The sequence below is a fragment of the Methanomassiliicoccus sp. genome (assembly GCA_033485155.1).
In the GTDB taxonomy this organism is placed as follows: domain Archaea; phylum Thermoplasmatota; class Thermoplasmata; order Methanomassiliicoccales; family Methanomassiliicoccaceae; genus UBA6.
In genome coordinates this window covers 1-230,686 of record JAWQJJ010000003.1, presented here as the reverse complement: position 1 = coordinate 230,686, position 230,686 = coordinate 1, and the positions used below count along the sequence as shown (strand labels likewise).

Genomic DNA, 230,686 nt, shown 5'->3' with positions numbered 1-230,686 from the left:
TTCGGAGCGGGATACCCAGATAACCAATAATCCCAAGAAGGTCGATGAGTTCGTGGGGACCTGGAGCATCGAGGGCCTGAGGGAGGAGGGCACTGCTCCGGCGGAGATCGGCTGGGGCACGCATGAGAAGGCCCTGCCTCCTCTCGCATACTGCCCCGATTTCGGACCGAAGAACCAAATCATGCTCGCACAGATGGGTATGAACACATGGGTAAGGTCCTGGGTCCCCGATTGTGAGATCGTAGGAATGGCCATAAGGCACGGGGAATCTTTCGGCCTGTCCGACAAGCTTACCGTTTGGAAGGATGGAAAGGCGATTTACAGGCCCACGGTGTGCTATTCTTACATGCCGTGCGACGATACCATGGTGTCACTGCACGAGCTGAGGTGCAGGAACTACAAGATCCAACCAAAGCTCCGAATCCTAGAGAAGGAGATAGTCTCAGGGGCGGATATCCTCGGAGCCCTCCTAATGGGCCACGAGTACGGCTCCTGGTGGTGCGGGAGCATTCTTACCATAGAGCAGGCCAGGAAGCTCATACCCGGACAGAACGCGACCACCGTCCAGGTCGCCTTGGGTGTGGTGTCTGCGGTCATGTGGATGATTGAGAATCCCCGGAAGGGATTATGCTCGGCGGAAGACCTGCCCCACGATTACGTGCTGAAGATCGCCATGCCCTACCTAGGTAAATTCATCTCCACGCCTTCGGACTGGACACCGTTGAAAAACCGGAAGGTGTACTTCAAGGAGAACCCGGCGAACGACCATCACGAGGACATGTGGCAGTTCGGCAACTTCCTCTTCGTACCGTGATCGAGACTAGGCACCTAGCCTTTAATCGCTCGAGGCCGACCTGCCGTTGCTGGGCGACCGCGCCGGCTCCCGTCCCTTGAGGTCGGGGACCACTCGCTTCGATCTCAAACCGTTCGTGTGGGTGAAGGATCGTTCGAACCAGGGAACATGCTTTCCTTCGTCGTTCAAGACCTTGAGGCTCAACGTTCGGCTCTCCTTCATCTCTCGCCCTTGACCGGCTCGAATGGACCCCCCAGTCCCCTCTCATGGATGTGTTCCCTGTCCTGAGAGGAGAGTCTAAGGAAGAGCTTATCCCCGAAAACGCCGGCGAACATGTTCCCATGGACGAAGTAACATGGCGACCGAACATCACACTCTCTCCGCCACGAACCTGGATACGTGGGTGTCCAGCAGCTTGACGAGATTTTCCGACGGCCTGGGCCAAGCCCCTGCCGTAGTTGAAGGCATGGACTGTCATGGCATTGGCGCCCCTTAACTGTCGAGGGTCTCGCCGCTCCGCTAATAGATAAATGGGATGAGCTTCTTGCTGTACCGAGTATATTCCTCATACTCGGCTCCGAACTGTCCGATCATCATGCGCTCCTCCAACTTGATGCGGTGCAGAAGGCAGGGGATCAGCAACGACATAACCAGGAAGCCGAGCAGGCTGGAGAACATCACAGGTATGCCTAAGAACAGGAGGATGGCCCCCAGATAGGCAGGATGACGGACCCAGTGATATATGCCGTTCGTGGTCAGTGTATGCCCTTCCCTTATGCGCAGCCGGCCAGAGAAGTTACGCTTCAGTGTGACGATGGCCACGAATCGGATGATGAAGCCCATCAGAACCAATGCCGAACCTATAATGAACAACGCAAACTGCACGCCGGAGAGCGTTCCGATATCTGTCACCCGTCCCTGGGCGGCCGCGATGCCGGTGGGATCGAGGGCAGACGCAATCAGGCCCGAGAAGAGGATGACGAACAGTAGGAGTGTGAAGAGGGGACTTTCGTGATGCTGACGTTCCACGGCGACCGTAGCGTCGAACGGGCACATATAGGTTCAGGGGCTCCGCGCGAACCCGCCTCGCCTTTAGCGATCGCGGGTCAGCGCTCAGGGCCATCCAACGGTCATGAGTCCCTGATGCTTCGCTTTCCGACAAAGTCTCATTATGCTCTGACGGCCCAGCGTGTCCACGAACCCGCTGCCCAGCACATACTTACCTGTCCACCATGCCGACAGATCCAACGGCATGGATAGTGGAACGATAATGGGCGCGGATCGCCCTACTTATTTGAGGACGATCCGCCGGTGTTGGAGGAGGTTTCCTGGACTGGTGGACCGACGGTGGTCCACGCGTCGGCCTTATTATGCAGCGGTTCTGCCACGCCATTCAGGTCCACCCCCTGAGTCATGAACTCGTACGTCCCGTTGCTGGGGGCGATGAACATGATGGGGGTCGAAGAGAATTTACCGTCCCGGTTGGACGATGTCGTGTACTTGGTCCAGGCGCTCTCACCGCTCGTCCGGTAGTACAGACTCACATGGCTCAGGTCCGATGGCCGGTCGGCGACGACATCGATCGGAAACCCGGTGCTGTTCAGGAAGGACGGCAACTCTTCCACGCTCGTGGTCAGGGGCAGATTGGGAGAGGGGTCCGATCCATTGACGTATATGCCATCGAGGTAGGCCCCCTCAAGCATCCCGCCTTTCTGCATCCTCACTCCGCTGGAAGCGAACGCGTTGGTCGCATCGCCCCCCTGCGGTGCCTTCGTCCCGGACACGAACTCGAAGCCCACCATGGTGGCGTTGTTGGGAACGGACACCTTTACCTGGAGCCACCTCTGGGCCGTTGCTTCCTGATAGTTGTCGGTCCACAGGACGTGCTTCGTCACGCTATTGCCGCTCCCGGTGTAGTAAACGGCGTTGAGGAAGTCGTAGCCGACCGAGGCGTTGGTGCCCGGTTGCTTAGCGTCGGAGGAGCCGGTGTGAGACCAGAACCAGAAAGTCAGGGAGAGGTTGGCGTAATATTGCGCGTTGGGGACAGCTCTGCGCATGAGGGCATCCTGGTCGGTATCATATCTCATCACCCACTGCGTTTGAGGGGTAGTGGCAGGAAGGCCGGTGACATTGACATTCCAGGGCTGAACATATCCCGTGCTCCCATCTGCCATCCGAATGGGAATCATGTAGTGGCTGTTGGCACCGATCCTAGCACAATAGATCGAATGATTGCCGTCATGGTAGTCATGCATGGTTCGGCACCAGTGATCATCGCCAGAGGCCGGGTTGGCGTCGCTGCGGATCCAACGGGCGTCCCATATGCTGTAGTTCGACTCCTCGGCATCCTCATGCAGGAGTACATTGGTCGTAGGGACGTTCATGGCCGATGCCCCCGTCAGCATGCCCCTAGGCACGAGGGCCAGGACCAAAAGGAGGCCGGCCACGACCAGAACGATCGCGACCACGCCTTTCTTCGATACCATGGTCTGAGGTCATTTATGAACCCCCCCCCATATAGTTTGCCGTCCGCTGGAAATGAACCGGCGCATGTATGGTGGCAGTCACGCCAGACAAACGGTATAATATGCGGGGGTTCAAAGGCTGTCCGCCGTTCCAGCGGTCCGGACTATGTCGGGGGCGAGGTCTACGGGACGAATAGCCTGGAGCGTGAAGCCAACAGCCCCCATCGTTTCAGGAAGTGGAGTAACATGATGCAGGATACTCGGCCCGTTCCCCTCACCATCGGCCAGCCAGCACCCAATTTCGAAGGGCTACTCAGCGTCGACGGACGTACCGCATCCCTCTCCTCGTTCGCTGGAAAGCAGGCTATCATCATCGTCTTCATGGCCAACCGTTGCACCGCGGCTCAGGCCTATGTAGGCAGAATGATAGCTCTCCAGGACGCGTATGGGGGCCGCGGGATGCAACTGGTCGCCATTAACTCCGATAGCCCTAGCCAGAACCCTTCCGAGAGCTACTTAGAGATGATCGAGATGTCGGAGAGGAGGGGCTTTAACTTCCCTTATCTCAAGGACGTGGAAGGTGCCGTGGCCCGGGCTTACGGTGCCCAGCTCACCCTCCACGCCTTTCTCCTTGATCAAGGTAGGATACTGCGGTATCGTGGGCGGATCGACGATTCGCCCAACGCCGCTTTCGTCACGACCAATGACCTGCGCAACGCTCTGGACGACGTTCTAGCAGGCAGGGAGGTGGCGGTACCGGAGACCGCTCCGTTCCCCTGCGGCATCGACAAATTCGTGTCCTGTCCCTCCTGTGGCAGCCGGTTGGAGTCATAGGCTGTGCAGGCGATACGAAGCTTTGGTCACGACTTCTTCATGATCTTCATCAGGATCTCCTTATCCTCCTGATTGATGGCTTGAAGGAGGAAGATCAGCCCGAAATATACGGCCACTCCGATAGCGATGGCCACAAACAAGTTCATGCTCGAAACGAGCAGCAGAGCCACGCCCATGCCGCCGACTGCCAGGAGGGGTTTGAACAAGATCTCGGTGACGTTGATCCTGAACACCCGCGTCCTCAGGAAGTAGAAGGTCAGGGAGACTAGGACCAGGTATGCCAGGGTGAAGGCTAGGGCCGCCCCGTCTTGATAGAAAAACGGGATGAAGGCGAAGCAGAAGGCCAGGTTGAACAGCGCCCCCACACCATTGGCCACGGTGATCAGATGGACCCGTTTGGCCGACGCCAGCACGCTTCCCATCCCGGAGTCGAAAAAGCTGATGGCCACCGCTGGTATCAGGATACGGAAGACCGTGGCGGACTGGGCGTACGCTGGCCCATAGAACAGGAGAACGATCTGGTCCGCCAGGATAACCCCCCCTACGGCTATCGGCAGCCCCAGGGTGAACATGAACTTCATGACCTTCTGTTGCATGAGCTGGGTCGCGTCAACCGAGTTCTTGTACATGCGGGAGACCACCGGGAGCAGGGAGGTGATCAACACGTTGGGTATGGCGATGAGCGCCGTGACCATGTTGAAAGAGACGTTGAACATGCCGGTGGCGGTGTATGCGGCGGAGTGGGTCCCTCCCATCCATAGAATGATGAGCTGTACCAGCACAGCGTTCACCGAGTACAGGGACACGATGAACACGTTCATCACCGAGTATGGGACCGCCTCCCTGAGCTGCCTGACCGCCTGACCGATGATGGGTCGTCGGGCTGGCCTGACCACCAAGCGGGAGCAGACCACATAACCAAGGACGAATTGGAGCAAAGAGCCGGCCAGGACGACCATGGCCACCGTGTCCAGGCCGAACCCGACGACCACCATTACGATGGCCACGGTGACCGTGAAGATTCTCTCGATGGACGAGGTGAGCAGTGTCAGATGCATGCGCTCGAAAGAGGTATACATCGCGTTGAACGACTGGTTCAACCAATTGAAAGCGGTGGCCAGGGCGATGATCATAATGGCGTAGGAAACGGCCGTGGGTTGTTCCTCGACCATCACTATGGCCAAGGTGACGACCAAGGCTACGATCCCCAGTACAGCCCTTAGGAACAGAGTATTGGCGAGGTACTGCGGCGCCTGGCCCTTATTGGGCGCCACGTTGACCACCATCTGGAAGTTCAGGTTGAAGTCGGCGATGAGGAACACCAGGGAGGTGAGGGAGAAAGCCAGGGTGTAAGCACCGTAGTTCTCGGTGCCCAGATAGCGGGCAAGATAGATGGATAGGATGAATGTACTGATCTGGGCCAGTAGCTGGACCGTGCCGATGGATAGAGCGTTCTTGGTGACGTTACGTACCAGGCCCATAGTCCTATCCTTGGGTCCCGCTTAGCACATGGCCTCCAACCATCGTGCTATCGGTCTCCGCTCTGGCCCTGCCGTTACTAATAACATTTCCCTCCCTTGTCCCGCCCCTGAACTGCTCCATTATCAGCAACTATTGGGGCCAGGGACCTCATTTACTTTGCTTTCCGTCGAAGGGGTGTACTATCTCGGATCGGGGTGAGGATCTTCAGCAGCGCTCACCGCCCTTTATCTCGGTCCATCGCCTCCTTGGAGATCTATCATGCGTGCTCCTTTGGACATGAGGTCGAACGAGAAGGCTTGGCCGGAAAGCCTGATGCGAGGGCATATACGCCTTCGGCAGACCGCAGGATTAACGCCGATGAGGCTAGCCAGCAGAACGATTCTCGCCTACGGTGGCGGTCGAATGATAAATAGGCATTACTGAGTTATACCGCACGAAATCCATGGAGTTCAAGAGAGATGCGGCCACGAGCACCGACAAGGCGACCGAATGGATCGATGCCAATCTCCCATCCTGCCCGTTATGCGGCACAAGTCGCACGCCGTGGGAGCATGCCATCCAGTTCGATCCCTCCGGCGCTACTCGGTACCATTACCGCTGCCCTCATTGCCACGGTGTGTTCTCCATACCGATGAACAATGTCACCCATACCTTCTCCACCTGGCCGGCGAGGCAGGATGACATGCTGCGGTTGGAAGCCAGGGGCGACACCACGACCGTTCTGGTGGTCGGCAGGGAATATATCTTGACCTCTTTGAAGGAGGTTGCGCACTCGGTTCAGGATGCAAGTGACCGACGGAGCCGTTCCGTCGAGCATGGATCAAGCACTAGGGCACGGTAGTGTCTTGGACTGCACCGTGTGACCGTTGGGTCTCTCCAAGGGCTGACAAAGGGGAGGTAGCTTCGCTATGGTACTTTGTCACCGAATACCCGCCGCTCGGACGCACTCCATCCGAGCAGTGTTCGTAACGTCTTACGTTCGGCCGGTAGGTCCCTGGCGATAACCTTTCGGCCAGGCGATGCACACAATGGTGAACACAAGGACGAACGGGAATGCCGCTGCCACCGTCCTGCCGACCATGATCAGTGAGGCTGAGATCACCGCACCCGTGAAATACGCCCCCCAGACCAGGCCGAGGAACAGCTTGGTACGGTCAGAAAGGCATGATGCATCGGTCATGTCTTCCTCCCGAGCGGCGCGGTTTTTCTCCCTTTCGAATTGCTCAGGGAGCGCCAACCGGCATGCCAGGTTAACGATGGTGCTTGTCACAAAGGTAGTGGTTACTCCCTTGACATTGAGCCGGAACATGGTCATGTACTGGATGCCCATGGCGAAGGCGGACAGAACGACGAGGACGGCAAGTGAGACAATCGTAGCGGTATCATCAATCAACAAGAGTCCCAGAGCCAGGGCAAGGAGGGCCGCCGACTCCACCGCCAGGGATGCGGTGACCCGGGAGGTCCATTGAGATCCCTTGGAGGTCGACCGGAGGAACATGGCACCCAGGATTGCTCCGGGAACGAACCCCAGGAATACTACTGAACATAGGACTGCTTCTTCTAGATGGCCTTGGACGATGGCGATCCCGAGCAAGATGGTGTTACCGGACAGGGCCGATGTGAGCACACCGCCGAGCCCCAAGAGGCTCAACGCATCCATCCCTCCGGCGGCACATGCCAGCATTAAAAGGAATCGATCCCTCTGCCGTTCGGTCACGCTCACGAATGGTCCCTTCTTCTCCCCTAACCTTCGATGGGCAGCGACCAAGAGGGCTGCCGCAGCGGCCATCAGATGGATGGCGGCTATTTCTACATTTAGGTAGGTGGGAATCACTCAGGCCGGGATCAGCACCTAAGAGCGATTGTGGAGTGAGGGACCAGAATGGTCAGTGGGCATACCGATTCCTTCCTCCAGCTCGCATCCTCGTCGCACTGGGATTTTGGATATGGCTCCACCATTCTCCGGTGAGATATTATTTATATCGGAAGCCGAAATAAGTTGTGCAGATGGTCACCAAGAAGATGAGCTTGCTGAACTGGTCGAACATCGCGGCCTGGGCTCTCATGGTCATCATCAACGGCCTAGCCGGCAGCACGACCCTAATCGGGGGGAAGGTCACCGCAGAAGTGTCCGACGCCAACCCCACGCTCATCACCCCGGCTGGATATGTGTTCGCCATCTGGGGGGTCATCTATATCCTTCTCGCCGTTTTCATTTTGTTTCAGGCCTTGCCAGGGGAGCGCACCAGGCCGTTCCAGGAAAAGGTCGGCTGGTTGTTCGTTGCTAGCAGCGTCCTCAACATCGCCTGGATCTTCGCCTGGCAGTACGAGCAGCTCCTGGTGACCGTTTTCCTGACCGCCCTACTTCTGCTCACCCTCATTGCTATCTATCTACGCCTGGACATCGGAAGGTCAAAGGTGGGGAGAAGCGAACTGTTGGCCGTCCATGTGCCGTTCAGCGTCTATCTCGGATGGGTCACCATCGCCACCATCGCCAACATATCCATCTGGTTGGTCTCGATCGGCTGGGATGGTTGGGGCATCGCCGCGGAAACCTGGGCGTTGCTGATCATCGTTGTGGCGACGTTGATCGCCTCCCTGGTAGCCATCACCCGGAGGGACATTGCCTACGAGGCGGTCATCGCGTGGGCCTTCATCGGTATCTCGGTCAATCAGGTCGACCATCCGTCCGTCAGCGCTCTGCTGCTGATCTGCGTTGTGGTCGTCCTCGTGGTCCTGGTCGTGAGCATCTACTACTCCCGGTCCAGGTTGGGTAGACTGCACATCAGGAAAAAACATTCATGAGCACAGAGGGGCGCCCCCGTCTCGGAATGTGGACCAGATCAGGCCGAGATGGCGCCGTTCGTGGGGCGAAACCCATGCCAATTTGATCCGTTGAGCGGGGTCCAATAGGACATTTCTGTGCCCGCCAAAAGGCCATGGGTCACCAGCATGAACATCTGTCCGATGAGTCATACGCCGCCGAGATATCCAATGTTCGATGCCTTAAACCTGCCCCGGCCGGTCGCAAATCCGGTGCGACGGCCGACCTTGACAACCTTATGCAGCTCCTCTCACCTCGGGAAATGCGGAGGTCAGGAAAAGACCGAACCCAAATCGATTAAAAGGGGTCTGCCAGCATACCGCTGGCCTTGAAAAAAGGACCTATCACCGGCCGCCGAGATCTCCGGAACTCATCCGCTTGGCGGTTCCCTCTTTCTTCTCCCCCACGTCCCCCTCCTTTGGCTGATCGGCGGGGGCCATTCCCTGCCCCTCTCCCTCCGGAGCATATATTCCCGATTCGGTCTTGGGGCGATCGGTATCCGAGGGCGTGTCTTTGAGGGTCTGCTCGCGGAGCTTGAGCTCCTCCTCATCCAACTTTGGCTTCTCCTCGACCTTCCGTTCCATCCTCTCTCTCATTTCCATTTTGTGCCCTCCTTGCTGACGCAGTCAGCGGGAGGGGCTGGTATTTCCAGCTATTAATCGGTAGGCCGACCAAATGGCGTTGGTGACCACCCAACAACGCCAGGCTATATGGTGACCGAACACGCCTCCTGCGGGCGACAGGCGTCGAGTACATGATCGTACCCGGCGGATAATTGGGCCAGCGGCGGTAAGTGCGCTAGCAAACATTATAGGCATCCTCTTGGCCAATGAAACCTCAGGATTGTGCTGACGATGGACAAGATTGGAGGACCAGCCGAGAGAGCGAAGAGCTGGGACCGGGGGTGCGAACCCGGTCCCGTCGATGCCGGCGTACGATCATGTTCACCGGTCACCAGTGATGACAGTTGGCCATCGAGGAGGGTCCGGATGAGGCCAAGGTCGGAGGTCGCGTCATGATCTTCACCCCTCAGCATGGGCTGGGCGGAAGCCCATTCTCTTATTGGATGGAGTCCACGCCCCCCACTGCCTATCCCATCATGCCCGACGGCCTCCAGGTCGATGTGGCCGTCATCGGAGGGGGGATCGCAGGCATCACCACCGCGGCGCTCCTCAAGCAGCAAGGGCTCAAGGTCGCGGTGATCGAGGCCCGGCACATCGCGAGCCTGGCCTCGGGACACACCACTGCTCACATCTCCTCCGCAGCCACCCCATCATACTATCGCAGCGTCATGAGGAAGTTCGGAGAGGATAGCGCCAGGGCTTGTGCGCGTTCGGCCCAGAGCGCCATCGATAAGATCGCAGAGCTCGCTGGCCGGTATAGGATCGAATGCGACTTCTCACCGGCCTCGGAGTTCTTGTACGCGACCGATGTGCCATCCAGAGATGATCTGCGTGAGGAAATGGAGTTCGAGGCTCGGCTCGGCCTGCCGGTGACCTTCGAGGATAACGTTCCGCTGCCCTTCGAGACCTTCGGGGCGTTGAGGTATCGGGACCAGGCCGAATTCCACCCCCGCAAATACCTCCTCGGCCTGGGGGCGACCATACCTGGGAGTGGCAGCCATGTGTTCGAGGAGACGCAGGTCCGCTCGATCGTCGAGAAGGATGGATGCAAGGTCCGCACCAACCGGGGGACCCTTATGGCTCGGGATGTGGTCATCGCCACCGGGTCACCCATCTCTAACCTGGGGCTCCTGTCGGCCCGCATGACCGTGCGGCGCTCGTACGTCCTCGGCGTGCGGGTGGATGAGGGTGTGCCCGAGCATACCATGTTCTACAGTTCGGAGGAGCCTTGCCACTACATCCGATGGGCCTTCCCCGGGCTGCTGCTGGTGGGCGGGGAGGACCACCCTACCGGTGAGGCGGCGGACACCCGGCGATACTACGCCAGCCTGGAGGTGTTCTGCGCTCGCAGGTTCCGTCTCCGATCCGTGGACTATAGTTGGTCGACCCAAGATCAGTACCCTTTCGACCTGCTCCCGTTCATCGGTCAGCTCCCCGGCAGCCATCATCAGTACGTGGCCACCGGCTTCAAGGGCACTGGCATGACCTATGGGACCCTGTCTGGCATGATCATTGCCGACCTCCTCGTCAAGGGGAGCAGCCCCTACGAATCGCTGTATGGCCCCAGCCGACTGGACCTGCGAGCCTCTGGCAGGAGTCTGCTCAGGCGCAACGCGCATGTGGCGACGATGTTCACCGAGGCCCGACTGAGGGGCCCGGATAAGGCGGAGGGCTTGGGCATCGACGAGGCTCGGTTGATGAGGGCCGGTGGAAGGAAGTGCGCGACCTACCGCGATGAATCCGGCAAGGACCACGCCGTCTCACCAGTCTGCAGGCACATGGGATGCTACGTCCGGTGGAACAACGCGGAGCGGACCTGGGACTGCCCCTGCCACGGATCGAGGTATGACATCGAGGGTAACGTCATCAACGCCCCGACCACCGGGAACCTGATCAGAAGGACGGATAGGTCCAAGGGCGATCGTTGAGGTAAAAACGGTCCTGACGAGCATGGATGGCAGGGGAGCATTTACTGCCCTGTACCCTCATAATCCAGAACTGGCGACCACAGCACAAGGATTATATCGCCCCCCATGGTTGCCTCAACCTGTCGTAGATACCCTTGGACGCCGAGACCACGTTGCTGCTGTACATCACCCTGATGTTCATCGTAGCTGGGGTTTGTTCGATAGTCCTCAAGAAGCTCAGGTTACCGGCTATCGTGGGGTATCTTTTAGCGGGTTTCTTCCTCGGACCCAACATCTTTCCTCAGGTCTCGGTCCCTGAGTCCCTTGTGGAGATCTTCTCCGAGCTGGGCATAGTGCTCCTGATGTTCTACATCGGTCTAGAGCTCAACCTGCGGGGCCTGAAGAAGGTAGCCTCCTATGCCGCGATCATCGTGGCCATAGAGATGTCGGCCATGGTCATGATAGGCTACACAATCGGCATCCTGCTCGACCTGTCGGCGCCCCAGTCGTTATTCCTCGGAGTGACCATCTCCTGCGCTAGCACGGCGGTCGTCCTCAGTGTGATGAAGGACAACCCTCACATGGATGGGAACCTGTCTCAGGCTGTAACGGGGATCCTGATACTCGAGGACATCGGGCTGATCATCATCTTGGCCATCGCCGAACCTATTATGGGCATCAGATCGGGATCGGAGTCGGTCCTCGGCACATTGGCCCTCATCGCCCTCTTCATCGGAATCACCGTGGTGGTCGGGCTGACGGTGGTGCCGCGGATGATGGATTGGGTCGATCGTAACTTCTCGGGGGAAACCCTCCTCCTGGTCGCCATGGGCTTCGGGTTCTGCCTAGCCCTCGTCGCCAGCTATCTGGGGCTCTCGGTGGCCATCGGGGCGTTCCTGGGAGGCATAATAATCTCACAATCGGTCTGTTCAAAAGGCCTGTGCCACCAGATCGAGCCGATGAAGGAGCTGTTCATGGCCGTTTTCTTCATCTCCATCGGCATGCAGCTTGACCCGGCCGTCATGTGGGGCGGACTGCCCCTTGCCCTGATCATTGCCGCCATATTCATCATCGGCAAGATGTTTAGCGTCAGCATCGGATGCCTGGCGGCCAACTTCAAGACCCGCTCGGCGTTCCTCGTGGGCACGAGCTTGGTGGCCATGGGGGAGTTCACCTTCGTGGTGGCCAAGGTCGCTCTGGACGGCAAGGTCATCGACGCGTCGCTCTACTCCTCGGTCATCGGGGCGGCGGTGGTGACCATGGTGACGCTGCCTATGGTGTCCAAGTACGCCCCGAAAATCTTCGACACCATGGTGGGTTTGCTGCCCATTAGGGTGTTCAAGGCTCTCGACCGGATCGAGAACACCCGCCTGGAGGTCAGGGATAAAATGGCCGGGTCCCGCGAGGTCCGGAGCGTGGTGAAGAAGCAGTTGTTCTACATGTTCATCGACTTCGTTCTCATCGTGGTCATGTTGCTAGCGGTCAATTTGTTGTCCTTCGTGAACGATGCGGTGGCCAACTACTCCGACGACCTGAACGTGGTACCCTCCCTGCTCCTCCTAATCCTAAGCCTTGTGGTGATACTTCCGGCGATAGCTCATATGGTCAAGCGCCTTCGGATCATCGCCGAGACTTTGGCCAGCACGATCGGAATAGACGAGTTGCAGGGAACGGAGAGACGGGCCCGTGCCTATAAGTTCTTCCGGAACATCGGTTCAGCCATCACTTTCGGGATGATCGTGGTCATGGTGTTCCCCATGCTGCCTCAGGTCCCCGGCCTGCCCATCCCGGTCTTCGAGATCGTCCTGGCTGGAGTAGTTGTCATGTGGTTGGCATGGGATACCATCAACTCGGCCTACGACAGGGTCTCGGTGGCATTAACCAGATCGCTCACCGATACCGAGGATAAATAGGAGAGCAAGGTGTCATCGCACCTGCCCTTCCTGGGCCGTTTACTCCACCTTCTCTTCTCGACGGCCCTCTTCCGACTCCCCTCAGGCAAATGATCTTGAAACGGCCTCATTCATATCCATCAGATAACGATTATATCAATCCAGCCTGATGACCGCCCGATGAGAAGCCGGTTCATGAATCGCTCACCGGTGACCTCGATCGCTGTCGACCTCAGAGACGGGCGTGCGAGACCATCGGCCGGAAACGGAGGCAGTGGGATTTGAAAGGCCGACCGATCGTATCAACGCTCACGTCCTGCTACCGAGGGGAGAAATACCTTCCCCTGTTCCTGGAACAGATGCCGAAGCAGGAAGCATTCGATCGGCTGGAGGTGGTGATCGACCTAAATACTCCCACCGTCGAGGAGCTCCACGTGGTTAGGAAGTTCCAGGAGCGATATCCCGACCACCTGAGGTACACGGTCCAGGACCAAGTGGTCACCTACTCGACATCATGGAATAACTGCATCCGCAACTCCACGGGAGACTATCTGGCAGTATGGAACATCGACGACCTGAGGACTCCAGATTCCATCGCCAAACAGGCGAGGTTGCTGGACGAGCGGCCAGATATCGGGATCGTGCACGGCAAGTACATGGTCGTCCCCCAGTTCGGCGCGACCGAGGGGTTCTTCAAGAACGACAAAGCTTTGGATCCCCGGGAAGCCACAAACCGTTTCATCTTCGGCCCGTTCTACATGTTCCGCAGATCTCTGCTGGACAGGGCAGGCCTGGTCGACGAGCAGTTCCGGTCGTCGGCGGATTTCGAGCACTCATTCCGATTGGCCATGCACGCGAGATCCGACCGGGTGGAAGGCAACCTGGGTTACTACTTGATGGCCAACACCGGTCTGTCCAATAACCCGAACTCGAGGATCGATATCGAGAACTTTGTCATCCGCATGCGCTACGGCATATACGACAGGATGTGGTATCATTACCTGGCGGCGGCGTCCGAATATGACTATCATAAGGTCCTCAACGGCACCACATGGACGCCCGTCTCCCAGTACGTGCCAGATTACAGGGCATTGCTGGAGAGGAGGTACCGGTCGAGGTTCGACCGGGGGTACCTAAGACATCTGGCGTTCAAGCTGAAGAAGGAAAACTTCTCCGGCATCAGAGGCTTGCTCGGCGGCCTGTGGAACGATGATTGAACGCACCCCTCACCGACCGGCCATCTCCATGTACACCTTCTTGGTCTCCTCGGCGGTCCGGTCCCAGGAGAACAACCGCGCCCTCTCCCTTCCTTTCTGTATCATTTTGATGCGAATCTCGTCGTCCGCTGTTACCCTGCTGATGGCTCCCTTCATGGAATCGAAGCTCTTGGGCGCGAAGTACGCCGCGGCCTCCCCTCCCAGCTCGGGCAGGGAGGAGGTATCGGCGAGGACGGCGGGGCAGCCGCAGGCGAACGCCTCCAGGACCGGGAGGCCGAAGCCCTCGTAGAGGGAAGGGAAGATGAAAGCCTTCGCCCGGGCGTACAGCTGGCACAGTGAGCTGTCGTTGATACCGTACTGCCTCGTTCGTCCCTCGATACCCAAACGGCTCAGGAACCGCATCTCGTCGGATGTGAGAGCACCTCCGCCGGCGCACACCAGCCACAGATCCCTGTCCTCTTTCATAACGGCAGCCACGGCCTCGGCGAAGAGGTAAAAGTTCTTGTATGATGCTCGGGTGCCCACGAACAGCACGTAACGAGAGGGCAGGTCGGGCGGGGTGTCCTCCGATCTGCTCCTCTCGGGATGCAGAGATATCCCCTGTCTGATCGTGCGCACCCGCTCAGGCTCCACCCCGTAGAATCGTATGAGGTCCTGCCTAGTGTTCTCGGACACCGTCACGATGCGCGAGGCCTTCTCCACCAGCGCCCGCTTCCAGTCCGGGATCTTGGACGCCAGGGGGAAGAACTCCGGGTAGACCTCGTGGGTCATGTCGTGGACCTCGAGGTAAAAGGGCTTCTCTCCGATCGCGTCCAGGAAGTATGGATCGTAGTAGGTGGGATGGAATATGTCGAAGTCCCCCTTAATCACCTCGTTTAGGGAGAACCTCTTGTTCGACCAGTACATGAGATCGACACCCACCCGCCTTTTGGAGAGACCATAGATATTGCGGAGAAGGGTGCTTGGACGAGGCCTGTGTCCCCGGTAGGTAGCGGTATCTCGGAGATCGAAAGTGAGGACCTCCTTGGCCCCGAGATGCACCTCCACATCTGCCTGGTTTTCGTACCTCTCCACAAGCTCCACATAGTACCTTGAGATCCCCCCTAAGCTCTGCATAGAGAAGATCTGATGATCATAGAGGACCCTCAACCGCTTGTCGGGCATCGAACTTGAATCTCAACCCCAGTATAAATGATATGACCCAGCATTCAGATGGATCCAGTTATATAATATTATATAAAATGCGAACGTTCCTCTGGGAGCTGGTGAATAAATATGCCAGCAACGCTCGAACTCCCTGAACACGCGGACCTTCTCGTCCCGGTCGGCCTGGTCCTGAATGGGTGCAAGAGGTCTCCGATAGCCAGGGCGAGGTCGACGAACGCGTTGGGCTAGGCGGTCACGATGTTACCGTCTCGGACAAGGTCGTCATCAGAATAGGCCCCTGTCGGAAAATGGTTTGGTCGTTCAAGATGGATGAGGAAACATCCTTCCCTCCAGCACCCGGCCCGGGAGAGGTGTATGGGCCCGCGCAAATGGTCGCCAGGATATTCCTCGGGCGTTTAAAAACCTGCGGCTTTTCAGCCAGGGGCGGGCCGTCCAGGATTCCTTCGGGCTGCCCGCCGGGAACGATAAATGCCTCAAGGGCATCGGGATCCAGCTCCGATAATGAAACGTCTGGCCGCAGCTGGGACCCCTCGGCTGAGCGCACCTCCCCCGTATCCAGGCCGAAGGCTACGACCTCACCCCTCTGCTGGACAAAATATGCCGTTATGATGACCTCGAACCGCACACAACCATCGTAGATCAAGGTGCCTGTCCTCACACCGTTACCGTTCAGATTGATAGGCAGGCGACATGTAGACGTTTTTCGGCCGCTCGGAATATTCCGGTGCAGCGACTGCTGTAGGCATACCTGGCCATGATCTCATATGAGATTTCGCTCATATGTTATTCTGTTCGCACCGTCTGCTGAACAGGAAAAAATTGATCGGCCGCCCTGCCTAAGGGTCGAGACACCGATGACGCACAATAACTATCATGAGGTTGATCAGAAAATGCGGAATACTCCACGCCGAGGTCAGCCGCCTTGTTTGTCGTCTCGATCATAAAAATCGAGGACGGTGCTGAACCTGGCGACCTGTCCGCCCCATTCAATGTCCTTTCCGCGGGTCTTGACCTCGATCTCCGTCCCGTCCTTCCTCACGATCTGTACATCGTAGGGTTCAGCGACCGGGTGTTTGAACTTCTCCAACATAACCTCCCAAGAACGCTGCGAGTAAAGCTCGGAGATGCTCCTGCCCAGTAGCTCCTCGCGAGTGTAACCAGTTATCCGGCAGAAGGCGCTGTTAGCCTCCACCATCACATGGCCGATGTGGACTGCGATCCCCTCGAAGGAGTTGTTGACCAGACTTCGGAAGCGCTCCTCACCCTCCCGTTTGGCCCTCTCGGAACGGTATCTCTGGACCCCCTGCCGGATATAGTTCTCAAGCTCGGCGAACTGGACCCGCGGGGCTCCCCCTTTCTGCATGTAAAAGTCGGCACCGGAGTTGAGGGCATCGATGACAACCTCCTCTCTTCCCCGGCCGGTGTAGAGGATGAACGGTATCTCGTAGTTACGAGAACGCAGGCGCTTCAGGAACTCGATGCCACTGATCCCTGGCATCTGGTAGTCCGAGATGATCACATCGTACCCTTGTGTTTGGAGGCTCCTTTCGGCAGCATCAACGGAGGGCGCGCAATCGACATTGATCTCCCCTGATTGTTCCAGGAACAGCTTCACCACGTCGTGAAGAGAAGCTTCGTCGTCCACGTACAGAGCGTTGATGTGCACCAGGATCGACCCACCGTAATGATTATTCCCTTAATTAAATATTGCAATGGATATTCGTTATGCGCACTCGACTATAGTGAGAAGAAGGATCGGGAGAATAAAAGGTAGAAAAATGAAGATATTGAAAGGGAGGGGACGATCCCCTCGTTCTTTCTCTTCACTCAGGTTTGGTCTTATCTCCCTTCTTCTCCCCTCGACCCTCCCGCTGGAGGCGGCCAGGAGCCCACCAGGCCCACTTGCCCATGAGGACGATAGCCGCGGGGACGATGTATGTCCTCACCACCATGGCGTCCAAGAGGACCGCCAGGAACAGGGCGAACCCGAACTCCTGGAGCATGGTGTTCGAGGACAGCATCATGCTGCCGAAGGCACCGGCCATGATAATGGCCAGGGCGGTGATGATGCCACCGGTCCAGTCGACCGCATCCACGACCGCGGTCCTGATCTCTTTCCCCTTATGGACCTCCTCCCTGATGCGAGTGAGGATGAACACATTGTAGTCCATTCCAATGCCCATGAGCATGACGAACAGGATGAGAGGTATCATCCACAGGATCGGTTTGCCCATGCCCACGCCGAAGAGGAGCGTGGTGGCGGCGAAGGCCCAGGAGATGCTCATGGCAATGGACACGATGGCAAATGCCGGCAGCAGCAGAGAGCCTAGGACGATCATCAGCACCACGAAGATGCCGATGACCACCAGCATCTCGATGTTGGCGAACTGTTGCGAGGTGCTAAGGCTCATGTCATACATGGTAGCGGTCTCCCCGCCCACCAGGACCTTGGCATCGACCAGAGCCGGCAGGCCTGCCTGAGCATTGGACAGCTCGGTCCTCAGCTCGGACATGTAACCTACAGCATCGGCGCTCTGCGGTTCGTCCTTGAGGATGACGTTCATGAGCACGGTCTTGTTGTCCTTCCCCAGGTCCTCGAGCATTTTTGCCTGCACGGTGGCCCGATCCTCCGCCGACAAGGCACTGAGGTTGCGATAGTCAACAATCTCGCCGTATGGGCGGGTGATGGAGGTGACCTTCTGAACATGGGAGTCGGCCGCCACGGTTGCTGTCAGATTATCTATGGCGTCAAGGTAGCCATAGTCGAAGGTGCCATTATTGTACACCTCGGCGGGTGCGACGACCACGATCTTGGTGGGGGTGATCATCCCTGCGCCGAAGTCATCAGTCATGGCTTTCATGCCATCGATGCTCTCCGAGTCGCCCATGCTCCCGATGAAGTCGAAGCTCGTCTCCTGGGTCAGGAAGATGTAGGTCGTGGGCACGGTGACCAAGATGGCGGCGATGATCACGACCCCGGCGTGCTTGACCGAGAACGAGGCCGCCCGGTGGAAGTAACCGTGGTTTCCCTCCCTCTTCCTCTGCATAAGCTTCTTAGCGAAGGATTCGAACCGCTTTCCGGAGGTCGGCCAGAATATGCGGTTACCGAGCAGCATGAGGACTGCGGGCACGAGGGTAAGGGCGATGAGCAGGGCGATTACGATCGAGAGGCCCAGCAGCAGGCCCATGGTCTGGACGAAGGAGAACGAGGCGGTGGCCATGGCGAAGAAGGCGATGATGACCGTGGCGCCCGAGGTGACGATAGACTCCCCGGCCCAGGTGACCGAAGTGTGAACCGCCTGCTCTCTGTTAGCACCTCTGATCCTTTCCTCGCGATATCGGGTGATGATGAAGATCGAGTAATCGGTTCCCACGCCCATAAGGACGGCGAAGAGCATGGTGATGACGGTGCTGTTGATCTGGGCGATGGTCGAGCCTATTACGAACACCAGAGCCTGGCTCAGGCCGACGGCTACTCCCACCGCAGCGAGCGGAAGGAACTGTCCGACCACCGACCGGAACATCACGCCCATCAGGATAATGATGATGGCGATGGTGATGGGTTCGATCAACTTCATGTCATTGGTCGAGCTGGCCTGCATATCCGCGGAAATGGCGGCCTCGCCGGTGGCATAGGTCGTGATGTCCGACCCGGTCTCCTCCTTGAGATCGGAGATGATCGACCTCAGCACATTGACATCATCCAGCAGAGGCTTATCCCCATTATCCTCAACGTAATCGGAGGCAACGCTGAAGGACAGCATCATGAGCATGGTCCGGTTATCGGAGGACATGAAGCCGGTACGGAGCTCCTGGGGAATGGCGATCGGGTAGGTGTCCAGGGTTCCATTGTCTATGATCGAACTTGCATAAGCCTTCACCGCGCCGCTGTCGTAAGTCGGCCCGAGGTCATAGACCTCCTGCAGGAAGGTATTGTTCGTGATGCCCGCGGCCGCCCCGATCATGTTGAGGGTAAAGGCATGAACGTGGGTCTGATCGTTGAAGTTGGTTAAATTGAAGCCCTGTAAGACGCCCTGCATCATGGCCTTGGCCGTAGCCTGGTCCGCGGGCAGGGAGCTGATAAGGGCTTGAGCGGCGCTGTCGACGCTGGTGGTCGCCCTGGTCATGGGATCAGGGATCGCACTGGTCTCGTTCCAGGCTTTGGTGAACGCCCCATAATATCCGAAGGCCATCTGAGTGGTGTTGGCGTCGGCGTGGGCCTGGGTAAGGTTTTCTTGCAGGGAAGCGGCGGTCGCGGCGTAGGCAGCAGAATCGGACCCGCTCTGCGCATAATTAGCAAGGTACATCGCCGGCACGCCCCAGATAATAAATGCAGTGGAGGTGACGTTCTCCTCCGCCGGCCGCATATTGGCACCGAGCTGGGGGATGCCCTTCTCTAGTACGTATCCAGAGTAATAGGAATAGATGGAAGACACTCCGCTCAGGTACTTCAGATCCTGAGACTCATTGATCCGCTTTTCCAGGTCGAGCACAAAGGCCCTAGATGAAGCGTCAGAGATATTATCGGCCTGCAGTAATATTATGAGCGACCCGTTGGCCTCCGTGCCTTGAAATTGCTCGGCAATAATGTTCGAGGCCTGTATGGACTCATATCCGTCCACGCTTCCAAAGTCGGAATTGTACTGGACGGCGTTATCGACGTTCATGATCGCCGGTACCGATACCAGCAACGCGACGATCCACACTACAATGATAAGCTTGTAGTGTTTTGTGATGAAGCTGGCTATCTTATTGAACACCATTCTTGGCCCATCCTCCTGAATTATGAGATGGCAAGTGGCCAAGGTTAATAAGTTTGTTGTCATTAGTGCAGTGACATGACACAATTGGTCGACCATCTCATGAGGCTGGGGTTGAGCGAGTACGAGGCACGGGCGTACATCGCCACCGTGGCGCTGGGGGAGGGGACTGTCAAGGAGATAAGCGTGGAGAGCGGGGTTCCCCGCTCCCGGACCTATGATGTCATGGAACACCTGGCGGAGAGAGGCTTCGTGCAGGTCGGCAACTCCAATCCCATCTGCTACCGAGCCAACTCCCCCTTGGTATCCTCCAATCACATCATGGAGGAGATGAGGCGGGCGAGCGATGAGATTGTCCACGAGCTTGGCGAGATCGGCAGGCGAGCAGAGAAGGCAGAGAATCCCATATGGACGCTCAGGGGTGGCTGGGCCATCGATCATAAGATCACCGAGTTGCTGTCCTCGGCCAAGGTGGGCATAGTATTGATCTGCATCAACAACAGCCATATGATCCGCTACGCCAAGCTCCTCACCGAAAGATCTCAGGAATTACCGATCACCGCGGTCCTGACCCACGATCCAGAGAGCTTTGCCGGGTGGCTCGGCGATACAAAAGTACGAAGGATCAACAAATCGCCGCCGCACATCACCAAGCTGAACGGAGAGCTTCATGAGAATGGTTTCGTTACCAAGGACGGACGTTACTGTCTCGAGCTGATCCTCCTCATCGATGAGGAGACCACCCTGGCCCTGTCCAAGGAGAATGGGACTAGTCGGGCCATCGTCATCAACGGAACGATCATGAGCCTCTTCGCCATGGAGACGATAAACACAGTCCTGGAAAATTCTGATGAAGTTGTATGCAATGGCAGGCCCAGCGGTCGTCCGCCAACCTCGGCTCCGAAGAACATCAAGCTCGTAAGGTCATGATCAACGCCCCTTCGATCGAAACCCTTGCACCGCGACCGATCCGGGTCACGGTCCCCTGGCTGGATTCCAGCTTAGGTCCTGCGTGATCACTTGTGTTTATCGAACGGCTTGCCGCAATAAGGGCAATTCCTGAGGCTACGGTTGGTCGTGCGATCGCAGTTGGGACAGACTATCTCCAGGAACGCGGAGCAGTACGGGCAGCGAGGGATGGTACTATGCAGCTCCTTTCCGCAGGCTGGACATTGGATGAACGCTCCCTTCTCCTCCTTAGCCGGCTTCTCGTCCTTCTTGCCTCGCCCGAACAGGCCCAGGACCAAGAGGGATACGGCCATGCCTCTCATGAAGGTGAATCTGTCAACGAAGATAAAATCCTTCGGACGAGTTTCCACGGTCCGTGCGCGTGCCCCGTCACCGAAGCCGGGAACGGCATATTGCTTTGCCCCTGCCGTTCTCGCAGATCATGGCGCCCCCTTCTGGTAGATGCGCTCCCTTATGAAGGCGGGCTTGAACAGATCGGACGCCTCGCCGACCAGGGTCTCGGTGTTGCCCATGACGAAGTATCCCCCGTCCCGCAGAGCGTTGTAGAACCACATATACAGGCGTTCCTGCATCTCCCGGGTGAAGTAGATCACGACATTGCGGCACAGGATCATGTCGAAGTGCGATCCAGCGGTGCTCGTGAACAAGTCGATATTGCGGAACTTGACCATGTCCTTGATCTCCTGGACCACACGATAGTTGCCGCCCTCGCGTTCGAAGTACTTCTCGAGGTAGGGCTTGGGGACATTGACCACCTGGCGAGGCAGGTAGATGCCTTCCTGGGCGCTCCGCAATACCTCCTCATCTATATCTGAGCCCACCACGGTCAGGGAAAAGTTTTGGAATTCCTCGCCCAGGAGTTCACGGAGTAGGATGCTCATCGAATATGGTTCCTCTCCGCTGGAGCAACCTGCGCTCCATATGCGTATCGACGGATCCTTATTCATCACCTTCTGGTAAATGAGCCTCGGCAGGATGTCCTCTTCCAACGCCTTAAACACCGCCAGGTCCCTGAAGAACTGAGTGACGTTGATGGTCAGATCGCTCATGAGGTCCTCGAACTCGTGAGGGTCGCTCTTCAGCAAACGGACGTAATCCTCGTAGCTGTTCGTCCCCCGCTCGCGCATCCGGACGGCGAAGCGCCTCTGCAGATAACCATCCTTATAGTGGTCGCAATCCAGGGACAGCTGCTTCGTGATGAGATGCTTCAGATCCAGGAAGCCCTTGTCGGTACAAACCTTATCCATGGTCGCCGAGCCCATAAATGGAAGGAAATAAAAAGATTGGCAGCTCGGTCCGCTCATCGGTAACCATCATTGGCCTTTCAAGCGGCCGGGAATTCGGATGCTCTGACCTCATGCGGGCCACGGACGGATCGGCTCCGAGGCCGGTACATCTTTCCGGCGGTCGTCGGATGCTCCCCCGTTCCGCCCCCGGCATACCCTGCACGTTCAACAAGGTCTTTCGAGTTTCTATCCATAGTGATATTATATAAAGTATCCAAACCTTCGAATTATATAGATTCTAATAACCAATAACGATATTAGGTCGCCTATTCTATAAATATTCTCATATTTTTTTAGTCATAATTAATTATTCCAAATTATGGTTGGAATCTGGCACACAGAGGAATGATGTCATGAAACAAGGTTCCGAGAAGATGATCGATTCGGATGTGATCGCAAGCCTGCCAGTCGCCGCGTATACCACGGATGCTGGATGGAAGGTAGTGGCGTTCAATGATGCCGCTGCCGAACTGACCGGGCTGAATGCCAAGGATGCCGTAGGAATGAGGATCCGAGACATCTTCAACGGGGCAATCGGCAAGAAGGGCTGCAAGGTCATGGACGCCATATCCTTGGGGAGAGCCATCGAGGTCAAGGACATCGAGTTTGTAAACAACGATGAAGTCACGCACATAGTGACCGTTTCCGCACGGCCAATAACCGACGGTGCCGGGAATATCATCGGTAGTGTCGGGTTCATGATCCCCCAGGCAAGCGCCGGTACCGGCAGCAACGGTAACGCGTTCCTGAACGGTATCCCCACGCCAGTGATGGCCGTGGACTCCGACCTCAAGATCACCTTCATGAACCAGGCTGCCCTCAAGATGGTAGGAAAGAGCCTGGACCAGGTGTTGGGGACATCCTGCCACCTGCTGATGAACACCGACCACTGCAAGGGTGGCAACTGTGCGGTGCGCAAGTCCATGAGCGAAGACCGCCCCCTCATCGGCGATACCCACGCTCACCTTCAGTCGGGAGAAATGCCCATTCGATGCTCCGTTGCTCCGGTAAAAGACGAATCGGGCAAGGTCGTCGGGGCCATCGAACTCATCACCGATATCACCAAGGAGACGGAGATTACCAAAGAGGTCAAGCGCCTGACCGAAGAAGTGCACGCCGGCAACCTGAAGGCCAGGGTGGACGCTTCCAAGTTCGAGGGCAACTATAAGAGCATCGTCGATGGGATGAACGAGACCATCGATACGTTCATGAAGCCCCTGAAGGCGGTTGTAACCCAGCTGGGCTACATGTCCAAGGGCGATCTGTCCAAAGGCTTCGAAATGGAAGTCAAAGGGGATCTGGCGATCATGAGGGATCGATTGGACCTATGTCAGAACGCCATCAAGGCGCTGGTAGATGACACCAAGGCCCTCAGCGATGCCGCGGCTAAGGGCGACTTCAGCAAGCGGGCCGACGCGTCCAAGCACCAGGGCGAGTACGCCAATGTGATATCAGGCTTCAACCAGACCCTGGACCTGGTGGTGGATAAGACCTACTGGTATGAGCAGATCATCGACGCCCTGCCCTTCCCGCTCTCGGTCACCGATGCCAACATGAGGATGACCTATCTGAACAGGGCATCCCTGGACATACTCAAGAAGCCTAAGAGCGAGCTACTGGGCCAGAACTGCCAGGCCTGGAACGGCCAGGTTTGCGGCACTAAGGACTGCGGCATCATGCGCCTGAGGCACGGTCAGAGCAGGACCATGGCCGAGCGCAACGGCAAGACCAACCAGATCGATGTCTCGTACCTTAAGAACGCCAAGGGGGAGGTCGTCGGTCATGTCGAGATACTGCAGGACGTCACCAAGACCATGCGCAAGATAAAGTACGAACAGGTCGAGGTCGAGCGCGTGGCCAAGGGTCTGGAGATGCTCGCCGTCGGCGACCTGACCTTCGATACCAAGGTCGGGGATGCGGACGAGTACACCCAGGATAGCAAGGTGGCATACGAGCAGATCATGAACAACCTGGTCAAGGCCCGTGACGCCATCCGGGCGCTGGTGAAGGATACCAACGCCCTGTCTCGCGCGGCCATCCAGGGTCGCCTAGATGAGCGGGCCAACCTCTCTCAGCACGGCGGTAACTACAAGATGATCCTCGACGGCGTCAACCACACCCTGGACTCTGTGGTCGGCGATTTCGAGTCCATTCCCACCCCCATACAGTTCATGGACAAAGATCTCCGGATCATGTACATCAACGAGGCCGGGGCCAAGCTTCTGGGAAAGAGCAAGAAGGATCTAATGGGCATGAAGTGCGCGGATCTCTGGAACACCTCCAAGTGTAAGACCGCGGCCTGCCCGTGCAGCGAAGCCATGCGCATCAAGGGTGTGCACACCTGCGAGAATGATTGCACCGTGGGCGGGAATCATATGGACATTTTCTGCGCCGGTGCGCCCTTGAAGAACGACGCAGGCGAAGTCATCGGAGCTTTCGAGTTCGTGACCGACCAGACGGCCATGAAGCAGATGATCAAGAAGTCCCAGAAGGTCTCTTCCTACCAGGTGGATTCGGCCAACGCGATCAAGGGCGTGCTCGAGGAGATGGCCGATGGGGACCTCACCGCCTCCATAGAACTGCACGAGGCCGATATGGACACCAAGGAGGCCTACGAGCTATTCCATGAGGTCCACATGGCCATCCGCAAGCTCAGACTGTCGCTGATCAACCTGCTCACCGAGGTCAACAACTCGGTGGACATGGTATCTTCCACCTCGCAGGAGCTGGCCTCCTCGGCAGAGGAGATGAACGCCTCCACCGAGCAGGTCAGTGCCGCGATCCAGCAGATCTCCCGGGGGGCGCAGAACCAGGCCGCCCAGGTGGACGAGACGGCCAAGGTCATGGCCGAGATGGCCTCCTCGGTGGAGACCGTGTCTTCCAAGTCGGAATCCGCCCGCACTGCCGCCACTTCCGCCAGCGAGGGCGCCCTGAGAGGCAAGGACACGGTGGATGCTACGATCAAGAAGATGCAGGAGATCGCCAAGGTGGTCGAGGAATCGGCCGCAGTCATCACCGTCCTGGGCAAGCGCTCGGAAGAGATCGGCGAGATCGTCGACGTCATCACCAACATATCGGACCAGACGAACCTGCTGGCGCTGAACGCCGCGATCGAGGCGGCGAGAGCAGGCGAGCAGGGCCGCGGATTCGCCGTCGTCGCGGAAGAGGTCAAGAACCTCGCCGAGGACTCCCGAGAAGCGGCTGAGCGCATCGCCAAGATGATCAAGGAGGTCCAGCAGGAGACCGGAAAGGCGGTCGAGGCCATGCATCGCGGCACCAAGGAGGCGGCTGACGGCATACAGATGGTCGACAACACCGGAAAGGCGTTCTCGGAGATTTCCGACGCCATCGCCCGCACTGCCGACGAGGCCAGCGACATCGCCCAGTTCATGGTTAAGCAGAAGGACGGAGCCCAGCGCGCGGCCAAGTCGGTGGACGGCATAGCGTCCATCGCCGAGGAGACCGCCTCCTCGGCCGAGGAGTCGGCGTCGTCCACGCAGGAGCTCACGGCGAGCATGGAGGACCTCACGGCGAGGGCCCAGACCCTCAGCGAGATGGCCGTGAACCTTCAGAGGGTCTCCGAGCAGTTCAAGATAGGAAGCGAGCAGGAGAGAGTGGAGGAGCCCTTGAAGCCCGTGGCCAAGGCCGCCCCCCGCCCCGCACCCGCCGAGCCCGCTCCTAAGAGCAAGGCGAACGTGCCGGTGAAGGTCAAGGAAGCGCTGGCCAAGAGGGGCATCGAGGCCCAGTGAGGTCATGACATGGCTCGCAAGAGGGGTAAGGTTGAGCTCACCGGGGACGTCGAGCAGATAGTGTCCTTCCGGTTGGGAAAGGAGACCTTCGCCATAGTGGTCTCCCAGGTTAGGGAGATCCGCAAGGTCGAGGACATCACCAAGGTTCCCAAGCTCCCCTCGTACATCGAGGGGGTCATGAACCTGCGCGGCCAGATCACCACGGTGATCGACCTCAAGAAGAGGCTTAACATAGCCTCCGAGGGCCCGGCCCGCTCCACGCAATCACGGATCATCGTGGCCGAGGTTGGCGACAACCAGCTCGGCATAATCGTGGATGCGGTGGAGGATGTCATGAGGGTGCCCAAGGAGAGCATCTCCCTTCCCCCCAAAACTCTGGCGGGGACGGAATCATCAGCCCTGACCGGCATCAGTAAGCTGCCGGACAAGCTGATCATGATGCTCGATCTGGAGAAAGTGATGAACGGTGTGGAACTGATCCGCTCGAGCCAAGGCGATGCGTCGCTCAAGGCTCCGGCAGATAAGATGAAGACTGCAGAGGTATAGAGATGAGCAACGAGAAGAAGGTCCTGGTCGTCGACGATTCCATGGTCATGAGAGCGATGATCAGCGACATATTGACCAAGGATGGCGGATTCAAGGTCGTCGGCCAGGCTAAGAACGGAAAGGAGGCGGTGGAGCAGTACGTGAAACTCTGCCCAGACCTCGTGACGATGGACATAATCATGCCTGGAGAGCATGGTACCGACGTGGTGAAGAAGATCGTGGAGGTGGACAAGGATGCCCGCATCATCATCGTCAGTGGTCTGAACCAGAAGAGTCTGGTCATGCAGGCGCTGGACAATGGGGCGAAGGATTTCCTGGTCAAGCCTTTCGAGAACGCTGAGCTGCTACAGGCAGCCCATAAGACGGCGAGATGAGCTAGTGTTCAAAATCAAAGTGCTGGTGGTGGATGATTCCATCGTGATGCGCCGGATAATCTCCGACCTTCTCTCCAAGGACGAGGAGATAGAGGTGGTGGGCACCGCACGCAACGGGGCGGAGGCGCTCGATAAGGTGCGTCAGCTCGACCCCGACGTCGTCACCATGGACATCGAGATGCCCGTCATGGACGGAATCACCGCCCTGCAGCACATAATGGCCGAAGCCCCGCGGGCGGTGGTGATGCTCAGCTCCATGGACAAGCGCCAGGCCGACATAACCCTGAAGAGCCTGGATCTGGGAGCGGTAGACTTCATACCCAAGACCGCCGGCTCCCTTTCCCTAGATCTGGAGAAGGATAGCGAAGCCATACTGTCCAAGATCAAGGCGGCGGCCAAGGCTAAGATCGCTCCCCGTCAGATGCGTACCGGACCCGTGCAGCCGACCCAGATGCCCACTCTCAGCGGGGACTGGATCGTGCTCATCGGCTCGTCTACCGGAGGCCCCAAGGCCCTCCCCGAGGTCCTATCGCGCTTGCCGGCAAACCTCCCGGCTGCAGTGTTGGTGGTCCAGCACATGCCTGAGGGGTTCACGCGTTCCTTCGCCGAGCGGCTCAACTGGATCTCCCCTCTGGAGGTCAAGGAGGCCGAGGAAGGGGACGAGATACGGAAGGGCAAGATCTACCTTGCCCAGGGGAACAAGCATCTTGTCCTTAGGGGCAACAAGCTGCACCTGGACGACGGCCCCAAGGTGAACTACGTGCGTCCGGCGGTGGATGTTCTCATGAACAGCGTGGCCCCCCATTTCGGGCCGCGTACTATCGGCGTGGTACTTACCGGCATGGGTTCAGACGGTGCGGCGGGGATGCAGCTCATCAAGAAGAACGGGGGCAAGACGATCGTGCAGAACGAGGAGACCTGCGTCGTGTACGGGATGCCCAAGGCGGTCGCGGACCTGAACGCTGCCGACCGCATAGTCCCTCTCGAGGACATCGCCCAGGCCATCACCATCATGATCAGCACGGGGATGTGAAAAATGGACAACTCACAGTATCTTGACGTCTTCATCGAGGAATCAAGGGAAAACCTCCAGTCCCTGAACAGCATGTTGCTAACGCTGGAGGAGAAAGGTTTCGACGAAGAGAGCATGAATGAGGCGTTCCGGGCCATGCATACCCTGAAGGGTACCGCCGGGGTCATCGGGATACCATCCATCCAGGAGCTAGCTCATGTCATGGAGGATCTCTTTGACGTGCTGCGCAAGCGGAAGGCGATTCCAGATCGGGCGGTCATGGAGCTTCTGTTCACCGGGGTCGACACCATCGAGCGCATGCTCGAGGAGCTCGAGTCGTCGGGCAGCGTGCACATCTCCTTCAAGGATTTGGCCGGACGCATCGAGGCGGCCATCGACGTCGCCCCCGCCCCCGCCGCTGCCCCCGAGACTACGAGCGGTAGTGACGACGAGCTCACCCTCGAGCCGGAAGAGCTGGAGCGCATCCGTCAGGTATTGCCCGAAGGCACTCGCCCGATCATCATGAGCATCACCTGGAGCGAAGGCCTGAAGTTCAAGGAGGGCCGTGCCTATCAGGTGTCCAAGGCCATCGCCCCCATGAGCTCGCTTCTGGCGTCCTCTCCAGACATGGCTGAGGTCTCCGATTCCGACGAGGGCCTCATCATGGTCCTGGGCACCGCATCGGACGATGATTCGTTGCTGACTCCGGTCCGTAATGTCACCGGTGTGGCTGACGCGACAATCCACGCCATCACCATGGGCGGGGAGAAGACCGCCCCGACCCCGGTAAAGGTCGAAGCCACCACGGCTCCATCCGTCGAGGCCGCACAGGAGAAGCCGTCGGAACCGTCGCCCGAGGCCCCTAAGGAATGCGTGGACGGGAGCGAGGAGAAGCACGGGGCCTTGAACAACAGCTCGTCCATCAGAGTCAAGAGCAAGCTGCTGGACAAGCTCCTCGACCTTGTCGGGGAGATCATGATCAATAATATCAGGATCAACCAGATCGCCAACGACCTCAAGAACCGTGAGCTCAAGCAGACCCTGCAGAACAACTCCCGGCTGATGGGGGAGATGCAGGATATTGTCCTCCGTACCCGAATGGTGCCGGTCGACTTCATCTTCAAGCGGTTTCCCCGCATTGTCAGGGACATTTCCCTGGCCAACGGCAAGGAGGTCGAGTTCATCATGCGGGGCAACGACATCGAGATTGACCGCAGCCTTCTGGACGACATCGGCGATTCCCTCGTCCACCTCCTGAGGAACGCGGTTGATCATGGCATCGAGTCCAAGGAGGATCGCATCGCCAAGGGCAAGAGCCCCCGCGGTACAATCATCCTCTCCGCTTTCCAAGAACAGAGCAACATCATCATCACAGTGGAGGACGACGGCCGGGGGATGGACATCGAGCGGATCACCGCCAAGGCCATCAGCAAGGGTCTGATCACTCCGGAGGAGGCAACCCGTATGGATGATCGGGCCAAGATGCAGTTCATTTTCCTGCCCAACTTCAGCACCTCGGAGAAAGTATCCGACATCTCCGGCCGGGGGGTTGGCATGGATGTGGTCAAGACGAAGATCGAAGGTCTCGGCGGCTTCATTCGCCTGGACTCGACCTTCGGCAAGGGAAGCAGGATCACCCTCAAGCTACCGCCGAGCATGAGCATCATTCGGGCGATGCTCGTCGAGGTCAACGAGGAGAAGTACGCCATCCCTCTGGAGAACGTGCGGGAGACCGTGCGGGTCCCCCTGAACGCTATCCACGCGGTCGTCGACCGCGGGATGTTCCAGCTGCGGGACGAGGTGATCCCGGTGCTCAACATCAGATCGGAGTTCGGATCGCCCGAACATGCGGCCGACGAGATGCCGGCGGTCATTGTGGAGAAGAACGATAGCCGTGCCTGCTTGCTTGTGTCCCGTCTCATCGGGCAGCAGGAGATAGTGGTCAAGAGCTTGGGAAAGGACCTTCGCCAGACTGGGTATTTCTCGGGAGCGACCATCCTGGGGGACGGAAAAGTGGCAATGATATTGGACGTGGGGGCTTTCACATGAGCTCAGAACAGATAAGCCAATTGGACGAACTGCAGATGGACGCTCTCAGGGAGATCGGGAACGTAGGGGCGTCCCACGCCTCCACCGCCTTAACCAAGCTGGTGAAGACGGACATACTCATCGACGTGACGGAATGCCGAATCATGCCTATGCCCGCCCTGCCCAATCGCTTCGGCGATCTAGGGAGCCTCTTCGCTACCCTGAAGATCGACATCGATACGGGGGGCAGCTGCATCTACATGGTGTTCCCCGGCGAGGTCGCCACCTATCTGTCCGACCTGTTGCTCAACAAGCCTCATCAGCCGGGCCGGCCGATGACCGAGCAGGATCGGGATGTGCTCGTGGAGATGGGGGACATATGCATTCGGCAGTACCTTGTCCCCATCGCCAAGTTCCTCTCCATCGAGATCATCCCGAACTCACCGACGGTGTCCATCGACCGCATCACCGATCGTATAAAGTTCCCGGCGCTCATCGCGCCGCTTCGCGATACCAGCGTGGTGCGGGTGGAGACCAACTTCGTTGATACGAACAAGAGGTTCCAGGGCGCCATCATCTTCGCTCCCGGCAAGGGGATCCAGACCCTCACATTCAAGAGGTTCGGGGTGGACTCCGAGTCGCAGGCGGCCATGATGTCGAAGTTCGGGCTCTGAGGTGTCAAGATGTCAGCTCAATCGATTGAATGGGACCCCGTCCTGGTGGACGGGTTGAGGGAAATGGGGAACATCGGTGCCGCTCATGCCACCACCGCGCTGTCCGCGCTGATCAACAAGGACATTGTGGTGGAGGTATCCGAGCACTACGTGTGCGAGACCCACCAGCTTCCGGAGGTCATCGAGGACCCCGAGCAGCTCATGGTCGGAGTGTTCCTGGAGACGCACGGGACGGGCAAGGGGGGCATCATGTTGCTGTTCTCTCAGGACATGACCACTACCCTTGTGGACCTAATGCTGTCCCGGCCTCATGAGGTGCGCGAGCTCGATGAGATGGACCGCGATGCCATCTGCGAGGTCGGCAACATCTGCGCCTCCGCCTACCTCAACGCGGTCGCCAAGTTCTGCGGCGTGACCCTCCTGCCCTCTCCCCCGGGGGTGGCGGTGGATATGCTCCATGCCATCCTTGAGTACCCTGCCGCCCTGGCCGAGTCGGAGGCGGATGACCTGATGGTCATCAGGACGCAGTTCGTGTTCGACCGATCGGTGTGCTCCGGTTTCATGCTCTACCTGCCGGACCGCGATACAATCAAGGTGCTGAGCGACAAGTTCAGGTCTGTGTGAGCTGCCATGGCATCCAGGATTGAATCGGACGACCCAGCCTCCCGGCCGGGTGTGATCCGGGACACCGCTTCCATCGGCCACGCTCATCTCATTGATGCGGACAGCGTGGTGGGGGTGGGGGAATATAAGATCGCCCGCAGCCCGGCCAAACTCATGTGCATCGGGCTGGGATCATGCGTAGGCATCGCCATCTACGATCTCCAAGCCCAGGTGGGAGGAGTCGCTCATGCCATGCTTCCCCGGTACGAGGAGGGGAGAGATAAGGTCAACGCCTCCAAGTATGCTGACTCGGCCATAATGATAATGGTCGATGAGCTGCTGGAGATGGGCGCGTCGAGGGGTCACCTCAGAGCCAAGATGGCCGGCGGGGCGCAGATGTTCTCCTTCATCACCTCGGACACATTGAACATCGGATTGAGGAACTCGGAGACCGCCAGGGCTACTCTGAAGGGGGAGAACATACCTCTGCTGGCGGAGGACGTCGGAGGGGTGCGGGGCCGCACCATTACCTTCAACACGACCAACGGCGTCTACCGTATCCAGAAGGGAAACGATCATTCCACAATCTGATCTTTTTTTATTTTTCAACCACTGGTCAGTAGTCCGCTTATCAGGGTCTCAGATATCATTGAGGCGGCAGACGCTATCCAGATCAGCGCTATGAAATGAACCACCGAGCCGACGATATGTCCCCCTTTAATCATTGGCAGCATGAGCGAGGAAAGGACGGCATGGACTATGATCACAGCGAAGACCATCAGCTGGATCTCGGCGATGTTGATATTGCCGCTCAGGATGCTGTTCAGGAAGGCCGAGTCCGAGCCGGAGTTATCGATTACGACCGAGGACATGACGTCGCTCATGTAACCTACGATCCCGATGGTGATGTACAGCGTGACCGCCAGCGAGATCATGACGCCGTAAAGGATGCCCACGAAGGAGGACGCGGTCTGCGACCTCTTCTTCCGTATGCTCAGCACCCGGAACATGTTATTGCTGATGAACACGCTCGTCGGCTCGGCCTTGGACCCGTTCTGCATGCATGTCACGTACATCTCGCCGAACTTGTCGATGAGGTCGCTGGACGTCTCCGCCGAGAACCGCTTCCAGGAATCGGACACGCTTATGTGCAGCGAAAGCCGCTTGGACAGGTTCTTGACCATGTCGGTGAGGGGGCCGAACGAGTGCATAGCCAGCTTCTTCACGCCGTCGGCCATGGTGGTGCCGCTGACCTCTGACGATCGCCCGAGGGACCGGATGAACGCACCGAACAGGTTGTCCCGCTTCTCGATGGCCTTCTCCTCGCGGAGTATGAGCACTCCGGGGAAGAGCGCGGGCAGGAAGATGGTCGAGGCGATGAAGGTCATCGGCAGGCCGGACGGTATCATGATGAACGACAGCAGGATGATACCGAGGACGGCTATCAGTACCGATGTGAAGATCAGACGGTCCTTGTCGGTGACCATGCCCCTCTTGATCTTGGCCCGCCACCCCAGCCAGATGCGGTCCTTGGGCACCTTTGTCTTCAGCAGGTAGATGAAGAATGATTCCAGGGCGGCGAAGCTGAACACGACACCGATCATCAGCACCTCTACTCCACCCGAGCCGAACATCGGCATGATGCACACGAACACCGCGGTAAAGATGAGGGAGGTGGTCAGCCCGGTGTAGATCTCCTTGACGAAGTCAAGGTCCTTCAGGGTCGCTTCCGCCCTCAATACGTACTCGTCCATCATGACGTCGTGTTCATTGGCCATGAATCGGTCGAGTTTCTCACCGACATCGAGGGAGTGGGACAGCCGGTTGAAGAAGTTCGCCTCCATCTGGCAGCTGGTGCGGACGGCGATGAAGCGGCAGGCTTCGGCCGCGCCCACGCTGTAATGCTTGATTAGCCGGCAGATCTGCTTGGCGTCCCTGGCCAGCTGCCCATACTCCTTCTTCGTCGATAGGATGTAGAACACGCTCTCGAAGGGCATGTCCGAGGTGGACAGGGCGGCCATGGTGGTCACGAACATGGGCATGTTCTGCTCCACCTCCACTTTGCGCCTGGAGGTGTACACCGCCGGCAGCATGAAGATGACGAAGATGCCGAAGATCGGCACGACATACACGACCACCAGCAGCATCCCGCTCAAGTAGGGGGCCAGGACAAGGGTGAGTATGGCCGGGACCACGATACCCAGCACTACTACCGACACGAGAATGAGTTTGTAGTAGGTCTGCTCCTTCATCCGAAGGTCGCGCAGCCAGGCGTCCTTCTTCATACCCCATCACACCGTGAAAGGTAGGGAGCTCGGTCCGTTCTCGTAGTAGTCGCTCAGGATCTTGTTGACCTCGTGATATCCGGTGATATCCAGTTCGATCATCTTGCGGATGATCTTCTCCCTCTGGCGGAGGTCCTTGTACACATCCTTGGGCTCGGCGTAACCGTGCTCTAGGGCAATCCTCTTCTCGAGGATGTAGGAGTTGTTGTTACCGCGGAAGTAGAGGTTATCAGTGGCGGAATCCCACTTGAAGACGTTCCTACTGAGCACGCCTCCCGCCTCTTTGTTGTAGCCTATAAACTCTTCCACACCAGTAACTCTCCTTAAGAACCGGCGGTTGACGTTCACGGCCGATTGGAAGATGATGACGTTGACATTGTCGATGAACGACATGGGAATACTGATCGGTTGCCCGGTCATACGCTGAATGAACTTGGTGGCGTTGGAGGCGTGGAAGGTGGCGATGACCGGGATACCGGTCTGCATGCATTGGAAGGCGACCCTACCCTCCTCACCTCTGATCTCACCGATGACGATGTAATCCGGACGGGAACGCAGCGCCGCCCTCAGGAGGTCGAACATGGTGACCCTTGCCTCCTCCGGTCCGGACTCACGGGTGACGCACCTCTGCCAACCCTTCTGAGGAGGCTTGACCTCGGGGGTATCCTCGACCGAATAGATTTTGCCGCGGTGGTCGATGAAGCACAGCAGGGCGTTGAGCGCGGTCGTCTTCCCGGACGCGGTCTCACCGGCCAGGATGATGTTCATCTTGTTCTCCAGGCACAACCAGACGTAGGCCACGAACTCCGGGGAGAAGGTACCCCACTTGATCAGCTGGATCGGCGAGATGGGCTCGGCGGCGAACTTACGGATGGTGAACGACGAGCCGCGGGCGCTGATATCGTTCGAGTAGATCATGTTGATACGCGAGCCGTCTGGAAGGGTGCCGTCGACGATGGGCTTGGACGCGCTGACCGGCCGCCCCATGCGCTCGGACATGGAGACGAAGAAGTCGTTGAGGGTGACTTCATCATCGAACCGCACGTTGGTCTCCAGCCCATACTGGAAGGCCTTATGAGACACCCTCACTCTGGACGTTCCGATGAGGTGAATATCTTCGATGTACGGATCCATGATCAGCGGCTCGATCGGACCGTACCCCACGATGTCCCGGTTGATATAGTACTTTAGGAGGTCGTGCTCCCGCTGATTGAGGACCACCTTGCCGCTCTTCTTCTTCCTCTTGAGCCCGCTGTCGCTGACCTCTACCGATAGGTCGAAGAGCTTCTCCAGTATACGAACCAGATCCTCTTTTGTTTCCACCGACTCCTCGGCGCTGGCCTTCTCCAGGATTAGCTCCTTGATCTTGCGCAGCTTCTCCTTCTGCTCGAGGTCCAGCTTGGCTTCGACCGATATGTACTTCGAGTGCAGGGCATCGATGTGGATGTACCCTCCGCTGATCTTGTAGATCAGGTTGGCGCTGGTGGGGTCCAACACGGCGTTCTTTCTAATGTCCGCGAGGTCCTTGACCGAGAGGTTGTTGAAGTACTTCGGCAGTATCGTGGTGGTCTTGAGGAGTTCCTCTATGTACTCCCGGATGTTGGGATCATGGGCCATCTCCTTCTCGAGGTCCGGAGGGATGTTGACCATTAACCGGACACCTCGGTGATCTCGATGACCAGCCCGATGCCCGGCTCTATCCTGATCTTCATCGTGTCATCGACCTTGCGCTTTGCGCGTTGATAGCGCAGGGTCTGCACCGTCCGGGTTACCTCCGATCCGGACGCCTTCATCTTGATGCTGAGGTAGATGTCCACTGCCTGGCGGAGGGGGTCTGCGGCCTTGCAGGCCTCGTCCGCGGTCATAATGATGGTCTTCTCCAGTTTCATCTGCTTCTTGAGGAAGCCCATCAGGCGAATGCAGTTGGCCTCGTTCAGACTATCCTTCGTTAGCGTGGTCAGAGAGTCGATGAACAGAACATCCTTGCTGTACAGCTGGGGCGAGGCCATCAGCTTCTCCAGGAAGTCACCCCGGGACCGCTGTTGGCCCAGCAGGGGATAGACCGGGAAATAGCTGAGGCTGCCGTTGAGGAGGTTCTTGTCGACCTTGTAGTCGAGGGAATACATCTGGTCGATGAAATCCCTCAGCGTCAGCTCGGTGGACACGAAGGTCGCGGTATGGCCGTTCTGCAACAGGCCGTAGAGAATGCGCTGGCAGAGGGCGCTCCGGCCGGACCCTTCCGCGCCCTCGATGAGCATGGTGGAACCGCGGGGGAGACCGCCGCCCATCCGAGCTGCGAGCTCGTCCTGCTTTAAATTAATACCGAACAGGTCATGGCGCGTTCCCCCGCTATTCCCGGAGCCGTCACTCATCAATGCTCACCTCCTACCTCTATTCCATAGGCTTGTCCGATCAAAGCCTAAAGTCCAAGGTGTCTGAGACTCCGCTGCCCACAATGGCTTTTGCCGTGTGATCTCCCGCTTCCAGCACTATCGCGACAGTGACCTCGACCATCCCACCGGTGACCCAGTTCTCACTGTCCGATCCTACGATCTTGACTTCGTACTCGACGTACTGCCCATCAACGAATATGATCAGATCCCTGTAGCTCTGGACTATGTCTCCAGTGTTCTTGATGTACAGCGTTAGGTTGCCCTCTTCATAGGGGACATGCCGAGGGTCGTTCACGAAGGCGATCGATGAGCCCATTTCCGTCACCGCACCATTGGCCTTCGTGCGTACCTCGTCGCTCATCAACCCAGTTACCCCTATTATCGTCCCGGCTATGGAAACGGCAACGATGATCGACGCTATGAAGAAGACCATCTGGGTAATTGAGTCGTCCGATGCCATGTTCTCCCCTAATCATAGACTGAGGTCCCGTTTGCGGTGACGATCTTGATAGCTGCACCGCTCAGCTCTCCGTTAAGGTCGATGACCAGGACCTCTCCCGATAGCCAGAGCTTGGTATCGTTGTGTCCCTGCACGGTCATCGATGTTATGCGCTCGTTGCTCAGCGTCCCGTTGATGAATATGTCTAGCTCATCCAATGAGAGCGTGACCTCGCCACTGTTGACGACCTCGATGGTACCGTTCGGCCTGTCGATCTCGGTCAGGGAGATGCTCGTATGGAGCGCCTCCACATCCCGCGAGGCACTGGCCTTCTGTGCTTCTATCAGGGAGCTCTGGGCCTGGTCCAGGGCGCCTGCTAACGACGCGAACGATATCAACGAGGCGATGAAGATGATGGCAGTGGCGATGGACACGCTCATCCCCATTAGATGCCCCCTAATCGCTTGAACTCTCCTAGCCAGAGGTCCAAGGCCCTGATGTCCGCCTCCTTTATCTCATTGCCCACGGACCGTTCCGTGCATATCTTGCCCATCAGGCAGTCGACCAGCCTGCGGATCTGTTCGAGCGCGTACACGTCCTCATGAGACAATGGCTTCGTCACGGGCACCGGGGTACTGATCGACGCGGGCTTGGGTTCGTTGAAGGTAGTGTCGATGGTCGGTTCCAAGCTTTTCACCATAGCCGGTTCCTCCTCCTTTTCTATCGCTAGCTTCTCATTGACCTGCATGTCGGTCAGGGAATGGCATATGGCTGGTTCCTCCGCCTTATTAATCGCGAGCACTTCTTCCTCGTCCGGCTTGACGATACGGTCCAGAGGGCCATCGGCATCGAACGGAATGTCCGATAGGCTCTCCACAAGGCTCTCGGCCTTCACCGGTGTGGGCTCGGTCTTCGGGCTGCCGGCAATGGTCATCGTGGCCTCGATCTTCGGTTCGCTGGTAACCTTCGCTGCCGGCGCCGCCGGAACGTCATCAACGAACGGATTGTATTGCTTGGATACGGCCTCATAAACGTTGAGGAGCGTTCTGATGGAGTCGTTGATCTGTCCCAGGTCGCTCTTTATGGACTCCATCTCGCCTTTCATCGCCTTGGTGGTGAGATCGGTCGACTCCATGTGGCTCTTCAGGTCGTTGACGTTCGCTTCCACTTCCTGGAGTTTCTTGTTGTCGCCTCCCAACTTCGGCATGGCGTCGCCCATCGGATCGCCCAGCGATCCACCTGGCTGGCCAATGTCGCTCAGCTTGCTCAGAGTTCCCAGTCCTCCGCCGAGATCGCCCAGCGACATGGTGTCCCCATGGTTGAGGCTCATGTTGCCCAGCGATGACGACGCGCTCCCAAGATTTTCGTCCTTGCCCTTCTTCTTGAACGATAGGACTGCCATCGAGGAAAAAAAAGAGGCAAGGAGGGTCGTGCGATACTTGCTCATTCGTCGTTTCCCTCCTTCTAGTTTACACTAACGCGTTTACCTCAGGTTCACAACGCCGTTGCTCAGAACGGGCGGGACGGTGAACGACACAGTGGTCGAAGACCCCTTGGCCGGCATGATCTTGATGGTCACGGAGGTGCCGGGGGTGATGCCCAGGTCTGCAGTTCCGATAGCGTTAATGGTGATCTTCACCAGGTCGCCCTGCTGGACGGTGCTATAGGACGCAAAGGGGGTGCCAGCGGCAGCCGGAGGCACCAGGATCGCACCATAGGTGGCCGGAGTGCCGGCGTCAGCGGACTTGTCAGCACCATCGGTCTTGTCGAAGGTCAGCTCGCCGCTAGAGGTTCCAGCAGTCACCGAGAGGGTGACAGTATCCATCCGGATGGCCGGGCTGCCAGCGGACAGCTGGACATAGACATCCATCGAGGTGATGGCGTTGCTGGCTACAGTTCCCTTCACGTACTTGATGTCGAAGCCAGAAGCAACGTTGTTAATGGCGTCGTTTCCAGTCTGAGTCGCTTGCTCGCGCACCGTGTTGGCGGTGCTAATCAGGACGGACGCGGCGACAGCGGCCACGAGGACCATGGCGATGAAGATGATCATCGTACCAACGCCCATCTCGGCGCGCTTGTCCCTAGACATCCTTGCAAATTTCTTGCTCATTACCATTCTATTCCTCCATTGATTGCCTCAGACCGAGGACCTCGGCCCAAGCTCTCACTTAGATGATGAGAGGATCAGTCTCCCCTTCAGCCATCTTAAGTGATTAAAAACTGGACCTAAAATATATAAATCAACTAATACCATAATCATTCTTGATATAGAGAATAAAAAATAGAAATCAAGGCTGCTCGAAACGGAGAATGATATCCACCGGTCGGCCACTGCCATGAGGGTCAGTCTTTATTGAATTTAATATAATGTATAGAAAATATCAAAAAGCGTTCTCATCCATTATCTTTACATTTGCCAGCAGACGATGCACATATTTGTACTAGAGAGATCTGCCGTGTTTAGTATCTTCCCTCTTTCGAGCTCATTTAACCTTAAAAATGTCATTTCGAGTAAGAGATCGATCCTGCTGGAGTCATCCATTTTAGATCAGCAGGTTCTCCACTAGGTAGTATAGGCTAACGAAGATTGCAAAGATCAGGAAGGCGTCGACGATCAACAGAATCTGACGCATGCTCATTGGGTATAGATTGAGCACAACAGATTATTATAATTTTCTATTGATTGATACTGCTCGTCACCCATCAACGCACTAGAACGACGGTGCAGGGTGCATTCTTGATGAGGCTCTCGGTCGTGCTCGAACTCAACAGTTTGGACATGCCAGCCTTCTCTCCAGATGAACCGATGATAAGGGCGCTGGCCTTTAGTTTATCTGCCGCCAAGAGCAACGTCTCATGAGCTTCGCCCGCCTCGAGGAGGGTAGCCAAAGGCACTCCTAGGTCTGAGGCGATAATCTTTGCACGCCCTAGCACCCGCATGCCGTTCTTGATGGCCTTCTCCTTCTCCTCTTGATTCTTCGGGTTCACGATGTATAGCATGTACAGGTTGGCCTGGAACGCTTTGGCATAGCGGAAGGCAAATTCGGCCGCTTTCTCCGAATGCGACCTGCCATCGTTCCCTACAACAATGTTCATGATACGATGTAAATTATTGGTAAAAAGATATTTAATAATCAATATGAAATAATCAGTTCTGATATCCTGTTATTCTTGCTCGGTTGAACTGGCATGGATTCTAGGGAGAGAATAATTGCTCCTGATGCCCCGGTATGTCCTCCGCCCTCCTTTGGTCTTCCTGGCTCACACCCATATAAGCTTTGAAGGTCTGATCTGGACTCTCGTACTCCATCAACTTGGCGATGATCGCCAGATCCATCCCCCGTTTCCAATGTCGGTTTCCGAAAGTCGCCCGGAGATCGTGCGATCGAAGGTCGATCCTCGCTCGATCCCGATCTCCTTGACCCTCCGACTTATCGTGACATTGGTCACGTTTGTCAGCTTTCCATGTCAATGAGTCAAAATAGGTATCCGGGGTCCTAGACCGCTTTATTCATCATCTCTTCTCGCTGAGCTAGGTACTCTCTCAAGGGAACTCTCGTGATGTTGTGTATGATGAGCAAACGACCTTGCCCCCCTTCTTCCCTTTGTAAGTTACATCGCATGGTCATTTCCAGGCTCTGGCTTCCTCGCGATGCGTTTTAGCTTGGTTGCCTTCCTTTAGCGAGTTGTCGACTCTAGGGAGTATGTCAGCTCGTATTCCAGGTCCATCGATCGCGCTAAGGTTCGAAGACCGGCAACTCCCACTCCGACAGGACCTAACATTGAGGCCTCAGAAGCGTTCATGCCGCCATCCTCCATCCCATAGTTGCTTTGATTCTCGCCTCCACAAGAAAACATCTAACGACCTTAGGTGGTTGGCATGCGTGTTCTATGATATCGGTCAGAGGGCTTCCAGTTTAGACTCAGCCCCTAGTTAGATTGCTATCGGCCCGTTGGTCGTCGGGACCAACACCCAACCAAGCAATACGGAGACACGTTCATTGGTCGTCCAATCTGAGGATATATTTTTGGCCCCTGAACCCTTTCCTCAGAGCCTTATTCAGGCCCCATATTGGCGCTCTTCATTGCTCACAGCCTTAACAACTCAGTCGTTGATCTCACTTCATTTTGAGGGCTGACATAGCACCCCCGATCCATCGAATGAAGCATCCATTGCGGCAATCAGCAAGCGTCCTGATTGGATGTTTATAATCTAGACCGAACCAGGGTCAAAGTATCTGGCCAATATTGCGGTTCAGTCAAAGCATAGCTCACTTCTCCATTCGATATTTTCTATTTTAACTCATAGTTCATTCCTCATGTGTACAAATGCAGGACGCAAGACACACTATCAACCGTTGCCGGGGTAGGAGCGAAAACCATTCAGGTAAAGCTGAATCAAGCAAGTTCATGGTAAAGTGGCTGCCTCAACGAAATCAACGAGATATGAATGATTAAAATATAAAATTGTGAAAATGTTTAACCGACAGTGTTGCAGTAAAAATTGAAGCGCTCAACTCACTTAGCGTCTCTTCCGCAGATATAGGACGAACACAACAACACCACAAATGATCGCGATGATAATGGGCAGCGTAAGATCCATACCACCCCCCGAGCTTAAGGAAGTCTCTGAGGTCTGATTGGCAGACTGCAGGACCAGATCGCCCAAATTTGTGATCCCATTTGCAACCACTGGCACCTCCACTGTCTTGGAATAGCCATTCTCTGAGACAGATAGTGTGTAATTTCCTATCGGAACATCGTTAAAGACAAAATTCCCTGTGGCGTTCGTTCTAGCAACAAGGTCATTGCTCATCAGGACCGTAGCATTAGCTAGCGGAGTACCATCCACTGTCTTGATAGTACCAATGACCTTTCCAACAGCTTGAAAGGACGATGTTGGCAACCCATTCCAAGTGGGTGCGGTGTACCCGCTGGTTCCTTCTAGATAATACACCGTAAGATTATCACCGCAACCAGTAGCCCAGTTCATTCCAACTGACGGTGCGTTACCCTGGAACGATATCTTAGTCAGATTTAAACATCCAAAGAATGCGCAGGATCCAATGTTGCTGATGCTTTTAGGGAACGCTACCGATGTAAGATGGAAACAGTTGCTGAAAGTATAGTCTCCGATGTAGACGAGGCTGTCCGGGAAGGGAATTGTAGTCAGAGCATAACAGTTTTCGAACGCTTTGTCTCCTAAATAAGTGGCATTGTTGGGCAGGTTCACCGAGACCAGAGCGTAGCAATTTTTAAACGAATAATTGCCGATGGTGGAAATGCCATTGGGAATGTCAACTGAGCGAAGACCACTTCCATAAAAGACCCCTGTCCCCAATGATACGGCATCTCCAGGTATCTTTATCGATGTCAGAGAATAGCAATTGTAGAACGTGTTGTTACCTAAGTCGATGGCGTTGCTGGAAAAAGTAACCGAGGCCAGAGAGTAGCAATTGCCGAATGTATTATTCCCGAGATTGATGACGCTATATGGTAAGGTAATTGCTTTCAAAGAATAGCAATTGTAAAACGATGAGTTACCGAGATCGACGATGCCGTTGGGGAGCTTCGCAGAGGTGAGAGCAGAGCAGCCCTCAAATGTTCTGTTTCCAAGGCGAGTGATGCCGTCTGGGATCGTGATGGAAGTTAGCCCACAATAACTGAACGCCCTATCTCCTAAACCAATCATACTATTGGGCAAGGTCATTGAGGTGATCTTGTAACAGTTCCTGAAAGCATCGTTACCAATGCTTGTGACGGTGACCGGCAATGTTACAGATGTTAAATCTGAACGATTCAGGAAGGCAGAGTCACCAATACTGACGACGGGAAGATTGTTAAGTGTGATGGGTATCGCCACGGCTTTGCTTGATCCGACATATCCCGTGATTTCTACCGCTGTCCCGCTGTCGACTAATAGGTATTGAAAATTGCTATCGGTATCGGTGGCATGAACGTCCAACGGAACGGCGACCACGGTGGTGAGCAGTGCCAGAGTCAATATCAATACAGCAATAAGTTTGTGCATTATACTTCCCGCGTGGTTAAAAGAGTGGAAAAGGTCTTTATTATTTCCAACCACGAATCAAATATGATAACTGTATAAAGGAGGCAATTAAAAAGAGCGACAATCCGTCATAATTATATAGATACATTAATTTTGATAGTACTAGCAGATCAGATCAAAATACAAGTATATCGCACAGCAGTTTGATTCATCCGGCATAAGGGCGGCACAGCCATCACTCCGTTGGATTCTGGCCAGATGGACAGCTTTCTGTCGGCCTATTTGTCAAGGATCTTTTCGAAGGGCCGAATATCAATATGGCCATCTCTGCCGACCTCGAACAACAATTAAGGAACAAAGGATATGGATCCATTACTTGGGCCACATCAGGGTTGGCCTTCTCGATAACGTGAATCATTTGATACCGGGAAACGCCACTTATTACTTCATGTCTAGTAATGATCTCAGCAGGCCGTATGGGTGGCTGGCATAATGCTCGACATATCCATCTTATCCTCTGGGGCATTTTAGCAGGTGATGGGTAAGATCGGCTAGAACATTCCAGAGGGAGGACTGCTATGAGTAACGGAAACGTACTCAATTGTCTTGGACCGCTCGCTGACCTGAGTACGGAGGAATGGCAACATCCAGCTTGGTGGCAGGCGGCACTTTCGAGCATAATCAGGATGGAAGGCGGGTTCTCTTCGAACCCTGCAAGAGGATCAATGCTTGAACGTCGACCGATCAATCAATTTAATTTTGTTTCTTATAATATTAACACTAACTTTAATAATTGTGATTTTGTCACGTTTAGCGAGTAATGGGATAGGCTAGAATGAGAAATGTCGATGTTTTCGTGAAAGGTTCCGCCCCGTCTCAAAAAGCATAGTGCTCGAAGGCCACCTGATCCAGGTTTGGCCGACTGATCTTGACGAGAGCGCCCGAACATCCGACCTGAGCTCAGAGATCATTCCTGACGCGATCAAGCTCTGTCCTTTCCCAAATATGCATAGTAATAGAGGGACCAGAACATGGTAAAGATAAAACAAAAAATGACAGCCACCTTGTTTGTGCTAGTGCTGCTGCTGTCAAGTACCTTACTTACAGTAACTTTTCCAATCGCCTCTGCTTCATCGAGCTATGGCATGGTCTCGGTCCAAGGTTCCAATATTTTGGTCGATGGTCAGGCCCCGTCCAACGACTTTTTTGGCGTGGTAGACACCACAGCTCTGCAGTACGCCATCCTCGCCTACATCGAAGGCCAGACCCAGTACGCGGGCAAGAGCTCGGTGTTCAACGGACCGGACACCGGCAGCTACAGCGCGGTCTCGCCCTCCGATACCGCGGCCCACTTCTTCGATCGGTACTTCGCTCTTCTCGCCTACTACCACTGCAACACAGTGCGCATCGGGGCCGGTGATACCTGGGGTACAAGCATACAATACGATGCATGGGCCAACCATCACGACGCTTTCATATCGTTGCTCAAGACCATGGAGGCCGCGGCCGAGGCCCACAATATATGGATAGTCCTCGTCCTCGCCGGAACTCAGGACTATCCAGCCTACCAATTCGGCGGTTCTGGGTCGGTGTTCTCAGCCTCCAGTTCCGCTTACCAGGCCTATGTCCGTTACTGTAACAATGTAATGGCGGCACTAGATGGTCTAAAGGGGATCGCGATATTTGACCTATTTAACGAACCGGACCACGACTACTGCTGGGCGAAATATTGGAGTGGCAATGGCGGCAAGACCGCTTTCCACACCTGGGCCTGTTCGGTCGCCGAAGACACCGCCGATGCATCCTCGCACCCGCGAACCATGGGTGTGGCCGGGTTGGGATTGATGTTCGGATGGGGGAAGAGCGATTTCGACCTCTGCACCGGAACGGTGCCGTTCGAGATCGCCTCCAGGCATTACTATGCTTCGAACACCGATGTGAGCAATTTCGCAACACCTGAGCAATGGGCTCAGGCCGATGGCAAACCTCTGTACTGGGGCGAGCTGGGGAATAACAAAGCGTATCCCCTGGTCCGCTACAGCTATGGCGAACAGGCCATCTTTTCCAACGGGGGGCAGATAATCACCTCGATGGTACTGACCGGCACCGCCGGCTATCCCTACACCGGGAGCGCTGGCCCTAGCGCATCGTTCACTGTAACGCCGACCCTGGGCAACGGCAGCACCGCCTTCTCAGTCGATGCGTCGGCTTGCTCGGACTCGCAGGACGTCTCATCCAAATTACAAGTTCGATGGGACTGGAACAATGACGGAACATATGATACGGCATGGACGACCGCCAAGGTCGCCAGTCATAGCTACTCTCAGAGCGGTTCCTATGTTATCGGCATGCAGGTCATGAACAGCGCCGGGTCGACAGCCTCCATGTCTAAAGCTGTCACCGTGGATGCGGATGGTCCTCAGGTAGCTATTGTATCTCCCACCAGCGGTTCATCGATTAAGTCCACTTCGGTAGACGTGAGGTGGTCCGGAGCCGATAGCGGTTCAGGCATTGCGGCCTACCTGGTCAGGACAGAGGGTGGCCAGTGGACCATGGTGTCCTCTAGCTCAACGAACCTCACGATCGGCAGCCTATCTCAGGGCGGGCATGTGGTGACGGTCAGGGCGGTGGACAACGCCGGCAACTACAAGGACGCAACTGCAACGTTCACGACGTCTATCATCGCTACCGATTACACTCCTCCTTCCCTAACCATCACGTCGCCGGTAACCGGATCGACGATAACCGTGGATCATCCCACGATCTCGTGGACGGCGAGCGATGCTTCCGGCATCGCCTACTTCCAGATCGTGAGGGACGGAGGCTCGTGGGTTCAGCTGTCATCAGGGCAGACCAGTTACACCACGGTGAACTCGCTGGCCAGCGGCTCGCACACCGTCACCGTTAGAGCTATGGACAACGCCGGCAACTACAAGGACGCCACCGTAGTCTTCTCGGTCTCGACCGCTTCCGCGGACACCACTGCACCGTCGTTGACGATCGTCTCGCCATCCAACGGCGCGACCACGACCGCCACGCACCCCACGATCTCGTGGACGGCGAGCGATGCCTCCGGCATCGCCTACTTCCAGATCGTGAGGGACGGAGGCTCGTGGGTTCAGTTGTCCTCTTCGCAGACCAGCTACACCACGGTGAACGCGTTAGGGGTAGGCAGCCATACCGTTACGGTTAAGGCGGTGGACAATGCCGGCAATGCCATGACCAAGACGGTGACGTTCACCGTGAAGTAAGTAAACCCCTTCCCATCGCCTATCCCGGCCCTGAGGTCAGTACTTAGACTGGTGGACGCCCCCGTCCATCAGATCTCCACTTTTTTCAATCGCCCGACCAGTCTGAGAGGGCCACCTAGAGTCAAAGATATTACTGGGGTCCACCAATAAAATCACCAGTGCTAACATGGCCTCCAGAGCCTTTGTCAGGATCAGAGAGTTCTATAAGCGAAATCTTCCGATCGGCGACTATCTGGGAGAGATGTTCTACGCAGTATGGATGGTCGTTGTTTCCCTGGGAATCCTGGGTGGCACGGGGTTCGAGGGAGGAGCTATCGCCTATGTCGTCTTCATCGCCTTCGCCGTAAACACGGCCTGGGGCTTGATCGACGGTCTGACGGTGATGCACACGAACATCATCGAGAGGTCGAAGAGCGACAAGGCGATCTTCGACCTGCAAACGAAGGGCGATGCCGGTTCCAGAGATGCGGGGATGGACGCGCTTTCGGAGGGGATCACTTCGACCCTGAGCACCGATGAACGAGGGAAGGTGCTAGACCTGATCTCAGGGTCCGCGCCCCTCAAAGATAATCCTTACACCAAGCGGTATCGGCCTTGTAAGGAGGATTGGACCTACGCTCTGGGGATACTGAGCATAGACTTTCTGCTGGTCATTCCTCTGGTCTTTCCGTTCCTGATATTCTCCCAGACCTCGGTCGCGCTCTACGTGTCACGAATGATCTCGACATTGCTCTTTGCCATCATCGGGGCAGCCTATGCGAAAAACATGAACCGTCGTCGATGGGTTGCTGCCCTGTTCCTGGGGACGCTGTGCACCAGCCTCTTCTCCCTAGCCTTCCTGGCAGGTTGGTGATATAGTGGCTCCCTGAACGGCCACCCGACGAGTGTTTTATCAACTTTCCGAGAGATGCTAATTACTCCGCCCGGTCAGCGTGGATGGAACACATATTCTGCAAGAATCGAAACATAAATGAGCGCGTGGACGCTGTCCTCTGTCCATCAGGTGGAAATGAGATGATGGCCGGAAGTGTCCCTCTGTATCAAAGGCCGACGGACCAATCGCAGCTTAGGGCGTGCCCGAAGTGTGGCTCCCTTAACACTCTGACGGCCAGCTATTGTCTGGGTTGTGGGGAGTACCTTCCGCCCCCTGTCGGCCATCCGTCCTATCAGCCTGCTGTCCCTCAGCCGCAGGCTAAAACTGGCCTGTCCGTGCCGGCTATCCTGCTGATAGCATCGGCCGTGCTCTTGATCGCCGTGGTCGCTATCGTCCTAATTGCTACCTCAGTCTGATCTCAGGTGGTCTGTCTGAGCGTGGAGCACGTGGCTGGATGACCCCTGATGCAGTATCGTTCGGAGAGGCGGACCTATGGACCAACCCGCCATCCTCAGTCTTTTCTCTTCCTCAGATGCCAGGTCACGCCCACGAGCGCTACCGCCGCAGCTACCCCCAAGCCGATTAAGATCATTGACTGGTCAAGGGACCCGACCGTTCCACCCCGGTTGGCCGTGGTCTCCCCCACGGTGAATTCCAACTTCCCCTGGAGGGTGCTGCCGTTCATATCCACTGCCCTTACCGATAGACTATGCTCCCCGTCGCTCAGCCCAGTGAAGGAGAACGAGGTGGAGCTCGTCGAGGCCTCGGTGAACGAACCTCCGTCTAGCGCGTATTCGAGCTTGGTAATGGAGGTGAGCGACACGACGGTGAAGTGGACGGTCACGTTGCCGTCTGGGAATGCGTCGTCCTTACTATCGAACACAATGCCCGAGGAACCGTCGACGATCAAGATGCTCTCGCTCCTTGTTCCCTCGATATTGCCCGCCTTATCAGTCGCGTAGTAATCGACCACGTGGTTCCCGCTGGTGGCCAGACCGACGCTTGTAGAGTATGGCTCCCACCCTCCTCCATCGACCCGATAGGTCACTGCATCGACCCCCGAGGTCCGGTCCTGGGATGAGATGGTAAAAGAGGCCGCGCCCGTATGATGGCCGTCGACGACCATGCCGTTCACGGTGATGTTCGAGACCGGGGCCGTCGTGTCGACGATTGTGGACTCGTCCGCCCCAGTGCGCATCGCCTCGACCGTGCCGTTCTGGTCCACTCCCACCGAGAGGAACTCATACTTGCCATCCTCAGGGGCGACGAAAACGGTGGAGCCGGAGGAGAACTCTCCGGCGGGGTTATCGGACGTGGTGTACTTGGTCCAATCGACCTCTCCAGCTGGACGATAGTAAAGGTTAGCGTATCTCATCCCCACCTTGGGACCGTTATCCACGATGCTTACCGGGAACGAAAGGCCGGTTTCGTAGGCCGGGAGGTTATCGACCGAGGTCACCAGGGGGAAGTCCGGCGCTGGATCGGTCCCCACCACGCTGATGTCGTCAAGGAAGACCCCCTCCCTCATTCCCGCCGAGCCCGAGGGAACGGTCCGAATATCAGAGGTTGAGAAAGTGTCGCTGGCATCCCCGCCGGCCGGGGGCACCGTGCCGGACACGAACTCGAAGCCGACCATGGTGGCGTTGTTGGGGATGGCGATGGAGACCTGGGTCCAAGTCCTGGACGTCGCCTGGGACTCGGAGTCGGTCCACGCCACCCGCTTCACCTTCTCCTCGCCCATTCCCGTGTAGTAAATGACATTAAGGAAGTCGTAGCCGACCGAGGCATTGGTCCCCGGTTGCTTGGCGTCGGAGGCCCCCGTGTCGGAGTAGAACCAGAAGGTGACCGTAATCGTCCTGTAGTACTGGGCCCCGGTTATGGGCCTGCGCATGATGGCATCCTGGTTGGTATCGTACCTGAGCACATAACTGGACTGGGAGGCCGACTCTGGCAGACTGGTGAGGTTGACGTTCCACGGCTGGTGCCCCGTGGAGTCCAGATAATGCGAATTGATGCCGTTCCTGGCGCAGAATACGGCCCGTTGGCCGGAATGGACCTCGTGCATCTGGCGACACCACCAGTCCTGGCCGGAGACGTTATCGTCGTTAGCGTCCCAGCGTTCCCAGTGAGCATCCCATTCATCATAGGTCGCCTCCTCGGCGTCCTCGGTGATGAAGGTCTGAGACGCCGGGGTCACATCGTCCGACCTGGCTGTCGGCAGCACGGTCATGATCATCAGCAGGCACAATGCCAAGGCCAAGAAAATCCCCACCTGTTCGCGCATCAACCGATTATATTAACAATCGTATATCTAATAACTTTCGGATGGCAATCCTACAAGCGGGAGGAGGAAAGCTGCGTTTGACGATGGGTGGTTGCCATCCTCAAGCGAGAGAGCGCTCGTATCCCCTGTTATTTAGATTCTTCTCATGGTAATTCCACCAATGTTAATATTCACTCTAAATATTTATTAACGAGAATAAGCAATAATCGGACAGGTGGATAAATGGTCGAGAAAAAGGGAAAGTTTGAGTTCGACGACAAGTTGAAGGATGGAGCGAAGAAGGTCGGAGCCGAGCTGAAGGAGACCGGCAGCGAAGTAAAGAAGGACCTCGGAGAGTTCGGTTCCAAGGTAAAAGGTAAGTTGAAGAAGTAATAGCGTTGTTTCTTCGACCCAACCACTCTTCTCCTTTTTTTGTTCATATCGCCTCCTGCGCCCCCGTTATCGTTCTGCCAGGTCCATGGTCCTCAACCCAGGGAGACAAGGGCGAACACGATGAGCACGACCAGAAAGACTGCAGGTATGGTCACGATCAGTCCCGCCCTTGCCAGTTCTCGACGGGTGAAAAAGCCGGTGGAATAGGCAAGAGTAACGGGAGGGGTGCCCACAGGAGTGATGAACGATATGGAGGCGCATAACGCCGCTACGAGTACGAGGTACCTGGGATCCGCCCCGATGGCCGTGGACAGGCTGATGACGATGGGCACCATGATGGATACGGTAGCACTGTTGCTGAGCATGGTGCCCATAAGGATGGTGATGAAACCGACCAACAGCATCATGACGATGAGGCTTTGCCCGCCCGTCAGCTCGAACAGCAGTTGGGCGAACCACGCCGCGGTGCCGGTGGCATCCAGGGCATGGCCGATGGCCAGGCCGGCCCCGATGATGAGGAAAACTTCCCAGGAAATGCGGCGGGCATCGCTCCAGGCGATGGCTCGGGACGCGAAGAGGAGGAAGGCGGCCATCAAGGACACCATCGCCGCGCTGAGGAAGCCAGGGGTGAGCCCCAGGAGCTGGGTCGTCCACCCTCCGCCGATCCACAGGCCCACCGTTGGCATGAATATGGCCAGGGTGATGGCCTCCCTCTTGCTGACCGGCCCCATCCCCTTTAGCTCTTTGGCTATCGGCCCGAGGTCGATGTTGTCAGCGGACGGAGGGATGATTCTGGGGAGCAAGAGGTAGGTCAGCAGGAGGAGAGCGAGGCTTACCGCTCCCCCAACTGCAATCCAGTCGAGAAAGGTCCAGAGGGCGACCTGATTGAGCATCCCAAAGGCGATCGCGTTCACCGGGGACCCCACGATGGTGCTCATGCTGCCGAACGCGGTAGACATGCATATCCCGAGGAGGAACAGGGTGGCCACCTTGCGGTCGTTCCCCCTAGCTCGGTTGGCGATGTTTAAAACCACGGGCAGGAGGAGGGCCACCGTGGCGGTATTCGAGATCCACATGGATAGGGCGGCGGAGATCGCCATGAGAGCCACGAAGGTCCGCCGGAGGTCCCCACCGACCATGGTCACCAGGGTGTACGCTAACCGTTTATCCAAGCCGTTGACCCGGAAGGCCTCGGCGATGATCAGACCTCCTATCAGCAGGAAGACCACGGGGTCAGCGAACGAGGCCAGCGCTCCAGTGGGCGTGAAGATACCAAAGAAGACCAGCAGGACCGGGACTAGAAGGGCGGTCACTGCCAGGGGCAGGGCCCCGAAGGTCCACAGCAAGCTGACGCAGACGAAAACGGCGAGGGTGTACTTGATCCCCGACTCCAGGCCGATGGGGGCGAGTGCTATCGCGGCCATGGCCACGAACGGGAGGACGATGGTGATGAACGATACGGCTGGTCTGGGTAACCGGTCCAGGCAGAGATAGGACTCGGTGCAGGTTCTGATTTTCTCCTCGGCGCTCGTACCCTCTGCCGCCATCCTTTCCGATGGGGAATGGCCGTCGTCGACTTATCTGTTGTTATGGATGACTGGACCAAAAGGATAAAATGGCGAGAACGGTTCCTACGCCCTCATGGTCTCCAAGCGCGTTCTAGCGATAAAGCCATCGGGCATACGAGAGATTTTCGAGATGGCCACCAACGGGGCCATCAACCTGGGGCTGGGAGAACTGGATTTCGAGCCTCCCCAGGAGGCCAGGGACGCGTATAAGGAAGCCCTGGACCAGGACGGCAACCACTACGGCCCGACCAAAGGCATCGACCCTCTGCGAAAGCTGGTCGCAGGCAAGGTCCAGAAGTATAGAAAGGATATCACCATGGACAATGTGGTCATCACCGCTTCGGGTACCCAGGGCACCATGGCCACCTTCCAAACACTGTTCGATAAGGGAGATGAGGTCCTCATCCCTGAGCCTGGTTTCGTGCTATATGAGCCGGACAGCACTTTGGCCGAGGCTGTGCCGGTGCCCTATCCGCTCCGACACGAGGAACATTTCCAGCCGGACATCGAGGCCATCAAGGAGCGCATCACTCCACGGACCAAGGGCATTGTCGTCAACTCACCTTCCAACCCCACCGGCTCGGTGCTGAATCTGGAGAGCTTCAAAGCCATCAAAGACCTCGCCAGTGATCACGACCTCTGGATCATCTCCGACGAGGTCTATGAGGACTATATCTACCACGGCATGCACCATTCATTCAGCGAGGTCATCGAGCGCGCCGTGGTGCTTAACTCGTTCTCCAAGTCCTTTGCTGTACCTGGCTGGAGGATCGGGTTCCTGACCGCTCCGCTGGAGGTGGTGAACCACATCGCCAACATGCAGTATCACCTGGTAGCCTGCCCACCGACTCCGCCTCAGATCGCCCTGGCCAAGGCCTTCGGGGCACAAGAGGCGTTCGTCAAGACTGTGGTCCCCATCTTCAAGCGCCGCCGGAAGACGATGATCGACGGCCTCAACGAAATCGAGGGCTTCCATTGCCATCTACCCCAGGGAGCGTTCTATGCTTTCCCTGGATACAAGCAAAAGATCCCCTCCCGGGACCTCGCCCACAAGCTCGTGGCCAAAGGGGTCATATGTGCACCGGGGACCGCCTTCGGGGAGATGGGAGAGAACCATCTGAGGTTCTCCTACGCCGCCTCCGAGGAAAACATCACCAACGGGCTAGCGATCGTCAAGAAGGTTGTCGAGGGCCTGTAAGGCCGGTCTGGGCGTAAAGAGGAAATATATACGGGCATGTCCTTTATTCGAAATGCCGGCCACAGGGGACATGGGATGCGCCCATGCACCTCTGAATGCTCGCTTGGCATAGGGAGGATCCCATTTGAAATCCGAGTCCAAGAAGGCTAAACCCAATAGGAAGATGCCTGCCAGGGGCGAGAAGCCCGTCAAGGCAAAGCCGATCAAGAAAGAGGAAGAGGATCTACCCTCGTCCGAGGAGTTAGTGGAAGACCTGGACACCCTGGCCGAAGGCGTTATCTTCGGCAAGAACCAGAACCGCACCTATGCGCTGCGGGATGTCTGGTTCCCCAGCCTGATGGAGGTCATCAACGATAAGTCGGTCCCCCGCGAGTCGAGGGAGGAGATGCTCTTCCTGACCCTGACCAACGCGCTCTTGGACATGACCATGGACGTCGTCCCGGAGGACATGGCCTTGGCCTACGCCCGTAACCTGGACGATTACATCACCGTCACCATCGTTAACAGCAAATATGGGGTTGACCTGCTGAAGACCTTCCGCGAGGACTTCAAGGAGAAGGAGGGTGAGAACTTCGCCTCCGAGGAGAAGCTGGTCGCCGCCCTCAGCAAGTTCGAGGAGGAATGGTGGTCCACGCCCCGCGATGATCTCGACGGCAAGACTCCCAACGATGCCCTCGAAGAGATGGCCGAGAAATACGGCCTCTGATCTCCTTAGGTGAGGTGGGCCCCTGCGCCCCGAGTTCAGGTCGACACTGGTACTGTCAGTGGTCGCCTTCTTCGTGATGATGGGAGTATCCATCATCGCTCCGGTGCTGCCGTCCTACGGCCTCAGCTTCGGGGTGTCCCTGGCTCTGGTTGGCCTGCTGATCTCCGCCTTTGCGGTGGCCAGGGTCCTCCTGGACATCCCAGCAGGGTTGCTCAGCGCCCGCTACGGCATGAAGCGCCTCATGCTCCTAGGGCTGGCCACAATCGCAGTATCCTCATTGCTGGCAGGGGTGGCCGTCAACTACCCGATGCTCCTATGCGCCCGTATATTCGAGGGAGTCGGCTCCGCACTGTATACCACCACCTCGATCACCGCGGTAAGTCGGCTGGCGCCCCCTGCGTCACGGGGGGCGCACCTCTCATTCTATCTTTCGATGTTCCTTCTTGGCACTTCGTTCGGCCCGGCAGTGGGAGGTTTCGTATCCATCCGCTACGGCCTCAGCGCCCCGTTCATCGTGTACGGCATTTGCGCTGCAGCGTCATTCTTCCTCGTCCTCGGCATGATCCGGGAAGTGCGGCCGGAGCTCGCGAGGGTGGAAAAAATCTCCCTTCGCCAGCTGGGCCGACTGATGACCCGGTTCGATCTTCTTGCCATCAACCTGGCCACCTTTGCCATCTTCATCAACCGCCAGGGGATCCTCAACACCATAGTCCCGCTCTATGCTCAATATAACTTGGGCATGGACGAGGGATTTCTGGGCCTGGTCCTGACCCTCAGCGCGATCTGTAACCTGGTCATGATGGTCGTCGCCGGTCGGATGACCGACCGGTATGGTCGGAAACCCTTCCTTATGGGTGCCCTCCTCCTCTTGGCCGTGTTGATCCTCGCCCTTCCATTCACCCACGACCCTGTCGGTTTCACCGCTGTACTGATGGCCATGGGTCTCTCGGTTGGCCTCTCCGGCCCCATCGCGGCTTGGGTTGCGGACGTGACCGAACCTCGAGATCTGGGGGCGGCGATGGGTCTGTTCAGGACGGTGGGGGACCTGGGTTTCGTTATAGCTCCGGTCGCCCTGGCTTCCCTGGCCGGGAGCGCGGGGGAGAGCGTAGGTTTCGCCCCCTTCCTCCTGGCAGGGGGTGCGATACTGTTGCTATCCCTGCCCCTGCTAAGGGCCAGGGACCCCGCAGCCGCTCGCCGTAAAGATTGACTACATCATCAGTTCTATATCGACGTGAACCGGATGAAGCTGGAGATCCACACCTTCGATCCTGAACTGATCAACGCCCTCATGGGCAAACAGCCTGTGCTGGAAGGGGAGGTGCTGGAGCTGGGTAGCGATGCCTGCCTCATCTACGTTCGGACTTTCTCCGGCCGGGTGAAGCACTTCCCGTACATCCTCCATTTCGAAGTCGTGCTACTCAGCGAGGTGGGCGCCAGCTCCGTTTCCGCATGGCTCTTTCAGCACGTCGGGAGCCGCAACGTCGAAAGGGTCCTAGTGGACTACCAGGACACTAAGCTGGACATGGGCCGCATGATCGGCCTTTTGTGTCAGAGGTGATCAGGCGCCCCTGACCGTCGGCTCTTCGTCGTCAGTGAAAATGCTATCGACGATATTGGTCCTCAACTTCTTCCATAGATTCAGGTTGGAGCTGTGCCTGACCCTGGTCGACCTATGACTGCGGCGAGACATGATCTCCAGGTACTTAGAGTACCAATCGGTACTCTTCTCCGTGCTCAACTGCTCAGCTTTCTGACGCGATAGTGCATACTGCTTCACATCGCACAGCATGATCTCCCACACTCCCTCATCGTCGGTGTGGTTCACCATCTTCTGGACTTTGTCGACTCCCTGGTTATAATGCTGCAGGGCCTGGGCTTGGGTCTCGAATACTCTCCACTCCACCATCTCGCCGTTGAGGGTGGTCATAACTGCACATCTTTCTGACATCCCATATCTCTCCTTCTCTTGTTCCCCTTCCTATCTGTGGATGTGCATATATGAAGGTTCTCCGCTGATTCTCCAGATTACGGACCGAAGGGCCATTGTTATTGAGAAAAAAGCGGTGATCGGGCCATGAGAAACGGTTTAATGGGTGAAATGGGATGAGAGCGAGCATGTCCGTCGCCTCAGCCCCAGGAAAAGTGATCTTGCTGGGCGAACATGCCGTTGTGTTCGGCCGCCCGGCCATTGCCCTGGCCATCAATCTCAGGCTACGGTGCTCCATTCGCCCGTCCCAGGAATCTACCTTGAACGGTCAGCCCATGGATGAGCGGGCGGGGCCATATATCGCTGCTGTCCTCCGGCAGCACTGGACTGAAGGCCATGCGGCCATCGATATCGCTTCGGATCTGCCGTCCGGCTCGGGTCTCGGTTCGTCCGCCGCGGTCACCGTGGCCACCCTGGGAGCGATCAACGCTCGGAGGAACGGCATCGTCCCAGAGGACATCGCCCGGCACGCTTTCGACATCGAGTCCATTGTGCAGGGAAGGGCCAGTCCCATCGATACCTCCATCTCATCGCACGGGGGCGGCATATTTATAAGCGCAAGTAAGGACGAGAGCCTGCTGTGGGAGATAGCCCGCGATACCCGCCGATGGTTCATTCACGACTGTGAAGTGCCAAAGATGACCCTTGTGGTCGGGTTCACCGGGAACAAAGCGCCGACCGGTCCGCTGGTGGCGAAGGTCCGACGTTACGCTGAGAGGAGCGGTTTCGCCCGGGAAATCATCGACGAGATCGGCATGCTAACCATGGAGGGTCTGGGTCGCATGAGGGTCGGCGATGTCGAGGCCCTCGGCAGACTAATGACCAAGGACCACAACCTCCTGACCATCCTGGGTGTTTCTACACCAGCTTTGCAGAAGCTGGTGGACGCATCCCTGCCCTTTTCGTATGGCGCCAAGCTCACCGGGGCGGGGGGTGGGGGAAGCATGATCGCATTGACTGACGAGCCGGAGAAGGTCGCCGAGGCGATAAGATCTCGCGGGGGCACTCCGTTCATCGTACGCACTGGCGTGGACGGCGTGCGGGCCGAGGAATAGATCTGACAGATGGCTAGACTATCGATGCGTTCCTCTTGCAACAATAAATGGATCAAGTTGATCGGTTATTCCTTTACTTTTTTAAGATAGCAGAAATTTCTTTGTAAAAAAGAAAGAGAGGAGTTGAGGAGCTCAGATGAACTCCTCGAACTCCTTGACCAGCTCGGGGTGGTGCTCCTTGATGACCGCCAGCAATCCTTGGACGGACAGCTTGTCCACGCCATACTTGGAGAAGGTATGGACGACCTTGTCCAGCGTTTCGTCCGAGAGAGTGGTGAGCTTCTCCTTGGCCATCCAGTTGCGCCACTGCTTGTTCTCCAGCCGGTTCCTCCATGCCGTCTCGTACTCCTGAAGGGTGTTCATGGAGAGATCGTTCGCCTCCACACCCTTGGCCAGGACCTTTCCGGCGCACATGCCGGCGATGCAGCTGATGGAGATGCCACCGCCGGTGATGGGGTCAATCATCCTGGCGGCATCGCCGACGAGGATGAGGTTATCGACCGACACGGAGTCCAAGGGGGCGCAGATAGATACTGCACCAGCCACCGCCTCCAATGGCTGCCCCTTCTTCAGTCCAGGGTTCTTGGCGATGAACTTGTCGAGGTACATCTTGGGATCGGCGGGGTGCTTGACCTTGGATAGCTGCACCCCGATCCCGACGTTGGCGGTGTCCTCATTCTTGGGGAACACCCAGACATATCCACCGGGAGCCGCGGACCCGAGGGTAAACTCGCAATAATCCGGATCGTAGTCGATCCCGGTGAGGCGGTACTGGTAGCAGGTATCGATATCATCGGTCTTCAGGCTGGTGTCTATGCCCGCCCAGCGGCCGACCTGCGACTCGTAGCCGTCTGCGCCGACCACGCACTTCGCCCTGATCTCCAGCGGTTCACCGTAGGATTGAGCCATGATGCCGACGATCTTACCGTCCTCCTTTATCAGAGAGGTGGCAGAGGTCTTCAGCAGTATCTCGGTACCGGCACGGGCGGCATCGGCCGCGAGCGCTTTGTCGAAGAAGACCCGGTCCACGACCCAGCCGACCTCATTGCCGGCGTTCTTCTCGTCCACCAGGAAGGTATGCCCCGAGGGGGACACGATCTTCGCTCCGCGGACCTCGCGGGCGATCCACTTGGGGTCCACGGTGATGCCAACCTCGTCGATCCAGTGCTTGGATATTCCTTCGGCGCAGCGGACCGGGGAACCGATCTCCTGGCGCTTCTCGATCATCAGCACGTCCGCCCCGCCCTGGGCGGCCCACTTGGCAGTCATGCTTCCTGCCGGTCCAGCCCCGACAACAACAATGTCGGTCTCTATCTTTCTCATCTCTTCGCCTCCATGGTGATCGCGCCGACAGGACAGACCTTGACGCAGCGGCCGCAGCGGTTGCACTCCTCTCCGAACACCAACACCAGGTCGTTAAGGAAGATCGCGTTCTTGGGGCAGGAGCCAACGCAGGCTCCGCAATGATGACACTTCTCGATAGATACTAGCATCTGAATTCCTCAGGTGTACTCGTTTCCCTTGGTCTTTCTCCACTCCGCTAGAGGCACGGAGAACTTCTTCTCCACCTCGGTACGATAGGTCGGCCCACCGTTGTAAGCACAGAACGGTATGATCCTTCCGTCTGGCACCACATAGTGGATCACGCACCTTTTCACCCGCTCGATATCGTAATTGTAGTCGTCCTGGAAGTGCATCGAGGAGATGAGCATCATGCCCCAGGAGAACTTGGCCAGGCCTTCCTTTGTATTGTTGTTGAAGACGTTGGTCAGGACGTCCAGGAACTGAGAGGTGGTCAGTCCTTCCGGCATCTTGCTCTCGTCCAGATGATCCTTGAGGATCTTCCTTGCCTTCAGCAGGGAGAGCTTGGGGAACGTGGCATCTTCGGTCTTCACGGAGAGATCATATAGCTCGCGGAAGAGGCCCTCAACATCCACGAACTGGGTGAGAGGCATGACGGTCTTCTCATCCTTGACGAACCAGTAGGTAGCCATCCCGCAATGGGGGTGCGGAGTGAAGGTGACCTTTTGCTCCCCTAGCAGTGCAGACGCATAGGTGGAGATGGGTACCACGGTGGGCACTGGGTACCAGTCTTCCTCTTTGGCATACCCGGTCTGCTCCTTGATGTCTTTGATCAGATCTGGGATTGTGTAGCGGCCTTCCTCGCGTTCCTTCTGATCGATGCGGCCAGTGAAAGCCACGGGTTGGAAGTTCACGCCCCTGACGACATCGCTGTTCTTGATGGCGAAATGGATTATGTCCCCGATCTGGTGGTCGTTGAACCCCTTGACCAAGGTGGGAACTAGCACAATGGACGGACGATGGTCCTTCAGCTTTCGGACGTTCTCGATTGCTTTCACCTTCACATCCATCATTGGCTTCGCCCGGGTCCTCATGTAAATATCATCGGTGACTCCGTCGAACTGCAGGTAGATGGTGTTGAGCCCGGCCTCGGCGCACTTCTTGGCGAACTCTGGGTCCTCGGCCAGTTTGATACCATTGGTGGCGACCTGGATCTGGGCGAAATCAAGCTCTTTGGCCTTCCTGATGACATCGAAGAAGCGGGGATAGATGGTCGGCTCCCCGCCGGAGAACTGGACCGCTGTACAGGGGACCGGCCTCTCTGCCCTCAAGGTCTCCAGCATCTTGACGACCTCTTCATACGAAGGCTCGTAGACATAGCCGGCCTGATTGGCGTTGGCGAAGCAGATCGGACATCTGAGATTGCACCGGTTGGTCAGGTCAAGGTTGGCCAGAGCGGTGTGGCTGGTGTGCAAGTTGCACAGGCCGCAGTTATCCGGGCAGGTCTTGGCGTTTTGTATAAGGGCGTTGCTGACCCCGATCCCGTCGTAGGCGAACCTCTCCGCCTTCAGGTAGAGGTCGACGTTGGACCAATACACATCGGTGACCTTTCCGTGCTCGGGGCAGTTCTTCTCCATGAGGACCTTGCCCTCGGACTCGAAGACCCTCGCCGGCACGACCTTCTTGCACTCAGGGCACAGCGACAGTGTGTCCTTGGGCAATCCCTTCTTCAAAGCACTCTCCTTGGCAATCATACGAGTGTCATCCCGCTTTGCTCCACGATTCAACATGGGATAATTTAATACTATTGTAGCGCATAAAGCGACAACCGGGGACGTATTTATGATTTCACCTAGGCGGCCGGACAGCACTCAAATGGCCTTGGAACGAGAAGACATTCTGTCACTGCTGAGACGGACTGGCCTCTCAGACTACGAGGCCAAGGTGTATCTTGCTTTGGTCCTGCGCTCCCGTGGTACCGCCGAGGACGTCGCCGACACTGCGGACATCCCGAGAACGTCGGCGTATAAGGTGCTCGAGGCGCTGAAGACCAAGGGCTATGTGAACTCCCGGGGGGGCCGCCCGGTGGTGTTTCAACCTGTGCCTCCTCTGGAGATACGCGACCGCCTGGCTGCCGAGCTGGAGCGTGGCTTCACGTTACTCGATTCCCTGAGAGGGTCTCAGACCGAGAAGGGCAGCCCGCAACTGGTCTACACCATCTTGGGCAAGGAGAGTGTGATGGCTAAGATCGGCGAGATGATCGATATGGCCAAGGAACGCTTCTTCTTGTCCTCCCCAGACCTCACCGAGTTCAACAACTACTTTGCCGCCCGGTTCGCCCATGCCGTTAAGCGAGGGATCCACGTTACAGTGGTCGCGGAGCCCTCGGTCAAGGTACCTGAGGCTACCGAAGTAATCAGGAAAGCGGACCTGCTGGCCACCGACGTTATCATGGATTACGATGTCGCACTGATGGCCACCCCTGACCTGAGCATTTGCGGTTTCACCGATAACCCCTTCCTGGCGGCCCACCTCGATAATTTCTTCCAGATATCTCTGGACCGGCCGGAAGGGCGGAAATAATCGGTCCGGTGTAGCATGCAATTAACTCTCCCCCTTTTTAGCCCCGCCGTCGTGGCTCCCAGCGATGACGCCAAACAAGACGGGCACGAGCAGGTTCGCGAAGACGAGGGGCGACCGTAGGGGCCAGATGCCCTTCTCCGTAATTGCTGTCCTCCTCTTGGTAGTATCTTCGGCCAGCATCGCTCTCCTCTATGGGTTGGATGCCCAGAAGGGCTCGACGAGGATCCCCCAGGAGCGGCTGGAGGAGCTCAAGGCGGCCATGGATGATGCGGTCGAGAATGTCGTTCGCCTCGCCTACGCCAGTGCAGTGGATGCCGTCCGCGGCGCCGAGCAGTTCAACCGCACTGCTCTGCAGGAGCGTTTCCTCAATTCTCTGGACGAATCCCTGGCCCGTGCCTACCCGTCGGTCTCCGGCGATATACGGTCGTCGGTCACCCACCGCCTAGCCTTAACCTTCCTCATGGCCAGCTTACAGGAGGCCGTGGCCCAGGAGAAGGATCTAACCTGGCAGGGGTCGAGCGTGCCCGCTTACTTCGTCATCACCGGGAATTACTCCCTGGTAGTCGCCTGCCCAGAAGGGAACCTAACTCGAACGGTAGAGCTGGATCAGGACGTTTTCGTGCCCCTTCCTTTGCTCGCCTATAGGCTTGCTCGGATGACCGCCGCGGCAGCCCCTCTGGGGGAGATCGAGAGCGTCGTGCAATATGAGCTCGCCACCCTGGCCCAGGACCGGGTGCTGAGAGGCTACGGTTCCGAGGCCAAAACTGGGGCCAGGAGCACGGAGGTGATAATCACCCATGAGGATGTGGCCCGAGCAGTCAACCTGGCCGTGCTGCTCGAGGAGCTGAGGTACTTCCAGGACATGGGAGCGGTCGACAAGGATCTCGCTATCCTAGAGCCCCTGCTCTCCTCAGCGGAGGGTGCGATCGATCCTGCCGACCTGTTCCTCCGGTCATATCAGGAGGGCGGCATCGACCTGGCAGCTATCGTCGGCCAGGCTCTCTACGCCCGCGCCGATGTCATCGTCCTCAGATGGATGGATTACCTCGGTCTAATCGACCTTGTCAATATCGGCGAGGGCGCCCTGGAGATGGGGGAGGACAACCTATTCGGAGTTCTGGACGCCCTCACCGGCGGGGACCATGACCAGGCAGCTATGGTCGAGTACATCTCCGCAGCCATGGCCGAAGCGGGCATACAGGAGTACGACTATCGGTGGTACTGTTACGGAGGAGGGGATATCGTGGTCAGGCTACCCAGCTTCACTATCGAGTTCCACGATGACCTGGGGAACAGGGTTAGGCATACCTTCCAGGGGCAGTATGCCATCGACCTGCCGGGGGTTGACGTTCTGGCCTCACCAGTGTGGGGAGAGCTGCGGGAGGATTACCGCTCGGAAACATACTCAATGGCCCAGGCGATGAGGTCCTACATCGAGACCGTCGCCTACGGCGTCGCTTCCCACTGTCATCTTCCGTCGCTCACACTCAATCTAGACCCCGCCGACGGAAGGACGTATCTGGAGGAAATCGACGCCCAGCTGTCGGTCGCTTTCAAGGACGGTTCGGGTTGGATACGGCCAGCCATAGACAAGGCTAACGAGGTCAGGGACGTGCGGGAGGGCCTGGCCCAGGCGGCTATGGATTTCATCGAGCATCGGTGGATGGACCTCCTGGAGGTCAACCGGTCGCTGACCATGGGGGCGTGGGACCTCAGCGGGGTCTTGGTGGAGGAGCTTCGGGAGCTGCCCAACTTTTCCGAGGAGCGGCTCAGGACGGCTCGCAACATGACCTTCATGTCCCTCACCGGGGAGGCCTGGGGTGCACTGGACGCCTTCCGAGCCGCCCTGATGGAGAGCAGGATCGACCCCCTTCTGGCCAAGTTCGACCGGGGCCTCTCGCAGAAGACTGTTGACCCCGGCTGGCTGGTCCCCCTGGTAACTGAGGCCATGACCTCTACGACCGGGCTCGGTCTGATGACCGCTCTCCTGGTCAAGGACACCATGGGCCGTTTCGGGCACAGTATCGCTGCCCAGGGCGGGGCAATGGAGATCCCCGTCGCCGAAGGCGGGACGATCCTGGATCTGGCCGACGGACAGAGGAGGGTGGAACGCCTGTCCGTGTGCTCTCCGTCATTGGAACTGTCCGATAATGGCCGGGTCGGATCCCTTCAGGTGGCGGTCAAGATGCCATGGCAGTACGATCGCTCCAACACCTCCTACCCCAACCACCACGTTACTGACCTGGGCACCGACACTGCCACCCCCTACCTCACTCAATGGGAGGTCCGTTACCTGGGCGAGGTAGAAGTGGAGGCGCGCTCGGCCCTGACCGCCGTCGACCTGCCATGCTCGGCGGTCATTCCCCTGGAAGGAAGCTTTACCGTGGTAGCGTTCAGCGGATGGTCTCTGGAGGGAGTGGAGTACACCTCCACGGCCACCCTAAGGTCCGATGTACAGCACCTCCTGGCCGGGCTGTATGATATGCTGGCGTCGACCGCAGAGGCGATCGGTCACCTGTCGGAGGACATGTTCCTCTTTCTCTACCGGCTGATGAGCGATCTGCTCTCCTGCTCCACCGGCGCCATTGGAACCTTGAATGACATCCTGTCTTCGGGAACGGCCTCCCTGGAGGACATCATCACCGGGCACATCGGCAGGGCTATCGGACTACTTGCCGATGGGGCTTCGACGATCGTGGGTGGAACGTCGATCGCTCTTCACGTCCTCGGTCTAAGTCTGACTGTCGTATTCGCCCCTCAGGACTCGGCCCTCGCCGGGACCGAGGACCGGATGCGGATCGATCTTTCCCACTCCTTTGCCGGGGCGAGCGTGAGCTCCTCCCTGCGCGTCCTCCGCCTGCCCAGCGGTGAGCATACCATAGCCGTTTCCATGGACCTGGAGGCGAAAGACTGGTCGGTGGACCTGACCATCGACCCCCTGACCAAGGTGTACGAGCATCAGGTTGAGCTCAGGGGATACATGGGGACCTACACCCTAGAGCTGTACGCCCCAGTGGTGGAGAGGGTCCAGAAAGTCTCACTCTCCCTCAGCGACATCCCCGGTCTGGGTGAGGCGCTCAGGAGCATCCCCTCCCCTGTACCAGGCACCAAGTGGCACGTCGACGCCGGGATGGAGATGAGCTTCAACATACTGGGCCGGGACACCCTGATCATCAACGAGGTGGAACTGAACCCCCGGGGAGTGGACCGGTCGAGGGAGTGGGTGGAGCTGTACAACCCCTCCGGGCAGGCCATCGACCTCTCTGGATACGCCCTGGTGACCTCCCGCGGCGAGCCGCACCGCGAGGTCCTCAGCGGAATCGTCGCCGCCTACGGTCACTTCGTCCATCAGTTCACCGGGCAGGCCCTGGATAACGGGGACGTCAAAGGTTTCCCTCTGCAGGAGTCAGTGACCTTGCTGGACCGGAATGGCAAGAGGGTCGATGCAGCCCCATGGCTGAAGGACCTCGACGATGACGGAAGAACCTGGCAGCGAGTCTGCGATGGGGCCTCGCAATGGGAGCTGAGGGAAGGTTCCAGGGGTAGCTCCAATGGCTTCGCCCTGTTGGGCGAGCAGAACCTCGACGGCCTCCTGACGATGGCAGTTAAATGCTTCCAGGAAAGCTTCGAGGAGCATATGTCCACATCGTTGGACATGAATGTTCTGCGGGATATCATCGCCGGGGCGCTCCTGCGCTTGGAGGGCCTCTTGATGGACTCAGTGGAGAAGACGATATCCACCCTACGCTTCTACATAGATCTCGGTCTCGACGATCTGACGGGGACTGCGGGCGGGGGACTGACTATGGGACTGGAATACGACGGCAGGGCGGTCCGGGACTGCTTGGAATGGTTCATTTGCGCCATCGGTGAGGTCATGGACGATCCGCTCAACCCATTGGCGGCAGGAGCCCGGGCCCCGGTGCCGGTTAGCACCCTCGCCGACCACGCCTTTGTGCAGATGGGAGCATACATGAAAATCGGCACCCCCGACCTAATCAAGGGAATCATGGACGCCAAGGTCACTGTGTTGGGCACGATCAAGGTCAGCTTAGGAACCGTGGGTCTGGTGGAAGGAGGAAGCATCGCCATCAACTTCGGCCTGGTGGCTTCAGGTATGGCCGGGGAGAAGGTCAGCCTGGGAGTAGATCAGTCGGCGGGAGTGTGCTATGATGTGTGGTTGCTGAAAGGCTCTCTGCGGGCGGAGTAGGGCGCGGAGAGCCAGCACGCAATCACCATGACGGGACGGCCTGGATGGACGTATGCTCTGAGCAGAATGTATCTCTCGGCCAGGAAATAAAATGAGGCCGTATAAATGATGAAAGGATGAAAAAGGAACACGGTCGATAACGGGGATGCCTCTCCGTTCAGCAATGGAAGGTTTACGCTCTGGGATAGAAGTACTAATGCATTCGGGCTGCACAGAGAGGCCAGGTTAATTCAGATCCATTGCATTTAACGTTTTTCTATATGGCCAGATCGGCGGATATGCGTTCATGTTTGTAACGCTTTACTTCGAGGCTGATGAAGATGGGTTCAGCCCGAGAAGTATCATAGAAGGGTGCCGGCCACAGGGAGCTCGATGATAATTCTGTCACCAGGGATGGGATGCTCTTTGGTGCTCAGCCATGTTGCACCGAGGACCGGCGACCATTATATTTAGAGTAGCTTGTATATATATTATTCTATTTATTTATGGGTCATCTTTTCAACGATAGGTGTTAGATCATGTTTTCGATCTTGGTGGCATCGGGCGTCACGGGATTCGCTCGAATGATGACAAGGAACGATTTGAGCTTCTGGTGAAAAAAGAGAAAGGACGACCAATGGGGCCCTAAACCCTCCCAACATGCTCGCATCTGGACGGCATACAATAACTTGGAGAGCGGGCCGATCCTCCACGATCCAAGCACCAATGCCCGCGTCCAGAATAATTGACGACTGAACGAAAGTTCATTAATATTACCTGTGGATATGCGGGCTCATGGTCCTTGCGCCAGCCTTCCTGCCGTTCGAGGTAGGGGAAGTAGGGGATGTGCAGTGGATGAACAGCTACGGGTGGCCCATCCTGGCTCTGATCGGAGTGATCACCCTGTCGCTGTACCTGTGGTCGTACCTAAGCAAGCATTTCGAGATTTGGAAGGCTCACGAGGGCCGATACTTTGACTCTGAAGTCCTGGACTCCTCCCGGCGGATGGCCCTTATCTTTATCATATCTTTGCTGGCCATCTCCACATATGCCGTCGTCTCCCTGGTGCTTAAATGGACGGAGAACCCCGACTGGCCCGGCATCACCACCAATGTCTTCAAGGCCTTCGCTATTGTCATCATCTTCCTCGTAGCCCAGCTCTTGGTGTTGGTGCTCAGCCGGATTGCTCGCCGCAGCCGGGCCAACGCCGGGAGCCACAAGGCCATGCCCTCGGCCATGGAGTTCACTACCCTTCTTCTCAGCTACATCATATACATTGGCTCGATCGTCCTGGTCCTTCTGATCGCCATATCCATGTTCATGAGTCTGGACAAGCTGTTCAGCGACCTTGCTCAGTTCCTCAGCGCTAACGAGTCCAACATCATCGTCACCGTAGCCATAATCGTCGGCATCTATCTGGCCATCAAGGTCGAGGAGACGATCCTCGAGGACGTCAAGTTCCGCTCCAAGAAGTTCAATCCCCACGTCGTCGATCTCATGAGCTCGGCGATTCGGTACTCACTCATCATCATCGGCTTCCTCATCGTTCTCTTCAACATCTTTCTGATCCTCGGGATGGAGACCGTGGGGGTCCTCCTGGTAGTGGTCACCCTCATATTCATCTGCCTGGGGATCGCCCTTTCCTACTCTACGATACAGAATGTCGTGTCCGGCATCGCCTTGATGGATACCAGTCCGTTCGAGGTCGGCGACCGCATCCGCATCGTCGAGGGGATGATGTGTGACGTCATCGAGAAAGGTCTCGTCTTCACCAAGGTCAAGACGATGGACGGGGAGATAGTGGACGTGCCCAACAACGAGATCCTGCAGGGAAGGATCTACAACTACTCGAGGGCGCCGAACCATGCTATTAACGTGCCCATCAGGGTGTCCTTCGAGGTTCCCCATGAGAAGGTGGAGAGCTTCATCAAGGAGGCGATCTCCGACATCGAAGGCATAGTCAAGGAGCCCAAGCCCACCATCCGGGCTGAGGAGATCCAGGGTCCCAACATCCTTTATGACATCATCGTCTACACCAAGGACGTGGAGAAGGACCCCACCGTGCGCTCCCAGATAATCACCAGGGTCCAAGAGGTGTTCCAGACCGAGGGACACAAGGTCATCCTGAGCTAGGTAAATGGCACTTGGGCCAGGGCGAGGCGCTCTCCTCCTTCATTGGTGCTGGGCCCCGACCCGCTCTACCTCGGCGGGCTCACCGTTCGGGCACTCCCCGTACTTCCTGCGGAACGCCCAGGTGAGGAGGAAGGGTGCGACGATGGTTGTGGCCATGGACATGAACACCACGACGGAGAACAGGTTCTGGCTTACGACACCCATGCCCAGTCCGATGGTCGCCACGATTATGCCCACCTCTCCCCGGGGGACCATGCCCACGCCGATGATGTTGGCTGATCCCCGGCCCAGCTTTAACGAGCCGAGACTACAGCCGATGTACTTGGTGACGATCGCCAGCAGGGTGATGGCCACCGCGATCAGAAGAACATCGCTGAAGGAGGATAGGCTCACCGACATGCCGACGAAGAGGAAGAAGAATGGGACCAGGAAGGCATTGATGGGCTTGAAGTCCTCGTCGCACGGCCACTTGTCCTTGAACTCGGCGAAGGCCATGCCCGCCAGGAACGCGCCGATGATGGCAGCCAGGCCGACAAGGGAAGCGGCATAGGACAATACGAGACAAATAATGATGGCCAGGGGCAGGGCGGTAATGGTAAACTTCCGCTTCTTGACGCACACCGTGCTGTCGTCTGTCACCGGGACACTCTTGCCGTTGACACGCTTCCTGGCATTGGGCAGCACTATGGAGCCGAAGAAGATCACCAGCAGGACGAAGGCGATTCCCGTGGCCGACACCAATACGATGTCCAATATGCCGTTGGAACCCCCGTTGGCGATGCCTACGACGATGGCCAGGACGATCATGCCCAGAACATCGTCTATGACTGCCGCTCCAATGATCACGCGGGACTCGATGGAGCGGGTGAGGTCCATATCCTTGATCACCCGGGCGGTGATGCCGACGCTCGTGGCGACCATGGCCGCGCCGATGAACATGGCCTCGGTTTGCAGATGACCGAGGCCGAGGATCAGGGCGAAACCGGCGAAGAATGGTATTATCACGCCCAGAACGGCGACCAAGGTGGCTGTCCGCCCGACCTTCCGAAGCTCCGAGAACGGCGTTTCCAGGCCCACCGCGAACAGCAGGAAGATGACTCCCAGTTCGCTGAGGATCTCGAACAGGGACATATCTAGGTCCAAACTCAACCATTGGAACAGGACGGTATTTGCCACGATGATCCCCGCCGCTATCTCGCCGATGACCGAGGAGATCCCGAACCTCTCACATATTAGCCCGCCGACCTTGGCCAGAGCGAACAGCACAAGGATCTGCAGCAGGACCGTCCCCATCGACATGCCGTCCATAATGCGTCCCCTTGCGGAACGATAGGAGCTTATTTAATGAGTATGGCCGGGATAGTCGGCTAAGGGAAAATGAAAAAGCAGGCGGGTGATGGCCCGCCAATACAAAGGCATCTACTCGATCAGTTCCTGCCCCTGCATATATGGGCGCAGGACCTTGGGGATAGTAATGGTGCCGTCCTTGTTCTGATAATTCTCCATGACCGCCACCATAGTCCTCGGGAGTGCCACCCCCGAACCGTTCAGGGTGTGCACAAACTCGCTCTTCAAATGCGGTTCCGGCCGATACTTAATGCGGGCCCGCCGAGCCTGGAAGTCGGTGAAGCAGGAGCACGAGGACACCTCCAGCCACTGCCCCTGACCGGGTGCGTACGCCTCCAGGTCGTATGTCTTGGCGCTGGCGAAGCCCATGTCTCCAGTGCACAGCAGCAGGACGCGGTACGGTAGCTCCAGGCCCTGCAGCACCGCCTCAGCGTCGTTCCTCAGGACTTCAAGGTCCTGGAACGAGGTCTCCGGGAACACGAACTTGACCAGCTCGACCTTGTTGAACTGGTGAACACGGATGATGCCCCGGGTATCGGCGTTCCTGCCCGCCTCTCGGCGGAACGAAGGCAGGTAGGCAGTGTATGCGATGGGCAACTGGTTCTTCTCGAAGATCTCGTCCTGGTGCAGATTGGTGACCGGCACCTCGGCGGTGGGGTTCAGCCACAGGTCGTCACGTTCACACCAATACATGTCCTCCTTCATCTTGGGGTATTGGCCTGTACCGATGACCGCACCCTTGTTGACGATGGCGGGCGGGAAGATCTCGGTATAGCCCTGCCCGTGGTGGAGGTCCAGCATGAACTGGGTGAGCGCACGGTCCAACCTAGCGCCGTCCCCCTTGAGAACGAAGAACCCGCTGCCGGTAATCTTAGCGCCTCGGACGAAATCGATAATGTCCAGCTCCTCCCCGAGCTCGAAGTGCTTCTTGGGGGTGAAGTCGAAGTTGCGGTCCCTTCCCCAGGTCCTCATGATCACATTGTCGGCGGAGTCCTTACCCACCGGCACGGTGACGTCAGGGACGTTGGGAATGTTCAGAACGACCTCCGCCCGTGCGGCTTCCAGTTCCAGCACGGAAGCGTCGATCTGTTTGATCCTCTCCGATACCTGGCGCATCTCGGCGATGATCTTCTGCTTCTCCTCCCCCTTTAACTTGGGCACCGCCTCGGAGGCCCGGTTCCGCTCGTACTTCAGGCGGTTGCCTTCGTCAATGAGCTTTCGCCATTCCCCGTCGATGCGCAGGAATTCGTCCAAAAGCTGCTCTGAATAGTTACGGTTCCGCAGGGACGCGCGCACCCTTTCCGGGTCATTGCGAATGAGATCGATATCTAGCATGGCCAGTCATCTTTATGGCGTCAATGCGCTTTGTCATCAAAAAGACTTGCCTCACTGAGCAGGACGGTGAAACCCCTGGTCTCCACGACCTTGGCCCCTGTTCTCGCCGCTAGCTCCTCGGCCACCTCGTCCTTGTTCTGGTCTGCCGCGGGAAGGACCCTGACCTTGATCAGTTTGGCCCTTTTCAGCTGGACCTTGACCTCCTCCACTATTCCCTCGGTGAGGCCCTCCTTTCCCACGTGTACCGTCGGATCGATCTCCGACCCCATCTTTACCAGTTCTTTCTTCGTCTTCTTCGTTGGCACGCTCGACACCTCTCTTCTCGCTCAGGTACGGCACCCGTCGGACATAGCCACAGGCCAGGCAATGCACGCTGATCCGGCACGATCGCAAGCGGACCCGGCAGTTGTGTCCGGGCACCAGGGCGATCATGCACTCATGGCAGTACAGTCGTTCCTTGAGCATGCGGGTGTTGGTCCGCATGCCTATGGAGCAGGCCAGGGAAACATACCTCCGGCTGCGCTCCTGATGACCTTCCTTGGCCTCAAGGGCAGCAAGGTCCATGAGCCGGGCCATCCGGCGCCGGGCTATGCCCCTGGCCTCCCTGTTAGATATCCTCTTCTTGACCATTGACCGACCTTGCCGACAGAGCAGGAGAGGGGGATGGCCATGAAATAGGTTTCGCCCCCTTGAGGAAGCTGGTAGTCTTCGCCCATCATCGGGCCATAGAGGTTGCCTTAGACCGATGCCTGAGCATCGACATCGAGGTCGGCCCTCAGCCGAGCTGCATCGGAGCGACTCCCAGGCCCTCGTAGGTTAAGATCATCACTGGAAGCTCGCCCATGGTGTAAACTCGCTCGGTGATCTCGTCGTAATCATCTTCAGGCACCACTACGCCGACGTAGTAACCGTCGTCAGAGGCCTCGAAATACTGAATCACAGCATCCGGCCTCCTCCAGCTCTCCTCGGTCTCCAGGAACTCGAAGCCCACCAGATGTCCTCGTTCCCTAAGCGTCAGCAGTCCCCAAACCCCGTCTATGAGGTCGTCCTCTATCGACAGATCGGGATTGGCGTTGGTGAGCATCGCCACCCTCGACCTGATCATCCGTTGGATGTCCACCGGTCCCATCGATGCAGGTTTTCGAGCAGGGGGTAGAAAAAACCTCGCTTGCCCGTGCCGGCTTTTAGCTCTGTTCGTCGAGCTTCCTGAACGCCACCGACTGCGCCTTGGTCATGGACATGAAGGAGGCGATCATGATGACCTCGATGAGCTCCTCCCTAGTGGCGCCTGTCTTCAGGGCTCGGGGAAGGTGGACGTTCAGGCAGAACTCGCTTCCTAGGGCCACGCTTGCCGCCACCGCGGCGATCTCCATCTCCTTGGAGCTCAGGTACTGTGGTTCCAGCAGGAGCCTTTTAGATAGGTCGGTGAACGGCAGGAACAGGTCCGGGCTTGCCGCGAGAACCTCCGACACCAGCGGCACCTCTCCATATACCTCAGCCATCCTCTTCAACCGCCTTTTTATCTCCGCTTCGACCTCTGGACTGCATCCCTCCGGCCCTGACATGAGGGCGATATGGTTGTTCGAAATAAAGAGCGAACATCCCATTTTTCATTGTTCAAGAATTACAAGAATCGCGATAGATAACAATGCAATGAATTATATCGTTAGATAGCGATTCGGCGCACCAGGGATGGAAATGGATGCACTCACAGCTTCAGGTGTGATGAACGACGAGTATGCGGCGCGAATTCTGGTCTGGTCGATCGATAAGCCGAGGACGGCGTCGGATATGAGCGAGAACCTGGGGATTCCGATCTCCGCTTGCTATAATAGGATCCGGATGCTCGAGAACCTTGGCCTGCTCCGGTGCGCGGACATGAAGCTGTCCGCGTCCGGTAAGCGCATCGCCGTTTATCAGTCCATGCTGCGCAAGGCGTCGATATTTATGGAAAGAGGCGAGGTCAGGGTCAAGCTCGAGCTGATCGACGGAAAGGTCGAGGATTTGTCCCTCGTCAGCGAGAAGCCAATGATCACCAAGAGTTAGCCAGAAGGTTTCCTTTTTCTTCCTGGTGGCCTGGGGTGGGCCACCAGTTATAAATACAAAAACAATAATGAACCCAACCTTCAAATCGTATCTCACAGGTGAACCTTTATGTCGCGCAAGCCCGGAAGAATGTACCGTCAGATAAGGGGCCAGGCCTACACTCGCAGGGAGTATATGGGCGGAGTACCAGCCCCACGCATCAACACCTTCGATCTTGGCACCACCAACGGGGACTTCCCCATCGTCATGAATCTCAAGTTCAAGGAGCCCTGCCAGGTAAGGCATACTTCTCTTGAGGCGGCCCGTATCGCGGCCAACCGTGCCCTGTCTAAGGGCACCACCACGGCGTCCTTCCACCTCAAGATCAGGCTCTATCCGCACATCGTGCTCCGGGAGCACAAGATGGCGACCGGCGCCGGTGCGGACCGTGTGTCCGGTGGGATGAGGGCGGCCTTCGGTAAGGCTGTCGGCACCGCCGCCCGGGTCCAGGGCGGCACCACCGTCATGACCATCCGAGTCACCCAGCAGGCGTTCAACGTGGCCAAGGAGGCCATGTGGAAGGCGTCCATGAAGCTCCCCTCCCCCTGCTACCTCGACATCGAGAAGGGTGCCGAGTTGGTGTCCTAAACGATTTAACCTAACCTTTTCCTGTTTTTACCCCAACGGAGGAAAGCGTCTGTACGACTTCAGGCTGGAAGAGGTCGCCGCCTGGATCAGGGCGGTCGGCGCGCGCACGATCGCCCTGCAGATGCCAGAGGGATTGAAGGTCCACGCTCAATCCATCGCTCGCGAGCTAGAGGCCACGACCGGAGCATCCATCCTCATCGTGGGCGATCCTTGCTACGGCGCTTGCGATTACACCGTCCGGTTCCGCGACTACGCCGACGCCCTTGTCCAGTTCGGGCATTCCGAGATACCGTCGATGCCTAAGGACGACCGCGTGCTTTTCGTCGAGATCTTTGTGAATATCGACATCACTGGCCTGCTTGAACAGGCCCTTCCGAAGCTCAAGGGTCGCATCGGCCTCCTGACCACGGTCCAACATGTGGGCATGCTATCTGGAGTCAGGGAATGGCTGGAGGCGCATGGCAAGGAGGTGCGCATCGGCCGGGGGGACGCTCGCATCAAGTTCGAAGGCCAGGTCCTCGGCTGCAACATAACCTCCGTGTCCTCGATCATGGACGGGGTGGACCAGTTCATGTACCTCGGCAGCGGCAATTTCCATCCTCTCAGCGTGGCCATCGAGTCCGACCGTCCGGTATTGATCATCGACCCCCTTATGAACGAGGTGCGGGAGATCGGCGACCTCAAGGATCGCATCATGCGGCAACGGTTCGCCGCCATTACCCGGGCGACCGAGGCCAACCGGTTCCTCATTCTTGTGTCTACCAAGGTCGGGCAGATCAGGATGGAGCGGGCCCAGGAACTGAAGCGCAAGGCCGAGGCCCATGGGAAGGCAGCGGAGATCGTGCTGCTCGAGGAGTTCCATCCCGATCGTCTTCTCCCATATCACGCCGATGCATACGTATCCACGGCCTGCCCCCGCATAGCCATCGATGATTACCTCCGCTACAGCAGGCCCATCCTTACGCCCGTGGAGTTCGAGATCGCCCTGGGCGAGAGACAGTGGTCGGACTACCGCACAGACATGATCCTGGGCTGATCACAGAGTGGGTGATGCCCACCCTGACATCCCAATGCGGCGTGGTTATTCCATAACACTTATCTCATCCCCGGTCCCGCCCCCGCTCTCCGACGATATCAGCCGAGCAGTTGAGGGGGAGAAATATTAATCTGCTCCGGGTGATGACCGGCGGATGATCACCTCAGACCTCGTGCTGTCCCGGGCCAGAGACCTCAGGATGCACATCGGCATCGGGGCTGGCAAGGACGAGGCCAAGGTAATTAAGAGCCGGGAGGAGGCGCTCAGGTTGGGCCTGGGCGAGGTGACGCTCTATCGCGATCCCATGGAGATGGCGAGAGACCTATCTGCCGGCCGTATTGACGCGGCGGTGCGAGGGGACATGGGTTCGAATGAGGCCATGGCTGCGGTCCGCTCGGTCTTCGACGTTCCCAAGGTCCTGCGGGCCGCCTTCCTCGAGCCGGTCGGAGGTAGGATGTTCCTCCTCGCCCCGGTGGGCATCGACGAGGGATGGACGGTAGAGGAGAAGGTCGAGATGGCCAGGCTCTCGGTTAGAACGATAATGCCCATTGTCCCCCGCCCGGTGGTCGGCATCATGTCCGGCGGCCGGAGCTCCGATCGAGGGCGCATGGCCGCAGTGGACCGCACCATCGATGCCGCCGCCGGGGCGATCGATGCGCTGGTCCGCGAGGGTATAGACGCCCGTGACGTTCAGATCCTCATCGAGGACGCCGCCCGGGTGTGCGATGTGATTGTCGCTCCGGATGGCATCTCCGGCAACCTGATCTTCCGCACGCTGCACTTCCTGGGCGGAGGGAAGGCCCTGGGCGCACCTGTGCTCAACATCGACCAGCCGTACATCGATACCTCCAGAGCTAAGGCGAGCTATGCGGACTCCATCGCCCTGGCATCGGTCCTGGCCTCGAGGAACATGCACCGAACCTAGGCCGGACGGTGATGCACGGGTTTTTAGGTTCACCTGCGCTAAGCTCCGTAACTTCGGCGATCATCGTGCGCAACCGGTTCATCATGGGCCCGCCTATTTTCTGCCAACCCGGTCATCGATAACTCCCCTGTATCCGAACGTCGCCGGCTATTGATGGACGGACGAACCAGTCCGCTGCTATTAAGGGACGCTCATGTCCGCCGTGACCGTCGTCCTCTGGACGCTCCTCCCGTATGCATCGGAATGCGCGTTCATCACCGACCTGACGGCTGCGGGATGCTGTCAAAGGGCGCAGAGATCCACAACGGCGCGGGTCTCGTCCGCTGCTCTCATCCAACGAACGGGCGGCCGCTCGACCGCCACGCCCATAGTATGAGAAGCGTTACCGTCTATAACCGAAGAGCTCAGGGAGGCCGCCACTAATGTCCAAGGTAGGCAAGTGCCCGGCATGCAATCTCGTCCCTTGAGCCCTTTATCGTCCGGAGCGATCTGTGACTTACTGGCCCCCGATCGGCGAACGTACGTTCTCGATGAAAACGATCCCTCGCTTCGGGACGACGGCCAGAGATAAGGGGAAGGTGTAAATGCTAAAAAGCGAGATACCTGTCCGATACATATGAGAATCGAGATCGACGGCGAGTACTCGGGCATCAAGTTCTCTGCTTCCCATTTTATACCTGGCCACGACAAGTGCGGAAGGCTCCACGGGCACAGCTATACTCTGCACCTCGTACTCTACGGCGAGAAGGCCGATGACGGCATGGTCATGGACTTCGTGGACCTGAAGAAGGCGCTGAAGAAGATCGTGGACGAGCTTGACCACCGTGTTCTGCTGCCGTCACGCTCCAAGAGCGTATCGATCAAGCGGGGCCGTGAGGTCGAGGTGATGGTGGGGCCCAAGCGATATGTGTTCCCCAATGAGGACGTGGCTATCCTGGACCTCTCCCAGACCAGCGCCGAGGAGCTGGCCGAGCTCATCGTGAATCGCCTCATCAAGCTGCTGGACCTGCCCCCGAATGTCTCGATCGTAGAGATCGGCCTGGACGAGGAGAGGGGGCAGACTGCGTGGGTCAAGCGAGAGGTGGGAGATTGAGCAAAGCCGTCGTTCTGCTGTCCGGAGGTCTTGACTCCACCACCACCATGGCCTACGCCATCTCCAAGGGCTACGAGGTCGTTCCTCTGACCATCAGCTACGGTCAGCGGCACTCCCGGGAGCTGAACTCGGCCCGGGCGGTGTCCGAACATTATAGGGTCAAGAGGCATGTCATGACCCAGTTGGACCTCAGCTTCCTGACCACCAGCGCGCTGACCTCGAAGACCGTCGACGTTCCTCGACGAGCCTCCCTGGAAGGCGTCCCTGATGACATCCCGGTGACCTATGTGCCGGCGAGAAATATTATCATGCTCAGCTTGGCCGCTGGCCTGGCCGAGACGGAGGGCGCGGAAGCTATCTTCATCGGCGCGAACGCTGTCGACTACTCTGGCTATCCAGACTGCCGCCCGGAGTTCATGCAAGCCTTCCAGCACGTGCTGGGGGTCGGGACCAAGGCCGGCGTGGAAGGCCGCCCGATCCGCATCGAGGCTCCCATCCTCAGTATGAGCAAGGGGCAGATAGTCGCCCTGGCCAAGAAGCTGGATGCTCCCCTGCACCTGACCTGGTCGTGCTACCAAGGGGGAGAGAAGGCTTGCGGGCACTGTGACTCCTGCCTCCTACGCTTAAAGGGGTTCGAGGAAGCGGGGGTCAAGGATCCTATATCGTACGAGGCCTCGGAATGAGGATCTGCGAGATCTTCTATTCCCTGCAAGGGGAGGGGGTGCTCATGGGTACGCCCACCACCTTCGTGCGTACAGTCGGCTGCAACCTTGATTGCTCGTGGTGCGATACGAAGTATGCCCGGCAGGGCGGGGAGGAGATGACGGTTGACGAGGTCTTCGAAAGGGTAGAGCGCAAGGGCGTGCCCTTCGTCAGCCTTACCGGGGGGGAGCCCCTCCTGCAGGAGGACATCTATCGCCTCATCAACCTCCTCATCGACAATGAGTACCACGTGACCCTCGAGACCAACGGCTCGCTCCCGCTGGAGAGCCTGCCTAACTCCGAGGACATAATGATCTCTATGGACGTCAAGTGCCCCAGCTCAGGGATGGCCGATCGCACCCTGATGGACAACCTAGAGTTCCTCTCTCCCCATGACCAGGCCAAATTCGTCATCGCCGACCGGGTGGACTATCTGTTCGCCCGCAAGGTGCTGAGAGAGCATGAGGTCAACGCTCCGGCGATCTTCACCCCGGTGGGGGGCACGACCCTCAAGCCGCTGGCAGAGTGGGTGCTGGCCGACCGGCTGATGGTTCGGGTCATGCCCCAGCTACACAAGATCATCTGGGGAGAGAAGCGGGGTGTGTGAACCGACCTGTGGGATCGGTGCACCAGTAAGGTCGGTGACATCGATATCCCATCCATGACGATGGGTTCGGCGGAGGTCCGGGTGCTCGGCGGTCGTCGCGATCGCCGCAGCAATTGTAGTAATCGCATCGGTGCTCACCTCCCCCGGCCGCGTCAGGTGAGGGGACTCCCAGCAGCGGACACTGCGAAGGGGATCGCTAGTTCGGGTCGACGATCGCACCCGCCACCTCGTGTCGTCCATATCCATGTACTTTGGTGTCGACAGCTCGAACAACCTATTCCATCGTCTCTCTTGCGTCCAGTCCCAGGGTCCTGACACTGGGTGATGGCAGTTCGAGCGTGGATTGGCGGGGGAGCGAACAGCTCGTGGAGAGGGGTGAGCGCATCGATATCGCCGTCTCGTTCGACGGAAAGCGCTTCGTCGCCATCCCAGCGTCTGGCCTTTGGAGCGTGACCTATTGCCAGGCCGCCTTCCAGGCTCGATGAGTTTGCTATCGACGTGAAGGAAGGATTTATAAGCGCCCTTCATTCTATGCCCTTTTGCCGTGAACGAGTCCCGGATAAGCTGCGTCATTGCCAACGAAGTGGCATTGATTTTGCGTGAGTATTAGGCGCATTGCTTTATCCCGGGCTACTTGAGGCGATTCCTATGGTCGACCTAAGAGCTACAGAGCAATCCCGGTCCCCGCGTCCCGCTCTGGACCGAAAGAGAGTGTACACTAGCCAATTCAACACCATGGCCCGCATCGATTCCCTTCCCTCCCGGGTGATGGTCCTCGACACCACCCTCCGCGACGGAGAGCAGACCCCCGGCATCGCACTATCCGCCGAGGACAAGGTGCGCATAGCCCAGGCCCTGGACGAACTGGGGGTGGACGTTATCGAGGCGGGCTTCCCGGCGGCATCGGTGGGGGAGCAGAAGGCGGTGCGCATGGTACGGTCCAGCGTATCCCGGGCCCGCATCTGTGGACTCGCTCGATGCAACCGCAGAGACATCGATGTCCTGCTGAGCTGTGGGATCGATTATGTGCACACCTTCATCGCTACCTCGGACATACATCTGAAGTACAAGCTCAAGATGGACCGGGAGCAGGTCAAGGCTAGGGCGGTCGACTCGATCGAGTACGCCAAGGCCCACGGCCTAACCGTGGAGTTCTCCTGCGAGGACGCCACCCGCACCGATCTTGACTTCCTCAAGGAAATGCACATCGCGGTGCAGGGGGCAGGGGTGGACAAGATCAACGTACCGGACACTGTAGGCACGATCTCGCCCCCGGCGATGGAGTACCTCATAAAGGAGCTCATGGCCGTGACCAGGGTCCCTATATCCATTCACTGCCACGACGACTTCGGCCTGGCGGTAGCCAATTCCATGGCCGCGGTGAGGCAAGGGGCCCAGCAGGTGCATGTTACCGTCAACGGGCTAGGGGAGAGAGCCGGCAACGCCGCCCTGGAGGAGACGGTACTCTCGCTCATGGCCTTCTACGGCACCGAGACTTCGATCGATACCCGCAAGATCGGACCGATCTCCAAGCTGGTCAGTCGATTAACTGGTTACCCCATCCCCGCGAACAAGGCTATCACAGGCAACAATGCCTTCGCCCACGAGTCGGGCATCCATGTGCACGGAGTACTGGGAGATCCCAGCACCTACGAGGCCTTCGGCCCGGAGCTGGTCGGGGTGCAGAGGAGCATCGTGATCGGAAAGCACACCGGAGCCCATTCGGTGAAAGAGAAGCTGGGGGAGTACGGCGTGGACCTAACTGACGAACAGGTCTCCCAGGTTGTCGACAAAGTCAAGAAGCTCGCCGACAGCGGCAAGGATGTGGACGACGCGGAGCTCGTCGCGCTCGCCTCCCACATCCTTGGACAGAGGGAGGCGCAGAACGTCCGCCTCAAGGAGTTCGCGGTGTTCACAGGCATCAACACCACGCCCACGGCGGTGGTATCCATCGAGGTAAACGGCGAGAAGAAGACGGGCACTTCTATAGGCATCGGGCCGGTGGATGCGGCCATCAACGCCATCAAGTCGGTGATGGGTAATGACATATCCCTGGAGGAATATCGCCTCAGCGCCATCACCGGCGGCAGCGACTCGCTGTGCGAGGTCACCGTCCGCGTGGCCAGGAACGGCGGCAAGAAGAAGATGTCCATTGGTAAGGCGGTGGGAAGCGATATCGTGAACACGAGCGTGGACGCCACCATGGAGGCGCTGGACCGCCTCTACTGCCGCAAGAAGGAGCTATGACGATGAAAGGCGAGAAGACCATCTCAGAGAAGATCATGTCCGCCCACTCCGGGACGGACGCCCACGCCGGGCAGATCGTGGAAGCGGAGATAGACTATGTCATGGCCAACGACGTCACTGCGCCGCTGGCCTTCCAAGAGTTCGAGGCGCTGGAGTGCCCTCCCGTCAAGGACAAGATCGTCCTCATCCCCGATCACTTTGTACCCAACAAGGACGTCGCCTCGGCCGAGCAGGCCGCGGAGATGCGCCGTTTCGTTCAAAAATACTCCCTGCCCCATTACTTCGAGGTCGGGCGTGGAGGGGTTTGCCATCAGGTGATGGTCGACGAGGGCTTCGCCGCCCCCGGTCGGCTGATCGTCGGTGCCGACTCGCACACCTGCACCTATGGAGGCATCAATGCGTTCTCCACCGGTATCGGCAGCACCGAGGCTGCGGCATGCTTCGCCGAGGGCCGTCTGTGGTTCAAGGTCCCCGAGGCCATCAATGTCAAGCTGACGGGCAGCTTCCGCAAGATGGTGTCCGGCAAGGATCTGATCATAAAGATAATCACCGACATCGGGGTGGACGGTGCCAACTACAAGGCTTTCGAGTTCTCCGGTCCCGGGATCGCCGCGGTCCCGGTTTCCGATCGCCTCACGGTCAGCAACATGGCCATCGAGGCCGGGGGGAAGGCGGGCATCTTCCCCTGCGACCAACGCACCGAGGAGCATCTTCGGGGCCGGGTGCGGGGCACCTATACGCCGGTGGCCGCCGATCCTGAAGCTCGCTACTGGAAGGAGCTGATGTATGACCTGGGAGACCTAGATTACATGGTCGCCCTGCCCCACCTGCCCAGCAACGGCAAAGTGGCTAGCGAGGTGGACGTGACAATCGACCAAGCCTTCCTCGGTTCGTGCACCAATGGTCGTATCGAAGACCTGCGCGTCGCGGCCAAGGTGCTGCACGGCAAGAGAGTGCACAGGGACGTGCGGATGGTCGTGGTGCCGGCCTCCACCGAGGTGTACCAGCAGGCGATGGAGGAAGGTCTCCTCGCCGAGTTCGTGAGGGCTGGAGCGTTCGTCTCCGGGCCGACCTGCGCGGCCTGCCTGGGAGGTCACATGGGCGTGCTGGCTAAGGGCGAGAAGTGCGTCTCCAGCACCAACCGTAACTTCATCGGCCGCATGGGGCACAAGGACTCGTACGTGTACCTCGCCGGGCCGGCGGTGGTGGCGGCGAGCGCGATTGCCGGGCGCATCGTGGCGCCGGAGTGAGGTGATATCATGGAACAGTTCAAGGGAAAGGCATGGCGCTTCGGGGACCATGTGGATACCGACCAGATCATACCGGCGGACCGTCTTATCAGCGAGAACAACAGCCACCTCGGAGATTTCCTGTTCGAGCGGGTCCGCCCGGACATGACCAAGGGGGTCAAGAGGGGCGACATCATTGTGGCGGGAAAGAACTTCGGATGTGGTTCCTCGAGGGAGCATGCCCCTCGCTCCATCAGGCAGGCTGGGGTGGACTGCGTGATCGCCGAGAGCTTCGCTCGTATCTTCTACCGCAACTCGATCAACATAGGCCTCGTCCTCGTGGAGTGCAAGATCGAGGCCAGCGAGGGCGATACGATTTCCGTCGATGTCGATAGGGGAAAAGTGCGCAATGAGACCACTGGGAAGGAATGGTCGTTCCCTGAGTACCCCCAGTATGTCAAGGACCTCATCAGTTCCGGTGGCCTGATGGCCCGCATCAAGGAGGCCAAGCGATGTTCAAGATAGCCGTGGCCCCTGGTGACGGCATCGGCAAGGAAGTCATCGCCGAGGGCGTGAAGGTCCTGCAGGCGGCGGCCGATACCGAGGGCGTCAAGCTCCAGCTTGACCACATGGACCTCGGCTCCGACCGCTACCTGAGGACCGGGGAACTCCTGACCGACGAGGACATCGCCTTCATGCGGCAGCATCAGGCAGTGTACTTCGGTGCCATCGGCGATCCCCGCGTGGCGCCCGGCGTGCTCGAGAAGGGCATTCTCATCAAGATGCGGACCACCTTCGACCAGTACATCAACATGCGGCCGTCCAAGGCCTGGCATCCCTACACCCCGCTCAAGGGGGAGAAGGATTTCGACATCATGTTCCTCCGGGAGAACACCGAGGACCTGTACATGGGCGCCGGAGGAGTGCTCAAGGGGCGTCAGGCCGAGGCGCGGATGAGCCTCAAGCGAGAGCTGTACTCCGTGGACCTCGATCTCCGCTCGAAGGTCTCCTCGGACGAGGAGTTCGCCTTTGAGATTGGCATGATGTCCCGCCGGGGCATCGAGCGCTTCGCCGATTATTGCTTCGAGACGGCCAAGCGCCTCAACCGGCCTAAGGTCACGGCAGTGGACAAGGCCAATGTCTGTACCGAGCTGTACGGCCTGTGGCGCAACGTGTTCGACGCCAAGTCCAAGCAGCACGGCATTCCCGTGGAGTACATGTTCGTCGACGCCATGGCCATGGCGCTGGTCCGTGCACCGGAGCGTTTTGGCGTTGTCGCCTGCCCCAACATGTTCGGAGATATCCTGACCGACCTCGGGGCGGAGATCATGGGCGGGCTAGGCGTAGCCGCCTCGGGCAACATTTGCCCCGGTGGCGTATCAATGTTCGAGCCGGTGCACGGCTCCGCGCCGGATATTGCCGGAAAGGGAAAGGCCAACCCCATCGCCGCCATCCTGGCCGGGAAGATTATGATCGACACCCTAGGCCGCCCGGACCTCGGCAAAATGATCGAATGGGCGGTCAAGATGGCCATGAAGCAGAAGAAGGTCACCGCGGACATGGGCGGAACGTTGAACACCACCCAGGCCGGGGATGCCATCGCCGAACTGGTCCGCCAGTCCGGATAAACCTCTTAATTCGCCCTGGGGCTGAGCATGTGCCCCAGAGCGGCGCTCTTTATTCTTGATACTCCGTCGATCTTTTTCTTATTCCCAATTCCACGCTCCTCCGCCTGAAGCTAATTAGCACCACGATAACATCTAACGGGTGGTTCTAACGTCGCATGGATAGAAAGGTTGCTTATGGACGCCCCATGTTCCTTGAAGATCACTGGTTATCATCTAATAATATAAACTTATATAATATTAAATATCAGTATTGGAAGTGACACGGCTAGTAGAAACGTCACCAACGAGGTTGGGGAAACCTCCGGCGCCCGTACTACAGTAGAAGGGATGATCATCGGACGAAAGATTTTGTCTGCTATCACAGTAGCTGCCTTGTTAATGACCGAACTGATGGTTCTGGCGTCACCGATGGCGAGCGCCTCGCTCACCCCGTCAGACCCGATCGTCATATACGGAAATTCAGATCTCGTCAGTCAAGCCTCAACAAAGGGGTGGACTGGCGACGGCTCGGCCGAGAACCCGTACACGATCGCTAACCTGAGCTTCGACGCAGGAAGTGGCACGGCGATATCGATATCCGAAACCAGCCTGTTCGTGACCATAAGGAGCTGTACCATCACTACCTCTTACCACGGCATCAACATCTATAGATCGAGCAACGTGACAATCGTAGGCAACGCAATCAATGGCTTGTCCAGTGGCGTCGATATCCTCCTAGGCTCATCGAACAACAACACCATATCGAACAACAACTGCAGTGGTTATCGTGGGATGTATCTATCCTCATCGAACAACAACATCATATCGAACAACAACTGCAGCGGCATCATCGAGATCGGCATCTATCTGTATTCCTCGAACAACAATGATGTCCTGGACAACAACTGCAGCGACAATAGTTTCGGCATCCGGTCGATCTGGTCAACCAATAACGATTTCTTGAACAACACCTGCAATGGCAATGATCAGGACGGCATATGGCTGGATGAATCTAGCAGGTCCGTTCTGTCGCACAACACCTGCAATGGCAACATGTTCCAAGGGATCTTTCTGGAATTTTCGAGCAACAGCACCCTAACCAACAACTGCTGTAACAGCACTTTCGCCGGAATCCGGTTATCATACTCTGACAACAGCACCTTCTCGAACAACACTGGTAGTAACGATTACTACGGCATTTTCATAGAATTCTCGGGTAATAGCATCATCATCAACAACACTTACCGTGACATCTCCGGGGGAGCTATCCTTCTGGGCATTTCAAACGACAGTCTGGTGTCGAACAACACCTGCATCGGCGGCGATAGTGGCATCATGGTGGGCTCATCGAGCCGTTGCACCGTGTCGAACAACACCTGCACAGACGTGAGCGGTGTAGGGATCTACCTGAATAATTGCACCGGGTACATGGATGGCAACACCCTCGTCAACTGCTCGTTCGATCTCTGGGCAGACCCCCTGGATGTTCAAGAGTATGTCGATGTGATGAAGATAACCTCAACCAACACAGTCAACGGCCTACCGGTCTACTTCCTGAAGAACGCAGACCTGGATGGCGCATCCGTTCCCTCTTCTGGTATCGGCGAGATCATTCTGCTCAACGTGACCGATGCTGACATCAGCGGGCTTTCCATGAACTATGGCGGTGTGGTCATCGGCATATCTTCGTACCTAGTCATCGAGGATAATAAGATCGATAACGCCACCAACCCGGTCTGCATGTTCCTGTCGAACCACTGCATAATCGATGACAATGTGTTCATCAACGCACCGTGGGAAGGGATCTTCGTGGGGAGCTCGAGCAACATAATCGTTTCGAACAACACCTGCAACGGCAATGGGAATGGTATCTATCTAGACAGTTCGAACAACATCACCGCCATTGACAATTCGATGGTCGGCTCGACCAGCCATGGCATCTTATTGACCGCCTCGAGCAACAACACCCTCGTCGGCAACACGATCGTCGATTCCGCTGACTACGGCATCTACGTCATGAGCAGTAGCTCTAATTTGATCTACGATAATGCGCTCATCGACAACAGGGGAGCTACGTCTGAGTACAGTTCGAGCCATGTCCAGGCTTACGACGACGGCACCAACACCTGGAATTCTACCATACGCGGCAACTTCTGGGTCGACTGGCAGTCGAACGAGCGCTACCTCATCGACGGCGGAAGCATGGCCGATGAGCTGCCGTTCTACATCGTAGACTCCGATGCTCCTGAAGTGACCATAACCAGCCCGGCGGTCGGCGCGTGGTACAACATCACGGTAATGAACGTCACCTGGACCGCGTCGGACGCGAGCGGCATCGCCAACATGTCCGTTTCCCTGGACGGTGGAGCGTTCATCGACGTGACGAACTACTACTACGAGTTCACGGCGCTCGCCGACGGGCAGCACACCGTTTCCGTCCGCGCCTACGACCATGCCGGCAATTTCCAGGTGGCGAGCAAGGTCTTCAACATCGAGATCGAGCTGCCATCGATCGTCATCACCGAGCCGATGAACGACTCGAACGTTGGCTCTACCGACGTCCATGTTTCTTGGAGCGGTTCCTCGGCCTCGGGAATCGGCCGGTACTGGATCAGTGTGGATGGAGGTTCGTTCGTGGATGTTGGGCATAACACCTCGCACCTCCTCTCGTTAGCTAACGGGCAACACATCGTGATCGTCAAAGCACGCGACTACGCCGGCAACTGGAACTCGACCGAAGTAGAGTTCGAGATCGTCGACGATGTGGCGCCGACCGCGACCATATCTCCCAGCGGCAGTAACGTAGCGATCAGCTCGGTTATCATGGTCGAGTTCTCCGAAGCGATGAACATCTCGTCGGTGAACATCGTGGTGAACGGTGTTGCCGGAACGATCACTTGGAACGGCAACGTAGCAACGTTGACTCCGTCCACCTCGCTCGCTTACGGCACCGAGTACTCAATCACCATATCAGGCAAGGACCTGGCCGGGAACGAGATGACTTCGGAGAGCACCTTTACCACGCTCTCGGACAAGGGAGTGATATGCGGATCGATCAAGGGCGCCGACGGCAACGTGGTCGCCAACGCCACGGTCACGCTGAGCAACGGAATGACCACGATAACCGACGTGAACGGTTACTTCGAGTTCACTGGGGTGCCGTCCGGTTCGTATACGCTCACGATAACCAAGGATGGCTTCCAGACGATCACTCAGACGGTGAGCACATCGGCCGGCGAGACCACCGACCTGGCGACGCTGAGCATCGCGAAGACTGCGCCCGTGAACGGTGATAACGGCAGCATCCTGTGGACCGCTGGCATCTTCGCCGTCCTGGTCGCTGCGCTCTTGGTCATCGGCTTCCTTCTCTACCGGAGGAAGAACGAGAAGAAGTGAGCAACGAGGCCTCGCGGCCTCCCTTTCTCTTTTTCTCCATATTCAACTAGGCACTGGATTGTCCAACTCAAGATTCGGATAGGTGGCGTCGGCAGCAGCCCTCATGGCGCGAGCGCTCCCTTCACCTCTTTTCCGGCCGCTCTCCCGATATCATCTGTTCAAATGGCCAGTTTAATGGATTCTAGGAACCTGGACTAATAATTATGATGGTGTAATTATATTAAGAAGTGACGATGCGACATGGCTATGATCGTCCCGGGGAGCATGGCCATCAGGAACATGAAGAGGAGCGAGGTGGACCTCGCGCTCGAATGGGCCGCAAAGGAGGGGTGGAATCCTGGCATCCGCGACGCGGAGCCGTTCTTCCGGGCCGATCCTCGCGGCTTCTTCATCGGTGAGGTGAACGGCGAGGCCGCGGCAATGGGGTCGCTGGTCAGCTACCCAGGGGACATGAGCTTCGCCGGCTTCCTGATCGTCCGCCCCGACCTTCGCGGCCACGGGCTGGGGAGGCAGATGCTCCGTTTCTTGATGGATCATGGCGCTGACCGCAACGTTATGGGAGACGGCGTCCCTGCGATGGTCCCGACATATCTGGACAAGGGGTTTTCCTTCTCGCACTGGAACCACCGCTTTGAGGGCCTGGGCGAACAGAATATTTTCGCAGACCTTGTGCCTGTCAGCGAGGTACCGTTCGATGATCTGATCCGCTATGATGCTCATGTCTTCCAGGCATCACGTCGTGAGTTCCTCCGGTCGTTCCTGACGCAGGAGGGTACGACAGCTCTTGCCTGCATCCACAACGGTGAACTGCAAGGTTACGGGGCGATCAGGCCCTGTCGAACAGGTCACAGGGTCGGCCCGCTGTTCGCCGAGGACCGCACGACTGCAGAGAGCATACTTCACGGGCTCATATCCACGATCCCCGGGCAGAGGTACTTCCTTGACGTTCCTGAGCTCAACGCCGTCGGGATGGCGCTGGCGAGGGATATCGGTCTGACGGAGTCGTTCAGGACCGCCAGGATCTACACCAAGTACATCCCTGCGACGTTCTTCAACAAGATGTTCGGGATCACCAGTTACGAACTGGGGTAATCGCATGAGCACCTTCCCATGTCCTCCTCGAGGCTTCGGTCGCGGCCTCCCCATTAATATATTTTTATTGATGACCGCGGAGGGCTAGCATGGACGCCGTGACCGCTGACCTGCTGATCTCGCTGACCGAGATCATGTGCGTCATCATAGTGGCCGCCTATGTCATAACTCGCACCAAGATTTTCTCGGAGTCCCTCGGAGGTAAGATCCCATGGAAGAGCCAGATAATTCTCATGCTGGCCTTCGGTCTCCTGTCCATCTTCGGCACCTACGCGGGCATAGATATCATGGGAGTCAAGGTCAACGTGCGTGACCTCGGCCCCATGATCGCCGGCCTTGTGGGAGGGCCGTTGATGGGCATCGGTGCTGGCCTGATCGGTGGGATACACCGCCTGCTGTTCGTGGGCGGGGAAACCACGCTCTCCTGCTCGCTCGCGACCATCTTCGCCGGGGTATTCGGCAGCATTATATGGTACATCGCCGGGAAGAGGTTCCCCGGAGTATTGGTGGCGGTGGCCTTCGCCATCATGCAGGAGGTGTTCCACATGGCTCTGGTCATCCTGCTCGTCACGCCATACGATTACGCCGTGAATGTGGTCGAGCGGGTAGGTCCGCCGATGATAGTGGTCAATGCTCTGGGCATGCTCTTGTTCGCCTACATAATCAACAATCTGATGAAGGAGCGGAGAACGCAGGAAGAGCGCGACCGGCTGCACGATGCCATCGAGAAGGAGAAGTTCGAAATGGAGGTTGCCAGGGACATACAGCAGAGCTTCCTGCCCAAGAGCGGGCCGTCGGTCGAGAGATACGATGTACACGCGCTCAACCTCTCGGCCAAGGAGGTGGGCGGTGACTTCTACGACTTCATCGACCTCGGTGGCGAGCGGTCCGGTCTGGTCATAGCCGATGTCTCCGGCAAGGGCGTGCCTGGGGCTATATACATGGCTCTGTCGAGAACAGTCCTGCGGGCAACCTCCTTGAAGGCACCGGGGCCGTCGGCCGCCCTGGCCGAGGCGAACCGTCTGATCGCCGAGACCTCCGAGTCATCAGGCATGTTCGTGACGCTGTTCTATGCCGTCCTGGACCGTTCGGCCAGGAAGCTGACCTATTCCAACGCCGGGCACAATCCGCCGTTGCTTCTAAGGTCAGACGCTTTCACCGAGCTTGCAGGCGAAGGAATCGCGCTGGGTGCGATGGAGGGCGCCGTGCCGGAGGAGAGGGAGCTGCAGCTGCAGGAAGGAGACCTGGTGCTGTTCTACACCGACGGTGTCACCGAGGCCAACGCACCATCCGGGGAGCTATATGGCGAGGACAGGCTGAAGCTTGCCATCAGGAGGCTCGGGTCCGCATCGGCTACAGACGTCGTCGAGGGGATCAAGAATGATGTTCTGGAGTTCTCCAAGGGTGTTGTCCAATATGATGACATCACCCTCATGGCGCTGAAGGTCGGGGTGGATGGATGAGCTTGATCGGAAGCAAGGTCTTCGAGGCCAGCCTGGAGCGACTGGAGGAGGTCCTTGCTTTCATTGGCCCTTTAATTTCCGAGGCTCTGCGGAGCGAGGAGAGAATGACGGACCTTCTGGTAGCCGCCGAGGAGGCGTTCACCAACGTGGCCGAGCATGCCTACGACGGTCCGGGGAGCGTCGAGGTCAGCGTCGAGGTCGAGGGGATGGCGATCTACCTTACGTTCAGGGACCATGGGAAGCCTTTCGACCCTCTTAACGTCCCGCCGCCGAACCTCAACGAGGCGCCGGAAGGCCGTGTCGTCGGCGGGCTGGGCATACATCTGATGAGGAGTCTAGTCGACGATGTCCGATACTGTAGGGAAGCGGGTACGAACGTGCTTGTCATGGTGATGGGCACCGCGAACAATAACATTTCATGAGCAAAGAAGCAGCGAGTTGACCGAAATGGAGATAAAGGAAAGTGACAGCAACGGGATACGGATCATAGACACCATAGGCCGGATAGACGCGTACTCGGCCAAGACCCTCGAGGACTGCCTCAAGAAGGCGATGGGCGAGGGCCACCAGAACATACTGGTGGACCTGAAGGATACCGATTACATCAGCAGCGGCGGGCTTAGGGTCTTCCTCGCCACTTTGAAGGAGCTGCGTAAGAATGGAGGCTCGCTCAAGCTGTGCTGCCTCACTCCCGCTGTCCTCAAGATATTCAAGCTGGCGGGCTTCACGAGCATCTTCAGCATATTCGCGAGCGAACAGGAAGCGCTGGGAAGCTGATGACTGCCTTGGAGAGCGTAAAATGGCAGCCTGTACCTGGCTTCGAGTGTGTCGAGCTATACCCGTTCATAAGGAAGCCGGACATCGTGTCCTGCAACTCCTATGTCCTGCGAACCCCCTGCGAGCTTATCGTCATCGACCCGGGTGCCGATGCCGAGCAGATGGCTCGCATACTGGAGATAGTGCAGCAGGGGGTCGCCGCCGGCCTCGACGCGACTTTCTACCTTACTCATTGCCACGTTGATCACTGCTTCCAGATCGTGTCGGCGTACCACAGCGAGGGAAAAGGGTCGATGAAGCTGGCAGTCCAGGAGGCGGGGGCTGAGGCGTTGAGATCCCTCGATCCTGACCTGACGCAGGCCAAGGTGATGGGCTGGGCTTTCCCGCCGTCTTCCCTCCAGATAAGCTGCTCCTCCCTGCTGGATGGAGGAGAATTGACCGGAGAGGTCTCCCTGGGAACGAAGATGGACGCCATGCCGACATGCGAAGGTCTAACGCTGAGGCGGCAGATCGTGCCGCTCGACGGAGGCGCCATGGAAGTGTTCCATACCCCGGGCCACAGCCCGGACAGCGTGTGTTATCTGGTCGGTAGGATGCTCTTCACTGGGGACCTCCTGTTCGCCGCTGACCCCGGCATTGCCGGGCAGGTCGGATGGAACCGGGACGACCTGGTGACCTCGGTGAGGAACGTCCTCTGGCTGCTGAAGAACAGGGAGATCGACCTATGCTGCCCCGGCCACGGTAGGCCAGTGGACACCGAGACGGCCAGGGCCATCCTGGAGGGCATGCTGCAGAGGGCTGGCGAGCTCGGGTCGATACAAACGAACGATCTGGACCGCATCAGGTTCACGTCCGACTACGCACTGGATATCCTCATGGAGGCGAACGAGGCGTTCTCCGTCCTCGCCGGCCGCTTGTATTACCTCTCCTACTATCTCGAGGAGCTGGAGGAGTCGGAGGAGGCCCGTCGGTGCAGGGAATGCCTCGAGTCCGACAAGATCGACGAGCTCCTGGCGAAGTTCCATCACTTCGTAGAGGAGTTCCTGCAGGGCCAGAAGGTCCAACTACAGGTCATCCTCAAGGCGATACAGACGATACAATCCATCGAACACCTATTTCGAGGCACTAAGCTGGAGGAACTCATGGATGCGTCGGTCCTTAGGCGCACCTCGAGGCTGCTGGGCGATTTCACCAACGCGGTGAAGGGGCTGGAGTTCGATATCGAGATGACGACAGCCCAGCTGGACGTCCTGGTTGATCTCACCATCGGCACCCTCGCCTCGCCCCCGCCTCCCGAGGAGGAAATCCTCGATGCCGTGGGTGACGACGACGCCTACCTGGCAGCGCTGGCGAAGAGAATCGCCCACCTTCCCATCTACGATGGGATGACTTTCAGCGTGAGCAAGGAGGGGGACGCGGATCTTGCGGTCCGCATCGACGAGAGACGGTTCGTCGACGCGCTGTGCGGGCTCCTGGAGGAGTACGTAGGGCTGGAGGTCAGAGAGATCGTCCTAGGGCTGACCGGCGGTGACTGGCCGACCGTGACCATAACCGCTGATGTCAAGGGGCAGGTCCTAGATCAGGAGAAGGAGAGGTCCCACCGCCGGCGGTTCGAGCTGGCCGGCGCTAGGCTCAAAAGTGAGGAAGACCCTGCGTGCCTCCTCATCGAGATGGAGGCCCCCGGGAGAAATGGATAAAGGAAGGCGTTTAGTGTCCTTCGGTCCCAAACCGAAGAACGCTCATGCCTGGTGGTGGGGGTCCGACTCATCTCTCAGCTGCTTCACAAAGTCGTCGAACTTCACCCCGTACTTCGGGGCCTTGGTCCCGTGGCGCCTTATGGCCAGGGTGCCGCTCTGCTCCTCCTTGTCCCCTATGACAATGATGTAGGGGATCTTCTGCAGCTCGGCGTCGCGGATCTTGCCCTCCACAGTGCCATAGCTCTGGTCCAGCTCCACGCGGTAGCCGAGATCGAAGAACTTCTTGCTGATGGCCTCGGCCGCCTGCTTGTTGTTGTCCTTGAACGAGATGATGCGAAGCTGCACCGGAGCCAGCCACACCGGGAGGTTGCCATTGAGGTGCTCCAGCAGGATGCCCATGAACCTCTCCAGCGAGCCGTACACGGTACGGTGTAGCATGATCGGACGGTGGCCCTTGCCGTCGTCCCCGGCATACTCTAGCTGGAACCGCTCTGGCATCTGGAAGTCGAGCTGGATGGTGGCGGTCTGCCACTCCCGACCCAGGGAGTCCTTGATCTTGAAGTCGATCTTAGGGCCGTAGAAGGCACCGTCGCCCTCGTTGACCTCGTACTTCACCCCCCTGTCCTCGAGCGCCTTACGCAGCGCCGCTTCTGCTCGCTCCCACAGAACGGGGTCGCCCATGGCGTTCTCCGGCTTGGTCGAGAGCTCCATGCGGTACTGGAAGCCAAAGAGCTTGTAGAATCGGTCCACCAGAGCCATCACTCCTACGATCTCTGGTTCCAGGGACTCTTCGGTGCAATAGATGTGCGCATCGTCCTGGGTGAACTGAATGACCCGGAACAGGCCAGACAGCACGCCGGAGAGCTCGACGCGGTGGACGTCGCCGAACTCCAGCATCCTCAGTGGTAGTTCGCGGTAGCTCCTCTCCCTGCTCTTGAACACCAGAATGCCGCCGGGGCAGTTCATTGGCTTTACCGCGAACTGCCGGTCGTCGTAGTTGGTCAGGAAGATGTTGTCCTTGTAGTGCCCCCAATGGCCGGACACCTTCCATAGGATATCGCTCATGACTTGCGGCGTTCGTATCTCCTGGTAACCGGCCTTACGGTGCTCCTCCCGGGAGAGGTCGATAAGCGCGTTCCTGATCGCTTGGCCCTTAGGGTGCCAGAATACCATGCCCGGCGCGACGTCGTAGAACGAGAAGAGGTCCAGCCTCTGCCCGATGATGCGGTGGTCGTTCTCCTTGAGATCTCCCTTGCTCAGCTTGGACTTGGAGACCTGCTTCAGGAGTACGGCGGGGTCGAAGTCCTCGACCTCGACCTGCTTCTTCGCCGTGACCCGGATCTCCCGCGAGAGCTCGGAGAGCGGGTGTCCCTTGCAGCTCATCTTGAACGCCTTGTACCATCCGAAGGGCGCGCGATGGACCTCCACCCCCTCATTCTGCAGCAAGGATTCCATGGTCCGGAGCATCTTCTTGCCCGCATCAGGCGATGACAGCGATGATGAGAGGTGGGCGTAGGGATACAGCACGATTCTTTCCGCCCCCACCTTCTTGGCCACCTCCAGGACGTCGGCGGCAGCCCTCTGAGCGATGCCCTCGAGGTCCTCCTCGTCCTGCTTCTCCACGCTGATGAAATCGATCAGGACCTCTTCCCAGCGGCCCTGCTTCTCCTGATCGGTGATCTGATCTGCCACGGGGGTCCGCTTCTTCACGGCATACTCCAGGTAGTCAGAGTGAATGTAGAGGGTCTTCATCGGTCTGTCGTAATACCTGTCCATTATTTTACTGTTCTCTGGTCGCCATCATCCACCAGTTCATCGAGCCAGAAGTGTGTAATTAGCCCACAACGCTTAAATGACCTCTCCAGGTTCATGGAGCGGTTCCAATGGCCTCAAAATCCTCTAAACCCGGTTGGCTTCGATACAAAAGCTCGCTGGTGGTCGTCGTCCTAGTCCTGCTCGTGGTGGGCGGTTCGGTCGGGGCGTACGAACTGATGGGCAGCGACAGGACGGTCCAGTCCGGCGACCTCGTGAAGGTCAACTACATCGGCAAGCTGCCGAACGGACAGGTCTTTGACACCTCCCTTTACTCGGTGGCCACCGACAACGCTACTTACCCCAAGGCGCTGTGCTTCAGCTTCCGGGGCAACTCGAGCACTTACACCACCCTCAGCTTCACCGTGGGCAAGGACTCCATGATCGAAGGGTTCGAAAATGGCGTGATGGGGATGAAGGCCGGGGAGACCAAGACCTTTGTCATCACCCCCGATGAGGCTTATGGCGATGCCAACACATCTAAGATCACGACCATGAACCTCACCGAGACCATACCTGTCCAGAAGACCATGAGCGTGACGGAGTTCAAGGCATACTTCGGGGAGAGCCCGACCAAGTTCACGCTCTACACCGACCCGAATTACGGATGGACGGTGTGGACGACGATGGTTGACAGCTCGAACGTGGTGCTTCAAAACCAGCCGGTGAATGGTACGACCTACAAGGCCTTCGACTCGTCGACCGATCCCAGCTATGGGTGGAACATCACGGCGGAATACGATTCGACGGGCACCAATATCATCATCCACCACCATCTCGACGCCTCCAGCGCGATGACGGTGAAGGGCATCGATAGCTCCACCACGCTGTATGTAACGGGTGTGGACGAGTCCGCCGGGACCGCGGTCATCGATAAGAACAACCAGATCCTCGGCAAGGACCTGACCTTCACCGTGACCGTGGTCTCCATCGGATGAAACCCCTTTTCTTTCTCCTTCTCCGAACGGTAACGACAACGGCCTGGCGGGGCGAGGCCGCCTACCGCAGTGGAAATCGCTGACAGGGTGGCCGAGGGCACATCGGAGCGATCACTCCTCGGCTACCTTGCGATAGGTCTCCTCGAGTTCCTCGAAGATGTTGGGCCAGGAATATCGGGTGATGTGTTTCTTGGCCGCCGCGGCACAGGAGCGGCGCTTGGTCTCGTCATGAAGCATGCCATTGAGAGCGGAAGCGAGTGCCGGGCCGTCCTTGGGCGGGACGAGGATGCCGCCGCCCCCTACCACCTCGGGCAGGCCGCCGACCCTGGACGCCACCACTGGCTTCCCCCAGGTCATCGCCTCAGCCACTGCCATACCGTAGGACTCGAACAGCGAGGGCATGACGAACAGCCGGCAGTTCGAGAGCAGCTCGAGCTTGCGCTCGGTGCTGACCCATCCCGTGAACTCGACCCTGTCGGTGACGCCGAGGGAACGGGCCAGTCGCTCCAGTTTCTCTTTCTCCGGCCCGTCGCCCACGATGATCAGTCTCCCCTCGACCCCGCTCATCGCCCTTATCAGGTATGGGAGTCCCTTGGTGCCCACCAGTCGGCCGACGAAGAGGATGTAGTCCCCTTCCCTGCCCTCCCCGCCCTGAAGGTCGATCCCCGGTGGGATAACCTCCAGCATCTCCGGCCGGAAGCCGCGCTTGAGGAGGTCCCCTTTGATGAACTCAGTGATGCAGATGACTCGATGGTCGCGGATGTGGCGACAGAACAGCGCATCGTTGACCAGACTTACCGCCCGGCCGAGTCCCTGTCCCTCGCCGTAGGTGTTGTGGAAGGTGAAGATCCATTTTCCCCGGTAGCGGCGGATGGCCTTGGTGTACGAGGGAGCCCACCGATAATGGAAGTCGACCACGTCCGGATCCAGTCGGTCCAGCGCTTCCAGCACTCCGGGCGTGGCAACGTACGGTGGATTGTAATGGCCGTAGAATTTCGAGGGCAGGCGGACGATACGGTATCCATCTCGCTCCTCCTCCGGTGCGGTGCCGGCGAGCTGGGAGGTGAGGATGATCATCTCATGTTTCCTCGAAAGTCCCTTGGCCACCTCATGCAGACGGTACTCGATCCCCCCCATGTACGGGTAGTGGTACGGGTTAAGCTGTACGATTCGCATTTTCACATTTCCTCTTGCGGATGAAGGAGGCCACGAAGCTGGCGGCCAGGATAGTGACGATCATTACTATGCTGGCGGTCTGGGCCGTGCCTTGGGAGAAATAGGCTAGGAAGAACCCCCCGAGCATCAGGATGGTCCCATACTTCAGCACCCCGCCGATCACCACGTACATCATCGATCTCCGGAGGTTCCAACTGGACAGGGCGATGAAGCCGCCCAGGAATGGCAGGATGGGGGCGATGCGGTTCAGGAGGATCATCCGCTCATCCTGGACCAGAAGGAAGCAGCGGTACCTCTCCACCGCCTTGCAGACCTTCTCACGGTAGTTGCCGAGCTTGGCCTTCTTGAGAATGAGATAGAGTGTCATCACACCGGCGATCTCGGCCAGGACGATGGTCAGCAACATCATGCTGCCGTAAACCAGCAGCCAGTTGCCCGATGCACCATCTTGGGATAGAAAGACCAGCACGACGAAAAGCTCTGGAAGGGTCGGAAAGATGATGGCGTCGATGTAGAAAAGCAGGAATATGAAAACCAGGCCCCCCCATAGGCCGAGTGGTTCGAATAATCCCCACAAGGCTGATCCCACATCGGTCATTCGGCCAAATATTGCATCCTGGTTAGAATACCTTTCCGTCCAAAACCATTTTCTTCCGTTCTATGGAGTACTTATAAAGCTCCACCAGCTTCTCCACGCTAAGCTCCACGGAATAGCCCATGGCGTACCGCCGGGCGCTCCACCGCATCTCCTCAGCATGGTCCAGCGCGCTCCCCATGGCCTCAGAGCAGGAGTCGGGATTGTCCTCGAACAGGAAGCCATTCTCCCCTTTGTGGATCATCTCCTTCACCGCCCGGTAGTTGATCCCGGCCACCGGCTTGCCGCTGGCCATGGCTTCGAGGCCCACCAATCCCTGGGTCTCGAACTTCGAGGCGATGACCGAGGCATCACAGGCCGCATAAACGCTGGGCAGCTCCTCGTCGGGGATGAATCCGGTGAAGATGATCCTGCCCTCCAACCCCATCTCCCTCACGCACTCCTGGTAGTGCTTCTTGGCCGGCCCCTCGCCCACGATGAGCAGCCGGACCTGGGGGTCTTTTTTCACTAGGCGGGAGTAGCCCTCGATCACCAGGTCCAGGTTCTTCTCGAAGGCTATCCTTCCGACATGGAGCAGAACCCGTTCGCCGTCCAACCCATACCGATGGCGAATGACCGATCCGTCGTTGTCCGGTCTGAAGCGCTCGCAATCGACCCCCGTGGGGATGATGTCCACGCGGTGCATGGCCGGAGCGTAGGACAGGAGCTCGGACTTGATCGCGGCGGTCGGAGCGACCACCGAGTCGGCCCGTTCCAGGAGCTGCTTGAGATATATCCAGAACAACCGATTGGTCATCCACTCGGGGATCGGCATGGGGGCGTAGTACTTGGCCGCATCGGTGATCATGGTGTGGAAGGAGACGACCACCGGCAACTTCATCGTTCGCGCGGCAAACATCGACCTGACACCCATGAATAGGAGGCCGTGGGTATGGATCACATCGACGTCCAGGTCATTGAGGATCTCGCACTTGTTCGTCGGGAAGGGGGACAAGCTGTAACCGGGGCAGCGCTTGTAACTAAGCAAGCGAAAGTAGAACACCCCTTCCTCGCGATGGCCGTTGCAGGGCTCGGGGGCGAAGATGTAGACGTCGTGGCCCAGTCGTTCCAGCTGGGCCTTGGTCGTGAGGATCGAGTTGACCACCCCGTCCCGAGCGGGGAGGAAACTGTCAGTGAACATCGCGACGCGCATACCAGTCCTCATCTCGTCATCGTTCTCAGTTTGCCCAGCAGCTCTTCGGGAGAGGAAGCGAACAGGCGTATCGCCGGCCCTCGTCCCGGTCCGCCCCGGTCGACGACCACGTCAGGGACACAATCAAGCAGCATTAATCCATCTTCCGGCCCCATTCCAGATTCCAGGGATGACCGATGCCCATCCCTGATCGTCCGCGAGGACAGCTTTGTCTTCCTCACCGCCTTGGCAAGTTCCTCAGAGAACGGGAGCTCTGCCCCAGCTCTCATTCGGCCGTCGACCTTCATGGCGGCCAGGATCGCCAGGCCAAGCCCCCTAGCCGTGCCGAAGGAGGGGCACGGGCAGGCGATCCCTTGCCCTGACGGGACCGCTACCGCGCAGACGTCCTCGGCGCCCTCCGCCCCGGAGAGGGCGAAGGCCATGCTGAGATTTTCTCCAAGTAACCACCCCGAGGGCCCGGCCATTGCCGCCTCCCCCGCCGCGGAGCGCAGTCGCGACAATGCTTGGAACCGCTGAGCGTCACGGAGCTGTCTTCCTAACGGCTCCACTATCGGCACACCTCTGCCGATGACGTGGCGAGCGATAATGGCATCGCCGATGGCCGCCCTGGATGCCAGGGCGCTCTCCCAGACACTTGATCCTTTGGCCAGGTTGGCCGCGAGGTACGATGAGAGGATGCACCCGCCGCCGTGCCCTCGAACGTCCACCCGGGGACCGGATAGGAGCAGGAACTTCCCGTCGTGGAACAAGGTATCGGTGCACTCCGCGGTCTTCATGTGCCCGCCCTTCAGCAACACCGCTTCCGCCCCCATCCCGGCGAGATCTCGGCAGGCCCTACGGACCGTGGCGTCGTCCTCGATCTTATAGCCAACCAGTGCCTCAGCTTCGGGCACATTGGGTGTGACGATAGTCGCCAGTGGTATAACGTGTTCCCTCAGCGCCTCGATGAGATCATCGCGGTTCAGAGCATCACCGACACCCGCCACCAGGACGGGGTCGATCACCAATGGAATATTCTCTCCGGACAGCCGGTCGGCGATAGCGGTGGCTATCCCGGCGGAGTACAGCATCCCGGTCTTGGCTGCGGAGACGTGGACGTCCTCGAGCACAGCGTCGATCTGGGCCACCACCTCTGTTGCCGGGAGAGGAAAAATGCCTGCCACCCGGGTGGTGTTCTGGGCAGTGATGGCGGTCACAGCCACGGCGGCGTGTATCCCCTGAGCGGCCATGGACTTGACGTCGGCCTCGATACCCGCCCCTCCCACCGAATCGGAGCCAGCGATGGTCAGCGCGACGAGCATGCCCTGGAAACCCTCTTGCCCGATATATACTAGTGCTTCAGGGTCACACCGACGCTCGATCATCAGACCGGCCCTAGAGCGGTAAAATATATATACCCACCCCCCTTTCAAAATGTTCGATGAAGGCGACCAGCGGGCATTTCATCTTCAACGATGACTTCCAATACAGTGAGCTTGCGGAACCTTTTCCCGAGATACTCACCACCTTTCTGGAGGAGACCGACCAGATGCCTGACGATGACGACGTCCTGCAGATGTTCATCTTCCTAAACCAGCAGGCGTTGCGAAAGAACGAGAAACCGGAGGGCTACAACCGCAAGGGACGGATGCGTTTGGTCTTCCCTCTGGGAAGCCATCAGTTCTACATCAAGTCCAATGTGGCGGGTAGCGAGGTCGTCAGGCTGAGCGAGAAGGTCAGCAAGATGCTCACCAAGGCCGGGGTCAAGCATACTCTGCAGTGGAACGCCCTCGGGCCCAAGGATCAGTACTGAGACGGGCTCCGAGCGGGGTGCTCCATTGTTTCCTCGGAGCGAGGCTCGGCGCTCGGCATAGGTCTGCAAGGCGGGGGCGCCCCGGAAGTCCGGATCCTCAACTCATCAGGGTGGCGAAGGCCCGCTCAACTCTCGTCCTCTCCCGGTCCACGAACTCACTCTGACGGTGCAGGACGGACATCGCCTGGCTTAGCTGCATGGGGGTGACCTCCGGCGATGTGCCCCCGATCGAGGTCCTACGGGCTACGCACCTATCCACCGGCAGAACGGAGAACACGTCGCGGTCTATGATGCCGCAGAAGCCCTTGAGTTCGTACACGTTGAGGTCCTCCAGGCGTTTCCTGTTGTCGATGGCGTAGCGCACGATGGCCCCCACAACCTCGTGGGCCCGGCGGAAAGGAAGACCCTTCATGACCAGGTAGTCAGCAAGATCGGTGGCGTTGATGTAACCGTCCTTGCACGCGTTGAGCATTCTCTCTTCGTTCAAGCGCATGGTCGCTACCATCGCCGCGGCCATTCTCAGGCAGGGGATCAGGCGATCATAGGCGGCGAAGACCGCCGGTTTGTCCTCTTGGAGGTCTCGGTTGTAAGCGGTCGGCAACCCCTTCATCGTCGTCAGGATGTTGACCAGATCCCCGACCGAGGCCCCAGTCCGCCCCCGGATCAGCTCTGCAACGTCGGGGTTCTTCTTCTGGGGCATGATGCTGCTGCCGGTCGAATACGAATCGGCCATCTCCAGGAATCCAAACTCGGAGGACGACCAGTACACCAGCTCCTCGCACAGCGAGGAGAGGTGTACGGCGGTGAGGGTAGCAGCGAAGAGGTACTCGGCCACAAAGTCGCGGTCCGACACCCCGTCGATGGAGTTGGGGCAGGGAGCGTCGAAGCCCAGAAGGCTGGCGGTGCTCAGGCGGTCGATCTTGTAGGTGGTGCCGGCCAGGGCGGCAGAGCCGAGGGGACAGACGTTCAGCCGTTTATAGGAGTCCACGAGCCGTTCGGCGTCCCGCTGCAGGCGGAAGAAGTGGGCCATCAGCCAGTGCCCGACCGTCACCGGCTGGGCATGCTGGATGTGAGTGAAACCGGGGAGGATGATCTCCAGGCTATCGCTGGCCCGCTCCATGAGGGCCTTCTGCAGCGCGCTGATGGCCTCCAACGTATCGAGGGTGGCGTCACGCATGAACATACGAAGGTCTGTGACCACCTGGTCGTTTCGGCTCCGGGCGGTATGCAGCCGGGCCCCGGCGTCCCCGACCATATCCGTGAGCAGGAACTCGATATTGGAGTGAATATCCTCCAAGCTCTCCTGCACCGGCAGGGTCCCCTCTTCGACCTGCGCCATGATTGAATGCAGCCCGCCCTGGATGGCCTCGCCGTCCTGGGCGGATATAATGCCCTGGCGGGTCAACATCCGGGCGTGGGCCAAGGAACCCAATATATCGTACCTTGCCAACCGCTGGTCGACGGCAAGGGAGGTGGTGAATAGCAGCGTGCTCTCCGCCGCCCCCTCGCTGAACCGCCCGGACCACAGCGTCTTCCTTTCCCCGCTCATAATAGCTCCTCCTCGTAAGTCATCATCGTCGAACCTGGAACCGTCCCCCGTTAGAAAAAGGAATGGGTGGAAAGGGTTTGGGCTCAGGTGGCCTTCTTGCGCTGGACCTTCTTGGCCGCCTTGATGGGAGGCGCCTGCTCGACTACCTTCATCTTGGCCTTATGCGCCGAGGCCACCGTCTTCAGGGGCAGGCCCCAAACGTAGATGAATCCCTTAGCCGAGGTGTGATCGAACTCGTCGCCCTTGGCATAGGTTGCCAGGCCCTCGTTGTACAGCGAGAAGGGGGACTCCCGCCCGACGACATCCACGTTTCCCTTGTAGAGCTTTACCGTGACCATGCCGGTGACATACTTCTGGGTGCTCTCCACGAAGGCGTCCAGTGCCTCCCTCAGCGGAGAGAACCACAGGCCATCGTAGGCCAGCTCGGAGAAGCGCTGCTCCACTCCCTTCTTGTAAGCGAGGACGTCCCTGGTAAGCACCATGCCCTCCAGGGCCTGGTGGGCCTTGATGAGGGTGATGGCCGCCGGGCACTCATAGGTCTCCCTGGACTTGATGCCAACCAGACGGTCCTCGACATGATCGATGCGGCCGACGCCGTTCTCCCCGGCCATCTGGTTGAGCTTCATGATGAGCTCGACCGGCGGGAGCTTGCGGCCGTCGACGGAGACCGGTATGCCCTTCTCAAAGGCGATGTCCACATATACTGGCTTGTCCGGGGCCTTGAGCGGGGATACCGTCCACTCGTGGGAATCCTCAGGCGGCTCCTTCGACGCGTCCTCGATGATCCCGCACTCACAGCTGCGGCCCCACAGGTTCTCGTCGGTGGAGTACGGGCAGGCCTTCTTCACCGGTATGGGGATGTCATTCTTCTTGGCATAGTCGATCTCCTCCTCGCGGGTCATGACCCACTCCCGCATGGGGGCGATGATGCCGATCTTCGGTGCCAGCGCTCCGATGCTGACATCGAAGCGCACCTGGTCGTTCCCCTTGGCGGTGCAGCCGTGGGCGATGTAGTCCGCCCCTTCCTTTTGGGCGACGTCGACCAGGATCTTGGCAATGAGCGGCCTGGCGATGGCGGTGGAGAGCGGATAGATGCCCTGATACAGGGCGTTGGCCTTGAGGGAAGGCCAGACATAGCCCTCGGCGAACTCTTCACGGGCGTCGACGGCGTAGGCGGCGACCGCACCGATGGTCTTAGCCCTGCCGATGTTCTTCTCCATATCCCCCGGCTGTCCCACGTCGATGGAGACGGCCACCACATCAAGGTCATAGTTATCTTGGAGCCAGCGGATGGCCACCGATGTGTCCAGGCCGCCGGAGTATGCGAGCACGACCTTCTTCCTGCCAGGTTTGGGGACGACGTCCTTCTTCTTGCTGGATACCATTACTATCGGGCTGTCCACCAGGCCCTGATTATATAGGATTGATGAACGAACTCCGACAAACAGCCCCCCTGTAGTCTCTCTCGGGACATGCAGGAAAAGCTAGTGGCCAGATAGTCCCTTCTGTTACAGGTGAGGACTCGATTGTCGCATTTGGGTCATCATCCTTAATATGCGCACCTTTTTATCAACGGCCCTAAAACGTGGAACGAGGAACCCTGGGATGATCAAAGCAGCTATCGTTGGAGGGTCCGGCTATACCGGAAGCGAACTGGCACGCATTCTGTGCCGCCATCCTGAGATGAATTTGGTGGCTATGACTTCCAGGCAGAACGCGGGAACCCCAGTGGCCAAGATATTGCCCTCCTTGAATGGGTTCACCGATTTGACTTTCGAGGCTCAACTGGATGCCGACGCCGACGTGGACTTGGCGTTCCTGGCCACCCCTCACGGCGCGTCCATGGGCATCGCTCCTAGCTTGCTTTCCAGGGGTATCAAGGTCATCGACCTCAGTGGGGACTACCGCCTGGGAGACCCCGCTGTTTACGAGAAGTGGTACGGGCATCCCCACAAGGACCTCGACGGCTTGGCCAAGGCAGTGTATGGCATGACGGAGCTGTACCGCGAAGACATTGCCCGTGCCGACCTCGTGGCCAACCCGGGGTGCTACCCCACCTGTGCGGTCCTCTCCCTCGCGCCCCTGTTGGCCGCGGGGCTGGTCGAGGACCGGGTGATCATCGATGCCAAGAGCGGGACCTCGGGAGCGGGCGCAGAGCCGAGCAAGGCGACCCACCATCCTGCCTGCGGCTCGTCGATCACCCCCTATAAGATCGTCGGGCATCGTCACACTCCCGAGATAAAGATGGCTCTTGATGCTGTATCGGGCACTGGTAACGGCGTAGTCTTCACCCCCCACCTGCTGCCCATAGTGCGCGGCATGCTCACCACGAGCTACGTTGTTTTGAAAAAGGATAAGAGCAAGAACGAATTGCAGGCGATCTACGATTCGTACTACGCCGGTCGGCGGTTCGTCCGCCGGGTGGCGGTGCCGTCGATACCCTCCACGGTGGGTTCGAACTTCGCCGAGGTCGGGGTGGAGACGGCGGACGCCGATACGGTCGTGGTCATGGGAGCACTGGATAACCTGGTGAAGGGAGCGGCCGGCCAGGCTGTGCAGAACGCCAACATCATGTTCAAAATGGACGAGACCGTCGGTCTCGATTTCCCCGGACTAGGAGTGTAAGAGATGAACACCATCGATGGCGGGGTCACCACCCCCAAGGGCTTCAAGGCGACAGGCATACACTGCGGTATCAAGAAGGAAAGGCTGGACCTGGCGATGATATACTCTGACAGGCCGGCCATCGCCACCTGTGCCTATACGCAGAACAAGATGCGCGCCGCTCCGGTAGAGCTCATGATCCAGCGCCACAGCGACAGGCTGCAGGCGTTCGTGGTGAACAGCGGCAACGCCAATGCCATCACCGGACCCCAGGGGATGAGGGATGCCATCAGCATGTCCGAGGCCGCGGCCAAGGCGCTGGGCCTCGACCCACTGCACGTAGGGGTGGCGTCCACTGGTGTCATCGGGCGCTTCCTGCCCATGGACCGCATGATCCCGGGGATTGAGAGCATCGCCAAGCAGCTCGGCTCCGGCCGGGAGTTTGACCACCGCGCCAACATGGCCATCCTGACCACGGACAAGACGATCAAGGAGGCTGCCTGCCAGATCACCCTCAAGGATGGCACCGTGGTCACCATCGCTGGGATGGCCAAAGGCTCGGGCATGATCTCTCCGTCCATGAAGACCAAGCACGCCACCACCCTCAGCTTCATCACCTCCGATGCGGTGCTGATCAAGGCCCCGGAGTGGAAGTGGCAGGAATGCATTAACAAGAGCTTTAACATGATCAACGTCGACGGTGACCAGAGCACTAACGATATCTCGGTGTTCATGGCCAACGGTGCCGCGGGAGGCAAGCCGGTCGATGACAACCCCGAGTTCTGGAGCGGAGTGCTGTACGTGCTGCAGTCCCTCGCCAAGCAGGTCGTGCTGGATGGTGAGGGTGCCACCAAGCTAATTGAGCTTAAGGTCACCGGAGCCAAGAACGACCGCGAGGCCCGTACCACCGGCCGGTGGATCATCTCCTCCTCGCTGGTGAAGACCGCGATCTTCGGAGCGGACCCCAACTTCGGCCGTGTGCTCGCCGCGCTGGGCAATTCGGGCAGCGAGTTCGATATCGACAAGCTGCGGCTGACCATCGGAAGCAAGGGCGACGAGGTCGTCCTGTTCGAGGGTGGAGTACCTCAGGTGAAGCCTTGTTCCGAGGTCGAGGTCAAGGCCCGGAAGCTGCTCTCCGACCATAACATCACCATGCACCTGGAGCTCGGGGTCGGCAACGGCCAGGCCGAAGCGTGGGGTTGCGACCTCACTTATGAGTACGTGAAGATCAACGCCGAGTACACTACCTAGGGATGGCGATGAGCGATCATCAAGGCTCCAGGCGGCGCGTACTGGTCAAGTTCGGAGGCAATGCGCTCAGCGGTGAGGGGGACCTCTATCGGTTCGGAGAGGACATCGCTTCCCTCATCGGCTCCCGCTTCGCCCCGATTATCGTCCACGGAGGCGGACCCGAGATATCGCAGGAGATGGAGAAGCGGGGGCTCAAGGTTCAGAAGATCGGTGGCCTTCGGGTGACCGATGCTGCCGCCCTGAAGGTGGCCGCCGACGTGTTGGCGCGCATCAATCAGGAGATCGTCCGGACGCTCTCCCGGGCGGGGGTCAAGGCTGCCGGTATGTCCGGCTGCGAAGCCTCGGTCATCGCCTCCAAGATGCCTCCGACCAAGGTTCCCGATGGATTGGGCGGCTCGATCATGGTAGACCTGGACCGCGTTGGAGACGTTTCCAGCGTAGACCCTGCCCGGCTCGAGGAGCTCATAGCGGCAGATACTGTCCCGGTGATCTACCCCATCTGCGCCGACCTCGAAGGTAACGAGTTCAACGTCAACGCCGACACAGTGGCCGCTCACGTGGCCCGGGCCGCAGGGGCTCGGGAAATGGTGCTGGTCACCGATGTGCCAGGCATACTGAAGGAGGAGTCGGTCATCCGTTCGATCACCCTCCGGGAGATAGATATGCTGATCGCCGAAGGCACCATCACCGGGGGCATGATCCCCAAGGTGGACGCCTGCCGGACCGCCCTCGAGAACGGGGTGAAGATCGTATACATGCTCAACGGCAAGGATCCCCACGCCCTGGTCAGGAAGCTGATCAGGGAAGAGGAGACCGGCACCAAGATCACGGTGGGATGAACAATGAACAAAGAAAAGGTGAAGGAGCTGGACCACCAGTTCCTGTTTCAAAACTACGGACGCCAAGATCTATGCTTCGACCATGGGGAGAGGGAATACCTCTACGACCTATCGGGGCGGAGGTACATTGACCTGGTGGCCGGGATCGCGGTCAACTCTCTCGGATACTCTCACCCTGACGTCGTCAGGACGATATGCGAGCAAGCCACCCGCCTTATTCACGTCTCCAACCTATACCTGGTTAAGGAGCAGGCCTTGGCCGCTGAGGCGCTGGCGAGCATCCTGCCGTCCCCTCTGGGGGCGACCATGTTCTGCAACAGCGGGGCCGAGGCCAACGAGGCCGCCCTCAAGCTGGCGGTGAAGGCCACCGGCCGGAGCCGGGTGTTGTCCACCAGGAACTCATTCCACGGCCGGACCTCGGTGACCCTATCGGCCACGGGCCAGCCCAAATACCATTCGGGGTTCGAGCCCCTGCTGTCCAAGGCCTTCGATTTCATCGATTATGGGAGCGTCGAGCAGCTTAAGGTTGCGATTACCAGGGACACCGCAGCGGTGATTTTCGAGCCCATCCAGGGGGAGGGAGGGATCATCCCGGCGGGCGAGGAGTTCGTGCGCACCGCCAGGGATCTGTGCGACGAGCGGGGTGCGCTGCTTATCATGGATGAGGTCCAGACGGGCATGGGACGCACCGGCAAGTGGTTCGGATTCCAGCATTATGGCGTAGTGCCGGACATCATGACCCTGGCCAAGGCTCTCGGCAGCGGCGTCCCCATCGGGGCCTGCGTGAGCACCAGGGAAATCGCCGCCACCTTCAAGCCGGGCACCCACGGCACCACCTTCGGCGGAAACCCTCTCTCCTGCGCCACCGCCAGGACGGTCATCGAGGTCATGAAGCGCGACCGGCTGGTCGAGCGCTCCGCTGAGCTGGGCGCGAAATGGGCCCAGGAACTGAGGACCATCGCTGTCCACGGAAGCAAGGTTGCCGAGGTTCGCGGTCAGGGACTGATGATCGGGCTGGACATGGGCGAGGAAGCCAGGAAGTTCCAGGAATATGCCCTGAACGCCGGCATTCTGGTCAACGTGTGCGGTGGGCGGGTTGTCCGGATGGTGCCCCCGTTGATCGTCAGCGACGGCTCGGTGCAGGAGCTGAACAACACCCTCAGGGGATACCTGGGAGCCTGAGCGGAGGGGGCGATCGATATGGTATCAACCACTGCGGTGCTCCTGGGGATTTATCTCATGATGAACCTGGCCTCGTTCGTCGTGTACTACCTGGACAAGAGGGCGGCGATCAGGAGGCTGAGGAGGATACCGGAGAGCACCCTGCTTCTCATCGCCCTGATAGCCCCCTTCGGGGCGGTGGGGGCGATGAAGCTCTTCCATCACAAGACCAGGAAGCTGAAGTTCTATCTAGTCTACGCGTTCGCGGTGCTCCACATCGCCATCATCGCCTACCTCCTTCTCCGCCTATAGTCACTAGAGCCATCACCACGCTGGGGCGACCGTCTGCTCTTCCTTGGCGTTGTGGTCCTCCTGGGGGGGCGGAGCCAGGACCTGGCTCACCAGGGCCAAAGCCTCCCGGTAGTTGCTGGGGCGAGGGACCTTCATGTCGATGGGCATCCGACCAGGGACAGGAGGTAAGTCGTCGGTGAACGACGAGGTAAGCATGACGAAGGGGACTGATTGGTACAAGGGGCTGGTCCTCACATTACTCATCAGCTCGCCACAGCTCATTCGAGGCATATGATCCTCGCACAGGATCAGGTCGGGACGATAGCCGCTGTTGATCACCGACAGAGCAGCATAACCGTTGTTGACATGAAAGACGTCGATCTTCGGGTCAACGTCCCGGAACGACCCGATGAGAAAGCGGGCGAAGGCGATGTCGTCCTCGACCAGCAGTACGCTGTGCACGCTCACGAGCCGTCATTGGGCACTGCCATAATATATCTAAGTGAGCAGATATTCAAACCTGATAACGAACGCTGGCCGTTGGCACCCTTCCTCCTTCACCTGGCCGAGCGAGGAGGAAACAGCGGGCACATGGAAGACCAAGCTTGGACCGGCAGATTCGCGACCGGCCATCTGGTCATGAGGCCGAGAGTCGGACCATGCTGCCCCAATGGTCGTTGAGTGATACTTCGCTCAAAATTATTATACTGTATTCCGCTATCAGCTCGATTTCATGAAAAAGGAAATGCCCAAGGAGAGCATCGCCGAGCGCACCCGAATCTATATTGATGCTCATCCCAGCATTAAGGACTGCATTTCCAAGGATCTTATCAACTATTCTTCCCTGGCGAGGCTGATCATGAAGGATCTCTCCATCGCCAACGAGGAGGCGGTAATGATCGCCTGTCGCCGTTACGCGGTGAAGCTCGGAAGGCAGGACCATGAGAAAGAGATCCTCAGGGTACTGCGCAACTCCCGCTTGGAACTTAAGACGAAGATCGCCATCATCACTGCCAAGAACGATTGGACGGTCCTTCACCGTCTTGAGGCGGTCCTCAAGAAGCTGTTCAACGACAAGTCCATCATGCAGGTCATCCAGGGAACCCATGCCATAACCATCATCGCCGACGAGAAGCTCAAGAACGAGGTCGTCAACGCGGTGGGGCAGGAGAACGTGGTCAAGATCCGCATGGGGCTGGTGGAGATATCGGTCCGCTCCCCGGAGCGCATCGCCGAGACCAGCGGCGTGTTCGCTTTCCTGGCCAATAACCTCGCGGACGGGGGCATCAATGTTCTCGAGTCGGTCAGCGTGTTCACCGACACCATTTTCATCGTCAGCGAGGACGACATGATGCAGGCCTATGCCATCCTCTCGAAGTGCATCGAGTCGGCAGAAAAGATGGAAGCCGAGGACTGAGGGGCCGCGGCCTTAACATTACTTCAAGGCAGGATGCGACCACCAAGCCGCGCCTGGTCCCTGCACCGCGTCGACGCCCTCGACCGATGGCCCCAACTTGGATAAACCGCTGACGACAATCATCATCGGGGTTCAAGGATGAGGGTCGAGATCTATCATGGATCGAAGTACGGCAATGGGGCAAGGGTGGCCGAGGAGATAAGGCGGTTGCTTGTGGCTAGGAACGACGATGTGAGCGTGCATCACATGAGCGAGGCGAGCCCAAAGGATCCGCTACCCGCCGAGCTATACATCCTCGGTTCGCCCACTCACTTCGGGAAGGCGCCCGGTAATGTCATTCGATTCCTCAAGCGGTTGACCCTGCCTCCCGGGACGCGGTATGCGGTCTTCGCCACCTTGAGCGCGCCCAGGCCGGACAAGGTGACAGGGAGGATGCCAACGGAGGAAGAGCTGCAGAAGCTCTGCCGCACGCTGCCAATGATCGACGAGCAACTCCGGGCCAAGGGCATGGTGAAGGTGGCGGAGATGGCCGCGTTCGTCGACCCGGAGAGCATGAAAGGGCCCCTGGTGGAAGGGTGGGAGAAGCGGGTGGGGGCGTTCGTGAATCGTATCACGAGCGAACCGTGACGATCAGCGCGTCACCGGCCTCCCACGCTCCCTATTCGAAGTTCAAGGTGTCTTTCTCACCGCGGCCTTGGACGAGCGGAGGGCATCCTCCCCTATTTCCTGCCTGATCTCCTCCTCGACATCGGCCTCCGCATCAGGCGCTTCCTCTGCTTCCACCTCGGCGTAGGTAAGGCCCTCCACCTGCACCCGCTTGGCCCTGTTTTCCTCCTTCTCTATGAGCCTCTGTTCCCTGTTGAGCGCTTGCACCTCGGTCGAGGTGACGGGATGGTAATCGTTAGCTACCCACTCCCGACGATATAGCAGATACTCGACCAGGACCATGAGGACGAAGATGCTCCAGCCGATCAGGAAGGCGTAGACGATGAAGGTGAAGTCTACAGCCATACCGGCCTTGACCCTGCCCAGGTCTCCTCCCCGGACAATATGCCCGCCTTGAAGGGCTAGATAGGTATATGAAGCGCCAACGAGGCACATGATCAATCCGAAGGTCAGCTTGGAGGTCGATCCCGCTTGATAGAAGCCGTAGATCGCCCTGGCCGCTGCCAGAGGGATGGCCAAGAGGACGATGAAGATGTACGTCTGCCGCAGGTTCGTATCCAGGCCGGAAAGGTCGATGCCGCCGATCGAGTAGCCTGTGCTCTCGATCACCGTGAGTATCACGATGATAATGATCGTGGTGTAGTAGAGATATCGGACAATCCCCTTGCGGGCCCATCTCGTCCCTTCATAAGTGCTGCCGAAACGGAACCGGAACTCCTGGATGCGAGTCATCTTCTTTATTGGCTTCAGCGGCTTGACCCTCCTCCCTACTGAGGTCAGCCAAGCCCTTCGGGCATCGATGAACTCGGTCACTTGCAGGAACCCCACGAACAGTATGGAAACGATGACCAGCGTTACCACAAGGTTGAACGGGATTATCAGCCCGGCCTGGCGGCAAGCATCCTCTACGGCGGGCGTCAGGAACGTCGAGAACACATAGAGGAAAAGGCCTGGCACGAGGAGAAGACCCACCAGCAACCGACCCAGACTGCCGGCTGGATAGAACCCCCGTCCAAAGGAGATGACCGTGAGCAGGGAGCCGAACAGGAGCACCAGGTACACCATGTTCCTCATCGCGTCGAAGAGCGGACCGGTCTGAACGCCAGCAGCCCGTCCGGCGGCCAAGGAGAGGATGACAAATATCACGACCAACGTCACGAACCTGAAGAACGTCTTCTGGGCCATGGCCAGACCGCGGCTGGTGTTCCCAATGGCCGGGCTGATCTCATAGATTCGGGAATCCGGATGGGCCGACCAGGAGCGCTTCTTTCTGCTCACCTCGAAACCGTTCCGGATCTTCCATGGCCGGCGTTCGTCCCAAAACTCACCGATAGCCCGGAAGACATCGATGGCTGCCCAAAGAGCCAGGGCGATCACGATGGGCCAGATCGGAAAATCGACGTCTGACGTCCGGGCAGCCTGGGGAAGGCCACTCAGGGCGAAGATGACGAAGATGAGGAGCACGAAGGTCAGCGAGGTGCTCACATCGAAGACGGTCCTCGAGATGGTCCCCTTGGGATAGAATCCTTTGAACCAGGCCAGGACGACCATGGGGATTCCCAACAGCAGAATGAGCCCCACCATATTGGTGATGATGTCGATGAACGCCGCGCCATTGCCCGTCGAATCGAAGCCCAGGAGGGAGAACAGCCAAGCAAAGGCCAGGAGAACGAAGGACCAGCGCACGACCACCTGTCCGATGAACCGGTTCGTGGAGGAGGCTGCGGCGGCGTAGCTCCCCAACCGGAGATCGAACTCCCCCGCGCCGAGCTTGGGCCTGTAATCGGGGGCTGAACTTGTTGACCTGGCTAACGCCGTTCTGAAGAACTGGTAGTCCCTGACGAACCTAGTGGCACTGCCCAGCGCGAGATAGCACGAGAGGCCGAAGAGCTGGATAGCAGGCAGGACCCAACCGAACCCCGTCATCGCCCGGCTGAAGCCGCCGGTCAGGAATATGCCATAGCTGTAGATGACCAGGAACGCCGCTCCGATGAGGCCGAAGAGCATGCGGGCCTTGGTGATCCTCAGGTGATAGGCCCACGCGAACGAGATGATCACCACGGGCACTCCGAATAATATCGCGTTGGTCCTCACCTCCTCTAACCCGGAAATGGTCTGGTCACCTTCGGCCCCCAATAACAGCAAGGTTGTGAGGACGAACGGTACAACGATGAAGATGACAGCCTTAACCCCCGCGACCGTCACCGCATCAGATACGGTCCCTTGAGCTAGGCCCAGGCGGGTAAGCCTTCTACGGATGGGGGCGGTGGTCTGATCAGGGCTGCCATCGATCATTTCCATCACCCGCCTGGCGGAGGCCGCCAATCTCGCTCCTGCTGATGATTCCAGGAGAAGTCACCTGCGGTCACCGTGACGTTGATTGTCAGGCGGTCGGAGGAGCTGTTCAGATGCTCGTATGTCCCTGGGGCCAGGTCTATCGTAAGATCGCCGCTCCCATTGCCCCCCAAGGGGATAGTCTGGTTGAACGTGCCAAAGTCCTGGGTCTCGTTTCTGATGGTGCCCGAGATCGAGAGGTTTCGACCGTAGAGTACGCCTGAGCTGTTCATGTAATATGGCATGACAAGGGAGCTGTTGCCGTCCAGCTGGGAAAGGGAGGCCCGGCTGAGGTCAAAATGCGACTTGATAAGCGGACCGAGGGTTATGCTGCTGTTGAGCCCGACCTGGGCGCGGAGGTCGAACAGGTACCTTACATTGAAGTACACCAGGCCCCCCACGGTCACCTGGTCGAACAGCATATCTCGCACTCTGAAGTTCTCGAAGGCCGTTCGATTGACATGGAACATGACTGGGATCGTGGTCCATGCGTTCGGTCCGATGTCGGTCTTGGTCGAATTGAAAGCGGCCAGTACGGCGTTGTCGGTGCCGTAGAGCTCGAGAACGAAGTATATATCATTGAAGGGGAACAAGCCACCATTGCGGATGCTGAGGTTGTTGGTCATGATGACCTGGTTATCTTCAATGGAGGTGACCCAGCTGTCGGGAGGAGGCAGCTGTACCTGAACTGCCCCCGGGACGACCGGCACCATCATCAGGCCGATCAGGACGAAGGTGAGGAGCGTCCAAACAAGGGAGATGGTGCTCAGAGCTCTGACGGCTGCCTTCATCTGCAGTATTTTTTGCCACTAGTGATATATCTTACCTTCCATGGTCGGCATGGGCAGAGTTCGCCATGATCATGATGATGGTTACGGGTCAGATAAAAAACGGTCCGGCCATATAAAATGGAAGGAAATGGCTTAATCGCCGTATCTGGTGGCCACGGTAGCGGCGATGTTTTCCACGATGGAAGTATTAACCGCCGGGGTCACCGGCGTGGTGTTGTTTTGGCTCGGCTCGGTGGTGTTGGTGTCATTGGTGTCTATCGGTTCGGGCGTCGGGATGACCGCTGTGCTCCCTACCGTCAGGGTGTCCGAGGTGACCTGGGACAGCTGGCTTCCACTGCTGCTCTCCGCCCAGGAGGTCAGTTCGTACGAGCCGGAAGTGGTGAAGTTGATCTGCAGGACCGTGGTGGCGGTACCGGTCTCAGGGTCCGACCTTCCGGTCAGGGGCGTCACAGTCGCGATCGACGCGACCAGCCGGTCCCCCTCATCGGTGCGCCCGGGGGAGGTGTAACTGCTACCAGTGTTCACTCTGAGGGAGAGGTCCGACAACTTGATCGATTTCTTTTCTATGGCGATGTGAATCGTTATGGGTTCGGACCATCTCCCCGTACCCGTTGCCGTGGTGGTCACAATGAAGCTCGTCCACTGTCCCCGGGCAATGTCGGAGGACGGGACGCTCATCTCTTGGTCCACGCTGACCGAGGAATTCGTCGGCTTCACCACGTTAAGGGTAATCATCACCATCGGGCTCACCGAGGTATAGTTGCTCGGCCTGATATCCGAGGTGTTGGTGTGGGTGGAAGCGATCCAGATCTTCAGCGTATAGGTTCCCGCTGCGGTCATGGAAATGGAGAGGGCTGAGGAGACCCCCATAGACACAGCGCCGGGTCCCTGGACGAATCGAGGACCGACACCCACGATGGCGCCACTGCTGGCATTGGACCACTCCACCGAGCTGGCTCCACCGTCATAGCCGACGTTGGCGACGCCCAAGTTACCGCCGGCACCATCAATCTGAAATATCCAGGCGAAGACGCCGCCGCTGCCCGTGGTGTCCTCCACCGGTGAAGCATAGGCGCTGAAATCGGCCACTTCATTGATCTGCAGGCCAGATCCGGACAGAGTGGTGTTAGGAGCGGAGAAGACGGCCTGTCCGCTGGGCATGTCGGTGTTCCATCCGTTGTTGGAATTGGTTTGCCCATGGCCGGTGAGCTGGGGGGCGATAACGGTTGCAAGCACGAAGGCCCCAATAAGGCCGATCGCGATGATCCAAAGATTGCCATAACCCTTGCTCTTTTTCTTGTTCGCCATCTCTTACCGGCCCCCCTTTGGTCATACGAGTATAAGTAGTTGATTCCTTAGAACGGAAAAGCTTAGGTCTTTCCTCGTAAACCGAGAAATATGGTGAGCTGTGTAGTCATCGGATGAGGAGATATCATGGGGAGGATTGCGAGCATTCGGGTGGAACCGCCTGGACCTAAGGCCAGGGATGTTATCAGAGAGGACGTTCGGTACATCGCCACGAGCACCAAGACCTCCCCGGTGGTGGTCTCCCATGCCAAGGGCGGCATGGTCACCGATGTCGACGACAACACCTATCTGGACTTCTCCAGTGGGGTGTCGGTGATGAATGTAGGGCATAGCGACCCCCGGATCGTGCGGGCGGTGCAGGACCAGGCCGAGCGTCTGTTCCACTTCGCCGGCACGGACTTCTACTACGAGGCCCAGGCCAAGCTAGCCCGTAAGCTCGACGAGGTCACGCCGGGCCACTGGGAAAAGAAGGTCTTCTTCTCCAACAGCGGGACGGAGTCGATCGAGGCGGCCCTGAAGCTGACGAGGTGGTACACCAAGAGGAAGATGTTCATCGGGTTTATCGGATGCTTCCACGGCCGCACCATGGGCTCCCTCTCACTGACCTCGAGCAAGGTCGGGCAGCGGAGGAGGTTCTTTCCCACCGTTCCCGGAGTGCAACATGTCCCTTATGCATACTGCTATCGCTGCCCATACTGTCTGGAGAGCGGCTCCTGTGGTACACAGTGCGCCAAGGTGATCGAGGAAATCTACTTCCAGACCGTAGTGCCCCCTGAGGAGGTGGCGGCGATATTTCTTGAACCTGTCCTCGGCGAGGGCGGCTATGTCGTCCCTCCCACCCCCTTCGTGAAGGAGCTGGCCAGGATCTGCAGGTCCTACGGCATCCTGCTGGTGGACGATGAGGTCCAGGCTGGGATGGGACGGACCGGCCGGCTATGGGCCATCGAGCACTTCGACGTCGCTCCGGACTTTCTTTGCACGTCCAAGGCGTTGGCCTCGGGGGTGCCAATGGGCGCCACGATCTTCCCCCGGCATATGGACCCCGAGCCCGGGGTGCATTCTAACACCTTCGGCGGAAACCTGTTGGCGTGCGCGTCATCGTTGGCGACCTTCGATGTGATGGAATCAGATAACCTGGTGGAGAACGCGGCCCGCGTGGGTAACTACCTCCACCAGAGGCTGGAGGAGCTCCAGGACCGCTACGAGATAATCGGGGACGTGCGCGGGATGGGGCTGATGCAGGCTACCGAGCTGGTCAAGGACCGCAGGACCAAGGAGCACGCGGTCCAGGAACGGGACCGTATGATCGAGCTATGCTGGAAGAGAGGGCTTATCCTCCTGCCGGCTGGTCGATCGACAATACGGTACATCCCGCCCCTCATCGCCGACAATGATTTCATCGATGAGGGCGTTGACATCCTGGACTCGGCGTTTCGGGACCTGGCGAAGTGAGGTCATGCGTAAGTTTAGCGCGGCGGAGGGGGCGTGGGAGCAGGGGCGGGGATATTGCAAGAGGCGAATGGTCCTGGAGGGGGTCCTCCCCCAAGAGGTGGACCTGCTACAGGAGGTGCGCTTCAGGAAAGGGGACACCGTGCCCCCGCACTATCACCGTATCCAGACCGAGGTTTTCTTTGTGCTAGCGAGGGGATCGATCACCATCGACGATACCCGAGTAGACGCCGAGGCCGGAGATATCATCGTCTGTGAGCCAGGGGAGGTCCATGGCATGCCCTTGGTAGAGGCGGACTTTGGCTTCATGGTAATGAAGATCGATTACCGGGAGGACGATACTGTCTGGCTCTAGCCCGGCCGTTCGGCGAGGAGGAAAAAGGTCAGAGAGATGTCACCGTTGCCGTCAGGTAACTCCCAATGCCCATCCTCCTGCTTCCTCCTGAGCGGGTACCCTTTGAAGTATCTTAGCCGGGTCTCGTGCAGCCATCTAAACTTCAACCCGGCGGCGGTTGGCGAGTAAACGATCTCGGATATGTTCATCGAAATCGGTGTAGTTGTTGGGAGAATCGTACCGCAGAAGCCCCTGGCCGAAGTACTGGCTGGTCAGCTCGGCGTGGTCGGTGATACGCTCATCGATGACAACATCGTGTCCAGACCAATATGGCACCTGATACGAAGCGGGATCCTGACCCCGACCTCGCCAGGTTTCCGGACTCCCAAAGGAAGAAGGGAGGACGTCATCCGCGGATGCTGTCAAGATCATCCGATCTTGACTGAAGGTGGACGGGGGTGGAGCCACCAGCGTGATTCGAACACGCGACCTGCTGATTACAAGTCAGCCGCTCTACCGGGCTAGGCTATGGTGGCCTGTGACCTCGAATAATGCTTCTCCATTTAATAGGTTGGGAAACGACAAACGCCCTCGGTTCCAGACATGGATGCGTGGTGCTAGCGATCAGGGTATGGCAGACGATTCTGGGACAGCGGAAAACCACAAAGTATAAAAATGACGAATTAATCACACCACTCCATATTCAGCCATTGACTTCAGGTGATTTCATGTCTAGCGAAAACGCAAACCAGGCCGACAAGGTCGTAAAGGGAGATATTGTACGCATGGACTTTGACGGCTGGGTCGAGGACTCGAACGAGCTGTTCGACACCACCAACGCTCAGACCGCCAAGGACGCCGGCGTCTACAACGAGAAAATCGAGTACCACTCCATCCCCGTTCTGGTCGGCGGAGGCAGGATCTTCCAGGGTTTGGAAGAAGCCCTCGAGGGCGCCGAAATCGGCAAGGAGTACGACATCGTCATCTCCGCAGAAAAGGCCGCGGGCCCCCGTGACCCGAAGCTGGTCGACCTCATCGCGCTCAGGGAGTTCCTGAAGCAGGACATCGAGCCCCACATCGGAATGGAGGTCAACATCAAGAACCGTCCGGGCATCGTGACCGCTATCACCGCCGGCCGCGTCCGCGTGGACTTCAACCGCCGTTTGGCCGGAAAGAGCCTGAAGTACCACTTCAAGGTGCTGTCCAAGGCCCAGGACGATGAGGAGAAGGTCAAGGCCATCCTCGAGATGGACTACGGGACCTCGGAGAACTTCGGCATTACCGTCGACGGCAGCGCCGTGAGCATAGTGCTCCCCGATGTCTGCAAGTACGACCAGAAGTGGCTCCTCGCCAAGTACAGGGTCGTCGCCGACCTCCGCGAGGGAATGAATGCGGACAAGGTCAGCTTCATCGAGGAATACGTGAAGCCGGCTGAGGCCCCCAAGGAAGAGCCGGCTCCCGAGGAGATCGCTCCCGAAGAGATCCCCCAGGACGAATAAGCTCGCTCTCGAACCCAAACCTTTTCTATTCAATCCCCTTTTCGCTCGTCTAAGCACACGTGGCCTAGCTTGGATATGGCGGCAGCCTCCTAAGCTGCAAGTCGAGGGTTCGAATCCCTCCGTGTGCGCTCCCTTTCACATCCAGATGCATCATTTTTAAAATCAATAAGGGGGAGTCTGCGTGCAATTAAGTCCAACGGTTTCTTGGAACTGATGTATTTGACGATCGAATTACCGGCGTCTCTCTCCATGCCGGCCGGAGCTGCTTGCCTACATTAGCACGCTCGATGTCAGCATAGAACTTGCGGATCGTGTCCGGGCTAGATGCGACGAAAATGGCATATGGCGTATCAGCGGAATATGACTTGAAGGAAGAATAATCCTCTGATGATTGATTCCTGCCACCAATGCCAGGCGATCATCGAGCAACTGCAGCTCGAGGACCGAGGGCAAGAGGCAAGATGCCCCATCTGTTGCCGTCGATACGCGAGGAAGCATTGGGTCCTCGATGAGGCGGGCTTCCTAGTCAACGAGCGATGGCAGGAGAGCGACCGGCCGACATGTTGCACACAATGCAACGGGGCCGGTCCCATGAGATCGACCGCGAACCGGACGGACGATTGCTTCCCCCACCGGTACCTGAAGTGCGGTGCTGCTGTCGCGAACCGCAAGGGCGAGGAGTAAAAGCGATAAGTAGCCCCCATGGAGGCGGTGTGACCTCCATGGTATTGTATACTTTACAAGGGTTCCTGCTACGAATTTTCAGGGTGAGTTCATAACCATTGCTTACATATTATCAGAACGAGATGTTAGGTCGGGTCGTGATCCATTGATTCTAGCCTGAAGCGGTCCGCTCACCTTCTTATGATCACTGATGTCCCAGCATCTGATCAAGCAAGCAGGCCCATCCTCGAGCTCGATATGGGTGTCGTTGATCATGGCCTTGAACCGTGAACCATCGGCACGTTGCATTGGCATCACATGGATGAAGTTAGAGGTGCGTCTAAGTTCCAGGTTCAATAGTCGATCCAGGACCTCCTCATGAAGTTCGGGCAGGGCCCAGGCCAGGGACGGCTCGTTCATCATCTCGTTCACTATTTCGAACCCGAACAATCGAGCGCAATCCGCGTTGGCGTGTACCATCGTGCCAGACCGATATAGACAAGTTGGTCCAGAGAAATCATATATGGCTGACTGGGGATTATCTCCCCGCCTGGCGAACTTCCGCGTCATCTCCCCCACCTGAGATAGTTGGACCATGGTGCTTCTCAGGTTTCTGAACGCGGCCATGCCCTCTCCCCTCTGGATAAACGAGTTCGCGCCGTTGTTCACCGCGTCCTTGATGACCTCTTCTCTCCCGCTGCTAGTGAGGAAGATGAAAGGGGTGCGATCGCCCTTTCTCCGCAACGTCTTCAGGAAATCGATGCCATTCATTTCAGGCATGTTGTAGTCGGAAATGATGGCATCGTACTCACCCTTTCGTAACAGATCGAGAGCTGAGTTCGCTGAGGATACCGGTGTAACGTTGATCGTGCCACCTTCGCCCAAGAACACTTTCGTCAGATACAGAAGTTCCTCATCATCGTCGACGCATAGTACATTCATTTAATGCATCCTTAAGAATATATTATCTCCATAAAATAAATAGATATATATCCTAAAATCATACAAAGATTCTCTATCATCCTTACCATCTGCTCTGATTAAAAAGAATAATGGCATGGCCAGCTAGTTTTAACAATAAATGGTAGGCGCCCCCATGACTGTGGTGGGTTCATCGAGGTGAAATGAGGCCCAGGCATGGTTTCAGGCTATGGAGGACCTGGCCCCTACCGTTATCATAATGGAGTACAGATACTTATAAAGATAATGTTTCTAATATAATAATTGTGAGCAAGACCGATGGAATGACTGAATTGAAGTTCAGGAAACTTCTAGGGAAGTCCCAGAGGAAAGGTGATCTCTGTCCTGGACGCATGATAGGAGGCATGCGTATCTATTTAGGATTCTGTGTTGGGACTTCCCTATTGGACCGGACCACTTGTACTTCGGTTTAAAATTTTTGTGTTCCGAGTTTTATCGATATCAACTCAGATAACAATAATGCTCTTGGTTGATCGTCATTCCGATCTGACGCCTGGACTCATGGCGGCATCGCCGCGAACCGCAAGGGTGAGGAGTAATCGGACGAAGCATGAACGTTCAGGCCAGTAGTCTATGAATGGTGAAAACCAAATTGTCAGAAGTGTAACGCATCGACGAGTAAGTATTAGCGTATCCATGACGATGCTCAACTGAGAATTCATATAGCAGGTAATAGGCCGACGACTGCCCAACAGAATGATACCCGCGCTTGAATATAAGGGGAAAAAGAGATGAAAATGGAATCCGAGCGGATTCGTATCAGAAGCATGGAAAAGAAAGACGCAGAAGGATTATTCAAGCTGCTTTCCCATCCGAGAGTGAATTGCTATGTCAGTGAGAAAATCGACTCATTGGCTGAAGCATATAAGCATATAGACAGATCAAATCCGGAATTTGATCTCACCGTGTGCCTGAAAGAAACGGACGTCTTTATCGGTATGCTTTTCGGTATGCAGGATGGCGATGATATGTACAGTCCCTGCTGGAATTTCCTTCCCGAATACTGCGGGCAAGGATACGCTACCGAAGCTGTGAAGGCGTATTTCGATTATCTTTTCCTGGAAAAGAACATGCGGCGGCTATATGCCTACACCGAAGAATACAATACCGCATCGCAGAATGTTTGCCGCAAACTCGGTATGCGACATGAAGGAACGTTTAAAGAGTTTATTTCCTTCGTGAACAATCCGGATGGCACACCCAAATATGAGACCACGCTTCAGTTTGCTATTCTGAAAAGAGAGTGGCGATCGATGGAACAACATTCAATTTGTAAGTAAGTATTATGACAAAAAAATTCAGCTCGACCTGATTCTGCCCGGGCAGCGTGACGATTTGATGATCTCAAGGGATACTCGGTCGTTTATGCAGACTACATTCGAGTGGCCCGCTCGAAGTACCCTCCTTGTGCAGGTACCAGTGCCGTGGCCCCCACGCCCTGCTCCTGAGCCTCAGTTCGAAGCCGAGGTCCTCGACGTTCACCAGGTCTTCGCATAGATCGCATTGAACGATCGGCCCGAGCTCGTACCGTACCGGTCCCTCTTGCCCGAGGACCTCGAGGCCATGATATCTCAGGACGCCCTGCAGCCTCATCACGTTGTGCAGCCGGTCCTGAGCCCCACGGAGGAGCTCAACCTCGCTCCGGAGCTCCTCAACGCGGCGGGAGAGGACCGATCGCTGCGCCCTCGTTGACATCAAGCATCACCGTCCTGATCGTACTGATCGAGCGTTACGAGCTCCGGCACATCGTCCTCGAATGCCGTCCGGATAGAGCCCCCCGAACCAGGCATCTTCCGCTTCCACTTGACCAGAACACTGCATGAGGTGCAGGGGGCCTCGACCATCATCGTACTCCAATCGTACCTAATACGGTTGACGGCCCCGCAGGCTGGGCAGATCTTCGCTCACATAATGATCATTCAATTGGGATCGCCCGTTGACATCTCTGTCTGCAAGGGGATCCTGTAAGTGCTCCTGGTCCAGAGGTTAAAACACATCGAAAAGAAGGGACGCCATGTCTATCATCAAGCTGAGACGGAGCTCTCGCTTCCCAGATCAAGCACCAATCGTATAGTATCATCACTACCAGGTCTTTCTTCGACACCTTTATCCCTGGTTTTTCCAGGGGCTGTTGATTGACCACAATCTCCTTATGGGTATAGAGTTGGACCATTTGGCTGATCGTTAGCAATTCTTACGCACCACTCGTAGGACTCTGTAAGGGTTGCCATCGAGGGGCCATCTGGTCCAACTTCCCCCGTAACAGTAGATTCGCTAGGCTGGACGCCATTCTCTCCATTCCAAAGACCGATCGAAAGGATGCTCGAGTCTTTGATCGGGGAGTTATACGATAATGGACCATAAGCCGCCTGGCGAACCTGCTGCATGAAATCGGTCACATTATCCCACATGGTGATGATCACACTTCCATTCAGTAACGCCTTTGAACAGGCAGAAACGAGATCCTGGTCATTAGCAACATCAAGAGAGTACCCGTCAATCATAATCGGCACATCATTTGGAGCATTAACGATGTGCGACGTGTTCGTCGTCAGGTCATAATCGAACGTACAATAGGAGACATGTTCCCTTATTTCGTCAGTATATGTTGAATTGGAGTAAATAATAACTGGCAGATTGTAAAAAGTTGGCCTCGTCACATATGTATTCGGCCCATTATCTGACTGTTGGGCGAGAACACCATACATCAAAGTTCCGATCACAGCGACACTAGCTAGTACCGCACAGACTTGTAGGATCCTGACCCTCCCTATCCTCACAAACCCACCGAATAAGCATCTCAATTTATAGTATAAATAGCATTTTAATCTTCTTTTATCATCGCTTATCATGAGGAAACGCCGCAAACCCGCCCTCACGTTCAGGAGGATAGGGAAGCACCAATTGGCGTTCATGCCTGACCATTGTAAATAGGAAGGGGAGATAGGATGGTTCAGAGTGGGATTGCCAGCCGCTTCCTACTAAATCCTATCATTTGACCATAAAGTGTTCATTTATTTAGTCATTTGTCCTCATTATAAGGGATAGGACAACATAGGTGAGGATGACTTTAGATCAATTATTAATGAGAATGAAAGGGCCATAGGGCAAGATACTTGGCCAAGGCAGTGATGGGTCCTGATCAGGCACCATCGGTGAGGAAGTTGAAGACATACTCCACCAGGTGCCTAGTTGGTTTGATTTGAAAGAATGTTGGAGGGGGCTCGCTCCATTAAGAAGCGCTGACGAAGGGAGTTCGCCTTCCCCGTCTAGGGCTCTCACTGCCCCCTAGCTTGTCCGATGAACCAGTGGTATGTCCCAACGAACTTGTCGAGGTTTTCCTTGTCCCTAAGCGCCCTTACCGGCACTGGCGGACGGTCGATGACCTTGCTCTCCGGTATCTTCACACCCCGTATCCCATTCAGCCTGCCCAGCATCTCGACCCTCCTTGCGCGTGAATCAAAGGGGGGCAGGTCGACCCAGTCCTTGAAGTGAATGTCGATCCCGCCGTTCGTGCCGACCCTGAACAGGCTGATCTCCTTGTCCCCAAGGCGCACTGCCGGTTGGAACCCAACTCGCCCCCCGTCGGTGATGGTGTCGCCGAATGACACCGAGCTTGCAAGGCCCTCGGACCAATCCATCAGGCTCTTGATGACCTCGCGGTCCTCTTCCGGGACCTTGTTGTCATTCAATGCCTGGATGAAGTCCTCCCGAGTATGTTCGGTCCTGACCCTGGGTGGCTGAATCCTCGTGGGCTCTCTAATCGACGGCATCACCGGAGGTGCACGCTTGGCGATGGGGGCCTTGGCGCGGGTCTCGATCTCCGGCGCTTCAGGCTTCATGATGAGACTGCCGCAGTCAGGGCAGAAGAGAACGTTCGACGGATACTGCTTGTCACATTTCCTACAAACCTTAACGGTTATCATGGTAGATCATTCCGTGTCGCTCACGCGGACATGAGCTGTGTGCCGGCTCGACGGCTCGGCCTCTCGGCGAGGTTCCCATTCTATTTAATCCCGTCTCATCTACAAGGAAAGATGGAGAAACGTTGCGGGTGGAGGACGGAGCAGAACAGGGTCAATTCGACCCTGCGTAAGCAAATGCCGCCCCCCATTAATAAGAACTAATAGTCAACTCACTCCTCCGGAGGCCTTTTCGTCGATTCCGCAATCCACCTCATGTAATCTGCGGAGCCTTCAGCCAGTTCGAAGCGAACGATGCAGGGGATCTCATATGGATGCATCTTTCTGATTGCCTCCTCCACCGCATGAAAATCCTCCGACCGGATCTTCAGGAGCGAGGCGAACTCCGAAGCTTCCTCCACCTCGCTCCTCCACCGGTAAATGGAGCAGACTGCGAAGATGTTGGAGCAGGCCGCGAGGCGCCTCTCTATCAAGAACCTGCTGATGGTGCGGGCGGTCCGCTCATCAGGATACGTCACGAAGATCGAGGACATCTCCACGTTCATCACCTCCCCAAGGTCGTTCTCACGATATGAGGCCTAGCCCATCTCTGGAGGTCCATTGTACCATGCTTTGTATCCCTCTCTGAGCCGGCACCATTATTGAATTTTTCACGCGATCGATGCCGGCGGGGTTTGATCATCCCACGTTCCTTCAGCGAACAATCAGGTTTTAATATGGACTCGGGCCTGCCTCTCTTTCGCCCCCTAGGGCGGCTGCCTGGCGAACTCCAGGCAATGTGTTGGCAGTCATCGGAGGAAGAGGGAAAATGAAGAATAAGGTGAGGCTACCGGGGGAGGTTGCTCTGGCGATGGGGTTGCTGCTCATCTCGTTCGCCGTCACCTTAATGGTAAGGGCGGACTTCGGGATTTCTACCTTATCCTCGCTCCCTTACGTCCTGAGCCGTATTTTCACCGGTCTCTCTTTCGGAGCCTGGAACCTGGTCTTCCAGGTTACTCTGTTAATCATCCTGTTGGCCGTAACCAAGAGGTTCAAGGCTGGCTATGTGATCTCATTTATCCTCACCATGGCGTTCGGCACAATCCTCGACATCTTCTCCGGCCTCCTGTCTGCCCTACCGTCAGACCTATGGCTCAGAGCGTTCTATGCGGTGGCAGCATATTTCATCATGTGCGTAGCCATTTCTCTGATGATCGGGTCGAAGGTCCCCCTCATGATCGTCGATTCGTTTATTTATGATCTGACCAAGCACCATGAAGTTTCCTTCAGGCGAATGAAGACTTTTATCGACATTATCCTGGTCTGTCTATCGGCAGCTCTTTCCTTTGTGTTCCTCGGAACCCTCACGGGGGTGGGCATAGGAACGATTATCATGGCCCTGATCACCGGCACCGGAGTTCATGCGGCCACCCATCTGCTCCGCGAAATCGTTGTAATCGACCCCCTTAGCAAGACCCTCGGCAGGATGGCCGCCTGATAGGTCAGGCTTTGTATCGCTTCCCGCTTTGTTCAACGATTGCTGACATTAGAGCAGATATGGAGTAAAGTTCGCCGATCATCCTGTCCCCTGATGCGTCCAACATGCCTATGGAGCAATCTCCAAGCCATTTAAATAAAAGAAGCTCAGAATTTTCATGCGCTCGACGCGGGAGAGACATGGCCGAGATGAGTAAGAGGCAGCCAGTGCCTATGGGGACACGGATCAAGGCTCCCCTCCTTGGATTATTGGCACAGAGCAAATACCTCGCAATATGGGTAACCTTCGTTCTGCTCATGGTCCTGACGCCATTCACCAAGGGCCCCATCGGTGCAATCATCTTGTCCATCATCTTTTCGCTCATCCTGATCTCAGGGATACTGACAGTCAGTGACGACCGGCGGTTGCTGGTGATCGGGCTGATCCCTCTGACTATAGCCCTGATCACGCGGTGGACCAGCTTCCTGATCGGAGAAACGGAACTGCAGGCGGTCTCTGCTCTATTCGCCACCATCACCCTGGCATACATCACCGTTCTGGTGTTCTCTTCCCTCTTCAAGGCCCATGAGGTCACCACGGTCGTCATCTGGCAAGCTATTTCCGTTTACCTGCTCATCGGTCTTACCTGGGCATCGCTGTTCCTGCTCGTGGAGCTCCTGTCACCAGGATCTCTTCTCGACAGCCTCGATCCAAGCGCCCCCATGGCCTATCCTGCCATCGTCTACTACAGCTTCGTGACCTTGGCCACTCTTGGCTACGGAGATATCACACCCATGACCACCACTACTCGGGGATTGGCCGTGCTTGAGGTGCTGACAGGCGTCCTTTTCATGGCCATCCTGATCTCGCGGCTCGTAGGCGTATGGAAGCCAGGTAAGAAGGGAGAGTGAGAGGCGATTCTGTGACGGTCTCTTCGTGGGTCGTCCCTCGGTCATTGTTGGAACGAACATGACATGCCTTGGCCCTTGAGGCTGTAGGGCCAGATGTTCTTTCCATGCAAAGCCGTTTATAGCGTTGAAAGGTAGGACAATCGCCGGTTGGGGACGTCATCCCCATCCCCTACCAACGAGCGCGCGGAACAATGCTCCGTTCCTGCGAATAGCGTCCCCGGGCCGGCCCATTTTTCTATCTCGCCCTTCACCCGATGAAAACGTTGTTGGTCATTTTGAAAGGATCAAGTCCGTTCGATGGGATCAGCGTATGTCGACCTGGCCCACAACGATAAAAAAAGAGGAGATTAAGGGGTTTCAGGAGGAACGCAGGGCCTTGTCGTCCTCCTCTCCAGTCCGGATGCGGATGCACCGTGCGACGTCACTCACGAACACTTTGCCATCGCCCATCTCCCCGGTGCGGGCGCTGTCCAGTATCGTGGCGATGATCTTATCCACTTCCTTGTCTGGGACCACGAGGGTGATGAGCGTCTTCGGGAGGAGGTCCACGCGGTACTTCCCCGCGCGGTTGATGAACTCCAACCCCTTCTGCTCGCCCCGGCCGAGGACCTCGTGCACGGTCATTCCCTTGAGGTCGATGGCTTCAAGGGCGGCCTTCACTTGGTTCAGCTTCTCCGGCCTGATGATCGCTTCGATCTTCTTCATCCTTGTTTCCCTCCTCAGGCGTAAGCGTTCTCGCCGTGCTGAACGATGTCAACACCGATCCTCTCCTCTTCCTTGGTCATGCGCCAGTTGGGCCAGACCATGGTGAGGACCTTCATCAGGACGAACACGACCACGAACACGAACGCCCAGACCCCACAGACGGCGATGACTTGCTTGACCAGGAGGTCGAAGCCGCCGCCGTATAGCAGGCCGTTGTTAACGACCGCGGGGTTGACCGCGGAGGTGGCAAGGAAGCCAGTGGCGATGGCGCCGACGGTACCGCCGACACCGTGGCAGGCCCAGACGTCCAGCGCGTCATCGAAGCCCGCCTTCTTGCGGAACTGGATGGCGGCGTAGCTGATTATGGGGGCCACGATACCGATGGCCAGCGCACCAGAGACATCCACGAAGCCGGACGCCGGAGTGATGGCGACCAGGCCGACGACCCCGCCGGTGATCATGCCCAGGACGCTCGTCCTGCCAAGGTGGAGGTACGAGACGAGACCCCAAACCACACCTGCGGTGGCAGCAGCGATCTGGGTGACCACGAAGGCGCTGACCGCGAGCTCGTTCGACCCGAGGGCGGAACCAGCGTTGAAACCGAACCAGCCCATCCACAGCAGGGCGCCGCCCAGCACGACAAATGGGATGTTGTGAGCCTGCTCCTCGACGTTGTGCTGCTTGGACAGCCTCTTGCCGATGACCAGGGTTGCCGCCAGGACGGTCGCCCCGGCCGTGATGTGAACGACGGTACCACCGGCGAAGTCAAGCGCCCCCATCTGGGAGATCCAGCCCCCGCCCCACACCCAGTGAGCCACTGGAGAGTAGATGACAATCGCCCAGATTGCCAGGAAGACGGTGACCGCGGCGAGCTTCATGCGCTCGGCGATACCCCCGATGATCAGGGCCACAGTGATGATTGCGAACATACACTGGTATATCATGAACAGGAGCGGTGGAATTGATGTTGGGAACCATGCCAGAGCAGGTGGGTCCGACCACACGCCTATCCCGTTCATCATGGCGAAGTCCAGGCCACCGATTAAGTTGCTCCCTGGCGAAAACGCCAGAGAGAACCCGGCCACCACCCAAATTATCGTGACAATGCCAAGGCAGATCAGGCTCTGCCCGAGCATGGAGAGCATGCTGTTCTTCTTCAGCATGCCGCCGTAGAAGAACCCGACGGCAGGGGTCATGACCATGACCAGTGCTGCGGATGTCAGCATCCACGCGATCGATCCAGTATCATATGCCATCTTGGTCTCACCTCATTCCCCCCGTGTTCTCCGAACCGGAGGCTGCAGAGCGTCTCCGACGAACCCATTAACATGGATATATTCGCCGTTTGTACGCTTCTGCATGGTGCCGATAGACAAATTGATAATTAAAGCTTATGCAAACAGACAATAGTATATTGTGTATGATTGTATTAAATAATCGTACAATCGGAATCAAAATGAGCGATCGAATGGTCAACGCAACCCTCGCCCAGCCCGCTTGATGGCTCCGCTGTCGGAGATGTCGTCACATCCCTTATTTCGTGAATCGGGCAAAGCCAATAATAGTCACACAGTCCATTGTTGACCGGGGTTCAAGTGGAAGAGTACGATATCATCATCGTCGGGTCTGGAGCGGGAATGAACATCGTCGATCCAGCGGTCAATGCTGGGCAGAAGGTCGCTCTGGTGGAGAACGGTCCCCTAGGGGGCACCTGCCTTAACCGGGGGTGCATTCCATCGAAGATGTGGATCTACCCCGCCGACGTCATCAGGGAGATGGAGAACGCTTCCCGTCTCGGTATCGCCGCCCGGGTGGAGAGCATCGATTTCGACCTGATACGAAGGCGGATGTGGGATGTCGTTCTGCATGACCGGGGACACATCGAAGAAGCGATCAAGATGGATCCCCGTATGCGACTTTACCATGTTGAGGGCAGGTTCATCGGGGACCACACCATGGCTGTAGGTGACGAGGTTATTCACGCCCCCAAGATCGTCATCGCCGCCGGAGCCCGCTCATACATACCACCTATCCCCGGCCTGGAAAAGGTATCGTATCGGACATCGGAGAACCTCTTCGATATCATCGCTCTACCTCGCAGCATGATTATGATCGGTGGGGGGTACAAGTCCTGTGAGTTCGCCCACTTCTTTTCGGCCATGGGGTGCAAGGTCTCGATCATCCAAAGGAACGTGCGGCTCCTTCCGGACGAGGAACCGGAGATGAGCTTCGTAGTGAGGAAGGAGCTGGGGAAGCATGTCGCCATCTCGACCGATCAGGCGGTGACGGAGGTCAAGGCCGTCCCCGATGGCGTCGAGGTCGAAAGGCGGGACCGAGGGACGGGAGCGGTGGTCAGCGAGCAGGCGGAGATGTTGTTCGTGGGTACGGGGATGCAGAGCAACGCCGACCTGCTGAACGTCAAGGCGACAGGGGTGGAGGTCGACGAGCTAGGCTATGTCAAGGTCGATAGCTATCTGAGGACCACCGCTCCGGGAATCTGGGCCCTGGGGGACATCACCGGGAAGCACATGTATCGGCACACCGCCAACTACGAGAGCCAGGTCGTGTGGTACAACATGAACAATGCCGAGCCGGCGGAGACCGATGAGCATGCCATCCCCCATGCCATCTATACCTATCCCACAGTGGGGAGCGTGGGACTGACCGAGGAGCAGGCGAAGATAGGCGGTCTGAAGTACCTCACCGGCTACAGCCGGTATGCCATGGTGGCCAAGGGGAGCGCCATGGCCGACGACACCGGGCTGGTCAAGGTGGTGGTGGAGAAGGGCACCCGGCGCATCCTCGGGGCGCACATCGTCGGCAAGGACGCGGACCTGCTGGTCCAGCAGATGGTGTATCTTATGAACGCCGGGGACCAATCATACATGCCCATGGCCCGTAGCCAGGTCATACATCCGGCCCTTAGCGAGGTGCTGATCTCCGCTCTCGGTCGGCTGTCCGATCCCGAGCACCTGGAGCATGAGCACGTACACTGATCAATCGAAAAGGCCCAGGTGGCCCAGGCCGCTGCCGTTGCCCGATCGTTGCTCGTCCCCCTTGTGGTGCAGCACCTTTTTGCTGGCAATACCTACAAGGTAGGGGACGGGTGGCAGGAAGTAGACGAACGAGCCGACCAGCGCCCCGAGCTTCTGCCCCAGCTTCATCTTGTGCACCAGGTCGTGGATGGGGTCATCGGTGAGCTCTCGGTCCAGGCCGAACATCGAACGCACGATCAGTCGGTCCGATTCCAGGACGACGCTCACGCTCCAGGCGATGGCTTTGTCCAAGGGCATGACCCTTCCGCCGGCTGAGGTCCTCTTGTTCAGGATCGCCTTTCTCAGCTCTTCGGCGGTGGTACCATCGAAATTGGTATAGGTGATGCCGATGGTCTTCAGGTAGTGGGAATCGGAGCCCCCCATGCGGGCGAACTTGCCGCCTTGGGCGGCCTTCTCCGCGCGAGGGTTAGCGTAGTTATCGATGTGCCCCCCGTTGAGCACCTCGATCCCGTCCACGTCCAGCTCGTTAATCCTCTCGCCGAGGCAGGGGCAGTGGAGGCTGAATGGATGGGGAGCGATGACCAGCCCATCCTGGGAACGAATGCGATCGATAGTGTCCTGTATGGGCAGGCCGGCGGGGATCTCCTCCTCCAGGAACAACCCGATGACCTCTCCGTCGGCAGTGCTGACCTCCTCGCCCATGACCACTTCGATGCCGTCGATGGACGCCCCGAGCTCCCGCGCCTTCTTGGCCCCGGCAATGGAATTATGGTCGGTAATGCACACCACGTTCATGCCCGCCGAACGTGCGTGCTCGATCACATCCTTCGGATCAGAGACCGATTCGGGGAACCGTAACACTCCCATTCTGTGCAGCCCGGAGTACTTGGTATGGACGTGGGTGTCCGCTTTTCCCATATGATGTTGGTAGACGAATACTGGCATTTAACATTATTGAGGCAGTTACTATGGGCCAGAGAAAGGTCCGGACTAACGCTTGATGAGGTCGGACTTGGTCAAGATGCCCGCAGCCCTGTCCTGGTCGACCACCACCACCGCGGGAAACTCCAACAGCAGCTCCTTCACCGTGTCGGAACTGGTGTTTTTGGAGACTGTGGGCGGGGGGTCACTCATCACCTCGCTGGCCGGAGTGATCTGAGGGTCCCCTTTGAACCGCAGAAGGTCCTCCTCGGTGAGGAGGCCGACTATGGCCTCCCCACGGAACACTATGAGCTGCGACACTCCTCTGGCGCTCATGATCCCGGCCGCCGTGGAGACGGTGTCATCGGCCTGCACCCCGAAGATGGTCTCGGTCATGTATTTGGAGCAGTGGTCCTTCTCCTCCTCTTTCAAGCACCGCATGATGCGCTCCACGGTGGAGAATCGAGGGTCGACCTTCCCGCTCTCGATCTTGGCGATATGAGCCTGGGACACACCCGCTTTCCTGGCGAGCTCAGTCTGGGAGATGCCCGCCTTCTGCCTCAGCTTCCTGATCTCAGAGAGCTCCATTATAACCATCAGTTATATTTCTATACATAGGATTTAGCGTTAAAGTATATATACACTCCTGTGTTTTAGCCACACTACGTGGTCATTATGGTAACCCACCTGTTCACATCGGAATCGGTGACCGAGGGTCACCCTGACAAGTTATGCGATCGCATTTCCGATTCCATTCTAGACGCCTACCTGGCCCAGGACCCAAACGCCCATATCGCCATCGAGACCATGGCGACCACTGGCATGGTAGTGGTTGCGGGAGAGGTGAAGACCGATCCGTGCCTAAACGTGCACGTGGATGCTGACAAGGTAATCCGCAAGGCGGTCCGGGATATCGGCTACGATCATCCCGACTATGGATTCGACGCTGACCATATCTGCGTCCTCTCATCCCTACATGACCAGTCTGCGGACATTGACATGGGTGTATGCCGCAAGAAGAAAGGCAAGAAATTGGCCACCGGGGCGGGGGACCAGGGCCTCATGTTCGGCTTCGCCACCGATGAGACGGCGGAGCTTATGCCCCTACCCATCCTTATGGCCCAGAAGTTGGCCCAGCAGCTTGCCAAGCTCAGGAAGGACGGGACCCTGCCCTGGCTGCGCCCGGACGGGAAGACCCAGGTCACCGTGGAGTATGTCGATGGTAAGCCCAAGCGGATCGATACCGTGGTGGTCTCGACCCAGCACGCTCCGGTCATCGAGGGAGAGAGCGACGATGAGGCGATCCACGCCATAATCGAGAAGGCCATGAAGGACAAGGTGATCAAGCCAGTATGCGGAAAGTGGCTGGATTCCAAGACCAAATACTTCATCAACCCCACCGGCAGGTTCGTCATCGGCGGCCCCTGCGGGGACTCCGGCGTCACTGGTCGCAAGATCATCGTGGATACCTACGGGGGCATGGGTCGCCACGGGGGCGGGGCGTTCTCGGGGAAGGATCCCACCAAAGTGGACCGCTCGGCCGCCTATATGTGCCGGTACATCGCCAAGAACATCGTTGCTGCCGGACTGGCCAAGACCGCCGAGGTTCAGGTAGCCTACGCCATAGGCGTCGTTAATCCCGTTTCGGTGATGGTCGACACCAAGGGCACCTCGATCGTTTCCGAGGATGAGATCGCCAAGGCCGTGGTCAAGGTCTTCGACCTCTCCCCCGATGGTATAATGGAAACCCTCAATCTCCGCCGCCCGATCTATGCCAAGACCTCCGCCTACGGGCACTTCGGACGCAACGAACCGGAGTTCACATGGGAAAAGGTCGATAAGGTCGACGCGCTCCTGAAGGCGGCCGGGGTGAAGGCTGCGGCCAAGGGCAAGGCTCGGGCCAAGGCCAGCAACGGGGCCCTGTCCCCGGCGTAAGGCTCTTTGCACGCAAGCACACGGGTGTGGCCCCCGACGGCCGCCCCTGTGCCTTTTTCATAATATTAGGCGGGGATCAAGCCTCATTGGCCGTTCGGTCCTTCCCCGCGGACATATCCATAATCTTCATAGCTATTTGCCTTCCGTACTCCCGGCACTTTCTCCTTTCCTCGTCGTGCGGTATGTACCGGACCTGCAGGTCCTCAAAAGGCATCTCCAGCCCTCCGCCTTTCATCAGATCATGCACCTGCTTGGTCGCCCCTCCGGCCCAGCCGTAGGAGCCGAACACCGCGCCGAGACGCCCGGTCGGCCTCAGACCCTTCATATAATAGACCATGTCCGCCACCGAAGGATACATGGTGTTATTCAGAGTGGGCGTACCGACGACCACTGCCCGCGCTTCCAGGACCTTCATCATGACCTCGCTCCGATCGGTGGATGTAAGCTTCAGCACCTCGACCGATACCCCCTCGGAGGCTATGCCCTCGGCGATTTCATCGGCCATGATTCGGGTGCTGTTCCACATGGTGTCGTAGACCACCACCGCTTTCTCCCCCGTATGAGCGGAGGACCACTCCGTGTACAGAGATAGGATTTTGTCCAAGCCGGTCCTCCATATCACCCCATGAGCGGTTGCCAGGATCTTGATGTCGATGTCCTGGGCCTTCTTGATGGTCTGGCGGACCTGCGCGTTGAATGGAAGGATGATGTTGGCATAGTACTTGGCTGCCTCCTGGAACAGGGCACCCTGGTCGACCTCGTCATTGAATCGTTTGGAGGTGGCGAAGTGCTGGCCGAAGGCATCCATGCTGAATAGAACCTTGTCCTCCTCAACATAGGTAAACATCGAATCTGGCCAATGGAGCATGGGAGTATCGATGAACTTCAGCGTCTTGCCGCCGGCTTTGATCTCCTGCCCGTCCCCCACCATCTCCGTCCTCAGGTCAGGGTAGTGTAGGCGGAGGCCTTCGACCCCGAAACGAGATGCCAGGACCGTCGCGCCGCATACCTCTTGTATTAAAGGTAGACTGCTGGAGTGATCCATTTCGGTATGGTTGGAAACGATGATATCGATCTTCGATGGATCGATCACGCTCCTGATCCGGCTGAGCATCTCCTCGAAGAACGGCCGCTTGACTGTATCGATCAGGATGTTCTTGTCCCCGGTGATAAGGTAAGCGTTATAGGTCGATCCCCTGGGGGTGGTGTAACCGTGAAAGCTGCGGATGTTCCAGTCTATCGCTCCTACCCAGTATATGCCATCCGTAACCCTGATCGCGTCCATGTCCGAACCCTTCATCGTCGGTAACACTTCTCGGCATATCTATCGTTTATGTTCCTGCATCCGCCAAGCTTTATATCGGCGAATGGTCTGAGCACTACGATGGACTATCTAGCAGGGTTGATCGCATGGGCCGTCCAGGTGATCATGGATCTCATCCAGGCCACAGGATATCCCGGCATCGTCATGCTGATGGCTTTGGAGAGCATGTGCCTCCCCGTTCCCAGCGAAGTAGTCCTGCCCTTCGCCGGGGCCCTCGTGTCCCTCGGCCGTTTGAGCATTACTGGCGATACCCTGATTGATTCTTTGCTGGTCGCCGTCGCGGGGACCATTGGATGCACTATCGGCTCTACCCTCGCCTACCTTGTCGGCCTCAAAGGAGGCCGCCCGTTCATCATCAAGTACGGTCGGTACGTCAGGATGAACGAAAAGCACCTGGATCTGGCGGAGTGTTGGTTCCATAAGTACGGTGACTGGGCGGTCTTCGGATCGCGCCTTTTGCCAGTGGTCAGGACGTTCATCTCGCTTCCCGCGGGGATCGCCCGCATGCCGTTCAAGCGCTTTGTCCTCCTATCCGCGGTCGGATCCCTGCCGTGGTGCCTTCTGCTAACATATATCGGCGTGGTCTTGGGCGATAACTGGGAGAGCGTGGAGGCCCTCTATCGCCCGTTCGAGATCATCGTGGTCATCGGCATCGCCGCCCTGATCGTTTATTATGTGTGGAGATGGAGGACCTCGAAGAAGGTCTGTTCTCCCTAGGCCTGTGAGTAGTAGTACTCGCCCCTCTCCTTCTGCTCCCGGTCCAGCCTGGAGCCGGGCTTGTTGATCCGCGGGCGGTTGGTGTCGTTGTCCCGCCTAAAGGTCACGTCGACGCCCTTGAGGAACATGTTCATGCCCGCCCGCATGTCGAACGGGCCGTTGGCATGCCCCTCCCTTCCGGGGTGACCTGAGAACACCATTATGGAGTCGGAGACCATGTCCAAGAAGTAGATGTCGTGATCGACGATGAGGGCGCTCCGACCCCGCTTCTCCATGACCCGCCGCACCGTCTTGGCCGCCTCCATCCTCTGGTTGGAATCGAGATAGGCCGATGGCTCATCTAGCAGGTACATGTCCGCCTCCTTGGCCAGGCAGATGGCGATGGCTACTCTCTGGAGCTCTCCTCCCGACAGGGTGTTGACGTTCTTCTCGTAGAGTCTCTTGAGCATTAGAGGATGGGCTATCTCGCTCTCGAAGAAGCCGGACTGGAAGAACTCGTGGTTCGTCACCATGAACAGATCCATGACTGAACCGTCGAAGTCCGGGGTGATGTACTGCGGTTTATATGATACTTTGACGTTCTTGTCCACCTTGCCCAGAGTCGGCTCCTGGATTCCGGCCAGCATCTTCACGAAGGTCGTTTTTCCGATGGCATTGGGCCCGACCACGCCGATCGATTCGCCGATCTTGATGGACCCCGGCTCCGCCGTCAGCTTGAACTCTTTGAAGTCGCACTCCAGATGAGGGTAGTCTAACAGGTGAGCGGTTACCTGGCTGTCGCGTGGGGGATGAGACTCGAACCGGATCTGGGTATCGCGGAAGCGGATGTTTTCCTCTCGCATGTAGCCATCAAGGTAGGTGTTGATGGCGATGCGCACCTGGCGCGGTTGAGCGAACACACCGTAGGCGCCCTCCGAGCCGTACACCAGATAGGCGTTATCCGCCAGGAAGTCCAGGATGGCCAGGTCGTGCTCGATGACTACCACCTGCTTCTCCTCCGCCAGCTGCTGGATGAGTCGGGCGACCTTGATGCGCTGGTAGATATCCAGGTATGAGGAAGGCTCGTCGAAGAAGTATGTATCGGCGTCCTTCATCAGCGAAGCGGCGATGGCTACCCGCTGCAACTCGCCCCCGGAGAGCTTGTCCAGGGGGCGGTCGATGACCTCCTTCAGGTCCAATAGGTCGGCGGCCTGGTCCACGGTCATCCTCTCGGCCACCTTGGACAGCAGGTCCCGGACCACGCCCTTGACCACCTTGGGTAACTTGTCCACGTACTGCGGCTTCAGCGCCGTCCGTACGTTACCAGCGTAGACCTTGGTCAGGTAATCGCCGAGCTCTGTTCCCGAGAGCCGCGCCAGAACCTCTTCCCGGCTGGGCGGGTTCTCGAACTCGCCGAAGTTGGGAGTCTCCTCCCCCGACAACAGCTTGATGGATGTCGTCTTCCCGATACCGTTCGGTCCGAGGATACCGGTCACCAGCCCCCTCTTGGGCACCGGAAGGCGATAGATACGGAAACCGTTCAGGCCATACTGGTGCATTAGGTCGGACTTCAGCTCCTCGGGCAGGCCAATGATCTTGATGGCCTCGAATGGGCACTTGTGCACGCAGATGCCGCAGCCCGCGCAAAGCTCCTCCGATATGATCGGCCGTCCGCCGTCCCCTATGACCACCGCCTCCACTCCGGTGCGCACCTTTGGACAGTAGTTCCTGCACTCAGCGTTGCACTTCTTGGGTTGGCAGTGGTCCTTCAGCAGTACGGCTATGCGCATGTTCCACGCAATAGACCCCGTTGATAAAAAGGTGATGGGAGGGCCCGGTCCCCGCCGGCCCGAGGTCCTACGCCAGTCGTGGTACACCATCCACCCCCATCCCGGAACATGGACCTGAGCACCTAAGGGATGATGCGATCCTCACCCTTCCGTCCTTTCGGCGGGGGGCGCATCATCGTTAAATCCTTCCTCCACAATCCACAGGCGATATAATGGTAAAGGTCCTAGTATGCGTCGCCTGGCCATATGCGAACGCCCCCATCCACCTGGGGCACGTGGCCGGTTCCCTCCTGCCCCCCGACATATTCTCCAAGTATCACCGACTGATCGGCAACGAGGTGCTCATGGTGTCCGGTTCCGACCAGCATGGAACGCCCATTACCGTTAAGGCCGAGAAGGAGGGGGTGACCCCCGAGGTCATCGCCGAGCGGTACCATGAGATCAACAAGCGGGCGATCGAAGGCTTAGATATCGAGTTCTCGCTCTTCACCAAGACCCACACGGAAAACCACTTCGAGGTCGTGGACGACGTGTTCCTGACCTTGAGGGATAAGGGATACCTTTACAAGAAGGGCACCCAGCAGTACTATTGCCCGCGATGCGCGAAGTTCCTACCCGACCGCTACGTGGAGGGAAGGTGCCCCTCCTGCGGCAACGAGAAGGCAAGGGGCGATCAGTGCGAAAAATGCGGGAAGACCTTCGAGGGCGGGGAGCTGGAGGATGCGACCTGCTTGCACTGCAACACCGAGCCGGAGATGAGGGAGACCGAGCACTATTTCCTCAAACTCTCGGAGTTCCAGCAACCTCTCCTCGACTGGGTGGAGGGCAAAGAGAACTGGAAGTCCTCGGTCAGGCTGTTCACCAGGAACTGGTTGGAGGCTGGGCTGCAGGACCGCCCCATAACCCGGGATATGGCCTGGGGGATCCCGGTGCCCATCCCTGGCTGGGAGGGTAAGGTCGTCTATGTGTGGTTCGACGCGGTCATAGGTTATCTATCGGCGTCCAAGGAGTGGGCCAAGATGGTCGGACGGCCTGATGCGTGGAAAGCGTATTGGGAGGACCCCTCGGTGCGCAGCTACTACTTCCTGGGAAAGGATAACATCCCATTCCATACAATCATCTGGCCGGCGATGCTCATGGGTTACGGAAATCTAAACCTCCCCTATGACGTCCCGGCCAACGAGTTCCTGACCTTCAAGGGCGATAAGCTTTCCAAGAGCCGCGGGAACAGCATCGACATCCCCTCCATGTTGCAGAAGTTCGAGGTCGACGCCATCCGCTACTACGTGGCGGTCAACATGCCCGAGAACAAGGACTCCGACTTCTCGTGGGCGGACTTCGAGACCAAGGTCAACAATGAGCTGGTGGCCACGCTCGGCAACTTCTACCATCGGGTCATGAGCTTCACCTACAAGCACTATGGCATGGTGCCGGAATACGTGGGCTCGGACGTCGACCGTAGGGAGGTCTGGGATGCCATCGAGACCGCCCGCAAACAGGTCGCTTCTGACCTAGAGGCATGCGAGTTCAAGCGCGCGCTGAAGGGGATAATGGACCTGGCCCAGTTCGGCAACCGATACTTCGACGGGGTCGGGCCGTGGGCACTGATAAAGAAGGACCGGGTGGCCTGCGGTTCCGCGTTGAACCTGAACCTCGAGTTGGTGAAGGCCCTGGCGATCATGAGCTATCCGTTCATGCCCCGCTCGGCCCGGGGGGCTTGGAAGCTCCTGGGGCAGGAAGGCGAGCTGGAAGCGGCGGGCTGGAAGGCCATTGATGTCCCTCTCCATGGTGGACAGAAGATGCTGGAGCCCAAGCCCCTGTTCTCGAAGATCATCGTTGAAAAGGATGATGCCAGCTCGGCGTTCAACGGATTTACAACCCTTAATCTCAAGGTCGGCCAGATCATCGAGGCGGGAAATCATCCCAACGCCGACTCCCTGCTGCTCATGCAGGTCGACATCGGCAGGAAGGTGCAGATCGTGGCCGGGCTCAAGGCATACTACTCTCCTGAGGAACTGAAAGGCCGCAAGGTCGTAGTGGTCTCCAATCTCAAGCCCGCCAAGCTGAGGGGATATGAGTCGCAGGGCATGCTCCTGGCCGCCGAGGCTGGGGAACTAGTGACGCTGCTCTCCCCGCCGACGGACGCCAAACCCGGCGACGCGGTCAACAGCGGCATGGTCCCGGGGGAGAAGCAGATCGAGTTCAAAGACTTCCAAAAGCTTGTCCTCAAGATCGGCACGGTGACCGGCAAGGGTAAGGTAGACATCGGCCGCGAGATCAGGTGCCAATGTCCGGATGTCGCCGAGGGGGCCAAGGTTGCGGTGTTCCTGCCCTCCCCCGATGCAGAGGAGGGCCTGGCGTTCTTCACCATGGACGGCGCACCGGTGGTGGCTGATCCCAGGTTACCCAGCGGGGCCACTGTACGATGAGGGCCGACCTTCATGTCCACTCCACCCACTCCGACGATGGCCGGCAGTCGGTGGAGGAGATCATCGTCCGGTGCAAGGAGCTGGAGCTAGGAGCGGTGGCCATCTCCGATCATAACGTCTTCGAAGCCCACAAGGAGGCGACCGTCGGCGCCGGGATCATCATCGTACCGGCGATGGAGGTCTCCTCGACTGGAGGGCACATTCTGGCCCTGGGCATCACGGAGGTGATACCGCGGGGGCGCCCGGTGGGCGAGACCATAGACCTCATCCACGCTGCGGGGGGGATTGCCATCGCACCTCATCCCTATAGGGCCTGGTCCGGCCTCGGTGAGAGGAACGTGCGGGGCCATCAGTTCGACGCGGTGGAGGTCGCCAACGGACGGTCCAAGCGCAAAGGAAACATCGCCGCCAAGCGTTTGGCAAAGGCGATGGGGCTTCCCATGGTGGGAGGCAGCGATGCCCATTACAATCAGGCCATCGGTCGGGCGTACACCGAACTCCCGGATGATTGCCGGGACCATCATGATGTGCTAAAGGCGATACGAGATCATCGGAGCAGGGCTTTCGGCTCGGGCCAGGGTCTCTCGCGTTCGGCTCAATCAGGCATGGTTAGCGTCTTGCGGTGGCTTCGGCGCGGATTCCGACGCATGTGAGTCTCCAAGCATAGCTGACGCTGCCATGACGACAAAAAATTAGGGCAGGTTGGCGACTAGAGGATCGACTCCGCGTTCGCCAGTAGCTCACGCGTCAGGGCGACCACCTTGTCTTTGTCCCCGTTCTGGTCCATGAGGACGGTGACAAGGTACTTCGTCCCGATGCCTACAATGACCAAGCTCTGCTCGGTTAGGTCGATGGAGATCTTGGTGAGCTTGTCCTTGAGCTCGGTAGAAGTCGTTTCCGCTGCACCTAGGATGATGGCCGACATGGCGGCGAAGGTCTCACGGTGGATACCCTTCAAGGGTCCGCCCATGATGTACATGCCTCCGCGGGACACCAGAGAAGCGTCCAGGACGTGATCCTGACCCTTGATCTGGTCCAAAGCGCTCCTTACAGGCGAAAGCTCGCTCATGGTATTCCTCGTTCCCGGTTTTTTGGTCTAATGAGCCGCGGCCATATATAGGTTTTGATAAAAATATTTCAGAACCTTCCATCCAGCATGTGCCAGTACTATTTGATGTTGGTCGATAATAATGTCACGAAATCGACCGTCTGGCATCGCGACCACGGCGTTACCAGATTATAATAGCTGGATGCCAATCTATTTGTAGCTCTCAAATTTTACTGGCGACCAGGGTAAGGCCGATGTCGTTCATTGGTATTTTCGGCAAGAAGTACGAAGAGGAACGGCTTGAGGCTAACATGCTTGACTCCCTCGCCTCTGACCTTCGATCGGACGCGGAAAAGGTCAAGCGTAGGCTGGTGAAGCGTGCCACCAACAAGCCCCAGGACACTATCCTTCTCCTGCTCAGGAACTATGGTCATGAGGATGAGCGAGTAAGAAAGGCCGTCGCGGAGATACTAACCGAACTCGCCGGGGACCGGGTCATGCTCTCGATCATCCTAGCGGATATGGTCCACCCCAGCCGGGCCGTGCGCAAGGCAGTGCAAGGATTCCTCGGGGAATATGTGGGCCCCCATGCCACAATCTACGCGTCCCTTTACGAGCAGACCATGCTCCAGGCAGCGATGTCCAAGAGAAAGGAGATCCCGGTGGACGATATCGTCGCCCTCGCCGAGCTATCCAGGGAGACGTTCATGGACGGGGAGGTCATGGAGTCGGTACGAGATATCGGGTTCTGCCTGGACCAGGCCAAGCACCGTTTCCGGAGCGCCGAGCAGCTCAGGGATTATCTCTCTGACTTCCTCAAAATGGCCCCTGACCTTACGAGGATGGGCGTATACAGCGGGGCTATCGAGGAACCTCTCCGCAAGGCCATGAAAGCCTCCCGCAACCGCAGCTTCGATGAAACAAGGGAAACGATCGAGGAGCGGACCAAGGAAGCCGCCCTGCGTCATGACCTACGCGCTTTCGTGCTCGAGATAGGTGTCAACATCACCTTCCGACCCACAGTGGACGATGAAGCGATCTCCGATGAAGGCCGCAAGGAGCTCACCGCCCTGCGCGGATTTACTAAATCGATCGAGGAGTTGAGCAACGGCGGTCGGCGCATGGAAGCCATCGATGCGCTCCACGATTTCATTGGCGATTTCCTTCGAAGGTACCAAACTGGCCTTGGGCCAAGAATCCGGGCGGGAGACCGCGAAGCGGCGGCCACAATGTATGCGGTGGCGCTCACCTGCGTCAAGCTGACGTCGTACCTTCTCCCGGTAACGGCCGAGGGAGCATATCTTGAGGGATTCAGGAGTCTGGAGGGGGCGGTAAGCATTCATATCCTCAAGCTTCCATGGTAGAGGATTAAAAAAATATCGTCCGACTATCGTCCGACACAATTCCTTGAGACACCTTCCTCCCGCTCTTTGATATGTGGGTCGGAGACATCTGCCCAGTATATTTTTATGAGCCATATGGAACTAGCAAAATTTATATGCCAGAGAGGCGGTTCCGTCAGACGAGGGATGCACTTATGCCAAATTCGTTGGTAAAGAACGCACTAGGTAGTGACTACAAGGAGAAGCTGGTAGCGAGACCTGTTGAGCCCGCGCCGGCGCCTGCCCCGGTTCAGCAGCAGGAATTGTCCGACACCGACAGAGAGATTCTCGAAATGGCCGCCAAGCTTGATGTCTGCATTAAGATCATCGGCTGCGGCGGAGGCGGTTCCAACACCATCAACCGCTGCGTTGATGCCGGCATCAGCGGCGCTCAGTTGTGTGCCATCAACACCGATGCCAAGCACCTGTTGACCATCCGTGCGCCGAAGAAGATCCTCATCGGCAAGAGCACCACCCGCGGTATGGGAGCCGGAGCCCTGCCCGAGAACGGAGAGGCGGCAGCCCGAGAGAACGACAATGACATCCGCCAGTTCCTTACCGGTTCCAACATCGTATTCGTCACCGCTGGCATGGGTGGCGGCACCGGCACCGGTTCCGCGCACTACGTTGCCTCGATCGCCAAGGAGCAGATCCGGGCGCTCACCATCGGTGTGGTCACTTTCCCGTTCAAGGCCGAAGGGACCGTCCGCGCTGAGAACGCCATGATCGGCCTCAACAAGCTGAGGTCGGTGTGCGACACCACCATCGTGGTTCCGAACGACAAGCTTCTGGAGCTCGTTCCGAAGCTACCGGTGGACGCGGCTTTCAAGGTCGCCGATGAAGTCCTCATGCAGACCATCAAGGGGCTCACCGAGATCATAACCAAGCCCGGCCTGGTCAACCTTGACTACGCCGATATCCAGACGGTCATGAAGGAGGGCGGGGTGGCTTTCGTCGGCATCGGCGAGGCGACCACCGAGGACGACGACCGGGTCAAGGCCGCTGTCCACGAAGCGCTCACTTCCCCATTGCTGGGCGAGATCAACCTGAAGGACGCCAAGGGTGCGCTGATCCGCGTTGTCGGGGGCCCGGACATGTCAGTGGGTGAGGCCCAGAGGGCGGCCGAGATCGTCACCAACAGCGTTAACGAGCGTGCCAGGATCATCTGGGGTTGCTCCGTGGACCCCGAGCTGGAGGGTACCATCAAGATCCTCCTTATTGTCACCGGCGCGTCCTCCAAGTACATGTACGGCAAGGGCGGACAGCCGACCAGCAGGCTCGGTGCCCTGGAGAACGACATCCCCAAGTCCAAGCTTGGTGCCCAGCCCCAGCCGGCCAGGCCGCAGCCACAGAGGCAGGCCCCTGCCGACGATGACGGGATAGACTTCGTGCGGTGAACGCGGGGGCTATCGAGGACGTCGGAAACCCCTTCCCTCATCTATTTGTTCGGAAGGTCAGAAATCGAAGGCGTTGTCACCGAAGGTGATGGCCGGACAAGGCTCCACGCAGCGCCCGCAATGGACGCATCTATCAACCTCTACGTGGACCCGGCCCAGCTTTAGCATAAGTGCACCCTCGCTACATCTTCCGGTGCAAACGCCGCATCCGACGCACTCCTCGGCCTTGACCACCGTCCGCCGCACTCTCTCAACCTTTTCCTTCAATTTTTCTGCGTCGGCATCCTTGCCCATCAGGGCGCCCTCGTCGAAGACCGTTATACCATCCACTGCCACCCATCCCTCGTCCTCGTTGACGACCACCTCGCCGTTCATATTGAGGACATTGGCCAAGCGGTCTAGATGCAGGGAGCGGTCGAAAGCTCCCTCGATGGAATAGCCCATGGTGCAGGGTGAGATGCCCTTCTGTATGTACAGCCTGAGGTTGCCCTCTCCCGGCCCCTGTTCCCGGGGCTGGGCCGTGATGGTGATGCCTGCCCTCTCCAGCTCTTGCCTAATGGACGGCGGTACCGCCCGCCACCGCCACATGCCATAATCCACCCACTCGCCCGGAAGGCCCCTGTCCTGAGCCCGTTTGCGCAGGACGGCATCCCATCGGCGGTAGCCTTCCGAGCTCGCTTCCACCAGCTTCAGCTCGGCGAGGTCGGAGGCGGGGCACATAAAGCAGCCGATCCGGTCGAGGCCCCGATCATACCACGGGTTGTAGGGTTCCCCGTCCCCCACGATGAGCAGCCAGACGTGGAGTGCGGTCCAGTTCTGGATCGGAGAGGCGCCCACCTGGCCAGGGGTCCAGGGGTTCTCCCATACCCGGGGTTTGGAGGCACGGGACTCCGACTCGTACCGGCGCTGTCCGATGAACGACAGGACGCCGGTCGGATAGTGCTTCGAGATTGCCCTCACCGTGGGGCCGAGCTTGTTGGTCTTGCAACACCACCTGTAGTCACGACCGGGAGGGCCGAAGACCTTCAGGCCCTCCTCGAACGCCTCATGCGGGGCCTCCTCGAAGATAAGCTCGGCGTCATGACGCTGGGCGACCTCCCGGACGTGCTGTATCGTCTCCGGGAACTCCAGTCCGGTGTCAATGTAGAAGAGGGGAAGCTTCGTTCCCGTCCTCTTGCCCAGGAGGAAGGTGGCCAGGGAATCCTTCCCGCCGGAGAAGGAGACGATCGCCGGAACACGGTTCTCACGCATCACCCTGCGCATGAAGTTCACCGCCTCGGCGATCTTGCGGTCCATCTCTGGTCGGTTGGCCTCCAGAACCTCTGGCCATCCTGCTTTACACCCTTCCGGCGTCTCGTCATCGGGGGCCTCGCACCAGCGCACCTTCACCGCCATGCCCTTGTTTCCCGCCGACATATCCCCAGAAGACATCCTGGCTATGCCTGCGGCGAACGCCCGGCCCTCCTGGTCGACCACGATCAGCTCGTCGCCAACCTTGATGCCATCGCTGCACGACAACACTCCGGGGGCGAGAAGGTTGGATCCTCCCAGGATCGGCTTCAATGCCCCGTCATCCGCCACCACCCTCCCGCGGGACACCAGGCCCTGCATGGCCTTGGCCGCGGACATGCGGGCCAGAAAGACCCACCCTCGACCGAGGTCGTAGCGCATCGTACCGGCCACCTTGCCGTCGATGATGATCTCGTCCATCCGATCGAGGGCCGGGGCCTTGTTCATCAGTGCGAAGTGGCCGTCCTGGAGCACCGCCGCCCCGCATCCCAGGCCGAACTGCCGATCGATGACCTCACGTGCCAAGCCCAGGTCGTGGACGGTGGCCGGGCGGGCGTCGCCGGGTGGTGTGATCTCCATCTGACGGGTGGCCCCGCCGCAGCGCCCGCATTCCTTGCTCTCGAGCACTGGCAGGTTGCAGGAGTCGCACCATCGCAGGGGGATCTTTCCAAGTCGGACCAGGGACACGCCGATGGGTAGGCGAAGCAGTAATTAACCTTTTTCGAGACATCGTAAGGCAAATCCCTCCCTACCGGGGTCGAAGGAAGTTTATATTGGGACTCAATTCATGGCCAGAAAAAAGAAGATGGTCATGATGAAAGCGACCAAGCGCTCGTTGGATGTATCCTACGCCATTCGCGACATCCTTCTCCCGGCGAGGGAGCTGGAGAAGAACGGCGCTGAGATCATCAAGCTCCACATCGGAGATCCCAATAAGTTCGATTTCGAGACCCCCAAGCACGTGCGTGATGCCTTGTGCCGTGCAGTCGAGATCAACGACAACGGGTATGCCGAGTCGGAAGGCTATGACGAGCTTCGTCAGGCCATCCTCGAGAAGGAGAGGCAGAAGAACAATATCGACGTGGGGATTGAGAATTGTGTCATCACCAACGGCGTCACCGAGGCCATACAGATGATCAGCGCCGCGACGGTGGAGCCGGGGGATGAGGTCCTGATTCCCGGGCCCGGATATCCTGCCTACATAGAGTTCACCAAGTTCTTCGGTGGTAAGCCGGTTTCCTACCGGGCGGACGAATCCAACGGCTGGCAGCCGGACGTGGACGACATGAGGAAGAAGATCACTTCCAAGACCAAGTACATCACCGTGATCAACCCCAACAACCCCACCGGAGCTCTGTATTCGGACAAGGTGCTCAAAGAGATCACCGACCTGGCCGGCGAGCACGACCTGTTCATCATCTCCGACGAGATCTACGACCTCATGACCTTTGATGGCGTTCATCATTCTCCAGCGGCGCTGTCCAAGGACGTGCCGATAATAATGTTCAATGGGTTCTCCAAGGTCGACCTACTACCCGGTTGGAGGCTGGGATACACTGTCTTCCGCGACCCCCAGGGGAAGCTGGACGAGATCAAGGAGGGCATGATGCGCCAGCTCCGTCTGCGCATCAGCGCCAATAATCCCTGCCAGATGGCGGTCATTGAGGCGCTCAAGGGCCCCAAGGACCACCTCGAGGAGATGAACAACAAGCTGAGGGCCCGCAGGGACTACCTCGTGAAGAAGATCAACTCCATTCCCGGCCTGTCGACGGCGAGCCCCAAGGGCGCGTTCTACATCTTCCCCAAGATCGAGTCCAAGCACTGGACCAACGACCAGGACTTCGTACTGGATGTACTGAACAACTGCCACGTCCTACTTGTCCCGGGGCACGGCTTCGACGAGACCTATGGCAAGATGCACTTCCGCGCGGTGTTCCTGCCTCCTGTGGAGACGCTAGCCAAGGCCTTCGACTCCATCGAGGACTACATGAACAAGGTCGCCTGAGGCCTCTCACGCCGTCCGAAGGGTGGTGGCCATTGCTTCCTCTCCCTTCCAAAAGCCCCCCTTCAGCCACTGGTCGAACGACAACAAGGTGGGGTGCAAACGCCTGATGGCCTCGATATCGGCGTCGTAGCCGTGCTCGTTGAGCCACTTCAGCATTAGGTAGCGCTCCTTGTCGATCTTCTTGAGGTCCTGAAGCGGCTGCTCGCGGAAGAACACCTTCCTTCCGGTCACCTCGGAGAACCGCTCCGCAACCTCGGGCATGGTGAGGGAGTCCCCGGCGATGTCCACCGTCCGTCCAGCCCAGTCCTCGGGATTATCCAGGATGATGGCCGCCAGGAATCCGATGTCCTCCACCGAAACCATCTGCAGCGGCTTTTGGGGGCTCAGCGACATCACCAGGTTGCCCTCGGAGATCAGCCGGCGAGCGGTGGGCGAGTTGAAGTTCTCCATGAAGTATACCGGCCTCAGAACGGTCAAGGGCAGATCGATGGACCGCATATATCGCTCGTTGGTCGCCTTGCTCTCGAAGTGAGGTATTCCAGTGTTGCGGTCCGCCCCGCACACCGAGCTATACAGGAAGTGCTCCACGCCTTCGGCCTTGGCCGCGTCAGCGAGGATCCTACCCTGCTTGACCTCTCCCGCAGGGCCCTCCTCCACCCAGGTGAGGACGGCGAACACGCCATAGGAGCCAGCCAGCGCCCTCCGGACGCTCGTCGGATCATCCAGATCGCCCTGGACCAGCTCTGCCCCGAGTTCCTTCAGCATCTGACCGCTGGAGGAATCCGGATCCCTGGTAAGCCCACGGACCCGATAGCCCGCCTCCAGAAGGTGCCTGGCCGCAGCGCTCCCCTGATGCCCGGTGGCACCAGTGACGAAGATGGTCCTATCCTTGATTTCAACCACCGGAGCTACCTGGAAGTGCGCGTTATAAAAAGATGATTACGTAAGGGGTTTTACGCCAGGTTCTTGAGAAGCTTCACCACTGCTTCCACAGCGTCGCGCCCCTTCTCGATGCGGTCCTCAGCCTGGAGGCGGGTCATTCCCGGCCCGGTGATCCCCAGGGACACTGGCTTGTCGTACTGTAGGCTGAGGTCGATGATCTTCCTGGCCGCGTGCTGGATTACTATCTCGTCATGCTCGGTCTCGCCCTCTATGACGCAGCCCAGGGTGGCCACGCCGTCGATGCTGGGATCTTCGCACAGCTTCTTGATGGCCAGAGGCATATCGTACACCCCGGGCACCGAGATCACCTTGGCCACGTTCACATCCAGGAAGGCGGCGTGCGCCTTCGCCCGCTCCAACATCATCGAGGTGATGTCGAAGTTGAATTCGGAAACCACTATCCCTATGTTGTATCGCTTCATGTGCTCACTCCCTTATCGGTCCAGCGTCCTCGTAGCCCTGCCGCAGCCCCTTCCCCGCGTTCCGGGAAAGCACCTCGGGACGGAAGAGGAGGTCATAGGCGTTGCGGGCATGCTCCCTGGCCCGCTGCTTGGCGAGCCAATCGAGAGTCCTGGCGTCGGAGGCCTCGTCCTCGTGGACGAAGACCTCGATGATGTGGTGATCAGTCATCAGCTGCGCGGCGATTAGGCCAGTGGAGGCCTCGTGGGCGCAGTTCTTATCCTTGTCCTTGGGGCCGGGCATGCCCAGTGCCATGACAATATCGCACTTTTGTTCGACGATGAGCTTCTTGCACGCTACCGGAAGGTCCTTGATTCCGGGCACAGTGTACCGAACGATCTTGAACCCCGTGCCTCTGGCTTTCAGCTCGTCCACCGCCGCTCCGCCCATGTCCACCCGGGCAAAGGTGGTGTCGGCGATGCCGATAAGCTTCACTGCTTCCCCTCCTGGCAGGCCGTGGCGGTGTGCCACTCGATGATCTTGCGGATGATCTTGCGTGTGCCGTTTAGGTCGTCGGCGTAATGCCCTAGACGGACCACCTTGATATTCATACCTCGCTTGGCCAGCTCAGCCTCCAAAGCCTTCTCGTCGAAGGTTTGGTCGTAGCCGATGGCGATGACGTCCGGTCTGATCTCGGCCACCACGCCGAACATGTCTCCCTCATGGCCCAGGATGGCTCGGTCTACCGGCTTGAGGCTCTGTACTAGCTCCAGGCGCATCTTCTCGGGGGTGATCGGTTCATGCTTGTTCTTGCGGACGGTATTGTCGGTGGCCACCACGACCACAAGCTCATCCCCCAGGCGTCGGGCCTCGGTCAGGTAGTGCACATGTCCGGTGTGCAAAATGTCGAAGACCCCGCTGGCCATGACTCTGGTCATCTCGAATGCACGCTCTTCTTCCACGCCTCGATGATCTCGGCACCCTCGAGGTAGGGTACACCATATCGCCTGGCGTACTCTTGAGCCTTCTCCTTGCGCATCGCCTTCCCGTCCTCACCCATCATCTCGCAGATGGTGGCCGAGGGGAACATATCACCCATCTTCATCAGCGCGGTGACCAGCTCAGTATGGCCTCGGCGGTCATTGAGAACCCCGGGCTGAGAGTTGAGCAGGAAAACATGGCCGGGGGCGCGGAACGCCGCTCCAAACTCCTTGCGGGCGGCTTCGCCGTCCAGCTCCAGCACCTGCTTACCCAGCTTGGCGAACTCGGAGATGGTCAGTGCGCGGTCTCGGTCCGGGATGCCGGTAAAGGTATGGCGATGATTGATAGTGAGCGAGAACGCGGACTTCGTATCATAGGGCAGGTCGTTGGGGGCCAGACCCTTGAGGACCGGGTGCTTGGCGTACGACTCGACGAAGAGCTCGGCCAGGAAGGGAAGGTCGAGCTTCTTAGACACCTCGGCCGGGACGGTCGTGCAGATCAATCCACCGGCCTCCTTGCGCAGCGTACGGATGCTCTCAAAGGTCACATGCTCAGAGGCGATCATCATGTCCGTCTCCGCCTCCCTGCTGTCCGAATCGAAAACCAGCACGAACTTGCCGGATTTCAGGGCGGCCTGTGCTTCGCCGATCTTGTCCATCATGCTCTCCCCCGACCATATGGGCCACCGTATATTATCTCTCCGGTAGCTACCAAATTATTAGTCAATATGTTATACCGATTTTCCTGCCAGCTAGGCCTTGGGGCCTCTGGCAATCAATCAAATAATATATGCCAACGTGCTATCAGCCGTACATGGCCGTGATGCTGGATGATGTCGATGCCCTGGCCAAGATCGATGCTTCGGGCATGCTGCGACAGATGACCGCCCTTGCCGATCAGCTTGACCGTTCGCTCTGCAGCGAGGTTAAGCTCGACCACGGGTCGGAGAGGCTGTGCCTCTGCGGGCTGGGCGGTTCGGCCATGGGGGCCGATGTTCTTTGCGACCACCTGGAAAGGACCACCAAGGTGATGGCCTCGGTGATCAGGGATGTCGCTCTCCCCGGCTGGGTCGACCGGGACACCCTCGTTGTTCTCATCTCCTATTCCGGTAACACCCGAGAGACCCTGTCCATGTATGGGGAGGCTCGCCGACGGGGGGCCCGGGTCGCAGTCATCACATCAGGGGGCCGCTTGCAGCAGCTGAGCGAGAAGAACGGGGACCCCTTGGTCGCGGTGCCCCCCGGCCTGCAACCCCGGGCGGCCCTCGGGCATCTACTCGGTGCGGCCGCGGCGGTGGTGGGGGCGGCGGGCATATCTACCATGGATCGCGACCTCCGCGCCCTGCTGCCCAACATCAGGGAAGAATTGGAAGCTTGCTCGCCCTCCACTCCTCAAGCGAGCAACCAGGCCAAGCAGATCGCCGTCCGACTGCATGGGAGGATACCGTTCGTCTACTCCTCCCGCAACGTCCGCCCTGCGGGCCGGCGATGGCAGACCCAGATCAACGAAAACTCCAAGACTCTGTGCCTGTACGGAGAGCTTCCGGAGGCGGACCATAATCAGGTGGTGGGCTGGGTCGATGGCACCCGGGAATCGGCGTGCCAACCAGTGTTCCTGAGGGCCCCCTCGGACCAGGGCATGATGGCCGACATCGTGAATGCGACCATTTCCATATTCGAGGACTTCCGCCTGGACCCGATCGTGGTGGACCTCCATGGTTCATCGGCGCTGGAGAACATCATGCGCGGTATGATCCTGGGTGATCATGTCAGCTACTATCTGGCCATGTTGAAAGGAGTCGATCCGACGCCGGTGTCGTCCATAAGCGAGCTGAAGAAGAGGTTGGGATAAAGGAAAAAAGCCCCCGAGGGGGTGAAAGAAGGGGCGAACTCAGATGCCCATGAGCTGCCGCTTCTTGTAGTCGAACTCCGACGCGCTGATCAAGCCGTCGTCCCGGAGCTTTGCCAGCCCTCTGAGCTCATTGATGTAGGCGCTGGAGGCCGGACTGTCCTGTGCATCCTTGACGTCGATGAACGAGGCGTTCATGTTCAAGGACGAGACGATGGTGTTGATCTCGAAGTTGAAGAATTCCCGATCCCCTGGAGTATAGTTCCACATGTCGCTCATGATATAGGTGAACGAGACAAGGGGGTTGCTCTCGCCCGAATGGAATGCCACCACCAGGCTGTGAGGATACTTAGATACCTTCCTGGTCGGCCTCAAGATGCCTCTGTCCCCGATGAGCAGGTTCGGCTTCTCCGAGGTGACGAGGTTGAACCCCTGGGCCTTCATGGCGGCCCACATGCGATCATATATCGCGTCGACATCTCCTATTGCCTTGACGGTCCTAGAGTAGACTTGAGACATACTTCGAAGGAAGATCGTACGTATTTATATTATATTTTATATTAATTTAGATATTTGATAAGCACTCTTCTACATCTCTAGAGATGTTATTTCCAACGATACCAAACGATGTAAGAAGATGCCGGGAGGGCGCTCGGACCCCGCTCGTCCGAGAGGGTCATGCAACACTTTTTTTTAGATGTTGCCTCATGTCAGCCCGGTAACATTCATGAAGGAAGATGCTTACTGGATTAAGGACCAGGTCAAGGCCCACACCAAGTGGTTCGAGGAGTCCCTCCCCATGATCGCCTCCGAGAACCTCATTAGCCCCCTGGCTAAGGAAATGATGATCTCCGACTTCCACGACCGGTATGCCGAGGGCCTGCCCGGCAAGCGGTATTATCAGGGTAACATCTACGTCGACAAGGTGGAGCTCAAGTGCCTGGAGCTGGCCAGGAAGATCTTCAAGGCCCACTTCGTCGATGTCCGCCCCATCTCCGGCACAGTAGCTAACATTGCTGTCCTGTTCGCCATCTCCAAGCCCGGGGACAAGATCGCCACCCCTGAGCTCGCGTCGGGCGCCCACATCTCCACCGCCCCCTTCGGGGCGGTCGGCCTCCGGGGCCTGAATCCCGTGCACTATCCATGGGACTACAAGAACTGGAACCTGGACATCGACGCCACCCGGAAGTTCCTGATCAAGGAGAAGCCCAAGGTGGCCCAGTTCGGTCTTTCTGTGTTCCTGTTCCCTACGCCCATTAAGGAGATCCAGGACGCACTACAGGAGGCCGGGAGCACGGTGTGGTACGATGCCGCTCATGTCCTCGGGCTCATCGCCGGCGGCAAGTTCCAGGACCCCTTGCGGGAGGGCGTGCACATCATCTCCGCCAGTACCCACAAGACCTTCCCTGGCCCGAACCACGGCATCATCATCGGGGACAAGCTCACCGATGATATGGAGGCTAAGCTGCAGAAGGCTGCCTTCCCCGGTGTAACCTCCTCGCACCACCTACATGCCATGGCCGCCCTGGCGGTGACCATGGCCGAGTACGAGATATACGGCAAGCAGTATGCTAGCCAGGTCATAAAGAACGCCAAAGCTCTGGGCGGGGCCCTCAACGAGATGGGCATCGATGTCATGTGTCCCCATCTCGGGTTCACCGAGTCGCACACTCTGGCCGTCAGTGTAGCCAAATATGGCGGCGGCGCGCAGGCGGCGCTCGACCTAGAGAAGGCCAACATAATCTGTAACAAGAACATGCTCCCCGGCGACACTAGCGCGGTCAAGCCGTCGGGCATCAGATTGGGCACCCAGGAGCTCACGAGGCTGGGCATGGAGAAGGGGGAGATGGAAGAGGTCGCCCGCCTCATCTACCGTGTGGTGGTGAAGAAGGAGAACCCAGAGACCGTTAAGAAGGATGTCTGGGAGCTCAAGAAGGACTTCACCAAGGTGCAGTACTGCCTCAACGCGGGTACCGAGGCCTACCGGTACCACGATCTGGTCTGAAGCAAAAAGAGGCCTCCGGCCTCCCTTTATATCCTTCCCTTTCCTGCCCGGGCTGTTCGTCCTAATGCCGTATGTCCGCCGGCGGCCCGGGCGACATGATTAAGGCTAGGTCGGCATTTACCGCCCACCAGGGGGTCTCGGCGAGACCTGAACGATCATTATGCAAGGCCGGAACAAGCTACTCATCGCCGTGGCCGTGGTCATCACGGCTGCCGTCGTGGTCGCAGGGGCGACGACCATGTTCTCAACCAAGACCAACGGGACCACGACCCTACGCATCGGAGTGCTCCCCGTCATCGACACCCTGCCCCTCTATGTAGGTGTGGAGCAGGGCCTGTTCTCCGACCAAGGGGTAAATGTGGAGCTTGTGGAGTTCAACAGCGCCATCGAGCGTGACGCTGCCTTCACCGCCGGCAGCATAGACGGTTACTTCGGGGATTTGGTCAACACTCTGGTCATCGCCAAGAGCACCGGGGTCAAAGTCATCACAGTGGATTATCACACCCTGTCGGACCATCGCATGTTCGCCATACTGGCGTCCCCTCATTCCGGCATCAACGATCTCTCGCAGCTCAACGGCACGGCCATCGCCACCTCCCGTGCTTCAATATCCGAATACTTCCTCGGGGAGATGCTGAAGGCCAATAACGTCACCAGCGAACCGAGGATCAATGAGGTGCCGGCAATATCCATCAGATACCAGTCACTTATGTCCGGCCAGCTCAGCGTAGCCGTCCTCCCGGAACCTTTTGCCACCAGGGCCATCGAGAACGGGGCCATCCTCCTGGCCGACGATCGGGGGATCGACACCACCGCCACGGTCATCGCCCTGCGCGACAGCACAGTCTCCCAACATGGGGCCGCCGTCAGGAGCTTCCTCGCCGGATACAATGCCAGTGTGACGCTGGTCAACCAGGACCCGATGGCTTTCAACACCACCCTCGAGTCCAGGATCCACTTCCCCCCTGAGCTGGAGACTAGCTTCGACTTCCCGCCCATGTCGGCGATCGCCCTTCCCACTGCCGCCGACCTGCAGAGGGTCCAGGATTGGATGGTCTCGAAGGGGATGCTCACCGCCGTTGCTGATTACGGCAAGGTAATGGCTACCGAGCTGTACGGGTGATCCTATGTTGGAGGTCGAGGGCCTGCGGAAGGAGTACGGGACGGGGGTCAAGGTCATCGATGACCTATCATTCAGCGTGGGCAAGGGGCGCTCGATGGCCATCATCGGCCCCTCTGGCTGTGGAAAAAGCACCCTTCTGTATATCCTCGCCGGACTGACCCCACCGACAGCTGGCCGGGTGCTCATCGAAGGAAATGAGGTCACCGCCCCATCGAGGCAGGTTGGCTTCATCCTGCAGGATTTTGGCCTCCTGCCCTGGAAGACGGTGAGGGATAACCTCTGCCTGGGGATGAGGATCAGGAAGGTGCCCAGGGAAGAGCAGGACCGACGCTCGGAGGAAGTCCTCCGGTATCTCGGCCTAGAGGCTTACGCCGACCGTTACCCGGGCACGCTCAGCGGGGGGGAGAGACAAAGGCTAGCCATCGGAAGAGCGTTGGCCCTGGAGCCGACCCTTCTACTCATGGACGAGCCTTTCTCATCCCTTGACACCCTCACCCGGGAGAGGTTACAGAACGCCCTGCTGGAGATGGGGGCCCAGCGGAACCTGACCATGGTGACGGTTACTCACAGCATCGAGGAGGCGGTCTTCCTTGGTGATTCGATCATGGTCCTGGGCGGGCGTCCCTGCCAGATCAAGGTCATCATCGCGAATCCGGGGGCGGGGGAGCGGGACTACCGCAACAACGACGAGTTCTTCAGGGTATGCCGCCGGGTGAGGCAGGCGGTGGAGGCGTTATGAACCGGCACCGGCTCCTAGGCTACGCGATGTCCCTGGCCGCCTGCCTGCTGATATGGAAGATCGCCTCGCTCGTACTGAACTCAGTCATACTCCCGGGCCCCGAGCAGACCATGAGGGCCTTCTGGGCGGCCCTGGGCACGAGCCTGTTCTGGTCCCACTTCATCATCAGCACCTTCCGGGTGCTGGCGAGCATCGCGCTGGCCTGGGTCCTGGCGTTCCCCCTGGGGATCATGATCGGTTACAACCGGAAAACAGACCGCCTGGTAAGCCCGCTCATCTTTCTCACCTATCCCATACCCAAGATGGTGTTCCTGCCCGTCATCATCCTGTTGTTCGGGCTCGGCGATCTGTCGAAGATCTTGCTCATCACCCTGGTGGTCTTCTTCCAGATCCTGGTGGCGACCAAGGAAGGAGTAAGCGGGCTGGACCGCAAATACATCGATTCCATGCGCTCCATGGGGGCGTCGGAGAGGGACATCATCAAGGACGTGGTCATTCCCGCAGCCTTACCCAGCTGCTTCACCGCCCTGCGCATCGTTACCGGAACCTCGATCTCGGTGCTATTCTTCGCCGAGTCCTTCGCTGGCTCCTCCGGTCTGGGCTACATGATCATGAGCGCCTGGAACTGGGGGCAGTACGACCAGATCTACGTGGGGATCGTGGCCATGAGCCTTCTGGGCATCTCCATCTATGAGGTCTTCACCTACCTAGAGCGCAGATGCTGCCGTTGGACGGTGGCCGAAGAGGAAACGCCGAAGGGGCGGCTGTGGGAGAAGATTGTAACCTACGCTCACATGATCAAGATCAGTCATACAGTGTTCGCTCTGCCCTTTGGTCTGGCCGCCTTGGTCGTCCTGAGCGAGGACCACGCCATCGGAGCGGAGACGATCCTATGGGTCATCGTGGCGATCGTCGGCGCCCGTTCCGCGGCGATGGGCTTCAACCGCGTCATCGACGCCAGCTATGATCGCAAGAATCCCAGGACAGCGGACCGGCACATCCCGTCCGGAGCCCTTTCGGTCCGGGAGGCCACAATTTTCGGCATCCTATCTGCAGCGGTGTTCGTGGGAGCGGCGGCCATGCTGTCGCCCCTGTGCTTCCTGCTCTCCTTTCCCGTGTTAGTCATCCTCATCGGGTATTCCTACACCAAGCGATTCACTTCTGCCAGCCACCTGGTGCTGGGCATCTCCATCGGGCTGATGCCGCTGGGGGCCAGCGTTGCGGTGAGCGGGACAATCACTCCGGCTATCGCCGTGCTTAGCCTGGCCTTGACCACTTACATCGCCGGCTTTGACATCCTGTACGCCTGCCAGGACATCGACTTCGACCGCCAGGCAGGACTGAGGTCCATACCGTCGCGCATGGGGGTCACCCCCGCGCTTCTGATATCGGCCGGTCTGCATGTCGTGAGCCTCATCAGCCTGGCATCGCTATACTGGTTGCTGTCGCTCAGTCTCGCCTACCTGTTCGGCGTGGCCGTCATCGCAGGCCTCTTCGTGGTCGAGCACCTGTTGGTCAGGCCTTCTGACCTCTCCAAAATAAATGTGGCGTTCTTCGACGTGAACAGTGTGATATCGATCATGGTGTTCGTCGCCGTGGCCCTGGGGGCCTTCCTGATATGAGCTCGCATCGCGCCGGCTGGCGCAAGGTCAATGGAGCAAAGGTCATGAGCGAACATGCCAATATCAAAACGGGCCTCGATAAGAGGCCAGCCCGCATCGGAGGGATGTTCGATGACATCACCCCGACCTACGATCGCCTTAACCTCATAATGTCCGCATCCATCGACCGCCGGTGGAGGAAGCGGACCCTCGAGGAGTTGGACATCCAGAGTGGGAACAGGGTGCTGGACATCGCCACAGGGACAGGGGACATGGCTCTGCAGGCGGTGTCGATGCGGCGGTGCGAAATAGTAGGCCTGGATCTCTCCAAGAACATGCTCAAGACTGCCCTCGTCAAGTGGAGGGAGAAGTTCGATGACGATCCCTACCCGGTGCTCCAGGGTGATGCTCTGCACATGCCCTTTCGCGACGGGACGTTCGATCGGGCCATGGTCGCCTTCGGGATACGCAACATGGTGGACATCGGCCAGTTCCTTCGCGAGGTGCACCGCGTGCTCCGACCGGGCGGGCGCTTAGCGGTGGTGGAGATGTCGGTCCCCCGATTGCCCGTGGTGAGGGAGGTCTTCCTCTTCTACCTGACCAAGGTGATGCCCCTGGTGGTCAGGATGCAGAAGGGCGACGCCTCCTCGTACCGGTACCTTTGCGATTCGATAATCACCTTCCCGGCGCCCAAGGTACTGGAGAGCATGATGGAGGCTCAAGGCCTGCATGTACTCAGGTCCATAGAGCTGACGCTGGGCGCCTGTCACATCTATGTGCTGGAGAAGGGATCGGCATGACCTACCGGGATTTGCATGAGTTCGTCGACCTCCTGGAAGCGAAGGGGGAGCTGCACAGGGTCAAGAGCGAGGTCTCCGCTGAGCTGGAGATCACGGAGATCACCGACATGATGTCCAAGAGCCCCGGAGGAGGGAAGGCGCTGCTGTTCGAGCGGGTCCGCGGCAGCCGGTTCCCCGTCCTCACCAACGCCTTCGGCAGCGAAAGGAGGATGGCGTTAGCTTTGGAGACAGACTCGCTTGACGCCCTGGCCTCGAGGATCGCGGGCCTGCTGGAGATGCCGATGCCCTCCACCTTCATGGGGAAGATAGGCGCCGTGCCGGAGATAATGGGGCTGGCCAAGTGCCTGCCTAAGGTCAAGAGATCCTCCCATCCTCCCTGCCAGGAGGTCGTGCTGACAGGCGACGAGGTGGACCTCGGCTCGATCCCGGTGCTCAAGTGCTGGCCTCAGGACGGGGGGCGCTTCGTGACCCTACCGGTGGTCTTCACCAAGAGCGTGGATGGGCGTAGGAATGCGGGCATGTACCGGCTACAGGTCTACGACCGCAACACCACCGGCATGCACTGGCACATCCATAAGGACGGGAGCCATAACTTCAGCGGGTACCGCCGGGAGGGCCGAAGGATGGAGGTGGCGGTGGCCATCGGGACCGCCCCGGCCATCACCTACGCCGCCACCGCTCCCATGCCCCAGGGTCTTGACGAGATGCTCTTGGCCGGGTTCATACGGGGTGCCCCGGTGGATCTGGTGAAGTGCAGGACCGTCGACCTGGAGGTTCCGGCGACCTCCGAGTTCGTTCTCGAAGGCTATGTCGATCCCGAAGATAGGAGGATCGAGGGGCCGTTCGGCGATCACACCGGCTATTACTCGCTAAAGGCCGAGTATCCCGTGTTCCACGTGACCGCCATCACCCACCGCCGGGACGCCATCTACCCGGCCACGGTGGTCGGCCGGCCACCCATGGAGGACTGTTACCTGGCGAAGGCGACGGAGCGTATCTTCCTGCCCCCCCTGCGGGTCGTGGTGCCCGAGGTGGTCGACCAGTGGATGCCCTGGGAAGGCGTGTTTCACAACATCGTCGTGGTGTCCGTCCGCAAGGAGTACCCGCTGCACGCCCGCAAGGTGATGAGCGCTCTCTGGGGCTCCGGACAGATGAGCTTCGCCAAGATGATTGCCGTGGTTGACGAGGAGATATCCTTGAAGGATGTGAGGAAGGTCTTCGCCCACCTGCTGGACACCATCGACCCGTGGACCGATCTCCAGGTGACGGATGGCGTTCTGGACGTCCTCGACCATTCCGCCCCCCGGCCTCTGTTCGGCGGGAAGCTGGGCGTCGACGCCACTTCCCGGGTGGAGGAGGAGATCCCTCGGGGACGCGGGCGGTACTCTCCGAAGCTCGGGGAGAGCGAGCTGTTGGAAACCCTCAGAGAACTGGACCCAGGCTTCGTCTCCTGCCGGCGGGTGGGAATGGGGCGTAGGAACCCCCTCGTGCTCATTGGCCTGCGCAAGGGCGGCCGAGGGACCCGGCACTTCCTTGAACGACTGGAGGCGTGCCATGAGCTGGCCGGGGAAGGGCTCATGGTGCTGTTCGATGACATCGACCTGCAGGACGACTCCCTGTGCCTGTGGAAGTTCTTCAACAACGTGGACCCTCAACGGGACATCCGGATCACGGAGAGAACGGTGTACATCGATGCCTCGAGAAAAGGGTTGGCCGATGGACACGCGAGGGAATGGCCGGACGAGATCGAGATGTCGCCGGAGGTACGAAAGGCGGTAAGGGAGCGTTCAGCCGAGCTGGGCATATCCGACCTCTACAAGCGCTAACGTGGCGATGTCGGTTCTCGGGCGATCAAGGTCGTTCGGCGTCCCCGTCGTCCGAGCCACGAGCCCCGGATCGGCGGGTTTCGAGTTCCTCCCTCATGGTGCAGGCCATGCACCGCCCCCGGGGGGAAGGCTCCCCGCACTGGCACAGCCGGAGAGCGGCCTGCGGATATCTCTCCTGGAGAAGGGGGCGCAGCGCCTCATAGCTGGCGAGGATGGAGTGCTTGGTGCCCGGCGATCTTGCTTCCATCCCGTCGATGATGTCCCGATACTCGTTGCGCATCGCCGCCTCCCAGTATGGGCAGGTGGAGTCGGCGAAGTCCATTCCTGTTAGAAGGGCGTACAGATACACCTCCTTCTCCGGTATGGAACGCAGGGGCAGGATGCGGGGAACCAGTCCAGGCTGCACTTTGACATGGGGCCCCATGCGGGCCAGCCGCTCGACGTCCCCCCGGGTGAAGTTCATGAGGACCGCCTGGGCCACGTCGTCTAGATTGTGGCCGGTGGCCAATGCGTGTGCATCTATCTCCCGGGCCTTGAGGTTCATGCACTGGCGGCGGAACACCCCGCAGTAGGCGCAGGGGGTGCGGTGGCCCAGCCGCTGGGCGATGGTATCCATGGTCTCCCCGACCTGCTCCCGGAAGGAGATGACATGATGCTCGACCCCCAGTTCGGCGGTCAGCTTTCTCACCTTATCCAGGGCCTCCGGGCGGTATCCGGCGATGCCCTCGTCCACGGTGATCGCCGAAATGGTAACGTCCCTGCGCTGGGATAAGATATCATGTACCAGATGCAACGCGACGCAGCTGTCCTTTCCCCCCGAGACCGCCACCGCGATGTGCTTGCAACGATCTAGGTCGATCTGGTCCCGGAGCTCCTTCTTCACCCTCCTTTCTACATATTCCTGGAAATGGGCGGCGCACAGATGGCTGCCGTTGTACCGGATGAAGGTCACCGCGGCCCGCCCGCACTTGGAGCACTGGACCATGGCGCGCCCACCGTCACCGACGGTATTAAGGGTTGTGCTACTCAAGCGATCTGGACAGACATTTAAGGTGGGGGGTCAACTCCCATGATCCCTTCTTATCATCGGGGCCAGGCGATCATCGAGCAACTGCAGCTCGAAGACCAGGGGCAAGAGGCAAGATATCCCATCCGTTGCTGTCGATACGATAGAGGAAGGCATTGGGTCCTCGATGAGGCGGGCTTCCCGGTTAACGAGCGGTGGCAAGTAAGCGCTCGGCCGACCTACTTGCGGCTGCGGATGAAGCGGCGCCATGAAGGACGTCGCATTCCTCGAGGGCGATTGCTTCCTCCCACTGTTCATCCTGCATGGCTACTGTCGCGAACCGGAAGGGCGAGGAGTAAACGCTCATTTTAAATAAATTGAAATATTCAATCATAGCCAGCTAGTATTTTTTATTCAGATACTAAATATTCAGATGATATTCTTTATATCGATGAATATTGGCTTGCAACCCAATCGGGATGGGTAATCCTCCCATGGAGGTAATCATTTGGTACTTCGTGGAAAGAAAGTAGCTGGAATGAGCCTTTTAATGTTGATCGGAGCGGTATTTGTCATCGCTGCTGTGGTTTCGGCAGCGATCCTGTGGTCATCTTATAATACCCAATCAAGGAGCCCTCAGCAGGTGCAGCTGTCGGTAGTCAGCGATGCCTGGTCCGAAGCGGACTACTACCAGACTGGCGTCGGATATGCTGTAGAGCTTACCGCCACCTACCAAGGCAACGCGGAGAGTGGATTCAATTACTACATCATGATCCATGAGACCTCGACCGGGGAAATGAGCTCCGATGACTTCACCATCACCGGAACGACTGGCGATGCTCCGGGCGTTAATCTCAACCTTGAGCAGACCGTTCCGGGAACCTGGATATCCACTCCCGTGATGGTCAGCGCCGGAGCAGCAAGCAACAGCGTGCACGTAATAATCACTCCTGGTGCCAGCGCCTCAGGTCTCTCGGACGTCTCATTCGAAATCGATGCCGTCAGCGAGCTGCCGCTGAAGTGATGTCTTTTTCAAAACCTTTTTTTCTTATTGAAGGATACAGGCTTCCGGCTCGTTCTCAGGCGCAGTCCGGTTTGCGCCACCGGCCCGGATACCTTACGCTTCTGTTTAGTTATGGCTTCATTCGGTGAGAATGAACCTCGATTAATATGTCCACGATTCGCATCGGATGCGGCCAATAGTCCCGCAAACCGGGGGGCCATTAACCTTGGTGATGCTGACTTGATCACTTCTCTTATTGCGCCTAAGGCCTATACATTGGTGCTCGTTGGGAAAGGGGGTAAGGAGTGTACTGATGATCATATCTCGTGCACTACCGAAAGCCTAGCATATCTTTATCCTGTCATCGATGGAATAGTTCCGTTGGCAGGATATGGTGTTCAGATGGGTGCCGGTAAGACATGAACTGATTTACTGGCTGATCAGCCCGGTGTTGGTGGTCGGGGCCTTCTTTCTCTATGCGCTCTCTAAGGTTATCTGGGGTCGAGAGATGTAATGACTATTTTGTGTCAACCCCCTGGTCGTCTTTCTCTTGGCCAGGCATAATCGTTTATAGCGTCCGGGTATGGTAACTACCGCTAATCCAGGACGTCACCTCTTGGTCTCTACCAACGAGCCAGCACCAGCCTACTCTCCGTAGTATGTGCATCCTGCCCTGGACCGGCACCTCACGATTCGTAAGACGGTGCTCGGTATGCTAATACTGGTATTTTCATGAGTGTCAACGTCGTCTGTCGGCTTCGGGACCATTTTGTTCCTTCATCATGTCGCAACCATCACGTGTCAAGTAATATTCTGAGCTGACGTACTATTCTTGATTGGATGGTGCCGTGTGTCCGATAAATATTCCTTGGATCCAGGGATGGACCACCAGGCTCGGAATGATCATATTGATCAGATCTTGTAAAGCGTTTCGATTTCAAAATCCATCGAAACGTAACCTCGCCCGATTAACGTAAGATCGACTGCTCTTACGGGCAAATCATTTCCCTGGTTCTCGATAGTGAAGCGTTATCAATATCACTGTTAAGTCAGTGATCCTGACCATATGGATTAACATTAATTAACGCGGTCCTGATTCATACATTGGCCGTGTATGCGCTTAGTTGCATCTCGCTGAGCCCATGATTTTGATCTTGAACATAAACGCTTCAGCTTCGATCGGGCGAAGGGTTGCTCCGCTTTTTCGGTGGGCACGATTGATATTCGGGCGGTGGAGATCGATTACTACCAGCCTTGCGCCCCATGTGAGCTTAATCGAATCCCCTCTCAGGATTGTATCCACTTCTCACGTTAACGGAGGCGTCCCAGTAAGGCTGGCCAACTCTCATCCTTTAATAGTCGGCGCATCAATGGTAAATGTAAGCGGACCTCTGGGTTTTCTTCCTCCAGCGAGTCGTCGAGCAGGGCGTTTCGACATTTTTCCCGGAGGTCCGCAAGCTATTCCTCATCTATGCTCTAGCCCTCGCTCTCTGCTGAGATTCCAAGCAACTATGCATGTCTCACCGTGGTACCTGTAGGTCCTGCTCCGCCAATGTGGGCATAGGTGTTTGCCATCAGGCGATCCAGAATTCGTCGCTGTCCTTCATCGGAACCACCGCTGAGCATCCATAATATTCCTTATTCTTTTTCGCACATTTAATAATGTAATATTCGGATTAACGATAGTTATATGTACCTGACTGGACGGTGAGCAAATAGCCTCCTGGTTAACCTCGTAACCGACGCTTGAAGATTCCATCCTTAAACAACACGCCAGGAGGCATAATCCTTATCCTCGAGATCGTCTGCTCGGGATTACTTCCATATAAAGTCTAGTTCGGTCCCTATGCCCATATGACATAGATCGGAGCGGTAAATCTCAGAGTCCAGGCACATCCGAACTAATGAGGTATGCAACTCTATCGCGAAGTACGCTCGATCCTCGGCCTACTCCTGGTGGACCACGCGTGACGCTCCAGCCGGCGTATTGTCTGCAGAGGCAGTTTGGCCGGTAACATATCAGGTCGCCATTCACAGCAGGCCGGGTACTAGTCCGATCAGCGCAGCAGGATTATGAGCAATCCACTCGACCGCCCCCTTGAAGATGTACTCGACGGCCATGGCAGCGATGAGCAGGCCGACCACCTTTGAGAAAATGTCGATGACCTGCGTGCCCACCAGCTTCGTAACGCGGTGGGCGTTGCGCATGAGGAACCAGGTGATGATCAGCGAGAAGCTGCCCGCCAGCAGGACGGTGATGGGGTCGAACTGGGTAGTGAGTATGATGGCTGTGGTGATGACACCCGGCCCAGTAAGAATGGGAGTGGCGATGATGACCCACGCCACGTTCTGGTCCCCAGAACGAATGAGGCTCAGCCCGAAGATGATTTCCATGGACATCAGGAGGAGGACGAGGCCTCCAGCGACCCGGAACCCGTCAGTGGTGATGCCGAACAGACCAAGGAGCTGCGCCCCGATGAGCACGAAGATCACGAAAAGGATCGCTGCCACCCCGACCGCGCGGTTGGCGCAGGACACGAGCTCCTCTTCGTTGTATCCCTTGGTCATCGCTATGAACACCGGCACGCTAGCGAAAGGGTCGAAGATGAAGAACAGCAGCGTGGCGGCGTAGAACAGCTCGTTGGGATCGAGGAAGGGCATACTGACTGAGGATAATGGACTATGATAATAATTATTTGGAGGCCAGTCCGACCTGTTGAACCGTGTCGGATGGCCTCCGTCCCCGGTAAGAGGGCTTTTTCACAAGAGTTCTAGCCTACCACGGGGCTTGACCGGTACGGCGGATTGCCTCGTTGTACTTCTTGGTCTGCTGGTAGACGTCGATCAGGTTCACGATCCAGATGATAATGGCGATCAAGCCGATGATCGAGACCACGATAAGGAGGTCGTTGCTCAGGCCCACCATGAAGTTGGGGTCACCGGAAGCGGCCATGTCGCCCACAGCATTCCAGATGATCCCAATTGACAGGGCGTTCAGTCCGAAGTAGCTCACCAAGAATACGATCCCCCGCATGATCCTTCCCAGATAAATGTGACCGAGCCCTGGTATGAAGAAGGCCAGGAGTATCGACACGATCTCGTTCTTCTGTGGGGGCACATTGGTGCCGTACGGCTGACCATAGGGTTGGCCAGGGTACGGCGGGGCTGGGTAGACCGGAGCACTACCGGCCGCCCCGAGCTTCGTTCCGCAATTGGCACAGAACGATGAGTTTTCGGGCAGCTCGGTCCCGCAATTAGGGCAATACATCTTGTTTCCTCCAACGGCAGCTATGGCCGCCTATACATCCATTCCGTTGTGGATATTAAAAACTCTCTGGCCAGAACTCTCTTGCAGAAGAAGATAAAAAATGGAAAATGAAGGGGTTTACCAGGGAGCCCGGCCGGTCTGTTGGACGGCGGAGTTGTACTGGTTAGCGAGCTTGTAAGCATCGTATATCTGCCAGATCCAGAACACCAAGGGAATGATGAGGCCGATGATTGTTAGGATGCCGATGATCCAGAACACGACCATGAGGACCATGTACAGAATACCCTTCCCGATGAGGCCCAGGTAGATGTGCCCCAGCCCTGCCCACAGGAATGCCAGCACGGCGGCCAGACCTGCGTTCTTCAAGGGAACGGGCGCGTACATCGGCTGCCCATACTGAGGTTGGCCGTACGGCGGGGCCTGCTGGGGCGGTGTCTGTGCGTACTGCGGGTTTGCTGCCTGCGCTGCTTGGTCGATCGGCAATACCGTTCCGCAGCTCTCGCAGAACTTGGCGCCGACCGCCGAATCCTTTCCACAATTTGGACAGAACATTGCTCTTCCTCCACTTGGTAGGGGTATTAATCGGTTCGATTAATAATACTACTCATAAAAATCAAGATACTCAGCAAGGCCAGACTCGATTGTATCGACCATTTATAACCACATATGCAGATGAAATTGGCCCATTCAGGCATGCTCCTGGCTCCGCACCGTGGCAATTGGCCGCTGCTGGATGACGGCTATGGGGTGTCAAAACCTTTAATTGACCCCACCACCTTTGCTCGCAACGAGCTCAGATGAATGAGATATGGATCGAGAAGTACCGGCCGAAGACGTTGAAGGAGATCGTCGGGCAGAAGGACATAGTGGACCGCCTGGAGTCCTATGTTCATGCTCAGAACCTGCCCCACCTGATGTTCGCCGGTCCGGCCGGCACCGGGAAGACCACCTCCGCCATCGCCCTGGCCAGGGAGCTTTTCGGGGAGAACTGGAAGGGTAACTTCAATGAGCTGAACGCCTCGGACGAGCGAGGCATCGACGTGGTACGAGGCAAGATTAAGGATTTCGCGCGTACCTCGCCCATCGGTGGGGCTGGCTTCAAGATCATCTTCCTGGACGAGGCGGATGCCCTGACCGGGGACGCTCAGGCGGCGCTGAGGCGGACGATGGAGCGGTACAGCAAGACCTGCCGCTTCATCCTCTCCTGCAACTATTCTTCAAAAATCATCGAGCCCATCCAATCGAGGTGCGCGGTGTTTCGGTTCCGTCCCCTGAGGGCGGAAGACGTCCGCAACTATCTTGTGCACATCTCTGCACTGGAGACGATCAGCATCACCGACGACGCTTTGGATGCGCTGGTGCACGTGTCCCAGGGTGACATGCGCAAGGCCGTCAATTCTCTCCAGGTGGCCGGATCGCTGGGAGAGAACATCACGGTAGACCTGGTATACCACACCACGGGGACGGCGAGGCCGGAGGAGGTCCGCGAGCTGCTGCAGACCTCCATCTCGGGTGACTTCATCGCTGCCCGGAACCAGCTTGACGAGATCATGATATCCTACGGACTGTCGGGCGAGGACATCATCAAGCAGATCCACCGCACCATATTCGATCTCGATATTCCGGACTACGAGAAGGTGAGGCTGATCGATCGCACCGGGGAAACGGAGTTCCGCATCGTGGAAGGCTCCAATGAGCGCATCCAGCTGGAATCGCTTCTGGCCTACATGGTGCTGGTCGGGGAGCACCGCGGGGACAGTGCTGACTGACCGCTGCGGTGGCCAATTTATTTATAGGACCTTCATATTCATCACAAAAGAGGATTTAGATGGCACGTTTCAAGGAAGCTGATGAGAGGCTTCTTAACAAGAAGGTCTGCATGAAGTGCGACGCGCGCAATGCGCCGAGGGCCACGCGCTGCCGCAAGTGCGGGTACGAAGGCCTTCGCCAGAAGGCTAAGGAAAGCAGGAAGGCGTAATCCTTCCCCTGGCTATTTTTCGCGGAGGTCCAAGCCTCCCGATCACACCCCTTCTTTAACTGACGTATTTATAACTGAAAGGGATAGATTTTTAACCAAGGTTATCGCTTTGACGTCGTTAGCGGTCCAGGAGGCATAGGCATCAAGAAGGTTCTGATCGTAGATGACAATCCGGCTATCCTGGACATAGTGTCGGAGCTGGTCTCGGGCGCCGGGTTCGACCCCCGCACCGCCTCCGGTGGAAAGGAGGCGCTGGAGAGGGTCGTCACCGAACGCCCTGATCTCATACTCCTGGACATCAACATGCCGGACATGGACGGGTGGACGGTCCTTCGCAAGCTCAAGGAGGAAGGCGTCACCAATACAACCAAGGTCATGATGCTCACCGCCACCACAGACGTAGGTACCGACATCTTCGGCCTTCAGGACGTGGTTTCCGGCTACATCCGCAAGCCGTTCAACAACAAGGACCTATCCGATCGACTGAAGTCGGTGCTGGAAGATAAGCCAGCGCCCCCGGCCGCTCCCCAGCCTAAAGAAGAGCCCCGCCTGTTCGCGTTCCTCGGGAAGAGGAAGGGCGAGGCCTCCGAGGGCAAGGAAAAAGCGACCAAGTCGGCCAAGAAGTATGAGCTCCGCCCCGGTTTGAGCTATGTGGTGAGGGAGCAGAAGGCGGTCAAGTCCTTCGAGATATTCACCGATCAGGTGACCCACAATATACAGGGGTTGTGCATCACCCGGCAGTATCCGGCAGTGGTGCGCCAGGAATGGCAGCTGGAGGAGACCCCGATTATCTGGCTGAGCAACCAACTGGGCAAGGTCTATGTAAATCCGGCCAACATCGGCATCCTGGGGGACACCATCATCCGCTTCATCGAGAAGTCCGACGACAGCGTGGTTATGATCGATGGCATCGAGTTCCTCATCGTCAACAATGGCTTTGACAAGGTCCTCAAGATGATCCACCGCATTACTGAGGTGGTCATGGAGTACCGGTCCCGCCTCATAATCTCGGTGGACCCACGGGCTCTGGACGTCAGGGAGCTGGCCCTGATGGAGCGCAACATGGAGATCATCGAGGGCGAGGTCCGGCCCCAGGTCAAGGTCATCCGGTAGCTCACTGGGATTAAGTAAGGCTTGTACCATGCTCCCTTGCATCAGCGGATGTAGGGAATGACATGTCGTCCAAGATCACTCGCGTATGGGCCCGGGAGGTCCTTGATTCCAGAGGCAATCCGACGGTAGAGGCAGAGGTCGAGGCCGGTAATGTATTGGTGACCGCCATCGCTCCCTCCGGAGCGTCGACCGGTTCTCATGAGGCTCTCGAGCTAAGGGATGGAGGCAAGAGATACGGGGGCAAGGGCGTCGCCAACGTGGTTCGTGGAGTGCGGGAAACCATCGCCCCTGGCCTCATAGGCATGGACGCCACCGACCTTAGGGCAGTGGACCACCGCCTCATGGAACTGGACGGCACGCCAAATAAGTCTAAGCTCGGCGCCAATGCCACAGTGGCGGTTTCTCTGGCGGTCGCTCGGGCTGGTGCCGAGGTCCTCGGGCAGCCGTTGCATGAGCACCTCAGGGCTGGCAGCCACGTCCTCCCGGTGCCAATGATGAACATCCTCAACGGCGGAAAGCACGCTGGCACCAACCTGCGGATCCAGGAGTTCATGGTCGCGCCCGTCGGCGCCCCGACCTTTGCCGAGGCCCTGCGCATCGGGGTCGAGGTGTACCACTCCCTGAAGAAAAAGCTCAAGGACGCCTATGGGGTCGGCGCGGTTAACATAGGTGATGAGGGAGGTTTCGCTCCCCCCGTGGACACCACCGACCAGGCGCTCGACATCATCGTCAAGGCGATCGAGGGGGCTGGCTTCATTCCGGGCAAGGATGTCTACCTGGCCATAGACGCGGCGGCCTCGGAGTTCTACGAGAATGGCGCGTACACGGTGGACGGGAAGCGGCTGAGCCCCGAAGAACTCGTGGACTTCTACGCCGATCTCAAGGCCCGTTACCCGCTCATCAGCTTGGAGGATCCTGTCATGGAGGACGACTTCCCGACGATGGCCAAGATCACTGCGAGGATGGGCAGCACGCTCCAGCTGGTGGGGGACGACCTCTTCGTCACCAATCCCGAGAGGCTGCGCCGGGGCATCGAGGCCAAGGCCGGCAACGCTCTTCTGCTCAAGGTCAATCAGATCGGAACAGTGTCCGAGGCCATGGACGCCGCCGAGCTGGCTCAGCGTTCCGGGTACGCGGTCATGGTCAGCCATCGCTCTGGTGAGTCGGAGGACACCTCCATAGCCGATATCGCCGTGGCCCTGGGGTGCGGACAGATCAAGACCGGCGCCCCGGCCCGCGGGGAGCGCACGGCCAAGTACAATCGCCTGCTGAGGATTGAGGAGCGCCTGGGGGCCCGCGCCAAGTACGCTGGACGGGCTGCCTTTGGCGCCCGTGACTAGAGCTTGAGCCGAGGCAAGCCTTAAACGGGTGGGAGCCGTTGGTGGAATCCCGAGGATGAAGGACATGGAGCAGAAGAAGGGCAAGCGGTTCTTCACCGCTTCCGACGAGGATATCCTGAACGGACGCACGACGGACATCTATTTCGTCAGGACCATGCAGATCCTCGAGGCCAAGGGCATCGCGGACCAGACCGCCCTGGCCGAGCTGACGGTGGCCAAGCTCCCTCGGGAATGGCCATGGGCCGTCCTCACGGGAATCGAGGAAGCTCTTCGCCTCATGGAGGGGAAGGGCGTGGATATCTGGGGCCTGCCCGAAGGGACGCTGTTCCCCTCTCGCACCCAGAGCGGGATCAAGCTCCCGGTGCTGAACATCGAGGGACCGTATTCGGAGTACTGCATCTTCGAGACCCCCATGCTCGGCTTCCTATGCCACTCCACAGGCGTGGCGACCATGGCTGCGCGCTGCCGCAAGGCCGCTGTGAACCACCCCATGATCGCCTTCGGGATACGAAGGACGCATCCCGCCATCTCGCCCATGCTCGACCGTTCATCTTACATCGGCGGATGTGACGCGGTGTCCTCGCTCCTGGGGGCGGAGACCATCGGCAAACCTCCTGAAGGCACTATGCCTCACGCCCTAGTGGTCATGATGGGTGACTCGGTCAGAGCGTTCAAGGCCTTCGACGAGGTCATCGAGCCATCGGTGCCCCGGATCGTGCTCGTTGATACCTACTCCGATGAGAAGACCGAGGCCATCGCCGCCTGTGAGGCGGTCAAGGACCTAGCGGGCGTGCGCCTGGACACTCCTGGATCGCGTCGGGGTTCGTTCACCGAGCTGATCCGAGAGGTTCGCTGGGAGCTCGACCTTCGAGGGTATCAAAAGGTCCAGATCTTCGTGTCCGGTGGCCTTGACGAAAAAACCCTGGCCAGTCTGGCCCAGGCCGGGGCGGACGGCTTCGGGGTCGGCACGAGCATATCCAACGCTCCCACCGTCGATTTTGCCCTGGACATAGTCAGCATCGGGGACCGTCCAGTCGCCAAGCGCGGCAAGTTCGGAGGGCGCAAGCACCTGTTCCGGTGCCCCGACTGCTTCAGCTTCGAGGTGTCCACCAACGAGGATGAGATCCCACGCTGCGCCCGCTGCGGCAAGGAGATGGTCCCCGCCTACACCAAGCTAATGGAGAACGGCCGGCGCCTGGTACCGGAGCGGTCGCCGGGGGACATACGCGGAGATGTTCTCGATCAGCTGCAAAAGATGGAGATGCTCTAAGTGGACGAGACCGAGTTCCTGACCAAGATCAGCCGGGTGGAGCGCTACAAGTTCAGAGTCTCCTTCAATAACGACAAGATAGAAGACATCATGATGGACGAGCCCACCCCCCTGGGTGGGGGGGAGTTCCCCAACGCCGGCAAGCTTCTCGCCGCTGCGGTCGGTAACTGCCTATGTGCATCGTTGGTGTTCTGCATGGAGAGGTCGAGGTCCGAGGTGCCCAATATCTGCGCCGAGGTATCGACCAGCTTGGAGAGGAACGAGAAGGGCCGGCTGCGCATCACTCAAATGGCGGTCAAGATCTTCCCCCAGGTCGAGGACGAGGCTAAGTTCGAGCGCTGCCGCGATCTGTTCGAGGACTTCTGTATAGTCACGCAGAGCGTACGGAACGGTATCCCGGTCGACGTCAAGGTATTTCCCTACCGCCTCCGCGAGGACCGCTTAAAGGGAAGCGTCGGGGGTTCCGACCCGTAGAGCCGTTTTAATATAAAAGCGCTTATCACGCGTTATCAGCCGAACGTGGCCAGTATGTCAGGTCTTAGTCTTTAACTCTGGTCTGATATGGAAATCTTTAAGCATGTCCTAAGGTTCATGGCCTGTGGGCTTTGCGTTTCATTATCGGAATGGGGGAACCTCCGATCGTGGTGCAGCCTCAACATATTCATCGAACAAAAATAAAATAACGATAGCGAATGCTATGACTCTAACGTGGGATCATCGAGGTAGAGAATCGTCCGAAGGGGCAGAATGGGATGGCCTGAGTTCGATCCAGAGAAATCAAGCATTGCTGGTGGTAGAGCCTGTGTTTGGTACGAACTCAATGAACAAGGCCCTTTGCGGCTGTGGCGCCATCGCCGACCTGGACACCGATGTTGTCCGGAGAAAGCAGGATCTTGGCAAACGCGTAGAGTGCTCCAGGTGCCGCAACCGTCGCATCGCCGAGGAGAGGGAGGCGTTGGAGCGCTATTACCACGGGTTGGACGAAGCGGAGCAGGATGAATCAAGTGTTCGGCCTGCCCTTCCGAAGAGGTTCCATCACCGCCCGGGGTCAAGGCAGTAAATCATCGTTCCGGACATATCGTTATATACCGTTTTTCGAATCGCAACATAGTCAGGTGCTGCGCATGGAGATGCTTGTAATCGCGGGGTTTCTAGGCTCGGGGAAGACCACTCTGGTCCTCTCAGTCATTGATCGTATCATTGAACGGACCGGGAAGAAAGTGGTCGTGATCGTCAATGATTTCGGAACGGTGGGGATCGACGGCAAGGTCATGAGCAAATATGGGCTCAATGTCAAAGAACTGGCCAGCGGCTGCATCTGCTGCACCCTGGGAGCGGACCTGCTGCAGACGGTACAGGACATCGAGGCCACGATCGCTCCCGATCTCATCGTGATCGAACCGACCGGGGTCGCGGACCCCTCAGCCATAGTCAGCGCGATGACCATGTATGAAGGGAACGGCCTGAGTCGCATCACGTCCGCGGTCATCGTCGACGCTTCCCGCTTCGATGTCATACTCAAAGCCTTGGGACGACCGCTCACCAATCAGGTGAAGGCCGCCGACCTGATACTCATTAACAAGATGGATGCCGTCAATGCTCCGGAGATCGAGCGGATGATCGCCCAGCTGAGAGAAATAAACAACATGAAGCCGATCATCCCCATCTCCGCGACCGAGGGGACCAACGTGGACAAGGTCATAGATGCGATGGTGATGGCATGATCACTCCTGATTTCTCGGCCTACGCCGTGGGCGCCGACCTTCATCTTCACGATGGAGTGTCCTCCGTCGAACTGACCCGCCGGATCGAGGGCCTCCTGGCTAAGATCGCGTCGGAATGCATGCGTTCAGGGGCGGACCTCATCGGCCACATCAAGTGCATCGTGGAGACCGAGGGCAAGGGGTTCCTGGCGGTGAGTGTCGTCGATGCCTCCAGCAAGCCTCAGGCCCGGGGCCATCTGGACGAGGGCGTCGAAGAGCTTGAGATCATCATCAACGTCCTGCTGTACGGGCTGAAGAGGAGCAGGATACAGGAGATCGTCGACCCCCTGGTGAGGCAGGAGCTGTCCCTGCCTGGTGGCCATCTGACATTGGAGGACCTGGGGAAGGAACATGATCACTCCCATGGGGACGATCATCATCACCATGAGCACCACCATGAGCATAGCCACGACCATGGCCACGAACACAACTGACCCTTACCCCATGCCATACTCCGTTCCCTCGCCCGATGGGTCGGTGGAGCAATGACGAAGGTGTACCCGACCAGCATCCCTGAATTCGTGATCCGTGAAGCAGGAGAGAGCGATACCGCCCTGATCCTAACATTCATCAGGCGATTGGCCGAGTACGAAGGCCTTTCGAGCGAGGTCATCGCCGATGAAGGGACTCTCCTCGACTCCCTTTTCGCTAAGCATCAGGCAGACGTCATCATCGGCGAATTTGAGGGAATGCCAGTGGCCTTCGCCCTGTTCTTCCATAACTTCTCGACCTTCCTGGGAAAGGCCAACCTGTATCTCGAGGACCTGTTCGTTGATGAGCGGTACCGCGGCAGGGGTCTGGGAAGGGCGATGCTGGCATGCTTGGCGAGGATCGCCCTAGAGCGGGGCTGCGGTCGACTCGACTGGTGGTGCCTCGATCGGAACGAACCCTCGATCAGGTTCTATAAGCGTCTGGGCGCCCGGCCGATGGACGATTGGACCGTGTACCGGGTGGACGGGGACGCGCTAGGCCATCTGGCAAGATCTCTGTAGCGCCCCTTGCCCTGTTTAAAAAAAAGGATGAGCCTATTCGGTCGATGGCGAGGTAGTTTCACTAGCCTTCTTCGACGTTTTCTTGGTCGCTGGCTTTTTGGCGGTGGTCTTCTTGGCCGTCGCCTTCTTCTTGGGGGCGGCTTTTGTTTTCGCGCTCTCCTTCTTGTCCTTGCCCTTGGAGGGGCACTCCATGTCCGCGCAGGACTTCCATGACTGTCCCCTCATCCAGATCTGGAGGATGGGCGCCCCGCACTGCTCGCACTTCTCGCCGGTGGCGGAGAACTTGCCGAACTGGGGCAGGGGATAGGTCTGCTTGCACTCGGGATAGCCAGAGCATCCTAGGAACCGCTTGCCGGCCCTCGAGTAGAGGACGCGGAGGTCCTTACCGCACTTGGGGCAGGAGCCTGCGGTAGTCCGCTCGCGGTTGCTCTCGCAGGCCGGGTCGAGGCAGTGGACCTGGGGCGGCTGCCCGCGGCGAACCACTCGGACCATCGGGGAGCGGCACACCGTGCACACTTCACCGGTCGGCTGCACCAATGCGGACGGCGGATACTGATAGATGCGCTTGCACTCGGGATAGTTGGAGCAGCCGACAAAGGGCTTGCCGAACTTGGCCCTGATGACCTTGAGGTCGGCACCACAGTCCGGGCACTTGCCCATGTAGTGTTGTTCCTCGATCGCCTTGCGAATCTCCTCGCCGATCTGCTGGCGGTGATTCTCCATTGTCTCCAGGATATCCGACAGCATGTCCTGCGATTCCTCGACCACCTCATCCAAAGTAGTCTTGCCGTTGGCGATGTCGTCCATGTCCTGCTCCAGATGGGCGGTCATCTTGGGATCGGTGACGATCTGGGCGTGCTTGATGAGGGCCTCGGCCACTGCCACGCCGCTGGCGGTCGGAATGAGATCGTTGCCCTCCACGTACTTCCGGTCGTAAAGCTTCTGGATAATGTCGTGTCTCGTCGACTTGGTGCCCAGCGCGAGCCTTTCCATCTCTTGGATCAGAGAGCCTTGGGAGTAGCGAGCGGGAGGCTGGGTCATCTTCTTGTCCGAGGACACATCCTTGAGCAGGATCTCCTCGCCGACGACCAGCTCAGGGAGATCGATCTCGTTGACCTTGAAGTATGGGTAGTACTTCTTCCACCCGGGGAAGAGGAGCTTGTAGCCCTTAGAGTCGAAGACCTCCCCGTTCACGTCCAACGAGGCGTTCGATAACTGGGCCTTGGCCGGAGGGGCCACGGTGGCCATGAACCTCCGGGCGACCAGCTCATAGATGGCCCACTTCTCTCCCTTGAGCTGCTTGCTGGTGGCGGCCTCGGTGGGATATATCGGAGGGTGGTCGGTGGTCTGTACCTTGCCCCTAGATGGCCGAATGTGCTCCTGCTGCAGGAGCTCCTCGGCGTCCTTCTTCAGGTCCTCCGACTCCTTCAGCTTTTCCAGGATGCGCCTGAGCCCTAACGAGGTCGGATAGACGGTGTTGTCCGTCCTGGGATAGGAGATGTAGCCGGCGGTGTAGAGGTCCTCGGCGATCTTCATAGCCCGGGCAGCGGTGAAGCCCAGCTTGTTCGCCTCCATCAGAAGCATGGTGGTGTTGAACGGCGGCAGCGGGTACTCGTCCTTCTCGTTCCGCTCATACTTTGTGACCTTGCCCTTCTCCTGCCCCTTGCAGGCGGTGAGCGCCTCCAAGGCCTTGGCCTCATCGTGGAAGGGGTTGTTCACATGATGGCCGTTGAACTCGGCCCCCTTCTCGAACCGGGCGCTGACGTTCCAATAGGGCTTGGGCACGAACTCTTCGATGGCCTTGTGTCGGGCGACCACAAGGGCGAGGGTCGGGCTTTGCACCCGGCCGACGGAAAGGAAGTTGCTGCCTCCCTGGCTGGAGGCCAGGGAGATGAACCGGGTGAGAACCGCGCCCCATGCCAGGTCGATCTTCTGCCGGCATTCAGCGGAGTCGGCGAGCTGCTCGTCCGGTAGGGTCAGCGAACCGAAGGCGGTGTCGATCTCCTGCCGGGTGAAAGCGCTGAACCGCGCCCTTCCGACCTTCTTGCCGTCGAGGTCCAACAATCTGGCCGTTTCCAGACCGATGAGCTCCCCTTCGCGGTCAAAGTCGGTGGCGATGACGACCTCGTTGACGTCCTTGGAGATGTCGCGGAGTGTGGACACGATGTTGTGGGCGGTGATGCGCTTCTCCGGTTCGGCCTTGATAAGCTCGCCGAGAGCCACCCCTCGCCAGTCGTTCAATGCTGCGGGATAGTCGAGCTCGATGATGTGCCCCCGCAGCCCTATGACGTGAACAGGCCCGCTCTCATCTTCGAACTGGAAGACCGGCACCTTGTTCACGCTGGTCCTCTTCGAGCCGCCCCTGGACAGGATCGTCGCGATCCTCGCCGCGGCATCGCTCTTCTCGGAAATGATGAGCCTGCTCATGGCCATCGACCAAAGGGCACAGAGTATAAAAAATATGCCCATTGGCTACCGGGGGCAAAATGGTCGGCTACGCTGGCCTAGTGGTGGTGAGGATGGCAGACCTCATGGTGCTCACGGTCGATGGACCCTGAGGTCATGGTCAGCTTGCCGAAGTTGACCCCCTTGACCGCGATCACCTCGTCCGCGAGGTGCTGCACCTCCTTGACCTTTCCCCACACAATGAGCACCTCCAGGCATTGCTCGGTGCTCAGATGGATGTGGATGGTGCTGGCGATGTTGGCATGGTGGCCGTGCTGGATCTCCATGAGGCGGTCCTGGACCGTACCCTTGCCATGATCGTAGACGATGGTAATGGTCCCCACGACGTCGGCCTCGCTATCCTTCCACCGCTCGTCGGTGAGGGCGAAACGGATGATGTCCCTGATCGCCTCCGAACGGTTGGTGTACCCCTTCCCTGTTACCAGGTCATCGAATTCCTTGAGCAGCTCCGGTTCGAGAGATATCCCGATGCGGGTCACCTTGTCCATAGTCTCCAGGCGATGGTCTAGGCCGTTAATAAATCCCTTGGAGATGATTCCATATCTCCCTTCGTGTTAGGGGGAGCGGTGTTCAGCATGTCGGACGAGCTCGCAATGGCTCTGGACGGGGCAGTGGAAGGCATTATGACTAAAGGGCCGGTGGCCATCATGTTCTCGGGGGGCCTGGACAGCGGCTTCCTCGCCGCGCTGGCGAAGAGGCATGGAACTCCCCATCTGTACACCGTAGGAATGAAAGGCTCCCATGATATGGTTATGAGCGAGGAGTCTGCGAGATACCTTGATCTGTTGTGGACGCCGTTCGTCACGACGACGGAGGAAGTCATTGCCGCGTGCCGCGAACTGCTGATCACGACCGGGGTGAAGAACCCCATCACCCTCTCCTTCGAACTTCCTTTGCAGATGATCGCTTCCCGGGCGGAGGAAGAAATCCTCATCAGCGGCCAGGGGGCGGATGAACTGTTCGGCGGGTACTCCCGCTACCAGGAAATGAGCATGGAAGCGGCCCATCGGACCATGGCCGACGACCTGACCAAGATGCTCTCCGATGTCATCCCGCTGGAGGAATCGCTCGCCCGGCGGTACGGTAAAAAGGTGGAGCGGCCGTTCCTCGACCCCGCTGTGAGGAAGATCGCCGCCTCTATGTCGGTGGAGGAAAAGTTCGCAGGCGGTGAGAGGAAGGCGCCCTTGAGGCGGGCTGCCCGCTCGATCGACGCGGAACTGATCGCTTCGAGGGAGAAGAAAGCGGCCCAGTACGGCTCCGGTTTCATGAAGGTGCTTAAAGCCCAGGCCAGGAAAGAGAGGCTGACAGTGGAGGAGTACCTTGCCACCCTCGCCCCGGGGCAACCTAATTAAGCCGCATAGACCATGGGCGGCCGTGGACTATGGAGAAGCGCTCTCCTGGCTCTACGGCCGGGAGACCATGGGCATCAAGTTCGGTCTGGACAATATCTCCAGGCTGCTCAGCAAGCTGGGCGACCCTCATCACCGATTCCGTTCGGTGCATGTCGCCGGGAGCAACGGCAAAGGTTCGGTGAGCGCTATGACCGCAGCTGTCCTACAAGAGTCCGGCTATATCACCGGGCTATACACCTCTCCCCATCTGGTCGATTTCCGCGAGCGCATGAGCGTGGATGGAAGATGCATCCCCGAGGCCCAGCTCCTCCGCCTCATCGAGGAGGTCAGGGGCATCGCCGAGAGTACTTCCTCCCCGGAGCAGCGGTTGACCTTCTTCGAGCTCGCCACCGGCATAGCCTTCGCTTACTTCGCCGACCTCGGGGTGGAGGAGGCGGTGGTGGAGGTGGGCATGGGCGGGCGCCTCGATGCCACCAACGTCATCGTCCCCGATTGCTGTGCCATAACCCGCATCGGCCTGGAGCATACAAAGTATCTGGGGACGACGGTGGAGGCGATCGCCGGGGAAAAGGCGGGCATCATAAAACCCGGGGTTCCGGTGGTGACCATCGACCAGGAGGAGGGAGTGCTGGATGTCTTCCGCCGGACAGCCGTTGAAAGAAAATCATCTCTCAAGGTCATCGGCCGGGACGTAGGCTTCGAGACCCTGTCCTCGACCCTGGAAGGCACCGAGGTGTGGGTCGAGGAGATAGATGCGGCGGTTAGAGTGCCCCTCATCGGCAGGTACCAGGCAGGTAACTGTGCGGTGGCCTGTGGCGTGGTGACGGAGCTCATGAAGCGCGGAGTATACGTTCCCGATGAGGCTTTCGTCAATGGTCTGGCCAAGGTCAAATGGCCGGGGCGCATGGAGATGGTCTCCGCCTCCCCGCCGATGATGTTCGATGTGACCCACACTCCAGACGGCGCCCGGGAGGTGGCCTCCGAAGTCCGGCGTTTGGTAGGGGAAGGCATCGTGCTAGTGATGGGCGTCCTGGACGACAAGGATCTTCAAGGCATCGCAGCAAACTTCGGCCCGCTGGCCAGGGTCGCGGTGGCCACATCTCCGGACACTCCTCGAGCCCTCCCATCGGCCGCGGTAGCTGGGGCCCTACGCCGTTACTGTCCGTCGGTGGAGGAGGTCACCGCCGTCCCCGCAGCCCTGGACCGGGCCGTGGCGCTGGCAGCCCCAGGGGAGACCGTCCTGGTCACCGGTTCGTTATATACTATCGGAGAAGCGTATGGGTGGCTGAATGGCAGGCAAACCGATCAATGAGATCTTGGATCGCTTGGAACGCCGCTCCCGGGACCGGGCCTCGCCCGGCTCCGCCCTGGGTCGGGAGCCGTCGTGGCAACGGACCCCCTTCACCGTGCTCATCGCCACGGTGCTGTCCCAGCGTAACCGCGACGAGTGTACCTACCTGGCATCGGAGAAGTTGTTCTCCCACCATGACACGCCGGCAAAGCTAATGGCCGCGAGCGAGGATGAGGTAGACGGCCTCATCCGAACGGTCAATTTCCATCGAGGCAAGGCCAAGGCCATACGGGAGATCTCCCGTATCATCCATGTGGACCATGGGGACCGGGTGCCCGACGACATCGACGGTCTGATGGCCCTTCCCATGGTGGGCAGAAAGACGGCTAATTGCGTTCTCGCCTACGCTTTTTACAAGGACGCCATCTGCGTGGACATCCACGTCCACCGCATATCAAACCGCATCGGCCTGGTGAAGAGCTCGACCCCCGAGGGGACCGAGGAGCAACTCAAGCTCATTGTGCCCCAGGAACGGTGGAGGACGGTCAACGAGCTCATGGTACGATTCGGACAGGAGGTCTGCACCCCCCTTCATCCGAGGCATGCGCTGTGCCCCATCCGAGAGTTATGTGATCACTATCTCCAGAATGCCGCGGACTAAAGGCCCAGGCCCTCATCGATCTTTTTGGACAGTTCGTTCTCCAGCTTGACCTCGGCATCCCACTTGTCGAGATTGTCCATGAGGTCCCTGAGCTGCCGGATGCAATCCATGCAGAACCACCGGTTCCCCACGCATTTCATCGGCCGCTTCTTGTACCCGATCCCGCCGCAGATGGTGCAGAAGTGCATGTCTCGGGTGCGATGCTCCACGTAGGCCTCCATCTTCTTGCCCTCCACGATCGACTCCAGGGTCAGCTCTTTGCGGGACCGCTCCTCGTTGGCCATAGGGAACGGCTTCGTATCCGCAGAGAGTTATATCAAGCCTCCGCGACCCCCCGCTCCGGGAGCCCGGACGCATCTGGCGTACACTTTATCTAGTTGGCCTCCGTTGGGCAAAACGATGCACGAGGTCGGGGTCATGACCAGCATCCTGGAGGCCATCCTGGATGAGCTCAAGGGTCACAACATCGAGAAGGTGGAGGAGGTCCTGCTGACGATCGGGGACCTCACCTATCTGGGTGAAGACCAACTCAGCTTCGCCTTCGAGATCCTGACCCGAGGCACCATCCTAGAGGGCGCCAAGCTGGTGGTCGAGCACGAGAAAGTGGAGGTACACTGCCCCTCGTGCGGCTACCGGGGTGAGGCGGAGTATTACCAGGACGATATGTACAGCTCCAACGTGCCGACCCTGAACTGCCCGACATGCGGTTCCCGGGTCGAGGTCATCAAGGGCAAGAGCTGCATGGTCCGGTCTATCAAGGTGGTGGAAGAAGATGTTCCGGCTTAGGGACGAGGGAGCGGCGCATAGAATCCTGGACGCAATTCGCAGGGAGGACGTGAACCTACGGTTCATGCACGTCTGTGGCACCCACCAGGATACCCTGGTCAGGTTCGGTTTGGACCCGATGCTCAGGGAGGTGGGGGTAGAGATCCGTCAGGGACCGGGTTGCCCGGTATGCGTCACCACCACCGCGGAGGTTGCCGATGCCATCGCCCTGGCCGACGCTGGATGCACCATCGCGGTGTTCGGGGACATGCTAAAGGTGCCCACGCCCATCGGTTCCCTCGGTGATGCCAAGGCCCGAGGGCGGGACGTACGGGTGGTGTACTCGGTGGAGGACGCCGTGCGCATGGCCCCCGAGGTCAAAGACATGGTGTTCATGGGCATCGGATTCGAGACCACCAGTCCCACCACCGCTGCGGTCATGGTGGAGAAGCTCCCGGAGAACTTCTCAGTATACTCGTGCCATCGTTTGCTCCCCCCGGCGCTGCATGCCATCATCAACATGGGGGAGTTCAAGATCGATGGCCTCATCGAGCCGGGGCACGTGAGCGCGATCATCGGGGTCGAGCCGTACCGAGTGTTCTCCACCAAATATAAGGTGCCCCAGGTCGTGGCCGGGTTCGAGCCCCTGGATTTACTGATGTCGGTGCACATGCTGGTCAAGCAGATCAAGGAGGGCCGGGCGGATGTAGAGAACGAGTACGGGCGGCTGGTAAAGAAAGAGGGCAACCCCCGGGCCATTAAGCTGCTGGAGCAGGTGTTTAAACCGGTCGACCGGGCTTGGAGAGGTTTTCCCTCGATTCCTCTGAGCGCCTTCGACCTGAGAGAAGAGTATGACGCCCACAACGCGCGCAAGGTGCATGAGGACGTCCTCGAAGCCCGTCCCCCGGTGAGGGAGGAGAACAAGGGCTGTCGTTGCGGGGAGATGCTGAGAGGGTTGATCGAGTCATACGAATGTCCTGCCTTCGGCAAGGCCTGCACTCCCAAGTATCCCATGGGTCCGTGCATGGTGTCCCGGGAAGGGGGATGCAACATCGCCTTCCGGTACCGCGGCAAGATGTGATCATGGCGCTCGGTGATGCCACAGCATCCTGATGCTGATAAGCACCGTCCATAGCAGAACGCACCCGACCGCCAGGGCCTCCGCGGCCGGCAGGGGCAGGGTCATCACTCCGGCGATCGCTGTCAGCAACACGATGGCAGTCAGCGCTCCCCCGCCGCGATTGAGCACGTGGCTTCTCCACACCGGGACTATGAGCAGGGCCATGGCCGCTCCGCCCAGGACGAAGAACCCCAGGCTGGCCGTGGTATGAGGACTCCCGGTATCGATGGGGAAGAGGCCGATGCCGATAAGGAAGACCGAAGCCAGCCCCAGCGTCCCCGCCCCCAGCTTTCCCAGCTTGCTCGTCGATAACAAACGGTACAGCCCTACGGCGAAGAGCAGGGACATGACTCCGGCGATGATTACTCCGCCGTTGAACAACATGGCCCCGGAGCGGGAACGGTCCCCCAGCTCACTTAGCGTCATCCCTCCCAAAACCCAATCGCCGTCCTGGTATGCAGCCGCCATCCACAGGGCGGCAAAGGCCACCGATCCGATGATCCCGCTTATGGCACCGACCCGGGGGGAGAGGAACCTGGTGTTCACAGGGCAGCTACCGGTACCACGCGATTATTGTACTTTATTACCATATCTTCCGAAACGCCGATGGTTCCGTCCTCATCGATGAACTCAGAGTGAAGCGGCATATCTCGGTTATGATTCTCAATAATCGTCCGGCGGTAGATATTTTTATTTTCTACAATATATCTTTTTTATCTTATGGCAGCGGAATGCTATAGGTGCCAAGAGATTCTCGCATGGCTGGAGAAGCGAGAGCGAGGCCGGCACATCAGGTGCCCCATCTGCGGCCTGTCCTATGTCAAGGGACGGCACTGGGTCCTGGATGAGGAGGGCAACCTCATGAACGAGGACTGGCAGATGAGCGACCAGGTGGCTCACTGCCCGTCGTGCGGTTGGGAGGGCATGATGAAGCAGGCGATATTCGTGGAGGGCAACTGCTTCCCCTTCCGCTGCCCTTCCTGCGGTAGCATCGTCGCCCACCGGAAGGCTGAGGAGCAATTATCCCTCCAATCGTTGTAAGATGTCAAGGGCGCGGAAGCGAGGTCCGGGTCATCGGTTCCGCTCATGAATGGTCTGCAGGCCCTCGCGCCGTGGTGAAAAAATATAATGGTTAAGGACTGCCGCTACGGGGGACAAGCACAAGCCTCCACCTTCACCACAAGGCGTTGGGCAAAATATATGCCCGTTCGGTTGAAGATATATCACCGATGGGAGATGATGGGAATGACCTGCCCTAGGTGCGGAGCAAATAAAAGACCGGAACTGAAGTTTTGCTCGTTCTGTGGACTGGACCTCGATGCTCCGGTCCGGCCGTTGTTGCCGTCGCGGCCGGTGCCGATCATGCCATCCGAGGAGGAGCCAGCATATAGGAAGAGGCTCAGGATAATGGTGACCTTTGCCGCCATGGCCGTGGCGGTCGTCCTGATCATCGCTTCCCTTGCCATGGTCTGAGAGGATGGGCGCAAGGCTGGTCCAGGCAACGAGAGAACGGTGGCGATGCGTCCTCTGGAATGACTATGGCGGTCGACATCCGGACGAATATCATGGCCATGGCCTGCACCGACCATCATGCCCTCAAGGTCGTCATCAGGACCTAAGGGCTCCCTGACAGGTTACCCGAGGGACTTATCGTGTCTCCTGACCGTCGCGACCGGACGAACGGCATTCATCCTTACGGCCCTGTTACTGGCGTAGAGAACCAGAACAGTCATTTTTATCGTTGGAATAACTCACGTTTAATAGGTGGGTAGTATGGCAAGGAAAGCATTCTTTAGCTTCCATTTTGAGCGCGACATATGGAGAGTATGTCAAATTCGAAATTCATGGGTCACCAAACCGACGATTGATGAAGCCGGATATATGGATGCAGCATCTTGGGAGGCGGTGAAAAAATCAGGTGACGATGCAATTAGACGTTGGATTAATAATCAGCTTGATGGTACATCCGTCACCGTTGTGTTATTCGGTAAGGAAACATATTCTCGGGACTGGGTCAGGTATGAAATCGAGCGGAGCATTCAGAAAGGAAATGGATTCCTTGCGATAGATCTTAATGGTTTGAAAGACCAATATGGAAATATAGATCCGCCTGGAACGAATCCATTTTATTATTTTCGCGACCCAAGGAGCGTAAAAAATCACTGGTATCTGTTTATCCAACGCATTATCGGTAACTTGAGGATGGTTACAATAATATTTGAAACTGGATTGAAAAGGCAGCATGGCTTGCGGGACGATAAGAGCCTTTAAACATCAATCCCCATGGGGGCAGGGGGGCGAGAGGCGACTGGTGTCATTTGATATCTCTTCAAGTCTTGAATTATTGAAGGCTAGATATGTCAGAAATGGATGCCGCCCCCATTACTTCTTCCTGCCATCAGTGCCAAACGATCATCGCGCAGCTGCAGCTCGAGGACCGAGGTCAGTAGGCAAGGTGCCCCTTCTGCGGCCGTCACTATGTTCGAGGAAGGCATTGGGTTGGCTTCCCGGTCAACGAGCGATGGCAGGAGAGCGCCCGGCCGGCTTATTGCACACAGTGCAATTGGGCCGGCCCCATGAGATCGACCGTGAACCGGACGGATGATTGCTTCCCCCACCGGTGCCCGAAGTGTGGTGCTGCTGTCGCGAACAGGAAGGGCGAGGAGTGACGGTAGTAATTTGGCTCCCGATATGCACAGCATTTACCTACACAGTATATTTTATAATGAGCGATAATAAATAAAAAAAGGTTGACCAAATGTCAACCCATGTGGTGTTTAGTTATACAGGCCAACATAGTTCAGATCTGCATAGTAGGAGCCGCTCATCTCAATTTCAGCAATCACATTTACGGCACTTGTTCCCTCGCAGTACACACTAATCCAGGATTTGATCTCGTATTCATGGTTGGCTGTAATGGGCACAGGGTTCTGCCAAGTGTAGGTGCCATCGACCAACCAGTTACTGCCGCTTGTGTGTTCAGACACGGTGTATGCTGTAGGGTTTGACGAATAATACCAAGTGCCGGCAGTTATGTCGTGTATGTTGCAAAATATCTTCTGAGATATGTGCTTGTAGGTGGCAACACCGTTAAAGTGTTCATTGTCGTAAATGCGCCAGACGGCCTTTAATGTCATCGTGCCCGTGCTCGATGCGAAGTAATGTTCGTTCGATGGAGTAACGAAACCAGCAGTCCCGCAGATTGCTCCACTGGCACCCAATTTTGCATTTGCCTCATGATTCATATGAACGACACCAGTACTTGCATCCGGCGTTGGAGTTATGGTGTATCGATATTGGCCGCTTTGAACATCCCAGTTTGAGAAGGACGAGAAATCATATCTCGAGTCATCCGGGTTCCAAGCATAGTCTACATTCGCAGAGACAGGGGTGATTACGAAGTTCAACACGAACATCGTTACAACCAGCGCGCTCACAGTGCCGAGGAGGACTTTAGTAGTCCTAGCTTTCGCTCCTTCTTCCATTTCTTTTCTTAGCATTTGCTAACCTCCTATGGGCGGTCAAATGAGGCAAGACGTCTAGCTTTCGCTAGTTCGATCTAAGCTGTCCATCATGCAAGAGAAATCTCCCTTCCCCGAGAGATTCCACTCAATAGGACCTTCCCCAGCTGTGTATCATATTTGGTGCATTAAAATCTTTTTACCAGTAATTGTCGCGAACCGAAAGGGCGAAGCGTAAAAAGCGATAGGTAGCCCCCATGGAGGTGGTGTGACCCTCATGGTATTGTTTACCGTACAAGGGCTCCTATAAGCAGAGGATTTCCCCGCCGATTCATAACCGTTAGCTACACATTATCAAGGAACAATGGCAACTCGGCGTGCGTAGGGCGCCGTATATCGAGCCCCGTTATTTCCATAGCTTTATTTTTGATAATGACAATAATCTCTGGAACTAAATTATGGGGGGAACAAGATTTGACATGCCCTAAATGTGGTGCGCCCACTAAGCCTGGCGCAGGATTCTGTCCGAGCTGCGGAGCGAGCTTGAGCGCTCCGTCTCAGCCGCCGATGCAGCGGCCGGCCTCGGTGCCGTATAAACCAACGGTCAAGAAGAGCAACAAGAAGCTCGTGATCATCGGCGTCGTCGTGATCGTCGCCGTCCTGATCATCGCCGCCGCAGCCATGTCCATGGGTGGAAACACCAAGGCGACCGATAACAACGGCAGCAACAATGGATCGAACGACAATTCCAACAATAATAACACGAACACTCAGACCAGGGACCAGATCGCCAATAAGACCTACAGCGGCGTCACCGACACGGTAACACAGAAGTTTTCGCTGCAGGCCGGCGTTACGATCTTTCATATGAAAAGTTCCGCCACCAGCAACTTCATCGTTTGGCTGTACAACGATACTGGAGTGCAGAAGGAGCTGCTGGCCAACGAGATCGGAGCGTACAATGGCGCGCAGCTCGTAGGGGTCAAGGACGGCAACATCATCGGAGTGACTCCTGGACAATACTACATGCAGGTGACATCGAACGCCGCCTGGTCGATCGTCGTCGAACAGCCTCGCGTATCCTCGGCTGCTGCTCTCCCGAAGACTCTAACCGGGACCGGCCCGAACGTCACCATCCCCATCCAGCTTAACAGCGGTGTGGCGGTCTTCGACATGACGTACACGGGAACGAGCAACTTCATCGTGACCCTGACGGCCGACAATGGCGATTATGTTGAATACCTCGCCAATGAGATCGGTAGCTACACCGGCCAGAAGAGCGTGACCGTGAACGGCGGGTTGCTAAATGCATCACCGGGCATTCACTGGATCAACGTTGATTCGAGCGGGGACTGGACCATCACCGTTAAGATGATGGCCTAGGCCTGAAACCCCTTTTCTATTTTTATGATGAGAAAATCTCCTCGGGACATGCCATCGTAGCGGCTGCGGATCCGTGGCACCATGAAGGATGCCGCATCCCTTGAGGCAATTGCTTCCTATTTAGGTGCCCTGCTTGTGGTGCCGTTGTCGCGAACCGCAAGGGCGAGGAGGAAAACCCCTTATTAAAAAAGTCAGAACGTCAAAATACAATTATACAAACTCTTTAATTGAGAGAAAGATAATGACGATTCCGTTCAACCAGGAATCGTCGTTTTTCAACTATTTCATTGAAGCACTATGGATTGGCATGTTCCTCCAACATTGACAGTTAAGTACCCATTTCCGCCCACTGAGCTACAATATGCATACAGCTCAAGCGTATCCTGGACGATATAATGGTGGTTCTGTGTTAAACCGGTCCATGTATAGCCGGTGGCTACGGTCCAAGGTCCGCCAAAGGTGTGTTTAATCGTTACATCAGAATATGACATTTGCAAAACGTATGTTCCCACTTCCGTCCTCGAAGTGGATGAGTCTACATCAAACAAACTCATGAAGATGATTATGTAGACCTGTACAGTCCCACCGGAAGTGTCTGTATGGTACTGGCCACTTGCCGTAGTGTACCAAGTACTCTTGACATATTGTGAAGTTGAGCCAGCTATAAACTCACAGCCACTAAGGCCAATCTTTTCCACAATTGTTGCATAAGAGTTTATTCCAGTCTCGATGTGGGCTCCCATTGTGCCGTAGCCGTTTGATGCACTCATGCTCGGGGCAGTCGGTGTCGCGATTACCGAGCCATACTGAGTGGTAACACCGTAATTCGTCCAAGCGTTACAGCTAGTATAAGGTGCGGTAAAAGTACCACTATTCGCAGATACAACTGGAGTCATGGCGACTAGGACAAATGCGATCATAACCACTATTGTCCCGATCGCCATTGTTTTTCTTGCTTCCCCAAATTTCTTCATATTTTTCCCTTCTCACTTTGTTGGAAAAACCATAGCTTACGCTATGACGATGATCTCAAAACTCACTACGGCCAGTAGCGATGCTCCAAGACCTTCTCCAACCCATCAGAATATAATATTCATTAAACAAAAACCCTTTCGAATTATTCCAGCATTGAAAAATGAAACTTAATCACTGGGACATCTATTCTTTGATATTATCACATAAACTATTGGAACCATAATAAATAAAACCATTTCGATTATTATTCGACTGGTGGGAGATGTTGGACGGTATCAAGCGCAAAATCAAGATCGTTTCGATCCTTATCATCGCATTCGCCATAATGGTAGCAGCTCTGATATACTATCCCTATGGGAAGTGCGGCGTGACTCATGATACCAACAATCCTATCGTGTTAAACATTCATGGCTTGGTCACCGATGAGGATGGAACGCCGTTGGAGAACGCTTCTGTCTCTGCATTAGGTCCAGGCGTCATTACCACGACAACGGACGCCAGCGGCTTATATTCCTTGACATTCAATGCCCTATTGGAGCTCAATTTATCTGCAATGGCAACAGGTCACTGGGCTGAATTCACCACAATCTATCCTAGCGATGAGAAGACCGATATTGTCGCCAACTTCACCCTGTGGCACTGTCCAGTCGTTAGCATTCCATTGGGTATAGCGACATTCGTTGATTCCTCCGATAACATATCTAATTATACATGGAGTTTGAACTTGACCAACAGCTGCTACCTTCTCAAGCAAATCGACTCAGATAGAACAATAAGCATGTCTCTCTCCGCAGGCAATCTCATATGCAACACGTCGGTCGAAAGTGGTCTAACAATGCTGTTTATGAAAGTCAGCATAATCGGATCATATTGGATGGGGAACAAAACGATCATTGGGTTTGGTTGCGAGGCACTGGGCCCCGCTTACGGAGTCCAGTTGAATATGAGCAGTCCTGATTTGAATGCTTCATCATGGAACTATACAACTTACAATCTCGCTTATGGTGAGCAAGCAAATATAACGCTGGCAACGAAGAATGCTTCTTACTCATTCATATCGAATTTTGTTCCCTCTTTAACCTTAGATGCTCTTGGTAAGAACATCACGTTCCAGGAGCTGGGTATGCAGACATTTGATTACATTATCGAAGGGGAACAAAGTATCAATTTCACTGGTATGATGGCCTCCATTAATATTACTCCATCGACAACCGGTGATCACCAGTATGAAGTGTTCACCGAGGATCGTTGCATAATCTGCATCAGAGAAGTTATGTCGGCTTAACGTTATCCACGAGCTCGGGCGTGTCGTCCTCGAATGCCGTCTTGATGGAACCGCCGGCGCCGAGCATCTTCCGCTTCCATTTGACCAGAGCACCGCAGCTCGAGCACGGGGCTTCTACCATCATCGTCCTCCAATCGTACCTAATGCGGTTCGTGGCCCCGCAGGCTGGGCAGATCTTCGCTTTGGTGATGTTGACGTAATCGTTCATCATGATGATCCGGACGAACTCTCCTCTTGACGGTAGTTGCGGGAAGGGGACGTCGAAAGTGATTATCGCCCACGTCTTTAGCGGGGCCGAAAGTAAACCTTTATTGCCTCCGGGCAATGATGATTTGTTCCCATCTCGCCGGCAGGCGTAGTCCGCAAGGGCATACCAATTCGATGAGTCATCCACATGCCGGCGAGGTGGCCATCCGGTTGGTGGGAAGCGATCGAAAACTCACGTCGTAAACGATTTTAGTCCTGATCCCCATGGTGAGACGGTGCCCCCGTGTCGCAGGCACATAGACCCAACGAACTAGACACCCTAAGCGAACTAGGCACATGGGCACGGGGCATCTCTGCGGATCAATACATGAAGCTATATTACCCTGGGATTGTAAATGAGTAAGTGCCTCCGTGGCCGGCTCGTTGTCGAGATCTTCTCAGACTATGGTCAGGTTCATGCCGGCGACGGAGGTCACGTTGCGTTGGAGAGCGTAAGTGAAGTTTTATTGCTCATGAGATGAAAGTAAATCGACGCCTTCCTCGATCGATATTCGGCGTAGATCTCCGCAAGCCTTGGGAAATTCATAATATCAACGATCGGGGAAGGCACCTTCCGTTTCCGATTCGTGGTCAGGAAGGGCGAGGAGTGAAGAATCGTGTGATGATAATGGACAGATCTCTATGATTTTTCTTCCTTCAAGTTTTCCTGGACCATCTTTTGGGCGTTGATGTCGCTAAAGGTGACCACCACTCCATCGATAACATTCTCGATGGTCCGATAGGGGAGGATCTTGATCTTGTACCAGTGACCATCCTTGGTCTGAACCTCTTTCTCCTGGGTGTTCAGGGAATCGAGCACCTTTTTAACATCCACGACCAGGCTCTCATCCTTCAGGTTCGTGGTGATATCCTGGATCGGGCGGCCCACATCTCCAGGAAGCAGGTTCATAATCGTTTGCATCAAGTTCGTGAATCTTCTAATCCTCAATCCCATGTCTAGAAAGATGATGGCTTCGTCAATGCTGTTGAGGATATTCCTCATATCGCTGCTGGTCATTATGAGCTCCTGGTTCTTCTTCTCCAGCTCTGCGTTGACCGTCATCAGTTCCTCGTTCAACGAGCTAAGCTCTTCCTTTCCAGTCTCCGATTCCTCGGCCACGCTTTGCAGCTCCTCATTATTCGACTGAAGCTCTTCGTTGGTGGAGGTCAGTTCTTCGTTGGATGTCTCTAGCTGCTCTATGGTGTTGCTCAGAGTTGCCCTAGTATACCCTAGTTCTTTCTCCAGCTCATGTATTCTTGTTTCCACATCTGGTGTGATGATCATATCCTTCTTCATCTGTAGAATGTTATGAGGGACGGACCTCTCGTCGAAGATGACCAGGATGTTTGTAATCGATGCTGGGACATCCAGGGGTCTGACAATAAGATTTAGGAATGACGTATCATGGTCCGAATGAACCTGGACCCCCTCTTTTAGCACAGATCTCCCAGTAGCTCGAGACTCGTCGGTAGCAGACATAACCGCATATCTGATATCCTCACGGAGCATATCCTGCACATTGAAGCTGGCCCTGCCTGAACGTGGCTCGAGGTATTTTTTTATCTGACCGTGAAAATAGACTATCTCATTCTTATCATTGATGATGAGGCTCGGCGGTGTGTGTTCGGAGAGGAGTATCTTTTCCGCCTTTTCGTTCAAGCTCATTTCTCCGGTTGGCTTGGTCTTCGTCAGAAGGTCCCCTCTCTTCTGTCGGGGTTGTACGCCGCTTTGCCAGATGGGGGGAGTTTGCGTGTGTGACTTCCTCTGGTAAACCTTCCACTTCGGATCAATGGCCACGAATCGATCATCATAGCCGTTGATTGTTTCCGACTCTCCTAGGAACAGGATGCCGCTGGAGTTCAGGGCATGACTGAATGTCTCCAATGCTCTTCTCTGGAGAGCTGGCTGGAAATAGATCAGAAGGTTCCGGCAGGTCAATAGGTCAAGGTGGAGGAACGGAGGATCACGATTGATGTCATGAGGCGCGAAAACCACCATATCCCTGACCTCCTTCCGAACCCTATATCCGTTCTCGTGTTTGATGAAATACTTTTCTAGGCGCGTCGCATCGATATCATCGGCAATAGCTGGAGGATAATCACCGGTCCGAGCCGTATTGATCGCTCTCTCATTGATATCAGAACCGAATATCTGGACCCTCAGATTCTTGCCAGTTTCTTCCATCAACTCTCTCATGATGATGCCGATCGAATAGGCCTCCTCACCAGTGGAGCATGCCGTTACCCATGCCCTAAGAACATCCCCCGAATGGGAGAGGACGATTTTTCTGAGGCTATCCTTCAGGGATGCGAAGGCTTCAGGATTCCTGAAGAAGCTTGTGACCTCTATGATCAGCTCGCTAAAGAGCAAATGGGTCTCCTCTGGGTTGGCCAACAGATACTTGATGTATTGCTCCTTGGTTTCGAATTGGTGGACGGCTATACGGCGCTCGATCCTCCTATTGATCGTGCTTTTCTTGTAGAGGAAGAAATCATGACCGGTTTCGTTCTTGACGATGGATAAGATCTTGTGCTCGAAATCGGTTCCACCGACTTGTTCAGCCTTGGGCAGTTGTATCCTGGTTTCCAGTGTGTGAACATACTTTAGCATCATCGCGGACATCTCGTTAGGGGGAAGAACGAAGTCCACCAGTCCCGTCTCGATGGCACTCCGGGGCATGCTATCATATTTTGCCGTTTCCGGGCTCTGGACCATGACCATGCCAAGGTTGGCATGGATCGCTCTTATCCCGACCGATCCGTCCGAACCATTGCCAGAGAGCACGATCGCGATCGCGTTCTCTTTTCGGTCTTCGGCCAGGGAGCGAAAGAAGTAATCGATAGGCAGGAACGGCTCGGCGTCGCCGTCGCGATCAAGGAGGCGGAGCGTTCCGTCGGTGACTATCATATATTTAGCAGGGGGAATTACATAGATCTTGTTCTTCTGGATGGTCATGCCATCCTCAGCCTGGAATGCTTCCATACTGGTGGACTTGGAGATGATCTCAGCCATGAGGCTGGGATGATGCGGTTCCAGATGTGTGATGACGACGTAGGCCACTTCCGGATCAGAAGGCGAATTTTTAAAAAAGGCCTCCTGGGCTTCCAGACCGCCGGCCGATGAACCCAGAGCGACGATAGGAAAGGTCTCCTCCATGCTCAGGTTCGGTAGGACATTATCCACATTCTTCGTCCTTTCACCGTTTACCAATCGTTTACCCCCATTTACATCCCTGCAGAATTAAAACAATCACGATATTCCTCCAAGACTACTTACAAACTTTGATTCACGAACAAAGTCCAGTCGAACATCCATCGATGGATATTCACTTCAATGACTCTCCGGTAGAAAAGTAGGCTCCCCAATTACGCATTCATAATGTTTATCGCCCTCGAGGAACGAATGTCACAATAGTATATATTCATGGAAAGCGAACTCATAATGTTCTACAATGGTGGGTGATTTCTGCAATAGGGAGCTAAGGGAGAAAGCTAAAAGGAGACTGGAGGAGAGACAGCCAGTCCAAGAGAGATCAGCAGAGGACAATGTAAAATTAGTTGAGGAGCTCAGCCTCCATCAAGAGGAGCTTAACATACAGAACGAGGAGCTGAAGAGGATCCAGCTTGAGCTGGAAGAGACCAAGGCCAAATATTTCGAACTATATGACCTCGCTCCGGTCGGATACATCACCCTCACTCCCAACCTGATCATCAAGGAGGCCAACCTCGCGGCCTCTTTCTTATTGGGAATGGAGAGGAAACAGCTTATCAACAAGCCCCTCTCCCGCTTCGTCTCGCCTCGATCTCAGGAATCGTTTTACCTCCATTACCGACGGCTGGAGCAGGGGAAGCAAGTGGACACGTTACCTATTGTACGGAACGACGGGGAGAAGATCCAAGTACGGATCGAGAGTAATATCGTAAATGGACGAATCGATAGAGGATTTCGGTCTATTGTGACCGATGTCACGGAAGTCAACCGGGTGCAGCAACAGGTGGAAGAGTATTCAAAGAAACTGGAGCGTAGTAACACCGAACTTCAACAGTTCGCTTACATTGCCTCCCACGATCTTCAGGAGCCGCTGCGCATGATCACTAGCTATCTTGGCCTGCTTAACAGGAAGTTCGGGGATGGACTTGATCCTATGGCCAAGGAGTACATGTCCTTCATCAACTCTGGGGCTGTCCGCATGCGCGAGCTCGTGCAAGACATTCTGGAGTACTCGCGGGTAGATACACAGGGAAATGAGTTCGCCCGAGTAGACATGGATCGAGTTATGATTGCCGTTCTCAATGCCTTGCACATCTACATCGACGAGACCAAGACTGTGATATCATCTGAGTCGCTCCCCACAGTGCTGGGGGACGAGAAGCAGATGGGTCAGCTGCTTACGAACCTGATATCGAACGCCATCAAGTTCAGGCGGCATGATGCTGTTCCTAGGATCATCGTCTCCGCTGTGGCCGCCGGCAATGAGTTCATCTTTTCTGTGAAGGACAACGGCATCGGCATCGATGCCCAGTACGCGGACAAACTGTTCAAGATGTTCTCCCGACTGCACACTAGGGACGAGTACCCTGGCACCGGAATCGGTTTAGCGATCACTAAGAAGATCGTCGAGCGTCACGGCGGCAGAATATGGTTCGAGAGCGAACCAGGCAAGGGGACGACGTTCTTTTTCACTATCCCGACATGAGATTCGACGGTTTTAACCCCCTCAACCCAGCATATTAATAAGAGAAGAATCAAACACCGAAGGGCGGCCCAGTGACGATCGCTCACCCCTATTCATAGCCATTCTGAGCGATTGTATCTCGGTTCCCTGGGCCGCCTCATCCATACCTTGAAAAAGCAACCCCTCCCCTAGTCATTACATGAGTCCACGGAATGAGATTCGACAACCGAGGGATCGACCATGGTGAAGATCAAAGCCTGCTTGGCATCAGAACTACCGCCTGGAAAGATGAGTAACATAACTCTGCTCGGCCGGATCGTTCTCCTGGCCAACGTCGAGGGCCAGTTGTTCGCCATGGATGGCCTGTGTTCGAGCGACGGAGGCAATCTGGCGGAGGGCGCTCTCAACGGCTACACGGTGAGGTGCCCGATCCACGGCTCGGAGTTCGACCTGCGGTCCGGAAATGTTGTCGAGCAATCATGGGACGATGGAAAAAGGTCGGACGATCTTCGCACCTACCCCATCTCGCAGGATGGCGACTGCATCATGGTAGACATCTAACATTTTTACGGGCGATCAATTAGACCTACCACTGGGAATCGCCTTGGTGCTCTCCAGCATCTCCGCCTTCACCTGATCGAACTTATGAGTCATCGCATCGATCTCGTTCTGATCGAAGTAGTCTAGAGCGGCATCGAACAACTCTTTTTCCTCGCTTCGGAAGTGTTGCTCGAGACCCAATCTTAGCACATGCAATCGGGCAGCCCAGTGTTCGTCGCTAAGGCCCTCATCCCGGAGCCCGGACAACAAGAATCGAGCTACCCGGTGCTCCTCAGCATGCCGCAGAGACATCGGTCGGAGAACGCCATCAACATTCTCGAACGCCTTGTACACCGATCGCTCCTCGGCATCCAAATGAGCAATGATCTGGAAGGAGAGGGTGTTCATCATTCTCCTCCTAGTCTCAGGGTCTCGGCCGATGAGGTCCTCCATTGTGATTAGGATTATTTTGTGCTCATCCCGTATCTCATCAAAGACATCCATATTGGCTCACTTGATTCTCTGTGGTCCGAGAGCAGGGTATAAGAAAGTTGCCCGAGTGAAGCATCAGTAAAACAAGGAAGGGGTTTTATTAGCTCGCATCAATTAATATGGCATCTTTTATGCTTCTCCTTCCTCACAACACTTCTCATGCATCCCGTGCTTCTTCTCCATCCACATCCCCTTCATTTTGTGCATGCCCATCTTCTTCCCCATCATCATGCTCCTGGAGACCATGGTGGAGACGATCGCTGCCACCCAGACGACCCATAACATCATGACGAGCATCTTGATCATCTTAAACATCTGCACGCCTCAGTGATGTCCTGGAATCGAGGGTTGATATTCTTTTTCCGCTCCAAGGACGAAGTTTAGGTCTCGATGTGGATGATTATTTCTCGATCAATGAATGTTCACAGCACTTGCAGCTGTGTCTTTTTAAGACTATCCTTGAGTTGAAACTGATTAAGAACGATGTCTGGATGGCACTCTTTTACATGCATCACGGCATGCTTCAGGGCGTCCTCCTCACCGAAGGGCGTGAGAATGGTCCAACCACAGGGGCACATGAATCTGACCACTTCAACCATTGCCATAATGGTGTTATATTCTCGACCCATGCGCTTATCTAGATTCCTATTTAGAAGGGCATCTCATGGCGTGTCGTTGGACCGTCCAGAGGTGCCTGCTTCACCACCATTGCAACCCAAGCCGGCCGATCAGTATCCCGAGATGTTCTCCCTTGGCCAGGCAAATCCGTTTATAGCGCTAGTCGAGTGTATAGAATGCCGGTCTGGGGCTGTCATACTGCATCCTCAACGAGAGAATGATGGTGCCTATTGTGCTCTCGTATCCATGACCGGACTTTTTCTCCCCCCGATCAACGATAGTATGAGATATGTTGGACAACTCAATGGCTGACCATTCCCGCCTATTTCGACCGGCCGACGTGGTCACAGTATTCTCATCGAAAAATAACAGAGTGACACCTCGAAAGCCGCTCGCTGGCCGTTCAGGCAGCCCCCCAGCGGGGACGCGGGGCTTTCGGATGCGATGCTATCAATTCTTCACTCATGTGTATATAACCTTCGCACGGGTGTTGCAGGTTAGCAGTAATAGTTACCTACGATAATCCGAAACCCGTATTCCCGCATCGCTCTTCTCTTGGTCAGGCAAATTCGTTTATAGAAATTCCATTCAACATCAGTTGCCGGTCTGGGGCAGGATCACGTCTCCTTGACGACGATCGTTCACCAAGTGCATTATCTCCGGGCCGGTCAGCGGTCGAGCGACAGTATATTATCTCGCTGCTAGCAACATTAACTTATGAACAAGCCGTCATCGGCGATCACGATACTGATCGTCGAGGACAATCTCGTTGACAAACAGATATTCGAAGCCATGTTCTCCGAGTACCGCTTGTTCAACGAGATCATTTGGGCCAAGGACGGCGATGATGCCATGCGACTGATCCGCGCTCAGCATCCAAAGCTCGTCCTACTGGATACTTTGCTTCCGGGAAAGGACGGCTTCGAAGTTCTCGAAGAGATCAAGAACGACGTGTCTCTCGATGACATCCAGGTAGTCATGGTCTCCGGTTCCACTGATCTCTCTACCGTCAAGAGCATGGCCCCGAAGGCCGATGCATTCATCTCCAAGCCGATCACCCTGGAGTGCCTCGCCTCGATCGTATCGCAGATCGATCGCTTCGCGCTCGGCATCATTCAATCGACTCTACGTTGATTCTCAGTGACAGCCGGGCATCAGCACGTCTTTATGCTCTCCCGTTCTTGAGCATCGCATATGGCGTTCGAATGCCGCCGCTGCCAGGAGATCATTTCATGGCTCCAAGGCCGAGAGTATGGGCGTATAGCTCGATGCCCAAGCTGCGGACGGTATTATGTCAGAGCGTCTGATTGCGTTCTTGACGAGGCGGGCGATATCGTCGGCGAGGCAGCCGGAGAAGAATCGAATCGATTCACTGTAAAATATGCGGGAGGGGCAGCACCATGAATGTCGACATATCGCTAAACGAGCTTCCAGGAATCATAATATACTCTGACGGAACGTCGCCACGTGCCTCACCCCGGGAATACCGTTCCGAACGTCGTGGGGAAGGTTCATAGGGAATGATTCCCGGGCGAGGTTCTATGGGGTGGCACCAAGCATTTATTGCCGATGAGCTGGAAATGCTTATCGTCTCCGTCGTCGGCAGCACTTGGTCCACTGAACTCCTGGATCCAAGTGCTCATCCATGCGCCGGCGACGGGGGCCATGAAAATGTTTATCCACTTCACAATCGCAACATAGTATGGCTCCCGACCGGACGACCATCCTTCTTAGAGGCCGAGGTGCATCAACTCCAGGCCGGCCGGCGGGGCCACAATATTCTAAGAAAAAGGAGATCGAAGTGACACCTCGAGATGATCACTTGAAATTGTTTAGGGGGAGACCCCAGGAACGACACCGGCCAGGTGGGCGAACCATAATGACATGCCGATGAGGGTGACGGCGACCACGCCCCAAACGATGAGCTCTATGCGCTCGATGCGCTTGCGATGATCGACCAGCTGCTCATCGTGAGCAGCCATCTTGTCTCGCGGTCCTTGCGCTGAGTGCCGCACTGATATCCCATTTGTCGGAGACCCTCTCGAGCTTGTTGCCGAACTCAAGGCGCATGGTCTCGATGCTCAGGTACAGGTCGCGGTTCGTTATCTCTCTGCTGTCCTTGTCGTCGTCACCCCCCACCGCGTCACCTCAGATGACGAACTTCCGTGCCTCGTTGACGGCGATCAGCATATGCGCTCCCATGTCCACAAGCTCAGCCGAAGTGATCTCGTCATCGGCGAAGGCCCTCATCACCGATTCGACTTCGTTCGCTGCAGCGTTGAACATGGGTAGCCCCTCCTTGGGCACGTTCCCTTCGTTCGTCTTGAGGTACCCATAGGCCTTGACGCTGTTCACTCGCACCCATGCCCTCGTCCTCGGTATCTTGCCCAAGCCCCAGGTGATGATCGGCGCGGCAACGATGGCTGCGAAGACCCCCAGGAGGCTGATTGTTGCTATGTCTGTTATGTACTCTCACCTCATTTCCTCTTGAAAATCCTCAGCAACGCCCCGATGATCTGGACGATGGCGTGATGATCTACCGCAGGAGATCCTTCTTCTCTGCAGCTGAGCTCGATCCCGAGCTCGCCGTCCCCTCCGGAGCGGGCGGCGTCTCGGTTGTCGGTGCCGTCTCGCTCTCCGAGGCTTCGGCCGGGTCCGGCGAGCTCGTATCCGTCGACGGGGCGGCGGTGCTCTCATTTCGGTTAGGTTGTCCCTGTGTCGCCCCGTTCGATGCCGGCGGCTCGTCGGTTGTGCCCTGCGCCGGGGTTGAGGAGGTATCGTTCGCGCTAGGCTCAGCCTCGGGAGAGGTTTCCGGCGCAGGACTTGGAATGTCCGAGCTCACAGAAGTGGAGCTGGAACGAGCGGGAATGCTGGGCACGACGTAAACCTTTGGGTCCCAGGACCTGATCATCCAGCACGCGGTGAGGTCCGGATATTGATCGAACACGGCCTGCAGCTCGGCCGACCAGGTGCCGCCGGCCCACAGCTCGCCGCATTTCCCGAGGACGAGCTCTTTGCCTGCAGACCGAGTAACCTTGACGAAGGACGGCAGCTTGTCGTCGGCGAGGACTGCAGCGCCTTGGCGGTCTTCTCATGGCGGTAGAGGTGCGGCGTCCACCTTGCGTATGACCGGCCTCCCGATCGGCAGGGCGACGCAAACGGTCCTCATTCCTCTTCCGTCCCGGTCTGTTCGGTCGCCCCGGCCGAGCTCGAGCTCCGCCCCGGGGAAGGCATCCTTGCCTACGGCATGGACCGTGATGAGGGAAGCGGAGAGTCTTCTCCGCGGTGAAGCGAGTGGAATGGAACCGGGAGCATGATCAGCAGCTTCCCCTTGTTTTCATTAGAAAGGCCTCGAGTTTTGTCTCATGTAGCGACCGTTCGGCTCGGGCCGTGAGATCATCGAGAGCGGTCGTTTATCGGACTGAAATAGTTGCTAAATTCTCGTCCCTCGCGCTTGTTCCAGTTCCAAGGAACCAGACAGTCAGCTTTACATCCGGGTTACAGGTTACCCCCCTAGGGCTTAAGAGGGTTTTACAAGTGGACCAGGCGATCAACGGGGGGAGCAACGGGACCAGGGTCCCCATGCCAGACATAAGGCCGATCGATGGCAATTGTGATCTCAGGAAAAAGGTCGTCGGGGTGACCATGCCTCCCGGTTCCCGGCCCACCAAGCTCCAGGGTGATGTTCCTCAGGATTTCCTCGGTTACGCTCAATCGTCCACCCTGACCTGGCTTAATTTCACGGTCAAGGATGTGGAAAAGGAGGGAACAGCCATCGCCACGACCTTCGGATTCTCCGAGTCTCTGGTGCCCGCCCTGCTGAGGGGCTACTTCGCCAATTTTGAGGACCGGGACGTCGAGCTCGGGATCCTGTTGCCGGCGATCCGCGTGAGGAAGGTGGAATTCGCTTGGTTCCCCCTCCTCGTGCTGGTCAAGAAGAACCTGATCCTCACCATCCACCCCGAGGACGTCACTCGTCTGGTCAATTTCTCTCGGTATGCCGAGACCTACGTGCGCAAGCTTCCAGAGACTATGCTGCCGGAGGACAAGGTTACCCTCCTGCTCTGCCGCATCATCGACGAGAACAATAATCGCAATTTCGAACAGCTGAGGGAAATCGAAGATGTCGCCGACAGGTTGTCGGAGAACCTCGTCGATCCAAAGGCGGAGAGAGTGCTACTGGGCAAGAGCATCTATGAGATGAAGCACGCCCTCATTATGTATCTCAACAGCTTGTGGCGCACCCTCGACGTCCTCAACAATCTGAGATACGGGGACGCCGACGTCATAACCGACAGTCCAAAGGTGTTGGCCAAGGTGAACCTACTGGTGGTGGACGTCACCCAGCAGATATCGCTGGCCGAGCACATGTCTGAGGTGCTGGCTTCCGGCCTGGAGGTACTGCAATCCATATACAACAACCAGCTTCAGGCGATCAATAACCGGATGGCTTTGGCCATGACCTGGTTGACCATCCTGGGCACTGCCGTGCTGGTCCCGAACACCCTCGCCACCATCGGTGGGATGGTCCCCATGGATGAGACGCTCCTCAATTGGTTCCTAGGCCTGATCGTCCTCTCCACGCTGGGCTCTACTGTCCTCGCCTGGTGGTGGACCAAGCACAAGATCTACCTGCCCACCAAGGCGGACGAATATGTTCCTCCCATGGCCTCCAAGCCCCGGCAGAAGCGCGGCTTCTGACATCGGTCGTTGGCTTCGGCCGGGTAACAAAGTATAATAGCTCTCCAGTTTCCAATTAAAAATCCGTTCTACGGAACAGGAATCTGGAGAGATATCATGCTATCAGAAAAATTATTGGGAATGTTGAACGAGGCAGTATCGATGGAGCTCCAGGCGTCCATCCAGTATATGTGGCAGCACGTCCAGTGGGGAGGGGTCAAGCACTTTGCCGTCTCCGATCAGCTGGAAGACATCGCCATCCAGGAGATGAAGCATGCAGAGAAGATCGCCGAGCGTCTATGGTACTTCGGGGTGAAGCCCACTACCAAGCCCTCGCCGATAACCGTGGGGGAAGACCTCTGGCAGATGGTCGATCTGGACACGCAGGCTGAGCTGTCAGCGATAAGGCTGTACAAGGACATAATACGGCAGGCTGCAGAGGAAGGCGATGTGACCACCAAGTTCATCTTCGAGGGGATTCTGGAAGAGGAAGAAGAGCACCACGATTTCTTCATCTCTGTCGCCGAGGACAAAGAGAAGCAGTGAGGGAGCACCAGTCTGGCCATCATCGATCCCCGGCCTGCCATGGGAGGAAGGCGAGGTGATATTAGCACCGACCGCGCTGTAGCCCTCGTGGAGCGCAAGATGAGGATCGGCGTGGTGGCTTGCGAGATCTTCAAGCAGGAGATCGAGGTCCTGACCGAGGGTGACGAGGAAATCGTCCATAAGGAATACCTTGAGTTCGCCCTCCACGTCAACGCAGAGGAGATGAGGCAGGCCGTCATGGACAAGGTGAACGCTCTGGCCGGAAAGGTCGATGCGGTGTTCATCGGCTACGCGACCTGCCAGAAGCTTGGTGGGCTACCTAAGGACGTCGACCTACCGGCGGAGATGCTGGAGGGTGACGACTGCATCTCGGTACTCATCGGCCCGGTGGAGTACGCCCGGGAGAAGGAGATCTGCGCGGGAACTTGGTTCTCCTCCCCTGGATGGGCCGAACAGGGAATGGCCGCAGTGATTAAGGAACTGCATCTCGACAGTATGGTGGACCAGGGCTACGACCCCATGTACTTCGTGGACATGATCTTCGATTCCTACCGCCGATGCCTGTATATCGACACCGGGGTGGGGGACAGGGAGGGCTTAGAGGCCCGCTCTCGTGATTTCGCCGCACAGATCAAGGTGCCGCACCACTCCCGAGAGGGCAACCTGGAGCGTCTGGCTGAAGGGCTCCGGAAGACCAAGGCCAAGGCTGCCGCGGCCAGGACCGGCTGACTTCCACGCCCCCCTCCAGGCTAGAGCCTAGGGGGGGCTGGTTCACCGCAAATGATTAAGTGCGAAAGGGATTATGGGGGAAGCGAAAACAGAGAGACATGCCAATAGAACACTGTGAACGTGAAGTGATATGACCTCCAATTTTGAAGATCTCCAAGTTACCGAGCCTGTTCTCAAAGCGATCCGCAAGATGGGTTGGGCCGAGCCGACCCCGGTACAGGAGGGAACGATCCCCCTATTGCTGGACGGTAACGACGTTATTGCCCAGGCTCAGACAGGCACCGGTAAGACCGCCGCTTTCGGCATTCCGATCATCCAGAGCATCGAACCGGGTCGCTACCCTGCCGCCCTCATTCTGTGCCCGACCAGGGAGCTGGCGGTGCAGGTGTCAGAGGAGATCAAACGGCTCAGCGCCAACCTTGACCTGAACGTCCTGGCCATCTACGGCGGGGCGGGCATGGAGCCCCAGTTGGAGGCGTTGAACAAGGGTGTGGACATCGTCGTGGGGACGCCAGGAAGGATCATTGACCATATCCAGCGGGGCACCCTGGTGCTCAAGGAGATCGAATTCCTGGTTTTGGACGAGGCGGACCGCATGCTGGACATGGGTTTCATCGAGGACATCACCTACATCATCTCAAGGGTGCCGAAGGAGAGGCAGACCATGCTCTTCTCCGCCACCATTCCCGGTGAGATCAGGAAGCTGGCCGAAGAGCAAATGAAATCCCCCCAGGTGGTCTCTGTCTCCGAGGACGAGCTCGTCCTTCCCAACACCAAGCAGATGTACTTCGCGGTGGGCAGGAAGAACAAGATCTGGGCGTTGTGCCGGGTACTGGACAAGGAAAAGCCCAAGGCCATAGTGTTTGCCCAGACCAAGCACATGGTCGACATTATCGAGAAGCGGCTGACCTCCTATGGCTATCCGGCCGCGGCCATCCATGGTGATCTGACACAGGCCCGCAGGGAGAAGGTCCTCAGCGACTTCCGTAACGGTAAGATCAAGGTCCTCATCGCCACCGACGTCGCCGCTCGAGGGTTGGACATCGAGGGCGTCAACTACGTCATCAACTACGATATCCCCGAATCCCCCGACACCTATGTGCACCGCATCGGAAGGACCGGCCGGGCAGGCAAGGAGGGAAAAGCCATAACTTTCGTGTCCAGCGACGAGATGCACCTGCTCGAAGCCATCCAGAACTTCACTGAGGTCAAGCTCAAGCAGGTTGAGGTTCCCCTCGTAAAGGGACAGGAGACGGTCCGCGAAGTCCTCGACTTCGATGAGCTCTCCGACATATTCGGGATGGTCAGGTTCGAGCTGAGCGTCGGGTCCGCCGATGGGGTCAACAAAGTAGAGATGGCCGATTTCGTGGCGCGCACCGCCAGGGTCAATGAGATCGTCATCGGTCAGATCGACATCCATCCCTCGACCACGGTCATCGAGATACACAAGGATGTGGGTCTGAAGGTCCTGAGGGCGCTGCGCCAGTCATCCTTCAAGGGCAAGCGCTTGACGGTGGTCCCGAAACCCCGTAAGCGCTGAGCGATAATATCAGCGCCACTTGGAGTAGCGGTCCAGAAGAGTGCAGACGTCGTCAGCGGCGATCTTGTCGATGGTGCCCAGGGTTTCGATCTCCCGCACGTACTCCTTGGTCTCCTTGACCGACACTCGGGAGGCTTTGGCGATGATGTTGGCGACGATGGTGGGAATAACGGTCTTATCCATGGGGGCGGCGTTGAGTATCTCCCGCAGATCATACTTGAAAGATCCCAAGCGATGGAGGTTCAACATGGCGGTGCGGGGCGTCTGAGGACGGACCTTCTTTCGGTCATCCCTTCGTGCGCCCGGTCTCATTGGTGGTCTACTGGGCAATATTATAACTCCAAAAGGAAAACACGAAGACCATTACTTAAATGTTGTTCCCCCGAGAGAATGTTGACATCCCATCCCAATGTCATCCTGGCCCCCATAGTCGCAGGAAGATATTAATGTCCTAGGCGGAGGCGCGGCGAGATGCTAGGATGCCGGTCCACGCCTAATTCGGAGGCGACGCGGGAACGGTCATGACCTCAGCCACTATGAGCAGGTGAAGCCATTTTTGCGGCGGGATATCTTGAAATACTCACCGTTCCGAGACCAAACCATGGCCAGCATGAACACGAACCTGGTACTTGCGGTGATAAGCATAATCTTCGGGATACTGATCATCGTATTCCCTCAGCTCCTGGCTATTATCGTGGGCATATTCTTCATACTGCTGGGGATATACCTGCTGATGGAAGCGTTCGGAGAAAGGAAGGGTACGGGAACGGCCACCCCCGCCACCGCGCAGACGCAGGAGACGACCGAGAAGAAGTGAGGGCGCCCCGCTCGCGTGGTAAACCCGATCTGCCGTTTTCCACGCCGCGGGCGGCGGCAGACCTCAAGCCTCTGCCATCGACCATGTCCGACTTCGACCGACACATCAGGCTGGCCGAGACGTCGGGACCTTGCTATTATGAGGGAGAGGCTCCAACGTCGTAGCATGAGTCAAATCGCTCTGGCGGAGACCTCGGCGTCGTGCCGGGATATGTTCTTCCTGGTTCGTGATTGGGAGGACTGGCGAGAATCGCTGAAGGAGACCATCAGCGCGGCCAGGGAGGTGGATCCTTCCGAACCGCACGTCATCGCGGTGGTCGAGGACATGATCGACTTTCTGACCAACAGGGTGCACTCCGGTTCGCCCGAGGAGGCTCGGGTAGCATCCCTCTGGGACCACGCCACCCCGGAGGAGAGGAGGATGCTGGCGAGGTGCTTCATGGAGGATATCGAATCAAGGCCTATTTCTGGCCCTTGAGCTTTTGATACTCCCTCTCGGCCATCCTCTCGGTGTACCCGTGCCCCATGAATGCCCCGATACCGTGCGACACCAGGCCGATGCCCCAGAACACCGTCACGAAGAGGAACCAGGGAAATCCTCCTCCGCTCCACCACCAGATCGCGATCAATAGGGCGTTGACCAGCACATACGCGGTCAAGTGCATGTAGAACCCTATCTTGTCCTCCGCGATCTTACGGGCCCTTGACCTCAGCATCTGCTCGTCGTCCATGATGAAAAAGTGTGGATACGCGGTAGTTTAACCTTGCGCCTTCGGCAATGAATTCATATGCGTTCCTTCCATCTGGACTTCATGAGCGGCGAACCCGACGTGATCCATCCCCTGCGGGACGAGGCCTTTCAGCTGGCCGAAGACCTGGCGGCTCACATACTAGACCACTCTAACGCCTACCATGCGTTGTCCGGCGAGGACGCCTTCCCCGGCCGGGACCGCGCGAGATTCCTCATCCTCGTCACTATGTTCGAGGAGGTGGGGAAGCTTATGGCCCTGGTCCGCGAGTGCGAGAAGGCGGCCAAGGCCGATTACGTCAACGTGCGCATAGAGGACTTCCATGACCACTGTCTCAACGGCCGAAAGGCGGTAGCCCAGATCCTGGAGGAGCTTCGGACGGTAGAGCTTGCCTCGCTGACTCTGGGCCGCAAGGATGTCAGGGTTTCCGAAGAGCCGGCGTTCGTCAAGGAGGATTTCTGCTCGTTGCGGGACCGCCTGCTGTACCTAGATGCTGACAGTAAGAAAAGGGACCTCTCGTTCGTCCCCGACGGGGAGCAGATGGACCGCTATGCCGAGATCATCGAACGCAATACCCTGGCCGCTTCGGAGTACATCCACGATTTGGGGCGTGCGCTGGGGCTGTGGCTTCAGCTGGGACGGAAGGCGAGGCGCACGGAAGGCGTGCTCCACTCGGTGAGGTACCTCTGAGCCTCTACCCCTGCCGTGCCCACATTGGAGATGCGGCGGGAGCTTCCTTCCTGCTCGCCGCGGTGAGCATCCGGTCGCTCTTTAGCAGGTCGGCCATCACGAACAGGGGCTCGACTCCTCCCCGACAGTGGACGAACGCGGGCATCAGGTCGTCCCAGGCGAAGTGGGCATGGCAGTCGGAGGCCAGCCAGGAGCGGGCCAGCTCCCCGAAGGTCGTCCTACCCCGCTGGCGGTACCACCAGAATGCCCGTGCATCCTCCAGGGAATCGATCCATCGGACCCCGTCCCGGTAATCCTTCGTGGGAACGTCTTGGCCGATCAGGTCTTGGTACATGATCAGGGGGAAGTTGATTCCTGCGTAGGTGGGCTGGGAGTTCTGGGCCCACAGTCGGGGGTTCAACTCGATCATCTTGTACTTTCCGTCACGGTCGTCCAGCTTTAGCTCGATGGAGCCGATGCCTTTATAGCCGATACCCTCAAAGAATCCCAACCCGGTCTTGGCCAGCATATCGTCATGGAAGCTCTCCATGATCGTCCCCACCCCAAACTCGGTGGGGTTCTGCCTGATCTTACGAGTTAGGAACAGCGCCTTACGCTCCCCATTGTGATTGTAGTACGCACACACCTTAATGTGGTTGGTGTTGGGCCCCTGGATGATAGATTGCACCAGTGCCTCCAGGCCGGTGGGGAAGATCTGGGAATAGCGCTCTTCCAGCTCCCGGGGGCTCTCCACTTTGAACCCTTTGTTACCGAAAACCGGGTACCAGAGGTGCGAGTAGTAGGGCTTTATGAACGCTGGATAGTCCAACTTGTCCCTGATCTCCCTCACCTCCTTCATGTCCCGGGGGTAAAAGGTCTTGGCGATGGGCGTTCCGATGCGGATAGCTTCGTCATACTGCCCTCTCTTGTTCACCATCCCTTCAAGGACCTTCTCAGAAGGGATACAGAACTCGAAGTGCTCTTCCAGCTCCCTACGGTAGCGGGAGACGAAAAGGACGAAGGCGTCCGAGCAAGGGAAGAGGACCCCTTTGACCCGGCCCTTGCTTCCCTCTTTCATAAGCCCCTCGAGACATTTCTCAGGCTCCGTCGCCGGATCTGGAAGCACCAGCGGTCGCGCGTATCTGGAGTGTAATCCAGGGGCGTTACGGTTTTTATCGACCGCCACTATCGGTATGCCCTCCCGGCCGAGGCTTCTTATGACCCCCAGACCGTTAGGTGTGTTAACGTTTAGTACAAACGCTCTGGCCTTGTCCCATCCCATACAAAGCACCTGCGGTTATCTTGTCCCGCCGGCCGGAGGTAGAAAGGTCACCCTATCCTGCCATTCCGTCGGCAATCTTTACATCGTAGATGGGTTCATAACATTTTCTGAAAGATACTTATATTTAAGAATCAGTCATGAAAAAGCGATTTTCTCCATCGTCGCGTAATCCAGGTGCTTGACGGACATGGCGTACAGCTCGTCCAGATTGTCCAACCACCCCTTTCTCATATCGCGTCCCCTTACTCCGGTGCCCTGTTCCCGGTTCATGTCAAGGCTGTCCTCGGCGGGGAACTTGAGGTCGGCGAAGGGGAGAACCCCAATCGATGGCACGCCTAGTAATTCCTCCATTCGGTCTATGCCGCTCTGGAGGATGCTCTCATCCCCCCGGAAGCGGTTGATGAGAAACGCCTTCACCAGCCGGCGATGCCTTTCCTCCAGGAGCGCATAGGTGCCGTACAGACCGGCGAACACACCGCCTCGCTCGATGTCCCCGACCAGCACGACCGGGGAACCGGCCATCTCGGCGGTGGCCATGTTGGCGATATCATCGCGCCGGAGGTTTATCTCCGCCGGGGAGCCCGAGCCTTCGATCACCACCACGTCGTTCGCCTCCGCCAACCGTTGGAACGACTCCTTCACCGCGCTCCTGAGGACCGCGCGATCCATCTCCCGCCCCCCTCTTGCCAGGTCGGCATACGGCCGGCCGGAGAGGATGAGCTGGCAGCTGCCGTTGCCCTTCGGCTTCAGCAGCACCGGGTTCATGCATCCTTCCGGCTCCCGGCCGCAGGCCCAGGCCTGGTAGGCCTGAGAAACCCCGATCTCCTCCCCCTGAGCGGTGACGAAGGAGTTGAGCGAAAGATTGCTGGCCTTGAACGGGGCAACCTTGAACCCCCGTCCGGCGAAGTGGCGGCACAGCAGGGCGGCTACCGTCGTTTTCCCAGCCCCCGACGAGGTTCCCTGTACCATGATGCTGCTCAATTCAGCCCCTCCTTTAAAATCTCGACCAGGCGGCCCATGTCAAGATGAGAACCGACCACCGCGGCCACCGCGTCCAGGCCCTCGTTCACTGAGCGGTCGTAGTCCTGCGTTGCCGTCCTTGGCCTCGACAATGGCACCTTGGAGAGGAAGAACTGCCGGAAGGCCGGGAGATCGAACAGCCCGTGCACATACGAGCCCATGACCATGCCGTCCTTGGACACCGAGCCCTCGTCCTTTTTGCGGCCATCCTCGTCCAGGATGAACAGGGGCTCCTCCCGGCTCTCGGACATGCCCATGTGGATCTCATACCCCCTGACATCACCCTCTCCAGATACCAGCCTGCCGCTGACCTGGATGGTGCGCTTCTCGTAGGCTTCGAACCGCGTCGAGATGTCCAGGAGGCCGAGGCCTTCCCAGATGGCGCCGACATCGCCTTCCACTCCATTTAGGTCGATGACCTCCCGACCCAACATCTGATAGCCGCCGCAGATGCCCAGGATAGGCACCTTGCCGCGCATCATCCTTATGGCATCGAACAACCCGCGCTCCCTGAGCCATTTCAGATCGGCAACGGTGTTCTTGGTCCCCGGGATGATGACCGCGCTCACTCCCTCGAGAGAGCGGGGGTCTTTCACGTAGACGACCTTGACTCCTTCGAGAGCGAGGGCGTCGAGGTCGGTGAAGTTGGATATGCGGGGAAGCATGATCACCCCGACCTTCAGATCACCTGCCCCCTTCTCCTTGGCCAGGTCCTGGGAGTCCTCGTCCGGAAGCAGGTGATCGACATGCGGGACCACTCCCAGCACCGGGATGCCGAGACGGGCCTCCAGCTCCTCGATCCCTTCCTTCAGGCAGGTCGGATCGCCGTGCATGTTGTTGAGGATGATTCCCTTGAACATGCTCCGTTGTTCAGGGGGCAGGAGCATAATGGTGCCATAGGCGTAGGCGAAGGCGCCACCCCACTCCATGTTGACGACTAGGACGCAAGGCGCACCGGCGATCTCCGCGGTCCGCATATTGGCGATCTCCCGGGCGGCGATGTTGATCTCAGCCGGGGAGCCGGCACCCTCGATCACCACGACATCGCGGGTGCGGCGGAGGAACTCCCAGGCCCGCTTGACGACGGCCATGCCCTCGCCCATGGTGAACTCATCATAGTAGGTCGGGACGTCCATGTCGCGGTACGGCCGGCCGTCGATGATGACTTGCGAGACATCATCCTGCTTCGGCTTCAGGAGAATGGGGTTCATGCGGCTGTCCGGTTCGGTGCGCGCAGCCACGGCCTGCAGGGCTTGCGCCCTGGAGATCTCGCCCCCCGAGGGGGTGACCATGGAATTCAGCGACATGTTTTGGGACTTGAAGGGCGATACGTTATAGCCCATGTCCGAGAACAGGCGGCACAGCGCTGCAGTGATCAGCGATTTACCCGCGCCCGAGGTGGCGCCCAGCACCATGAGGGGCATGGCGGAGACCGGGTGCACGGCCTCCACTTCGGCCTTAATTCCGTCGAGGAACTCGCGAGGGGGTGGGATTGGCGAGGGCGGGATTCGCGCCGCGATCATCGAAGCCACGTCGGAGCGGTGCGTCCAATAGCAATTCTCGCAGCTCCATACCTCTCCCCCTTTCCTGGCCGGCACCATATTTCCGAGCCTGGGATCAAGGCAGGGATACAGGGGGCAGAAGCACAGGGAGCAGTCCTGACCTTCATAGTGACAATGGTAATACGGACACTCCAGGTTGGGCCCCGCCCGAAGATCTCTGAGCTCGGCCTCCACCTTCGACCAGTACTCGTCCGTGCTACCGCCTCCGGGAGTAGATGCAGCTATCCACGAACCGCCGGGCGAATTCCGGGCAGGAGGCGAAATGGAGGTGGGCATATGAAGCCAGAGTATTGTGGGCGAGCAGACCGTCCATGCCGTCCATCATTCCCTTACCTCGTTTCATATCGTAGGCAAACTCCTCGTTGCCGGTGCAGCAAACCCGTGAGTAGTGGAACTCGTGACCCCTGGTGCTCCAGCCCTGGAGAGACATCATATTATCCCGCTTAGCCTCCATCTCGATGTAGCCGATGGCCTGCAAGCGATCGGTCATCTCCACGTCAGCATCGAAGATGCCGGTCATCTTCATCCGCCGGCCGTTCATGTCCCTCACCGCGTCGCAGGCATACATCATCCCGCCGCACTCGGCATAGATAGGCATCCCCTCTCCGGACGCTCTTCGTACCTGTTCCCGAAGTCCGGTGTTCGATTCCAGCTGATGGGCGAATAGCTCGGGATAACCGCCCCCGAAGTACAACCCATCGACCTCTGGCAGGGGGTCGCGAATCGGGGAAAACCGCACCACTTCGGCCCCCAGGGACCTCAGGATGTCAAGGTTGCCCTCATAGTAGAAGTTGAACGCTTCGTCCCATGCCAGGCCGATCCTCGTCCGCGGACGCTTCTTGCGGGCCGCGCTGAGCTCCCGCTGCGGCCCGATGTCCGGTGCCGCGTTGGCCAGCTCGACGATCCGGTCGAGATCGATGTGCTCCTCGACCAACGCCTGGATGCGCGCGTACCTCGCTACGTCCAGGTCCTCTCCGGCGGGCACTAGGCCGAGATGGCGGGACTTAAGCTCCACCGCCGCTTCCGACGGCACCCCGCCCAGGCACTCCATCCCCCGCAGGGAGTCGCGGAGCATCTCTAGGTGGTACTCGCTGCCGACATTGTTGAAGATCACCCCGGCGATGTTGACCTCCGGATCGTAGTCCTTGAAGCCCAGGGCCACCGCCCCGGCCGATCGCGATGAGGAGGAGGCGTCGATGACCAGCACCACGGGCGCCTTGAGGACCTTGGCCAGGTGAGACGTCGACCCCTCCTCCGAACGGCCGTCCAGGCCATCATAGAGGCCCATGACTCCCTCGATCACCGCGATGTTCGAGCCCTTGGAGCCGCGGACGAAGGTCGGGACGACCATCTCCCGAAACATCCAGGTATCGAGGTTATGGGACGGCTTGCCCAGCACGGCGCTGTGGTGCATGGGGTCCAGGAAGTCCGGCCCGGTCTTGAACGGCTGAGGCTCCAGGCCCCGGGCCCGCAGCGCCATGAGAATGCCTACAGTAATGGTCGACTTGCCGACCCCGCTCCGCTCCCCCGCGATGACGAACCTTGGTATGTGCATTCTCTCACCGTTTCCAGCTCAAGTCCTCGTGGCCCTCTCGCCTTGATCAGCTGTCGCCCACGGCCGGCCGCCCATGCTCATGGCGTTCCTCGTTCATTAGCCCTGTGGATGATGGTAGCTCACGCCCCCCTGCGGCATGGGCGCCGAAGACCACCCTTGTACGCAGCCCAACCCTCCTTTCGACCTTAGCCAGCTCCGAGCCGACCAGGGAGAGGAGGGAGGTGTCAGTGTACAGCAGATAGTCGTTACCTACGCTGACCTGGAGGAGGGCGTTCTCCAGCGCATGGAAGGGGTGATGAACGTCGATCTTGCCCTCCCTTACCATGCGGCGGGCCCGCGCCCCGTACGCTCCGGATCGGTAGTGCATTTCAGGCCGGTCGCCGCCGATTTCTTGCACCTGCCTCGCCAGGCCCGGGTCCTCCACGTCCATAATGTATAGCGTTCCTCCCGAGGGGTCTGGTCTGAGCATCGATGGCTCACTTGCCATCCCATTCTCCGGGGGTCGGGGGAAGAACTTATGCGTCACCTCCACCAGGTTGCGGGGATACGGAGCTTCGGCACGGCCAGTTCGCACATGCATCTGCTGATTGAACCTCACCGGGAACGGCGGGACGATCCTCAGCCGGTCCATGAGCTCGTGCTGGGCGAACAGCTCCTCCGGCAGGCCGGTGAACAGCACCTCGCCCTTCATCATCACCACCATCTCGTCGGCCCACTCGTATGCCGTCTCAATATCGTGAGTGGACATGATCAAGGTCATTCCCGCATGGTTCAGCTCATCGGACAGCTCCATCAGCTCATGGACCATCTCCGAGTCTAGCCCCGCGGTGGGTTCGTCCATGATCAGCACCTTGGGTCGCATCGCCAAGGCTCCCGCGAGGGATACGCGTTTTCTCTGCCCGAACGATAATTGATGGGTCGGTCGACGCCGGAGGTCCTCCATTCCCACGAGGTGAAGGGAATCCTCTACCCGTCTTTCCACCTCATCACGGTCCAGTTCGAGGTTCAAAGGGCCGAAGGCCACGTCCTCCTCCACCGTGGTGGAGAAGATCTGATCGTCTGGGTTCTGAAGCACCAGTGCGATGTCCTGCCTGAGAGTGGCCAATGACTTGGCATCGTATCTGATAGGGGCCCCCATGTAAAGGACCTCCCCGCTCTTGGGACGCAGGATGCCGTTAAAATGGAGGAACAGCGTAGACTTGCCCGCCCCGTTGGGACCCAGGAGGACGATCTTCCTTTGTCGGTTGATATCCAGGGATATCTCCTTGAGGGCCAGAGATCCGTTCTGATATGCAAAACTGAGCTTTTTCGTGCTCAGTATCGGAGGGTCGGTCATAAAATCACATCTTCAACAATTGGATCAAAGGGGCGGGGTCGACGATTGCCAGATTAAATGTATAAAGTGAAAGGAAGACTATAAGGGAAAGAGCGATCCATTTCGTCGAGATCTTCACAGGTGGATGATAAGAGCGAAATTCTCCCCTAAAGCTCCTGACCTCAAGAGCTACCTGGGACCGTTCGGCCATGTCTATGGAGCGGGTGAAAACACCTACGGCGATCTTCGCGGTCGTCCGATATTTACGCTTGTACGTACGGAAGCCCAGTCTGCTGTCGGCGGCGATGTACATAGTATTCAATTGTTCGAGCAACAGGAACGAATATCGGTATATCAGGACTGTCAGTTCCACCAGTTCGTTGGGGATCCTCACTTGGCGCAGGGACTGGGCGAATTGGGGTACCGGGGTGGAGGTGGCGAAAAAGAGCATCACCGTCGCTCCCGCCACCGCTCTGAGGAAGACCATTGTTCCCAGATGAACCCCCTGGTTCGAAAAAGTAAGCTCCCATGGTCCAATGTCATAGGTCCACAGAGGGTCCCCTTCGGTGACCAGGGCAATGACCACCGAGCCGATCAGAAAAATAATCATTCCTTCAAGCAAAGCGAAAACGATCACTTTGGGAAAACGAAATCTGGTAGAGATGAATAATAGAACGAAGCCTATGCAAAAAGCGACAAGGGGGATTACGATAGACGAGGCTACCAGTGATGACACCAGCAGGGACAAAGCCAAAGTAAACTTACCCAATGGTGACCAGTCCTTGAATGGCGATGAATAGGCAAGCTCGTCTATCGATTGCATGTAATCTCCTACTTTCTTATGGCCTCGGCCCGTATCGCCTGCTCCTGGACCTTGCTAGCCTCAGCTATCTTCTGCTTGGCCGTTCTCTTTCCACGCTCGTTTCCTATGAAATAACCTATGATCATGGCCCCGATGGCTGCTTGAAGGGCAAAGAGCATGCTCTCAGTCTCAGCAGGGGGTTCCCAAAAACTGTGGAACCATGGTTCGTAGGTCGGGTCGATGTTAAGGATTTGGTCTTCGCCCTGATCATCCGAACCTCCGAACTCACCGTGCGAAGCGAACACAAACGCAGAGACGCATATGACTATTATGAGGGCAAAGCCTACGACATACCACTTCTTTGGTGACATTTTCATGCCTCCACGGCAGTCCCCTCCTCATCGGAGGTCTTCGTCTTGAAGTGCAACTTGCCTTTGAGCAGGTCGGGTCTTGTCCTCGATAGGTAGTCGAAGAACATCACAAACAGCACTCCCTCGACTACGGCCAGAGGTATTTGGGTCACCGCGAAGATACCAAAGAAGGTCGTGAACGAGGTAAGGACGCTACCTGCCGTTGGATAGGCCAGAGCGAGCTGGAACGCTGTCATGATATAAGTTGCAATATCTGAAATGAAAGCGACCACAAACACTGTGGGCACAAGCCCCAGCTTGGCACGGTACATCCCCTTGTACGCCAGCCAGGCAATGAACGGTCCAGTTATGCCCATGGAGAATGTGTTGGCACCAAGGGTAGTTATCCCGCCATGCGCGAGAAGTAATGCTTGAAAAATGAGTACTATGACCGACAGAACCGAGGTCGTTGCCACCCCATACAGGATGGTGGAGGCCCCGGTCCCGGTCGGATGCGACGATGATCCTGTCACAGATGGAAGCTTCAACGAGGACAATACGAAGATGAACGCGCCGGAAACGGCCAAGATCATCTTCTGCTCAGGATGTTCTGCGAACAGCTTTCTGATTTGCAGGAACCCCCAGACAACTACTGGTGCAGACAGTACATACCAAAATATGCACCACTCTATGGGTAAGAACCCCTCCATTATGTGCATTTTATCCCTCCGAACCCTTCGATATCACATCGAGGACATCCGCCATCCTTCATCCACCCCATCCACTGGGAGGCGTTGTCCCGACATCTATTGTTATTGGATGTATCATCCAACTCGAGCAGTAATGATACACATTACTAATAAAGATTTCTTCCGAGAAAAAAATGTAGCTGGTTTCAAGCCTCTGCGCCATGCTCCTCGCACTCCTTGCAAACGCCGCTCATAGATAGAGAACATTTGTGGACCTGAAACCCGCATCTCCTGGACAGATCATACAAGCTCATGTCGTAAGGAATGCAATAAAGCCGGTGACAGACCACGCACTCGAAGTGCGCGTTGGTATCCGGGTGTTTGGCAAAGGTGCTCAGTTGGCCTTTGGGTACCTCGGAGATCATGCCCTGAGCCTTCAGCTTGTTCAGATTACGGTAGACCGTTCCCAGACTGATGTTGGGCATGGTCTTTCTCGCTTCAAGATAGATCTCGTCGGCGGTCAGATGGACATTGCTCATGTATACGATATCGACGATGGTCTTGAGCTGAATAGTCCATCTTTGGATGTTTGAGGCCATCAATTAGTAATGATTACTGATAGTCTTATAGCTTCCCCCATCTCTTCCGACCCATAGAACGTAAAACGAGCGCGCGTTGGCGGATCGGCAATCAGGGGCGATGTCTCAGGCAGCGCTCCTCCTCACTCCTTCTCTATATCGACCAGCGGATTGATGGCCTGGACCGACCGCTCGACGTAGTCCGGGATATCAATCTCCAGTTCGATAGCTTTGGAAGGGCACAGCTCTACGCACCGCCCGCATCCTCTGCACATGGTCTGATCGATGCTAGCACGTCCGTTAGCTAAGCTGACCGCCCTGACGAAACAGATCTCTTCCCTGATGCAACGCTCGCACCCGGAACAGCGGTCGGTGACCATTACCCGTACGCCCGGCATCTTGGAGACGCCGTTGGAGATGGAATCCGAGAGCTGGGGCAACATCTTCCACAGGCAGCAACATTCGCAGCAGTTGCATATCGACAGCAGATCCTCCTTGGGGCCAGTGTTGAGCCATATGCTATCGATCTTGTTCCTCCCTATGAGATGGACCAACCCCTTCTCCCTTGCCATCCTCATGTGCTCGATGGCCTCATCAGCGGTAACCATCCGCCCCATCTCAGGCAGGATCTTGGTGACTCCGGCTCCCAGGAATACGCAGCCCAGTTCATGGGGATAGTGCTCACATCGGTTAGAATCGCGGCATGTGCAGCGATTCATGATGAATATGTACTTCGAGCGTCGCAAGAAATGCTCGATGACCTGCGAGGGCAGCACCATGTCAGTGCGTCCTAACTCTGTTCCCAGCTCGATCGTCCTGGTCCGCGCGGCGGTGACCGCGCTGTCTCGGGGTAGATAGATCATCTCATCCTTATCGAAGAAGGCGAACTCAACCGCTCTTCCCAAGGCAGGGACACGGGTCGTGTGGGCCATCAGGAACCTGTGCTTGAACATGCCTTTGATTATTTTCGAGGCGATGTTGGTCCGGATGCCCATGCCACCCCGACCATTATAGGACATGATATTGCTATCTACGCGCGGGCATGGATTTGTTAAGTCTATGTCGAAGTGACCTTGGGCAGCTCCATAATGGGAGCCCCGCAGAAAGTGCAGCGGTGCTCGTCCTTGTCATTGATGCCTCCGCAATACTCGCACTTGACGTGCAGGGACTCCTCCAACAGCGCGATCTGTTTCCTTGCCCTGGCTCGAACGATCCAAGCGCCGAGGAACAGGATAGCACCGACCGTAAAGAGCGCCGCCGATACCCAGATGAAGCCGGGCTCGGCCATTACGGCCGGAAGGAAAAACCCGAAGCTGAAGAACATGGCCATGCCCGCCAGTCCCATCAATAGGATGGACTTGAACGATGCATCCTCCTTGGCCTTGACGATGGGGTCCTCGGGGGCGTTGGGGTTGACGGTGGTGTGGCATTCCGGACAATACTTTTTACTCATCCGGACCGAGGTATCGCATTCAGGGCACTGCCGAGTTCCGGCCATATCGGTCCATCGACCTCATGGAGGCTCTTAATCATTTTGGGCTGAGTTGTATCTTTTAGTTTTTTAAAATTCGGCCCAACAACGCCCCATTCTTCGAAATGATTATATACTGTCCTGCCTATTATCAGTTGGAGGTATCATCCAACTGAAGGCCAGAGGTTGGCCGGTCCCTCCGACAATGAGACAGCGGCAGGTGAGATGTCTGCTTACCCGTCTAGCGACGGTCATGTGGCCAGATTCCTCCTCTAGTCCTCGCTTGCCGCCTCCTCCTCTTCTTTTCCTTTGGCCAGTCATGATTCTAATACAAAATTATCCTACTTCCAGGTATTCGGACACCTCGCCCCTTCCTTTAAATATCCAGAGGGGGTAGTGAGGGCGTCAATGGGATACGACAGGGATGCATACCAGAAGAATAAGGCTGATGCCCTTTTCCGCATGGGGTTTCACTCCGAGGTCACCGGTAGGACCGACGAGGCGGTACGGAAATATGAGAGCGCCCTGCAGGCATTCCCCGCACACTACGAGTCCCACGTTCAGCTCAGCCGCATCTTCAGGCGAAAAGGCGTTGAGACTAAGGCCGCCTTCCATGAGGAAATGGCCCATCGCTCCAAGCTGAAGCTCCCCCTGGACACTAAGAGGCCTCCTCCTGAGGATGAGCGACCTCCGAGCGCTCCGGTTAGGGAGGTCAAGCGATCGGTGGAGGCTGGGAAGGAGGACATTATAGATCCGGAGGGCGATACCCAAGTGAAGGCGATGCTGCCCCTGGTATGGGACGCGTTCTTCGGCCGCTTTGACCATCTTAGGGAGATTCAGCGGCGGGCGGTCCCGGTGATCCTCGGCGGCGACAATGCCCTAATAATCTCTTCCACCGCGGGAGGGAAGACCGAGGCAGTGTTCGCCCCCCTGGTAGAGCGACTGGTCGAGGAGGGATGGACCGGTACTTCCATCATCTACATCTCCCCGACCAAGGCCCTGGCCTCGGACATCCGGGGAAGGATGGAGGGCATGCTGAACCCGCTCGGCATCCGGGCGGCGCTGCGCAGCGGGGACATCAAGGAGCTTGACCGCAATAACCCCCAGGACGTCCTGGTCACGACGCCGGAGAGCCTTGATTCGCTGATCGCGCACATGCCGGAGATGGTGAAGGACGTCCGGGCAGTGGTGCTCGATGAGCTGCATATGGTGGATGGGACCTACCGGGGCGATCAGCTGCGCATCCTTCTCCGCAGGCTTGCATCCATTGCTCCCAGTCCTATCGCCGTCTACGCTGCATCGGCCACGGTCAGTGACCCTCATGGGTTGGCGTCCCGCTACATGCCCTCTCCCAAGATCGTCACCTCGCCGGGCGGACGGGGCATCGATTACCGCATCGCTCCCTCTCTGGAGCACGCCGCCCGGGTGTTCCGGGAGCGGGGCCTGAGGAAGTGTCTCATCTTCTGCAACACTCCAGAGGAGGTGGAGACCCTGGCCAATGGCGATATGCGCCGGTGGTTCCCACCGCACGTGATCAAGGTGCATCACGGCAAGCTGCAGGTGCCCAAGCGGGTGGAGGCGGAGAGGGCGCTACGCTCGGATGAAAGGACGGTGTGCGTGTGCACCTCTACCCTGGAGGTCGGGGTGGATATCGGGGACATCGATATGGTGATCCTAGCCAACCGTCCCCGCTCCATCGCCTCCATCGCCCAGCGCATTGGCCGGGCGAACCGCAGGGAGAAGCGGATCAGCGCCATAGCCGTCGCCCGATCGGCCGGGGAGGCCGCCTACTATGACAAAGTCTTCGAAGCCATCGTCCGCTCCAAATATGCCTGCGAAGAGCACTCCTTCGATCCCTCGGTCGTCGTCCAACAGATATTTTCGACCCTTTCCGGTCCGCCCGGGAGGAGCGCGGCCGAGGTCCAGGGCCTGTTCCGAGGCATAATGACATCCGAGGACGTCGCCGATGTCTGGAGCCACCTCCGTGACGGAGGGTGGATTGAGCAGCTCGAGAACGGCACATGGACGATTGCCAAGCGGGCCAGGGAGATGGGCGCTAAGATTTACTCCAACATCCCTGGTTCCGAAAGCATCGAGGTGGTGGAGATGGAGACCGACCTACCCATCGGTGACATCGCCCTGCCCATCGATAATATCTTCATACTAGGCGGTCAAGCGTGGCTGGTCAGGAAACGGTTGAGCAACCGAGTGATGGTGTCTAAGGTGGACAGCGGGACGGACATCGCTAACTTCGCCTCCTACGACCGCTTCGGGGCGTTCTTCGATCTGTTGCCCGTGGACCTCCGGATGCGACATAAAAAAACCCTCGGCAACACCTGATGATTTCCTTGGCATGATGTAAGGTACTGCCGGACCTCCTCGTCCCTCACTTCGTTTCCGATCGGTCTTTCCAGGAACCGGACCTGCCCATCATGTGGGCGAAGGCGAAGTTGCAGACTCGGCAGTCCCCCGTCCCGGTCTTGGGATCGTACCGGCAGTCACTTTCCAGCAAGATGCAGGTGTAATTGGTCACCTTTCCCTTATCCAGGAACCCAGTGTTGAAGGCCTCGAGGTCGGTAGGCGTCCGAGTGCTCGACTTTCTGAACCAGTTGTATGGCTCGTTCACGACCGGGGAACGCGGTCCAACTCATTAAAGAATGGCTACGGAAAAGGAAAAAGGGTCTGGGACCTTCATGTCGGCGAGCCAGGTACCTTTGGTGTCGATGAGCGATACGGAGATGGCGCCGACTCCGTCGGTCATGACCTTCTGATTCAGTATTCCCAGCAAGCCGATAGAGAATCGCAAAAATGTATATCCTTGGGCTCGTTGTATGCTCATGGACAAGGGCAGGATAGCAGTCCTGGCCATCGCGGTCGGCATCGTCGTGTTCTTATTGAAATTGCTAGCTTATGCGGTCTCGGATTCCGTTGCCCTGCTATCGGACGCCATGGAGTCGATCATCAACATCGTGGCGTCGATCATGATGTTCGTCGCCCTCATGATATCTGCCAGACCAGAGGACGCTGACCACCGGTACGGGCACCAGAAGGCCGAGAACATATCGGCGCTCATCGAAGGCGTCCTGATCATCATCGCGGCCGTGCTCATCGTCGAAGCGACCATCGGCAGGTTGTTCGACCCTGTTGCTCTGGAGAACGTCGATCTGGGCCTGTTGATCTCCCTGGCGGCGACCTCCCTGAACGGCCTGCTGGCCTTTATGATGCTGCGGGTTGCTAGAGCCAGCCGCTCCATGGCCTTGGAGGGTGATGCCAAGCACCTGTTCTCCGATGTCATGTCTTCGGGAGGGGTCGTCCTAGGGCTGTTCATCGCCAGCGTGACTGGCCTCTATGTGCTGGACCCGCTCATAGCTCTCGTCGTGGCCGCCCTCCTGGTGAAGATGGGGATCGAGGTTCTACGGAGCACCTGCCACGACCTGATGGACTCGGCGTGCGAGGAGGAGGAGAGATCCATAATCGAGGTCCTGGAGAGGAACCAGGGCTTCCTGGAGTACCACGACCTTAAAACCAGGAGGTCGGGGAACAACATCTTCCTGGACGTCCATGTCTGCCTGGAAGGTAACACTACCGTCTCCGCGGGGCAGGAATTGATCACCCAGCTGGAGAATGACCTAAGATCTGCCGTGCCCCACCTGGTCCCTAACATCCGCCTGGAGGACCATACTCAGTGCCAGAAGGACAAAGGCAGGGGAGCCGAGCGTCCGATTTGAGGGCTGACCGCGCATTACAGGATACATGCGGTCAGAATAGCCGGTCCTGTCTGGACTCCGATGACAGAAACTCATTGGGACTGGTGATGGGGGTCGCCCCTAAACGCGAGAGCTTCCCCAGCCCCAACCCATGTTCGGGTTCCTCGAACCCCTCCTGGTCGACGATGTACGCCCGCCGGCCCTGGCGTATTGTTTGCTCGATCAGACGCTGCATGGCTTCCACACCGCTGGACTCGATGACCACTACGCTCCCGGACATGCCACAGATCATCCTGTTCCTCTGAAGGAAGCGTCCGGGATGGAGGTCGGCCTCCTCGGTCAGCTCGCTGATCACTGCCCCCTTACCAGATACCTCGGCAGCCAGGAGTCTGATCTCATCTGGATAGATGTCAGACAAAGGCGTTCCGAGAACCGCGACGGCCGTCCCATCAGCGCCTATGGCGCCTTCAAGGGCCTGGGCGTCGATGCCCCTGCTTAGTCCGGTCACCACGGTCCGCCCCTTCTTAGCCAGCTTCGCCCCGAACTCGTATGCCAGGTCCAGGCCTCCCTTCGAGGGATTACTCGTCCCGAGGATCGCCACATGGTCGCTGCCGGGGAACACGTTGCCGGTGACGTAGAGCACCAGGGGAGGATCCGGTGACAGCCGGAGGTTGCCCGGATAGCTGCTATCCCAGTAGGTGATGACCTTGATCCCGTTCTCAAGGTATTCTTTGACCCTTCCAGCGGTCCGGGCCAGCGCCTCCCGTCCGATCTTCCGGTCATTCAATATCGCCAGGAGAAGGTCCCCCTCGGTCGATCCCGTTCCCTCGTCCCGTGAAAGGTAGCGATCGAGTACCATGCCGACCATGTCGGAAGGCAGCCCTGTCATCATCCTGTTGGTCCCGGTCAGGGCGTTGTCATTCAGATAGGCGATCAGACCTAGCTCGTCGATACTGAACATGGTCCCACTTCCGTCTTTCCGGCGGATTCGTTCCGAGGGCATAATATGCCGATTGCAATATATAGATGAGCCGGCCAGCATAGTGATACAGACCCAATGCCCGAAAATGGCGACAGAGCGATCCCGACAGAGGCTACATTCTTTAATCGCCATCTCCCGTCTCGAGCTTCCTCCCTGGTCTGGTAAGAGCTGTGAGAGGGTAGGGAACGCGGAGAATGGAGGATGCAGGACGGATGGGGCGAGTGCCGGAACAAAGGTGTCCGTCTATCGGCCTCGACAATGCAGACATTATCGTCCCAGACAGTTCGGGGAGGATGGGCGAAAAGGAGCATGGGAGTAGGAAAAAATGGGAGCCAGAATGTAAGAATCGTTCATAAAGTATAAACACTCAATTATTACTGTGAAATTAATCGGTGCGAGGCTCCGGTCGTGTTCCCAGACGGCTGCCGGATCCGAGATAAGAGCATTAGCCCACGGCCCACCGTTTGCCAGGAGGCCTCGTGCCGATCAGCCGGTCACGGGCGCATATCTCTTCACCTTGCCGTTTCAACTGCGGCGCCCGTGGCCGGTTAACGAACGCCGCCTGCGATGACCCTTCTGGTCAAAGATAGGGGGTGTTTGCCACCTCCCGTCCTCATCATTTCCAAGATGGAATGGCTGCTAGGAGCATCCACCTTATCACGGGTGGACGATCAGGTCCGACCATGGCTACATCATTTATCGCCAACTAAAACTTTGAGAGAGCCACGATGCTCTGGCCGCTAGGCCCGAGCCTCGGGCTCAATCAGTGACAAATAGCATCTGTTTGCAGATAGTGGCGGATGGATCAGTCCTTAAGCGCCACCCTGACCTTCTCGGTAATAGGCTTCTTAGTGAACTTCGGATTCAGCATGATAACGCCCATCCTCCCATTGTACGCGCTCACCTTCAACATCACCCTGACGATGGTAGGATCACTAGTGGCCAGCGTCGGTGCCTCCAAGGTTCTCCTCGACATCCCGGCGGGGGTCGTTGCCGACCGCGTCGGCGTGAAGCAGCTCATGCTGGTCGGTCTCGGTCTGGTCATCCTCTCCGCCATTATTTCGGCAAGCGCCCTGAACTACTGGATGCTGTTGTTCGGCCTTATCTTGCAGGGGGTCGGGACGGCGATGTACTTTACTACCTCGTACATTGGAGTGAGTCGTCTCCGCCCCGCCTCTAAGAGGGGGCAGCATCTAAGCATATTCATCAGTCTGCAGTTCCTGGGGTCGACCAGCGGACCCATCTTGGGAGGCCTCATCGGGCAGAGCTATGGGCTGGGCACCCCTTTCTATGCCTATGCTCTGCTGGTGGCGGTTTCTATGTTAATCATCTACTGCCTAATCGACAGGGGGCTCATCGAGCGCCGACGGGAGGAGCATCTAGACATGCATCAACTGACCCGGTCCCTCCATAGCTATACGCTCGGCTCCATCAACCTAGGCCTTCTGTCCATTTCCGTACTGCGTATCGGGCTCATTGCCACGATACTCCCCATCTACGCGGCGAGGAACCTTGGACTGAACCCCGCTGCCTTCGGGGGCATCCTGACCTTGTTCTCGCTTGGCAACTTCGTCACCCTCCTACCAGCAGGCTCACTGAGCGATCGGTACGGCCGCCGACCGTTTTTGTTCTTCAGTCTGTTCCTATCAGGCCTCCTAGCCGTTGCTCTGCCGTTCAGTGGAGGAACGCTAGCGTTCACCGCCATCATGATCGCCATGGGCGTGACCCTGGGCCTTTCGGGAGCGATAGGCGCTTGGGTGACCGATGTCTCGCCCCCGAAAGACCTAGGGGCGTCCATGGGACTGTTCCGGACGATGGGGGATCTTGGTTCCATCATCGGCCCCATCCTTCTCACCGCGCTCCTGGCCCCGGGCTCCAGCACCATCGGAGTGGCCCCTTTCTTAGCCGCGGGCGGGCTAATATCGGCGTCCAGCCTCCTGCTCATCTGGGCTCGGGACCCCGTCCGCGCTACCAGGGGGAAGGCACCAGCAAGGAGGTGAATGAAGTATCAGAACTTCGCCGGCCCGCCGTCGCAGTAGTAGTTGGACGAAAGCCCATACTCGATGGCCACATCACACTCCCCGCACACACAGCCCAAGCGGTTGAGGGGACAGTGGGTGGAGCCCCTGGCGCAGTAGAGCCTTTCCCCGTTCCCGATCATGCACTCGTTGAAGGTGGGACAGCTGGGGCAGGCGCACTTTTTCGCATTCCCCTCCAGGTCGGGCAGTCTGGCTCCCTTGACGCGCATAGGACATTCTTTGCTCTCAGCGGCCATCAGAACCACCTCCAGCCATCGATGGGCACGACCCTGAATACGTTGCCTCCAGGCCTCTGTCCGTAGGTGTCTCCCTCTCCATGGAGATCTGTGAAGTACAGGCCTCCCGGACCAAAAGAAAGCCCGACGGGCATCCCCAACCCACGGCCGATGTACACCAAGAAGTCGTCGTAAGACCTGACGCCGGTGGCCCCGTCGTTCAGGCGCATCTTGACTATGCTCTTGCCTTTCCGCGATGGCGATCTGTACCGCGCCGGTCCGGCGAGAGCCACGAAGAGTTCATCGTGGAACTCTTCCGGGAACTGACCGTCCTGCATGAAGTCGAGAGCGGTGGGGGCTTGGGTAAAGTGCCACCAGAACAGCGAGTTCTTACGCATGTTGGGGGACCAACCGTAGTTCCCACCGGGCACCACCTTGGCGATCCGATCGTCGGTGCGATGCCCATTGTCGGTTATGTACAGCGCGTGATCGCTCCTGCGCCAGGTCGCTCCGAAGGGATTCCTGAACCCCTTGGCATACACTGGGCTCTCCTTGTGTGGATTGTCGGAAGGGATGCCGCCATCGAGGTCGTAGCGCAATACCTTGCCCCTGAGATCATCATCTCTCTGTGCCGTCTCCGGGGTAGTAAGCCCGTCGCCGGTGGTGACATACATCTTGTGATCAAAGCCGAAGGTGATCGCTTGGATCTGGTGAGCGCCTCGTATCGAGGGTATGTCGTTGAGCACCGTATCGATGCGCTCGGCCTGTAGCTTCCCCCTCATCCTCATAACCTTGCCCTTGAACCCATCACCATCCTGGTAGAGCATGGAGGCGAACACATCGCCTGATCCCGGCTCGACCTGGATGCCAGTGACCCCAGACTCCCCCGGACCGGGGAGGATGAAGTCAGGCGGGTAGTTCAGTAGATCGTCGGCGTACGTAAGGACGTGGCAGCCTCTAGTGATCACTTTTATCTGGCCATAGAGCATGCTCACGTACAGGATAGGATCGTCGTCGTTGCGGCCGGGGTTCGGGACCGTAGCGACATTGGTCGGTTTGTGCAGGCCGGTAGCCAGGAGTTCGAGCTTGAACCCCGGAAAGACCCACCAGCTGTCGAGAGGGTCGATGGTCATCACCCGTGATGTCAGGGGGCGCCCTATCTCTCGGGGCCCTTGCGCTTCTGATCTTCCTCGTTGCCGCGTATGCAGTAGTACATGAACTTGAGCCCCAGCTCCTTATGTACCGGACAATCGGGGCAGAAGCACACTCTCATCTCTTTTATGCATGAACTCTTCTTGCTGACACAGAACGCCAGTTCCCCCGCCTCCTTCGCGCATTGCGCGTGGGTGGGACAGGGAGGGCAATTGCACCTCGAGCGGTACTCTTCCGTCTTGGACATATCGGCACCCGGTTGAACATCCCAGGTCAGCATTTATCTACGTTTGCCCCGGCCAGGGAGCCCTTGGCGTGCAACGTTTTTATCCAACCCCCGTCCACGTCGCAAGCGGTGACGGAATTGGGTCAGCAGACGAGAATGATTCGGAAATCGGTGAGTGCCTGGAAGCCGGCAATGGTCCGGGCAAGGATAGGTCTGGAATTTGTCGCCGAAGGCTTCGCAAACCCGGTGTTCCTGACGTGCGCTCCAGGACGGAACGAGCTTTACATCGTCGATCAGATCGGAAAGATATTTGTCCTGGACTACGGCGAAGGGGAGATGCCAGAACCTTTCCTGGACATATCTGACCGAATCGTGGACCTCGACCCCGGCTACGATGAACGGGGCCTGCTGGGATTAACGTTCCATCCTGAATATAGGACCAACGGGCGGTTCTTCGTATTCTATAGCGCTCCACTGAGAGACGGCGGCCCTCCTGGCTGGAACTGTACCAATCATCTGGTGGAGTATAGGGCCTCGCCAGGGAACCCTAGGGGGGTCGACCCAGGTTCCGAGCGCTCGCTCTTGACCATCGACAAACCGCAGATGAACCACAACGGCGGGCACATCGCCTTCGGGCCGGACGGGTACCTGTATGTGCCGTTAGGCGATGGCGGAGGAGCGAATGATCGAGGGGAGGGGCACAACCCTCAGATTGGGAACGGTCAGGATACCATGACCATGCTGGGCAAGATCCTGCGCATCGATGTTGATGGCAGAAGCGAGGGGAAGGAGTACGGCATACCTAGCGACAACCCCTTCGTCGACGGCGGAGGCCTGCCGGAGATCTACGCCTATGGTCTGCGGAATCCTTACCACATCGCCTTCGACGCCGAGGGCGAACACCAGCTGTTCGCCGGTGATGCCGGGCAGGTCAGGTGGGAAGAGGTAGACATAATTGAGAAGGGCGGCAACTACGGGTGGAATATTAAGGAGGGGAGGCACTACTTCGACCCCCAGGATAACAAGGCTGACATCGTGGTCACCGAGCCGGTCCCGGTGAGGCTCATCGACCCCATCGTCGATTACCCCAACCTCGCCAACCGCACGGGGGGCATCGGTTCGGTGGTCATCGGCGGATACGTCTACAGGGGCGACAAGATACCGTTCCTCAGGGGCAGGTACGTATTTGGCGACTTCAGCGGCACGAGCGGTAAACCGGACGGTCGAATCTACATCGCCTCACCTTCCGAGGACGGAGCTGGCAAGTGGGTGATGGACGAGCTATCGGTGGACCGCAAGGGAGGGAAGCTGGGAGAGTACCTTCTGTCCTTTGGACAGGACAATGACCACGAGATCTATGTTCTGTGCTCGGATAGCGAAGGTCCTGAGGGCCGCTCTGGACGCGTCTACAGGATCGTTCGGGCGGAGGGGTAGGCGGCCGAAGGACAAGGCTCCATGACCTTCGTCGAGCCTAGTGCATACTTCATCAAGGACCTCATCGCCTCCATCGGCTACCCGGGGTTGGCTCTGCTGATGGCGTTGGACGCTACCATCCTGCCGGTCCCCAGTGCAGTCGTCCTGGGCTTTGCCGGTTATCTCAGCTATGAGGGGCGGTTCGATATCGCCCTGGTGACCGTGGTCGGTGCTCTGGGCAGCATGTGCGGCTCGCTACTCATGTACGCGCTCGGACGGTGGGGCGGGCGTCCCTTCCTGGACCGCTACGGTCGATATCTGGGTCTGGGAGAGGCGAAGATGGCCTCTGCCGGCAGATGGTTCGCCCGGTACGGCGGATGGGCAGTATTCATCAGCCAGCTGTTGCCGGTGGCCAGGGATCTCATCCCCTTTCCCGCAGGCATAATCAAAATGAGCGTGGAGAGGTTCGCCGCTCTATCTTTTCTCGGCTCTCTGCCCTTCTGCTTGGTCCTAGCGACCCTGGGTCTGATGGCCGGACCGTCTTGGGAATCGACGATAGAGGTCGTGGACAGGTACGACATGCTTGTTCTCGCCCTGGTGATGACACCACTTATCGTATACTGCCTACTGCGCCGTTCCTCACGGCGCTAGCATATTTCCTAAGATTGCTGTTGAAAAAGTGGACGCTAAACAATTGAATGATCGCCCGAACACCCTCACCGATATTCCGTCCCTGTGGACTATCCTCCTTTTTGAGGGACAATGGGAGAGAGGTCGCCTGTTGGCCAACCATTAAGTATCGACGGGTTGAGCTTATCTTTTACGTATTCCACAGGAGTGAGAAAATGCTAAGGAGACGAGAGATCAGGCAGGAGGCTAGGGAGGAAAAGATGGCCCCCACTCAGCAGCCGGGTCAGCCTATGCCGGGAGCGATGGCCGCGGGTGGACCGCAACGCTACATGATGCGGGAGCAGATGTTCTCGATAGGGGACGACTTCTTCATCCAGAACGGGATGGGGCAGAGAGTCTTCCGGGTGGATGGCAAGGCGCTGCGGGTACGACAAACCCTGAGGTTCGAGGACATGCAAGGCCGGGAGCTGGCCACGGTCCAGGAGCGCAAGGCGGCGATCAAGGACACCATGGCTATCGAGAGGAACGGGCAGGCGTATGCGACGATAAAGAAGGCGATGATCACACCTCTGCGTGAGCGGTTCACCCTCAGCATGCCCAGCGGGGAGGCCGAGATCAAGGGTAACATAGTGGACCATGAGTATAACTTCGAACAGAATGGGCGGGTCATCGCCGAGGTCAGCAAGAAATGGGTGCGGGTGAGGGATACCTACACCATAGATGTCCAGCCGGGTCAGGATGACATAATCATACTGGCCGCGGCAGTCGCGATCGACTCGATGACACACTGAGTCGTCCCATCCACGTGTCGAAGGTGTGACGGACCTGGGTTTCGACCCCTTGTTGTTCCGGTCCGGATACCTTTCCCGGCACCGAGACAGGCGGTGGGGAGGCTGGGAGCGGGCTTGTCCCCTCCCACGCTCAATTTTTTGATCAACGCCGAGATACGATGGCCACAATGGGTCAGGACGATCGTGCGATCATCATATCTCGGGACGGCCCGCTGAAGGCGAAACAGGCTAACAAGAGTTATCTAGTGAGGGGTCCGAGTAAACCCCGGGCGAACCGATGTTGGGGGCAGTGAACCGGTTCCATGTGATGGCCAAGCCGATCGGCCCGGTCTGCAACCTGCGGTGCGATTATTGCTATTACCTGCACAACTGGGACCGGTCAGCCCAGGACGTGGAGTGGAGGATGTCCGACCACACTCTGGAACGGTTCGTAGAGCAGTACCTGAGATCTCAAGAGGGGGAGGTGATCGAGTTCTCCTGGCAGGGCGGTGAGCCGACCCTGATGGGCCTCGATTTCTTCGAGAAGGTGGTGGAGGTCCAGAGGAAGCACTGTCCGCCGGGCAAGCGGGTCACCAACAGTATCCAGACCAATGGCACAGTGGTCGATGAGAGGTGGTGTGCCTTCCTGCGCCGGAACAATTTCCTCGTTGGCCTGAGCATAGACGGGCCACGAGAACTGAACGACGCCTATCGTCTGGGGAGGGAGGGAATATCCACCTTCGACCAGACGCTCTTGGCCTCCAAGCTCCTGCGTAAGCACGGCGTGGAGTTCAACACCCTGACCGTCGTTCACGATCTTAACTCGAAGCGCCCGCTGCAGGTCTACAATTTTCTCCGCAATATCGTAGGATCGAGGAACATGCAATTCATACCATGCGTTGAGCCCCAGACCTATCGCACCGAACCGCCTCTGGCCTGGAGCGGCCCCCTTCCCGTTTTGGGCAGCCCGGAGGCTCGGCCAAAGGCTCATTCGTCCTTCGTTACCGGGTGGTCCGTCGATCCAGACGATTTCGGTGATTTCCTCTGTTCCATCTTCGACCGCTGGATCAGTACTGACGTCGGCCGAGTCTTTATCCTCACCTTCGAGATGGCTTTGGCAGCATGGATGGGACTGCCGCCGACGCTCTGTACGATGGCTAGACACTGCGGCAGGGCCCTGGCCCTGGAGCACGACGGCAAGGTATACACCTGCGATCATTTCGTCTACCCAGAGTATCTGCTGGGAAGCATTGAGGACGTTGAACTCTCCGACCTGGCCAACCAAGAGAGTCAGGTCAGGTTCGGTCGGGACAAATGGGACCGGCTCACTGGACAATGTCGGAAATGTGAGGCGCTCTTCGTCTGTCATGGGGATTGCCCGAAGAACCGATTCTTGGTTGCCCCGGACGGGCAACCAGGCCTGAGCTACCTCTGTTCCGGTCTCTTAAAGTTCTACCGACACATCGATCCAGGGATGAGATACATGGCTCGGGAAGTCTCAGCCGGTCGGCCCGCGAGCACGGTCATGGCCTTCGCGAGCAAGGGCGGCGGGGCCCGACCCTTCGGACATCCCGCCAGCCGCTCCTGACCGAACCACCACTCACTTAATGTCTTCGTTGAGCGAGCGGATCCTCCGCTCACGCCGATGGTCTCCGGTGTGGAGTGCAATTCTTATATTCCTGGACCTGACACGTCTTGTTCTAATCAATGAGAAAGCAAGCGAGGGGTGTGAAAATTGCCCAATGGACCAAACCAACAATCCCGTGTGATACTGCCGATCCCCGATCAGGTTAAGTTCAACTTGACCACCATCGATGCAAGGGACCCAGACAACCGGTTTCCGCCCATCGAGCCGTTGACGCCGCCCGAGGGCGCGCCCAATATTCTCATCGTTCTGCTCGATGATGCCGGCTTCGGCTCTTCCAGCGTGTTCGGGGGGCCGTGTGAAACGCCGAACTTCGAGAAGTTGGCCCAGGGGGGCCTGCGTTACGACCGTTTCCACACTACTGCCCTCTGCGCCCCCACCCGGGCAGCCCTGTTGACCGGCAGGAACCACCACTCGGTCAACATGGGGAGCGTCACCGAGATCGCGACCTCGGCCCCTGGTATGACCTCTCTTCGTCCGAACAACAAGGCCACACTTCCCGAGACTCTCAAGTTGAACGGCTATAACACCGCGCAGTTCGGCAAGTGTCATGAGGTGCCGGTATTCCAAAACAGCCAGGTCGGCCCATTTGACATGTGGCCAACCGGCTCCGGGTTCGAATATTATTACGGCTTCATCGGAGGAGAGGACAACCAGTGGTACCCATCCCTCTATGAGGGCACCACTCCGGTCGAGCCGCCCAAGACTCCCGAAGAGGGTTACCATCTCACGGAAGATCTGGCCGACCATGCCATTAACTGGATGCGCTCTCAAAAGTCCCTCGCTCCGGAAAAGCCCTTCTTCGTGTACTTCGCTCCTGGCGCGACCCACGCTCCTCACCACGTGCCGAAGGAGTGGATCGAACGGTACAAGGGCAAGTTCGCTCACGGCTGGGACCGGCAGCGCGAACTGACTTTCGAGGAACAGAAGCGGCTGGGAGTCATTCCGCCGGAGGCCGAGCTGACCAAGAGGCCGCCGGAGATCCCCGCCTGGGACGAGATGCCGGCCGAGCTGAGGCCGGTGCTGGAGCGACAGATGGAGACCTACGCCGCCTTCCTGTCCCATACCGACCATCATGTCGGCAGATTGATCGATGCGATCGAGCAACTGGGCATTCTTGACGACACCCTGATCTTCGTCATCATCGGTGACAACGGCGCGTCGGCTGAAGGGACGTTGAGAGGGACGTTCAACGAGTTCATCCCCCTTAACGGAATGGGGGAGATCATCGAGACCCCGGAGTTTCTGATCTCCAACCTGGAGAAATGGGGCGGAACCGAGGCTTACAACCACTACGCTGTTGGTTGGGCCTGGGCCATGGACTCGCCGTACCAGTGGACGAAGCAGGTGGCCTCACACTGGGGAGGCACGAGGAACGGAACGATCGTCCACTGGCCAGAATACATTCGGGAGAGGGGCGGCCTGCGCTCCCAGTTCTGCCACATCATCGATGTCGCGCCTACGATCCTGGAGGCGGCGGGGATACCGGAGCCGATCATGGTCCACGGAGTGACCCAGAGTCCATACGAGGGGGTGAGCATGATGTACTCGTTCAACTTACCGGAGGAGCCGGAACGCCACGACGTGCAGTACTTCGAGATGTTCGGCAACCGTGGGATTTATTACAAGGGATGGAGCGCCTGCACCAAGCACCGCACGCCTTGGAAGCTGGAGGCGGGTGCGAAGCAGGTACCTTTTAACGATGACGTGTGGGAACTTTACGATGGCCGAACGGACTTTACCCAGGCCCATGATCTGTCCAAGGAGAGGCCGGAGATCCTGCACAAGCTGCAGCGTCAGTTCCTGATCGAGGCCACCAAGTACAACGTCATTCCCCTTGATGACCGTGTGGTGGAAAGGATCATTCCGGAGATGGCTGGTCGGCCGGCTTTCGTTAAGGGAGATCGGCAGGTGTTCTTCCCAGGAATGAAGCGCATCACCGAAGCGACGGTCCTTACGATGAAGAACCGATCCTTCCAGGTCACATCTCAGATCGTCGTTCCCGAGGGCCAGGCGGAGGGCACGATCATTGCTCAGGGTGGCAAGATCGGCGGGTGGGCCCTCCTCATGGAGGCCGGCACCGCGGTGTTCGTCTACAACTTGTTCGGGGTCAAGCTGTTCACGGTGAGAGCTGACCGGGCGCTCTCTTCCGGTGAGCACCAGGTGAGGGCTGAGTTCGCTTACGACGGCGGGGGATTGGCCAAGGGAGGGACGGTCACTATCTACTACGATGGGGACAAGGCCGGCGGAGGAAGGGTCGAGGCCACTCAGCCGATGATATTCTCAGCCACCGAAGGCCTGGATATCGGCTGCGAGACTGGCACCTCGGTCCTAGGTGTGGATCTGCAGCGCACGGTGTTCAACGGGGAGATCAAGTGGGTGGAGATCACCGCGGGTGCCGACAACCACAGCCACATGGTCAAGCCCGAGGACCTCATGCACATGCTATTCAGCAAGCAATAGGCCCATGGCCCCCCTTGGATGCGCAAGTCCTCAGTGTGTCGTGCGACGTCCATGAATATCGGAGGCCGTTCATATTGGAACGGCGAATGTCCCTCCCGATGGCACGAGATGGAAGGGGAGCATCGATCAGAGTGCCATCAGGGTGCCATTGCTCTTACCACGAGCACGGGACATCTGGCCTGACGAACGGTCCTCTCGGCCACGCTCCCCAGGCGGATGTGTGCGAGCCCCGTTCGTCCTACGGTACCCATGACGACGAGATCGTGCTCGGACGATGCTTTCACTATCTCTTCGGAAGGGATACCGGTGACGACCGCCTCATGGACGATGATTGCGCCTAGGTCCCGGCCCAAGTCCTTGATGTAGTCTACCGCCTCATGGCAATCATTCTCCGTTAGCCGCTGGCTCCCCTCCTGGAGCCTGGAGTGGTTCTCCGCTCCGGGATCGGCGACGCTCAATGCCGTGACCTCGGCACCCAGGAGCTTGGCCAATGCCAGTCCCTGAGCGATAGCCGGCCTGGTGTTCTCGCTCCCGTCGGTCGGTATCAGTAGCTTCCGCACCATGGGCAGGTCGCCCCCGATACGCATTCCGCTGTGAACGACCAGGATCGGGGTCGGGGCGTATCGGACCACCTTCTCGGCCACGCTGCCTAGCAGAAGGTGCGATACGCCCATGCGCCCCTCCGTTCCCATGACGATAAGATCATGGTCGGATGACGCTCGGACGATCTCGGCTGACGGAGTGCCGCTGGTCATCAGCGCCCTCATCTTTATGCCATGGGCTCGACCCTGGGCCATGACGGCCTCCACCGCCCCCGCACTGCTACGATATCTAATAGATTCGACCTCTGATACGGTAACGTTCGCCACGTTCTCGTACGGGCTCTCATCAATCACGCACATGGCGGTGACCTCCGCGCCCATGGCCTTGGCCACGCCCAGGCCGTACTGGACCGCTGGCGTGGTCTTGTCGGTCCCGTCGGTGGCTATGATTATCCTATGGTATGGAATCATCTTTCACCCCTCCTAATTGCTCCTCGCCCGTTCTCTTCCGTTCCCGTCCTCGACGACCACTTTCGCCGGCTTGAACTTAAGCAGGGAGATGCCGAAGGTTATCAGCGAGATGATGAGGAAGAGCAGGAATGCCTGATGCAGACCGTTCTCGAACGTTACCAGAGCTTCGGAACTGATGCCTCCTCCGTACAGGAACAGGGCGGTCATGTCCTCGTTCGACAGGCCGGTCATGACCATGGGAATGGCGACGGCCATGCTGACCATGGACCCCACGTTCATGAGCATCATCCTCGTGCCCGAGGCGATGCCTCTCCTCTCGGGAGGAGCAGCGTTCATCACCGATTTGCTGTTCGGGGACATGAACACGCTGCCCGCGATGCCCGAGACCAAGGTGAGGACCATCAGCCACCAGAATGGTGTGTTGTGGTCAATGAAGACCAGGCCCAGCATGCTGACGGCCATCAGACCGAGCCCGCCGACGATGAGGGGGCGGGTCCCCTGCCGGTCTGCCGCGCGGCCGGAGAGAGGAGCGATCACGATCATGGCTAGACCCATGGGGATGAGGCTCAACCCCGCGGTAAGCGGATCCTGCCCATAGGGGCCTTGCAGGAAGAAGATCAGCAGGAAGAGCATCGCCCCCCTGGTCAGTCCATTGAGCATGCTGGTAGTGCAACCTATGGCGAAGTCAGGGTTCTTGAAGAGGTGGAGGTCCAGCATCGGCGTTTTTGCCCTGAGCTCGACCCATATGAATGCCGCGATCCCAACGGCACCGATGACGAACAGAGCGTAGATGGTGTCCATGCTCAGGCCCATGGGGAACGAGTACAGAGAAACGGCCAGGAGAAGGGAGGACATCCCGACGATGAAGGTCGCACAGCCCCACCAGTCAAAGCCCGGAGTCTTCGGAACATTGGCCGGTTCCTTCAGCCTCACATAGGCCCAGACGGTCCCCAGAATCCCGAAGGGGACGTTGTACAGGAAGATCCACTCCCAGCCATAGGGCGCGAGGATCCCACCGACCACCGGCCCCATCACCATGCCCGCGCCAGCCGCGATCCCGTTGATCCCCAGGCCCAGGCCGAGGCGGTTGGCCTTGAACGCATCAGCGACCATCGGTGTACCGTTCGCCGTCACCAGGGCCCCACCCAGCGCCTGTACGATACGGTATACGATGAGGTCCATTCCCTGGTTCGCCGGGCTGGCGAAAACGCAGAGCAACGAACCAAGGGTGAACACCCCGAAGCCCAATACGTACAGGTTCTTCCTCCCGAACATATCAGCCAAGCGGCCGAATAAGGGGACCATGGCGGTGGTGATCAGCATGTAGACGAGCAGCACCCACATCACCGTGAACATGCCCATGTGCAGCGCGCTCATCATATCGGGCAGGGCGATGAGCAAAGCGGAGCTCTGCATCACCGACATAAGGATACCTATCGTGGTTACCGAGAGCACGGTCCACTCGTACCCCGGTTTCATCGAATCATCAGTCATATTATCACCTCGATCCAAGAGAGCAATGGTCGTCCGGTCCGCTGTGGGCGGCGACCTTAAGGAAGGTCCTCTCGATGATCTCGAAGGAGCTTCGCAGGTCTTCGATGTCCGAGTCCTCCATGTTCTCAAGCTCCTTGATCAGTCTCTGCCTCATCCGCTCTCCCGTGTTCTTGATACACTGTCTTCCGGCCTCGGTTAGATCCAGGTTCACGACCCTCCGGTCCTTGATACCGGGTGAGCGCTTCACCAGGCCTTCGGCCTCCAGGCGGTCCGTGAGGGTCGTGAGGTTCTGGCGAGAACACGATAGTCTCTCGGCGATCACGGAGAGGGGCAGAGGTCCTTCGTTCTTGAGGACTACGAGCACGCCGATCTTCGGGTACGCTGCGGGGCTTCCATCCAGCAGCTCATCCTTCCTGATCACCCTCCTGAAGAGGAGCGGCACGGTCCTGAGGATGACGCCGGCGAGATCCCCCAAACTATCGTTCTTTCCATCATATTCCATCTGAGCTACCTCGGATGTTCATCTCCGGAGATAGTACAATCTCCGTACTATCCGGGCGTAGGATGATTTCCTACATAAATCCGACGGTATCAAAGATATTGAGAAAATGTCAAACTCCGGCTTAGCTAGTGTTTGAAGGATCGCCCTTCCATTGCACGTGAAAAACCTCCGACCGGAAAAGTCCATTGCGGAAAGCGGGGTGTTTTTCTTCACCAGATGATCCGGTCCGCTCCCCTTCACCTCGGGATCGGTAAGGAAAGATCCGATGATCGGAGTCCGGCTCACCTTCGCTCCTCTATTTTATCTTCATTTATACAATACAATGCAAGCATTCATAAGGCCGATGATGCCAACGAGCTATGGGATCGGGTGAACGAACCAACATCTGGATGTTCGAGAAATGGGACGGATGGACCCTTTTCTCTTCCGAACCCAGGGCGAGGTGCGATGATGGGCAGATACACGGACGGGGAACTAGTACAGGCCATTGAGACGACCTACTACGATGATATGGTGTCTTTTTGTGCTGATGCCAATTGCTCCTTCCTGCGCAGGGATCCCGACATCATCATCTACTCGACTGGCCTACCTATCGCCCCCTTCAACGGGGTTCTGAACCCGAGGTTCGGCTGCGAAGATGCCGCACAAAGGGTCAGGGATGCCATGGCTCATTTCCAGAACGCTCGAATGCCCATGAGCTGGGTCCTGGGTCCATCGAGTACTCCTCAAGAACTGGATGAATTCCTGCTACGCCTTGGGATGGCTCAAGGACCTACTGAGGCGGGTATGGCCGCAGACCTGGGATCCGTGGGCCGTGAGCCGCTGCCAAGAGGACTGGAGATCAGACGTGTCGAGGATTCCGGATCCATGAAGGAATTCATCGACACGACCATCGATGTGTTCGAACTTCCGGAGCGCGCTAGGGCCGGCTGGGACACTATCATCATGAACTACGGTTTCGGTCCCTCTCGCCACTGGTTCCTCGGTACTCTCGACGGAAGGCCCGTATCGACATCCCTTCTAGTTCTCCATGAAAATGTGGCCAGCATGTACATGGTCGGCACAATCAGAGGTGCCCGGGGACAGGGAATAGGGACTGCGATGACCCGTGAATCTCTTCTATTCGCGAGAGAAGCGGGCATGGACATCGCCGTCCTCGAGGCGAGCGAGCTTGGCCTGCCGATCTACGAACGGATGGGCTTCAGGAAGCTATGCGAATTCAGGATTTTTTCCTGGACCCCATCATGCATCATGCCAGTGGCCGGGATATGTCATGAATGCGTCTAGGATCACATCTTGCCGGGACTCCAGCTAGGACCGATCAGGTGGCTCAGTCACGATCATCAGGTCGCATCGAACTACATTGAAGTCGCAACCAAGCATGAATTTATAGGCGAGCCCAACAACTCGAAGATGGTTGATTCAGAGATAGAGGCGCACTTTGCTAATTGCTCTTCTTTATCAAGCCATCTGCATCTATACAGACGTGAGAACGGCCAGGGTGCCTATTATTCCAGCGGCGTCCGGGCAAACAGAAGCCTAGAGGAAATGATGTAGGTGCAGGCACCCTTAGCCGGTGATATTGTTTGACCGCTCAATATATTTAAAGAATGGTTCGTTATGAATAATGGCCATGTCATTATCCGGCCAAAACCCGGGGAACAAGCTCCATGGCGCTGTAGTCAGAGACCATGATGGTCGAGTCCCCCGCCCTAGCTAGTAGCTCGTTCATCTCTACGAACGAATCGTCAGGGACGATCACCAGGACGTTGAAACCTTCGGTGACCGTCTCATTGTACTCCAGAATGGCATCAGGTCGCTTCCAGCTCTCCGCGGTCTCGATGAACTCAAAGCCGATGAGCTCGTCGGTTCCATCGTCAAATATCGAGAGCAGGCACCATATGCCCGTCTCGCCGGCCAAGTAGGTCTCCTCGGTTCGAATTTCTTCCTCGTCCGCTTCGAATTGGGCCAGCCTCTGATCGACCAGATCGATCAGGTCCACGACTGCCATGGATGGTCCTTTGAACAGCCCATATATAACCTTCGGGCCGGGAGGTATCTGCTATGCCGATATGCGTGGTGGTCAAATTCACTCTGCGCATTCTGCCCCTGAGCTTTTCCATTGCAGGGTCAGGCAAAGTCGTTTATAGCTTCATTCTCTAGTAGTAACGCCGGTTCAGGGTCAGTGCATCCCGCTCTGTCGAGGTGGCGTAAGGGCGCCATTTTTCTCGATATGCCCTGGGCCGGAGCTTTTTCTGTTAAAGGGGACGCGCCCTAGAACAACAGCGCCCCTTTGTCAATACAATGGCCGTTCGCCATGGAATGGTGCGGCACCCATCGTTGATGACAATACTCGTCACCCCACTCCTCTCTCCATGCTTTGATCGGCATACTGGCGTTGTTGCCTAGGGCCGCCTTGCACCCCATCGACCCCGGAGATCACCTCCGCATATCACACCTGCCTTGCCTAGAAAGGGGCGACATGAGAAGCTCCTCCGCCCCATGCAGCATTCCTTACCCCCACACGCATCCTTGAACCACCGTAGGGATGTGAGATCGCCGTCGAACACGGTCCGATTGGTGCAGGTCGACATGTGATGGAAAGCAGCACTATCGGCGCCGTTTCCAATTTTCCTCGCCATGGTGATGGTAAATGGTCAAATATCGTGTGCTAGAGAAGGCTGGGTCTGCCCGAATACAAGGGTGAAGGAGGCAACAACATGGCTGAGAAGAAGCGTACCAAGAGCGGAGAGATGACCACGGCCGAGGCCGGCCGCATGGGCGGCGAGAAGACATCCGAGACCCACGGCAAGGAGTTTTACCAGGAGATCGGTCAGAAGGGCG

Annotated in this window: 221 protein-coding genes and 2 tRNA genes (1 of these 223 cut by a window edge); 119 read left to right on the top strand and 104 right to left on the bottom strand. The window is 57.7% G+C overall.

Translation table 11 applies throughout. The features are described 5' to 3' along the window. Positions 1-814, top strand: partial view of a saccharopine dehydrogenase C-terminal domain-containing protein gene (locus tag SA339_06665; GenBank protein ID MDW5562894.1) — the 3' portion only. 629 nt of this gene lie to the left of the window's left edge; only the last 814 of its 1,443 coding nucleotides appear in the window; the start codon falls outside the window, past its left edge; its stop codon occupies positions 812-814. A 21-nt stretch (positions 815-835) separates the two neighbouring features. Here SA339_06665 and SA339_06660 read toward each other — a convergent pair whose 3' ends face one another. The 3 genes from SA339_06660 to SA339_06650 form a co-directional block, all read right to left on the bottom strand. Next, positions 836-1,015 carry a hypothetical protein gene (locus tag SA339_06660; protein MDW5562893.1) on the bottom strand — a complete coding sequence of 60 codons (180 nt, stop codon included), beginning with the start codon at positions 1,013-1,015 and terminating at the stop codon, positions 836-838. Positions 1,016-1,312: 297 nt separating this feature from the next. Beyond that, positions 1,313-1,822 carry an isoprenylcysteine carboxylmethyltransferase family protein gene (locus SA339_06655; GenBank protein ID MDW5562892.1) on the bottom strand — a complete coding sequence of 170 codons (510 nt, stop codon included), beginning with the start codon at positions 1,820-1,822 and terminating at the stop codon, positions 1,313-1,315. Between the two features lie 257 nt (positions 1,823-2,079). After that, complete coding sequence (locus SA339_06650; GenBank protein ID MDW5562891.1) at positions 2,080-3,279, bottom strand: hypothetical protein; 1,200 nt, start codon at positions 3,277-3,279, stop codon at positions 2,080-2,082. 228 nt (positions 3,280-3,507) lie between these two features. On the opposite strand from SA339_06650, the gene SA339_06645 reads away from it, so the two are divergent. Beyond that, positions 3,508-4,092, top strand: coding sequence for a thioredoxin family protein (locus SA339_06645; GenBank protein MDW5562890.1), 585 nt, complete (start codon positions 3,508-3,510; stop codon positions 4,090-4,092). Positions 4,093-4,118: 26 nt separating this feature from the next. Here the strand turns inward: SA339_06645 and SA339_06640 are convergent, their stop codons facing one another. Next, positions 4,119-5,573 carry a flippase gene (locus SA339_06640; protein MDW5562889.1) on the bottom strand — a complete coding sequence of 485 codons (1,455 nt, stop codon included), beginning with the start codon at positions 5,571-5,573 and terminating at the stop codon, positions 4,119-4,121. A 443-nt stretch (positions 5,574-6,016) separates the two neighbouring features. On the opposite strand from SA339_06640, the gene SA339_06635 reads away from it, so the two are divergent. Beyond that, positions 6,017-6,415 carry a hypothetical protein gene (locus SA339_06635; protein ID MDW5562888.1) on the top strand — a complete coding sequence of 133 codons (399 nt, stop codon included), beginning with the start codon at positions 6,017-6,019 and terminating at the stop codon, positions 6,413-6,415. 132 nt (positions 6,416-6,547) lie between these two features. Here SA339_06635 and SA339_06630 read toward each other — a convergent pair whose 3' ends face one another. Then, a complete protein-coding gene (locus SA339_06630) occupies positions 6,548-7,363 on the bottom strand; it encodes a YoaK family protein (GenBank protein ID MDW5562887.1) in 816 nt (271 codons plus the stop codon). A 218-nt stretch (positions 7,364-7,581) separates the two neighbouring features. Here SA339_06630 and SA339_06625 point away from each other — a divergent pair, with 218 nt between their 5' ends. Next, on the top strand, positions 7,582-8,379 hold the full coding sequence (locus SA339_06625; GenBank protein MDW5562886.1) for a tryptophan-rich sensory protein: 798 nt from the start codon (positions 7,582-7,584) through the stop codon (positions 8,377-8,379). Between the two features lie 363 nt (positions 8,380-8,742). Here the strand turns inward: SA339_06625 and SA339_06620 are convergent, their stop codons facing one another. After that, positions 8,743-9,000: a hypothetical protein gene (locus SA339_06620; GenBank protein MDW5562885.1), complete on the bottom strand. Its 258-nt coding sequence runs from the start codon at positions 8,998-9,000 to the stop codon at positions 8,743-8,745. Positions 9,001-9,365: 365 nt separating this feature from the next. Here SA339_06620 and SA339_06615 point away from each other — a divergent pair, with 365 nt between their 5' ends. The 3 genes from SA339_06615 to SA339_06605 all read left to right on the top strand — a co-directional run bounded on the left by SA339_06615 (position 9,366) and on the right by SA339_06605 (position 14,037). Continuing rightward, positions 9,366-10,949 (top strand): FAD-dependent oxidoreductase, encoded by a 1,584-nt coding sequence (locus SA339_06615; protein MDW5562884.1) that lies wholly within the window; start codon positions 9,366-9,368, stop codon positions 10,947-10,949. Positions 10,950-11,083: 134 nt separating this feature from the next. Continuing rightward, positions 11,084-12,841 carry a cation:proton antiporter gene (locus SA339_06610; protein ID MDW5562883.1) on the top strand — a complete coding sequence of 586 codons (1,758 nt, stop codon included), beginning with the start codon at positions 11,084-11,086 and terminating at the stop codon, positions 12,839-12,841. A gap of 260 nt (positions 12,842-13,101) precedes the next feature. Further along, positions 13,102-14,037, top strand: coding sequence for a glycosyltransferase (locus tag SA339_06605; GenBank protein MDW5562882.1), 936 nt, complete (start codon positions 13,102-13,104; stop codon positions 14,035-14,037). A gap of 9 nt (positions 14,038-14,046) precedes the next feature. Here the strand turns inward: SA339_06605 and SA339_06600 are convergent, their stop codons facing one another. The 4 genes from SA339_06600 to SA339_06585 all read right to left on the bottom strand — a co-directional run bounded on the left by SA339_06600 (position 14,047) and on the right by SA339_06585 (position 19,967). Then, a complete protein-coding gene (locus SA339_06600) occupies positions 14,047-15,201 on the bottom strand; it encodes a glycosyltransferase family 1 protein (protein ID MDW5562881.1) in 1,155 nt (384 codons plus the stop codon). 235 nt (positions 15,202-15,436) lie between these two features. After that, on the bottom strand, positions 15,437-15,847 hold the full coding sequence (locus tag SA339_06595) for a DJ-1/PfpI family protein (protein ID MDW5562880.1): 411 nt from the start codon (positions 15,845-15,847) through the stop codon (positions 15,437-15,439). A gap of 270 nt (positions 15,848-16,117) precedes the next feature. Beyond that, the gene (locus tag SA339_06590) at positions 16,118-16,870 is read right to left on the bottom strand and encodes a response regulator (protein MDW5562879.1); all 753 of its coding nucleotides are present in this window, start codon (positions 16,868-16,870) and stop codon (positions 16,118-16,120) included. 157 nt (positions 16,871-17,027) lie between these two features. Further along, positions 17,028-19,967: an MMPL family transporter gene (locus SA339_06585; protein ID MDW5562878.1), complete on the bottom strand. Its 2,940-nt coding sequence runs from the start codon at positions 19,965-19,967 to the stop codon at positions 17,028-17,030. A 75-nt stretch (positions 19,968-20,042) separates the two neighbouring features. On the opposite strand from SA339_06585, the gene SA339_06580 reads away from it, so the two are divergent. Continuing rightward, the gene (locus SA339_06580) at positions 20,043-20,894 is read left to right on the top strand and encodes a helix-turn-helix domain-containing protein (protein ID MDW5562877.1); all 852 of its coding nucleotides are present in this window, start codon (positions 20,043-20,045) and stop codon (positions 20,892-20,894) included. Between the two features lie 86 nt (positions 20,895-20,980). Here SA339_06580 and SA339_06575 read toward each other — a convergent pair whose 3' ends face one another. Together SA339_06575 and SA339_06570 are read right to left on the bottom strand one after the other, a co-directional pair. After that, a complete protein-coding gene (locus SA339_06575) occupies positions 20,981-21,226 on the bottom strand; it encodes a zinc ribbon domain-containing protein (GenBank protein MDW5562876.1) in 246 nt (81 codons plus the stop codon). Positions 21,227-21,352: 126 nt separating this feature from the next. Continuing rightward, the gene (locus tag SA339_06570) at positions 21,353-22,180 is read right to left on the bottom strand and encodes a protein-glutamate O-methyltransferase CheR (protein MDW5562875.1); all 828 of its coding nucleotides are present in this window, start codon (positions 22,178-22,180) and stop codon (positions 21,353-21,355) included. A 392-nt stretch (positions 22,181-22,572) separates the two neighbouring features. Between SA339_06570 and SA339_06565 the strand changes: the two genes are divergently transcribed. Genes SA339_06565 through SA339_06530 form a run of 8 tightly spaced genes read left to right on the top strand, consistent with a single transcriptional unit; the run spans position 22,573 to position 31,796 of the window. After that, on the top strand, positions 22,573-25,968 hold the full coding sequence (locus SA339_06565; protein ID MDW5562874.1) for a PAS domain-containing protein: 3,396 nt from the start codon (positions 22,573-22,575) through the stop codon (positions 25,966-25,968). 9 nt (positions 25,969-25,977) lie between these two features. Beyond that, the gene (locus tag SA339_06560) at positions 25,978-26,514 is read left to right on the top strand and encodes a chemotaxis protein CheW (protein ID MDW5562873.1); all 537 of its coding nucleotides are present in this window, start codon (positions 25,978-25,980) and stop codon (positions 26,512-26,514) included. A gap of 2 nt (positions 26,515-26,516) precedes the next feature. Continuing rightward, a complete protein-coding gene (locus tag SA339_06555) occupies positions 26,517-26,888 on the top strand; it encodes a response regulator (GenBank protein ID MDW5562872.1) in 372 nt (123 codons plus the stop codon). A gap of 4 nt (positions 26,889-26,892) precedes the next feature. Continuing rightward, positions 26,893-27,921, top strand: a complete 1,029-nt coding sequence (locus tag SA339_06550) for a chemotaxis response regulator protein-glutamate methylesterase (protein MDW5562871.1) — start codon at positions 26,893-26,895, stop codon at positions 27,919-27,921. A 3-nt stretch (positions 27,922-27,924) separates the two neighbouring features. After that, positions 27,925-29,949, top strand: coding sequence for a chemotaxis protein CheA (locus SA339_06545; GenBank protein MDW5562870.1), 2,025 nt, complete (start codon positions 27,925-27,927; stop codon positions 29,947-29,949). Further along, positions 29,946-30,602 carry a chemotaxis protein CheC gene (locus SA339_06540; protein MDW5562869.1) on the top strand — a complete coding sequence of 219 codons (657 nt, stop codon included), beginning with the start codon at positions 29,946-29,948 and terminating at the stop codon, positions 30,600-30,602. The genes SA339_06545 and SA339_06540 overlap by 4 nt, the downstream gene beginning before the upstream one ends. Before the next feature lie 9 nt (positions 30,603-30,611). Further along, the gene (locus SA339_06535) at positions 30,612-31,226 is read left to right on the top strand and encodes a chemotaxis protein CheC (GenBank protein ID MDW5562868.1); all 615 of its coding nucleotides are present in this window, start codon (positions 30,612-30,614) and stop codon (positions 31,224-31,226) included. Between the two features lie 6 nt (positions 31,227-31,232). Further along, on the top strand, positions 31,233-31,796 hold the full coding sequence (locus SA339_06530) for a hypothetical protein (protein MDW5562867.1): 564 nt from the start codon (positions 31,233-31,235) through the stop codon (positions 31,794-31,796). Positions 31,797-31,810: 14 nt separating this feature from the next. Here SA339_06530 and SA339_06525 read toward each other — a convergent pair whose 3' ends face one another. The 9 genes from SA339_06525 to SA339_06485 form a co-directional block, all read right to left on the bottom strand. Beyond that, positions 31,811-33,490, bottom strand: a complete 1,680-nt coding sequence (locus SA339_06525; protein ID MDW5562866.1) for a type II secretion system F family protein — start codon at positions 33,488-33,490, stop codon at positions 31,811-31,813. A 6-nt stretch (positions 33,491-33,496) separates the two neighbouring features. Continuing rightward, on the bottom strand, positions 33,497-35,140 hold the full coding sequence (locus tag SA339_06520; protein MDW5562865.1) for a type II/IV secretion system ATPase subunit: 1,644 nt from the start codon (positions 35,138-35,140) through the stop codon (positions 33,497-33,499). Then, positions 35,140-35,862: an ATPase domain-containing protein gene (locus SA339_06515; protein MDW5562864.1), complete on the bottom strand. Its 723-nt coding sequence runs from the start codon at positions 35,860-35,862 to the stop codon at positions 35,140-35,142. The genes SA339_06520 and SA339_06515 overlap by 1 nt, the downstream gene beginning before the upstream one ends. A 40-nt stretch (positions 35,863-35,902) precedes the next feature. Further along, entirely contained in the window at positions 35,903-36,343 is a 441-nt protein-coding gene (locus tag SA339_06510) for a hypothetical protein (protein ID MDW5562863.1), read from the bottom strand. A gap of 8 nt (positions 36,344-36,351) precedes the next feature. Beyond that, positions 36,352-36,768, bottom strand: coding sequence for a hypothetical protein (locus tag SA339_06505; protein MDW5562862.1), 417 nt, complete (start codon positions 36,766-36,768; stop codon positions 36,352-36,354). Next, positions 36,768-37,769, bottom strand: a complete 1,002-nt coding sequence (locus SA339_06500; protein ID MDW5562861.1) for a flagella accessory protein C — start codon at positions 37,767-37,769, stop codon at positions 36,768-36,770. Before SA339_06500 ends, SA339_06505 begins: the two co-directional genes overlap by 1 nt. Positions 37,770-37,805: 36 nt before the next feature. Then, a complete protein-coding gene (locus SA339_06495; protein ID MDW5562860.1) occupies positions 37,806-38,432 on the bottom strand; it encodes an archaellin/type IV pilin N-terminal domain-containing protein in 627 nt (208 codons plus the stop codon). A gap of 593 nt (positions 38,433-39,025) precedes the next feature. After that, the gene (locus SA339_06490; protein MDW5562859.1) at positions 39,026-39,418 is read right to left on the bottom strand and encodes a universal stress protein; all 393 of its coding nucleotides are present in this window, start codon (positions 39,416-39,418) and stop codon (positions 39,026-39,028) included. A gap of 1,426 nt (positions 39,419-40,844) precedes the next feature. After that, on the bottom strand, positions 40,845-42,353 hold the full coding sequence (locus tag SA339_06485; protein ID MDW5562858.1) for a leucine-rich repeat protein: 1,509 nt from the start codon (positions 42,351-42,353) through the stop codon (positions 40,845-40,847). A 1,124-nt stretch (positions 42,354-43,477) separates the two neighbouring features. Here SA339_06485 and SA339_06480 point away from each other — a divergent pair. The 3 genes from SA339_06480 to SA339_06470 all read left to right on the top strand — a co-directional run bounded on the left by SA339_06480 (position 43,478) and on the right by SA339_06470 (position 46,873). Continuing rightward, positions 43,478-45,583 (top strand): Ig-like domain-containing protein, encoded by a 2,106-nt coding sequence (locus SA339_06480; protein ID MDW5562857.1) that lies wholly within the window; start codon positions 43,478-43,480, stop codon positions 45,581-45,583. Between the two features lie 166 nt (positions 45,584-45,749). Further along, on the top strand, positions 45,750-46,436 hold the full coding sequence (locus SA339_06475) for a hypothetical protein (GenBank protein ID MDW5562856.1): 687 nt from the start codon (positions 45,750-45,752) through the stop codon (positions 46,434-46,436). 161 nt (positions 46,437-46,597) lie between these two features. After that, positions 46,598-46,873, top strand: a complete 276-nt coding sequence (locus SA339_06470; GenBank protein MDW5562855.1) for a hypothetical protein — start codon at positions 46,598-46,600, stop codon at positions 46,871-46,873. Between the two features lie 95 nt (positions 46,874-46,968). On the opposite strand, the gene SA339_06465 is transcribed toward SA339_06470, so the two are convergent. After that, the gene (locus SA339_06465; GenBank protein ID MDW5562854.1) at positions 46,969-48,741 is read right to left on the bottom strand and encodes an Ig-like domain-containing protein; all 1,773 of its coding nucleotides are present in this window, start codon (positions 48,739-48,741) and stop codon (positions 46,969-46,971) included. A 222-nt stretch (positions 48,742-48,963) separates the two neighbouring features. On the opposite strand from SA339_06465, the gene SA339_06460 reads away from it, so the two are divergent. Further along, positions 48,964-49,113, top strand: coding sequence for a hypothetical protein (locus tag SA339_06460; protein MDW5562853.1), 150 nt, complete (start codon positions 48,964-48,966; stop codon positions 49,111-49,113). Between the two features lie 92 nt (positions 49,114-49,205). Here the strand turns inward: SA339_06460 and SA339_06455 are convergent, their stop codons facing one another. Continuing rightward, positions 49,206-50,660: an SLC13 family permease gene (locus SA339_06455; protein ID MDW5562852.1), complete on the bottom strand. Its 1,455-nt coding sequence runs from the start codon at positions 50,658-50,660 to the stop codon at positions 49,206-49,208. Positions 50,661-50,754: 94 nt separating this feature from the next. Here SA339_06455 and SA339_06450 point away from each other — a divergent pair, with 94 nt between their 5' ends. From SA339_06450 to SA339_06435, 4 genes are all read left to right on the top strand, one after another. After that, positions 50,755-51,879, top strand: coding sequence for an aminotransferase class I/II-fold pyridoxal phosphate-dependent enzyme (locus SA339_06450; GenBank protein MDW5562851.1), 1,125 nt, complete (start codon positions 50,755-50,757; stop codon positions 51,877-51,879). 124 nt (positions 51,880-52,003) lie between these two features. Continuing rightward, positions 52,004-52,585 carry a hypothetical protein gene (locus tag SA339_06445; GenBank protein MDW5562850.1) on the top strand — a complete coding sequence of 194 codons (582 nt, stop codon included), beginning with the start codon at positions 52,004-52,006 and terminating at the stop codon, positions 52,583-52,585. 58 nt (positions 52,586-52,643) lie between these two features. Further along, positions 52,644-53,792 carry an MFS transporter gene (locus SA339_06440; GenBank protein MDW5562849.1) on the top strand — a complete coding sequence of 383 codons (1,149 nt, stop codon included), beginning with the start codon at positions 52,644-52,646 and terminating at the stop codon, positions 53,790-53,792. A 33-nt stretch (positions 53,793-53,825) separates the two neighbouring features. Next, positions 53,826-54,143: a hypothetical protein gene (locus tag SA339_06435; protein ID MDW5562848.1), complete on the top strand. Its 318-nt coding sequence runs from the start codon at positions 53,826-53,828 to the stop codon at positions 54,141-54,143. Here the strand turns inward: SA339_06435 and SA339_06430 are convergent, their stop codons facing one another. Beyond that, a complete protein-coding gene (locus SA339_06430; GenBank protein ID MDW5562847.1) occupies positions 54,144-54,533 on the bottom strand; it encodes a hypothetical protein in 390 nt (129 codons plus the stop codon). It abuts the gene before it with no gap. Positions 54,534-54,700: 167 nt separating this feature from the next. Between SA339_06430 and mvk the strand changes: the two genes are divergently transcribed. Further along, positions 54,701-55,627 (top strand): mevalonate kinase, encoded by a 927-nt coding sequence (mvk, locus tag SA339_06425; GenBank protein ID MDW5562846.1) that lies wholly within the window; start codon positions 54,701-54,703, stop codon positions 55,625-55,627. A 132-nt stretch (positions 55,628-55,759) separates the two neighbouring features. Here mvk and SA339_06420 read toward each other — a convergent pair whose 3' ends face one another. The 3 genes from SA339_06420 to SA339_06410 are packed head-to-tail and all read right to left on the bottom strand — an operon-like array spanning position 55,760 to position 58,683. Further along, the gene (locus SA339_06420; GenBank protein MDW5562845.1) at positions 55,760-56,950 is read right to left on the bottom strand and encodes an NAD(P)/FAD-dependent oxidoreductase; all 1,191 of its coding nucleotides are present in this window, start codon (positions 56,948-56,950) and stop codon (positions 55,760-55,762) included. After that, the gene (locus tag SA339_06415) at positions 56,947-57,120 is read right to left on the bottom strand and encodes a 4Fe-4S binding protein (protein ID MDW5562844.1); all 174 of its coding nucleotides are present in this window, start codon (positions 57,118-57,120) and stop codon (positions 56,947-56,949) included. Before SA339_06415 ends, SA339_06420 begins: the two co-directional genes overlap by 4 nt. A 9-nt stretch (positions 57,121-57,129) precedes the next feature. Then, positions 57,130-58,683, bottom strand: coding sequence for a radical SAM protein (locus SA339_06410; GenBank protein MDW5562843.1), 1,554 nt, complete (start codon positions 58,681-58,683; stop codon positions 57,130-57,132). A gap of 121 nt (positions 58,684-58,804) precedes the next feature. Between SA339_06410 and SA339_06405 the strand changes: the two genes are divergently transcribed. The 3 genes from SA339_06405 (at position 58,805) to SA339_06395 (ending at position 65,834) form a co-directional block, all read left to right on the top strand. Continuing rightward, positions 58,805-59,512 (top strand): helix-turn-helix domain-containing protein, encoded by a 708-nt coding sequence (locus SA339_06405; GenBank protein MDW5562842.1) that lies wholly within the window; start codon positions 58,805-58,807, stop codon positions 59,510-59,512. A 64-nt stretch (positions 59,513-59,576) separates the two neighbouring features. Next, positions 59,577-63,722: a lamin tail domain-containing protein gene (locus tag SA339_06400; GenBank protein ID MDW5562841.1), complete on the top strand. Its 4,146-nt coding sequence runs from the start codon at positions 59,577-59,579 to the stop codon at positions 63,720-63,722. Positions 63,723-64,496: 774 nt separating this feature from the next. After that, complete coding sequence (locus SA339_06395) at positions 64,497-65,834, top strand: mechanosensitive ion channel family protein (GenBank protein MDW5562840.1); 1,338 nt, start codon at positions 64,497-64,499, stop codon at positions 65,832-65,834. Between the two features lie 39 nt (positions 65,835-65,873). On the opposite strand, the gene SA339_06390 is transcribed toward SA339_06395, so the two are convergent. The 5 genes from SA339_06390 to SA339_06370 all read right to left on the bottom strand — a co-directional run bounded on the left by SA339_06390 (position 65,874) and on the right by SA339_06370 (position 70,081). Beyond that, positions 65,874-67,142, bottom strand: coding sequence for a cation:proton antiporter (locus SA339_06390; protein ID MDW5562839.1), 1,269 nt, complete (start codon positions 67,140-67,142; stop codon positions 65,874-65,876). Positions 67,143-67,253: 111 nt separating this feature from the next. Further along, positions 67,254-68,516, bottom strand: coding sequence for a serine--tRNA ligase (gene serS, locus SA339_06385; GenBank protein ID MDW5562838.1), 1,263 nt, complete (start codon positions 68,514-68,516; stop codon positions 67,254-67,256). A gap of 20 nt (positions 68,517-68,536) precedes the next feature. Continuing rightward, positions 68,537-68,821: a YhbY family RNA-binding protein gene (locus SA339_06380; GenBank protein MDW5562837.1), complete on the bottom strand. Its 285-nt coding sequence runs from the start codon at positions 68,819-68,821 to the stop codon at positions 68,537-68,539. A 470-nt stretch (positions 68,822-69,291) separates the two neighbouring features. Further along, positions 69,292-69,645 (bottom strand): hypothetical protein, encoded by a 354-nt coding sequence (locus SA339_06375; GenBank protein ID MDW5562836.1) that lies wholly within the window; start codon positions 69,643-69,645, stop codon positions 69,292-69,294. Positions 69,646-69,700: 55 nt separating this feature from the next. Further along, entirely contained in the window at positions 69,701-70,081 is a 381-nt protein-coding gene (locus tag SA339_06370; GenBank protein ID MDW5562835.1) for a carboxymuconolactone decarboxylase family protein, read from the bottom strand. A 133-nt stretch (positions 70,082-70,214) separates the two neighbouring features. Here SA339_06370 and SA339_06365 point away from each other — a divergent pair, with 133 nt between their 5' ends. The 18 genes from SA339_06365 to SA339_06280 all read left to right on the top strand — a co-directional run bounded on the left by SA339_06365 (position 70,215) and on the right by SA339_06280 (position 89,060). Continuing rightward, the gene (locus tag SA339_06365) at positions 70,215-70,562 is read left to right on the top strand and encodes a hypothetical protein (protein ID MDW5562834.1); all 348 of its coding nucleotides are present in this window, start codon (positions 70,215-70,217) and stop codon (positions 70,560-70,562) included. A 129-nt stretch (positions 70,563-70,691) separates the two neighbouring features. Then, positions 70,692-71,189, top strand: coding sequence for a 50S ribosomal protein L16 (locus SA339_06360; GenBank protein ID MDW5562833.1), 498 nt, complete (start codon positions 70,692-70,694; stop codon positions 71,187-71,189). Next, positions 71,170-72,225: a diphthamide biosynthesis enzyme Dph2 gene (gene dph2 / locus SA339_06355; GenBank protein MDW5562832.1), complete on the top strand. Its 1,056-nt coding sequence runs from the start codon at positions 71,170-71,172 to the stop codon at positions 72,223-72,225. Before SA339_06360 ends, dph2 begins: the two co-directional genes overlap by 20 nt. Positions 72,226-72,379: 154 nt before the next feature. Beyond that, positions 72,380-73,150, top strand: a complete 771-nt coding sequence (locus SA339_06350) for a methanogen marker protein 4 (protein ID MDW5562831.1) — start codon at positions 72,380-72,382, stop codon at positions 73,148-73,150. Between the two features lie 616 nt (positions 73,151-73,766). Further along, the gene (locus SA339_06345; protein ID MDW5562830.1) at positions 73,767-74,243 is read left to right on the top strand and encodes a 6-pyruvoyl tetrahydropterin synthase family protein; all 477 of its coding nucleotides are present in this window, start codon (positions 73,767-73,769) and stop codon (positions 74,241-74,243) included. Then, a complete protein-coding gene (queC, locus tag SA339_06340; GenBank protein MDW5562829.1) occupies positions 74,240-74,926 on the top strand; it encodes a 7-cyano-7-deazaguanine synthase QueC in 687 nt (228 codons plus the stop codon). The genes SA339_06345 and queC overlap by 4 nt, the downstream gene beginning before the upstream one ends. Next, entirely contained in the window at positions 74,923-75,552 is a 630-nt protein-coding gene (locus tag SA339_06335; protein ID MDW5562828.1) for a radical SAM protein, read from the top strand. Before queC ends, SA339_06335 begins: the two co-directional genes overlap by 4 nt. Positions 75,553-75,806: 254 nt before the next feature. After that, the gene (locus tag SA339_06330) at positions 75,807-76,037 is read left to right on the top strand and encodes a hypothetical protein (protein ID MDW5562827.1); all 231 of its coding nucleotides are present in this window, start codon (positions 75,807-75,809) and stop codon (positions 76,035-76,037) included. Between the two features lie 163 nt (positions 76,038-76,200). After that, entirely contained in the window at positions 76,201-77,799 is a 1,599-nt protein-coding gene (locus SA339_06325) for a 2-isopropylmalate synthase (GenBank protein ID MDW5562826.1), read from the top strand. A gap of 2 nt (positions 77,800-77,801) precedes the next feature. After that, the gene (locus SA339_06320) at positions 77,802-79,049 is read left to right on the top strand and encodes a 3-isopropylmalate dehydratase large subunit (GenBank protein MDW5562825.1); all 1,248 of its coding nucleotides are present in this window, start codon (positions 77,802-77,804) and stop codon (positions 79,047-79,049) included. 9 nt (positions 79,050-79,058) lie between these two features. After that, positions 79,059-79,553, top strand: coding sequence for a 3-isopropylmalate dehydratase (locus tag SA339_06315; protein ID MDW5562824.1), 495 nt, complete (start codon positions 79,059-79,061; stop codon positions 79,551-79,553). After that, positions 79,541-80,656, top strand: coding sequence for an isocitrate/isopropylmalate dehydrogenase family protein (locus SA339_06310; protein ID MDW5562823.1), 1,116 nt, complete (start codon positions 79,541-79,543; stop codon positions 80,654-80,656). Before SA339_06315 ends, SA339_06310 begins: the two co-directional genes overlap by 13 nt. A gap of 378 nt (positions 80,657-81,034) precedes the next feature. Continuing rightward, entirely contained in the window at positions 81,035-84,031 is a 2,997-nt protein-coding gene (locus SA339_06305) for a NosD domain-containing protein (GenBank protein MDW5562822.1), read from the top strand. A gap of 240 nt (positions 84,032-84,271) precedes the next feature. Further along, complete coding sequence (locus SA339_06300) at positions 84,272-85,123, top strand: GNAT family N-acetyltransferase (protein MDW5562821.1); 852 nt, start codon at positions 84,272-84,274, stop codon at positions 85,121-85,123. Between the two features lie 89 nt (positions 85,124-85,212). Then, complete coding sequence (locus tag SA339_06295) at positions 85,213-86,586, top strand: SpoIIE family protein phosphatase (GenBank protein MDW5562820.1); 1,374 nt, start codon at positions 85,213-85,215, stop codon at positions 86,584-86,586. Beyond that, positions 86,583-87,008, top strand: coding sequence for an ATP-binding protein (locus SA339_06290; protein MDW5562819.1), 426 nt, complete (start codon positions 86,583-86,585; stop codon positions 87,006-87,008). The genes SA339_06295 and SA339_06290 overlap by 4 nt, the downstream gene beginning before the upstream one ends. Before the next feature lie 25 nt (positions 87,009-87,033). Next, on the top strand, positions 87,034-87,363 hold the full coding sequence (locus SA339_06285; protein MDW5562818.1) for an STAS domain-containing protein: 330 nt from the start codon (positions 87,034-87,036) through the stop codon (positions 87,361-87,363). Then, positions 87,363-89,060 (top strand): MBL fold metallo-hydrolase, encoded by a 1,698-nt coding sequence (locus tag SA339_06280; protein MDW5562817.1) that lies wholly within the window; start codon positions 87,363-87,365, stop codon positions 89,058-89,060. Before SA339_06285 ends, SA339_06280 begins: the two co-directional genes overlap by 1 nt. Positions 89,061-89,102: 42 nt before the next feature. Here SA339_06280 and thrS read toward each other — a convergent pair whose 3' ends face one another. Beyond that, entirely contained in the window at positions 89,103-90,812 is a 1,710-nt protein-coding gene (gene thrS / locus SA339_06275) for a threonine--tRNA ligase (protein ID MDW5562816.1), read from the bottom strand. 131 nt (positions 90,813-90,943) lie between these two features. On the opposite strand from thrS, the gene SA339_06270 reads away from it, so the two are divergent. Further along, positions 90,944-91,810 (top strand): FKBP-type peptidyl-prolyl cis-trans isomerase, encoded by an 867-nt coding sequence (locus SA339_06270; protein MDW5562815.1) that lies wholly within the window; start codon positions 90,944-90,946, stop codon positions 91,808-91,810. 111 nt (positions 91,811-91,921) lie between these two features. On the opposite strand, the gene SA339_06265 is transcribed toward SA339_06270, so the two are convergent. The 4 genes from SA339_06265 to thiD are packed head-to-tail and all read right to left on the bottom strand — an operon-like array spanning position 91,922 to position 96,074. After that, entirely contained in the window at positions 91,922-92,986 is a 1,065-nt protein-coding gene (locus SA339_06265) for a glycosyltransferase family 4 protein (GenBank protein MDW5562814.1), read from the bottom strand. After that, on the bottom strand, positions 92,967-93,584 hold the full coding sequence (locus tag SA339_06260) for a hypothetical protein (GenBank protein ID MDW5562813.1): 618 nt from the start codon (positions 93,582-93,584) through the stop codon (positions 92,967-92,969). Before SA339_06260 ends, SA339_06265 begins: the two co-directional genes overlap by 20 nt. A gap of 22 nt (positions 93,585-93,606) precedes the next feature. Next, complete coding sequence (locus SA339_06255) at positions 93,607-94,773, bottom strand: glycosyltransferase (GenBank protein ID MDW5562812.1); 1,167 nt, start codon at positions 94,771-94,773, stop codon at positions 93,607-93,609. Between the two features lie 8 nt (positions 94,774-94,781). Beyond that, complete coding sequence (thiD, locus tag SA339_06250; GenBank protein MDW5562811.1) at positions 94,782-96,074, bottom strand: bifunctional hydroxymethylpyrimidine kinase/phosphomethylpyrimidine kinase; 1,293 nt, start codon at positions 96,072-96,074, stop codon at positions 94,782-94,784. Between the two features lie 119 nt (positions 96,075-96,193). On the opposite strand from thiD, the gene SA339_06245 reads away from it, so the two are divergent. Then, positions 96,194-96,565: a hypothetical protein gene (locus tag SA339_06245; protein ID MDW5562810.1), complete on the top strand. Its 372-nt coding sequence runs from the start codon at positions 96,194-96,196 to the stop codon at positions 96,563-96,565. 97 nt (positions 96,566-96,662) lie between these two features. On the opposite strand, the gene argH is transcribed toward SA339_06245, so the two are convergent. Together argH and SA339_06235 are read right to left on the bottom strand one after the other, a co-directional pair. Continuing rightward, positions 96,663-98,114 (bottom strand): argininosuccinate lyase, encoded by a 1,452-nt coding sequence (argH, locus tag SA339_06240; protein ID MDW5562809.1) that lies wholly within the window; start codon positions 98,112-98,114, stop codon positions 96,663-96,665. A gap of 83 nt (positions 98,115-98,197) precedes the next feature. Next, complete coding sequence (locus tag SA339_06235) at positions 98,198-99,499, bottom strand: argininosuccinate synthase (protein ID MDW5562808.1); 1,302 nt, start codon at positions 99,497-99,499, stop codon at positions 98,198-98,200. Positions 99,500-99,719: 220 nt separating this feature from the next. On the opposite strand from SA339_06235, the gene argC reads away from it, so the two are divergent. From argC to SA339_06210, 5 genes are read left to right on the top strand one after another with little or no spacing between them, the layout of a single operon-like run. Continuing rightward, complete coding sequence (gene argC, locus SA339_06230; protein ID MDW5562807.1) at positions 99,720-100,739, top strand: N-acetyl-gamma-glutamyl-phosphate reductase; 1,020 nt, start codon at positions 99,720-99,722, stop codon at positions 100,737-100,739. 3 nt (positions 100,740-100,742) lie between these two features. Then, entirely contained in the window at positions 100,743-101,969 is a 1,227-nt protein-coding gene (gene argJ / locus SA339_06225) for a bifunctional ornithine acetyltransferase/N-acetylglutamate synthase (protein MDW5562806.1), read from the top strand. An 8-nt stretch (positions 101,970-101,977) separates the two neighbouring features. Further along, on the top strand, positions 101,978-102,808 hold the full coding sequence (gene argB / locus SA339_06220) for an acetylglutamate kinase (protein MDW5562805.1): 831 nt from the start codon (positions 101,978-101,980) through the stop codon (positions 102,806-102,808). Between the two features lie 3 nt (positions 102,809-102,811). After that, positions 102,812-103,990, top strand: coding sequence for an aspartate aminotransferase family protein (locus tag SA339_06215; protein MDW5562804.1), 1,179 nt, complete (start codon positions 102,812-102,814; stop codon positions 103,988-103,990). Positions 103,991-104,008: 18 nt separating this feature from the next. Next, positions 104,009-104,281, top strand: a complete 273-nt coding sequence (locus tag SA339_06210; protein MDW5562803.1) for a DUF1294 domain-containing protein — start codon at positions 104,009-104,011, stop codon at positions 104,279-104,281. Between the two features lie 12 nt (positions 104,282-104,293). On the opposite strand, the gene SA339_06205 is transcribed toward SA339_06210, so the two are convergent. Then, positions 104,294-104,728, bottom strand: a complete 435-nt coding sequence (locus tag SA339_06205) for a response regulator (GenBank protein MDW5562802.1) — start codon at positions 104,726-104,728, stop codon at positions 104,294-104,296. Between the two features lie 265 nt (positions 104,729-104,993). Between SA339_06205 and SA339_06200 the strand changes: the two genes are divergently transcribed. Together SA339_06200 and SA339_06195 are read left to right on the top strand one after the other, a co-directional pair. Continuing rightward, the gene (locus tag SA339_06200) at positions 104,994-105,677 is read left to right on the top strand and encodes an ACT domain-containing protein (GenBank protein MDW5562801.1); all 684 of its coding nucleotides are present in this window, start codon (positions 104,994-104,996) and stop codon (positions 105,675-105,677) included. 138 nt (positions 105,678-105,815) lie between these two features. Further along, positions 105,816-106,304: a flavodoxin domain-containing protein gene (locus SA339_06195; GenBank protein MDW5562800.1), complete on the top strand. Its 489-nt coding sequence runs from the start codon at positions 105,816-105,818 to the stop codon at positions 106,302-106,304. 42 nt (positions 106,305-106,346) lie between these two features. Here SA339_06195 and SA339_06190 read toward each other — a convergent pair whose 3' ends face one another. From SA339_06190 to SA339_06180, 3 genes are all read right to left on the bottom strand, one after another. Next, positions 106,347-108,668: a hypothetical protein gene (locus SA339_06190; protein MDW5562799.1), complete on the bottom strand. Its 2,322-nt coding sequence runs from the start codon at positions 108,666-108,668 to the stop codon at positions 106,347-106,349. After that, positions 108,644-109,468, bottom strand: coding sequence for a hypothetical protein (locus SA339_06185; GenBank protein ID MDW5562798.1), 825 nt, complete (start codon positions 109,466-109,468; stop codon positions 108,644-108,646). Before SA339_06185 ends, SA339_06190 begins: the two co-directional genes overlap by 25 nt. A 132-nt stretch (positions 109,469-109,600) precedes the next feature. Then, positions 109,601-110,776 carry a hypothetical protein gene (locus tag SA339_06180; GenBank protein MDW5562797.1) on the bottom strand — a complete coding sequence of 392 codons (1,176 nt, stop codon included), beginning with the start codon at positions 110,774-110,776 and terminating at the stop codon, positions 109,601-109,603. A 126-nt stretch (positions 110,777-110,902) separates the two neighbouring features. On the opposite strand from SA339_06180, the gene SA339_06175 reads away from it, so the two are divergent. Together SA339_06175 and SA339_06170 are read left to right on the top strand one after the other, a co-directional pair. After that, on the top strand, positions 110,903-112,228 hold the full coding sequence (locus tag SA339_06175; GenBank protein ID MDW5562796.1) for an acetyl ornithine aminotransferase family protein: 1,326 nt from the start codon (positions 110,903-110,905) through the stop codon (positions 112,226-112,228). Positions 112,229-112,232: 4 nt separating this feature from the next. After that, positions 112,233-112,580: a cupin domain-containing protein gene (locus SA339_06170; protein MDW5562795.1), complete on the top strand. Its 348-nt coding sequence runs from the start codon at positions 112,233-112,235 to the stop codon at positions 112,578-112,580. Here the strand turns inward: SA339_06170 and SA339_06165 are convergent. Both SA339_06165 and SA339_06160 read right to left on the bottom strand, forming a co-directional pair. Continuing rightward, a complete protein-coding gene (locus tag SA339_06165) occupies positions 112,577-112,768 on the bottom strand; it encodes a hypothetical protein (GenBank protein ID MDW5562794.1) in 192 nt (63 codons plus the stop codon). The genes SA339_06170 and SA339_06165 overlap by 4 nt on opposite strands. A gap of 250 nt (positions 112,769-113,018) precedes the next feature. Continuing rightward, positions 113,019-113,095: transfer RNA gene (locus SA339_06160), tRNA-Thr, on the bottom strand. A gap of 192 nt (positions 113,096-113,287) precedes the next feature. Between SA339_06160 and SA339_06155 the strand changes: the two genes are divergently transcribed. The 3 genes from SA339_06155 to SA339_06145 all read left to right on the top strand — a co-directional run bounded on the left by SA339_06155 (position 113,288) and on the right by SA339_06145 (position 114,742). After that, complete coding sequence (locus SA339_06155; protein ID MDW5562793.1) at positions 113,288-114,058, top strand: FKBP-type peptidyl-prolyl cis-trans isomerase; 771 nt, start codon at positions 113,288-113,290, stop codon at positions 114,056-114,058. Positions 114,059-114,111: 53 nt separating this feature from the next. Then, a tRNA-Arg gene (locus SA339_06150) sits at positions 114,112-114,186 on the top strand. A gap of 259 nt (positions 114,187-114,445) precedes the next feature. After that, positions 114,446-114,742 (top strand): hypothetical protein, encoded by a 297-nt coding sequence (locus tag SA339_06145; protein ID MDW5562792.1) that lies wholly within the window; start codon positions 114,446-114,448, stop codon positions 114,740-114,742. Between the two features lie 102 nt (positions 114,743-114,844). On the opposite strand, the gene SA339_06140 is transcribed toward SA339_06145, so the two are convergent. Then, complete coding sequence (locus SA339_06140) at positions 114,845-115,663, bottom strand: response regulator (GenBank protein MDW5562791.1); 819 nt, start codon at positions 115,661-115,663, stop codon at positions 114,845-114,847. Positions 115,664-116,433: 770 nt separating this feature from the next. Here SA339_06140 and SA339_06135 point away from each other — a divergent pair. Next, positions 116,434-116,982: a GNAT family protein gene (locus tag SA339_06135; GenBank protein MDW5562790.1), complete on the top strand. Its 549-nt coding sequence runs from the start codon at positions 116,434-116,436 to the stop codon at positions 116,980-116,982. Between the two features lie 64 nt (positions 116,983-117,046). Here the strand turns inward: SA339_06135 and SA339_06130 are convergent, their stop codons facing one another. From SA339_06130 to cutA, 5 genes are all read right to left on the bottom strand, one after another. Further along, positions 117,047-117,397, bottom strand: a complete 351-nt coding sequence (locus SA339_06130) for a hypothetical protein (protein MDW5562789.1) — start codon at positions 117,395-117,397, stop codon at positions 117,047-117,049. Next, the gene (locus tag SA339_06125) at positions 117,397-117,546 is read right to left on the bottom strand and encodes a hypothetical protein (protein MDW5562788.1); all 150 of its coding nucleotides are present in this window, start codon (positions 117,544-117,546) and stop codon (positions 117,397-117,399) included. Before SA339_06125 ends, SA339_06130 begins: the two co-directional genes overlap by 1 nt. A 306-nt stretch (positions 117,547-117,852) precedes the next feature. Then, positions 117,853-118,617, bottom strand: coding sequence for a hypothetical protein (locus SA339_06120; GenBank protein ID MDW5562787.1), 765 nt, complete (start codon positions 118,615-118,617; stop codon positions 117,853-117,855). Positions 118,618-118,980: 363 nt separating this feature from the next. Continuing rightward, complete coding sequence (locus SA339_06115) at positions 118,981-119,544, bottom strand: hypothetical protein (protein ID MDW5562786.1); 564 nt, start codon at positions 119,542-119,544, stop codon at positions 118,981-118,983. A gap of 293 nt (positions 119,545-119,837) precedes the next feature. Next, positions 119,838-120,170 carry a divalent-cation tolerance protein CutA gene (gene cutA / locus SA339_06110; GenBank protein MDW5562785.1) on the bottom strand — a complete coding sequence of 111 codons (333 nt, stop codon included), beginning with the start codon at positions 120,168-120,170 and terminating at the stop codon, positions 119,838-119,840. Positions 120,171-120,433: 263 nt separating this feature from the next. Here cutA and SA339_06105 point away from each other — a divergent pair, with 263 nt between their 5' ends. Together SA339_06105 and SA339_06100 are read left to right on the top strand one after the other, a co-directional pair. Then, on the top strand, positions 120,434-121,102 hold the full coding sequence (locus SA339_06105) for a DUF6198 family protein (protein MDW5562784.1): 669 nt from the start codon (positions 120,434-120,436) through the stop codon (positions 121,100-121,102). A gap of 179 nt (positions 121,103-121,281) precedes the next feature. Further along, a complete protein-coding gene (locus SA339_06100) occupies positions 121,282-121,992 on the top strand; it encodes an ion channel (GenBank protein ID MDW5562783.1) in 711 nt (236 codons plus the stop codon). A 357-nt stretch (positions 121,993-122,349) separates the two neighbouring features. Here the strand turns inward: SA339_06100 and SA339_06095 are convergent, their stop codons facing one another. Both SA339_06095 and SA339_06090 read right to left on the bottom strand, forming a co-directional pair. Beyond that, positions 122,350-122,697 carry a P-II family nitrogen regulator gene (locus SA339_06095; protein ID MDW5562782.1) on the bottom strand — a complete coding sequence of 116 codons (348 nt, stop codon included), beginning with the start codon at positions 122,695-122,697 and terminating at the stop codon, positions 122,350-122,352. 14 nt (positions 122,698-122,711) lie between these two features. After that, positions 122,712-123,953: an ammonium transporter gene (locus tag SA339_06090; protein MDW5562781.1), complete on the bottom strand. Its 1,242-nt coding sequence runs from the start codon at positions 123,951-123,953 to the stop codon at positions 122,712-122,714. Between the two features lie 339 nt (positions 123,954-124,292). On the opposite strand from SA339_06090, the gene SA339_06085 reads away from it, so the two are divergent. Next, positions 124,293-125,693: a dihydrolipoyl dehydrogenase gene (locus SA339_06085; GenBank protein ID MDW5562780.1), complete on the top strand. Its 1,401-nt coding sequence runs from the start codon at positions 124,293-124,295 to the stop codon at positions 125,691-125,693. Here the strand turns inward: SA339_06085 and SA339_06080 are convergent, their stop codons facing one another. Further along, the gene (locus SA339_06080) at positions 125,694-126,611 is read right to left on the bottom strand and encodes a PHP-associated domain-containing protein (protein MDW5562779.1); all 918 of its coding nucleotides are present in this window, start codon (positions 126,609-126,611) and stop codon (positions 125,694-125,696) included. Between the two features lie 72 nt (positions 126,612-126,683). Beyond that, positions 126,684-127,211, bottom strand: coding sequence for a CBS domain-containing protein (locus SA339_06075; GenBank protein MDW5562778.1), 528 nt, complete (start codon positions 127,209-127,211; stop codon positions 126,684-126,686). Between the two features lie 78 nt (positions 127,212-127,289). Here SA339_06075 and metK point away from each other — a divergent pair, with 78 nt between their 5' ends. After that, positions 127,290-128,549, top strand: a complete 1,260-nt coding sequence (gene metK / locus SA339_06070; GenBank protein ID MDW5562777.1) for a methionine adenosyltransferase — start codon at positions 127,290-127,292, stop codon at positions 128,547-128,549. A gap of 76 nt (positions 128,550-128,625) precedes the next feature. On the opposite strand, the gene SA339_06065 is transcribed toward metK, so the two are convergent. Beyond that, the gene (locus SA339_06065; GenBank protein ID MDW5562776.1) at positions 128,626-129,849 is read right to left on the bottom strand and encodes an FprA family A-type flavoprotein; all 1,224 of its coding nucleotides are present in this window, start codon (positions 129,847-129,849) and stop codon (positions 128,626-128,628) included. Positions 129,850-129,933: 84 nt separating this feature from the next. Here SA339_06065 and SA339_06060 point away from each other — a divergent pair, with 84 nt between their 5' ends. Next, the gene (locus tag SA339_06060) at positions 129,934-130,590 is read left to right on the top strand and encodes a DedA family protein (GenBank protein MDW5562775.1); all 657 of its coding nucleotides are present in this window, start codon (positions 129,934-129,936) and stop codon (positions 130,588-130,590) included. On the opposite strand, the gene SA339_06055 is transcribed toward SA339_06060, so the two are convergent. Further along, entirely contained in the window at positions 130,587-132,359 is a 1,773-nt protein-coding gene (locus SA339_06055; GenBank protein ID MDW5562774.1) for a ribosome biogenesis/translation initiation ATPase RLI, read from the bottom strand. The two genes, SA339_06060 and SA339_06055, sit on opposite strands and share 4 nt — an antisense overlap. Before the next feature lie 212 nt (positions 132,360-132,571). On the opposite strand from SA339_06055, the gene metG reads away from it, so the two are divergent. Then, the gene (gene metG / locus SA339_06050; protein ID MDW5562773.1) at positions 132,572-134,788 is read left to right on the top strand and encodes a methionine--tRNA ligase; all 2,217 of its coding nucleotides are present in this window, start codon (positions 132,572-132,574) and stop codon (positions 134,786-134,788) included. Next, entirely contained in the window at positions 134,785-135,441 is a 657-nt protein-coding gene (locus SA339_06045; GenBank protein MDW5562772.1) for a PHP domain-containing protein, read from the top strand. The genes metG and SA339_06045 overlap by 4 nt, the downstream gene beginning before the upstream one ends. Before the next feature lie 56 nt (positions 135,442-135,497). On the opposite strand, the gene SA339_06040 is transcribed toward SA339_06045, so the two are convergent. Beyond that, on the bottom strand, positions 135,498-135,857 hold the full coding sequence (locus SA339_06040; protein MDW5562771.1) for a roadblock/LC7 domain-containing protein: 360 nt from the start codon (positions 135,855-135,857) through the stop codon (positions 135,498-135,500). Between the two features lie 233 nt (positions 135,858-136,090). Here SA339_06040 and SA339_06035 point away from each other — a divergent pair, with 233 nt between their 5' ends. Next, positions 136,091-137,200, top strand: coding sequence for a hypothetical protein (locus tag SA339_06035; GenBank protein ID MDW5562770.1), 1,110 nt, complete (start codon positions 136,091-136,093; stop codon positions 137,198-137,200). Between the two features lie 173 nt (positions 137,201-137,373). Continuing rightward, on the top strand, positions 137,374-138,615 hold the full coding sequence (gene ftsZ / locus SA339_06030) for a cell division protein FtsZ (protein MDW5562769.1): 1,242 nt from the start codon (positions 137,374-137,376) through the stop codon (positions 138,613-138,615). A gap of 57 nt (positions 138,616-138,672) precedes the next feature. On the opposite strand, the gene SA339_06025 is transcribed toward ftsZ, so the two are convergent. Then, positions 138,673-140,592 carry a phosphoadenosine phosphosulfate reductase family protein gene (locus SA339_06025; GenBank protein ID MDW5562768.1) on the bottom strand — a complete coding sequence of 640 codons (1,920 nt, stop codon included), beginning with the start codon at positions 140,590-140,592 and terminating at the stop codon, positions 138,673-138,675. 100 nt (positions 140,593-140,692) lie between these two features. On the opposite strand from SA339_06025, the gene SA339_06020 reads away from it, so the two are divergent. Continuing rightward, the gene (locus SA339_06020; protein MDW5562767.1) at positions 140,693-141,910 is read left to right on the top strand and encodes an aminotransferase class I/II-fold pyridoxal phosphate-dependent enzyme; all 1,218 of its coding nucleotides are present in this window, start codon (positions 140,693-140,695) and stop codon (positions 141,908-141,910) included. A 6-nt stretch (positions 141,911-141,916) separates the two neighbouring features. Here SA339_06020 and SA339_06015 read toward each other — a convergent pair whose 3' ends face one another. From SA339_06015 to ribB, 5 genes are read right to left on the bottom strand one after another with little or no spacing between them, the layout of a single operon-like run. Next, positions 141,917-142,813 (bottom strand): NmrA/HSCARG family protein, encoded by an 897-nt coding sequence (locus SA339_06015; protein MDW5562766.1) that lies wholly within the window; start codon positions 142,811-142,813, stop codon positions 141,917-141,919. A 50-nt stretch (positions 142,814-142,863) separates the two neighbouring features. Continuing rightward, positions 142,864-143,274 carry a 6,7-dimethyl-8-ribityllumazine synthase gene (gene ribH, locus SA339_06010; protein ID MDW5562765.1) on the bottom strand — a complete coding sequence of 137 codons (411 nt, stop codon included), beginning with the start codon at positions 143,272-143,274 and terminating at the stop codon, positions 142,864-142,866. A 4-nt stretch (positions 143,275-143,278) separates the two neighbouring features. Continuing rightward, a complete protein-coding gene (gene ribC, locus SA339_06005) occupies positions 143,279-143,746 on the bottom strand; it encodes a riboflavin synthase (GenBank protein MDW5562764.1) in 468 nt (155 codons plus the stop codon). Next, positions 143,743-144,213 (bottom strand): adenylyltransferase/cytidyltransferase family protein, encoded by a 471-nt coding sequence (locus tag SA339_06000; protein MDW5562763.1) that lies wholly within the window; start codon positions 144,211-144,213, stop codon positions 143,743-143,745. Before SA339_06000 ends, ribC begins: the two co-directional genes overlap by 4 nt. Continuing rightward, positions 144,186-144,890 carry a 3,4-dihydroxy-2-butanone-4-phosphate synthase gene (gene ribB, locus SA339_05995; protein MDW5562762.1) on the bottom strand — a complete coding sequence of 235 codons (705 nt, stop codon included), beginning with the start codon at positions 144,888-144,890 and terminating at the stop codon, positions 144,186-144,188. The genes SA339_06000 and ribB overlap by 28 nt, the downstream gene beginning before the upstream one ends. Before the next feature lie 155 nt (positions 144,891-145,045). Between ribB and SA339_05990 the strand changes: the two genes are divergently transcribed. Beyond that, positions 145,046-146,083 carry a bifunctional phosphoglucose/phosphomannose isomerase gene (locus tag SA339_05990; protein ID MDW5562761.1) on the top strand — a complete coding sequence of 346 codons (1,038 nt, stop codon included), beginning with the start codon at positions 145,046-145,048 and terminating at the stop codon, positions 146,081-146,083. A 39-nt stretch (positions 146,084-146,122) separates the two neighbouring features. On the opposite strand, the gene SA339_05985 is transcribed toward SA339_05990, so the two are convergent. Next, complete coding sequence (locus SA339_05985) at positions 146,123-146,599, bottom strand: SHOCT domain-containing protein (GenBank protein MDW5562760.1); 477 nt, start codon at positions 146,597-146,599, stop codon at positions 146,123-146,125. Between the two features lie 208 nt (positions 146,600-146,807). Between SA339_05985 and SA339_05980 the strand changes: the two genes are divergently transcribed. The 6 genes from SA339_05980 to SA339_05955 all read left to right on the top strand — a co-directional run bounded on the left by SA339_05980 (position 146,808) and on the right by SA339_05955 (position 154,174). Further along, positions 146,808-148,085 carry a serine hydroxymethyltransferase gene (locus SA339_05980; protein ID MDW5562759.1) on the top strand — a complete coding sequence of 426 codons (1,278 nt, stop codon included), beginning with the start codon at positions 146,808-146,810 and terminating at the stop codon, positions 148,083-148,085. Positions 148,086-148,245: 160 nt separating this feature from the next. Continuing rightward, positions 148,246-149,208 (top strand): ABC transporter substrate-binding protein, encoded by a 963-nt coding sequence (locus SA339_05975; GenBank protein MDW5562758.1) that lies wholly within the window; start codon positions 148,246-148,248, stop codon positions 149,206-149,208. Positions 149,209-149,212: 4 nt separating this feature from the next. After that, positions 149,213-149,947: an ABC transporter ATP-binding protein gene (locus SA339_05970; GenBank protein MDW5562757.1), complete on the top strand. Its 735-nt coding sequence runs from the start codon at positions 149,213-149,215 to the stop codon at positions 149,945-149,947. Further along, positions 149,944-151,569 carry a UbiA-like polyprenyltransferase gene (locus SA339_05965; protein ID MDW5562756.1) on the top strand — a complete coding sequence of 542 codons (1,626 nt, stop codon included), beginning with the start codon at positions 149,944-149,946 and terminating at the stop codon, positions 151,567-151,569. Before SA339_05970 ends, SA339_05965 begins: the two co-directional genes overlap by 4 nt. Further along, a complete protein-coding gene (locus tag SA339_05960) occupies positions 151,566-152,348 on the top strand; it encodes a ubiquinone/menaquinone biosynthesis methyltransferase (GenBank protein ID MDW5562755.1) in 783 nt (260 codons plus the stop codon). The genes SA339_05965 and SA339_05960 overlap by 4 nt, the downstream gene beginning before the upstream one ends. Further along, a complete protein-coding gene (locus tag SA339_05955; protein ID MDW5562754.1) occupies positions 152,345-154,174 on the top strand; it encodes a menaquinone biosynthesis decarboxylase in 1,830 nt (609 codons plus the stop codon). Before SA339_05960 ends, SA339_05955 begins: the two co-directional genes overlap by 4 nt. A gap of 25 nt (positions 154,175-154,199) precedes the next feature. Here the strand turns inward: SA339_05955 and SA339_05950 are convergent, their stop codons facing one another. Further along, on the bottom strand, positions 154,200-155,159 hold the full coding sequence (locus tag SA339_05950; GenBank protein ID MDW5562753.1) for a TIGR00269 family protein: 960 nt from the start codon (positions 155,157-155,159) through the stop codon (positions 154,200-154,202). A 664-nt stretch (positions 155,160-155,823) separates the two neighbouring features. On the opposite strand from SA339_05950, the gene SA339_05945 reads away from it, so the two are divergent. Further along, positions 155,824-156,204 carry a hypothetical protein gene (locus SA339_05945; GenBank protein MDW5562752.1) on the top strand — a complete coding sequence of 127 codons (381 nt, stop codon included), beginning with the start codon at positions 155,824-155,826 and terminating at the stop codon, positions 156,202-156,204. A 2,010-nt stretch (positions 156,205-158,214) separates the two neighbouring features. Here SA339_05945 and SA339_05940 read toward each other — a convergent pair. From SA339_05940 to SA339_05930, 3 genes are all read right to left on the bottom strand, one after another. Next, a complete protein-coding gene (locus tag SA339_05940) occupies positions 158,215-158,844 on the bottom strand; it encodes a MarC family protein (protein ID MDW5562751.1) in 630 nt (209 codons plus the stop codon). A 115-nt stretch (positions 158,845-158,959) separates the two neighbouring features. Continuing rightward, positions 158,960-159,451 (bottom strand): DUF6677 family protein, encoded by a 492-nt coding sequence (locus tag SA339_05935; protein MDW5562750.1) that lies wholly within the window; start codon positions 159,449-159,451, stop codon positions 158,960-158,962. Between the two features lie 117 nt (positions 159,452-159,568). Continuing rightward, complete coding sequence (locus SA339_05930) at positions 159,569-160,003, bottom strand: DUF6677 family protein (protein MDW5562749.1); 435 nt, start codon at positions 160,001-160,003, stop codon at positions 159,569-159,571. 245 nt (positions 160,004-160,248) lie between these two features. On the opposite strand from SA339_05930, the gene SA339_05925 reads away from it, so the two are divergent. The 10 genes from SA339_05925 to SA339_05880 all read left to right on the top strand — a co-directional run bounded on the left by SA339_05925 (position 160,249) and on the right by SA339_05880 (position 167,907). After that, complete coding sequence (locus SA339_05925; protein ID MDW5562748.1) at positions 160,249-161,220, top strand: replication factor C small subunit; 972 nt, start codon at positions 160,249-160,251, stop codon at positions 161,218-161,220. Between the two features lie 59 nt (positions 161,221-161,279). Continuing rightward, positions 161,280-161,429, top strand: a complete 150-nt coding sequence (locus SA339_05920) for a 50S ribosomal protein L40e (GenBank protein ID MDW5562747.1) — start codon at positions 161,280-161,282, stop codon at positions 161,427-161,429. An 87-nt stretch (positions 161,430-161,516) separates the two neighbouring features. Continuing rightward, the gene (locus SA339_05915) at positions 161,517-162,542 is read left to right on the top strand and encodes a DUF835 domain-containing protein (GenBank protein ID MDW5562746.1); all 1,026 of its coding nucleotides are present in this window, start codon (positions 161,517-161,519) and stop codon (positions 162,540-162,542) included. Between the two features lie 62 nt (positions 162,543-162,604). After that, positions 162,605-163,882 (top strand): phosphopyruvate hydratase, encoded by a 1,278-nt coding sequence (gene eno, locus SA339_05910; protein ID MDW5562745.1) that lies wholly within the window; start codon positions 162,605-162,607, stop codon positions 163,880-163,882. 55 nt (positions 163,883-163,937) lie between these two features. After that, the gene (locus SA339_05905) at positions 163,938-165,152 is read left to right on the top strand and encodes a nicotinate phosphoribosyltransferase (GenBank protein ID MDW5562744.1); all 1,215 of its coding nucleotides are present in this window, start codon (positions 163,938-163,940) and stop codon (positions 165,150-165,152) included. Continuing rightward, entirely contained in the window at positions 165,153-165,626 is a 474-nt protein-coding gene (locus tag SA339_05900; protein ID MDW5562743.1) for an OsmC family protein, read from the top strand. A 316-nt stretch (positions 165,627-165,942) separates the two neighbouring features. Beyond that, entirely contained in the window at positions 165,943-166,212 is a 270-nt protein-coding gene (locus tag SA339_05895; GenBank protein MDW5562742.1) for a hypothetical protein, read from the top strand. Between the two features lie 64 nt (positions 166,213-166,276). Further along, positions 166,277-166,876 carry a GTP-binding protein gene (locus tag SA339_05890; GenBank protein ID MDW5562741.1) on the top strand — a complete coding sequence of 200 codons (600 nt, stop codon included), beginning with the start codon at positions 166,277-166,279 and terminating at the stop codon, positions 166,874-166,876. Beyond that, entirely contained in the window at positions 166,873-167,349 is a 477-nt protein-coding gene (locus SA339_05885) for a hypothetical protein (protein MDW5562740.1), read from the top strand. The genes SA339_05890 and SA339_05885 overlap by 4 nt, the downstream gene beginning before the upstream one ends. A 51-nt stretch (positions 167,350-167,400) precedes the next feature. Beyond that, entirely contained in the window at positions 167,401-167,907 is a 507-nt protein-coding gene (locus SA339_05880) for a GNAT family N-acetyltransferase (protein MDW5562739.1), read from the top strand. A 33-nt stretch (positions 167,908-167,940) separates the two neighbouring features. On the opposite strand, the gene SA339_05875 is transcribed toward SA339_05880, so the two are convergent. Continuing rightward, positions 167,941-170,334, bottom strand: a complete 2,394-nt coding sequence (locus tag SA339_05875) for a DNA topoisomerase I (protein ID MDW5562738.1) — start codon at positions 170,332-170,334, stop codon at positions 167,941-167,943. Between the two features lie 77 nt (positions 170,335-170,411). Next, positions 170,412-170,861, bottom strand: coding sequence for a nickel-responsive transcriptional regulator NikR (gene nikR, locus SA339_05870; GenBank protein MDW5562737.1), 450 nt, complete (start codon positions 170,859-170,861; stop codon positions 170,412-170,414). A gap of 63 nt (positions 170,862-170,924) precedes the next feature. Between nikR and SA339_05865 the strand changes: the two genes are divergently transcribed. From SA339_05865 to nth, 3 genes are read left to right on the top strand one after another with little or no spacing between them, the layout of a single operon-like run. Further along, positions 170,925-171,725: an asparagine synthase-related protein gene (locus tag SA339_05865; GenBank protein MDW5562736.1), complete on the top strand. Its 801-nt coding sequence runs from the start codon at positions 170,925-170,927 to the stop codon at positions 171,723-171,725. 22 nt (positions 171,726-171,747) lie between these two features. After that, positions 171,748-173,037 (top strand): folylpolyglutamate synthase/dihydrofolate synthase family protein, encoded by a 1,290-nt coding sequence (locus SA339_05860; protein MDW5562735.1) that lies wholly within the window; start codon positions 171,748-171,750, stop codon positions 173,035-173,037. Then, positions 173,015-173,677: an endonuclease III gene (gene nth / locus SA339_05855; GenBank protein ID MDW5562734.1), complete on the top strand. Its 663-nt coding sequence runs from the start codon at positions 173,015-173,017 to the stop codon at positions 173,675-173,677. Before SA339_05860 ends, nth begins: the two co-directional genes overlap by 23 nt. Here the strand turns inward: nth and SA339_05850 are convergent. Continuing rightward, on the bottom strand, positions 173,674-173,961 hold the full coding sequence (locus tag SA339_05850; GenBank protein ID MDW5562733.1) for a hypothetical protein: 288 nt from the start codon (positions 173,959-173,961) through the stop codon (positions 173,674-173,676). The genes nth and SA339_05850 overlap by 4 nt on opposite strands. A gap of 115 nt (positions 173,962-174,076) precedes the next feature. Here SA339_05850 and hypA point away from each other — a divergent pair, with 115 nt between their 5' ends. Continuing rightward, entirely contained in the window at positions 174,077-174,463 is a 387-nt protein-coding gene (gene hypA, locus SA339_05845) for a hydrogenase maturation nickel metallochaperone HypA (protein ID MDW5562732.1), read from the top strand. Beyond that, complete coding sequence (hypD, locus tag SA339_05840) at positions 174,450-175,523, top strand: hydrogenase formation protein HypD (GenBank protein MDW5562731.1); 1,074 nt, start codon at positions 174,450-174,452, stop codon at positions 175,521-175,523. The genes hypA and hypD overlap by 14 nt, the downstream gene beginning before the upstream one ends. Here hypD and SA339_05835 read toward each other — a convergent pair whose 3' ends face one another. Then, positions 175,524-176,108, bottom strand: coding sequence for a DUF998 domain-containing protein (locus tag SA339_05835; GenBank protein MDW5562730.1), 585 nt, complete (start codon positions 176,106-176,108; stop codon positions 175,524-175,526). Positions 176,109-176,282: 174 nt separating this feature from the next. Between SA339_05835 and SA339_05830 the strand changes: the two genes are divergently transcribed. The 3 genes from SA339_05830 to SA339_05820 all read left to right on the top strand — a co-directional run bounded on the left by SA339_05830 (position 176,283) and on the right by SA339_05820 (position 177,833). Further along, on the top strand, positions 176,283-176,603 hold the full coding sequence (locus tag SA339_05830) for a hypothetical protein (protein MDW5562729.1): 321 nt from the start codon (positions 176,283-176,285) through the stop codon (positions 176,601-176,603). Between the two features lie 204 nt (positions 176,604-176,807). Then, positions 176,808-177,035 (top strand): hypothetical protein, encoded by a 228-nt coding sequence (locus SA339_05825; protein MDW5562728.1) that lies wholly within the window; start codon positions 176,808-176,810, stop codon positions 177,033-177,035. Positions 177,036-177,335: 300 nt separating this feature from the next. Further along, positions 177,336-177,833 (top strand): TIR domain-containing protein, encoded by a 498-nt coding sequence (locus tag SA339_05820; GenBank protein ID MDW5562727.1) that lies wholly within the window; start codon positions 177,336-177,338, stop codon positions 177,831-177,833. Positions 177,834-178,339: 506 nt separating this feature from the next. Here SA339_05820 and SA339_05815 read toward each other — a convergent pair. Then, positions 178,340-179,062: a hypothetical protein gene (locus tag SA339_05815; GenBank protein ID MDW5562726.1), complete on the bottom strand. Its 723-nt coding sequence runs from the start codon at positions 179,060-179,062 to the stop codon at positions 178,340-178,342. A 504-nt stretch (positions 179,063-179,566) separates the two neighbouring features. On the opposite strand from SA339_05815, the gene SA339_05810 reads away from it, so the two are divergent. Then, positions 179,567-180,406 (top strand): hypothetical protein, encoded by an 840-nt coding sequence (locus tag SA339_05810; protein MDW5562725.1) that lies wholly within the window; start codon positions 179,567-179,569, stop codon positions 180,404-180,406. A gap of 284 nt (positions 180,407-180,690) precedes the next feature. Here the strand turns inward: SA339_05810 and SA339_05805 are convergent, their stop codons facing one another. Beyond that, a complete protein-coding gene (locus tag SA339_05805) occupies positions 180,691-181,380 on the bottom strand; it encodes a hypothetical protein (GenBank protein MDW5562724.1) in 690 nt (229 codons plus the stop codon). A gap of 266 nt (positions 181,381-181,646) precedes the next feature. Between SA339_05805 and SA339_05800 the strand changes: the two genes are divergently transcribed. Beyond that, positions 181,647-182,666 carry a carboxypeptidase-like regulatory domain-containing protein gene (locus tag SA339_05800; protein ID MDW5562723.1) on the top strand — a complete coding sequence of 340 codons (1,020 nt, stop codon included), beginning with the start codon at positions 181,647-181,649 and terminating at the stop codon, positions 182,664-182,666. Here SA339_05800 and SA339_05795 read toward each other — a convergent pair. Further along, entirely contained in the window at positions 182,653-182,874 is a 222-nt protein-coding gene (locus SA339_05795; GenBank protein MDW5562722.1) for a hypothetical protein, read from the bottom strand. The two genes, SA339_05800 and SA339_05795, sit on opposite strands and share 14 nt — an antisense overlap. A gap of 678 nt (positions 182,875-183,552) precedes the next feature. After that, on the bottom strand, positions 183,553-186,123 hold the full coding sequence (locus SA339_05790) for a chemotaxis protein CheB (GenBank protein MDW5562721.1): 2,571 nt from the start codon (positions 186,121-186,123) through the stop codon (positions 183,553-183,555). Between the two features lie 244 nt (positions 186,124-186,367). On the opposite strand from SA339_05790, the gene SA339_05785 reads away from it, so the two are divergent. Both SA339_05785 and SA339_05780 read left to right on the top strand, forming a co-directional pair. After that, the gene (locus tag SA339_05785; GenBank protein ID MDW5562720.1) at positions 186,368-187,609 is read left to right on the top strand and encodes an ATP-binding protein; all 1,242 of its coding nucleotides are present in this window, start codon (positions 186,368-186,370) and stop codon (positions 187,607-187,609) included. A 219-nt stretch (positions 187,610-187,828) separates the two neighbouring features. Further along, on the top strand, positions 187,829-188,149 hold the full coding sequence (locus SA339_05780) for a Rieske (2Fe-2S) protein (protein MDW5562719.1): 321 nt from the start codon (positions 187,829-187,831) through the stop codon (positions 188,147-188,149). A gap of 15 nt (positions 188,150-188,164) precedes the next feature. On the opposite strand, the gene SA339_05775 is transcribed toward SA339_05780, so the two are convergent. Further along, positions 188,165-188,632 (bottom strand): hemerythrin domain-containing protein, encoded by a 468-nt coding sequence (locus tag SA339_05775; protein ID MDW5562718.1) that lies wholly within the window; start codon positions 188,630-188,632, stop codon positions 188,165-188,167. A gap of 117 nt (positions 188,633-188,749) precedes the next feature. Continuing rightward, positions 188,750-188,935 (bottom strand): hypothetical protein, encoded by a 186-nt coding sequence (locus SA339_05770; GenBank protein MDW5562717.1) that lies wholly within the window; start codon positions 188,933-188,935, stop codon positions 188,750-188,752. A gap of 1,020 nt (positions 188,936-189,955) precedes the next feature. Between SA339_05770 and SA339_05765 the strand changes: the two genes are divergently transcribed. After that, complete coding sequence (locus SA339_05765) at positions 189,956-190,372, top strand: response regulator (GenBank protein MDW5562716.1); 417 nt, start codon at positions 189,956-189,958, stop codon at positions 190,370-190,372. Between the two features lie 698 nt (positions 190,373-191,070). On the opposite strand, the gene SA339_05760 is transcribed toward SA339_05765, so the two are convergent. From SA339_05760 to SA339_05750, 3 genes are read right to left on the bottom strand one after another with little or no spacing between them, the layout of a single operon-like run. Beyond that, positions 191,071-191,220 carry a hypothetical protein gene (locus tag SA339_05760; protein MDW5562715.1) on the bottom strand — a complete coding sequence of 50 codons (150 nt, stop codon included), beginning with the start codon at positions 191,218-191,220 and terminating at the stop codon, positions 191,071-191,073. Beyond that, positions 191,204-191,377 carry a hypothetical protein gene (locus tag SA339_05755; GenBank protein ID MDW5562714.1) on the bottom strand — a complete coding sequence of 58 codons (174 nt, stop codon included), beginning with the start codon at positions 191,375-191,377 and terminating at the stop codon, positions 191,204-191,206. Before SA339_05755 ends, SA339_05760 begins: the two co-directional genes overlap by 17 nt. 9 nt (positions 191,378-191,386) lie before the next feature. Next, positions 191,387-191,629, bottom strand: a complete 243-nt coding sequence (locus SA339_05750; protein MDW5562713.1) for a hypothetical protein — start codon at positions 191,627-191,629, stop codon at positions 191,387-191,389. A gap of 59 nt (positions 191,630-191,688) precedes the next feature. On the opposite strand from SA339_05750, the gene SA339_05745 reads away from it, so the two are divergent. The 5 genes from SA339_05745 to SA339_05725 all read left to right on the top strand — a co-directional run bounded on the left by SA339_05745 (position 191,689) and on the right by SA339_05725 (position 196,733). Then, the gene (locus SA339_05745; GenBank protein MDW5562712.1) at positions 191,689-192,123 is read left to right on the top strand and encodes a hypothetical protein; all 435 of its coding nucleotides are present in this window, start codon (positions 191,689-191,691) and stop codon (positions 192,121-192,123) included. A gap of 652 nt (positions 192,124-192,775) precedes the next feature. Next, positions 192,776-193,939, top strand: a complete 1,164-nt coding sequence (locus tag SA339_05740) for a CorA family divalent cation transporter (GenBank protein ID MDW5562711.1) — start codon at positions 192,776-192,778, stop codon at positions 193,937-193,939. A gap of 96 nt (positions 193,940-194,035) precedes the next feature. Next, positions 194,036-194,464 carry a ferritin-like domain-containing protein gene (locus tag SA339_05735; GenBank protein ID MDW5562710.1) on the top strand — a complete coding sequence of 143 codons (429 nt, stop codon included), beginning with the start codon at positions 194,036-194,038 and terminating at the stop codon, positions 194,462-194,464. Between the two features lie 39 nt (positions 194,465-194,503). Further along, a complete protein-coding gene (locus tag SA339_05730) occupies positions 194,504-195,193 on the top strand; it encodes a DUF1638 domain-containing protein (protein MDW5562709.1) in 690 nt (229 codons plus the stop codon). A gap of 130 nt (positions 195,194-195,323) precedes the next feature. After that, on the top strand, positions 195,324-196,733 hold the full coding sequence (locus SA339_05725; GenBank protein MDW5562708.1) for a DEAD/DEAH box helicase: 1,410 nt from the start codon (positions 195,324-195,326) through the stop codon (positions 196,731-196,733). Positions 196,734-196,742: 9 nt separating this feature from the next. Here SA339_05725 and SA339_05720 read toward each other — a convergent pair whose 3' ends face one another. Next, entirely contained in the window at positions 196,743-197,045 is a 303-nt protein-coding gene (locus SA339_05720) for a hypothetical protein (protein ID MDW5562707.1), read from the bottom strand. A 298-nt stretch (positions 197,046-197,343) separates the two neighbouring features. Here SA339_05720 and SA339_05715 point away from each other — a divergent pair, with 298 nt between their 5' ends. Together SA339_05715 and SA339_05710 are read left to right on the top strand one after the other, a co-directional pair. Further along, entirely contained in the window at positions 197,344-197,550 is a 207-nt protein-coding gene (locus SA339_05715) for a DUF3096 domain-containing protein (GenBank protein ID MDW5562706.1), read from the top strand. A gap of 165 nt (positions 197,551-197,715) precedes the next feature. Beyond that, on the top strand, positions 197,716-198,027 hold the full coding sequence (locus tag SA339_05710; protein MDW5562705.1) for a DUF3243 family protein: 312 nt from the start codon (positions 197,716-197,718) through the stop codon (positions 198,025-198,027). Here SA339_05710 and SA339_05705 read toward each other — a convergent pair. Further along, positions 198,011-198,280, bottom strand: a complete 270-nt coding sequence (locus tag SA339_05705; GenBank protein MDW5562704.1) for a 2TM domain-containing protein — start codon at positions 198,278-198,280, stop codon at positions 198,011-198,013. The two genes, SA339_05710 and SA339_05705, sit on opposite strands and share 17 nt — an antisense overlap. Positions 198,281-198,361: 81 nt before the next feature. Between SA339_05705 and SA339_05700 the strand changes: the two genes are divergently transcribed. Then, positions 198,362-198,988 carry a hypothetical protein gene (locus SA339_05700; protein MDW5562703.1) on the top strand — a complete coding sequence of 209 codons (627 nt, stop codon included), beginning with the start codon at positions 198,362-198,364 and terminating at the stop codon, positions 198,986-198,988. 4 nt (positions 198,989-198,992) lie between these two features. Here the strand turns inward: SA339_05700 and SA339_05695 are convergent, their stop codons facing one another. From SA339_05695 to SA339_05645, 11 genes are all read right to left on the bottom strand, one after another. Continuing rightward, positions 198,993-200,045 (bottom strand): hypothetical protein, encoded by a 1,053-nt coding sequence (locus tag SA339_05695; GenBank protein ID MDW5562702.1) that lies wholly within the window; start codon positions 200,043-200,045, stop codon positions 198,993-198,995. A gap of 339 nt (positions 200,046-200,384) precedes the next feature. After that, on the bottom strand, positions 200,385-201,230 hold the full coding sequence (locus SA339_05690) for a cobyric acid synthase (protein ID MDW5562701.1): 846 nt from the start codon (positions 201,228-201,230) through the stop codon (positions 200,385-200,387). Then, the gene (locus SA339_05685; GenBank protein MDW5562700.1) at positions 201,227-203,107 is read right to left on the bottom strand and encodes a cobyric acid synthase; all 1,881 of its coding nucleotides are present in this window, start codon (positions 203,105-203,107) and stop codon (positions 201,227-201,229) included. Before SA339_05685 ends, SA339_05690 begins: the two co-directional genes overlap by 4 nt. After that, on the bottom strand, positions 203,028-204,386 hold the full coding sequence (locus tag SA339_05680) for a cobyrinate a,c-diamide synthase (GenBank protein ID MDW5562699.1): 1,359 nt from the start codon (positions 204,384-204,386) through the stop codon (positions 203,028-203,030). Before SA339_05680 ends, SA339_05685 begins: the two co-directional genes overlap by 80 nt. A 46-nt stretch (positions 204,387-204,432) precedes the next feature. After that, the gene (locus tag SA339_05675; GenBank protein ID MDW5562698.1) at positions 204,433-205,722 is read right to left on the bottom strand and encodes an ATP-binding cassette domain-containing protein; all 1,290 of its coding nucleotides are present in this window, start codon (positions 205,720-205,722) and stop codon (positions 204,433-204,435) included. A 4-nt stretch (positions 205,723-205,726) separates the two neighbouring features. Then, positions 205,727-206,524, bottom strand: a complete 798-nt coding sequence (cbiQ, locus tag SA339_05670; protein MDW5562697.1) for a cobalt ECF transporter T component CbiQ — start codon at positions 206,522-206,524, stop codon at positions 205,727-205,729. An 8-nt stretch (positions 206,525-206,532) separates the two neighbouring features. After that, entirely contained in the window at positions 206,533-206,874 is a 342-nt protein-coding gene (locus SA339_05665; GenBank protein MDW5562696.1) for an energy-coupling factor ABC transporter substrate-binding protein, read from the bottom strand. Between the two features lie 2 nt (positions 206,875-206,876). Beyond that, on the bottom strand, positions 206,877-207,572 hold the full coding sequence (locus SA339_05660; GenBank protein ID MDW5562695.1) for an energy-coupling factor ABC transporter permease: 696 nt from the start codon (positions 207,570-207,572) through the stop codon (positions 206,877-206,879). A gap of 176 nt (positions 207,573-207,748) precedes the next feature. Then, positions 207,749-208,141 (bottom strand): transcriptional repressor, encoded by a 393-nt coding sequence (locus SA339_05655; GenBank protein MDW5562694.1) that lies wholly within the window; start codon positions 208,139-208,141, stop codon positions 207,749-207,751. Positions 208,142-208,263: 122 nt separating this feature from the next. Then, positions 208,264-209,139, bottom strand: coding sequence for a 4Fe-4S binding protein (locus SA339_05650; GenBank protein ID MDW5562693.1), 876 nt, complete (start codon positions 209,137-209,139; stop codon positions 208,264-208,266). A 38-nt stretch (positions 209,140-209,177) separates the two neighbouring features. Then, entirely contained in the window at positions 209,178-209,618 is a 441-nt protein-coding gene (locus SA339_05645; GenBank protein ID MDW5562692.1) for a phage holin family protein, read from the bottom strand. A 381-nt stretch (positions 209,619-209,999) separates the two neighbouring features. Here SA339_05645 and SA339_05640 point away from each other — a divergent pair, with 381 nt between their 5' ends. Next, positions 210,000-211,931, top strand: coding sequence for a DEAD/DEAH box helicase (locus tag SA339_05640; protein ID MDW5562691.1), 1,932 nt, complete (start codon positions 210,000-210,002; stop codon positions 211,929-211,931). A 46-nt stretch (positions 211,932-211,977) separates the two neighbouring features. On the opposite strand, the gene SA339_05635 is transcribed toward SA339_05640, so the two are convergent. Further along, a complete protein-coding gene (locus SA339_05635; protein MDW5562690.1) occupies positions 211,978-212,217 on the bottom strand; it encodes a hypothetical protein in 240 nt (79 codons plus the stop codon). Positions 212,218-212,422: 205 nt separating this feature from the next. Here SA339_05635 and SA339_05630 point away from each other — a divergent pair, with 205 nt between their 5' ends. Then, a complete protein-coding gene (locus SA339_05630; protein MDW5562689.1) occupies positions 212,423-213,319 on the top strand; it encodes a cation diffusion facilitator family transporter in 897 nt (298 codons plus the stop codon). Between the two features lie 31 nt (positions 213,320-213,350). On the opposite strand, the gene SA339_05625 is transcribed toward SA339_05630, so the two are convergent. Then, positions 213,351-214,259, bottom strand: coding sequence for a DNA-processing protein DprA (locus SA339_05625; protein MDW5562688.1), 909 nt, complete (start codon positions 214,257-214,259; stop codon positions 213,351-213,353). Positions 214,260-215,080: 821 nt separating this feature from the next. Here SA339_05625 and SA339_05620 point away from each other — a divergent pair. Then, on the top strand, positions 215,081-216,280 hold the full coding sequence (locus tag SA339_05620; GenBank protein ID MDW5562687.1) for an MFS transporter: 1,200 nt from the start codon (positions 215,081-215,083) through the stop codon (positions 216,278-216,280). Positions 216,281-216,288: 8 nt separating this feature from the next. Here SA339_05620 and SA339_05615 read toward each other — a convergent pair whose 3' ends face one another. Genes SA339_05615 through SA339_05605 form a run of 3 tightly spaced genes read right to left on the bottom strand, consistent with a single transcriptional unit; the run spans position 216,289 to position 217,933 of the window. Next, complete coding sequence (locus SA339_05615; protein MDW5562686.1) at positions 216,289-216,555, bottom strand: DUF2769 domain-containing protein; 267 nt, start codon at positions 216,553-216,555, stop codon at positions 216,289-216,291. After that, complete coding sequence (locus SA339_05610; protein ID MDW5562685.1) at positions 216,555-217,667, bottom strand: PQQ-dependent sugar dehydrogenase; 1,113 nt, start codon at positions 217,665-217,667, stop codon at positions 216,555-216,557. Before SA339_05610 ends, SA339_05615 begins: the two co-directional genes overlap by 1 nt. Before the next feature lie 23 nt (positions 217,668-217,690). Beyond that, the gene (locus SA339_05605; protein ID MDW5562684.1) at positions 217,691-217,933 is read right to left on the bottom strand and encodes a DUF2769 domain-containing protein; all 243 of its coding nucleotides are present in this window, start codon (positions 217,931-217,933) and stop codon (positions 217,691-217,693) included. 171 nt (positions 217,934-218,104) lie between these two features. Here SA339_05605 and SA339_05600 point away from each other — a divergent pair, with 171 nt between their 5' ends. From SA339_05600 to SA339_05580, 5 genes are all read left to right on the top strand, one after another. Continuing rightward, positions 218,105-219,346, top strand: coding sequence for a PQQ-dependent sugar dehydrogenase (locus tag SA339_05600; protein MDW5562683.1), 1,242 nt, complete (start codon positions 218,105-218,107; stop codon positions 219,344-219,346). Positions 219,347-219,367: 21 nt separating this feature from the next. After that, positions 219,368-219,976 carry a DedA family protein gene (locus tag SA339_05595; GenBank protein MDW5562682.1) on the top strand — a complete coding sequence of 203 codons (609 nt, stop codon included), beginning with the start codon at positions 219,368-219,370 and terminating at the stop codon, positions 219,974-219,976. Between the two features lie 194 nt (positions 219,977-220,170). Then, positions 220,171-220,746 carry an LURP-one-related family protein gene (locus SA339_05590; GenBank protein ID MDW5562681.1) on the top strand — a complete coding sequence of 192 codons (576 nt, stop codon included), beginning with the start codon at positions 220,171-220,173 and terminating at the stop codon, positions 220,744-220,746. A 277-nt stretch (positions 220,747-221,023) separates the two neighbouring features. Beyond that, a complete protein-coding gene (locus tag SA339_05585) occupies positions 221,024-222,313 on the top strand; it encodes an anaerobic sulfatase maturase (GenBank protein MDW5562680.1) in 1,290 nt (429 codons plus the stop codon). Positions 222,314-222,460: 147 nt separating this feature from the next. Then, a complete protein-coding gene (locus SA339_05580; protein ID MDW5562679.1) occupies positions 222,461-224,833 on the top strand; it encodes an arylsulfatase in 2,373 nt (790 codons plus the stop codon). A gap of 137 nt (positions 224,834-224,970) precedes the next feature. Here the strand turns inward: SA339_05580 and SA339_05575 are convergent, their stop codons facing one another. From SA339_05575 to SA339_05565, 3 genes are read right to left on the bottom strand one after another with little or no spacing between them, the layout of a single operon-like run. Next, positions 224,971-225,846 (bottom strand): universal stress protein, encoded by an 876-nt coding sequence (locus SA339_05575; GenBank protein ID MDW5562678.1) that lies wholly within the window; start codon positions 225,844-225,846, stop codon positions 224,971-224,973. Positions 225,847-225,858: 12 nt separating this feature from the next. After that, entirely contained in the window at positions 225,859-227,340 is a 1,482-nt protein-coding gene (locus SA339_05570; protein ID MDW5562677.1) for an MFS transporter, read from the bottom strand. Between the two features lie 4 nt (positions 227,341-227,344). Continuing rightward, complete coding sequence (locus tag SA339_05565) at positions 227,345-227,842, bottom strand: MarR family transcriptional regulator (GenBank protein ID MDW5562676.1); 498 nt, start codon at positions 227,840-227,842, stop codon at positions 227,345-227,347. A 450-nt stretch (positions 227,843-228,292) separates the two neighbouring features. On the opposite strand from SA339_05565, the gene SA339_05560 reads away from it, so the two are divergent. Then, positions 228,293-229,129 carry a GNAT family N-acetyltransferase gene (locus SA339_05560; GenBank protein ID MDW5562675.1) on the top strand — a complete coding sequence of 279 codons (837 nt, stop codon included), beginning with the start codon at positions 228,293-228,295 and terminating at the stop codon, positions 229,127-229,129. Positions 229,130-229,481: 352 nt separating this feature from the next. Here SA339_05560 and SA339_05555 read toward each other — a convergent pair whose 3' ends face one another. Beyond that, positions 229,482-229,853, bottom strand: coding sequence for a hypothetical protein (locus SA339_05555; GenBank protein ID MDW5562674.1), 372 nt, complete (start codon positions 229,851-229,853; stop codon positions 229,482-229,484). Between the last annotated feature and the right edge of the window lie 833 nt (positions 229,854-230,686).

Coding starts and splice junctions, on each gene's coding strand:
- SA339_05775 (MDW5562718.1), bottom strand. CDS start 188,632: ATGGATGTCTTTGATGAGATACGGGATGAGCACAAAATAATCCTAATC.
- metG (MDW5562773.1), top strand. CDS start 132,572: ATGGTAAAGGTCCTAGTATGCGTCGCCTGGCCATATGCGAACGCCCCC.
- SA339_05715 (MDW5562706.1), top strand. CDS start 197,344: ATGAACACGAACCTGGTACTTGCGGTGATAAGCATAATCTTCGGGATA.
- SA339_06360 (MDW5562833.1), top strand. CDS start 70,692: ATGTACCGTCAGATAAGGGGCCAGGCCTACACTCGCAGGGAGTATATG.
- SA339_06285 (MDW5562818.1), top strand. CDS start 87,034: ATGGAGATAAAGGAAAGTGACAGCAACGGGATACGGATCATAGACACC.
- SA339_06400 (MDW5562841.1), top strand. CDS start 59,577: ATGACGCCAAACAAGACGGGCACGAGCAGGTTCGCGAAGACGAGGGGC.
- SA339_06430 (MDW5562847.1), bottom strand. CDS start 54,533: ATGTCAGAAAGATGTGCAGTTATGACCACCCTCAACGGCGAGATGGTG.
- SA339_06650 (MDW5562891.1), bottom strand. CDS start 3,279: ATGGTATCGAAGAAAGGCGTGGTCGCGATCGTTCTGGTCGTGGCCGGC.
- SA339_06320 (MDW5562825.1), top strand. CDS start 77,802: ATGAAAGGCGAGAAGACCATCTCAGAGAAGATCATGTCCGCCCACTCC.
- SA339_06405 (MDW5562842.1), top strand. CDS start 58,805: ATGGCCTTGGAACGAGAAGACATTCTGTCACTGCTGAGACGGACTGGC.
- SA339_05700 (MDW5562703.1), top strand. CDS start 198,362: ATGAGCGGCGAACCCGACGTGATCCATCCCCTGCGGGACGAGGCCTTT.
- SA339_06245 (MDW5562810.1), top strand. CDS start 96,194: ATGAAGGCGACCAGCGGGCATTTCATCTTCAACGATGACTTCCAATAC.
- SA339_06265 (MDW5562814.1), bottom strand. CDS start 92,986: ATGCGAATCGTACAGCTTAACCCGTACCACTACCCGTACATGGGGGGG.
- SA339_05570 (MDW5562677.1), bottom strand. CDS start 227,340: ATGACTGATGATTCGATGAAACCGGGGTACGAGTGGACCGTGCTCTCG.
- SA339_05650 (MDW5562693.1), bottom strand. CDS start 209,139: ATGTCCTATAATGGTCGGGGTGGCATGGGCATCCGGACCAACATCGCC.
- SA339_06120 (MDW5562787.1), bottom strand. CDS start 118,617: ATGAACGCCAATTGGTGCTTCCCTATCCTCCTGAACGTGAGGGCGGGT.
- SA339_06295 (MDW5562820.1), top strand. CDS start 85,213: ATGGACGCCGTGACCGCTGACCTGCTGATCTCGCTGACCGAGATCATG.
- SA339_06415 (MDW5562844.1), bottom strand. CDS start 57,120: ATGCTAGTATCTATCGAGAAGTGTCATCATTGCGGAGCCTGCGTTGGC.
- SA339_06115 (MDW5562786.1), bottom strand. CDS start 119,544: ATGAAGCCTGAAGCGCCGGAGATCGAGACCCGCGCCAAGGCCCCCATC.
- SA339_06395 (MDW5562840.1), top strand. CDS start 64,497: ATGGTCCTTGCGCCAGCCTTCCTGCCGTTCGAGGTAGGGGAAGTAGGG.
- SA339_06370 (MDW5562835.1), bottom strand. CDS start 70,081: ATGTCAGGGCCGGAGGGATGCAGTCCAGAGGTCGAAGCGGAGATAAAA.
- SA339_05610 (MDW5562685.1), bottom strand. CDS start 217,667: ATGACCATCGACCCTCTCGACAGCTGGTGGGTCTTTCCGGGGTTCAAG.
- SA339_05710 (MDW5562705.1), top strand. CDS start 197,716: ATGAGTCAAATCGCTCTGGCGGAGACCTCGGCGTCGTGCCGGGATATG.
- SA339_06235 (MDW5562808.1), bottom strand. CDS start 99,499: ATGGTATCCAGCAAGAAGAAGGACGTCGTCCCCAAACCTGGCAGGAAG.
- SA339_06570 (MDW5562875.1), bottom strand. CDS start 22,180: ATGGATAAGGTTTGTACCGACAAGGGCTTCCTGGATCTGAAGCATCTC.
- SA339_05725 (MDW5562708.1), top strand. CDS start 195,324: ATGACCTCCAATTTTGAAGATCTCCAAGTTACCGAGCCTGTTCTCAAA.
- SA339_05695 (MDW5562702.1), bottom strand. CDS start 200,045: ATGAAAGAGGGAAGCAAGGGCCGGGTCAAAGGGGTCCTCTTCCCTTGC.
- SA339_06195 (MDW5562800.1), top strand. CDS start 105,816: ATGAGGGTCGAGATCTATCATGGATCGAAGTACGGCAATGGGGCAAGG.
- SA339_05675 (MDW5562698.1), bottom strand. CDS start 205,722: ATGACCGACCCTCCGATACTGAGCACGAAAAAGCTCAGTTTTGCATAT.
- SA339_05615 (MDW5562686.1), bottom strand. CDS start 216,555: ATGGCCGCTGAGAGCAAAGAATGTCCTATGCGCGTCAAGGGAGCCAGA.
- SA339_06060 (MDW5562775.1), top strand. CDS start 129,934: ATGGACTATCTAGCAGGGTTGATCGCATGGGCCGTCCAGGTGATCATG.
- SA339_06350 (MDW5562831.1), top strand. CDS start 72,380: ATGATCACCTCAGACCTCGTGCTGTCCCGGGCCAGAGACCTCAGGATG.
- SA339_05770 (MDW5562717.1), bottom strand. CDS start 188,935: ATGTTTAAGATGATCAAGATGCTCGTCATGATGTTATGGGTCGTCTGG.
- SA339_06145 (MDW5562792.1), top strand. CDS start 114,446: ATGATTGATTCCTGCCACCAATGCCAGGCGATCATCGAGCAACTGCAG.
- SA339_06375 (MDW5562836.1), bottom strand. CDS start 69,645: ATGGGACCGGTGGACATCCAACGGATGATCAGGTCGAGGGTGGCGATG.
- SA339_06620 (MDW5562885.1), bottom strand. CDS start 9,000: ATGGAAATGAGAGAGAGGATGGAACGGAAGGTCGAGGAGAAGCCAAAG.
- SA339_05985 (MDW5562760.1), bottom strand. CDS start 146,599: ATGTCTCAAGTCTACTCTAGGACCGTCAAGGCAATAGGAGATGTCGAC.
- cbiQ (MDW5562697.1), bottom strand. CDS start 206,524: ATGCAATCGATAGACGAGCTTGCCTATTCATCGCCATTCAAGGACTGG.
- SA339_06095 (MDW5562782.1), bottom strand. CDS start 122,697: ATGAAGAAGATCGAAGCGATCATCAGGCCGGAGAAGCTGAACCAAGTG.
- SA339_06565 (MDW5562874.1), top strand. CDS start 22,573: ATGAAACAAGGTTCCGAGAAGATGATCGATTCGGATGTGATCGCAAGC.
- eno (MDW5562745.1), top strand. CDS start 162,605: ATGTCGTCCAAGATCACTCGCGTATGGGCCCGGGAGGTCCTTGATTCC.
- SA339_06525 (MDW5562866.1), bottom strand. CDS start 33,490: ATGAAGAAGGACGCCTGGCTGCGCGACCTTCGGATGAAGGAGCAGACC.
- SA339_06475 (MDW5562856.1), top strand. CDS start 45,750: ATGGCCTCCAGAGCCTTTGTCAGGATCAGAGAGTTCTATAAGCGAAAT.
- SA339_05640 (MDW5562691.1), top strand. CDS start 210,000: ATGGGATACGACAGGGATGCATACCAGAAGAATAAGGCTGATGCCCTT.
- SA339_05970 (MDW5562757.1), top strand. CDS start 149,213: ATGTTGGAGGTCGAGGGCCTGCGGAAGGAGTACGGGACGGGGGTCAAG.
- SA339_05720 (MDW5562707.1), bottom strand. CDS start 197,045: ATGAGACCGGGCGCACGAAGGGATGACCGAAAGAAGGTCCGTCCTCAG.
- SA339_05930 (MDW5562749.1), bottom strand. CDS start 160,003: ATGTTCTGTCCAAATTGTGGAAAGGATTCGGCGGTCGGCGCCAAGTTC.
- SA339_05765 (MDW5562716.1), top strand. CDS start 189,956: ATGAACAAGCCGTCATCGGCGATCACGATACTGATCGTCGAGGACAAT.
- SA339_05560 (MDW5562675.1), top strand. CDS start 228,293: ATGGGCAGATACACGGACGGGGAACTAGTACAGGCCATTGAGACGACC.
- SA339_05585 (MDW5562680.1), top strand. CDS start 221,024: ATGTTGGGGGCAGTGAACCGGTTCCATGTGATGGCCAAGCCGATCGGC.
- SA339_06090 (MDW5562781.1), bottom strand. CDS start 123,953: ATGGCATATGATACTGGATCGATCGCGTGGATGCTGACATCCGCAGCA.
- SA339_05595 (MDW5562682.1), top strand. CDS start 219,368: ATGACCTTCGTCGAGCCTAGTGCATACTTCATCAAGGACCTCATCGCC.
- SA339_06530 (MDW5562867.1), top strand. CDS start 31,233: ATGGCATCCAGGATTGAATCGGACGACCCAGCCTCCCGGCCGGGTGTG.
- SA339_05805 (MDW5562724.1), bottom strand. CDS start 181,380: ATGAAGAAATTTGGGGAAGCAAGAAAAACAATGGCGATCGGGACAATA.
- SA339_06490 (MDW5562859.1), bottom strand. CDS start 39,418: ATGAACATTGTTGTAGGGAACGATGGCAGGTCGCATTCGGAGAAAGCG.
- SA339_06165 (MDW5562794.1), bottom strand. CDS start 112,768: ATGAACATATCCGAGATCGTTTACTCGCCAACCGCCGCCGGGTTGAAG.
- SA339_06625 (MDW5562886.1), top strand. CDS start 7,582: ATGGTCACCAAGAAGATGAGCTTGCTGAACTGGTCGAACATCGCGGCC.
- SA339_05920 (MDW5562747.1), top strand. CDS start 161,280: ATGGCACGTTTCAAGGAAGCTGATGAGAGGCTTCTTAACAAGAAGGTC.
- thiD (MDW5562811.1), bottom strand. CDS start 96,074: ATGCTCGTCGCGCTGACCATCGCTGGCTCCGATTCGGTGGGAGGGGCG.
- SA339_05760 (MDW5562715.1), bottom strand. CDS start 191,220: ATGGCTGCTCACGATGAGCAGCTGGTCGATCATCGCAAGCGCATCGAG.
- SA339_06500 (MDW5562861.1), bottom strand. CDS start 37,769: ATGAGCAAGTATCGCACGACCCTCCTTGCCTCTTTTTTTTCCTCGATG.
- SA339_06140 (MDW5562791.1), bottom strand. CDS start 115,663: ATGAATGTACTATGCGTCGACGATGATGAGGAACTTCTGTATCTGACG.
- SA339_06105 (MDW5562784.1), top strand. CDS start 120,434: ATGAAGAATAAGGTGAGGCTACCGGGGGAGGTTGCTCTGGCGATGGGG.
- hypD (MDW5562731.1), top strand. CDS start 174,450: ATGTTCCGGCTTAGGGACGAGGGAGCGGCGCATAGAATCCTGGACGCA.
- SA339_05965 (MDW5562756.1), top strand. CDS start 149,944: ATGAACCGGCACCGGCTCCTAGGCTACGCGATGTCCCTGGCCGCCTGC.
- SA339_05625 (MDW5562688.1), bottom strand. CDS start 214,259: ATGTTCAGTATCGACGAGCTAGGTCTGATCGCCTATCTGAATGACAAC.
- SA339_06555 (MDW5562872.1), top strand. CDS start 26,517: ATGAGCAACGAGAAGAAGGTCCTGGTCGTCGACGATTCCATGGTCATG.
- SA339_06640 (MDW5562889.1), bottom strand. CDS start 5,573: ATGGGCCTGGTACGTAACGTCACCAAGAACGCTCTATCCATCGGCACG.
- argB (MDW5562805.1), top strand. CDS start 101,978: ATGAGCGATCATCAAGGCTCCAGGCGGCGCGTACTGGTCAAGTTCGGA.
- SA339_05665 (MDW5562696.1), bottom strand. CDS start 206,874: ATGTCACCAAAGAAGTGGTATGTCGTAGGCTTTGCCCTCATAATAGTC.
- SA339_06020 (MDW5562767.1), top strand. CDS start 140,693: ATGGCCAGAAAAAAGAAGATGGTCATGATGAAAGCGACCAAGCGCTCG.
- SA339_06080 (MDW5562779.1), bottom strand. CDS start 126,611: ATGGGAAAAGCGGACACCCACGTCCATACCAAGTACTCCGGGCTGCAC.
- SA339_06645 (MDW5562890.1), top strand. CDS start 3,508: ATGCAGGATACTCGGCCCGTTCCCCTCACCATCGGCCAGCCAGCACCC.
- argH (MDW5562809.1), bottom strand. CDS start 98,114: ATGAGCGGGGAAAGGAAGACGCTGTGGTCCGGGCGGTTCAGCGAGGGG.
- SA339_05925 (MDW5562748.1), top strand. CDS start 160,249: ATGAATGAGATATGGATCGAGAAGTACCGGCCGAAGACGTTGAAGGAG.
- SA339_06495 (MDW5562860.1), bottom strand. CDS start 38,432: ATGAGCAAGAAATTTGCAAGGATGTCTAGGGACAAGCGCGCCGAGATG.
- SA339_05815 (MDW5562726.1), bottom strand. CDS start 179,062: ATGCTAAGAAAAGAAATGGAAGAAGGAGCGAAAGCTAGGACTACTAAA.
- thrS (MDW5562816.1), bottom strand. CDS start 90,812: ATGAAGACCCTCTACATTCACTCTGACTACCTGGAGTATGCCGTGAAG.
- SA339_05685 (MDW5562700.1), bottom strand. CDS start 203,107: ATGCCCACCTCCATTTCGCCTCCTGCCCGGAATTCGCCCGGCGGTTCG.
- serS (MDW5562838.1), bottom strand. CDS start 68,516: ATGCTAGATATCGATCTCATTCGCAATGACCCGGAAAGGGTGCGCGCG.
- SA339_06520 (MDW5562865.1), bottom strand. CDS start 35,140: ATGGTCAACATCCCTCCGGACCTCGAGAAGGAGATGGCCCATGATCCC.
- SA339_06470 (MDW5562855.1), top strand. CDS start 46,598: ATGATGGCCGGAAGTGTCCCTCTGTATCAAAGGCCGACGGACCAATCG.
- SA339_06170 (MDW5562795.1), top strand. CDS start 112,233: ATGCGTAAGTTTAGCGCGGCGGAGGGGGCGTGGGAGCAGGGGCGGGGA.
- SA339_06040 (MDW5562771.1), bottom strand. CDS start 135,857: ATGAGCGAGCTTTCGCCTGTAAGGAGCGCTTTGGACCAGATCAAGGGT.
- SA339_05955 (MDW5562754.1), top strand. CDS start 152,345: ATGACCTACCGGGATTTGCATGAGTTCGTCGACCTCCTGGAAGCGAAG.
- SA339_06100 (MDW5562783.1), top strand. CDS start 121,282: ATGGCCGAGATGAGTAAGAGGCAGCCAGTGCCTATGGGGACACGGATC.
- SA339_05890 (MDW5562741.1), top strand. CDS start 166,277: ATGGAGATGCTTGTAATCGCGGGGTTTCTAGGCTCGGGGAAGACCACT.
- hypA (MDW5562732.1), top strand. CDS start 174,077: ATGCACGAGGTCGGGGTCATGACCAGCATCCTGGAGGCCATCCTGGAT.
- metK (MDW5562777.1), top strand. CDS start 127,290: ATGGTAACCCACCTGTTCACATCGGAATCGGTGACCGAGGGTCACCCT.
- SA339_05605 (MDW5562684.1), bottom strand. CDS start 217,933: ATGTCCAAGACGGAAGAGTACCGCTCGAGGTGCAATTGCCCTCCCTGT.
- SA339_05950 (MDW5562753.1), bottom strand. CDS start 155,159: ATGGTCCAGTGCTCCAAGTGCGGGCGGGCCGCGGTGACCTTCATCCGG.
- SA339_05825 (MDW5562728.1), top strand. CDS start 176,808: ATGACCTGCCCTAGGTGCGGAGCAAATAAAAGACCGGAACTGAAGTTT.
- SA339_05660 (MDW5562695.1), bottom strand. CDS start 207,572: ATGCACATAATGGAGGGGTTCTTACCCATAGAGTGGTGCATATTTTGG.
- SA339_05820 (MDW5562727.1), top strand. CDS start 177,336: ATGGCAAGGAAAGCATTCTTTAGCTTCCATTTTGAGCGCGACATATGG.
- SA339_06505 (MDW5562862.1), bottom strand. CDS start 36,768: ATGGGGATGAGCGTGTCCATCGCCACTGCCATCATCTTCATCGCCTCG.
- SA339_06420 (MDW5562845.1), bottom strand. CDS start 56,950: ATGAGAAAGATAGAGACCGACATTGTTGTTGTCGGGGCTGGACCGGCA.
- SA339_05680 (MDW5562699.1), bottom strand. CDS start 204,386: ATGCACATACCAAGGTTCGTCATCGCGGGGGAGCGGAGCGGGGTCGGC.
- SA339_06410 (MDW5562843.1), bottom strand. CDS start 58,683: ATGATTGCCAAGGAGAGTGCTTTGAAGAAGGGATTGCCCAAGGACACA.
- argJ (MDW5562806.1), top strand. CDS start 100,743: ATGAACACCATCGATGGCGGGGTCACCACCCCCAAGGGCTTCAAGGCG.
- SA339_06510 (MDW5562863.1), bottom strand. CDS start 36,343: ATGGCATCGGACGACTCAATTACCCAGATGGTCTTCTTCATAGCGTCG.
- SA339_06215 (MDW5562804.1), top strand. CDS start 102,812: ATGAACAAAGAAAAGGTGAAGGAGCTGGACCACCAGTTCCTGTTTCAA.
- SA339_06635 (MDW5562888.1), top strand. CDS start 6,017: ATGGAGTTCAAGAGAGATGCGGCCACGAGCACCGACAAGGCGACCGAA.
- SA339_05630 (MDW5562689.1), top strand. CDS start 212,423: ATGCTCATGGACAAGGGCAGGATAGCAGTCCTGGCCATCGCGGTCGGC.
- SA339_06660 (MDW5562893.1), bottom strand. CDS start 1,015: ATGAAGGAGAGCCGAACGTTGAGCCTCAAGGTCTTGAACGACGAAGGA.
- SA339_05980 (MDW5562759.1), top strand. CDS start 146,808: ATGAAGGAAGATGCTTACTGGATTAAGGACCAGGTCAAGGCCCACACC.
- SA339_06210 (MDW5562803.1), top strand. CDS start 104,009: ATGGTATCAACCACTGCGGTGCTCCTGGGGATTTATCTCATGATGAAC.
- SA339_06125 (MDW5562788.1), bottom strand. CDS start 117,546: ATGGTCGAGGCCCCCTGCACCTCATGCAGTGTTCTGGTCAAGTGGAAG.
- SA339_05730 (MDW5562709.1), top strand. CDS start 194,504: ATGGGAGGAAGGCGAGGTGATATTAGCACCGACCGCGCTGTAGCCCTC.
- SA339_06485 (MDW5562858.1), bottom strand. CDS start 42,353: ATGCACAAACTTATTGCTGTATTGATATTGACTCTGGCACTGCTCACC.
- SA339_05565 (MDW5562676.1), bottom strand. CDS start 227,842: ATGGAATATGATGGAAAGAACGATAGTTTGGGGGATCTCGCCGGCGTC.
- SA339_06055 (MDW5562774.1), bottom strand. CDS start 132,359: ATGCGCATAGCCGTACTGCTGAAGGACCACTGCCAACCCAAGAAGTGC.
- ftsZ (MDW5562769.1), top strand. CDS start 137,374: ATGCCAAATTCGTTGGTAAAGAACGCACTAGGTAGTGACTACAAGGAG.
- SA339_06560 (MDW5562873.1), top strand. CDS start 25,978: ATGGCTCGCAAGAGGGGTAAGGTTGAGCTCACCGGGGACGTCGAGCAG.
- SA339_06280 (MDW5562817.1), top strand. CDS start 87,363: ATGACTGCCTTGGAGAGCGTAAAATGGCAGCCTGTACCTGGCTTCGAG.
- SA339_06180 (MDW5562797.1), bottom strand. CDS start 110,776: ATGGCGAACAAGAAAAAGAGCAAGGGTTATGGCAATCTTTGGATCATC.
- SA339_05975 (MDW5562758.1), top strand. CDS start 148,246: ATGCAAGGCCGGAACAAGCTACTCATCGCCGTGGCCGTGGTCATCACG.
- SA339_06345 (MDW5562830.1), top strand. CDS start 73,767: ATGAGAATCGAGATCGACGGCGAGTACTCGGGCATCAAGTTCTCTGCT.
- SA339_06270 (MDW5562815.1), top strand. CDS start 90,944: ATGGCCTCAAAATCCTCTAAACCCGGTTGGCTTCGATACAAAAGCTCG.
- SA339_06325 (MDW5562826.1), top strand. CDS start 76,201: ATGGTCGACCTAAGAGCTACAGAGCAATCCCGGTCCCCGCGTCCCGCT.
- SA339_06575 (MDW5562876.1), bottom strand. CDS start 21,226: ATGGCCGTATCCCTCTTGGTCCTGGGCCTGTTCGGGCGAGGCAAGAAG.
- SA339_05935 (MDW5562750.1), bottom strand. CDS start 159,451: ATGTATTGCCCTAATTGCGGGACCGAGCTGCCCGAAAACTCATCGTTC.
- SA339_06260 (MDW5562813.1), bottom strand. CDS start 93,584: ATGACCGATGTGGGATCAGCCTTGTGGGGATTATTCGAACCACTCGGC.
- nikR (MDW5562737.1), bottom strand. CDS start 170,861: ATGGACAAGGTGACCCGCATCGGGATATCTCTCGAACCGGAGCTGCTC.
- SA339_05590 (MDW5562681.1), top strand. CDS start 220,171: ATGCTAAGGAGACGAGAGATCAGGCAGGAGGCTAGGGAGGAAAAGATG.
- SA339_06600 (MDW5562881.1), bottom strand. CDS start 15,201: ATGCCCGACAAGCGGTTGAGGGTCCTCTATGATCATCAGATCTTCTCT.
- SA339_06580 (MDW5562877.1), top strand. CDS start 20,043: ATGACACAATTGGTCGACCATCTCATGAGGCTGGGGTTGAGCGAGTAC.
- SA339_06465 (MDW5562854.1), bottom strand. CDS start 48,741: ATGCGCGAACAGGTGGGGATTTTCTTGGCCTTGGCATTGTGCCTGCTG.
- SA339_06305 (MDW5562822.1), top strand. CDS start 81,035: ATGACCGAACTGATGGTTCTGGCGTCACCGATGGCGAGCGCCTCGCTC.
- SA339_05620 (MDW5562687.1), top strand. CDS start 215,081: ATGGATCAGTCCTTAAGCGCCACCCTGACCTTCTCGGTAATAGGCTTC.
- SA339_05780 (MDW5562719.1), top strand. CDS start 187,829: ATGGTGAAGATCAAAGCCTGCTTGGCATCAGAACTACCGCCTGGAAAG.
- SA339_05885 (MDW5562740.1), top strand. CDS start 166,873: ATGATCACTCCTGATTTCTCGGCCTACGCCGTGGGCGCCGACCTTCAT.
- SA339_05990 (MDW5562761.1), top strand. CDS start 145,046: ATGGCCGTGATGCTGGATGATGTCGATGCCCTGGCCAAGATCGATGCT.
- cutA (MDW5562785.1), bottom strand. CDS start 120,170: ATGAACGTGGAGATGTCCTCGATCTTCGTGACGTATCCTGATGAGCGG.
- SA339_06545 (MDW5562870.1), top strand. CDS start 27,925: ATGGACAACTCACAGTATCTTGACGTCTTCATCGAGGAATCAAGGGAA.
- SA339_05575 (MDW5562678.1), bottom strand. CDS start 225,846: ATGATTCCATACCATAGGATAATCATAGCCACCGACGGGACCGACAAG.
- SA339_06135 (MDW5562790.1), top strand. CDS start 116,434: ATGAAAATGGAATCCGAGCGGATTCGTATCAGAAGCATGGAAAAGAAA.
- SA339_05600 (MDW5562683.1), top strand. CDS start 218,105: ATGGTCCGGGCAAGGATAGGTCTGGAATTTGTCGCCGAAGGCTTCGCA.
- SA339_05880 (MDW5562739.1), top strand. CDS start 167,401: ATGACGAAGGTGTACCCGACCAGCATCCCTGAATTCGTGATCCGTGAA.
- SA339_05905 (MDW5562744.1), top strand. CDS start 163,938: ATGAAGGACATGGAGCAGAAGAAGGGCAAGCGGTTCTTCACCGCTTCC.
- SA339_05960 (MDW5562755.1), top strand. CDS start 151,566: ATGAGCTCGCATCGCGCCGGCTGGCGCAAGGTCAATGGAGCAAAGGTC.
- SA339_06255 (MDW5562812.1), bottom strand. CDS start 94,773: ATGCGCGTCGCGATGTTCACTGACAGTTTCCTCCCCGCTCGGGACGGG.
- SA339_06365 (MDW5562834.1), top strand. CDS start 70,215: ATGGATGCACTCACAGCTTCAGGTGTGATGAACGACGAGTATGCGGCG.
- SA339_06450 (MDW5562851.1), top strand. CDS start 50,755: ATGGTCTCCAAGCGCGTTCTAGCGATAAAGCCATCGGGCATACGAGAG.
- SA339_06130 (MDW5562789.1), bottom strand. CDS start 117,397: ATGTCAACGAGGGCGCAGCGATCGGTCCTCTCCCGCCGCGTTGAGGAG.
- mvk (MDW5562846.1), top strand. CDS start 54,701: ATGTCCGTCGCCTCAGCCCCAGGAAAAGTGATCTTGCTGGGCGAACAT.
- SA339_05795 (MDW5562722.1), bottom strand. CDS start 182,874: ATGAACGATTACGTCAACATCACCAAAGCGAAGATCTGCCCAGCCTGC.
- SA339_05875 (MDW5562738.1), bottom strand. CDS start 170,334: ATGAGCAGGCTCATCATTTCCGAGAAGAGCGATGCCGCGGCGAGGATC.
- SA339_06065 (MDW5562776.1), bottom strand. CDS start 129,849: ATGAAGGGTTCGGACATGGACGCGATCAGGGTTACGGATGGCATATAC.
- nth (MDW5562734.1), top strand. CDS start 173,015: ATGGCAGGCAAACCGATCAATGAGATCTTGGATCGCTTGGAACGCCGC.
- SA339_06175 (MDW5562796.1), top strand. CDS start 110,903: ATGGGGAGGATTGCGAGCATTCGGGTGGAACCGCCTGGACCTAAGGCC.
- SA339_06630 (MDW5562887.1), bottom strand. CDS start 7,363: ATGGCCGCTGCGGCAGCCCTCTTGGTCGCTGCCCATCGAAGGTTAGGG.
- SA339_06435 (MDW5562848.1), top strand. CDS start 53,826: ATGAAGCTGGAGATCCACACCTTCGATCCTGAACTGATCAACGCCCTC.
- SA339_06310 (MDW5562823.1), top strand. CDS start 79,541: ATGTTCAAGATAGCCGTGGCCCCTGGTGACGGCATCGGCAAGGAAGTC.
- SA339_05830 (MDW5562729.1), top strand. CDS start 176,283: ATGGCAGCGGAATGCTATAGGTGCCAAGAGATTCTCGCATGGCTGGAG.
- SA339_06035 (MDW5562770.1), top strand. CDS start 136,091: ATGTCGTTCATTGGTATTTTCGGCAAGAAGTACGAAGAGGAACGGCTT.
- SA339_06045 (MDW5562772.1), top strand. CDS start 134,785: ATGAGGGCCGACCTTCATGTCCACTCCACCCACTCCGACGATGGCCGG.
- SA339_05555 (MDW5562674.1), bottom strand. CDS start 229,853: ATGGCAGTCGTGGACCTGATCGATCTGGTCGATCAGAGGCTGGCCCAA.
- SA339_06185 (MDW5562798.1), bottom strand. CDS start 109,468: ATGAAGGCAGCCGTCAGAGCTCTGAGCACCATCTCCCTTGTTTGGACG.
- SA339_05645 (MDW5562692.1), bottom strand. CDS start 209,618: ATGGCCGGAACTCGGCAGTGCCCTGAATGCGATACCTCGGTCCGGATG.
- SA339_06335 (MDW5562828.1), top strand. CDS start 74,923: ATGAGGATCTGCGAGATCTTCTATTCCCTGCAAGGGGAGGGGGTGCTC.
- ribH (MDW5562765.1), bottom strand. CDS start 143,274: ATGAAGCGATACAACATAGGGATAGTGGTTTCCGAATTCAACTTCGAC.
- ribB (MDW5562762.1), bottom strand. CDS start 144,890: ATGGACAAGATCGGCGAAGCACAGGCCGCCCTGAAATCCGGCAAGTTC.
- SA339_06300 (MDW5562821.1), top strand. CDS start 84,272: ATGGCTATGATCGTCCCGGGGAGCATGGCCATCAGGAACATGAAGAGG.
- SA339_06480 (MDW5562857.1), top strand. CDS start 43,478: ATGGTCTCGGTCCAAGGTTCCAATATTTTGGTCGATGGTCAGGCCCCG.
- SA339_06200 (MDW5562801.1), top strand. CDS start 104,994: ATGAAAAAGGAAATGCCCAAGGAGAGCATCGCCGAGCGCACCCGAATC.
- SA339_05735 (MDW5562710.1), top strand. CDS start 194,036: ATGCTATCAGAAAAATTATTGGGAATGTTGAACGAGGCAGTATCGATG.
- SA339_06155 (MDW5562793.1), top strand. CDS start 113,288: ATGTCTAGCGAAAACGCAAACCAGGCCGACAAGGTCGTAAAGGGAGAT.
- argC (MDW5562807.1), top strand. CDS start 99,720: ATGATCAAAGCAGCTATCGTTGGAGGGTCCGGCTATACCGGAAGCGAA.
- SA339_06535 (MDW5562868.1), top strand. CDS start 30,612: ATGTCAGCTCAATCGATTGAATGGGACCCCGTCCTGGTGGACGGGTTG.
- SA339_06390 (MDW5562839.1), bottom strand. CDS start 67,142: ATGGACGGCATGTCGATGGGGACGGTCCTGCTGCAGATCCTTGTGCTG.
- SA339_05655 (MDW5562694.1), bottom strand. CDS start 208,141: ATGGCCTCAAACATCCAAAGATGGACTATTCAGCTCAAGACCATCGTC.
- SA339_06585 (MDW5562878.1), bottom strand. CDS start 19,967: ATGGTGTTCAATAAGATAGCCAGCTTCATCACAAAACACTACAAGCTT.
- SA339_05705 (MDW5562704.1), bottom strand. CDS start 198,280: ATGGACGACGAGCAGATGCTGAGGTCAAGGGCCCGTAAGATCGCGGAG.
- SA339_05850 (MDW5562733.1), bottom strand. CDS start 173,961: ATGGCCAACGAGGAGCGGTCCCGCAAAGAGCTGACCCTGGAGTCGATC.
- SA339_06455 (MDW5562852.1), bottom strand. CDS start 50,660: ATGGCGGCAGAGGGTACGAGCGCCGAGGAGAAAATCAGAACCTGCACC.
- SA339_06315 (MDW5562824.1), top strand. CDS start 79,059: ATGGAACAGTTCAAGGGAAAGGCATGGCGCTTCGGGGACCATGTGGAT.
- SA339_05940 (MDW5562751.1), bottom strand. CDS start 158,844: ATGCCCTTCCTCGATCCCAACGAGCTGTTCTACGCCGCCACGCTGCTG.
- SA339_06540 (MDW5562869.1), top strand. CDS start 29,946: ATGAGCTCAGAACAGATAAGCCAATTGGACGAACTGCAGATGGACGCT.
- SA339_06460 (MDW5562853.1), top strand. CDS start 48,964: ATGGTCGAGAAAAAGGGAAAGTTTGAGTTCGACGACAAGTTGAAGGAT.
- SA339_06290 (MDW5562819.1), top strand. CDS start 86,583: ATGAGCTTGATCGGAAGCAAGGTCTTCGAGGCCAGCCTGGAGCGACTG.
- SA339_06075 (MDW5562778.1), bottom strand. CDS start 127,211: ATGGTTATAATGGAGCTCTCTGAGATCAGGAAGCTGAGGCAGAAGGCG.
- SA339_06515 (MDW5562864.1), bottom strand. CDS start 35,862: ATGAGTGACGGCTCCGGGAATAGCGGGGGAACGCGCCATGACCTGTTC.